At 65.5% G+C, this 228,215-nt stretch carries 205 protein-coding genes, 6 tRNA genes, 1 other RNA gene and 2 pseudogenes (1 of these 214 running past the window's edge); 76 read left to right on the plus strand and 138 right to left on the minus strand.

What is annotated here, in order from left to right; all coding sequences use genetic code 11:
• The first annotated feature begins 139 nt into the window (after positions 1-139).
• Positions 140-230: transfer RNA gene (locus A6M56_RS22845), tRNA-Leu, on the plus strand.
• 182 nt (positions 231-412) lie between these two features.
• Here A6M56_RS22845 and A6M56_RS22850 read toward each other — a convergent pair.
• Positions 413-1,516 (minus strand): YeiH family protein, encoded by a 1,104-nt coding sequence (locus tag A6M56_RS22850; protein ID WP_045786488.1) that lies wholly within the window; start codon positions 1,514-1,516, stop codon positions 413-415.
• A 92-nt stretch (positions 1,517-1,608) separates the two neighbouring features.
• Here A6M56_RS22850 and A6M56_RS22855 point away from each other — a divergent pair, with 92 nt between their 5' ends.
• Together A6M56_RS22855 and A6M56_RS22860 are read left to right on the plus strand one after the other, a co-directional pair.
• The gene (locus A6M56_RS22855; RefSeq protein WP_102079560.1) at positions 1,609-2,541 is read left to right on the plus strand and encodes a LysR family transcriptional regulator; all 933 of its coding nucleotides are present in this window, start codon (positions 1,609-1,611) and stop codon (positions 2,539-2,541) included.
• 39 nt (positions 2,542-2,580) lie between these two features.
• Positions 2,581-2,656: transfer RNA gene (locus A6M56_RS22860), tRNA-Lys, on the plus strand.
• Positions 2,657-2,787: 131 nt separating this feature from the next.
• Here the strand turns inward: A6M56_RS22860 and A6M56_RS22865 are convergent.
• From A6M56_RS22865 to gudD, 5 genes are all read right to left on the minus strand, one after another.
• Positions 2,788-3,720 (minus strand): aldose 1-epimerase, encoded by a 933-nt coding sequence (locus A6M56_RS22865; RefSeq protein WP_045786486.1) that lies wholly within the window; start codon positions 3,718-3,720, stop codon positions 2,788-2,790.
• A complete protein-coding gene (locus A6M56_RS22870; RefSeq protein WP_045786485.1) occupies positions 3,720-4,922 on the minus strand; it encodes a porin in 1,203 nt (400 codons plus the stop codon). Before A6M56_RS22870 ends, A6M56_RS22865 begins: the two co-directional genes overlap by 1 nt.
• 92 nt (positions 4,923-5,014) lie before the next feature.
• Positions 5,015-7,429, minus strand: a complete 2,415-nt coding sequence (locus A6M56_RS22875) for a glycoside hydrolase family 31 protein (protein ID WP_102080233.1) — start codon at positions 7,427-7,429, stop codon at positions 5,015-5,017.
• Positions 7,430-7,434: 5 nt separating this feature from the next.
• Positions 7,435-8,739 carry an MFS transporter gene (locus tag A6M56_RS22880; protein ID WP_102079559.1) on the minus strand — a complete coding sequence of 435 codons (1,305 nt, stop codon included), beginning with the start codon at positions 8,737-8,739 and terminating at the stop codon, positions 7,435-7,437.
• A gap of 70 nt (positions 8,740-8,809) precedes the next feature.
• Entirely contained in the window at positions 8,810-10,162 is a 1,353-nt protein-coding gene (gene gudD, locus A6M56_RS22885) for a glucarate dehydratase (RefSeq protein ID WP_102080232.1), read from the minus strand.
• Between the two features lie 109 nt (positions 10,163-10,271).
• On the opposite strand from gudD, the gene A6M56_RS22890 reads away from it, so the two are divergent.
• Complete coding sequence (locus A6M56_RS22890; RefSeq protein WP_045786483.1) at positions 10,272-11,027, plus strand: FadR/GntR family transcriptional regulator; 756 nt, start codon at positions 10,272-10,274, stop codon at positions 11,025-11,027.
• A 290-nt stretch (positions 11,028-11,317) separates the two neighbouring features.
• On the opposite strand, the pseudogene A6M56_RS22895 reads toward A6M56_RS22890, so the two are convergent.
• The 10 genes and pseudogenes from A6M56_RS22895 to uvrC all read right to left on the minus strand — a co-directional run bounded on the left by A6M56_RS22895 (position 11,318) and on the right by uvrC (position 21,071).
• Positions 11,318-11,568, minus strand: a pseudogene (locus tag A6M56_RS22895) (GlsB/YeaQ/YmgE family stress response membrane protein).
• A gap of 43 nt (positions 11,569-11,611) precedes the next feature.
• Positions 11,612-12,319 (minus strand): response regulator transcription factor, encoded by a 708-nt coding sequence (locus tag A6M56_RS22900; RefSeq protein WP_045786481.1) that lies wholly within the window; start codon positions 12,317-12,319, stop codon positions 11,612-11,614.
• A gap of 411 nt (positions 12,320-12,730) precedes the next feature.
• Entirely contained in the window at positions 12,731-15,064 is a 2,334-nt protein-coding gene (locus A6M56_RS22905) for a CHASE2 domain-containing protein (protein ID WP_102079558.1), read from the minus strand.
• On the minus strand, positions 15,057-16,736 hold the full coding sequence (locus tag A6M56_RS22910) for a FecR family protein (RefSeq protein WP_045786479.1): 1,680 nt from the start codon (positions 16,734-16,736) through the stop codon (positions 15,057-15,059). The genes A6M56_RS22905 and A6M56_RS22910 overlap by 8 nt, the downstream gene beginning before the upstream one ends.
• Complete coding sequence (locus A6M56_RS22915) at positions 16,720-17,433, minus strand: response regulator transcription factor (RefSeq protein WP_062739280.1); 714 nt, start codon at positions 17,431-17,433, stop codon at positions 16,720-16,722. The genes A6M56_RS22910 and A6M56_RS22915 overlap by 17 nt, the downstream gene beginning before the upstream one ends.
• A gap of 512 nt (positions 17,434-17,945) precedes the next feature.
• Positions 17,946-18,019, minus strand: a tRNA-Cys gene (locus A6M56_RS22920).
• Positions 18,020-18,112: 93 nt separating this feature from the next.
• A tRNA-Gly gene (locus A6M56_RS22925) sits at positions 18,113-18,188 on the minus strand.
• Between the two features lie 53 nt (positions 18,189-18,241).
• A tRNA-Gly gene (locus A6M56_RS22930) sits at positions 18,242-18,317 on the minus strand.
• A 136-nt stretch (positions 18,318-18,453) separates the two neighbouring features.
• On the minus strand, positions 18,454-19,029 hold the full coding sequence (gene pgsA / locus A6M56_RS22935; RefSeq protein WP_045786477.1) for a CDP-diacylglycerol--glycerol-3-phosphate 3-phosphatidyltransferase: 576 nt from the start codon (positions 19,027-19,029) through the stop codon (positions 18,454-18,456).
• A 68-nt stretch (positions 19,030-19,097) separates the two neighbouring features.
• Entirely contained in the window at positions 19,098-21,071 is a 1,974-nt protein-coding gene (gene uvrC, locus A6M56_RS22940) for an excinuclease ABC subunit UvrC (RefSeq protein WP_102079557.1), read from the minus strand.
• A gap of 89 nt (positions 21,072-21,160) precedes the next feature.
• On the opposite strand from uvrC, the gene earP reads away from it, so the two are divergent.
• Together earP and efp are read left to right on the plus strand one after the other, a co-directional pair.
• Positions 21,161-22,351, plus strand: a complete 1,191-nt coding sequence (gene earP, locus A6M56_RS22945; RefSeq protein ID WP_102079556.1) for an elongation factor P maturation arginine rhamnosyltransferase EarP — start codon at positions 21,161-21,163, stop codon at positions 22,349-22,351.
• A 124-nt stretch (positions 22,352-22,475) separates the two neighbouring features.
• Positions 22,476-23,045, plus strand: a complete 570-nt coding sequence (gene efp, locus A6M56_RS22950) for an elongation factor P (RefSeq protein WP_045787830.1) — start codon at positions 22,476-22,478, stop codon at positions 23,043-23,045.
• A 69-nt stretch (positions 23,046-23,114) separates the two neighbouring features.
• Here efp and nagZ read toward each other — a convergent pair whose 3' ends face one another.
• The 22 genes from nagZ to A6M56_RS23060 form a co-directional block, all read right to left on the minus strand.
• A complete protein-coding gene (gene nagZ, locus A6M56_RS22955; RefSeq protein WP_062739286.1) occupies positions 23,115-24,164 on the minus strand; it encodes a beta-N-acetylhexosaminidase in 1,050 nt (349 codons plus the stop codon).
• Positions 24,161-24,601, minus strand: a complete 441-nt coding sequence (gene acpS, locus A6M56_RS22960) for a holo-ACP synthase (RefSeq protein ID WP_062739288.1) — start codon at positions 24,599-24,601, stop codon at positions 24,161-24,163. Before acpS ends, nagZ begins: the two co-directional genes overlap by 4 nt.
• The gene (gene pdxJ / locus A6M56_RS22965; protein ID WP_062739290.1) at positions 24,598-25,389 is read right to left on the minus strand and encodes a pyridoxine 5'-phosphate synthase; all 792 of its coding nucleotides are present in this window, start codon (positions 25,387-25,389) and stop codon (positions 24,598-24,600) included. The genes acpS and pdxJ overlap by 4 nt, the downstream gene beginning before the upstream one ends.
• On the minus strand, positions 25,386-26,207 hold the full coding sequence (gene recO, locus A6M56_RS22970) for a DNA repair protein RecO (RefSeq protein WP_102079555.1): 822 nt from the start codon (positions 26,205-26,207) through the stop codon (positions 25,386-25,388). Before recO ends, pdxJ begins: the two co-directional genes overlap by 4 nt.
• A 36-nt stretch (positions 26,208-26,243) precedes the next feature.
• A complete protein-coding gene (gene era / locus A6M56_RS22975) occupies positions 26,244-27,182 on the minus strand; it encodes a GTPase Era (RefSeq protein WP_102079554.1) in 939 nt (312 codons plus the stop codon).
• A gap of 8 nt (positions 27,183-27,190) precedes the next feature.
• Entirely contained in the window at positions 27,191-27,961 is a 771-nt protein-coding gene (rnc, locus tag A6M56_RS22980; RefSeq protein ID WP_045786469.1) for a ribonuclease III, read from the minus strand.
• Position 27,962: 1 nt separating this feature from the next.
• Positions 27,963-28,331: a DUF4845 domain-containing protein gene (locus A6M56_RS22985; protein WP_045786468.1), complete on the minus strand. Its 369-nt coding sequence runs from the start codon at positions 28,329-28,331 to the stop codon at positions 27,963-27,965.
• 65 nt (positions 28,332-28,396) lie between these two features.
• Positions 28,397-29,290 carry a signal peptidase I gene (lepB, locus tag A6M56_RS22990; RefSeq protein ID WP_045786467.1) on the minus strand — a complete coding sequence of 298 codons (894 nt, stop codon included), beginning with the start codon at positions 29,288-29,290 and terminating at the stop codon, positions 28,397-28,399.
• A gap of 56 nt (positions 29,291-29,346) precedes the next feature.
• Positions 29,347-31,143 carry a translation elongation factor 4 gene (lepA, locus tag A6M56_RS22995; RefSeq protein WP_045786466.1) on the minus strand — a complete coding sequence of 599 codons (1,797 nt, stop codon included), beginning with the start codon at positions 31,141-31,143 and terminating at the stop codon, positions 29,347-29,349.
• A gap of 173 nt (positions 31,144-31,316) precedes the next feature.
• On the minus strand, positions 31,317-31,622 hold the full coding sequence (locus A6M56_RS23000; protein WP_045786465.1) for a glutaredoxin family protein: 306 nt from the start codon (positions 31,620-31,622) through the stop codon (positions 31,317-31,319).
• Complete coding sequence (locus A6M56_RS23005) at positions 31,619-33,127, minus strand: DegQ family serine endoprotease (RefSeq protein ID WP_045786464.1); 1,509 nt, start codon at positions 33,125-33,127, stop codon at positions 31,619-31,621. Before A6M56_RS23005 ends, A6M56_RS23000 begins: the two co-directional genes overlap by 4 nt.
• Positions 33,128-33,206: 79 nt before the next feature.
• On the minus strand, positions 33,207-34,313 hold the full coding sequence (locus tag A6M56_RS23010) for a MucB/RseB C-terminal domain-containing protein (RefSeq protein WP_045787829.1): 1,107 nt from the start codon (positions 34,311-34,313) through the stop codon (positions 33,207-33,209).
• Positions 34,314-34,324: 11 nt separating this feature from the next.
• The gene (locus A6M56_RS23015; protein WP_045786463.1) at positions 34,325-34,957 is read right to left on the minus strand and encodes a sigma-E factor negative regulatory protein; all 633 of its coding nucleotides are present in this window, start codon (positions 34,955-34,957) and stop codon (positions 34,325-34,327) included.
• A 106-nt stretch (positions 34,958-35,063) separates the two neighbouring features.
• Positions 35,064-35,663, minus strand: a complete 600-nt coding sequence (rpoE, locus tag A6M56_RS23020; RefSeq protein ID WP_021195369.1) for an RNA polymerase sigma factor RpoE — start codon at positions 35,661-35,663, stop codon at positions 35,064-35,066.
• A 606-nt stretch (positions 35,664-36,269) separates the two neighbouring features.
• Entirely contained in the window at positions 36,270-37,502 is a 1,233-nt protein-coding gene (gene fabF / locus A6M56_RS23025; RefSeq protein WP_102079552.1) for a beta-ketoacyl-ACP synthase II, read from the minus strand.
• Positions 37,503-37,615: 113 nt separating this feature from the next.
• Positions 37,616-37,855 (minus strand): acyl carrier protein, encoded by a 240-nt coding sequence (gene acpP / locus A6M56_RS23030; protein WP_008644813.1) that lies wholly within the window; start codon positions 37,853-37,855, stop codon positions 37,616-37,618.
• A gap of 187 nt (positions 37,856-38,042) precedes the next feature.
• Entirely contained in the window at positions 38,043-38,792 is a 750-nt protein-coding gene (fabG, locus tag A6M56_RS23035) for a 3-oxoacyl-ACP reductase FabG (protein ID WP_102079551.1), read from the minus strand.
• Positions 38,793-38,806: 14 nt separating this feature from the next.
• Positions 38,807-39,736, minus strand: a complete 930-nt coding sequence (gene fabD / locus A6M56_RS23040; protein ID WP_045786460.1) for an ACP S-malonyltransferase — start codon at positions 39,734-39,736, stop codon at positions 38,807-38,809.
• 39 nt (positions 39,737-39,775) lie between these two features.
• A complete protein-coding gene (locus A6M56_RS23045; RefSeq protein WP_045786459.1) occupies positions 39,776-40,756 on the minus strand; it encodes a beta-ketoacyl-ACP synthase III in 981 nt (326 codons plus the stop codon).
• A 37-nt stretch (positions 40,757-40,793) separates the two neighbouring features.
• Positions 40,794-41,855, minus strand: a complete 1,062-nt coding sequence (gene plsX / locus A6M56_RS23050) for a phosphate acyltransferase PlsX (protein WP_045786458.1) — start codon at positions 41,853-41,855, stop codon at positions 40,794-40,796.
• Between the two features lie 188 nt (positions 41,856-42,043).
• Positions 42,044-42,223, minus strand: a complete 180-nt coding sequence (gene rpmF / locus A6M56_RS23055; RefSeq protein WP_003268823.1) for a 50S ribosomal protein L32 — start codon at positions 42,221-42,223, stop codon at positions 42,044-42,046.
• Positions 42,224-42,335: 112 nt separating this feature from the next.
• A complete protein-coding gene (locus tag A6M56_RS23060; protein WP_102079550.1) occupies positions 42,336-42,872 on the minus strand; it encodes a YceD family protein in 537 nt (178 codons plus the stop codon).
• Positions 42,873-43,053: 181 nt separating this feature from the next.
• On the opposite strand from A6M56_RS23060, the gene A6M56_RS23065 reads away from it, so the two are divergent.
• Positions 43,054-43,650 carry a Maf-like protein gene (locus tag A6M56_RS23065; protein WP_102079549.1) on the plus strand — a complete coding sequence of 199 codons (597 nt, stop codon included), beginning with the start codon at positions 43,054-43,056 and terminating at the stop codon, positions 43,648-43,650.
• Positions 43,651-43,653: 3 nt separating this feature from the next.
• On the plus strand, positions 43,654-44,385 hold the full coding sequence (locus A6M56_RS23070; protein WP_102079548.1) for an SAM-dependent methyltransferase: 732 nt from the start codon (positions 43,654-43,656) through the stop codon (positions 44,383-44,385).
• Here the strand turns inward: A6M56_RS23070 and A6M56_RS23075 are convergent, their stop codons facing one another.
• From A6M56_RS23075 to A6M56_RS23090, 4 genes are read right to left on the minus strand one after another with little or no spacing between them, the layout of a single operon-like run.
• The gene (locus A6M56_RS23075; RefSeq protein ID WP_102079547.1) at positions 44,386-45,498 is read right to left on the minus strand and encodes a S49 family peptidase; all 1,113 of its coding nucleotides are present in this window, start codon (positions 45,496-45,498) and stop codon (positions 44,386-44,388) included.
• Between the two features lie 38 nt (positions 45,499-45,536).
• Positions 45,537-45,938 carry a Rieske (2Fe-2S) protein gene (locus tag A6M56_RS23080; RefSeq protein ID WP_045786453.1) on the minus strand — a complete coding sequence of 134 codons (402 nt, stop codon included), beginning with the start codon at positions 45,936-45,938 and terminating at the stop codon, positions 45,537-45,539.
• A complete protein-coding gene (locus A6M56_RS23085; RefSeq protein WP_045786452.1) occupies positions 45,931-46,590 on the minus strand; it encodes an HAD-IA family hydrolase in 660 nt (219 codons plus the stop codon). The genes A6M56_RS23080 and A6M56_RS23085 overlap by 8 nt, the downstream gene beginning before the upstream one ends.
• Positions 46,571-47,599, minus strand: coding sequence for an RluA family pseudouridine synthase (locus A6M56_RS23090; RefSeq protein ID WP_045786451.1), 1,029 nt, complete (start codon positions 47,597-47,599; stop codon positions 46,571-46,573). Before A6M56_RS23090 ends, A6M56_RS23085 begins: the two co-directional genes overlap by 20 nt.
• Before the next feature lie 745 nt (positions 47,600-48,344).
• Here A6M56_RS23090 and A6M56_RS23095 point away from each other — a divergent pair.
• From A6M56_RS23095 to A6M56_RS23115, 5 genes are all read left to right on the plus strand, one after another.
• Positions 48,345-51,332 carry an Rne/Rng family ribonuclease gene (locus tag A6M56_RS23095; protein WP_102079545.1) on the plus strand — a complete coding sequence of 996 codons (2,988 nt, stop codon included), beginning with the start codon at positions 48,345-48,347 and terminating at the stop codon, positions 51,330-51,332.
• Positions 51,333-51,515: 183 nt separating this feature from the next.
• Complete coding sequence (gene moaA / locus A6M56_RS23100; RefSeq protein ID WP_045786449.1) at positions 51,516-52,646, plus strand: GTP 3',8-cyclase MoaA; 1,131 nt, start codon at positions 51,516-51,518, stop codon at positions 52,644-52,646.
• Between the two features lie 19 nt (positions 52,647-52,665).
• Entirely contained in the window at positions 52,666-53,280 is a 615-nt protein-coding gene (gene mobA, locus A6M56_RS23105) for a molybdenum cofactor guanylyltransferase MobA (protein WP_045786448.1), read from the plus strand.
• A 42-nt stretch (positions 53,281-53,322) separates the two neighbouring features.
• The gene (gene moeA / locus A6M56_RS23110) at positions 53,323-54,603 is read left to right on the plus strand and encodes a molybdopterin molybdotransferase MoeA (RefSeq protein ID WP_045786447.1); all 1,281 of its coding nucleotides are present in this window, start codon (positions 53,323-53,325) and stop codon (positions 54,601-54,603) included.
• A 154-nt stretch (positions 54,604-54,757) separates the two neighbouring features.
• Positions 54,758-55,036, plus strand: coding sequence for a hypothetical protein (locus tag A6M56_RS23115; RefSeq protein WP_045786446.1), 279 nt, complete (start codon positions 54,758-54,760; stop codon positions 55,034-55,036).
• Between the two features lie 65 nt (positions 55,037-55,101).
• On the opposite strand, the gene A6M56_RS23120 is transcribed toward A6M56_RS23115, so the two are convergent.
• The 5 genes from A6M56_RS23120 to pncB all read right to left on the minus strand — a co-directional run bounded on the left by A6M56_RS23120 (position 55,102) and on the right by pncB (position 61,158).
• A complete protein-coding gene (locus tag A6M56_RS23120; protein WP_102079544.1) occupies positions 55,102-56,574 on the minus strand; it encodes a DNA recombination protein RmuC in 1,473 nt (490 codons plus the stop codon).
• Between the two features lie 12 nt (positions 56,575-56,586).
• Positions 56,587-57,591: a 2-hydroxyacid dehydrogenase gene (locus tag A6M56_RS23125; protein ID WP_045786444.1), complete on the minus strand. Its 1,005-nt coding sequence runs from the start codon at positions 57,589-57,591 to the stop codon at positions 56,587-56,589.
• A gap of 19 nt (positions 57,592-57,610) precedes the next feature.
• Positions 57,611-59,020 carry a sodium:proton antiporter gene (locus A6M56_RS23130; RefSeq protein ID WP_102079543.1) on the minus strand — a complete coding sequence of 470 codons (1,410 nt, stop codon included), beginning with the start codon at positions 59,018-59,020 and terminating at the stop codon, positions 57,611-57,613.
• 159 nt (positions 59,021-59,179) lie between these two features.
• Positions 59,180-59,899, minus strand: coding sequence for a LutC/YkgG family protein (locus A6M56_RS23135; protein ID WP_045786442.1), 720 nt, complete (start codon positions 59,897-59,899; stop codon positions 59,180-59,182).
• A gap of 89 nt (positions 59,900-59,988) precedes the next feature.
• A complete protein-coding gene (gene pncB, locus A6M56_RS23140; RefSeq protein ID WP_045786441.1) occupies positions 59,989-61,158 on the minus strand; it encodes a nicotinate phosphoribosyltransferase in 1,170 nt (389 codons plus the stop codon).
• A gap of 167 nt (positions 61,159-61,325) precedes the next feature.
• Between pncB and prfB the strand changes: the two genes are divergently transcribed.
• From prfB to A6M56_RS23160, 4 genes are all read left to right on the plus strand, one after another.
• A protein-coding gene (gene prfB, locus A6M56_RS23145) for a peptide chain release factor 2 (protein ID WP_096745095.1) occupies positions 61,326-62,430 on the plus strand; the annotation gives its coding sequence in 2 pieces (ribosomal slippage) (positions 61,326-61,406 and positions 61,408-62,430; 1,104 coding nt in all).
• A 17-nt stretch (positions 62,431-62,447) separates the two neighbouring features.
• A complete protein-coding gene (locus tag A6M56_RS23150; protein ID WP_045786440.1) occupies positions 62,448-63,188 on the plus strand; it encodes an SDR family oxidoreductase in 741 nt (246 codons plus the stop codon).
• Between the two features lie 37 nt (positions 63,189-63,225).
• The gene (lysS, locus tag A6M56_RS23155) at positions 63,226-64,764 is read left to right on the plus strand and encodes a lysine--tRNA ligase (protein WP_102079542.1); all 1,539 of its coding nucleotides are present in this window, start codon (positions 63,226-63,228) and stop codon (positions 64,762-64,764) included.
• Between the two features lie 236 nt (positions 64,765-65,000).
• Positions 65,001-65,747: an outer membrane lipoprotein gene (locus tag A6M56_RS23160; protein ID WP_045786438.1), complete on the plus strand. Its 747-nt coding sequence runs from the start codon at positions 65,001-65,003 to the stop codon at positions 65,745-65,747.
• A 78-nt stretch (positions 65,748-65,825) separates the two neighbouring features.
• Here A6M56_RS23160 and iscX read toward each other — a convergent pair whose 3' ends face one another.
• From iscX to iscR, 9 genes are all read right to left on the minus strand, one after another.
• Entirely contained in the window at positions 65,826-66,023 is a 198-nt protein-coding gene (gene iscX / locus A6M56_RS23165; RefSeq protein WP_062739331.1) for a Fe-S cluster assembly protein IscX, read from the minus strand.
• 31 nt (positions 66,024-66,054) lie between these two features.
• Positions 66,055-66,393 (minus strand): ISC system 2Fe-2S type ferredoxin, encoded by a 339-nt coding sequence (fdx, locus tag A6M56_RS23170; protein ID WP_045786436.1) that lies wholly within the window; start codon positions 66,391-66,393, stop codon positions 66,055-66,057.
• 46 nt (positions 66,394-66,439) lie between these two features.
• A complete protein-coding gene (gene hscA, locus A6M56_RS23175) occupies positions 66,440-68,305 on the minus strand; it encodes a Fe-S protein assembly chaperone HscA (RefSeq protein ID WP_102079541.1) in 1,866 nt (621 codons plus the stop codon).
• Between the two features lie 68 nt (positions 68,306-68,373).
• Positions 68,374-68,901 (minus strand): Fe-S protein assembly co-chaperone HscB, encoded by a 528-nt coding sequence (gene hscB / locus A6M56_RS23180; protein ID WP_045786434.1) that lies wholly within the window; start codon positions 68,899-68,901, stop codon positions 68,374-68,376.
• Positions 68,902-68,932: 31 nt separating this feature from the next.
• Entirely contained in the window at positions 68,933-69,145 is a 213-nt protein-coding gene (locus A6M56_RS23185) for a DUF3565 domain-containing protein (RefSeq protein WP_102079540.1), read from the minus strand.
• 4 nt (positions 69,146-69,149) lie between these two features.
• Positions 69,150-69,470: an iron-sulfur cluster assembly protein IscA gene (gene iscA, locus A6M56_RS23190; protein ID WP_045786432.1), complete on the minus strand. Its 321-nt coding sequence runs from the start codon at positions 69,468-69,470 to the stop codon at positions 69,150-69,152.
• A gap of 25 nt (positions 69,471-69,495) precedes the next feature.
• Positions 69,496-69,900 carry a Fe-S cluster assembly scaffold IscU gene (gene iscU, locus A6M56_RS23195; protein ID WP_045786431.1) on the minus strand — a complete coding sequence of 135 codons (405 nt, stop codon included), beginning with the start codon at positions 69,898-69,900 and terminating at the stop codon, positions 69,496-69,498.
• 67 nt (positions 69,901-69,967) lie between these two features.
• A complete protein-coding gene (locus A6M56_RS23200) occupies positions 69,968-71,185 on the minus strand; it encodes an IscS subfamily cysteine desulfurase (protein ID WP_045786430.1) in 1,218 nt (405 codons plus the stop codon).
• An 82-nt stretch (positions 71,186-71,267) separates the two neighbouring features.
• Entirely contained in the window at positions 71,268-71,855 is a 588-nt protein-coding gene (gene iscR, locus A6M56_RS23205) for a Fe-S cluster assembly transcriptional regulator IscR (protein ID WP_045786429.1), read from the minus strand.
• Between the two features lie 423 nt (positions 71,856-72,278).
• On the opposite strand from iscR, the gene A6M56_RS23210 reads away from it, so the two are divergent.
• The 5 genes from A6M56_RS23210 to rbsK are packed head-to-tail and all read left to right on the plus strand — an operon-like array spanning position 72,279 to position 77,884.
• The gene (locus A6M56_RS23210; RefSeq protein ID WP_102079539.1) at positions 72,279-73,238 is read left to right on the plus strand and encodes a sugar ABC transporter substrate-binding protein; all 960 of its coding nucleotides are present in this window, start codon (positions 72,279-72,281) and stop codon (positions 73,236-73,238) included.
• 24 nt (positions 73,239-73,262) lie between these two features.
• Positions 73,263-74,831 (plus strand): sugar ABC transporter ATP-binding protein, encoded by a 1,569-nt coding sequence (locus A6M56_RS23215; RefSeq protein ID WP_102079538.1) that lies wholly within the window; start codon positions 73,263-73,265, stop codon positions 74,829-74,831.
• A complete protein-coding gene (locus A6M56_RS23220; protein ID WP_286758468.1) occupies positions 74,821-75,825 on the plus strand; it encodes an ABC transporter permease in 1,005 nt (334 codons plus the stop codon). Before A6M56_RS23215 ends, A6M56_RS23220 begins: the two co-directional genes overlap by 11 nt.
• Before the next feature lie 18 nt (positions 75,826-75,843).
• Positions 75,844-76,884 carry a LacI family DNA-binding transcriptional regulator gene (locus tag A6M56_RS23225; protein ID WP_102079537.1) on the plus strand — a complete coding sequence of 347 codons (1,041 nt, stop codon included), beginning with the start codon at positions 75,844-75,846 and terminating at the stop codon, positions 76,882-76,884.
• Between the two features lie 37 nt (positions 76,885-76,921).
• A complete protein-coding gene (rbsK, locus tag A6M56_RS23230; protein WP_045786424.1) occupies positions 76,922-77,884 on the plus strand; it encodes a ribokinase in 963 nt (320 codons plus the stop codon).
• Positions 77,885-78,091: 207 nt separating this feature from the next.
• On the opposite strand, the gene A6M56_RS23235 is transcribed toward rbsK, so the two are convergent.
• Both A6M56_RS23235 and uvrB read right to left on the minus strand, forming a co-directional pair.
• Positions 78,092-80,176, minus strand: coding sequence for a site-specific recombinase (locus tag A6M56_RS23235; RefSeq protein WP_102079536.1), 2,085 nt, complete (start codon positions 80,174-80,176; stop codon positions 78,092-78,094).
• 167 nt (positions 80,177-80,343) lie between these two features.
• Complete coding sequence (gene uvrB / locus A6M56_RS23240) at positions 80,344-82,434, minus strand: excinuclease ABC subunit UvrB (RefSeq protein WP_286758469.1); 2,091 nt, start codon at positions 82,432-82,434, stop codon at positions 80,344-80,346.
• A gap of 335 nt (positions 82,435-82,769) precedes the next feature.
• Here uvrB and A6M56_RS23245 point away from each other — a divergent pair, with 335 nt between their 5' ends.
• The gene (locus A6M56_RS23245) at positions 82,770-83,966 is read left to right on the plus strand and encodes an amino acid aminotransferase (RefSeq protein WP_045786421.1); all 1,197 of its coding nucleotides are present in this window, start codon (positions 82,770-82,772) and stop codon (positions 83,964-83,966) included.
• Positions 83,967-84,172: 206 nt separating this feature from the next.
• The gene (locus A6M56_RS23250; RefSeq protein WP_045786420.1) at positions 84,173-85,444 is read left to right on the plus strand and encodes a polyhydroxyalkanoate depolymerase; all 1,272 of its coding nucleotides are present in this window, start codon (positions 84,173-84,175) and stop codon (positions 85,442-85,444) included.
• Positions 85,445-85,502: 58 nt separating this feature from the next.
• Here A6M56_RS23250 and A6M56_RS23255 read toward each other — a convergent pair whose 3' ends face one another.
• Entirely contained in the window at positions 85,503-86,198 is a 696-nt protein-coding gene (locus A6M56_RS23255) for a TetR/AcrR family transcriptional regulator (RefSeq protein ID WP_045786419.1), read from the minus strand.
• 124 nt (positions 86,199-86,322) lie between these two features.
• On the opposite strand from A6M56_RS23255, the gene rsxB reads away from it, so the two are divergent.
• Positions 86,323-87,156, plus strand: coding sequence for an electron transport complex subunit RsxB (gene rsxB / locus A6M56_RS23260; RefSeq protein WP_254171184.1), 834 nt, complete (start codon positions 86,323-86,325; stop codon positions 87,154-87,156).
• 11 nt (positions 87,157-87,167) lie between these two features.
• The gene (nth, locus tag A6M56_RS23265) at positions 87,168-87,812 is read left to right on the plus strand and encodes an endonuclease III (RefSeq protein WP_045786418.1); all 645 of its coding nucleotides are present in this window, start codon (positions 87,168-87,170) and stop codon (positions 87,810-87,812) included.
• A gap of 50 nt (positions 87,813-87,862) precedes the next feature.
• Here the strand turns inward: nth and A6M56_RS23270 are convergent, their stop codons facing one another.
• A complete protein-coding gene (locus A6M56_RS23270) occupies positions 87,863-88,450 on the minus strand; it encodes a malonic semialdehyde reductase (protein WP_045786417.1) in 588 nt (195 codons plus the stop codon).
• 79 nt (positions 88,451-88,529) lie between these two features.
• Positions 88,530-89,465 (minus strand): DMT family transporter, encoded by a 936-nt coding sequence (locus tag A6M56_RS23275; protein ID WP_102079534.1) that lies wholly within the window; start codon positions 89,463-89,465, stop codon positions 88,530-88,532.
• A 106-nt stretch (positions 89,466-89,571) separates the two neighbouring features.
• Here A6M56_RS23275 and A6M56_RS23280 point away from each other — a divergent pair, with 106 nt between their 5' ends.
• Complete coding sequence (locus A6M56_RS23280; protein ID WP_045786416.1) at positions 89,572-90,006, plus strand: DUF1841 family protein; 435 nt, start codon at positions 89,572-89,574, stop codon at positions 90,004-90,006.
• Positions 90,007-90,082: 76 nt separating this feature from the next.
• Here A6M56_RS23280 and A6M56_RS23285 read toward each other — a convergent pair whose 3' ends face one another.
• Both A6M56_RS23285 and A6M56_RS23290 read right to left on the minus strand, forming a co-directional pair.
• The gene (locus tag A6M56_RS23285) at positions 90,083-90,481 is read right to left on the minus strand and encodes a c-type cytochrome (RefSeq protein ID WP_045786415.1); all 399 of its coding nucleotides are present in this window, start codon (positions 90,479-90,481) and stop codon (positions 90,083-90,085) included.
• Between the two features lie 11 nt (positions 90,482-90,492).
• Positions 90,493-90,840, minus strand: coding sequence for a c-type cytochrome (locus tag A6M56_RS23290; protein ID WP_102079533.1), 348 nt, complete (start codon positions 90,838-90,840; stop codon positions 90,493-90,495).
• A gap of 288 nt (positions 90,841-91,128) precedes the next feature.
• Between A6M56_RS23290 and A6M56_RS23295 the strand changes: the two genes are divergently transcribed.
• The 5 genes from A6M56_RS23295 (at position 91,129) to A6M56_RS23315 (ending at position 94,707) form a co-directional block, all read left to right on the plus strand.
• Positions 91,129-92,010: an AAA family ATPase gene (locus A6M56_RS23295; RefSeq protein ID WP_102079532.1), complete on the plus strand. Its 882-nt coding sequence runs from the start codon at positions 91,129-91,131 to the stop codon at positions 92,008-92,010.
• A 13-nt stretch (positions 92,011-92,023) separates the two neighbouring features.
• Entirely contained in the window at positions 92,024-92,629 is a 606-nt protein-coding gene (locus tag A6M56_RS23300) for a GNAT family N-acetyltransferase (protein ID WP_045786412.1), read from the plus strand.
• Positions 92,626-92,952, plus strand: coding sequence for a DMT family transporter (locus A6M56_RS23305; protein WP_145997166.1), 327 nt, complete (start codon positions 92,626-92,628; stop codon positions 92,950-92,952). Before A6M56_RS23300 ends, A6M56_RS23305 begins: the two co-directional genes overlap by 4 nt.
• A 30-nt stretch (positions 92,953-92,982) precedes the next feature.
• Positions 92,983-94,158: a vWA domain-containing protein gene (locus A6M56_RS23310; protein ID WP_102079530.1), complete on the plus strand. Its 1,176-nt coding sequence runs from the start codon at positions 92,983-92,985 to the stop codon at positions 94,156-94,158.
• Between the two features lie 150 nt (positions 94,159-94,308).
• Complete coding sequence (locus tag A6M56_RS23315) at positions 94,309-94,707, plus strand: nuclear transport factor 2 family protein (RefSeq protein WP_062739350.1); 399 nt, start codon at positions 94,309-94,311, stop codon at positions 94,705-94,707.
• 71 nt (positions 94,708-94,778) lie between these two features.
• On the opposite strand, the gene A6M56_RS23320 is transcribed toward A6M56_RS23315, so the two are convergent.
• The 4 genes from A6M56_RS23320 to A6M56_RS23335 all read right to left on the minus strand — a co-directional run bounded on the left by A6M56_RS23320 (position 94,779) and on the right by A6M56_RS23335 (position 97,577).
• Entirely contained in the window at positions 94,779-95,654 is an 876-nt protein-coding gene (locus tag A6M56_RS23320) for a spermine/spermidine synthase domain-containing protein (protein WP_045786408.1), read from the minus strand.
• Between the two features lie 8 nt (positions 95,655-95,662).
• Positions 95,663-96,421, minus strand: coding sequence for a tetratricopeptide repeat protein (locus A6M56_RS23325; RefSeq protein WP_045786407.1), 759 nt, complete (start codon positions 96,419-96,421; stop codon positions 95,663-95,665).
• Positions 96,422-96,550: 129 nt separating this feature from the next.
• Positions 96,551-97,060 (minus strand): DUF1993 domain-containing protein, encoded by a 510-nt coding sequence (locus A6M56_RS23330; protein ID WP_102079529.1) that lies wholly within the window; start codon positions 97,058-97,060, stop codon positions 96,551-96,553.
• A 46-nt stretch (positions 97,061-97,106) separates the two neighbouring features.
• Positions 97,107-97,577, minus strand: coding sequence for an Lrp/AsnC family transcriptional regulator (locus A6M56_RS23335; protein WP_045786405.1), 471 nt, complete (start codon positions 97,575-97,577; stop codon positions 97,107-97,109).
• A 142-nt stretch (positions 97,578-97,719) separates the two neighbouring features.
• Here A6M56_RS23335 and A6M56_RS23340 point away from each other — a divergent pair, with 142 nt between their 5' ends.
• A complete protein-coding gene (locus A6M56_RS23340) occupies positions 97,720-99,207 on the plus strand; it encodes an aminotransferase class V-fold PLP-dependent enzyme (RefSeq protein ID WP_102079527.1) in 1,488 nt (495 codons plus the stop codon).
• A 44-nt stretch (positions 99,208-99,251) separates the two neighbouring features.
• Here the strand turns inward: A6M56_RS23340 and A6M56_RS23345 are convergent, their stop codons facing one another.
• From A6M56_RS23345 to A6M56_RS23360, 4 genes are all read right to left on the minus strand, one after another.
• Complete coding sequence (locus A6M56_RS23345; protein WP_045786403.1) at positions 99,252-99,695, minus strand: thioesterase family protein; 444 nt, start codon at positions 99,693-99,695, stop codon at positions 99,252-99,254.
• Positions 99,696-100,566: 871 nt separating this feature from the next.
• A complete protein-coding gene (locus A6M56_RS23350; RefSeq protein WP_045786402.1) occupies positions 100,567-101,070 on the minus strand; it encodes a DNA-deoxyinosine glycosylase in 504 nt (167 codons plus the stop codon).
• Between the two features lie 16 nt (positions 101,071-101,086).
• Positions 101,087-103,009 carry a molecular chaperone HtpG gene (gene htpG, locus A6M56_RS23355; protein WP_062739356.1) on the minus strand — a complete coding sequence of 641 codons (1,923 nt, stop codon included), beginning with the start codon at positions 103,007-103,009 and terminating at the stop codon, positions 101,087-101,089.
• A 212-nt stretch (positions 103,010-103,221) separates the two neighbouring features.
• Positions 103,222-104,694, minus strand: a complete 1,473-nt coding sequence (locus A6M56_RS23360) for an aminotransferase-like domain-containing protein (RefSeq protein WP_102079526.1) — start codon at positions 104,692-104,694, stop codon at positions 103,222-103,224.
• 116 nt (positions 104,695-104,810) lie between these two features.
• Between A6M56_RS23360 and A6M56_RS23365 the strand changes: the two genes are divergently transcribed.
• The 7 genes from A6M56_RS23365 to A6M56_RS23395 all read left to right on the plus strand — a co-directional run bounded on the left by A6M56_RS23365 (position 104,811) and on the right by A6M56_RS23395 (position 111,178).
• Positions 104,811-105,530 (plus strand): alanyl-tRNA editing protein, encoded by a 720-nt coding sequence (locus A6M56_RS23365; protein WP_102079525.1) that lies wholly within the window; start codon positions 104,811-104,813, stop codon positions 105,528-105,530.
• Positions 105,531-105,540: 10 nt separating this feature from the next.
• Complete coding sequence (locus A6M56_RS23370; RefSeq protein WP_062739359.1) at positions 105,541-106,482, plus strand: DMT family transporter; 942 nt, start codon at positions 105,541-105,543, stop codon at positions 106,480-106,482.
• Between the two features lie 46 nt (positions 106,483-106,528).
• Positions 106,529-106,999, plus strand: coding sequence for a RidA family protein (locus tag A6M56_RS23375; protein ID WP_045786397.1), 471 nt, complete (start codon positions 106,529-106,531; stop codon positions 106,997-106,999).
• A 109-nt stretch (positions 107,000-107,108) separates the two neighbouring features.
• Positions 107,109-108,299: an aminotransferase-like domain-containing protein gene (locus tag A6M56_RS23380; protein ID WP_045786396.1), complete on the plus strand. Its 1,191-nt coding sequence runs from the start codon at positions 107,109-107,111 to the stop codon at positions 108,297-108,299.
• A 35-nt stretch (positions 108,300-108,334) separates the two neighbouring features.
• Positions 108,335-108,976: a glutathione S-transferase family protein gene (locus A6M56_RS23385; protein ID WP_045786395.1), complete on the plus strand. Its 642-nt coding sequence runs from the start codon at positions 108,335-108,337 to the stop codon at positions 108,974-108,976.
• A 91-nt stretch (positions 108,977-109,067) separates the two neighbouring features.
• Entirely contained in the window at positions 109,068-110,354 is a 1,287-nt protein-coding gene (locus A6M56_RS23390) for an MASE1 domain-containing protein (protein WP_045786394.1), read from the plus strand.
• A 2-nt stretch (positions 110,355-110,356) separates the two neighbouring features.
• The gene (locus A6M56_RS23395) at positions 110,357-111,178 is read left to right on the plus strand and encodes an alpha/beta hydrolase (protein WP_045786393.1); all 822 of its coding nucleotides are present in this window, start codon (positions 110,357-110,359) and stop codon (positions 111,176-111,178) included.
• On the opposite strand, the gene A6M56_RS23400 is transcribed toward A6M56_RS23395, so the two are convergent.
• The 3 genes from A6M56_RS23400 to A6M56_RS23410 form a co-directional block, all read right to left on the minus strand.
• The gene (locus A6M56_RS23400) at positions 111,179-114,337 is read right to left on the minus strand and encodes an efflux RND transporter permease subunit (protein ID WP_102079523.1); all 3,159 of its coding nucleotides are present in this window, start codon (positions 114,335-114,337) and stop codon (positions 111,179-111,181) included.
• A 2-nt stretch (positions 114,338-114,339) separates the two neighbouring features.
• Positions 114,340-115,521 (minus strand): efflux RND transporter periplasmic adaptor subunit, encoded by a 1,182-nt coding sequence (locus A6M56_RS23405; protein ID WP_102079522.1) that lies wholly within the window; start codon positions 115,519-115,521, stop codon positions 114,340-114,342.
• A gap of 165 nt (positions 115,522-115,686) precedes the next feature.
• Entirely contained in the window at positions 115,687-118,044 is a 2,358-nt protein-coding gene (locus A6M56_RS23410) for a patatin-like phospholipase family protein (protein ID WP_102079521.1), read from the minus strand.
• A gap of 273 nt (positions 118,045-118,317) precedes the next feature.
• On the opposite strand from A6M56_RS23410, the gene A6M56_RS23415 reads away from it, so the two are divergent.
• Positions 118,318-119,994 (plus strand): L-lactate permease, encoded by a 1,677-nt coding sequence (locus A6M56_RS23415; protein WP_045786389.1) that lies wholly within the window; start codon positions 118,318-118,320, stop codon positions 119,992-119,994.
• A gap of 66 nt (positions 119,995-120,060) precedes the next feature.
• Here A6M56_RS23415 and A6M56_RS23420 read toward each other — a convergent pair whose 3' ends face one another.
• From A6M56_RS23420 to A6M56_RS23455, 8 genes are all read right to left on the minus strand, one after another.
• Positions 120,061-121,380 (minus strand): MFS transporter, encoded by a 1,320-nt coding sequence (locus tag A6M56_RS23420; RefSeq protein WP_102079520.1) that lies wholly within the window; start codon positions 121,378-121,380, stop codon positions 120,061-120,063.
• A gap of 112 nt (positions 121,381-121,492) precedes the next feature.
• Complete coding sequence (locus A6M56_RS23425) at positions 121,493-122,875, minus strand: L-histidine transporter HutT (RefSeq protein ID WP_102079519.1); 1,383 nt, start codon at positions 122,873-122,875, stop codon at positions 121,493-121,495.
• A gap of 328 nt (positions 122,876-123,203) precedes the next feature.
• On the minus strand, positions 123,204-123,734 hold the full coding sequence (locus A6M56_RS23430) for a chromate transporter (protein WP_045786386.1): 531 nt from the start codon (positions 123,732-123,734) through the stop codon (positions 123,204-123,206).
• The gene (locus A6M56_RS23435) at positions 123,731-124,291 is read right to left on the minus strand and encodes a chromate transporter (RefSeq protein ID WP_102079518.1); all 561 of its coding nucleotides are present in this window, start codon (positions 124,289-124,291) and stop codon (positions 123,731-123,733) included. The genes A6M56_RS23430 and A6M56_RS23435 overlap by 4 nt, the downstream gene beginning before the upstream one ends.
• Before the next feature lie 4 nt (positions 124,292-124,295).
• Positions 124,296-126,638, minus strand: a complete 2,343-nt coding sequence (gene parC / locus A6M56_RS23440) for a DNA topoisomerase IV subunit A (RefSeq protein WP_045786384.1) — start codon at positions 126,636-126,638, stop codon at positions 124,296-124,298.
• A 49-nt stretch (positions 126,639-126,687) separates the two neighbouring features.
• The gene (locus tag A6M56_RS23445) at positions 126,688-127,581 is read right to left on the minus strand and encodes a lytic transglycosylase domain-containing protein (protein ID WP_102079517.1); all 894 of its coding nucleotides are present in this window, start codon (positions 127,579-127,581) and stop codon (positions 126,688-126,690) included.
• 16 nt (positions 127,582-127,597) lie between these two features.
• A complete protein-coding gene (locus A6M56_RS23450) occupies positions 127,598-129,583 on the minus strand; it encodes a DNA topoisomerase IV subunit B (RefSeq protein WP_102079516.1) in 1,986 nt (661 codons plus the stop codon).
• A 158-nt stretch (positions 129,584-129,741) separates the two neighbouring features.
• Positions 129,742-131,652, minus strand: a complete 1,911-nt coding sequence (locus A6M56_RS23455; protein WP_062739371.1) for an ATP-binding cassette domain-containing protein — start codon at positions 131,650-131,652, stop codon at positions 129,742-129,744.
• Positions 131,653-131,831: 179 nt separating this feature from the next.
• Between A6M56_RS23455 and A6M56_RS23460 the strand changes: the two genes are divergently transcribed.
• A complete protein-coding gene (locus A6M56_RS23460; protein WP_045786380.1) occupies positions 131,832-132,038 on the plus strand; it encodes a hypothetical protein in 207 nt (68 codons plus the stop codon).
• A 472-nt stretch (positions 132,039-132,510) separates the two neighbouring features.
• Positions 132,511-133,422 carry an amino acid ABC transporter substrate-binding protein gene (locus A6M56_RS23465; protein ID WP_062739372.1) on the plus strand — a complete coding sequence of 304 codons (912 nt, stop codon included), beginning with the start codon at positions 132,511-132,513 and terminating at the stop codon, positions 133,420-133,422.
• A 61-nt stretch (positions 133,423-133,483) separates the two neighbouring features.
• Here the strand turns inward: A6M56_RS23465 and kdoO are convergent, their stop codons facing one another.
• On the minus strand, positions 133,484-134,434 hold the full coding sequence (gene kdoO / locus A6M56_RS23470) for a Kdo hydroxylase KdoO (RefSeq protein WP_102079515.1): 951 nt from the start codon (positions 134,432-134,434) through the stop codon (positions 133,484-133,486).
• 164 nt (positions 134,435-134,598) lie between these two features.
• A complete protein-coding gene (locus tag A6M56_RS23475) occupies positions 134,599-134,814 on the minus strand; it encodes a hypothetical protein (RefSeq protein WP_045786377.1) in 216 nt (71 codons plus the stop codon).
• A gap of 223 nt (positions 134,815-135,037) precedes the next feature.
• Here A6M56_RS23475 and A6M56_RS23480 point away from each other — a divergent pair.
• Positions 135,038-136,450, plus strand: a pseudogene (locus A6M56_RS23480) (chloride channel protein); the annotation flags it as partial.
• 79 nt (positions 136,451-136,529) lie between these two features.
• Positions 136,530-136,604 (plus strand) — tRNA-Arg (locus tag A6M56_RS23485).
• A gap of 115 nt (positions 136,605-136,719) precedes the next feature.
• On the opposite strand, the gene A6M56_RS23490 is transcribed toward A6M56_RS23485, so the two are convergent.
• Positions 136,720-136,908: a hypothetical protein gene (locus tag A6M56_RS23490; RefSeq protein ID WP_045786375.1), complete on the minus strand. Its 189-nt coding sequence runs from the start codon at positions 136,906-136,908 to the stop codon at positions 136,720-136,722.
• A gap of 482 nt (positions 136,909-137,390) precedes the next feature.
• On the opposite strand from A6M56_RS23490, the gene A6M56_RS23495 reads away from it, so the two are divergent.
• Positions 137,391-139,205, plus strand: a complete 1,815-nt coding sequence (locus tag A6M56_RS23495; RefSeq protein WP_045786374.1) for a DEAD/DEAH box helicase — start codon at positions 137,391-137,393, stop codon at positions 139,203-139,205.
• Positions 139,206-139,304: 99 nt separating this feature from the next.
• Here the strand turns inward: A6M56_RS23495 and A6M56_RS23500 are convergent, their stop codons facing one another.
• A complete protein-coding gene (locus tag A6M56_RS23500; RefSeq protein WP_045786373.1) occupies positions 139,305-140,603 on the minus strand; it encodes an ergothioneine biosynthesis protein EgtB in 1,299 nt (432 codons plus the stop codon).
• Between the two features lie 63 nt (positions 140,604-140,666).
• A complete protein-coding gene (gene egtD, locus A6M56_RS23505) occupies positions 140,667-141,713 on the minus strand; it encodes an L-histidine N(alpha)-methyltransferase (RefSeq protein ID WP_045786372.1) in 1,047 nt (348 codons plus the stop codon).
• 501 nt (positions 141,714-142,214) lie between these two features.
• Here egtD and A6M56_RS23510 point away from each other — a divergent pair.
• A complete protein-coding gene (locus tag A6M56_RS23510; protein ID WP_102079499.1) occupies positions 142,215-142,907 on the plus strand; it encodes a TerC family protein in 693 nt (230 codons plus the stop codon).
• On the opposite strand, the gene A6M56_RS23515 is transcribed toward A6M56_RS23510, so the two are convergent.
• A complete protein-coding gene (locus A6M56_RS23515; RefSeq protein WP_102080228.1) occupies positions 142,904-143,905 on the minus strand; it encodes a threonine dehydratase in 1,002 nt (333 codons plus the stop codon). The genes A6M56_RS23510 and A6M56_RS23515 overlap by 4 nt on opposite strands.
• A gap of 203 nt (positions 143,906-144,108) precedes the next feature.
• On the opposite strand from A6M56_RS23515, the gene A6M56_RS23520 reads away from it, so the two are divergent.
• Positions 144,109-144,903, plus strand: a complete 795-nt coding sequence (locus tag A6M56_RS23520; protein WP_045786370.1) for a thymidylate synthase — start codon at positions 144,109-144,111, stop codon at positions 144,901-144,903.
• Positions 144,904-144,907: 4 nt separating this feature from the next.
• Complete coding sequence (locus tag A6M56_RS23525) at positions 144,908-145,411, plus strand: dihydrofolate reductase (RefSeq protein ID WP_102079498.1); 504 nt, start codon at positions 144,908-144,910, stop codon at positions 145,409-145,411.
• Positions 145,412-145,479: 68 nt separating this feature from the next.
• On the opposite strand, the gene pmbA is transcribed toward A6M56_RS23525, so the two are convergent.
• Positions 145,480-146,853: a metalloprotease PmbA gene (gene pmbA, locus A6M56_RS23530; protein ID WP_045786368.1), complete on the minus strand. Its 1,374-nt coding sequence runs from the start codon at positions 146,851-146,853 to the stop codon at positions 145,480-145,482.
• 81 nt (positions 146,854-146,934) lie between these two features.
• Here pmbA and yjgA point away from each other — a divergent pair, with 81 nt between their 5' ends.
• Positions 146,935-147,549 (plus strand): ribosome biogenesis factor YjgA, encoded by a 615-nt coding sequence (gene yjgA, locus A6M56_RS23535; protein ID WP_286758470.1) that lies wholly within the window; start codon positions 146,935-146,937, stop codon positions 147,547-147,549.
• Positions 147,546-148,184 (plus strand): molybdopterin adenylyltransferase, encoded by a 639-nt coding sequence (gene mog, locus A6M56_RS23540; RefSeq protein ID WP_045786366.1) that lies wholly within the window; start codon positions 147,546-147,548, stop codon positions 148,182-148,184. Before yjgA ends, mog begins: the two co-directional genes overlap by 4 nt.
• Here the strand turns inward: mog and orn are convergent.
• Positions 148,181-148,834: an oligoribonuclease gene (gene orn, locus A6M56_RS23545; protein ID WP_045786365.1), complete on the minus strand. Its 654-nt coding sequence runs from the start codon at positions 148,832-148,834 to the stop codon at positions 148,181-148,183. The two genes, mog and orn, sit on opposite strands and share 4 nt — an antisense overlap.
• Before the next feature lie 64 nt (positions 148,835-148,898).
• Here orn and A6M56_RS23550 point away from each other — a divergent pair, with 64 nt between their 5' ends.
• Genes A6M56_RS23550 through A6M56_RS23560 form a run of 3 tightly spaced genes read left to right on the plus strand, consistent with a single transcriptional unit; the run spans position 148,899 to position 151,444 of the window.
• Positions 148,899-150,155: a M48 family metallopeptidase gene (locus A6M56_RS23550; RefSeq protein WP_045786364.1), complete on the plus strand. Its 1,257-nt coding sequence runs from the start codon at positions 148,899-148,901 to the stop codon at positions 150,153-150,155.
• Positions 150,152-151,099, plus strand: coding sequence for a ribosome small subunit-dependent GTPase A (rsgA, locus tag A6M56_RS23555; protein WP_102079496.1), 948 nt, complete (start codon positions 150,152-150,154; stop codon positions 151,097-151,099). The genes A6M56_RS23550 and rsgA overlap by 4 nt, the downstream gene beginning before the upstream one ends.
• Before the next feature lie 30 nt (positions 151,100-151,129).
• On the plus strand, positions 151,130-151,444 hold the full coding sequence (locus A6M56_RS23560; protein WP_102079495.1) for a hypothetical protein: 315 nt from the start codon (positions 151,130-151,132) through the stop codon (positions 151,442-151,444).
• A 21-nt stretch (positions 151,445-151,465) separates the two neighbouring features.
• On the opposite strand, the gene A6M56_RS23565 is transcribed toward A6M56_RS23560, so the two are convergent.
• From A6M56_RS23565 to rpsP, 6 genes are all read right to left on the minus strand, one after another.
• Complete coding sequence (locus A6M56_RS23565; RefSeq protein WP_045786361.1) at positions 151,466-152,407, minus strand: CobD/CbiB family protein; 942 nt, start codon at positions 152,405-152,407, stop codon at positions 151,466-151,468.
• A 96-nt stretch (positions 152,408-152,503) separates the two neighbouring features.
• Positions 152,504-153,187, minus strand: a complete 684-nt coding sequence (locus A6M56_RS23570; RefSeq protein ID WP_102080227.1) for a CoA pyrophosphatase — start codon at positions 153,185-153,187, stop codon at positions 152,504-152,506.
• 104 nt (positions 153,188-153,291) lie between these two features.
• Entirely contained in the window at positions 153,292-153,678 is a 387-nt protein-coding gene (rplS, locus tag A6M56_RS23575) for a 50S ribosomal protein L19 (protein ID WP_045786360.1), read from the minus strand.
• A gap of 71 nt (positions 153,679-153,749) precedes the next feature.
• Complete coding sequence (trmD, locus tag A6M56_RS23580; protein WP_102080226.1) at positions 153,750-154,538, minus strand: tRNA (guanosine(37)-N1)-methyltransferase TrmD; 789 nt, start codon at positions 154,536-154,538, stop codon at positions 153,750-153,752.
• Positions 154,539-154,561: 23 nt separating this feature from the next.
• The gene (gene rimM / locus A6M56_RS23585; protein ID WP_102080225.1) at positions 154,562-155,116 is read right to left on the minus strand and encodes a ribosome maturation factor RimM; all 555 of its coding nucleotides are present in this window, start codon (positions 155,114-155,116) and stop codon (positions 154,562-154,564) included.
• A 145-nt stretch (positions 155,117-155,261) separates the two neighbouring features.
• Positions 155,262-155,516: a 30S ribosomal protein S16 gene (rpsP, locus tag A6M56_RS23590; RefSeq protein ID WP_063393076.1), complete on the minus strand. Its 255-nt coding sequence runs from the start codon at positions 155,514-155,516 to the stop codon at positions 155,262-155,264.
• A 145-nt stretch (positions 155,517-155,661) separates the two neighbouring features.
• On the opposite strand from rpsP, the gene A6M56_RS23595 reads away from it, so the two are divergent.
• The 4 genes from A6M56_RS23595 to A6M56_RS23610 all read left to right on the plus strand — a co-directional run bounded on the left by A6M56_RS23595 (position 155,662) and on the right by A6M56_RS23610 (position 158,281).
• A complete protein-coding gene (locus tag A6M56_RS23595; protein ID WP_102079494.1) occupies positions 155,662-156,735 on the plus strand; it encodes a PQQ-dependent sugar dehydrogenase in 1,074 nt (357 codons plus the stop codon).
• A 197-nt stretch (positions 156,736-156,932) separates the two neighbouring features.
• On the plus strand, positions 156,933-157,322 hold the full coding sequence (locus A6M56_RS23600; RefSeq protein ID WP_102079493.1) for a hypothetical protein: 390 nt from the start codon (positions 156,933-156,935) through the stop codon (positions 157,320-157,322).
• 124 nt (positions 157,323-157,446) lie between these two features.
• Positions 157,447-157,629 carry a hypothetical protein gene (locus tag A6M56_RS23605; protein ID WP_045786356.1) on the plus strand — a complete coding sequence of 61 codons (183 nt, stop codon included), beginning with the start codon at positions 157,447-157,449 and terminating at the stop codon, positions 157,627-157,629.
• A gap of 196 nt (positions 157,630-157,825) precedes the next feature.
• Positions 157,826-158,281: an NINE protein gene (locus A6M56_RS23610; RefSeq protein ID WP_102079492.1), complete on the plus strand. Its 456-nt coding sequence runs from the start codon at positions 157,826-157,828 to the stop codon at positions 158,279-158,281.
• A gap of 5 nt (positions 158,282-158,286) precedes the next feature.
• On the opposite strand, the gene A6M56_RS23615 is transcribed toward A6M56_RS23610, so the two are convergent.
• The 3 genes from A6M56_RS23615 to A6M56_RS23625 form a co-directional block, all read right to left on the minus strand.
• The gene (locus A6M56_RS23615) at positions 158,287-159,411 is read right to left on the minus strand and encodes a PA0069 family radical SAM protein (RefSeq protein WP_062739386.1); all 1,125 of its coding nucleotides are present in this window, start codon (positions 159,409-159,411) and stop codon (positions 158,287-158,289) included.
• Between the two features lie 83 nt (positions 159,412-159,494).
• Complete coding sequence (locus A6M56_RS23620) at positions 159,495-161,114, minus strand: alkaline phosphatase D family protein (RefSeq protein ID WP_102079491.1); 1,620 nt, start codon at positions 161,112-161,114, stop codon at positions 159,495-159,497.
• 61 nt (positions 161,115-161,175) lie between these two features.
• On the minus strand, positions 161,176-161,673 hold the full coding sequence (locus A6M56_RS23625) for an Lrp/AsnC ligand binding domain-containing protein (RefSeq protein ID WP_045787821.1): 498 nt from the start codon (positions 161,671-161,673) through the stop codon (positions 161,176-161,178).
• A 133-nt stretch (positions 161,674-161,806) separates the two neighbouring features.
• On the opposite strand from A6M56_RS23625, the gene A6M56_RS23630 reads away from it, so the two are divergent.
• A complete protein-coding gene (locus A6M56_RS23630) occupies positions 161,807-163,096 on the plus strand; it encodes a D-amino acid dehydrogenase (RefSeq protein WP_102079490.1) in 1,290 nt (429 codons plus the stop codon).
• Positions 163,097-163,173: 77 nt separating this feature from the next.
• Here the strand turns inward: A6M56_RS23630 and A6M56_RS23635 are convergent, their stop codons facing one another.
• From A6M56_RS23635 to A6M56_RS23665, 7 genes are all read right to left on the minus strand, one after another.
• On the minus strand, positions 163,174-164,958 hold the full coding sequence (locus tag A6M56_RS23635; protein WP_102079489.1) for an acyl-CoA dehydrogenase: 1,785 nt from the start codon (positions 164,956-164,958) through the stop codon (positions 163,174-163,176).
• A gap of 171 nt (positions 164,959-165,129) precedes the next feature.
• Positions 165,130-166,065 carry an electron transfer flavoprotein subunit alpha/FixB family protein gene (locus A6M56_RS23640; protein ID WP_045786350.1) on the minus strand — a complete coding sequence of 312 codons (936 nt, stop codon included), beginning with the start codon at positions 166,063-166,065 and terminating at the stop codon, positions 165,130-165,132.
• 63 nt (positions 166,066-166,128) lie between these two features.
• Positions 166,129-166,878 carry an electron transfer flavoprotein subunit beta/FixA family protein gene (locus tag A6M56_RS23645; RefSeq protein ID WP_102079488.1) on the minus strand — a complete coding sequence of 250 codons (750 nt, stop codon included), beginning with the start codon at positions 166,876-166,878 and terminating at the stop codon, positions 166,129-166,131.
• A 190-nt stretch (positions 166,879-167,068) separates the two neighbouring features.
• Positions 167,069-167,869, minus strand: coding sequence for a MetQ/NlpA family ABC transporter substrate-binding protein (locus A6M56_RS23650; protein ID WP_102079487.1), 801 nt, complete (start codon positions 167,867-167,869; stop codon positions 167,069-167,071).
• Between the two features lie 33 nt (positions 167,870-167,902).
• A complete protein-coding gene (locus tag A6M56_RS23655; RefSeq protein WP_045786347.1) occupies positions 167,903-168,556 on the minus strand; it encodes a methionine ABC transporter permease in 654 nt (217 codons plus the stop codon).
• The gene (locus tag A6M56_RS23660) at positions 168,546-169,595 is read right to left on the minus strand and encodes a methionine ABC transporter ATP-binding protein (protein ID WP_045787820.1); all 1,050 of its coding nucleotides are present in this window, start codon (positions 169,593-169,595) and stop codon (positions 168,546-168,548) included. Before A6M56_RS23660 ends, A6M56_RS23655 begins: the two co-directional genes overlap by 11 nt.
• A gap of 167 nt (positions 169,596-169,762) precedes the next feature.
• A complete protein-coding gene (locus A6M56_RS23665) occupies positions 169,763-170,686 on the minus strand; it encodes a histone deacetylase family protein (RefSeq protein WP_045786346.1) in 924 nt (307 codons plus the stop codon).
• Between the two features lie 139 nt (positions 170,687-170,825).
• On the opposite strand from A6M56_RS23665, the gene mltB reads away from it, so the two are divergent.
• The gene (gene mltB, locus A6M56_RS23670; RefSeq protein WP_045786345.1) at positions 170,826-171,950 is read left to right on the plus strand and encodes a lytic murein transglycosylase B; all 1,125 of its coding nucleotides are present in this window, start codon (positions 170,826-170,828) and stop codon (positions 171,948-171,950) included.
• Between the two features lie 68 nt (positions 171,951-172,018).
• Here mltB and cysM read toward each other — a convergent pair whose 3' ends face one another.
• The 16 genes from cysM to gyrA all read right to left on the minus strand — a co-directional run bounded on the left by cysM (position 172,019) and on the right by gyrA (position 189,821).
• Positions 172,019-172,921: a cysteine synthase CysM gene (gene cysM / locus A6M56_RS23675; protein ID WP_045786344.1), complete on the minus strand. Its 903-nt coding sequence runs from the start codon at positions 172,919-172,921 to the stop codon at positions 172,019-172,021.
• A 124-nt stretch (positions 172,922-173,045) separates the two neighbouring features.
• Positions 173,046-173,363, minus strand: a complete 318-nt coding sequence (locus A6M56_RS23680) for a ComEA family DNA-binding protein (RefSeq protein ID WP_045786343.1) — start codon at positions 173,361-173,363, stop codon at positions 173,046-173,048.
• 130 nt (positions 173,364-173,493) lie between these two features.
• Positions 173,494-174,489, minus strand: a complete 996-nt coding sequence (gene rfaD / locus A6M56_RS23685; protein ID WP_045786342.1) for an ADP-glyceromanno-heptose 6-epimerase — start codon at positions 174,487-174,489, stop codon at positions 173,494-173,496.
• Positions 174,486-175,427 carry a D-glycero-beta-D-manno-heptose-7-phosphate kinase gene (gene rfaE1, locus A6M56_RS23690; RefSeq protein ID WP_062739390.1) on the minus strand — a complete coding sequence of 314 codons (942 nt, stop codon included), beginning with the start codon at positions 175,425-175,427 and terminating at the stop codon, positions 174,486-174,488. Before rfaE1 ends, rfaD begins: the two co-directional genes overlap by 4 nt.
• Positions 175,428-175,463: 36 nt before the next feature.
• Positions 175,464-176,828, minus strand: a complete 1,365-nt coding sequence (locus tag A6M56_RS23695) for a UDP-glucose dehydrogenase family protein (RefSeq protein WP_045786341.1) — start codon at positions 176,826-176,828, stop codon at positions 175,464-175,466.
• Positions 176,829-176,890: 62 nt separating this feature from the next.
• Positions 176,891-178,165 (minus strand): lipopolysaccharide assembly protein LapB, encoded by a 1,275-nt coding sequence (gene lapB / locus A6M56_RS23700; protein ID WP_045786340.1) that lies wholly within the window; start codon positions 178,163-178,165, stop codon positions 176,891-176,893.
• 3 nt (positions 178,166-178,168) lie between these two features.
• On the minus strand, positions 178,169-178,495 hold the full coding sequence (locus A6M56_RS23705; protein ID WP_045786339.1) for a LapA family protein: 327 nt from the start codon (positions 178,493-178,495) through the stop codon (positions 178,169-178,171).
• A 179-nt stretch (positions 178,496-178,674) separates the two neighbouring features.
• Complete coding sequence (locus tag A6M56_RS23710; RefSeq protein WP_045786338.1) at positions 178,675-179,103, minus strand: integration host factor subunit beta; 429 nt, start codon at positions 179,101-179,103, stop codon at positions 178,675-178,677.
• 36 nt (positions 179,104-179,139) lie between these two features.
• Positions 179,140-180,828, minus strand: coding sequence for a 30S ribosomal protein S1 (rpsA, locus tag A6M56_RS23715; protein WP_045786337.1), 1,689 nt, complete (start codon positions 180,826-180,828; stop codon positions 179,140-179,142).
• 133 nt (positions 180,829-180,961) lie between these two features.
• Positions 180,962-181,654, minus strand: a complete 693-nt coding sequence (cmk, locus tag A6M56_RS23720; protein ID WP_102079486.1) for a (d)CMP kinase — start codon at positions 181,652-181,654, stop codon at positions 180,962-180,964.
• A 27-nt stretch (positions 181,655-181,681) separates the two neighbouring features.
• Positions 181,682-182,986, minus strand: a complete 1,305-nt coding sequence (aroA, locus tag A6M56_RS23725; RefSeq protein ID WP_062739392.1) for a 3-phosphoshikimate 1-carboxyvinyltransferase — start codon at positions 182,984-182,986, stop codon at positions 181,682-181,684.
• 27 nt (positions 182,987-183,013) lie between these two features.
• Positions 183,014-183,910 (minus strand): prephenate dehydrogenase, encoded by an 897-nt coding sequence (locus tag A6M56_RS23730; protein WP_045786334.1) that lies wholly within the window; start codon positions 183,908-183,910, stop codon positions 183,014-183,016.
• A gap of 107 nt (positions 183,911-184,017) precedes the next feature.
• The gene (gene pheA / locus A6M56_RS23735; protein WP_045786333.1) at positions 184,018-185,133 is read right to left on the minus strand and encodes a prephenate dehydratase; all 1,116 of its coding nucleotides are present in this window, start codon (positions 185,131-185,133) and stop codon (positions 184,018-184,020) included.
• Positions 185,134-185,222: 89 nt separating this feature from the next.
• Positions 185,223-186,359: a 3-phosphoserine/phosphohydroxythreonine transaminase gene (gene serC, locus A6M56_RS23740; protein WP_062739393.1), complete on the minus strand. Its 1,137-nt coding sequence runs from the start codon at positions 186,357-186,359 to the stop codon at positions 185,223-185,225.
• 113 nt (positions 186,360-186,472) lie between these two features.
• On the minus strand, positions 186,473-187,033 hold the full coding sequence (locus tag A6M56_RS23745) for a DUF2059 domain-containing protein (protein ID WP_045786331.1): 561 nt from the start codon (positions 187,031-187,033) through the stop codon (positions 186,473-186,475).
• 127 nt (positions 187,034-187,160) lie between these two features.
• On the minus strand, positions 187,161-189,821 hold the full coding sequence (gene gyrA, locus A6M56_RS23750; RefSeq protein WP_045786330.1) for a DNA gyrase subunit A: 2,661 nt from the start codon (positions 189,819-189,821) through the stop codon (positions 187,161-187,163).
• Between the two features lie 421 nt (positions 189,822-190,242).
• Here gyrA and ompA point away from each other — a divergent pair, with 421 nt between their 5' ends.
• Positions 190,243-190,899, plus strand: coding sequence for an outer membrane protein OmpA (gene ompA / locus A6M56_RS23755; protein ID WP_045786329.1), 657 nt, complete (start codon positions 190,243-190,245; stop codon positions 190,897-190,899).
• A gap of 176 nt (positions 190,900-191,075) precedes the next feature.
• On the opposite strand, the gene A6M56_RS23760 is transcribed toward ompA, so the two are convergent.
• Positions 191,076-191,561, minus strand: a complete 486-nt coding sequence (locus A6M56_RS23760; RefSeq protein WP_045786328.1) for an outer membrane lipoprotein — start codon at positions 191,559-191,561, stop codon at positions 191,076-191,078.
• 159 nt (positions 191,562-191,720) lie between these two features.
• Between A6M56_RS23760 and ubiG the strand changes: the two genes are divergently transcribed.
• The 4 genes from ubiG (at position 191,721) to ssrA (ending at position 197,389) form a co-directional block, all read left to right on the plus strand.
• The gene (ubiG, locus tag A6M56_RS23765) at positions 191,721-192,437 is read left to right on the plus strand and encodes a bifunctional 2-polyprenyl-6-hydroxyphenol methylase/3-demethylubiquinol 3-O-methyltransferase UbiG (protein WP_102080224.1); all 717 of its coding nucleotides are present in this window, start codon (positions 191,721-191,723) and stop codon (positions 192,435-192,437) included.
• Complete coding sequence (locus A6M56_RS23770) at positions 192,434-193,123, plus strand: HAD family hydrolase (RefSeq protein WP_045786327.1); 690 nt, start codon at positions 192,434-192,436, stop codon at positions 193,121-193,123. The genes ubiG and A6M56_RS23770 overlap by 4 nt, the downstream gene beginning before the upstream one ends.
• A 118-nt stretch (positions 193,124-193,241) precedes the next feature.
• Positions 193,242-197,000 carry a DUF748 domain-containing protein gene (locus A6M56_RS23775; protein ID WP_102080223.1) on the plus strand — a complete coding sequence of 1,253 codons (3,759 nt, stop codon included), beginning with the start codon at positions 193,242-193,244 and terminating at the stop codon, positions 196,998-197,000.
• 31 nt (positions 197,001-197,031) lie between these two features.
• Positions 197,032-197,389: a transfer-messenger RNA gene (gene ssrA, locus A6M56_RS23780) on the plus strand.
• A 169-nt stretch (positions 197,390-197,558) separates the two neighbouring features.
• Here ssrA and A6M56_RS23785 read toward each other — a convergent pair.
• The 5 genes from A6M56_RS23785 to A6M56_RS23805 all read right to left on the minus strand — a co-directional run bounded on the left by A6M56_RS23785 (position 197,559) and on the right by A6M56_RS23805 (position 205,430).
• Positions 197,559-198,062: a fimbrial protein gene (locus tag A6M56_RS23785; protein WP_180964212.1), complete on the minus strand. Its 504-nt coding sequence runs from the start codon at positions 198,060-198,062 to the stop codon at positions 197,559-197,561.
• Between the two features lie 449 nt (positions 198,063-198,511).
• A complete protein-coding gene (locus tag A6M56_RS23790) occupies positions 198,512-201,196 on the minus strand; it encodes a fimbria/pilus outer membrane usher protein (protein WP_286758471.1) in 2,685 nt (894 codons plus the stop codon).
• Between the two features lie 23 nt (positions 201,197-201,219).
• Complete coding sequence (locus A6M56_RS23795) at positions 201,220-202,056, minus strand: fimbrial biogenesis chaperone (RefSeq protein ID WP_233902534.1); 837 nt, start codon at positions 202,054-202,056, stop codon at positions 201,220-201,222.
• A 5-nt stretch (positions 202,057-202,061) separates the two neighbouring features.
• A complete protein-coding gene (locus A6M56_RS23800) occupies positions 202,062-202,616 on the minus strand; it encodes a fimbrial protein (protein ID WP_233902533.1) in 555 nt (184 codons plus the stop codon).
• Positions 202,617-202,973: 357 nt separating this feature from the next.
• On the minus strand, positions 202,974-205,430 hold the full coding sequence (locus A6M56_RS23805) for an ATP-binding protein (protein ID WP_180964249.1): 2,457 nt from the start codon (positions 205,428-205,430) through the stop codon (positions 202,974-202,976).
• A gap of 331 nt (positions 205,431-205,761) precedes the next feature.
• Here A6M56_RS23805 and A6M56_RS23810 point away from each other — a divergent pair, with 331 nt between their 5' ends.
• On the plus strand, positions 205,762-206,394 hold the full coding sequence (locus A6M56_RS23810) for a LysE family translocator (RefSeq protein WP_062739410.1): 633 nt from the start codon (positions 205,762-205,764) through the stop codon (positions 206,392-206,394).
• A gap of 130 nt (positions 206,395-206,524) precedes the next feature.
• On the opposite strand, the gene A6M56_RS23815 is transcribed toward A6M56_RS23810, so the two are convergent.
• From A6M56_RS23815 to A6M56_RS23840, 6 genes are all read right to left on the minus strand, one after another.
• A complete protein-coding gene (locus tag A6M56_RS23815; protein ID WP_102080219.1) occupies positions 206,525-206,752 on the minus strand; it encodes a sulfurtransferase TusA family protein in 228 nt (75 codons plus the stop codon).
• 47 nt (positions 206,753-206,799) lie between these two features.
• Positions 206,800-207,381: an NUDIX hydrolase gene (locus tag A6M56_RS23820; protein WP_102079475.1), complete on the minus strand. Its 582-nt coding sequence runs from the start codon at positions 207,379-207,381 to the stop codon at positions 206,800-206,802.
• Positions 207,382-207,406: 25 nt separating this feature from the next.
• Positions 207,407-208,453: a threonine aldolase family protein gene (locus A6M56_RS23825; protein WP_102080218.1), complete on the minus strand. Its 1,047-nt coding sequence runs from the start codon at positions 208,451-208,453 to the stop codon at positions 207,407-207,409.
• Between the two features lie 33 nt (positions 208,454-208,486).
• Entirely contained in the window at positions 208,487-208,675 is a 189-nt protein-coding gene (locus A6M56_RS23830; protein WP_045786320.1) for a 4-oxalocrotonate tautomerase, read from the minus strand.
• Between the two features lie 14 nt (positions 208,676-208,689).
• Complete coding sequence (locus A6M56_RS23835) at positions 208,690-209,475, minus strand: class II aldolase/adducin family protein (protein WP_045786319.1); 786 nt, start codon at positions 209,473-209,475, stop codon at positions 208,690-208,692.
• A gap of 86 nt (positions 209,476-209,561) precedes the next feature.
• The gene (locus tag A6M56_RS23840) at positions 209,562-210,776 is read right to left on the minus strand and encodes a YbfB/YjiJ family MFS transporter (RefSeq protein WP_102079474.1); all 1,215 of its coding nucleotides are present in this window, start codon (positions 210,774-210,776) and stop codon (positions 209,562-209,564) included.
• 102 nt (positions 210,777-210,878) lie between these two features.
• Here A6M56_RS23840 and A6M56_RS23845 point away from each other — a divergent pair, with 102 nt between their 5' ends.
• The 3 genes from A6M56_RS23845 (at position 210,879) to A6M56_RS23855 (ending at position 214,012) form a co-directional block, all read left to right on the plus strand.
• Entirely contained in the window at positions 210,879-211,787 is a 909-nt protein-coding gene (locus tag A6M56_RS23845; protein WP_045786317.1) for a LysR family transcriptional regulator, read from the plus strand.
• 85 nt (positions 211,788-211,872) lie between these two features.
• Positions 211,873-213,252 (plus strand): NfeD family protein, encoded by a 1,380-nt coding sequence (locus A6M56_RS23850; protein WP_286758472.1) that lies wholly within the window; start codon positions 211,873-211,875, stop codon positions 213,250-213,252.
• 10 nt (positions 213,253-213,262) lie between these two features.
• Complete coding sequence (locus A6M56_RS23855) at positions 213,263-214,012, plus strand: slipin family protein (protein WP_045786315.1); 750 nt, start codon at positions 213,263-213,265, stop codon at positions 214,010-214,012.
• Between the two features lie 20 nt (positions 214,013-214,032).
• On the opposite strand, the gene A6M56_RS23860 is transcribed toward A6M56_RS23855, so the two are convergent.
• The 4 genes from A6M56_RS23860 to alaS form a co-directional block, all read right to left on the minus strand.
• On the minus strand, positions 214,033-216,138 hold the full coding sequence (locus tag A6M56_RS23860) for a TonB-dependent siderophore receptor (RefSeq protein WP_102080936.1): 2,106 nt from the start codon (positions 216,136-216,138) through the stop codon (positions 214,033-214,035).
• A 235-nt stretch (positions 216,139-216,373) separates the two neighbouring features.
• Positions 216,374-217,414 (minus strand): purine-nucleoside phosphorylase, encoded by a 1,041-nt coding sequence (locus A6M56_RS23865; protein WP_102080935.1) that lies wholly within the window; start codon positions 217,412-217,414, stop codon positions 216,374-216,376.
• Positions 217,411-218,526, minus strand: coding sequence for a purine-nucleoside phosphorylase (locus tag A6M56_RS23870; RefSeq protein ID WP_102080934.1), 1,116 nt, complete (start codon positions 218,524-218,526; stop codon positions 217,411-217,413). Before A6M56_RS23870 ends, A6M56_RS23865 begins: the two co-directional genes overlap by 4 nt.
• 284 nt (positions 218,527-218,810) lie before the next feature.
• Entirely contained in the window at positions 218,811-221,453 is a 2,643-nt protein-coding gene (gene alaS / locus A6M56_RS23875) for an alanine--tRNA ligase (RefSeq protein ID WP_045786311.1), read from the minus strand.
• Between the two features lie 183 nt (positions 221,454-221,636).
• Between alaS and A6M56_RS23880 the strand changes: the two genes are divergently transcribed.
• The 7 genes from A6M56_RS23880 to A6M56_RS23910 form a co-directional block, all read left to right on the plus strand.
• Positions 221,637-222,857, plus strand: coding sequence for a CaiB/BaiF CoA transferase family protein (locus A6M56_RS23880; protein WP_102080933.1), 1,221 nt, complete (start codon positions 221,637-221,639; stop codon positions 222,855-222,857).
• Positions 222,858-222,900: 43 nt separating this feature from the next.
• The gene (locus A6M56_RS23885) at positions 222,901-223,353 is read left to right on the plus strand and encodes a DUF2214 family protein (protein ID WP_102080932.1); all 453 of its coding nucleotides are present in this window, start codon (positions 222,901-222,903) and stop codon (positions 223,351-223,353) included.
• Positions 223,354-223,630: 277 nt separating this feature from the next.
• Positions 223,631-224,053, plus strand: coding sequence for a tripartite tricarboxylate transporter TctB family protein (locus tag A6M56_RS23890; protein ID WP_233902540.1), 423 nt, complete (start codon positions 223,631-223,633; stop codon positions 224,051-224,053).
• A gap of 10 nt (positions 224,054-224,063) precedes the next feature.
• The gene (locus A6M56_RS23895) at positions 224,064-225,566 is read left to right on the plus strand and encodes a tripartite tricarboxylate transporter permease (protein ID WP_045786307.1); all 1,503 of its coding nucleotides are present in this window, start codon (positions 224,064-224,066) and stop codon (positions 225,564-225,566) included.
• A gap of 190 nt (positions 225,567-225,756) precedes the next feature.
• Positions 225,757-226,743 carry a lipase family alpha/beta hydrolase gene (locus tag A6M56_RS23900; RefSeq protein WP_102080930.1) on the plus strand — a complete coding sequence of 329 codons (987 nt, stop codon included), beginning with the start codon at positions 225,757-225,759 and terminating at the stop codon, positions 226,741-226,743.
• 9 nt (positions 226,744-226,752) lie between these two features.
• A complete protein-coding gene (locus A6M56_RS23905) occupies positions 226,753-227,811 on the plus strand; it encodes a lipase secretion chaperone (protein WP_257984096.1) in 1,059 nt (352 codons plus the stop codon).
• Positions 227,812-227,874: 63 nt separating this feature from the next.
• On the plus strand, positions 227,875-228,215 hold the 5' end (the start) of the coding sequence (locus A6M56_RS23910; RefSeq protein ID WP_045786304.1) for a glutamine--tRNA ligase/YqeY domain fusion protein. It continues 1,408 nt past the right edge of the window; the window shows 341 of its 1,749 coding nt (coding positions 1-341); it begins with the start codon at positions 227,875-227,877; its stop codon lies beyond the right edge, outside the window.

The raw sequence follows: 228,215 nt of genomic DNA on the forward strand, positions 1-228,215 counted from the left end.
CGCCGGACTGTTAATCCGTAGGTCCCTGGTTCGAGCCCAGGTCGGGGAGCCAAAATACAAACGCCTCGCTTCGTGCGGGGCGTTTTCATTTGTGGCGGCGGCGTCGTGTATCGTCTTGCACCGGCGGATCACCGCCCAAGCCCGAGTGGTGAAATTGGTAGACACCGCGGACTTAAAATCCGCTGCGCCCTAATCGGCGCGTGCCGGTTCGATCCCGGCCTCGGGCACCATCCTCACTGCTGTCTCCCTCTTTGCTTGCCGACGCGTCATGCGTGCGATCGGTGCGTCTTCGTATTCATCGTGACGCACCACCGGTGCATGTGCCGGTCCGGTCGCGGCCCAGCGGCGCGATCAAACAACAACAGCGCGCAGGCCTCGCTTGCACCCGCGCGCATCCATCCAGTACGTCCAATCAGCCCACCAGCCAGCGCACGCCGATGTTGATGAGCGCGCCGGCGGCGACGAGCCCGACCCACAACACGGCTGCACACAGCAACGGACGCACCCCTGATTTCAGCAACATCGGCACGTGGGTCTGCGTGCCGATGGCGAACATGGCACAAGCCAGCATGGCGGTATCGATCGCGTCGATGGGCGCATGCCATACCGCCGGAATCGCGCCTGCAGAATTGGCCAGCGTCACGATCAGCAATCCCACCGCGAACCACGGCATCGCCCTCCAGGCGTGCCCTGCGGCCTTGCGCACCGCCTGCTGGCGCGAGACGGCCACGTGCGCCCGCCCGTCTGCGGCCGTCGTGCACGCCAGGATCACCAGCAGCGGCGCCAGCGCCAGCACGCGCACCATCTTGCTGACGACGGCCGCGTTGGTGGCGTCCTCACCCAAGGGGCGCGCGGCCGCAATCACCTGCGCCACTTCATGGATGGTCGAACCGATGTACACGCCAAAGTGCTCAGGCGCCACCGCCACGCCAGCATGCGCAGCCAGCGCATACAGCCACGGGTACAGAAAGATGCCGGCGGTGCCGAACAGCACCACGCTTGCGATCGCCACCGCCGTTTCGCGCGGGGAGGCCTTCACGGCGGGCGCCACTGCCAGCACGGCGGCGGCGCCGCAGACCGCACTGCCGGACGCCACCAGCAAGGCCTGCGCACGCGCCAGACCAAACCAGCGCGTGCCGATCCACGTGCCGGCCAGCATGGTCGCTGCCAGCACCACGAGCGGAATCACGACGCCCGACGTCCCCAGCTGGTGAATCTGCGCCAGCGTCAACCGGGCACCATAGAGAATCACGCCGGTGCGCAGCAGCGTGTGCCGCGCAAACTGGATCGCACCTGGGGTGAGCCAGCGCTGGTGCCCCGGCACATGCCCCACGGCCATGCCCAGCAGGATGGCCAGCGTGAGCGCGCTCAGGCCGAGATGTCCGGCCCAGGGCATTGCACCCAGAGCCACCGCCACGCCGGCACAGCTCAACAAGACCGCCACGCTGGCCAACGTGCGCCCGTCAAACCCCGCTGTCGCGCTGGGGGCCGCCAATTGCTTCTGTGCAGTCGTCATCACGCTCGCCTTGCTTATTCGTTGTGCGCATAACGATATGCACATCGTGATAACCTGTAAAACAGGTAATTTTTGTCATTACAACCACTTTTATGGATATGAAAGCGCCGCGCGTAACCCTTCGGCAGTGGGCCGTCTTCGCGGCCATCGCCAAGAGCGAAACGACGACCGCTGCTGGCGAAGCTCTCGGCCTCTCGCAATCAGCCGTGAGCGCGGCGCTGGCCGAGCTGGAGTCGGCGCTCGGGCATCCGCTGTTCGACCGGCATGCACGGCGGCTGCACTTGAACGCCTTGGGCCGGCAACTGCTGCCGCACGCCCAGGCGCTGCTCGATCACGCCGATGCGCTCGAGCACGCCACGGCGCAGCCCAATGTGCGGCTCCGGCTTGCAGCCAGCAGCACCATTGGCAACTACGTGCTGCCTGCCCTGCTCGCCGATTTCCGGCACCAGATCGCGCCAGGCAGTCAGCTCGACGTGCTGATCGGCAACACGCAGGACGTGGTAGACGCCGTGCAGCGCTTCGAAGTCGACATCGGGCTCATCGAGGGCACGTGCCGCGGCGAGGCGCTGGAGATCGAAACGTGGATCGACGACGAAATGGTCATCGTGGCCGCGCCAGGGCATCCGCTCGCGCGCGGAGCCGGCCCCGTCTCGCATGCGGCACTGCGCGAGGCGGGCTGGCTGATGCGCGAGCCGGGCTCCGGCACCCGCGAGCTTGTCGACAGCCGCATCGCATCGGTGGTGGGGCCGCTGCATGTCGCCCTGGAGCTGGGCCACTCGGAGGCGATCCAGCGCACGGTGGCGGCGGGCTACGGCATCAGTTGCCTGTCGCGCCACGTGGTTGCCGACGCGCTGCGCGACGGACGGCTCGTCGAGGTGGATAGCGGCCTGCCGCGCATCGCCCGGCCGCTGCTCATCGTGCGTCACCGCGACAAGCACCCGACGCATGGCCTGACGCAGTTCATCAGCGCCCTGCGCCGCCACGCCACCGCGCCGGATTCGAAAAAAAATCGCGCGGGGGACTAGCGCGATCCGAAAAAGGTTGTTATAGTCTCGTTTCTTCGCGGGGCGTTAGCTCAGTTGGTAGAGCAGCGGACTCTTAATCCGTAGGTCGAGTGTTCGAGTCACTCACGCCCCACCAGAACTCGCGTAAAAAGCCCAGTCCTCACCGACTGGGCTTTTTGCTTTTGTACTCGAAGACATTGCCGCCCCTTCCCTTCTCTGGGCCATGGCGCGGAATGCCACGCGGTGCACCACAGAGGTGGCGCGCCACTAGTCGGCAAGGTCGATGCGCAGCCGCATGCGCAGGCTCAACGTCTGACCGGGCTCCAACGCGCGCAGCCCTGTGCCCTGCCACCCCTGCGCCGCCAGGTTTACCGCATCGGCAACGTGCGAAACCGGCTCCAGACAGAAATAGGACTGGCCGCCCGGCGCATGCAGGATGCAATGGTCCAATGCTCCTTCTGCGTCCAGCGTGAGCGTGCCCTCTGCGCGTGCCAGCACGGCCTGCTGCTGCCAGTCGCTGTAGTAGACGCTGAGGGCTTCGGGCAGGGCGCGCAGCTGTCGAAAATCTTCGCGGGGCGCGACACGCTCGCGGCGCAGGGCGACTTCGCCGGCGTCGGTCGGCCACATGGTTCGCGCATCAAACTGCACTCGCGTATCGGCGGTCCGGGTGAAGTACGGATGAAAGCCGCCGCCGGCCGGCATGCTGCTGTCGCCGTCGTTACAGAGCGTCATGACGGCGTCGAGCCCTTGCTCACTGAGTACGAACGTCTGGGTAGCGGTCAAGGGCCACGGCCAGTTGCCGGGCTCGGGCGCGTATCGCAGGCCCAGCACGATGGACGAAGCGGTGTGCTGCTCCACGTCCCATGCGCGCGCATGCGCCAGCCCGTGCATGGCATGGGGCTGGCCCGGGTGCGGGGCGAGATGGACGGTCCGCCCATTCCATGGGAAGCGCGCATCCCGGATGCGGTTGGAAAACGGCAGCAGCGGATAGCAGCCCGCCTTGGGCCAGGCCAGCCCGTCGAACCCGTCACGCAGGCACTCTGCTGACATCGGGGCCAGCCAGTCGATGCGCTGCCCGCCAGCGCCCACCGAAGCCAGCGAAGCGATGCGGCCCCCGGCGGCCGGCGCGACGGCCATCGTCAGTGCGCCGGCCTGCAATGTGTGCACCGGCCCCGGTGCCAGCCACGATGTACCCGCCATCAGAACGAATGCCGGATGCCGACCATGCCCACGAACTGGCTACGCCCGTTCGACGGCGTGCCGTTCTGCGAATCGCCCACCGACGCCACGGCGTCAACCATGCTCGTGCCGGCGCCGCTCGCGCGCAACGTCTGTCCGCTGGCCCGCTGGTACGCCTCGATCGCGTAGAAGGCCGTACGCTTGGACAACGAATAAAGCTGTTCCATCGAGAACTGGTTGTACTTGGCCGGCGACGTGATGCCGTTGCGCGCCTTCTCGGCGGTATAGCTGTAGCCGAACGCGAGTGTCAGCGCGGGCGTGGCTGCATACGTGGCAATGGCGCCCACGGTGTTGAACGTGGCCGATTGCGTGAACAGCGACGTGGCGCCCGGCTTGTACTGCACGTTCGAGTAGTTCAGCCCGACCATCACCTTGCCGAAGGTGTAGCGCGCCGCGGTGGCGATGAGCTGGGCGGTATCCGCCGATGCATAGCCCGCGTTGACCGGCGAGTTGTTGGCGAACGTGCCGACGTTGCTGAAGTTGCCGGCGGTCGTGCCGTTCGACACGTTCTTCAGGCGCGTATAGCCGGCGCCCCACGAGAACGCCTGGTAGTCGTAGCGCAACGCCGCACTGACGCTGCTGCCGTGGGAAATGCTGCCCGCCTGCTCGCCAAAGCCATACTGCACGCCAGCCTGCAGGCCCCCGAACACCGGTGACGTATACGTGATGGAATTGTTGAAGCGCAGCGTGGTGTCCAGCGCATCGACGTCACCCGGGTGGGCGCCGGTGGCGCCGGTCAGGACATTGGTCGGTCCGAGCGATGCCACGTACTGGAAGTACGGCGTGTACTGACGACCCAGCGTGACCTGCCCGTAGTTCTTGTTGTTCAGGCCCACGTAGGCCTGCCGGTTGAAGAGGAAGCCGGCCTGGCTCTGCTGGCCCGTGTCGGCATTGAAGCCGCTCTCCAGCCGGAACAGTGCCAGGTTGCCGCCGCCCAGATCTTCGGTGCCATACAAGCCGAACTTGCTCGCCAAGAGCGCGCCCGAGTTGATGTAGGTATTGGAGTGCCCGCCCTGGTTGCTCGAATACGCGAACGCGTTGTCCACCACGCCATACAGCGTGACCGATGTCTGCGCAGACGCATGCATTGAAGCGCCCGCGCACAGCAGCGCCGCCGATACATAGAGCGGGGTGAGGGAATGTTGGGCTCGTGTGGTTTCCATCGTTGTGATCTCGGTTGTCTCCTGCACCAAGGAAAAACCGCGCGCCGCCGGGCTCTCCGGATCCCGATGCCGGCACGCGATCGGATGCGGCACTAGGCCTGCAACTGCAACGTCAGGCGGCGCCAGCCACCCTCGACAGCGGTCTCCAGCACGCGGGCTTGCGGCGTTTGCACGGTTCGCGCATCGCCTGCGGGCAGGAGAATTTCAACGGTATCGGCCCGCGTCGGCATGCGGCCTTCGCGTGAAACATGCAGCGTGACGGTGTGGGCGTCTGAGACGGCCCGCACATGCCAGCGGCCATGCTGCCCTTCCCGCCACGCTTCGGTTTCGCCGTCGTCTTCGATGCAGCCGCCGACAGCCTGGCCCGCACCCCGCACGGGCACGAGGAGAAAGCCGCGCTGGTCGGCGCGCCGGTCGAAATGCTGCTCGGCCACGTTCAGCGCGATGACGCCGCCTTCGCGGATCAGCATCACCGGCTGATCCCACGGTGCGGGCAGGGTGACGCTCCGGCCGCCGTCGAACGCTTCGCCGCTCCAGTACGACACCCAGCGTGCGCCGGCCGGGAGATACACGGTGCGCTCGCTCTGGCCTGGGTCCACGACGGGCGCGGCCAGCAGCGATGCGCCGATCATCATGTCGTCGCACTCGTCGTAGCAGCGGCGATCTTCCGGGAACTCGGCAAAGGTCGGCTTGAGCACCGGCTCGTAAGCCTGCGTCGATTGCCACAGCAGCTCGTACAGATACGGAATCAACCGGTAGCGCAGCTTGATGAGCGAGGCAATTTGCGAGGTGACCTGCGGATACATCCACGGTTCGTTGACCGTCTTGTCGTCGTTCCACGAGTGGATGGAGAAGCGCGGCAGGAACACGCCAAAGGCCACCCAGCGTACGAGCAGCTCGGGCGACGGCGCCGGGCCGGCAAACCCGCCGATGTCGTGGCCGATATTGGAGACGCCCGAGAGCGCGAGCCCCAAGCCCATCTTCAGGTTGTAGCGCAGCGTCTCCCACGACGTGTAGTTGTCGCCGGACCACGTCTGCACGTAGCGCTGCATGCCGACGCCGCCCGAGCGCGAGACCAGGAACGGCCGCCGCTGCGGTGCGTACTCCAGTTGCGCTTCGCGCGACGCACGCATCATCAGCATGGTGTGCAGCACCTTGGCCTCGCGGATCGGCGTCTTCTTGCCGAAGCCGTGCGCGAACGCGTTGGGCGTCCAGACCTCGAACTCGTTGTTGTCGTTCCAGGTGGCGGCCATGCCGTAGTCAAGCAGCGCGCTCTTGACGTTGGCCTTCCACCAGTCGAGCGTCTTGGGGTTGGTGAAGTCCAGATATGCACCGACCTCGTCCCAGAACTGCACCCACGCCGGTTCGCCATTGGCATCGCACACCAGCAAGCCGGCGGCTTTGGCTTCGTCAAACTTCGGGTGGTCGCGCAGCAGGCACGGCTTGATGTTCGGACACAGGCGGATGCCTGCATCCAGGTAGCTCTGCACAAAACCGCGCGCATCGGGGAACTTGTCAGTGTTCCAGTGGAAGACGTAGCGCTTCGGCCCGATGGACGTGTAACCCGACGACAGATGGAACGAATCGCACAGGATGTCGTGCTTTCGGCAGCTGTTGATGAACTCGGCCATCTGCTCCTGCGCGTTGGGCGCGTCGGTGTACGTCATGGTCGAGCCGGAATAGCCCAGGCCCCACTTCGGCATCCACGCCGGGCGGCCGGTCAGCCATGTGAAGCGGCGCGTGGCATCGAGCGGTGTGTCGGGCGAAGCAATGAAGTAGTAGTCGAGATCGCCAAACGGTGCAACGAAGTAACGATAGTGGCCGTGGTAGTTGTCCAGCTCGCGGCCCATGTCGAAGCTGCAGTCCGACAGCGTGTCGTAGAACAGCCCGAAGCCGGTGCGGTTTTCCGGGTGCCACGTCACGTAGAACGGGATGTGCTTGTACAGCGGATCGGTCGTGCGCGCGCTGTAGCCCATCGCGTCGATGTTGCGCATCTCATAACGCTGGTGTGCGCGGTTCATGTCGCCGGCGCGCTCGCCCAGGCCGAAATACATCTCGCCGGGCTCGCGGCGCACGTAGTGATAGACCTGCTCGTCCCAGTAGCCGAAGTTGTAGGCCTGCGTGGCGCGGTCGGCCAGCACGGTCTGCCATTGGCCCGATCGGCCGCGCGTCTCCCAGGTGCAGAAACCACCTGCGAGCGCAATGCTCAGGCGGATCTTGGTGGTCTGCACGCGCAGCGTGTCGGCGTCGGCGTGCAGCGCAAACGCCGGCAGGCTGAAGCCGCTCATGTCGCGCCGGTCGCGCCCCTCGAGCGGCGCGTCTTCCGCGCCGGGCGCAATCGACCACGTGGCCGGGCCACGCAACTCCCCGTGCGGCAGCACGAGCACGCGCAGGATGTCGTCTTCCAGCACAAAGACTTCAATGGCGGCGCCGGTGCCGCTTGCCAGGCGCAGGCGATTGCCTTCGCGCGCCTGCAGGTCAAATCGGGGGGGATGCAGCAAGGACATCGTCTTCAACTCAGCTTTGAAACAGGAAGGGAGGACTGCGCCTGCCGCGCCGCGCGCTCCTCATGGGATTGTCCGCGGATCAGCACGATCAGAAGCACGGCGCCGGTCAGGTCGAATGCGCCGAGCATGCCGAACAGCGGCCCATAACCGATCTTGTCAGCCAGCGCCCCGACCAGCAGCGAGAAGCCCAGGCCGCCGATCCACGCCGACATGCCCGCAAAACCGCTGGCGGTACCGACCTCTTCCGGGTCGAACACATCGGCGGAAAGCGTGTTGACCAGGCCCGAAATCATCTGGTGCGCAAAGCCGCCCACGCAGAACAGCACGATGGCCGTGTACGGCGAAGCGACCAGCCCCACGCACGCCGGGCCGATCATCATGGCCGCGCCCAGCACGACGCCGCACACGCGCGACCACACCAGAGGAATGCGGAAACGCTTGATGAGGAACGGCGACAGGTAGCCACCGGCGAGGCCGCCGAGGTCGGCCGCCAGGAACGGCAGCCACGCAAACATGGCGATCGCCTTGAGATCGAGGTGGCGCTCATTGACGAAGTACAGCGGGATCCAGAAGCTGAACGTCTGCCAGGCCGGCTCGGCAAAGAAGCGCGCGAGCGCGATGGCCCAGAAGCGGCGCGACGTGACGACGTCCTTGACCGGCCGCTTGCCGCGCTCGGCAGCCACGGGGCGCAGCTGTCCGCCGATGATCTTTTCGCGTTCGACGCTGGAGAGCGCGGGATGGTCCTTCGGCGAACGATAGAACGCGAACCACAGCGCCGCCCACAGGAAGCCGATGGCGCCCGTCACCACGAACGCGGACTGCCACCCATATCGCAGATGCAGGAAGATCACCAGCGGCGGCGCCAGCATCGCGCCAAGCGAGGTACCCGAATTGAACCAGCCGACGGCCACGGACTTTTCCTTGTCGGGAAACCATTCGGCGACGGCCTTCATGCCCGACGGAATGGCCGCGGCTTCCGTCAACCCCATCAGCGCGCGAAAACCGGCAAGCGAGAGCCAGCCGCTCGCGCCCGCATGCAGCACGCCCGCAAACGACCAAAGCACGCCGAACAGCGCAAAGCCGATGCGCAGTCCGACCAGATCGACAATGAACCCGCACACCGGCTGCATGATCGTGTAGCCGACCTGGAACGCGGCGACCACGTAGGAGTACTGCTGGGTGCTCATCCCCAGTTCGTCCTTGAGCGTGGGCGCGAGCACGCCCAGCGAGTTGCGCGCCAGATAGTTGATGATCGTGCCCAGGCACACCAGCACGATGATCCACCAGCGCAGTCCCTTGATGGTCTTCACGGTTTGTCTCCGGATCTTTTTATATTGGGTAAGACACGGGCAGCGCAGACCGCCCGCGGGTGTTGCCTGCTCAGCGGACCATGCAGGGCCGCTTGTTGTCGAACTGCCAGTTGGGGATCAGCTGGCGCATGGCGATGGCATCGTCCCGCGCGCCCAGGCCATGCTCCTTGTAAAGCGCATGCGCCTTTTCGATCTCGGCCATGTCGAGCGTGACGCCCAGGCCCGGCGCGGTCGGCACATCGATCTCGCCGCCGACGATCTGGAACGGCTCGCGCGTGAGCCGCTGGCCGTCCTGCCAGATCCAGTGCGTGTCGATGGCGGTGATCTTGCCCGGCGCGGCGGCCGCCACGTGCGTGAACATCGCCAGCGAAATGTCGAAGTGGTTGTTGGAGTGCGAGCCCCACGTGAGGCCCCAGTCGTCGCACATCTGCGCCACGCGCACCGAGCCCTGCATCGTCCAGAAATGCGGATCAGCCAGCGGAATATCGACCGAATGCAGCTGGATGGCGTGACCCATCTGCCGCCAGTCCGTGGCGATCATGTTGGTGGCGGTGGGCAGGCCGGTCGCGCGGCGGAATTCGGCCATCACCTCGCGGCCGGAGTAGCCGTTCTCGGCGCCACACGGGTCTTCGGCGTAGGCCAGCACGTGGTGCTTGTCGCGGCACAGGCGGATGGCTTCTTGCAGCGACCACGCCCCGTTCGGGTCGAGCGTGACGCGCGCCTCCGGGAACGCTTCGGCCAGCGCGGTAGTGACGACCATCTCCTCGTCGCCGCTCAGCACGCCACCCTTGAGCTTGAAGTCCTTGAAGCCGTAGCGCGCGTGCGCTGCCTTGGCCAGCCGCACCACGGCTTCGGGCGTAAGCGCCTCCTGGTGGCGCAGGCGTGTCCAGTCGTCGGTGGCGTCGCTGCCGTCGGCGTAGTCGAGGTCGGTGCGCGTGCGGTCGCCCACGAAGAACAGGTAGCCCAGCGCCGGCACCTTGGTGCGTTGCTGCCCCTGCCCCAGCAGCGCGGCCACCGGCACGCCCAGATGCTGGCCGAGCAGGTCGAGCAGCGCGCTCTCCAGCGCGGTGACGGCGTGCACCGTGGTGCGCAGGTCGAACGTCTGCAGGCCGCGCCCGTTGGCGTCGCGGTCGGCAAACTGCCGGCGCACGGTATTGAGCACATTGTTGTAGGCGCCGATCGGTTGTCCGACCACCAGGGGCGTCGCGTCTTCAATGGTCTTGCGGATGGCCTCGCCGCCCGGCACTTCACCCACGCCGATATGGCCGTCGGAATCTTGCAGGATGGCGATGTTGCGAGTGAAGAACGGGCCATGCGCGCCGCTGAGGTTCAGCAGCATGCTGTCGCGGCCGGCCACGGGAATGACCTGCAGGCGTGTGACGCGCGGGCCGTGCTTGGCGGCTTGGGGGGGTTGGTGATCCATCGTCATCGGTGATATGTCATCAGTCGTCGTACAACATGGACGACGACTATAATGGACACTTCCCAACGGGGTCACCCTGGTAAACCCGCAATCCGCCGCCGGAGACCGCATGCCCGACACCAGCCCGCCCGCAACGCTCGTGCGCCGCACCCAAAGCCTCGCAGACGTTGTGGTGGACCACATCAAGGGGCGCATCGCCATGGAATCCCTGCGCCCCGGCGACAAGCTGCCCACCGAATCCGCGCTGATGGAAACGCTGGGCGTGAGCCGGACCGTCGTGCGCGAGGCGATCTCGCGCCTGCAGGCCAAGGGGCTCATCGAAACGCGCCACGGGATCGGCAGCTTCGTCCTGCCGCCGCGCACCGACAACAGCATCCCGCTGGGCGAGGCCTCCACGCTGCACGACATCCTGTCGATGCTGGAACTGCGCATGGCCATTGAAACGGAATGCGCCGGACTGGCCGCGCAGCGCATCAGCGCTGCGGAAATCGACGCGCTGCGCGCCGCGCTCGACGCCATCGAGCAGGACCAGGCCGAGGGCCGGGACAGCGCGACCTCCGACCTGCAGTTCCACCTGAGCATTGCACGCGCCACGGGCAACGAACACTTTGTCGGCGCTCTCGCCCAGCTTGGCAAGACGCTCATCCCCCGCACCCGCATGGACCTCGCGCAGGTGGGCTACCTCAACGCGCCCGAACTGCGCGCGACGGTCAACCGCGAGCACCACAGCATCTTCGACGCCATCGCCCGCAAGGACCCGGAGGCCGCGCGTGCCGCCATGCGCATGCACCTGTCCAACAGCCGCGAACGCCTGCGCAGTGCGCACGAGGATGCCGGCCGGCTCGCCGCACAAGCGTCGGCCTGAGCGGTCAACCGAAGTCCGCCAGAGTTGTCTGACGTCTTACGAAAAAACCGGCGCCGCCTGGGGCCCGTTGATAAACATTTGCATTCCCGGCCGCTCAGCCACGTAACCTGAGCCTGCACCGACCCCTCGTGGGTGCGCTTTGGCCGCGGAAGAGAGAGCTGCGGTCACTTGGCCCTGATGCTCCCGTCCTGAGCGTCAGGGCATTTCTTTTGGGCAACCGGTTCGCACGTCGGCTGCCGGCAACAAAAAAGCCCCGATCTTCGGGGCTTGGCGCCATGGACCGCAGCGCTTCAGCGCTCGCGCATCAGGAGGTGGTGGCCCGCCAGGAGGATGACGGCGCCCATCATCGCGCCGATCCAACCCGCAGACTGGCCGGGCTGGTACCAGCGCAGCAACTGGCCCAGAAAGCTCGCGGCCAGCGCGCCTGCCACGCCTAGCATCGTGGTCAGAGTGAAGCCCGTGAGGCCGCATCCCGGAGTGATCCACCGCGCAACCAGCCCTGACAGGAGCCGATCAGGGCCGTGAGAATAAGCAGATGCATGACGTCGACTCCGCGGCTCGAACGCGCTGCGGACGCATGTGCGTCAGTTCGGGCCCACGGTTTCCATCACGCGCTCCAGGCAGAAGCCCTGCCCGTAGATGGCGCGCAGGCGCAGGCCGTTGTCGGGACCGAGCAGCAGCTTCTTGCGCAACCGCGAGACATGCGTATCGAGCGTGCGCGAATACGGGCTCAGTTCGCGCCCCCACAACGCCAGTTCGATGTCGGCGCGCGACAGCACGCGGCCCGCATTGGCGAACAGCAGCAGGGCGAGCTCGAACTCGCGCGCATGTACCGATACCAGCGTATCGCGCAGGCGGATGGCGCGGTTCTGACGATCGATCGTGTAAGGCCCCAGCTGAATTTCAGAAGCGCGCACGGCACGGCTCACGGCAAAGCGGCGGATCAGCGCATCGAGCCGCGCGAGCAGCTCGGGCGGACGGATCTCGCCCTGGAAGCACAGGTCTGCGCCGTGATTGAGCGCGTCGGCGGTTTCGGAATCGGCATGGCCATCGGCGAGGTAGACGATGGCCATGCCCGGCCCCACGCGCTCGCGCACGGTGCGCACGAGCGACAGGCCTGGCATGTCGTGCGCATGGGAACCGACCATCAGCAGGTTGATGCCCTGCAGGTCAATGGCTTCGAAGACCTGGCGTGAGAGAAACAGGGGCACGCATTCAAAGCGCGTCGGCTGCAGCGCAGAGTGGATCGCCTGCTGACGGGCGAGATGCGTGTCGATCAGACCGATTTTCATGGCTCGGTTTCGTGGTTGGCTACGCGTGGCGTAGTCGCGCGACGGTTTGATGGCGGTGTTGCATGTCTGGAGCATCGTCAGCCTCGCTATGCCACTTGGGTTCACGCCGCCCCGCCAGCCAGGACCGCTCGCCCTGTGACGGGTTCCCGCTGCCGTGCAGAGCGCGGTGCAGTTCGGCACGAACGCGTTCGTACTCGCATTCGGTCAGAACATCGGGGGCGGTCTGGCTCAACATGCTTGGCGGCTCGGTGGATCTGTACGCCGTTTTGCCCGGACGCCATCGTCTCTCGACCGGTGTTTTTCACCAGTGCACGTTGTGCGGGTCGGCCAATGAACTGTAGGGTGGCCGCAGCGCCCAAATGCAAATGATTGAAAAAGAGAAGCGACCGAAGCCTCGCCCCAGGGCGGGTTTCAGGCGTCAGGGTGATGTGGCGCGCGCGGCAGCCACAGCGTGAAGGTCGAGCCCAGACCCGGCGCGCTCTGCACGGCAATGCGGCCGCCGTGCCGGTCCACCACGGTCTTCACGAAGACCAGGCCGAGGCCGCAGCCTGAAGGCGCATTGGGCGCGCCCTCGTGCAGCCGATGAAATGGCTGGAACAGCCGGGGCTGATCCGCCAGCGCGATGCCGGCGCCCTGGTCTGCCACGGACACCGCAAACATCGCGTCGTCCGCCGCAACCGACACCGTCACCACCGAACCCGGCGAACTGAACTTGATGGCGTTATTGAGCAGGTTCACCAGCGCGCGCACCAGCAGCCGTGGTTCGCCGCGCACGGAAGCCTCGATGTCAGCCGCCACGCGCACTTCCACCTGATGGCGATTCGCCAGCGGCCAGACCTCGTCGGCGGCATCGAGCACGAGGCCCAGCAGGTCCACGTCGACCAGCTTGAGCGCCTGCGATTCGGCGCGCGCCAGGTCGATGAACGCATCCGCCAGCTCCAGCGTGCGCGAAGACAGCTGCTCGATGCGCGAGAGCAGCACCTCGCGATCGAGCGCACGCGAACCGTCGCGCTGCAATTCGATGAGCGCCAGGATCGCGCTCTGCGGCGAGCGCATGTCGTGCGAGATGAAACGCAGCGCGTCTTCGCGGCGGCGTTCGGCTTCGCGAACCGGCGTGATATCGGCAAAGCTGACGATGATGTCGACCGGGCGCCCTGCCTCGTCGCGCAGCGCCGCTGCGTGCATCAGCATCGAGCGGCCGTCGTGCGTACGCAGCTCGACGGGCTCCAGTCCCGCGGACTCGGCGAGCCAACGCGCCCAGTAGTGCTGGCCTGCCGCCGGGTCGGGAAACGCGCGCACGAGCAGGCTTGGCAGATCACGCAGTGCGGCAGCGCGATTCTGCCCCGGCGACGGCGACTGCCCCGCCAGCTCGGCGCTGCGGCCGTTGGCCAGGCGGATCGTGCCGTCTGCGGTGCAGATGACGGTGGCATCAGGCAGGCTTTCCAGCGCATCGGCCAGGTAGCGTCGCAGGGCTCGGAGCCTGTCTGTCAGCGCGGCAACGGCATCCATGTGTGCGCCCAATGTGCGGCCGGTACGGGCCAGCGGCGTGGCTTCCGCCAGCAGGCCCGGCTCACGGGTCAGGCGCTGCATCTCGCCACGCAGAAAGCGCAGCGCGGCTTCCTGCTGGCGCCAGCTCCACAGCGGATACAGCACCAGCGGCCCGACCATTGCCGCGAACGGCGGCAGCCAGCGATTGGCAAACACCAGCGCGCCGATCGAACCGACGAGCAGCACCATCGCCCCGGCCATCGACACGGCGAGCGCCATGCGCGGCGTCCACCAGCGCACGGCGCATGCCGTCATCAGCAGCGGCAGCAGCGTCATCGCCCAGAAGACGCCCGTGGACACGGGCAGGATGGCGCTGCCGTCCAGCACCGTCTGCGTGGCATTGGCGAGCACTTCCACGCCGCTCATCGTGCGCGAGGTGGGCGTCGCAAAAATGTCCGACACACCGGAGGCCGTAGCGCCGATCAACACGAGCTTGCCGGCAAACGCGTCCGCCGCCACGCGCCCGTTGAGGACGTCGAGCGCCGGCACGTGACGGAATGTACCGGCGGGCCCGGCAAAGTTCAGACGGATGTTGGCCTGGCGTGTCCAGCCCTCGGCATCGGTCTGCACGTCACGCGAGGCCGGCAGCGAAGCCGGTGGCTGGGCCGCCTGCCGTGCCAGTTGGAGTGCGAGGTGGTCGAGTACATGCTCGCGCGGCCCCTCTGCAAGGTAGACGCTTCGCACCACGCTATCGGCGTCGGCGGCCGCATTGATGTGCGCAACCGCCGCGCCGATGCCGAGAAACGGGTAGTGATACACGCGCCCCTGCTCCGTACGCTCGGGCAGCGCCGGCAAGATGACGCGCCCGGCCTGCGCGATGGCGGACGACAGCGCGCGGTCGCCTTCCGGGTGCGCAAGATCGGGCTCGATCAGGAGGATGTCCACGCCTAGGGCGCGCGGCCGCGCCTGCCCGATCCGCGCAACGAGATCGGCGAGGCGGCTGCGCGGCCACGGCCAGCGACCCACGGCATCGAGGCTCTGGTCATCAATGGCGACGATCACGATGTCGTCGCGCACCGCATGGCCGTGCAGCGTCAGCACCGTGTCATACAGCGCCGCATCAAGCCGTGCCACCACGTTCCAGCGCGCGGCGCCCAGCGTGAGCAGCACCGCCAGCGCCACGAGCACGGTCCACTCCAAGAGCGCACGCAGCCCCAGGCGGGGCGCGGGCGACGTGGCCGGTGCCGGATCAGTCATTGAGCAGCAGACTGCCGCCGCCGCTCTGCACCGGGCTGCGCGAAGAATCGCCGACGAAGCTCCCGACGTCGATGCGCTGCGGCTTGCTGTAGATCACCGACGCCGCATCGCCGAGGTCCACGCCTGTGCGGATGTAATACACGCCGGCCGGCGGCTTCGACATGGCTGCTTCGCTGCCCTCGCTGACGATATCGACGATGGGCTTGGTGAAAGTCGACTCGCTGGCCAGTTGCACGCGCGTACGTGCGCCAGAGGCCGTCAGTTCGGGCGCCAGCGCGGGCCAATGCGCATGCAGCTTGCCGTCGTTGCCCGCATTGACTGCGGCTGCTGGCACCGATTCTGGCGGAACATCCAACAGGCGAAAGCGCAGTGCGTCGCTCCACGGGCCGGTCTTGCCATCGGGTGCCACCGAGCGCACGCGCCACCACCATGTGCCTGCGCCGAGCACCTTGCTCAGGCGCACGTCGATGCCGTGCTGCCGAATGAGCGGCGATGCAAAGCTCTGCGCATCGGCGACTTCCATGTCGTAGCTCGCGGCGTCAGACACGGAGGCCCACGCGAACGCCACCTCGCCGCTGCGGTACACCTTGCCGTTGGCGGGCTCGGTCGTAAACGGCGCTTCCGGATGCAGGCGAACCGTAAAGACACGCGTGGCCGATACGCTCGTCAGGCCCAGCGCGTCGATGCTCTGGACGACGAGCGTGTAATCGCCGTCCTCATCTCCGCAGATGTTGGCGCCCGGCGCCTGGGTCGATTGATACGGGCCGAGTTCGGTCAGCGCCGAGTCCCGTGCGACGGCCGCGCGATACGCCGCCGCGCCCTTGGCGGGCTGCCACGTCGCGCGAAAGCACGGCGTCTGCACCAGTTCCGGAATGGCACCGAGCCGGGGCGCAGCCGGCAGCGCAGCACGCTGGAGCCGTCCGCCCGAAGCCTGCACGCCAAACCCGGCCTTGATGCCCTGCGCCCGTCGGCCGGCCTGAGCCGTCACCTGGCCCTCCAGCACCGAACTGGTCGACACGGAGTCGCTCGCCTGCACCCGGAAACGGGTACCGCGCACACCCGTCACCAATGCCGGCGTCGAGATTTCATACCGACCGACGCCGGTCTTCTTCGGCGCGACATTCGATTCGGCCTCGCCCTGCTTGACGTGCACGCGCACGTCGATAAGTCCGGCGTGCGCGAACGCACGCACACGCGACAGCGCGACGTGGCTGCCCGGCGGCACGGTCATGCGTGTGCCGTCGTCGAAGGCCAGCGTGACGGCGCCTTTGTCGCCCGTATCGATCTGCGCGTCTTCGGCGAGCTTCATGCCAGCTTGCAGCGGCTTGCCGTCGGAGTTCGCGTCGCGCGCAAACACCACTTGCGCCGTCGCACGCACAACGGGAATGCGATCGAACGGAATGCGCAGAATGGACCCCGGCTGCAAGCGGTACGGATCGGCCACGCGATTGCGGCGCTGCAGCACGCGCCAGCCGTCGATGCCGTCCATATAGCGCTCTGCCAGGTTGATGAGCGTATCGCCCTGCTGGACCCGATACAGGAAGTCCCTGCCGTCCGCCCCCGAAGGCTGGGCCACGGCCGCCTGCCACCCGCCCCCGAAAACGACAAACGCGCCGACAAACGCGGCGCGCCCCATCCAACCGTCCCACCGCTTGTCAGTTTGTTTCGCCATCTTCTTGCGTGGTTTCGAGCCGATAGCCATGCGAATACACCGAGACCAGGCGGACCCCATTCTTCTGGTTGAGGTCGAGCTTGAGCCGCAGCTTGGAGATATGCGTGGCCAGCGTGCGCGAATCGGGGCCGATGCTGCGCCCCCAGACGGCCTGCTCGATCAACTCGCGCGGCACCAGCTTGCCGACATTGCGGAAGAGGTACAGCGCCAGGTCAAACTCCCGCGGCGACAGCTCGACCTGCACGCCATGCAGCGTCAACACACGGCCGAGCGGATCCACCGCGTACGGCCCCACGCGTATGCGCTCGAGCGACTCGCCCGTACGCGGAGCCGCCCGGCGCAGCAGCGCACCCACACGCGCGACGAGTTCTGCGCGGCGCACCGGCTTGATCACGTAGTCGTCGGCGCCGGCGGCCAGGCCGCGGACCACATCATCTTCGAGGGAGCGGTTGGTCAGGAACAGGACCGGCAACGCCGGCCCCACCGTCTGCCTGACCCAGCTGACGAGCTGGATACCGCTGATGTCCGGCAGTTGCCAGTCAAGCAGCAGCAAGTCGAACGTGCGATCGCGCAGCGCCTTGACGAAGGCATCGCCGTTGCTGAAACACTCGCATTCGTATCCGGACGAAACCAGGATCTCGCGAATCAACTGTGATTGCGCCTGGTTGTCTTCTACCGAGGCAATTCGTATCGCCATCTGGACTGCCTTTTCCCCACACCGGGCCCGGTCTTCACTACGCGGGATGCCGGCTCACTCCCTCTGTCGTTGTGATGGGGTCCCGGGCCGGCGTCGCTGTTCAACGTGCCGGCCGCCTCCGGCGCGGCACCGGCTCCCGCGCAAGACCTTTCTCCGCCCGCCGGCATGCCGACTTGGGCCCAGGTCATCCTAAAAGGACACCCCGGTCATATTGCAAACAATTGTGAAAACCGAGAGGCAACGCCATGTCTTTGTATCGTTCTATCACTTTTTGTGACGTCTGCACAGGGCGCCCTCCTACGGTGGAGCCGCCCCATTTCCCAGGCATCGATCGCCACGAACACAGGTATCCGCGACCCGCGTTGCGAAGTCGCGCGACGGCCACGCTCGACCTTTCGAGTGAAAGTGGATCAGAACTGGTCCCGCGGCGAAAGGCGGAAGCGACTCCATCGCGTCCTGCATGCGTGCGCCAAAAGAAAAAGCCCCGAACCAGTCGGGGCTTTTCTGCATTCTGGAGGCGGAGGCCGGAATCGAACCGGCGTACACGGCTTTGCAGGCCGCTGCATAACCACTTTGCTACCCCGCCTTGGGGTTCAGCACCGCATTGTAGCAATTCGTGGAAAACCACGTATTGGCCGTGCCGATAAAGAAAAAGGGAAGCAAGGCTTCCCTTCGGGATTGGAGCGGGAAACGAGGCTCGAACTCGCGACCTCAACCTTGGCAAGGTTGCGCTCTACCAACTGAGCTATTCCCGCGTAACCGGTCATGCCGCCGCACCATCACCTCGGTACGGCCACACATTCAAAACTGGAGCGGGAAACGAGGCTCGAACTCGCGACCTCAACCTTGGCAAGGTTGCGCTCTACCAACTGAGCTATTCCCGCAATTTTGGCTACCAGCACTGCCGTACAACCTGTGTGCTGCCAGACCGTTTGCGTCACATCACTGCAACGCGAGAACGAGATTATGGCAAAAAAGAATCGCGCTCGTCAACAGGTTTGCGCACGAGTTTTTGCGGGCTCATTTTGCGCGTTCGCGAATCTGCGGCCAGGCAAGCTTCATGTAATACGCCATCGACCACAGCGTGAGCACCGCCGCCACGTAGATCAGCCACGTCCCCCACACCTGCGCGTCGATCACGCCGAACAGCCGGCCTTCGAACAGCAGCAACGGGATGGCGATCATCTGGAACGTCGTCTTCAGCTTGCCGAGGAAGTTGACGGCCACGCTCTTCGAGGCGCCGATCTGCGCCATCCACTCGCGCAGCGCCGAGATGGTGATCTCGCGGCCGATGATGACCAACGCGATGACGTCGGACACACGGCCCAGCGCCAGAAGCACCAGCAATGCGGCGGCGACCATCAGCTTGTCGGCCACCGGATCGAGAAACGCGCCGAACGCCGACGTCTGGTTCCAGCGGCGTGCGAGAAAGCCGTCAAACCAATCGGTGAGGCCGGCGACGATGAAGAACACCGCGGCCGTCAGGTTCTTGGCGGGCAGCGCCATCCAGGTGTCCGGCACATAGAACACGCCCACCACCAGCGGGATCATGGCCACACGCAGCCAGGTCAGGAGGATCGGGAAGTTGAAAGGCATGGCAGATCGAGAGGACGACCGCCGCGCAGGCCTGGGCCGGCGCGGCAACGATGCGGCATTGTCGCCGATCAGTGCAGCTGACGGTAGATTTCTTCGGCCAGCGTCTGAGAGATGCCTTCAACGGAGGCCAGCTCGTCGACGCTGGCAGCCATCACGCCGCGCAGGCCGCCGAAGCGCGCCAGCAGCCGCTGCCGGCGCTTGGCGCCAATGCCTTCGATCTCTTCGAGCCGCGAGGTGTTGCGCGCCTTGGCCCGCTTGGCTCGCATGCCGGTGATGGCAAAACGGTGCGCCTCGTCGCGGATCTGCGCGACCAGCATCAGCGCCGCGCTGCCCTGCCCCAACTCCAACGAGGGGCGGCCATCGGCAAAGACCAGCGTCTCCAAGCCGACCTTGCGGCCTTCGCCCTTGGCCACGCCGACCAGCAGGCCGATGTCGAGACCCAGTTCTTCGAACACCTGGCGCGCGACTTCCACCTGCCCCTTGCCGCCGTCGATCAAGACGATATTGGGCATGTTCGGCGCGTCTTCGCCGGCCTGCTCGACGATCTTCTGATAGCGGCGCGTGAGGACCTGCCGCATGGCTGCGTAGTCGTCGCCGGGGGTGATGTCCTGGATGTTGTAGCGACGGTATTCGCTGTTCTGCATGGCGTGGCTGTGGAACACCACGCACGACGCCTGCGTGGCCTCGCCGGCGGTGTGGCTGATGTCGAAGCATTCGACGCGCAGCGCGGCCAGGTCTTCGAGATCGATGCCGATGGTCTCGGCCAATGCGCGGGTGCGCGCGTGCTGGCTGCCCTGTTCGGAGAGCCGCCGCATCAGCGAGAGCTCGGCGCCCTTCTCGGCCATCTCCAGCCAGGCGCGGCGCCCACCCTGCGGTTGACGCACGACCGAGATGCGACGCCCTGCCTGCTCGGCCAGCGCATCGATCAGCTCGGTGGCATGGATCGGGTGGCTCACCACCAGCACCGGGGGCACGAACTGGTCAAGGTAATGCTGCGCGATGAAGGCCTCCAGGATGTCGCTGGCCATGCGTTCGGTGTCGCGCGGCGCTTCGGTTGCCGCTTCGCCATCCGCTTCCACATCCACGCTGACGATGGCAGCCCCTTCTTCGACGTGCACTGGGAAGTAGGCCTTGTCGCCCAGGTGCCGCCCCCCGCGCACCATCGCGAGGTTCACGCACGCGTGGCCGCCCTTGATCGCCACGGCCAGGATGTCGATGTCGCTAGCGTTGCCGACCTCCTCCACCGACTGCTGCTTGAGCACCGTCGACAGCGCCCCGATCTGATCGCGCACGACGGCGGCCTGCTCGAACTCGAGCGCCTCGGCATAGCGCTGCATCTTGTCCTGCAGCGTCTGCATGACCTCATCCTGACGGCCTTGCAGGAAACCGGCGGCGTTGGCGACGTCGCGGGCGTAATCCTCGGGGCTGATCGCCTGCACGCACGGGCCGCTGCAGCGGTGGATCTGGTGCAGCAGGCACGGCCGCGTGCGGTTGTTGAAGACGGTGTCTTCACACGTGCGCAGCTGAAACACCTTCTGCAGGATCTGCATGCTCTCGCGTACCGCATGCGCGCTCGGGAACGGGCCGAAGTACTGGTGCTTGCGATCCGTCGCGCCGCGGTAATACGCCATGCGCGGATACGCATGCTGCGTGAGCTTCAGATACGGGTACGACTTGTCGTCGCGAAAGAGGATGTTGTAGCGTGGCGCCAGCGCCTTGATGAGGTTGTTCTCCAGCAGCAGCGCCTCGGCCTCGCTGCGCACGACGGTGGTCTCGATGCGCGCGATCTTCGCCACCATCATGGCAATGCGCGGCGACAGCAGCGTCTTGTTGAAGTAGCTGGAGACGCGCTTCTTGAGGTCGCGCGCCTTGCCCACGTAGAGCACGTTGCCCTGCGCGTCGAAATAGCGGTACACGCCCGGCAGGTTCGGCAGGCGCGCGATGTGCGCCTTTGCATCGAATTCCGGCACATTCGCGGGCACGGCAGGCTCGACGCTCTCGGGCGTCTTGGCGGTATCGGATTGCGTGGGGTCGGACGGCATGGCGTTCGCTGGGTCAGAGGCCGTCAGTGTAGAACAAGCGGCCGACTACAATGGCGGCCGGTCACCGTCTTCGCTCTCTCGCCTGCCGCATGCGCACCATCACGTCCTGGGACATCTTCTGCCGCGTCGTCGACAACTACGGCGACATCGGCGTGTGCTGGCGCCTGGCCCGCCAGCTCGCGCAGGAGCACGGTCACACGGTCCGCCTGTGGGTCGATGATCTGCGCGCGTTCGAAAAACTCTGCCCTGCAGTGGACGTCAAGGCCGAGGCGCAGCGCGTCTCGGGGGTCGACATTCGCCATTGGGGCGACGATGCACAGGTTGCCGCACTCCTTGCCGCCGATGCACACCCTGCGCCGCATGACGTGGTGGTCGAAGCCTTCGCCTGCGCGGCGCCGGAACCCATGCTCGGGCACATGGCGGAGTTGGCCGCGCGCGGTGCTGCGCCGGTGTGGATCAACCTCGAATACCTCAGCGCGGAACAGTGGGTGTCCGAGTACCACGCGATGCAGTCGCCACATCCGCGCCTGCCGCTGGTCAAGCATTTCTTCTTTCCTGGCTTTGCGCCGAACACCGGCGGCGTGCTGCGCGAATCGCACCTCGGCGCCCAGCGCGCAGCTTTCGACGCCAGCCCGGCGGCCCACCACGCGTTATGGCATCGACTCGGGGTGGATGACCTGACGCGCGAACAGCCCGATGCGCTGCGCGTCAGCCTGTTCGCGTACTCCAATGCGGCGCTGCCGGCGCTGGTCGCCCAGTGGGAGGCATCGCCCCAGCCGGTGATCTGCCTGGTGCCCGAGGGCCTCGCCGCAACGCAGATCGCCGACCTGCTGGGCGGTACCGCGGCCAGGACCGGGGCGCGGTGGACGCGCGGCAACCTGACTGTCGCCGTCGTGCCGTTCGTTGCGCAGGAGCACTACGATCCGCTCCTGTGGGCGTGCGACATCAACTTTGTCCGCGGCGAAGATTCGTTCGTGCGCGCCCAATGGGCGCTGAAGCCGTTCGTGTGGCACATCTACCCGCAAACCGATGGCGTCCACCTGGCCAAGCTGGACGCCTTTCTGACCCGCTACACGCCGGCCCTGTCCGAGCCCGACGCGGCAACGCTGACGGCTTTCTGGCACGCCTGGAACGGCACGCCGGCCCGGCTCGACTGGAGCGGCCTGGCAGCCGCGGCCCCGCGCCTGCGCGCACGGGCCGCCACGTGGGAGCGGTCTCTCGCGCAACTTGGCGATCTCGCCGCGAATTTGGTGGCTTTCTGCGAAAAACAGGTAAAATAGCGGGCTGTTCACCATGCGGCCCCGGCTCTGACCTGGTTCGCGCGACCTGAGGGACTCGCGCGGTTGCATCGTTGCTTGGCGCGCATCGACCCCTCTTACTTTTCAGGAAGATTTAGAAATGGCCTTGAAGATCGCGCAAGAACTCCGCGCAGGCAACGTGTTCATGATCGGCAACGACGCCATGGTCGTGCTCAAGACCGAGTACAGCCGTTCGGGCCGTTCGGGCGCCGTGATCAAGATGAAGTACAAGAACCTGCTGACGGGTGCAGGCAGCGAATCGGTATTCAACGCTGACGACAAGTTCGAGCAGGTCATCCTCGACAAGAAGGAAGCCGAGTACTCGTACTTCGACGGCACGCGGTATGTCTTCATGAACATGAGTACCGGCGAGCAGTACGAAGTCGACGCCGAGAACATGGGCAACGCACTGAACTACCTGCAAGACGGCATGCAGGTGGAAGTGACGCTGTACAACGACAGCCCCATCTCGGTCGAACTGCCGACCACGGTTGTCCGCGAAATCGTCTACACCGAGCCGGCCGTGAAGGGTGACACCTCGTCGGGCAAGGTGCTGAAGGCCGCACAGATCAACGACAACAAGGATTTCGTGATCCAGGTGCCGCTGTTCTGCAACACGGGCGACAAGATCGAAATCGACACGCGTACCGACGAGTACCGCAGCCGCGCCAAGTAAGACGGCGCCGCAGCGACAAAAAAGGCAGCTTCGCGCTGCCTTTTTTGTTGCCGCCGGTTTGGCGTGGCGTCATGCAATGAGCCTGGCCTCGCGTAGCGTACGCAGCGCCTGCCGGTAGGCGGATTGCTGCTGCAGCTTCGCCCAGTCCTTGGCCGCCTTGCCACCAAACAACCGCCGCACGCGGCGCTGTGAAGTCTTGTCCATCTTCACGTCGAGCTCATTCAGCAGCCGATCGGCCTTGTCAGGTGCGTTGCAGATCAGCACCATGTCGCAGCCGGCGGTAAGCGCCGCGCGCGCACCGTCCACCACCGAGCCTGCGACGCTTGCGCCTTCCATGCTGAGGTCGTCGCTGAAGATCACGCCGTCGAAGTTGAAATGCGTGCGCAGCATGTCCTGCAGCCAGAAGCGCGAGAAGCCCGCCGGGTTCGGGTCCACCGCCGAGTAGATCACGTGCGCTGGCATCACCGATTGCAGACCGATGCCCATCCAGCCGTAGGGCTGGGCGTCATCCGCGAGGATCGCCTCGAGCGGGCGCTCGTCCACCGGCACGGCAATGTGCGAATCGGCCTGGACAAAGCCATGACCGGGGAAATGCTTGCCGCAGTTCGACATGCCCGCCAGTCGGAGGCCCAGCGTCAGATGATTGGCCAGCATCGTCACCACGCGCGGGTCACGGTGGAAGGCGCGGTCGCCAATCACGCTGCTGTTGCCATAGTCGAGATCCAGCACGGGCGTGAAGCTGAGGTCGATATCGCAGGCGCGCAGTTCGGCGGCGAGCACGTAGCCGCAGGCCGTGGCGGCGCGCGTGGCGGACAGCACGTCGGCATCCCACAATCGCCCGAGCGCGCCCATGGCCGGGAGGTGCGTGAAGCCGTCGGTCTTGGCACGCTGCACGCGGCCACCTTCGTGGTCGATGCAGATGAGCACGTCGTCACGTACCGCGCGGATCGCTCGCGTGAGCGCCGTCAACTGGGCGCGCGATTCAAAGTTGCGCGCGAACAGGATCACGCCGCCCGTCAGCGGGTGAGCGACGCGGCGGACGTCGTCCGGGCCCAGTTCAAGACCGGCGACATCCAGGACGATCGGGCCGGGGCGCTTCTGCTTGTTGGTTTGAGTCATGCGGTGGGTTTCGTTTGCAACTCGGCGACGGCAAAGGCGACTGCGTAGTCGCGCTCGTCCGTCACGCTGATCTGGATATGGAGGCCGTGCTGCGCGATCCAGTCGGCCAGTTCGCCGCTGTAGCGCACCACCGGCTGGCCGGAGGGCAAGTTGAGCGTCTGCACCGCGCGCCATGTCATCGGCCAGCGCATGCCAAGGCCAATGGCCTTGGACACGGCTTCCTTGGCAGCAAAGCGCGTGGCCAGAAACGCGAGGCCCCGGCGCTCAGAGCGTGCCTTGCGGGCGTGATAGACGCGCAGCTCATCGGGGCCGAGCACCTTTTCGGCAAAGCGGCCGTTGGTCCGCTGCATCACGCCTTCCACGCGCTCGATCTGGATGATGTCGGTGCCGATGCCGTAGATGGCACCGGATACCGAAGCCGCGGCCGGCGCGTTCATACCGGCACGCCTGGATGTGCCGCCGCGGGCGTCGTCGACGACAGCCGCGCCGCAACCATGATCGCCTTCATCTCGCGCACGGCGTTCTGCCAGCCGGCAAATACGGCATGCGCGACGACGGCGTGGCCGATGTTCAGTTCATGGATACCGGCAATGGCCGCGATCGGCTGCACGTTCGTGTAGTGCAGGCCGTGCCCGGCATTGACTCGGACGCCCCACCGAATGCCCTCTTCCACGGCCGTTTCGATGCGCACGAGCTCTGCCTTCACCTCGGCGGGATCTGTGGCTTCGGCGTAGCGGCCGGTGTGCAGTTCGATGACGGGCGCGCCGGCGGCGGCAGCGGCTTCGATCTGCTCCGCATCCGGATCGATGAACAGCGATACGCGGATGCCGGCGTCTGCCAGCTGCTTGCACGCCGCCTGAACCTTGGCAAAGCCGCCCACCACATCGAGACCGCCTTCAGTGGTGACTTCCTGGCGACGTTCCGGCACGAGACAGACATCTTGCGGACCGATGTCGCAGGCGATATCGAGCATCTCCTGCGTGACCGCGCACTCCAGATTCATGCGCGTGCGCAGTTGCGGGCGCAGTGCGCGGACGTCGGCGTCCTTGATGTGGCGACGGTCTTCCCGCAAATGCAGCGTGATGAGGTCGGCGCCGGCCTCTTCGGCAAGCAGCGCCGCGGCGATCGGGTCCGGGTAAGTGGTGCCGCGCGCGTTGCGCAGCGTGGCGACGTGGTCGATGTTGATGCCCAGGTCGATGACCCCCGGCGAGGCATGAAAGATCATAGTTTCTGCAAGTCGATCAGGATCTGGCGCGTCGAAAGCGGCGTGCCCTGCAAATGATAATGCAGCAGGAATCGCATCAGGCTGCGGCTCTGCTGGGCGGTCGTGGGGCGCGAGGCGTAATCGTCGCGTTCCATGTCGATCAGCGTCTGGCCGCGCAGCACGGGCCACGACGACGGATCACTCGGCAGCGCGCGCCGGATGCCACGCTCGGGGTGATAGACGTATTCGCCATCGGCCTGCACCGGTTCTCCGTCGATGCAACGGTCGAGCCGGGCGGCAAAGCCGGTCTCGCGCAACAGCACGCGCTCGAATGCACGCAGCGTAAAGGCGGCCGGCTCGCCATGGGCGAGCTTGTTGAGCGTTTCAACGTAATGCGCGAACAACACAGGGTGCCCGTCTTCGCGCGCCACGAACTTGACGAGCAATTCGTTCAGGTAGAAGCCCGAGAGCAGCCCCTCTCCGCCCAGCGGCACCATGCCGCCAACCCACTCGGCGCGCGTGAGCGTGCGTACCTCGCCGCGGCCGCTCCATGACAGCGACAGGGGCTGAAACGTCTGCAGCACTGCACGCAGCGCAGAATGCGGCCGCTTCGCGCCCTTCGCAACGAGCGCCATCCGTCCGTAGTCGGGCGTGAAGACGTCGATGATCAGGCTGGTTTCACGATACGGATAGCTGTGCAGCACGAACGCCGGCTGCGCCGCCACGCGGGTCTCCGAGCGCCCGGCGGGAAAGCTCTTGCGCGGCGCGGCGCCGGCAATGCCCTCCTCGGCGAGCCATTCCGCGGCTTCATCCGGAATCGGATCGGATCGTCCCGCCATCGACTGTGTGTGGAAAACGGCTGAGGGCTCGCGCCGTTACTCGTAGCCGTAGGCGCGCAGGCCGGCCTCGTTGTCCGCCCAACCGCTCTTGACCTTGATCCAGACCTCCAGATACACCTTGCCGTCGAACAGCTTTTCCATGTCCATGCGGGCTTCGGTGGAGATCTGCTTGAGCTTGGCGCCCTTGGCGCCGATGATCATCGCCTTGTGCGCATCGCGGTCGACCAGGATGGTGACGAACACGCGCCGCAGGCGGCCTTCGGTCTCGAACTTGTCGACGACGACGGTACTGGAATACGGCAGCTCGTCGCCGGTCCAGCGGAAGACTTTTTCGCGGACGATCTCCGCGGCGAGGAAGCGCTCGCTACGGTCGGTAAGCGCTTCGGGGTCGTACATCGGCTCGCCTTCGGGCAGATAGGGCCGCACGATGCCGAGCAGGCGCAGGATGTCGTCGCGGTTCTTGGCCGACATCGGCACGATTTCCTGGAACGGAAACACCTGCGACATCTCCTGCAGAAATACGGCGACCATCTCCGCACGCGTGTAGGCATCGAGCCGGTCGACCTTGTTGACGATGAGGATGACAGGCGTCTCGCGAGGCAGCAGCGAGAGCACTTTCTCATCGTCCGGGCCATAGCGGCCGGCCTCGACCACGAACAACACCGCATCCACCGACGTAAGCGTGGACGTGACCGCCCGGTTCAGCGAACGGTTCAGCGCGGTGGCATGGCGCGTCTGGAAGCCCGGCGTATCGACGAAGACGAACTGGGCGTCATCCGTCGTCTGAATGCCCGTGATGCGGTGGCGGGTGGTCTGCGCCTTGCGCGATGTGATGCTGACTTTCTGGCCCACGAGGGCGTTCATCAGCGTGGATTTGCCGACGTTCGGCCGCCCAACGATGGCGACCATGCCGCAGCGGAACCCCTCCGGCACGCCAGACTCTGGGTGCGGAGGCTGCAATGGGGTGTCGCTCATTTACCTGATTATTCCTTCAACCTGAGAGACAACTGCGGATCGGGCGGCGTGGCCTGCTTGCGCGTCTTGCCGGTGCGCTCGGCGCGGCTGCGCTTGAGGAGCTGCGGCACGAGGCGATGCGCTTCTTCCAGGGCCAGCTTGGCCGCCGATTGTTCGGCCGCGCGGCGCGATGCCCCGCTGCCGGAGACGCGAATCTCCAGCTTCGGGATCGTGCACTCGACTTCGAATTGCTGATTATGCGCCGCGCCGTGGGTGGCGACCACCGCGTAAAGCGGAAGCGCAATCTTGTGGCCTTGCAGATACTCCTGCAGCAGCGTTTTGGCGTCCTTGCCCAGTGTGCGCGGATCGACCTGCTCCAGGATGGGGATGTACAGCTTGCGGATCAGCGTACGGGCGGCATCAAAGCCGCCGTCCAGGAAGACCGCTCCAAAGATGGCTTCCAGCGCGTCGGCAAGAATCGAAGGCCGGCGGAAACCGCCGCTTTTCAGCTCGCCCTCGCCCAGCCGCAATGCGTCCGGCAGCTGCAGCATCTGCGCGATCTCGTACAACGCCTGCTGCTTGACCAGGTTGGCCCGCACGCGCGAAAGATCGCCTTCATCCAACTTGCCAAACATGCCGTAGAGCATGTCGGCAACGGCGCAATTCAGGATCGAATCGCCAAGAAATTCCAGGCGCTCGTTGTGCATCGCGCTGTGGCTGCGATGCGTGAGCGCCTGCTGCAGCAACTCCGGTTTGCTGAAGCGGTAGCCAAGGCGTTGCTGCAATGCATCCAGACTCATGTCAACGCTGGGTCCCCGAATAGGTGATCACCAGACCGATGGGGCCGTACAGCGGCACCTCGCGCTTGTACGAGAAGCGCACCGCCTGGATCGACCCACCGCCGTCCAGCACTTCCAGATCGTCGCCCTTGATCGAGGTGATGTCGTCAATGGCGGCCTGCTTGTCGAACGCTGCCACGATGTCTTCACGCGTGGCAGCACGCTCGCGCGCCTGCTTTACGGCACGGGTGATCGCCTGGTATTCCATCAGGCTCGGAATAGACCGAACCGCCGGTAACACGAACGTGATCAGCACGATGATGCCGATCAGGATGCCAAACATGGTAATCCCGCGCGACTGGCGTTTCAGACCGGCCTGACGATTCCGCATTGCATGTCCCCCGTTGTGCAATTGCTGCGTGCTGGAATAAGCGGCGAAAAAATCACTTATCTGGATCAATGAAAGCTGCCGATCCGCTTGAGATCGCCCAGATTCATCCAGATGAAAAACGCCTTCCCGACGATGTTCTTATCCGGCACGAACCCCCAGTAACGGGAGTCCGCGCTATTGTCGCGATTATCGCCCATCATGAAATAGTGACCTGCAGGTACCTTGCAGGTGAAGCCGGCCTGATTGTAAGTGCAGTTTTCGCGGAACGGAAAATCGTCCGGGCCGGACACGTAGGCCGGGCGATCGGCATCGTTCAGGATGTTGTGGGTGACGTCGCCGAGCGTCTCCTGATACTGCTTCGAGTACGTCAGTCTTTCACCGTCGAGGTAGTCAGGCTGCGCGGCATAGGTGGCAGGCTGGCCGTTCACCGTCAGGCGCTTGTTGCTGTACGTCACGACATCACCCGGCACCCCGATCACGCGCTTGATGTAGTCCATCGATTCATCTTTCGGATAGCGGAAGACCATTACGTCGCCGCGCTGCGGCTGGTTCAGCTCCACGATCTTCTTGTTCATGATGGGCAGGCGGATCCCGTACGTGTACTTGTTGACGAGGATGAAGTCGCCGATCTGCAGCGTGGGGATCATCGAGCCCGACGGAATCTTGAACGGCTCGATCACGAACGAGCGCAGCAGAAACACCGCGGCGATCACCGGGAAGAAGCTCGCGGTGTACTCCAACCACCAGGGCTGGCGCAGCTTCTCTTCAGCCAACTGCAGGCGTGCCGTGCCGATATCGCCGGCGCCCCCATACTGCATCTGCGCCTGCGCGCGCGCATCGAATTCGGCCAGCGCGGCGGCGGCCGCTGCCTGCCGCTGGCGCTGGAACACAAGCTTGTCGGCCACCCACGCAATGCCGGTGATGATGACAAGAACAAACAGGATCAGAGCGAAGTTCATGGATGAGAGAGGCGCAGGAAGCGCTGCTTGTCTGAACGGTCCGAGCGGTGTCCGGGTTATTTTTCTTCGACCCGCAGGATGGCGAGAAACGCCTCCTGCGGAATCTCAACAGTACCGACCTGCTTCATGCGCTTCTTGCCCTCTTTCTGCTTCTCGAGGAGCTTCTTCTTGCGGGAAATATCGCCGCCATAGCACTTGGCCAGCACGTTCTTGCGCAACGCCTTGACGTTCTCGCGCGCAATCACGTTACTGCCGATGGCGGCCTGGATGGCGACGTCGTACATCTGGCGCGGGATGATCTCGCGCATCTTGGCGGCGACTTCGCGGCCACGGTAGGCGCTGTTGGAGCGGTGCACGATGATGGAAAGCGCATCGACCTTGTCGCCGTTGATGAGCATGTCGACTTTTACCACGTCGGACGGGCGGTATTCCTTGAACTCGTAGTCCATCGAGGCATACCCGCGCGATACCGACTTCAGCCGGTCGAAGAAATCGAGCACGATTTCCCCCATCGGAATCTCGTACGTGAGCTGCACCTGGCGACCGTGGTAGCTCATGTTGATCTGCGTGCCGCGCTTCTGCTCGCACAGCGTGATCACCGCGCCCACGTACTCCTGCGGCATGTACAGGTTCACCGTGACGATCGGCTCGAGAATCGCCTCGATCTTGCTCGGGTCGGGCATCTTCGCCGGGTTTTCGACCTGCACTGTGGTACCGTCGCGCTGCACGACCTGGTAGACCACCGTTGGCGCGGTGGTGATCAGGTCCATGTCGAATTCGCGCTCCAGGCGCTCCTGCACGATCTCCATGTGCAGCAGGCCGAGGAAGCCGCAACGGAAGCCAAAGCCCAGCGCCTGCGACACTTCCGGCTCGAACTGCAGCGAGGCATCGTTCAGCTGCAGCTTCTCCAGCGATTCGCGCAGCGCTTCGTACTGGTTGGCCTCCACCGGATACAGGCCGGCAAACACCTGCGGCTTGACTTCCTTGAAGCCGGGCAGCGGCGCCTCGGCCTTGCGCGGCGCGACGTGGGTGATCGTGTCACCCACCTTGGCCGCCTTCAGTTCCTTGATGCCGGCGATGACGAAGCCCACCTGCCCCGCGGACAGCGACTCCCGCGTAACCGACTTCGGTGAGAACACACCCACCTGCTCCACGAGGTGTTGCGCGCCCGTCGCCATCAGCAGCACCTTGTCCTTGGCGCGCAGCGTGCCGTTGACCACACGCACCAGCATCACAACGCCAACGTAATTGTCGAACCACGAATCGATGATGAGCGCCTGCAGCGGTGCGTCGGGATCGCCCTTGGGCGCGGGCACCTTGGCGATCAGCGCTTCAAGCACGTCGGCCACGCCCACACCGGTCTTGGCGGAGCAGCGCGTCGCGTCCTGCGCGTCAATGCCGATCACATCTTCGATTTCCTGGATGGCGTTGTCCGGATCGGCCGCAGGCAGATCGATCTTGTTCAGCACCGGCACCACTTCCACGCCCAGCTCGATGGCGGTGTAGCAGTTGGCAACCGTCTGCGCCTCCACACCTTGCGACGCGTCCACGACGAGCAGCGCGCCTTCACAGGCGGACAGCGAGCGGCTGACTTCATAGCTGAAGTCGACGTGCCCGGGGGTATCGATCAGATTGAGGTTGTAGACCTTGCCGTCCTGCGCCTTGTAGGACAGCGCGGCGGTCTGCGCCTTGATGGTGATGCCGCGTTCTTTCTCGATGTCCATCGAGTCCAGCACCTGGGCTTCCATCTCGCGGTCGGAAAGCCCGCCACACAACTGGATGATGCGATCGGCCAGCGTCGATTTGCCGTGGTCGATGTGGGCGATGATCGAAAAATTGCGGATATTGTCCATCGAATGCGTCGAAAAGCGCCCATCCCGGGCGCGTGTACCGGGGCGCGAAGCGGTTCCGGCACGGCCTGCGCAAATTGACAGCGCGGGCGGAGGTATTGAGTTCCAAGCCGAGTTTGCTGCACGAACCATCGTGCACTGCAAAAATCGGCGCTAACCGGCGATTTTACCGGATTTCAGGGGGTTTCCCGCGGCTCTTTTTGCGGCGCGGCTGGGGCGGTCTGCGCGGCCAGCCACGCCTGCACGACCGGCGCGTCGAGGAAGTAATGGCAGAGTTCGTGCGCGTCGTCCGGCCGCGCGTTTGGGCCGCCAGTCATCAGCACGGGCACCCACTCGCCAAACCGGTCTTCGAGTGCGGGGTCGCTGTCCACATCCACTTCGTGCAGCACAAATGAAAAACGGCGCTGGAGCGGCTCCAGCGCGTTCTTCATGTCGTCGCACAAATGGCAATACGTGCGGCCATAGAGCGTGAGCTCAATCACTGGCCGCTACCCGAACGGGCCGTGCTGGGGCGCATCGTCACCACCTGGGTGGCGTCCCCGCGGCGGACGAACACGGCCACCATGCGGTTCTTGTCGAGCTTGGCCACCACTTCGTTGAATTGCTTCGCGCTCGTGATATCGGTGTCGCCCACACGCAGGATCAGATCGCCTGGGCGGATGCCCACCCGTGCAGCCGGGCCCTCGGCGACCTGCACCTCGACACCGGCCTTCGTCTTGAACTCGCGATGAGCGCCTTCCGACAGATCGGAGACGACCAGCCCCAGTGCGTTCGGTTTGCCCGGGCCCTGCTGGCTGTTGTCGGGTTGCGCGCCCTTATTGCGCTGGGCTACCTTGGTATCGGAGGGCAGCTCCGCCACGGTGACGGTCAGATCGCGCGTCGCGCCCTTGCGCCAGACCTGCACGGTGGCGCGGGTGCCGGGCTTCGTTTCGCCGACCTGGCGTTGCAGGTCGCCCGCCTTCTCGATGTCGCGGCCGTTGAACTTCAGGACGATGTCGCCCGCCTCGATGCCGGCCTTGTCGGCCGGACCACCTGATTCGACGTTGCCCACGTAGGCGCCGCGAGCGCGGCCGAGGCCCAGCGATTCCGCCGCGTCCTTCGGCACATTGTCGATGGCCACGCCGATGCGTCCGCGCGTCACGCGGCCCTGGGCCTTCAGCTGCTCAGCGACACGCATCGCTTCGTCGATCGGGATCGAGAACGAAATGCCCATGTAGCCGCCGCTCTGGCTGTAGATCTGGTTGTTGATACCGATGACCTCGCCACGCAGGTTGATCAGCGGCCCGCCGGAGTTGCCGGGGTTGACAGCCACATCAGACTGGATGAAGGGCAGGTAATCGCCCGTATCGCGCCCCTTGGCCGACACGATACCGGCCGTGACGGTGTTATCCAGGCCGAACGGCGAGCCAATGGCCAGCACCCACTCGCCCACGCGCACCTTGTCGGAGTCGCCCAGTTTCAGGCTGGGCAGGCCGGCCGCGTCCACCTTGACGAGCGCCACGTCGGTCCGCTTGTCCAGGCCGATGAGCCTGGCCTTGAACTCGCGTTTGTCGATCAGCGTGACATAGATCGTCTCGGCGCCCTCGACAACGTGCGCGTTGGTCAGGATGTAGCCATCGCCGGAAATGATGAAGCCGGAGCCGACGCCCCGACTCTGCTCCTCTTCTTGCTGGGGCGGTGCGTTGCGGCGCTTCTGGCCTTGCCCAGGCATTCCGGGCATCGGTACGCCAAAGAAGCGGCGGAAGAACTCCGCCATGTCGTCATCGCTCGGACCGCCTTGCATCCGCACTTTTTCGGTCGTGCGGATGTTGACCACGGCGGGGCTGACCTTCTCGACCAGATCGGCAAAGTCGGGCAAGCCATAGGTGCCGGTCGCCACGCTGCCCGTGGCGTTCTGCGCATAAGCCGGTGTCAGCGCGCTGCCCAGCGCGAGCGCGGCAGCAACGCAAAGCAGACGCAAACGGTGAACGGATCGAGCGGTACGCATGAGAGCTCCCCGAAACAAAGACACGTAGAGAAATGGCGCTGCGGAACCTGCGACGCAGCCAAGATGATGCCAGCGAACGCTATTGCGGCGCGCCGGCCGGCTTACCGGCCGCGCTGGCCGCGTTGGCGGAAACCGGTTTGTATTCCACAGCCGAGCCGAATTGCTTGATGGTAGCAAACGGCACTTCGCCGACTACCGTCAGCCAGAAGTCCCCGATGCGGCGCACCATCACATGGGTCGCACCCTGGGAGATGAAGCCTTCGCGCCGCGCACGTTTTTCAGACACGGGTTCGATGAACAGCGACAACCCGGCCAGCCCGTCGCTGAATACCACCTGCTGCACCTCGAAGCTCGGGCTGTTCTTTCCGGCGGGCGCAATATCGCCGAGCGGGCGACGCACTTCGCGGATCTTCTGGAACCCCTTGACCGGATTGCCGATCGTCCAGCCTTGCTCGGCCAGATTCGTCGGCTGCGTGACCACCTCGTACTGATTCCAGCCGCTCAGGTTCTTGAGCGCGGAGACAATCTTCTGCTTTTCCGACGGCACGCCCAAGGCAATCTGCGAAAAGGCCACCTGCTCAAGAACCTTTCCGTCCTCGCCGATCGTCTGGGCGCGCATCAGCAAACCGCTGTTGCGCTCCGCCCAGATGCGATAGGCATAGCGAAACCCATCCTTGGGATCAAGCTGGAAGACTTCGCAGTCCATGCCCGCCACCCGCTCCGGGGACAGCTGGCGCATGTCGTACTGGTCGAGCACGTCGCCATTGGTAGTGGCCAGAAGCGCAGGGAAGCTGTCCTTGTGCTCCTGCCGCTCTGTGACGACCAGCTTGACGTCATAGATGAGGTTACGAACGACATCGTTCTGCCGCAGCATCTCGCGCTGCTTGCCGTCCAGCGCCTCGATGCGCTCGAACTCGTTATTGAAGAGGTCGGCGTAATGCTGGATGCGCGTGGAATGCATGCCAGTGCCACGTTGATACGTGAGCGTGCCGACATAGTTCTGCTTGAGCGCCGCGCGATGAATCTTGGCCAGCCAGGAAGCGGCCTCCTTGCGCGGCATGGGCTCAAGTTGCTGCTGAGCCGCCGTCGCGAGCGCGGAAACACACAGGAGAAGAAAGACGGACCGACGAACGGCTTGGAGCTTGCGGGCGCCTGCCCCGGCAACGGGGTGCCACACCTTCGACATGGATGCCCGCATTATTCCTGATTGGAGTCCTGGGTGTTTGCCACCCCATTGGCCACTGCGCGCAGATATGGAACCACCATGCCGTTGGTCGCCGACTGACGATGCGCACTCAGATACTCGTCCAGGCGGGCATCGCGAATCATCGGCGTGGCATCGGCAGCAGCCAAGGTCACAGCCGGGGCATCGGCACCTTGCGCGGCCTTGGCCACCAGCGCGGGAGAGCCGTCTGCGCCATCCGCCGGGCCGCGCAACTGCGGCACGACGACCCAGCTAACGGCCGCCACCGCCGCCGCCACAGCAGTCGAGGGCACGATCCGGCGAACCCAGGCAGGGCTGACCAGGAAGCGGTGCCTCTCTTGCGCTTGCGCCCGCTGCGCCACTGCCGGCACCAGCAGATGGGGCTCGGCCTCGAGCTTGGCCGAAAACCGCTTGAGGAAGTCTTCTGAAGAACGGGTGTGGAGCAAGTCCTCCGATCGGAGCACATCGCCGATCAACTGATACTCGCGCCAGTGCACGGCGCCCTCTCCGTCCTTCGCGAGATCCACGGCAGACGACACTTCGTGCGCTGCGATTTCACCGTCCATCAAGGCGGAGATGCGTTGCGCGAACTCCGCTTCTGCCGTCTGCATTTGAGCCTGACCCATTTCCCGACCCCAAAAACTCCAACGTCCAATCAACGATCCGAGAGAAGACTTCCCGAGGTTTCGCCGTTTGCAGCCATTCCGGCCGCCGGCTTTTCATATCGGCTGGCTACCACCGTTTGCCCTCCACCGTTCCAAGCAGAGGACGCAACTTCTCGGCAATCGCCTCGCGCGCCCGGAAGATGCGGGACCGGACGGTGCCGATCGGGCATTCCATCGCCTCGGCGATTTCCTCATAGCTCAGACCCTCGATCTCCCGCAGCGTAATTGCAGTGCGCAATTCCTCGGGCAGCGCTTCCATTGCACGGTTCACCGTTTCGGCGACCTGCTTGGTATGCAGCATGGAGTCCGGCGTATTGATATCCCTTAGTTGTTCACCGTCGGCAAAAGTTTCAGCCTCTTCGGTGTCGATGTCGCTGGACGATTCGGGGCGCCGGCCCTGCGTCGCCAGGTAATTCTTGGCTGTATTGACGGCGATGCGATACAGCCACGTGTAGAACGCGGATTCGCCCCGGAACTGGGGTAGTGCACGGTAGGCCTTGATAAAGGCATCCTGTGCCACATCCTCCACCTCCGCCGGGTCTCGGATCAGGCGTGAAACGAGACGGATGATCTTGCGATGGTACTTGACCACCAGCAGCTCAAACGCCCGCTTGTCGCCTTGCTGGACGCGCTCGACGAGGATCTGGTCGGCTTCGCGCTCGCTCACGGATTCTTCACCTGCAGTGTATCGCCTTGAATTTTTATGACTGGGAAACGTTGTATTTTACCTACGACACACTGCCTGCCCCAGAAGCTGCCGATGGCGGCCCGAGGCGCAACAGACTTCGCGTACGACGTAATTGCCTGGCAGCACACCATGGCGGCGACAGCACCAGGATCTGTGGGCACCACCCACCGTGAGCGACACCCATCACCAGAACGCGCTCGCCAAGCGGCCAACACCATAGCAGAAGCGCATTTCGGAGCGCTTTGCCGGTCTTCAAGCGGACCTGCCACACGGGCGTTCCCGGCTCCCCGCCTTCTTTGAGGCGGGCGCGCCACATCAGTTCCATCTCGAGCGGCGTCCGATTGTCAATCAGCGTGACGCAAGCCGCCACTGCGAGACCACCAATGCAGAGCCATACGGGAAACGGCAGCGCTTCACCCCACGCGCATGCGAGCCACGCCACCACAGACAGGATCGCACTCGCCAGAGCGAATCGGCTCGCCGCAGTCAAGTGCCGATACCGCGCTGAAAAAACGAAATGCTGAACAACCAAGGGCAGATCGCTCCGCGGCAGGCAATCACCCGGTGACCGCGTGCCGAGGCGCCCTAAGGACGCTTGAACACCAGCGTGCCGTTGGTGCCGCCGAAGCCGAAATTGTTCTTCACGGCCACGTCGATCTTCATGTCACGCGCGGTGTTGGCGCAGTAATCGAGATCGCACTCCGGGTCCTGGTTGAAGATGTTGATGGTCGGCGGCGACACCTGGTGGTGAAGCGCCAGCACCGTGAACACCGACTCCAGGCCGCCCGCACCGCCCAGCAAGTGGCCGGTCATGGACTTGGTCGAGTTCACGACGACGTTCTTGGCATGGTCGCCAAAGGCGGCCTTGATGGCGTCGCTTTCGTTCTTGTCACCGAGCGGCGTGGAGGTGCCGTGCGCGTTCAGATACTGCACCTGATCGGCGTTGATGCCGGCATCACGCAGAGCTGCCAACATGCAGCGGCGCGGGCCGTCCATGTTCGGCGCCGTCATGTGGAACGCGTCACCGCTCATGCCGAAGCCCGCGACCTCGGCGTAGATTTTGGCGCCCCGCGCCTTTGCCGCCTCGTACTCTTCGAGCACCATGACGCCAGCGCCCTCGCCCAGGACGAAGCCGTCGCGATCCTTGTCCCAGGGGCGAGATGCCGTCGCAGGATCATCATTGCGGGTAGACAGCGCCCGCGCTGCGGCAAAGCCACCGATACCCAACGGCGACACCGTGGATTCTGCGCCGCCGGCCACCATCACGTCGGCATCGCCGGCCTGGATCAGGCGCGCCGCCAGGCCGATGCTGTGCAGGCCCGTCGTACACGCCGTAACGGCTGCCAGGTTCGGGCCCTTCAGGCCGAACATGATGCTCAGATGGCCCGAGATCATGTTGATGATTGAACCCGGCACGAAGAACGGTGAAATCCGGCGCGGACCACGCTCCATGTATGTGGCATGCGTGTCCTCGATCATGGGCAGACCGCCGATGCCAGACCCAACCAGCACGCCAATGCGCTCGGCATTGGCCTCGTTCACCTCCAGGCCGCTGTCCTTGAGCGCTTGCACGCCGGCAGCAATACCGTAGTGGATGAACGTATCCATCTGGCGGGCGTCCTTGGCCGAGATGTAGTCCTCGACGTTGAAACCCTTCACTTCACCAGCGAAGTGCACGGCCAGGTTGGAATGATCGAATTTGGTGACGGTGGCGATCCCGGACTTGCCGGCGACCAGATTGGCCCACCCCTCGGCGACCGAGTTTCCTACCGGAGAAACCAGCCCCAGGCCGGTTACGACGACGCGACGACGGCTCACTATGCTTTCCTGCAACTCTGTATCAGCGACAAAGGCCACAGAAAGCGCGCCACCCGGTCAAGCCGGACAACCGCCCTTTCTGTGGCCCGCGATGTCAAGAGATCGATTGACGCTTAGGCCTTGACGTGGGCGGTAGCGTAGTCGATGGCTTGCTGCACCGTGGTGATCTTTTCAGCTTCTTCGTCCGGGATTTCCATGCCGAACTCGTCTTCCAGCGCCATCACCAGCTCAACCGTATCGAGCGAATCCGCGCCCAGATCGTTCACGAACGACGATTCATTCTTGATGTCAGCTTCGGCCACGCCGAGTTGTTCCGCGACGATCTTCTTGACGCGTTGTTCGATGTTGTCCATGTAAACCCTCCAGGGAAGTATTCGACAAAAAGTGCGCGCATTCTAGCAGGTTTGCGTGGCGAAAAACCGCGCCGGAAACCATGCAAGAACTGCGCCCAATATGATGCTAAAAGCCTGTTAATTCAGTGATTTTGCACGAACCTGCGCATGCGCAAGGCCCCGCACAACCACCGCCGGGACGGCTTCCTTATCCCATGTACATGCCGCCGTTGACGTGCAGCGTCGAGCCCGTAATGTAGCCCGCCGCCGGCGACGCCAGGAAGGCGACCGCGCTGGCGATGTCCTCGGGCGCACCCAGGCGGCCCAGCGGAATCTGCGCCTTCAGCGCGGTATGTTGCTCCTCCGACAGAACCTTCGTCATGTCGGTATCAATAAAGCCCGGCGCGATGCAGTTCACCGTGATATTGCGGCTGCCGATCTCGCGGGCCAGTGCGCGCGCCATGCCCTCCACACCAGCCTTGGCCGCCGCGTAGTTGGCCTGGCCCGGGTTGCCCGCCGACCCTACCACCGACGTGATGTTGATGATGCGACCGCCGCGCGCCTTCATCATCGGGCGCAGCACGGCGCGCGAGAGGCGGAACACCGCGGAGAGGTTCGTATCGATGACGGAGACCCACTCCTCATCCTTCATGCGCATCGCAAGGTTGTCCTGCGTGATGCCGGCATTGTTGACGAGGATGTTGAGCCCGCCATGCGTCTTGATGGTTTCGTCAATGACGCTTTCACAGCGCGCGGCGTCGTTCACGTTGAGCACCACGCCCGCGCCCTTCAGGCCGGCTTCGGCAAAGTAAGCCGTGATGGCCTGCGCACCGCCCTTCGACGTGGCCGTGCCGACCACCGTCGCACCCTGGCGCGCCAGTTCCAGCGCAATGGCACGGCCAATGCCGCGCGAAGCGCCCGTGACGAGCGCGACCTGGTTGTTCAATGCTTGGGTCATACGGATCCCGTTGATTATTTGAGTTGGCCCAGCACGGCTTCCAGCGAAGCCGGATCGAAGATCGCATCACCGACGATGTCGCCGTCGATACGCTTGGTCAGGCCCGCCAGCACCTTGCCCGGACCGCACTCGACCACGCGGGTGACACCGTCAGCCTTCATCTTCTGCACCGTCTCGACCCAGCGCACCGGCGAAGCGGCCTGGCGCACCAGCGCGTCCTTGATGGCAGCCGGATCATTGACGATGGCGACGTCTACGTTGTTGATGACCGGAATGGCGGGCGCACTGACCGCCACGTTGGCCAGATACTCGCGCAGGCGATCGGATGCCGGCTTGAGCAGCGACGAATGGAACGGCGCCGACACCGGCAGCGGCAGCGCACGCTTGGCACCCTTGGCCTTGGCGATTTCGCAAGCCTTTTCGACGGCGGCCTTGGCACCGGCAATCACGACTTGGGCCGGGGCGTTGAAGTTCACCGCCTCGACCACGCCTGCGGCAGACGCTTCAGCGCAGGCGGCGCGCACATCATCATCCGACAAGCCGAGAATCGCGGCCATGCCGCCCTCGCCCACCGGCACGGCTTCCTGCATCGCCTTCGCGCGAAAGCGCACCAGCGGCACGGCATCCTTGAATGCGATGGCGCCTGCGGCAACCAGTGCTGAATACTCGCCGAGGCTATGGCCGGCCACGACGGTGGGCGCCGGGCCGCCCGCCGCCTGCCACGCACGGTAGACGGCCACTGCGGCCGTCAGCATGACCGGCTGCGTGTTAGTCGTCAGGTTCAATTCTTCAGCCGGACCTTCGGCAATCAGCTTGCCGATGTCTTGGCCCAGCGCGTCCGAGGCTTCAGCCAGCGTTTCCTTGACGGCGGCGTGGTCGGCAAAGGCATTCAGCATGCCGACCGATTGCGAACCCTGGCCGGGAAAGACGAAAGCGAATGTCATGGCTCGTATTGTGTGTTCTGGAAATCGTCGATCGGGAGATCAGAAGCGCAGCAACGCAGCGCCCCACGTAAAGCCGCCGCCCACGCCTTCGAGCATCACGTGATGGCCGCGCTGGATACGGCCGTCGCGCACGGCGACGTCGAGTGCAAGCGGAATCGAAGCGGCTGACGTATTGCCGTGCTCATCCACCGTCACGATGAGGCGCTCGTTCGAAAGACCCAGCTTCTTGGTCGTGCCCTGCATGATGCGGATGTTGGCCTGGTGCGGAATCAGCCAGTCAACCTGCGAAGCGTCCAGTTCAGCCGCTGCCAACGCCTCGCGTGCGACCTTGTCGAGCACGGTCACGGCCAGCTTGAACACGGCCTGGCCGTCCATGTACAGGAAGGCGCTACCCTGAATCGCACCTGCGGCCACGTTGCCCGGCACGCAGAGGATGTTTGCGTGGCTGCCGTCGGCATGCAGGGCGGTCGACAGGATGCCCGGCTCGTCGGACGCTTGCAGTACCACGGCGCCGGCACCATCACCGAACAGCACGCACGTGGTGCGATCGTTGAAATCGATGATGCGCGAGAAGACCTCGGAGCCGATCACCAACACGTTGCGGTACGCGCCCGAGCGGATGAACTTGTCGGCTGTCGACAGCGCGTAGACGAAGCCGGAACAGACCGCCTGCACGTCAAATGCGGCGCAACCGTTGCTGATGCCGAGCTTCTGCTGCACCAGGCAGGCGGTGCTCGGGAAGACGAAATCCGGCGTGGACGTCGCCACCAGGATCAAATCGAGTTCGGCGCGATCGATGCCGGCTGCTTCGATGGCGCGCTCGGCTGCCTTCACGGCCAGATCGCTGCACGCGACATCGGGCTCAGCAAAATGGCGTGCGCGGATGCCGCTGCGCGAGACGATCCATTCATCGCTGGTCTCGATGCCCTTCTCGGCCAGCTGGGCCGCCAGTTCGTCATTGGTGACCCGCTTGGGCGGCAGGTAGCTGCCCGTACCGATGATCCTTGCGAAACGTGTCATGTGCGGTGGGGTGAAATCTGACTCGGAGGCGACGCGTTCAGGCGGCGTCGGCGGCCGGAGTGGACGTAGAGACGAGCGCAGCACCGGCTGCGTCGTGGTGCGATTCGAAAGCCTGCGCAATGCGGGCGATCACGCCGTTGGCCGCGGCGTCGTAAGCCCGCTTGATGGCCCATTCAAACGCGTAGGCATCGGCCGAGCCGTGGCTCTTGATGACCAGACCACGCAAGCCGAGCAGCGCGGCGCCATTGTAGCGCCGATGGTCCACGCGGCGTTTGAAGCGTGACAGCACCGGGAGCGCCACCAGGGCAAGCAGCTTGGTGAACCAGGAGCGGCTGAACTCCTCACGCAGCATCTCGCCGATCATCTTGGCGAGACCTTCGGTGCTCTTGAGCGCGACGTTCCCGACAAAACCGTCGCAGACGACGATGTCGGTCGTGCCCTTGAAGATATCGTTGCCTTCGACGTTGCCGAAGAAGTTCAGATCGGAGGCGCGCAGCAGCTCACCGGCCTGCTTGACCACCTCGTTGCCTTTGATGACCTCTTCGCCGATGTTGAGCAGGCCGACCGTCGGGCGCGGCTTCTGCTCGACCACCGACACCATCGCCGACGCCATCTGCGCAAATTGCAGCAGGTGCGCGGGCTCGCAGTCGGCATTGGCGCCAAGATCGAGCACCGTGGTGCCGGCGCCCTTCTCGTTCGGGATGGCGGTGGCGATGGCCGGGCGATCAATGCCGTCCAGCGTCTTGAGGACGTAACGCGACACGGCCATCAGCGCACCGGTGTTGCCGGCAGAAACACACGCCTGCGCAGCACCGTCCTTGACCTGATTGATGGCCACGCGCATCGACGAATCTTTCTTCTTGCGCAGCGCGATCTCGACGGGGTCATCCATCGACACCACCTCGGAGGCGGCAACGACATGGACGCGCGGGTTCGCGGTGGCGTGTAGGCGCTTGAGCTGCGCCGCAATGGCATCGGGCTGCCCGACGAGCAGCATTTCGACGTCTTCGTGTGCGGCGAGGAATTGGATCGCTGCAGGGATCGTCACGCCAACGCCGTGATCACCACCCATGCAGTCGATGGCAAGCTTGATGGTCATGCGAGTCTGAGTTGCGGTTTCACGTGCGGCTCCGGCCGTTGGCGCGCGTATGGTACACAAACCCGTACGCTCTGCCGGACTCCGTTCAGCAAAAAAGCGGCAAATTCGCTTGCCGCTTTTTTGTTTGCATCATGAATCTTCGCGTTCAGACCAACCGGACACGCTTGCCAGAGGACTGGCAAAACGCATCAGTCGTTCTTGGTCTTCACAACCTTGCGGCCGCGATAGTAGCCGTTCGGGCTCACGTGGTGACGCAGGTGCACTTCGCCGGTGGTCGGCTCGACAGCGATCGGGGCCGTCGTCAGGAAATCGTGCGAACGATGCATGCCGCGCTTGGACGGCGACTTCTTGTTTTGTTGAACAGCCATGACTGACTCCTAAGCAATTTGATCGATTTTATCACATCACACGGAGCCGGAGCGTAGCCATTCCGGTAGGCGTGTGAAACGGACTGCCATCAGCCCGCGCAATTGCGCGCGCCTAATGTTTGGTTTTCAGGTTGGCCAGCACCGCGAACGGCGACGGCTCTTTCTCGGGTTCGACGTCTTCCGGCAGGATTCCTTCCGGACAGACAGCATGACGCGGCGACACCGGCAGCGCCAGCAGCAGTTCGTCTTCGATCTGCGTGATCAGATCGAAGGTGCGCGAACCGACGATGACATCCGCCTCGTCGTCGTCCAACGGAGCCGCATCGGCCTCCGCTTCGGAGCGAACGACTTCCAGACGCGTGCGCATTGGCAACGGCTGCTCATAAGCCTTCAGGCAGCGCTGGCACTGCAGCCAGACCGAGCCATCGACCTCGAGATCGACGAAGAGACGCTGACGGGCCGACTCGCCCGCCGTGGCTTCTTCGCGGATCGCGCCCTGCATCTGCCAACGGAACCGCGTATCGGCGTCAACGGGGGCGTCTGCCGCCTGCTCAGCCAGCAGACGCGGCATTTCAGTCAGATTGACCGTGCCGCTCGCCCGCTCACCACTGCGGATGAACGCGAAAAGATCGAATGCACGAAAATCCACGGATCGAACCTGCCAAACGCGTTGCTGTTGATGCACGGAACCGGATGCGCGCCGCACCTTGCGCCACGGCGCCCGGTTTGCGACACTGCGCGGCCAAACCGCGAAACGCGGGATTATAGCGATCAAAAACCTCTGCCGTCAAAAGGTTTTCGCTCGAAATCCACTGCATCTTCAAGCACTTATGACTTCTGCCTCGCGCCCGCCGCTGATTCTCGCCTCCAGTTCCCCTTACCGGCGGGAGCTGCTGGAACGCCTGCGCCTGCCGTTCGAGATCGTGGTGCCGGACATCGACGAGACGCCCGCGCCAGGCGAATCACCGGATCAGACCGCCCTCCGACTGGCCCGTCAGAAAGCGGAGAAAGTTGCTGCCGTGCATCCCGGCGCGCTGGTGATCGGGTCGGACCAGGTCGCCACGCTGGACGGCAAACAGGTCGGCAAGCCTGGCGATCACATCCGAGCGCTGGCACAACTGCGCTGGATGCGTGGCCGCACCGTCACATTCCATTCCGCGTTGTGCCTGTACGACGGCCGCACCGGCCAGCACCAGAGCGACGATATTCGGACGCTGGCAACGTTCCGTAACCTCTCCGACGAGGAACTCGACGCGTACCTGCACCTGGAGCACCCGTACGACGTAGCCGGTAGCGCGAAATCCGAAGGGCTGGGCATTGCCCTGCTGGAACGCGTGGAATCGTCGGACCCGACCGCCCTCGTCGGCCTGCCGCTGATCGCGCTGACCAGCATGCTGCGCAACGTGCATTACCCGCTCTTCGTATAAGCCATGGCCGGCACGCTGTACCTCATTCCAAACACGCTCGGCCCGCGCGATGCAGCCGACCCGCTGCCCGACGTGATTCCCGCTGGTGTTCAGCAGATCACTGCGCGGCTCGATTATTTTGTTGCCGAACACGCCAAGACGGCGCGCGCGCTGCTCAAGAAACTGAGCGAAACCACGCCGCTGGCGCGACCAATGCAGGACATCACGATCCGTGAACTGAACGTCAAGACGCCTGATTCGGAGCTCGAAGCGCTCCTGGCGCCGGTGATTGCGGGGCAGGATGCAGGGCTCATGTCAGAAGCCGGGGTACCGGCGGTGGCCGATCCGGGCGCGAATCTCGTGCGCCTTGCGCATCGGCACGGCGTCCGCGTCAAACCACTGGTCGGGCCGAGCTCCATCCTGCTCGCGGTGATGGCGTCCGGTCTGAACGGCCAGAGCTTTGCGTTCAACGGCTACCTGCCTGTCGATGCCGGCGAACGCAAGACCCGGCTGCGGGCGCTCGAACAGTTGTCCCGCTCGGTGGGGCAAACCCAGGTGTTCATCGAGACGCCGTACCGCAACGGCGCGCTGCTCGATGCCATCCAGGCGGCCTGCGCGCCCGGTACGCTCTTGTCGATTGCCGTGGACCTGACGCTGCCCAGGGAGCAGGTCGTCACGCTACCCGTGAGCGACTGGCGCACCGACCGCATCGACCTGCACAAGCGGCCGGCGATCTTTTCGCTGCTGGCGCGCTGATTACTCCTTTATCAGCAGCTTGAGCTGACCCGTGTTGGCCAGCGCCTTCACCGCGCCGGCGCCGATCGCGGTGCCGAGCTTGCGCGCCACACGCGAGGCGAAGTTTTCCTTGACGGTGTAATCGACGACATCCGGGGCCTTCAGGACGCTGCGCGCGACAAAATCGGCGCTGCCGATGGCATCGGCGAGCCCCAGGTCGACCGCCTTCGCACCGGTCCAGAACAGGCCGGTGAACAGGGTCGGATCATCCTTCAGGCGGTTGCCGCGCCCCTGCTTGACCACGTCGATGAACTGCTGGTGCACCTGGTCGAGCATCTCCTGGGCGTACTGTTTCTGCTGCGGCTGCACGGGCGAGAACGGATCGAGCATCCCTTTGTTTGAACCGGCAGTGAGCAGACGGCGCTCTACGCCCACCTTGTCCATCAGGCCGGTAAAGCCGAAGCCATCCATCAGTACGCCGATCGAGCCGACGATACTCGCCTTGTCGACATAGATCTTGTCGGCAGCCGCCGCCACGTAGTACCCGCCGGAGGCGCACATCTCTTCCACCACCACATACAGCGGGATGTTCTTGTGCTTCGCGCGCAGGCGGCGGATCTCGTCGTTGATCATGCCGGCCTGCACGGGCGAGCCGCCCGGGGAATTGATCTTCAGGATCACACCGACCGTGTTGCTGTCAGCAAAGGCAGCCTGCAGCGACGCGTTGATGTTTTCTGCGCTCGCGTTCGTATTGGCGGCGATCTCGCCGTCGAGCGTCACCAGCGCCGTATGGCGGCCGGTGCTGACGGTCTCGCCCTCGAAGCTTGCGAAGGCGTAGAAGAGCACCCCGATGATCCCGAGCGTCACGAATCGGAAGAAGATCCGCCAGCGGCGCGCGGCGCGTTGTTCACGGATGGTCGCCATCAGGACCTTTTCCAGCACCTCGCGCTCCCAACCGCCCGCCTGCGACGATGCGGCGCCCGCAGGACCGGCTGCCGGCTTTCCCGCGGCCGGATCGCGTAGCTCGGCTTCCAGCGGGTGATCGGCGTGCTGAGTGATTTCTAGGGCTTCGGGCTTGCCCGCACCGTCATCCGGTGTGCGGTCGGGCCCTTTCGTGGGAATCGGGTCGTTCATAGGCAGCAAGAAAAATTGAGCAAGAGTCGGTCACGGCGTCATGCCTGTGGCAGCGGTGCCGGGGTCGGGGCAGGCGCGCGGAACAATGCACCGGGCTGCCACCAGACCGCGCCATCGCGCTCGGCCACATCGAGCTTGGACAGATGCGCCCCACGGCACGGACCGCCCACGCAGCGGCCCGAGTCCGGTTCGTAGATGGCGCCGTGCGTGGCGCACATCAGATACAGGCCCGAGCTTTCAAAAAACTGACCTTCCTGCCAGTCCATCTCCATCGGCACGTGCGCACATTGGTTCAGATAACCGTGCACCGCGCCGGCGTAGCGGACAACGAAGGCACTCACGAGGCGGCCGCGCACATCCACCTGGAACCGCACACCCCGGCCTCCGTCCTCCAGCGCGCCGCTGTCGCAGATACGAACCGGTTCAGCGATGTCAGGCATGTTGCGAGAGCCATTGGTGGAGGTCGGAGACGGACTTCGCACAGTACAGCGGCGTGAGCGCATGCAGCACGTCCGCCGGGTGTGCGCCATAGGTGACAGCGACCCCGGCAGCACCGGCATTGAGGGCCATCTGCAGGTCGTGCGTGGTATCGCCGATCATCAGCGTGCGTTCGACATCCATGCCGAGATCGCGCGTGAGCTCCAGCAGCATGGCCGGGTGGGGCTTCGAAAACGTCTCATCGGCGCAGCGCGTGTTGTCGAACACGCCGGTGAGGCCGGTGACCTCGAGCGCACGCTGAAGCCCCACGCGCGACTTCCCTGTTGCCACCGCAAGCAAATAGTTGTCCCGGCGCAGTGCATCGAGCATCTCGCGCACGCCCGGAAACAGCACGAGATGGGCGTCACGGCTCAGGTAGTGAAAGCGGTACCGCTCGGCCAGCTTGCCATAGTCGGCCGGATCCAGCGTGGGCACTGCGTATTCGAGGGCATCTCGCAAGCCCAGCCCGATCACGTGGCTCGCGCGCGTATCGTCCGGCACCGGCAGGCCGAGGTCCCGGCACGCAAGCTGGATCGACCGCGTGATGGCTGGCGTCGAGTCCATCAACGTGCCATCCCAGTCGAAGACGATCAGATCAAAGCGCTGCTGCGGCATCGGAATCAGAGTCGGAAGATTGGAAAGCGTTGAGGAAGGCGGCGCACTCGGCTGGCAACGGCGCGCTGAAAGTGACGACTTCCCCGCTTTGCGGATGTGTGAGTTGCAGACGGTGTGCGTGGAGGAACATCCGCGCCAGCCGTGGCGACGCATTGGCGCGGGATAGCGCCTTGTTCAGCGCAAAATCGCCGTACTTGTCGTCGCCCAGGATCGGGAAACCGGCATGCGCCAGATGCACACGAATCTGGTGCGTGCGACCGGTCTTCAGTTCCGCTTCGAGCAACGTGTACGACCCGAACACCCCCACCTTGTTGAAGATCGTGTGCGACGGCTGCCCGTCTGCCTGCACGCGGACGCGCCGTTCGCCCTCAGGCGTCGTGAATTTGTGCAGCGCTGCCTTGATGTGCTGGCGCTTGTGCGGCCACACGCCCTTCACCGCGGCAAAGTAGCGCTTGTCGAGACGCCCTTCCCGGATCTGCTCATGCAGCGCCACCAGCGCCGAGCGCTTCTTGGCCAGCACGAGCACGCCAGAGGTTTCGCGGTCCAGACGATGCACGAGTTCGAGGAACTTCGCTTCCGGCCGGGATTGACGCAGCTGCTCGATCACCCCAAACGCCACGCCCGACCCCCCATGCACGGCGACCCCGGCGGGCTTGTCGATCACGAGCAGATGGGCATCTTCGTGGAGGATCGTGAATTCGGTGGCAGGAATCGCACGCGGCGCTTCGGCCTGCCGGGCCACCCGCAGCGGCGGAATACGGACCAGATCGCCGTGCTTCAAGCGATATTCGGCGTCGATGCGGCCCTTGTTCACCCGCACCTCGCCGGAGCGCAGGATGCGGTAGATATGGCTTTTAGGCACACCCTTGGCCAGGCGCATCAGGAAATTGTCGATGCGTTGCCCTTCGGCGTCGTCTCCGATCTCGACATAGGCGACGGATTTGCCGTCGAGTGCGTCACGTACCGCCTGTTGAATGCGGCCATCAAATGGATGGCGTAACTCATTCATTTTCAATATAATTTTCTCGCTGGACAGTCGTTTAAGCGCCAGCAAGAGCCGGTCGGGACGAAACAACAGGTATTGTACACAGCCACCGTTTCCGTCCGGAATCTGCCGATCCGAGGCCCACTTGTGCTACAAAGCTAGTCACGTGGCCGGCCCGATCGGCACGAAAGCAGCACGCACCGCTGTCCCACCGCGCAAGATGTGAACCAAAGATCACGTCGGCAACGTCGGTCAGCGTAGAACGAGCAGCTGGTAGAACAGAATTCAAAGGCGGGCGCCAATGGAACTCCATACGGCGCCCGCTTGGTGAAAGAAGCCCTTGCCGCACCAAGTTTGGTGCCGGCCGGCTGAACATCCGGTTACCGCATTGCCATGGCGGTCCGGCGGCAAAACTCCAACAAGCAGCACGCCGCCCGATTCGCCCGCCGCGGGTTTCGCCCGGACAGGCCGTCCGTCAATTCGCTCTTTGTGGTCGCTTCACGCGACTCGCCGCCGCCGGCCCGCCCGCCCCTACAAGGAACGCGCTGGGCCCGAGGCTCGAGTGACAGGACGCGCAACTCGGCGCCGACCGCGCCGTTGCATTCCGCCCCTGGCATCCATGGTGACGCGTGTAACGCCCTCATTTCTTTCGCCCGTGCCCCGTCGCGCTTGTGTGCCGGCCGACACCTTGGCAATTCGTTGACCACCCGCTCCGCCTTCGCGTGCTCCATGAAGCGCCGTGCATGCACGGCATTGGAGTGAGGTAGCAATGAAACGCATGTTGTTCAATGCGACGCAGCAGGAAGAGCTGCGCGTCGCGATTGTCGACGGTCAGAAACTGATCGACATCGACATCGAAACCGCCGGACGCGAGCAGCGCAAAGGCAACATCTACAAGGGTGTCATCACCCGCATCGAACCGTCGCTGGAGGCATGCTTCGTCAACTACGGCGAAGAGCGGCACGGCTTTCTCCCCTTCAAGGAAGTCGCCCGCGCCTACTTCAAGGATGGCGTGGACGTGCGTTCGGCGCGCATCCAGGATGCGCTCTCCGAAGGCCAGGAGTTGATCGTCCAGGTGGAAAAGGAAGAGCGCGGCAACAAGGGCGCGGCCCTGACCACGTTCATCTCGCTGGCCGGCCGCTACCTGGTGCTGATGCCGAACAACCCGCGCGGCGGCGGCGTATCGCGCCGCATCGAGGGCGAAGACCGCCAGGAACTGCGCGAGACGATGGCGCAGCTGCAAGTGCCGGACGGCATGAGCATCATCGCCCGCACCGCCGGTATCGGCCGCTCGGCCGAAGAACTGCAGTGGGACTTGAACTACCTGATGCAGCTGTGGAAGGCCGTCGACGGCGCTGCGCAGGAGAACAAGGCTCCGCTGCTGATCTATCTCGAATCGAGCCTGGTGATCCGCGCGATTCGCGATTACTTCCAGCCGGATATCGGCGAAATCCTGATCGACACGGACGATATCTACGATCAGGCCCGCGCCTTCATGAGCGTGGTGATGCCCGACAACATGAATCGGGTGAAGAAATACCGCGACGACGTCCCGCTGTTCTCGCGTTTCCAGATCGAACACCAGATTGAATCGGCGTACTCGCGCATGGTGATGCTTCCTTCGGGCGGCGCCATCGTGATCGACCATACCGAGGCGCTGGTCGCCATCGACGTGAACTCGGCGCGCGCCACCAAGGGCGCCGACATCGAGGAAACCGCGCTGCGCACGAACCTCGAGGCGGCCGACGAGATCGCCCGCCAGCTCCGTCTGCGCGACCTGGGTGGCCTGATCGTGATCGACTTCATCGACATGGAGTCGAGCAAGGCCCAGAAGGATGTCGAGACCCGCCTGAAAGACGCGCTGCGCCACGACCGCGCCCGCGTGCAGATGGGCAAGATCAGCCGCTTCGGCCTGATGGAGCTGTCGCGCCAGCGCCTGCGTCCGTCGCTGTCGGAAGGCTCGCACGTCACCTGCCCGCGCTGTAATGGCACCGGCCACATCCGCGATACCGAATCGTCCGCCCTGCAGGTGCTGCGCATTATCCAGGAAGAGGCGATGAAGGAAAACACCGCCGCCATCCACTGCCAGGTGCCGGTGGAAGTGGCTGCGTTCCTGCTCAACGAGAAGCGCCCGGACATCAACCTGATCGAGACGCGCTTCAAGGTCAATGTGCTGCTGATCCCGAACAAGCATCTGGAGACGCCGCACTACAAGCTCGAGCGCCTGCGCCACGACGATCCCCGCCTGGACGACAACAAGGCCAGCTACAAGATGGCCGAAGAGGCCGCCAAGGAACTGGAAGCCGACACCGCGTACAGCACCCGCAAGGAAGCGGCCAAGCCGCGCCAGGAAGCGGCCGTCAAGGGCATCACGCCGGAGCAGCCCGCTCCCGTGTCGGTGCCACGCGCAGAGCGCCCGGCCCGCGCCGAGGCTGCCCCGGCTCCGCAGGCACCCGCTCCGGTGCCTGCCCAGGGTGGCTTTGTGTCGTGGCTGAAGTCGCTGTTTGGCGCCAAGCCGGCCGAGCCCGTGGTTGCTGCGCCGGTCCAGGCACCAAAGCAACGTGCGGAAGACGGCAACCGCCAGGGCCGCGGCAATCGCCAGGAGCGCGGTGCGCGTAACGGCCAGCGTGGCGAACGTGGCGAGCGCCAGGGCCAGAACGGCCGCGACGCCAACCGTCAAGGCCGCGACCGCAACGAGGCCCGCGAGGGTCAACAAGGGGGCCAACAGCAGGGCCAGCGCGATGGACAACGCGACAACCAGCGGGGCAACCGCGACCGCAACCGCCAGCCGGCTCAAGCGGACAGTGCTGCACGGGAGACTGCGGACGCCCGCCAGCCGCAGCAGGGCCAGGAGGTCCGAGGTGAAGGCCAGGGCCGTCGCGAACGCAATCAGGAACGTCGCGAGCGCCAGCCCCGCGAGGGCCGTGAGCCGCGTGAGGCCCGCGAAGGCCGCGAGCCGCGCGAAAACCGCGATCGCGATCAGCAAGCCAAGGAAGCCGCCAACGCCGCAGCCGCCGCCACCGTGGAAGGCCTGATCGACCCGACGGGTACCGCTGAGGTGCCGCAGCCGCCCGTGGAAGCAGCGGTGCTGGCAGAAGCCGCGGGCCTGGAAGGCGCCGCACCGGCGGAAGGCACGGGTGAGGGTGAAGAGCGCCGGCGCCGCGGTCGCCGTGGTCGCAACCGCTATCGCCGTGACCGTGAAGGCGCGGAAGGCGTGCGCGCAGAGGGCGAAAGCGCGGAAACCGCAGACGAAACGGAAGCGGTTGGCGAAACCTACACCGAGCCTGCCGTGCCCGCCACGGTGACGGAATCGGTGCAGCCCGCCTCGTTGGCGCCCGTAGAAGCGCCGGCGCCGGTGGTCCACGAGCCCGTGCAGGCCGCAGAAGCCGTGGCGCCTGTGTCCGCGATGCCGAGAACGCAGCCGGTCGAACCGGTCGCGACACCGGCACCGGCACCGGCAGCCGACGTGACGCACGAGGCGATCGTGACGGCGTTTGCCGAAGTGCCCGCGCCGGTGAGCACGGTGGCCAAGGCCTCGCCGCTGCCGATCGAGACGCTGCAAAGCGTGCTGGCCAACGCCGGCATGACGTGGGTCCACACAGACGCGCAAAAGCTGCAAGCCGCGCAGGAAGAAGCCGCGCGTGCCGTCACACCCCCGCGTGTGCCGCGCGAACGCAAGCCGCTGCCGCCGATCCAGCAGGGTCCGATGATCCTGGTCGAGACCAACCGCCCCGCGGGTGGCGCAGACCAGCAGTAAGCAGGTGATGTTTCCGGCGGTTGCCGCCGGCGCATGACCCTGGGGCGGCTTCGGCCGCCCTTTTTCCTGTGTGCTGCGCGTGCGGGGGCATCTGTACTCCCCCGCGCGAAACAGGGGCTGCGCTACACTCGAAGCTGTATCGGGCGCAATCCGCTTCGGTGGATTGACGCACTGCACCGCACCATGACCGAAACCGTCATTCCCCTCTACGATCTGCGCGATATCCGTGATGGCCAGCACCACCGGGCCACGGTGCCTTCGGTGCCGGACGTGCTCGTCCCGGCGCAGGGCTGGCTGGCGGATACGCGCGGCCGCCGCTTGCACGACCTGCGCATTTCGGTGACAGACCGCTGCAATTTCCGCTGCGTGTACTGCATGCCGAAAGACGTGTTCGACAAGGACTACCGCTTCTTGCGGCATTCCGAGCTGCTGTCGTTCGAAGAGATCGAGCGCATGGCGCGGCTGTTCATCGAGCACGGCGTCGAAAAGATTCGCCTTACCGGCGGCGAGCCGCTGCTGCGCAAGAACATCGAGCGCCTGGTCGAGATGCTGGCCCGCCTGACCACCGCGGAAGGCAAGCCGCTCGACCTGACGCTCACCACCAACGGCGCCCTGCTCGCGCGCAAGGCGCAGTCCCTCAAAGACGCGGGCCTCACGCGCGTGACGGTCAGCCTCGACGGCATCGATGACGCGACGTTCCGCCGCATGAACGACGTGGACTTTGCCGTCGGCGAGGTGCTGCACGGCATCGAAGTCGCGCAGCGGGTCGGCCTGGCGCCGATCAAGGTCAACATGGTCGTCAAGAAAGGCGACAACGATGACCAGATCGTGCCGATGGCGCGCCACTTCCGCGCAAGCGGCGTCGTCCTGCGTTTTATCGAGTACATGGATGTGGGCACGACCAACCACTGGGACATGCGCTACGTCGTGCCGTCGGCCGAGGTGATCCAGCGCCTGTCAGCGGAGTTTGCCCTGGAACCGCTGTCGGCCAACTACAGCGGCGAGACAGCCGAGCGGTGGCGCTACGCCGATGGCGCGGGCGAGATCGGCGTGATCTCCAGCGTGACGCAGGCGTTCTGCCACGATTGCACACGCGCGCGCCTGTCCACCGAGGGCAAGCTGTACCTGTGCCTGTTCGCGACCGAAGGCTTCGACTTGCGTGCGCTGCTGCGGGGCGGGGCCAGCGACCTCGAACTCTCCAACGCCATTCGCGGCATCTGGCAAGGCCGCGCCGACCGCTATTCCGAACTGCGCGCGAGTGGCCAAGCCCAGCCGGCCGGGCGACGCATCGAAATGTCCTATATCGGCGGCTGAGCCCGCCCGCATCCAACACATGATTCCGACTTCCGACATCACCGGCCTGGTCCTCGCCGGCGGCCGGGGCAGCCGCATGGGCGGCGTCGACAAGGGGCTGCAGACGTTTCGTGGCGCCCCGATGGCGATGCACACGCTGCTGCGCCTGTCGCCGCAAGTGGACCACGTGCTCATCAATGCTAACCGCAACCTGGCTGCGTACGAGTCGTTCGGTGTCCCGGTGGTGGTGGATTCGGTGCCGGACTTTGCCGGCCCGCTGGCGGGCATCCTGGCCGGGCTGGAGCAGTGTCAGACGCGCTACCTGCTCACCGCGCCGTGCGATTCGCCGTTCGTGCCGACCGATCTGGCGGCGAGGCTGTCGGAGGCCATCGAAGCCAACGACGCGCGCATCGCCATGCCGGTCACGACGGAGCCCGACGCGCAAGGCGAGCCGCGCCGCCAGGTCCAGCCCGTCTTCTGCCTCATCGATACGCTGCTCGCCGACGACCTGATCGCCTATCTGCAAGGCGGCGGCCGCAAGATCGAAAGCTGGGCGGCGCGGCACGCGACGGTGGAAGTGCCGTTCGACGACGCGTCCGCCTTCGCCAACATCAATACGCTGGAAGAACTGCATCACCTGGCCGGGCGCCGGTAGCACGCCCCTACCGCCTGACGGCCATCGATCTTCACCGACGTCATGACCACTCTTGCCTCCGTCGTTTCCTGCCTCTCCGACTACGACCCGAACGCGCTGCCCGTGGCGCAGGCGCAAGCCATCATGCGCGACTTCGTGCAGCCCGTGGGCGGCGTGGCGCGCGTGCCGATCCGCAGCGCCCTCGATCGTGTGCTTGCCCAAGACGTGCTGTCGACCATCGACGTGCCCGCGCACGACAACTCCGCCATGGACGGTTTCGCCTTTGCCGGCGCCGAACTGGCGCGCGGCGACGGCGACGTTGCGTTGCGCGTGATCGGCACCGCGTACGCAGGCATTGCGTTCGACGGAACGCCCGGCGCCGGTGAAGCGGTGCGCGTCATGACCGGCGCCGTCATGCCCAGCGGCTGCGACACGGTCATCCCGCAGGAATTCACGCAAGGCGATGCCGACACCGTCCGCTTTGCGCGCGACGCCGTGCGCGTGGGCGACAACCGCCGCCTGCGCGGCGAAGACCTCGCCAAGGGAAGCGCGGCATTGTCCGCGGGCCGGATCCTCCGCCCGGCCGACCTCGGCCTGCTCGCCTCGCTCGGCATTGCGGAGGTGCCAGTCCGCCGGAAGCTGCGCGTGGCGTTCTTCTCGACCGGCGACGAGCTGCGTTCCATTGGTGAACCGCTCGATGCTGGCTGCGTGTACGACTCGAACCGGTACACGCTGCACGGCATGCTCTCGCGCCTGGGCGTGGAGCTCCTTGACATGGGCGTCGTGCGCGACGACCCGGCCGCCCTGGAAGCCGCGTTTCGCACGGCCGCGGAAAACGCCGACGCGATCATCACCTCCGGCGGCGTCTCGGTCGGCGAGGCCGACTTCACCAAGCAGATGATGGCCAAGCTCGGCGACGTGACGTTCTGGAAGATCGCCATGCGCCCCGGCCGGCCGATGGCATTCGGCCGGATCACGTCAAATGGCCACAGCGCCTTTCTGTTCGGCCTGCCCGGCAATCCGGTGGCGGTGATGGTGACGTTCTATCACTTCGTGCGCGGCGCCCTGCTGCGCATGATGGGCGCCAACGAACCCGGCGCGCCGCTGGTACCGGCGATCAGCGCGGCGCCCATCCGCAAGCGCCCCGGCCGCACGGAATATCAGCGCGCGATCGCCGCCCTGAACGATCGAGGCCAGCTCGAAGTTCGCCTGACCGGGCAGCAAGGTTCTGGCGTGCTGCGCTCCATGAGCGAAGCCAACTGCTTTGTCGTGCTTGGTCATGATCAGGGCCAGGTCAACGCCGGCGACGCCGTGCAGGTGCTGCTCTTCGACGGCCTGGTCTGAGCGGCGTGGCCGCAACGACCCTTGCGCCGCAGGCAATGCGGCATGCTGTCGGTTTTTTGCGTCACCCACAGGGCGCGGGTATCGGCGCATCGGTCGATTCGCTACACTTTGCGCCAGTTTGATTGTTCGGATTTGCCTGAGCTTGAGTAATGCCATGATGACCAAGGAGATTGCCTACCTTCACCCGGCCCACACCGCGCGCGCGCTGGTGCTGGTGTATCTGTGTTTTTCGCTGCCGGTCGTGGGGCTGTTCTTCTTCGTCGGCTTCGTGCGCTACGGTGAACTGCCGACGGTCGTTGTGCTCAGCGGCCTGATCCTGAATGCGCTCGTCGGCTTCGGTGCCCTGTGGCTCGCCTGCCGCGCCTACAACTGGGTGGCGGCGCGTTTCGGCGGTATCGAAATCGTGCTGCGCGACGTGCCCGAAGAAGCCTGATCCCAGGTGTCTGGCCAGACAAGAAGGGGCGGAAATTTCCGCCCCTTTGCTTTTGCTGACGCGCGTTACTCCGCTTCGGTTTCGTCGTCGACCGGCGACGCGGTTCCCAGGCCCAGTACGTTCTGCGCCGAGTCGCTCGGCAACGCTTCCACTGCCTTGAGCTTGCGGTTCATCTGGCGCGTACGCACTTCGGCTTGCTCGATGTTGCTGACGGCGCGCTCGAGCGTTTTCTTGGTCGCGGCCAGCACGTCACCGAACTTGCCGAATTCGCTCTTGACCGCGCCGAGGACCTGCCACACCTCGCTGGAGCGCTTTTCCAGCGCCAGCGTACGGAACCCCATCTGCAGGCTGTTCAGGATGGCGGTCAGCGTGGTCGGCCCTGCCACCGTCACGCGGAATGTGCGCTGCAATGCGTCCGTCAGGCCCGGGCGGCGCAACACCTCGGCATACAGGCCCTCAGTCGGCAGGAAGAGGATCGCAAAGTCGGTGGTGGCGGGCGGCGCGATGTACTTCTCGTGGATGGTTTGCGCTTCCTTGCGGACCGCCACCTCGAGTTCGCGGCTGGCAGCCGCGGCGGCTTCCGCGTCGGCGCGTTCCTGTGCGTCGACCAGGCGCTCGTACTGCTCCTTCGGAAACTTGGCGTCGATGGGCAGCCAGACGGTGGCGTCGCGGTCGGCATCGGTCTTGCCAGGCAGGCGGATCGCAAATTCGACGCGGGCGCCGGTACCACGCACGGTCTCGACGTTCTTGTCGTACTGCTCGGGCGTGAGCATCTGCTCGAGCAGCATCTCGAGCTGGACTTCGCCCCACGTGCCGCGCGTCTTCACGTTGGTCAGCACCTTCTTCAGGTCGCCCACGCCCTGGGCCAGTGCCTGCATTTCGCCCAGGCCGCGGTGCACCTGTTCGAGCCGGTCCGACACCAGCTTGAACGATTCGCCCAGGCGCTGTTCGAGCGTGGCATGCAGCTTCTCGTCCACGGTGCGGCGCATCTCGTCGAGCTTGATCGCGTTGTTGGCCTCGATGTCCTTGAGCTTCTGCTCGAGCGTGGCCCGCACCTCCGACAGGCGGCGCTCGTTGCCTTCGGCCAGCTGGGCGAGCTGCTGCTGCATCGTGTCGCCAAACCGGCGCAGCGCGTTGCCCTGCTCTTCGCGGGCCTGCTGGGCCTGCTGGTGCAGGCTCTGGCGCACGGCTTCGAGCTGCTGAGTATTCGTCTCGGTCAGCTTCGTGAGCTGCTGGGCGAACGTGTCGATCTGGTTGTTCTGCAGCGTGGCGACGCTGGTCAGCTGCGTGGCCAGCACCTGCTGGAACTGCCCGAGCTGCTGGGTCACGTCGCTGCGTCCGATGCGCGCGGTTTCGCCGATCTCGCCGCGCAATTCGCGTTCGATGCGCTCGTTGCCACGCGCCAGCTCTTCGCGCAGCGCATTGAACATCGGCGACACATCATGCGTTGCCGGGCGTGACACGCCGCGCCAGATCAGCACACACAGCACGGCCACCACGGCCACGCCAAGCAAGGTCAGAAGAGCCATCCAATCCATACGGGCGTTCGATCAGGCAGAGGTGCGCCGCACGGCCAGCGCATCCGGGTTCAAAAGGTTGGGCGGCTGCCCGGCGTGCGGCCCAAAGCCGAGCGCCGCGATCAGGTTGTCCGCCGCGAGGTTCGCCATGCCCAGGCGCGTGCCATGCGTGGCACTGGCGATATGCGGCGTGAGCGCGACATGCTCGGCCTCCAGCAGCGCCGGATGCACCTTCGGCTCTCCCTCGTATACGTCGAGGCCCGCTGCGAAGATGCGCTTCTCGGCCAGTGCCTGCGCCAGCGCCGCATCATCGACGATGCCGCCACGCGCGAGGTTCACCAGCGTCGCGCTCGGCTTCATCTGCGCCAGCTCGGCCGCGCCGATCGCGTGGTGGCTTTCCGGCGAATACGGCAGCACGAGCACGAGATGGTCGGCCTGCCGGAGCAGCGCTTCCTTGCTGACGTAGGTCGCGCGCGTCTGCTGTTCGATCTCGGGCGCGAGGCGGCTGCGGTTGTGGTAGAGCACGCGCATCGAAAAGCCGCTCGCCCGACGCGCCAGCGCCTGGCCGATGCGGCCCATGCCCAGGATGCCCAGCGTGGTGCCATGCACTTCGGCGCCGAGGAACATGTCGTACGTCCAGCGCTTCCAGTGCCCCGCACGCAGCCAGCGCTCGGACTCCGACACACGGCGTGCAGCGGCCATCAGCAGAGCCCAGCCGAAATCGGCCGTCGTCTCGGTCAGGATGTCCGGCGTGTTCGTGGCAAGGATGCCCGCACGCGTCATCGCCGGCAGGTCCAGGTTGTTGTAGCCGACCGCCATGTTGGCGACGGCGCGCAGTGTCGGCACGCGGGTGATGAGATCGGCGTCGATGGTGTCGGCCGCGTTGGCGAGCAGCCCGACCCGGCCCTGCAGGCGCTCGGCCAGCGCTTCGGGCGGAAACACCGCATCGGCCTGGTTGTCGACCACGTCGAAAACTTCGCGCAGCCGCTCCAGCACTTCCGGAAACAGCGCACGCGTCACGAGGATTCCAGGTTTCATTGGTTGCAACCCCGTTCGGTTAGCGGAAGAAGAGGAAGGTCATCAAGACGAAGATCGGTACCAGGATGCCCACCGACCACAGCATGTAGCCAAAGAAGCTCGGCATCTGCAGCCCCCGGCTTTCGGCAATCGCCTTGACCATCAGGTTGGGGGCATTCCCGATGTAGGTGTTGGCCCCCATGAACACGGCGGCCGCTGAAATGGCCGCCAAGGTGGCCGCGCCCTCGCTCATCAGCATCTGCGCATCTCCGCCGGCAGTGTTGAAGAACACGAGATACGTCGGCGCATTGTCCAGGAACGACGACAGCAGGCCCGTGGCCCAGAAGTACATCGCATTGTTGGGCTGCCCCGCACCATCGTTGACCATGCGCACAATGCCCGCGAACGGGCCGTCCACACCTGCCTTGAGCATGGCAATGACGGGCCCGATGGTGATGAAGATGCCGGCGAACAGCTTGCCGACCTCCAGAATGGGCTCCCAGTTGAACTCGTTGCCGGCGCGTGCCCCGGCGGGCGTGAGTCCCAGCGACAGCAGCGCGACCACCACCAGGCCGATGTCGCGCACCGCGTTCTGCAGCAGCACCTCGGTGCCCATGACGTGGAAGGCGATGCCGGGCTTCCACAGGCCGCTCATCAGCACGAGTGCCAGGATGCCGGCCAACAGGACGAAATTGACCTTGCCCTCGAAGCGCAGGGGGCCCGCGTCGTCGGGTGTCGGGTCGGTGATGCCGGGCAGCTCCTCCTTGCCGGCACGGTAGAAGTAGCTGTCGAGCACAAAGAAGATGGCCAGCAACAGCAGCCACATCATCAAGGTCTGGCGCCAGAGATGCTGGGTCGTCCAGAAGAAGTCGACGCCCTGCAGGAAGCCGAGGAAAAGCGGCGGGTCGCCCAGCGGCGTCAGCGCCCCGCCGGCGTTGGCCACCAGGAAGATGAAGAACACGACGACATGGGTGCGATGGCGGCGCACATCGTTTGCGCGCAGCAGCGGACGGATCAGCAGCATGGCTGCGCCCGTCGTTCCCATGATGCTGGCAAGCCCCGTGCCGAGCGCGAGCAGCCCCGTGTTGAGCTTGGGCGTACCGTGCAGGTTGCCCCGAATGCAGATGCCTCCTGCCACCACGTACAGCGCGGCAATCAACGCGATGAACGGGATGTACTCGGCCAGCGCGGCATGCACGACAGATGCGACAGCGGCTTCCCCGCCAAACGCCATCCCGAACGGCACAAGAAACAGCACGGCCCAGGCGGCTGCGATCTTGCCGTAGTGGTCGTGCCACAGCCTGGGCGCCAGCAGCGGGGCGATGGCGATCGACAGCAGAATGCCGGCGAACGGCATGCCCCATGCCAAGGACAGCTGCGCACCGTTGACATCGGCTGCACGCGCCAGGCCACATACAAACAGGAAGACAAGGGGCCAGAGGCGTTTCACGTAGGCGTTCTCCTAAGCACTGGCGCGCTGCGAGGCCACGCGCCGAACAAGCAAAGACGCCAGTGTAAACGCCTGGGGCCTGCCGCCCCGCAAACGTCCATCCAGGTTTGAGGAAACGGCAGGCCCCCGCGAACAAGGCCCAGCAGGCCGACGCGAATGTCAGGCGCCCGACACAACGATCACATGCACGCGATACGGGCCATGTGCGCCCAGCACGATCGTCTGCTCGATATCACCCGTGCGCGACGGCCCGCTGATGACGTTGGTGGCGCGCGGCAGCTCGCCCCGCTCTGCGCGCATCAGCGCATAGGCGTCTTCCAGCGTGGCGACGATGCGCGACTGCGGAACCACGGCGATATGCGTCTCGGGCAGCAGCGCCGTGGAGGCGACGTTCTCCGGCCCCGATAGCAGCATCAGCGAGCCCGTCTCGGCAATCGCGCAGAAGCAGCCCGTGATGCCGACAAGGTCGCCGTGCGCCTGATCGGCTTGCGGCTCGCGGATGGGCGGACGGAACTCGACCGCAATGCCTGCCGCGGCCCAGTCGAGCGACTGCAGCGTCGTCCAGGCCACGGCGCGCGGCGCCAGCCCCAGACCGGACAGATAGCGCGCCGCCGCAGCCGGCACATCGGCCAGCGTGGCAACTGTGTCCAGCGTGGAGGCCATCTTCGTCGCCTGCCCGGCAAAGTGGCCGGCAAGGTTGTCGGGCATCGGCGGGCGCGGACCGGCCGGATGGCGCGCCAGATAATCCGCCACGGCGTCGCGCTCGCCCTGCGTCGGCTGCTCGGGACGATGCTGCGCATTGCGGATGCGCGCGAAGATGGCGTCGCGGGCGCGACTCGTGTCGAGCGGGTCGGCTGGGGTGTCCGGTCGTGTATCCATGGCGGCTCCGAAAGATCGGTCGATTATACGAGCCGTGCGCGCGCCCACCCGGCCGCACCATTGAAACTTATTCGGCGCCCGCGTGAGCCTTATTGCACGCCGAAGACCTGTTTCAGATAGGTCAGATAGGCCGGGTCGTCGCACATCGTCTTCTCGGGTGCGTCCGACAGCTTGGCCACGGGCTGGCCATTGCAGCGGACCATCTTGATGACGATCTGCAGCGGCGTGTACCCGAGGTCGTTGGTGAGGTTCGTCCCCACGCCGAACGCGAGCTTGCAGCGGCCCCGGAAGCGCTCGTACAGGCCGATGACCTTCGGCATGTCAAGGCTGTCGGAAAAGATCAGCGCCTTGGATTTCGGGTCGGTGCGCATGCCTTCGTAGTGCTGGAGCATGCGTTCGCCCCATTCGAACGGGTCGCCCGAGTCATGCCGCACGCCGTCGAAGAGCTTGCAGAAGAACATGTCGAAATCGCGCAGGAAGGCGTCAAAGCCGTAGGTGTCCGACAGGGCGATACCGAGATCGCCGCGGTATTCCTTGGCCCACGTTTCCAGAGCGAACGTCTGGGAATCGCGCAGCCGCGGGCCGAGCGCCTGGCAGGCCTGCAGGTATTCGTGCGCCATCGTGCCCAGCGGCGTCATGCCGTGCTTCATGGCGAAATAGACGTTGCTGGTGCCCGCATACTGGCCGCCGAGCTGCGCGCGCGTCTCGAGCAGCACGTGCTCGTGCCAGGTATGCGAGAAGCGGCGGCGCGTGCCGTAATCGGCAATGCGGCAGTCTTCCAGGCCGGGACGCTGGAGCGTGGCGAGCTTGTCGGTCAGGCGGCGCTTGCCCTCCTCCCACTGCGGATGCGTCTGCGTGCGGCTGAAATAGACCTCGTTGACGATCGCCAGCACCGGCACCTCGAACATGATCGTGTGCAGCCACGGCCCGGCGATGACGATCTCGATCTGCCCGTCGTTGCCGGGCGCAGGGCGCACGTCGATGTATTTTTCGTTGAGGTGGAAGAGGCCGAGAAAATCGACGAAATCGCTCTTGATGAAGCGCAAGCCGCGCAGGTAGTCGAGCTCCGCCTCGGTAAAGCGCAGCGTGCAGAGATGGCGGATTTCCGCACGAATCTCTTCGATGAAGGGCACCAGGTCCACGCCGGTATTGCGACACTTGAAACGGTATTCAACGTGCGCGCCGGGAAAGTGGTGCAGCACCACCTGCATCATCGTGAATTTGTACAGATCGGTGTCGAGCAGCGAGCGGATGATCATCGGATGGCTAAAAAACCCAGGGACTGGGCGTCATGCTAACCGAAGCCCGCCGCAGCGCCAGGTGGGGCGCACAAATCTCCTCCAAAACGCGGCCTTTAGCCGGCGGCGCGGGCGGGGAACCCCTTGATTCCGCTATAATTTCCGGTTTCCGACCGGATTTTTGCACCATGGAAGCAGAACGCCTCAATGCCATCCAGAACACGTTGGCCGACCTGAAGTCGCGCGCCGACGAACTTCGGAGGTATCTTTGACTACGACGTCAAGTCTGAACGTCTAGCCGAAGTCGACAAAGAGCTCGAAGACCCCGAGGTCTGGAACGACCCGAAACGCGCCCAGGAACTGGGCCGCGAGAAGAAATCGCTTGAGAACGTCGTGCTGGCGCTGACCAAGCTGGACGCAGACCTCACCGGCGCCGCCGAGCTGTTCGAGCTGGCCCGCGAGGAAGGCGACGACGACACCATCGAAGCCATCGAGGCCGACACCGCCGGCATGCGCGCCATCGTCGAAGACATGGAATTCCGCCGCATGTTCTCTGGCCCGATGGACGCCGCCAATTGCTTCATCGACATCCAGGCCGGCGCCGGCGGCACCGAGGCGTGCGACTGGGCGTCGATGCTGCTGCGCCAGTACCTGAAGTACTGCGAACGCAAGGGCTTCAAGACCGAAGTGCTGGAAGAGTCCGAAGGCGACGTGGCCGGCATCAAGAGCGCATCGATCAAGGTCGAAGGCGAATACGCGTTCGGCTTCCTGCGCACCGAGACCGGCGTGCACCGCTTGGTGCGCAAGTCGCCGTTCGACTCCGCGGGGGGCCGGCACACGTCGTTCTCGTCGATCTTCGTGTATCCGGAAGTCGACGACTCGATCGAGATCGAGATCAACCCGGCGGACCTGCGCGTCGATACGTACCGCGCATCCGGCGCCGGCGGCCAGCACATCAACAAGACAGATTCTGCCGTGCGGATCACGCACATCCCGACCGGTATCGTCGTGCAGTGCCAGAACGACCGCTCGCAGCACCGCAACCGCGCCGAGGCGATGACGATGCTGAAGTCTCGCCTGTACGAGCACGAGCTGCGCAAGCGCCAGGCCGAGGCCGACAAGCTCGAAGCCTCCAAGACCGACGTGGGCTGGGGCCACCAGATCCGCTCGTACGTGCTGGACCAGAGCCGCATCAAGGACCTGCGCACGAACGTGGAAATCTCCAACACGCAGAAGGTGCTGGACGGCGATCTCGATGCCTTCATCGAGGCGAGCCTGAAGCAAGGCGTCTGACCTCCAAGGCGAGCACCATGGCTGACACGTCCCTGTTCATCGTGACCGGCGCCTCCCGCGGCCTCGGCGCCGCGCTGGTCCAGGCGCTGATGCAGCCCGGCAATCGCCTCGTCTGCGCGGCGCGCGGCGACAACGCCGAACTTCGCGCGCAGGCGTCGGCAGCCGGCGTGGCGCTCGACTGGCATCAGGTCGACCTCTCCGACGCGCATGCCGCGGAGGCGTGGATGACCAAGACGCTGGCCGCCCTGCCCGCCCATCAGAACGTGACGCTGGTGCTCAATGCCGGCGCCGTCGAGCCGATCGGCGCGATCGACATGCTGCGCGCCGACACGCTGCTGCCGCACCTGCAACTGAACCTGGCCGGCCCCATGGCGCTGACGGCCGCCCTGCTGCGCGGCACCGCCGGCTGGAATGCGCAGCGCCGCGTGCTGGCGATCTCGTCGGGCGCCGCGCGCCGCCCGATCGCCGGCTGGGCTGCGTATTGCACCGGCAAGGCGGGGCTCGACATGTTCGTGCGCGCCATCAACGCGGATGGCGATGCCAGCGTACGGGCCGTGGCACTGGCCCCCGGCGTCATCGACACCGACATGCAGCGCACGATCCGCGGCGCAAGCTTTGCCGGCGTGCAGCGCTTCCGCGACCTGCATGCGCACGGAGAACTGGTTTCGCCACAGGACGCTGCCGCGCGCATCGCCGCTTACCTTGCCCGCCCTGACTTTGGTGCGACCGAACTCGACGACCTGCGTCACTACGCGTAACCCGCACGCCTGACACGACTTTCCTCTCTTCCCCATCATGACCGAACAGAACAACGCGGCCGAATCGAACGCCGCCGTGCCCGCGCAGGACGACAACAAGATCATCGCCGAGCGCCGCGAGAAGCTGGCCGAGATCCGGCAGCAAGGCGTCGCCTTTCCCAACGATTTCCGCCCGACGCATCGCGCTGCCGAGCTGCACGCCCAGTACGGCGCGCTCGAGCAAGCCGCGCTGGAAGCCGAGCCGGTCCAGGTTGCCGTGGCCGGCCGCATGATGCTCAAGCGCGTGATGGGCAAGGCCAGCTTTGCCACCGTGCAGGACAGCACCGACCGCATCCAGTTCTACATCAGCCGCGACGCGGTGGGCGAAGACGTCTACGCCAGCTTCAAGAAGTGGGATCTCGGCGACATCGTAGCCGCGCGCGGCACGCTGATGAAGACGAAGACCGGCGAACTGTCGGTGGCGGTGACGGAGCTGCGCCTGCTCTCCAAGAGCCTGCGCCCGCTGCCCGGCGACTACTACGGCCTGGCCGACCAGGAGCAGAAGTACCGCCAGCGCTACGTGGACCTGATCGTCTCGAAAGAAACGCGCGAGACGTTCCGCGCCCGCACAAAGGCCATCGCCTCGCTGCGCAACTTCATGGCCGGCAACGGCTTCATGGAAGTCGAGACGCCGATGCTGCACCCGATTCCAGGCGGCGCGGCAGCCAAGCCGTTCATCACGCATCACAACGCGCTGGACATGCAGATGTTCCTGCGCATCGCGCCCGAGCTGTACCTCAAGCGCCTGATCGTCGGCGGCTTCGAGCGCGTGTACGAGATCAACCGCAACTTCCGTAACGAGGGCGTGTCGCCGCGACACAACCCCGAGTTCACGATGATGGAGTTCTACGCGGCCTACACGGACTACCGCTGGCTGATGGACTTCACCGAGCAGCTGATCCGGCAGGCCGCCATCGACGCCTCGGGCACCGCCACGCTGACTTACCAGGGCCGCGAGCTGGACCTGTCCAAGCCGTTCCATCGCCTGACGATCACGCAGGCCATCCAGAAGTACGCCCCGCAGTACACCGATGCGCAACTGGCCGATGCCGACTTCCTGCGTGCCGAACTCAAGAAGTTCAAGATCGACACCAACGCCCCGCAGTTCCGGAATGCCGGCCTAGGCACGCTGCAGCTCGTGCTGTTTGAAGAGACGGCCGAATCGCAACTGTGGGAGCCGACGTTCATCATCGACTACCCGGTCGAAGTGTCGCCGCTGGCACGCGGCTCCGACACGCTGCCCGGCATCACCGAGCGCTTCGAGCTGTTCATCACCGGCCGCGAAATCGCCAACGGCTTCTCCGAGCTGAATGACCCGGAAGACCAGGCCGAGCGCTTCCGCAAGCAGGTCGAACAGAAGGACGCGGGCGATGAAGAAGCCATGTTCTATGACGCCGACTACATCCGCGCGCTGGAATACGGCATGCCCCCGACCGGCGGCTGCGGCATCGGCATCGACCGCCTCGTGATGCTGTTGACCGACAGCCCGAACATCCGCGACGTGATCCTCTTCCCGCACCTGCGCCGCGAAGATTGATCGGCGCGACGACGCACCGCCAACGCCCCTTCGGGGGCGTTTTTGCTGTGCTTTCACCCCGCCATTTGTAACATCCGCACCGGTTCACACTGTGAGATGAAGCGCGACATCCCCTTGATTTTTCAAAGGAAAATGGTGCTACAGATGCTTACAAATTAAAACGGCATCCGTTCGGGCGATCGACCAAACTGTGATCATCGAAGGGCCGCACCGATCACGGCCGCAGGAGAACGATGATGAACAACAACATCCAGCCGAACGCAGGTCAAACATACGGTGGCACGTCCCCGGGGCAGGTGCCTCCGTCGCCGCGCCGCATGCACCCGCTGATGACGACGGCCGCCGTGGCCGTGATCATCGCCAGCCTGACGGCGGTGGCCGCCATCACCGGTGTGCTGCCCACGTCGAAGGCGACCCAGGGCAGTACCGATCCGAACGTCGCTGCGCAGTCGACGACGGCGGCCCCCGGCGCTTCCACGACGCCGATGGCGCTCGCAGCACCGGGCCAGACCACGCAGCCGAACCAGGCTGCGCCGTACCCCCCTCAGACCGTGGCCACGCCGCCGTCGCCGACACACCAGCCGGCCTATGCCGAACGCGCTCCCTCGGCGGCACCCCGCTACGCACAGACGCCACCGCGTCCGGCCGCCAGCCCGTATACCGGTCACGTGACGTCGGTGACGCCGATCACCACGCAGGGCAAGGAGACCGGCCTGGGCATGATCGGCGGTGCGGTGGTGGGCGGCCTGCTGGGCAACCAGATCGGCCGCGGCAATGGCCGTACGCTGGCCACGGTGGCCGGCGCGGTGGGCGGCGGCTATGCCGGCCACGTGGCGGAAAACCACTACAGCCGCGATACGCAATACCGTGTGAACGTGCGCATGGACAACGGTACGAGCCGCAGCTTTACCTACAAGGCCGCCCCGGGCTTCCAGCCTGGCGACCGTGTGCATATCGAGAACGGCACGCTGGTGGCAGGCTGATCCGCGCTCCGCTTCATCCCAAAGAAAAACCGGCCTTCGGGCCGGTTTTTTCATGTCCGCAAAAAGCGAGGCGAGCGTTCATTCCGCCGCTTCGTCAATCCACGCCTGCTGGATCGCTTCAAGAAACTTTTCGCCGCCGCGCTTGTGGTCGTCGTCAAAGCCTTCCAGGCCGACGACCTTGTTGTGCAGGTCCACGAAGTTCAGGCGCGTCGGATCGACGTCGGGGTACTTGTCGTACAGCGCTTCGGCAATCTGCTGAATGTCGTTCCATTTCATGATGAGCTCCCTCTCCACGGCGCCGTACGGCTTAGTGGTTTTCTTTGGCGTGGTTGATCGTGTATTTCGGGATCTCGATGGTGAGATCCTCGTCTGCCACCCTCGCCTGGCACGACAGGCGCGAATTGGGCTCCAGGCCCCAGGCCTTGTCGAGCAGGTCCTCTTCCTTTTCCGAAGCCTCCTCCAGCGAGTCGAAACCTTCGCGCACGACCACGTGGCACGTGGTGCAGGCACATGACTTTTCGCAAGCGTGCTCGATCTCGATGTCGGCGCCCAGCAGCGCATCACAGATGCTCGTGCCGGTCTTGGCTTCAATCACGGCGCCCTCGGGGCAGTATTCGACGTGGGGCAGGACGACGATTTGTGGCATGAAAAACTCGGTCGATGAATGGGGTTGGGGGGCCGGCTGCCAGCGATCAGCCGAGCTCTTCGATACGTTTGCCGGAAAGCGCCGCGCGGATGCTGCGATCCATGCGGCGCGCGGCGAATTCGTCGGTGCCGTGCGAGAGCGCGTCGACGGCGTCCTTGATGGCGCGGTGGTCTTCGCCCTGCATGGTGGTGCGCAGCGCGGCCATCTGGGCATCGACCGCGGCGCGCTCCTCGGCCGAGAGCAGATCGCCGTCGGCCTCCAGCGCATGCGACAGCGCCTCGAGCAGGCGCTCGCCTTCGACACGCTCTTCCGCCAGCGCACGCCGGCGCATGTCGTCTTCGGCAGACTGGAAGCCCTCCTGCAGCATGCGGGCGATGTCGTCATCGGCCAGACCATACGACGGCTTCACGGTGATCGATGCCTCCACGCCGGAGACCGTCTCGCGCGCCGACACCGACAGCAGGCCGTCCGCATCGACCTGATACGTCACGCGGATGCGCGCGGCGCCGGCCACCATCGGCGGAATGCCGCGCAGCTCGAAGCGCGCAAGCGACCGGCAGTCGCTGGCCAGTTCGCGCTCGCCCTGCAGCACGTGGATCGCCATCGCCGTCTGGCCGTCCTTGAAGGTGGTGAACTCCTGCGCGCGCGCCACGGGAATCGTGCTGTTGCGCGGGATGATCTTCTCGACCAGGCCGCCCATCGTCTCGACGCCGAGCGACAGCGGGATCACGTCGAGCAACAGCCAGTCTTCGCCCGGTGCGCGATTGCCCGCCAGCAAGTTGGCCTGCATGGCCGCGCCGATGGCGACGACCTGATCCGGGTCGAGGTTCGTGAGCGGCGTACGGCCGAACAACTGCGCCACCGCCCGCCGGATGATCGGCATGCGCGTCGCCCCGCCAACCAGCACCACGCCCTTCACGTCGTCCACCGTGACACCGGCATCGCGCAGCGCGCGGCGCACCGGTGCGATGGTTTTCTGCACGAGGTTGGCGGTCAGTTCAGCGAAGGTCTCGGCGGTCAGCACGAGGTGCACGGTCTCGCCAGTGGAGAGCATCGCGTCGATCTCCGTGCTGTCGGCGGTGGAAAGCCACTCCTTGGCCGCACGCGCCTTGTTCAGCAGCAGGCGGGTGTCTTCGGCAGACAGTGGCTGCAGACCGGCCTGCTCGACGATCCAGCACACGATGCGCTGGTCGAAATCGTCGCCGCCGAGCGCCGAGTCACCACCCGTGGACATCACCTCGAAGACGCCCTTGGTCAGCTTGAGCACGGAGATGTCGAACGTGCCGCCACCGAGGTCGTAGACGGCATAGACGCCCTCGGCCGCGTTGTCCAGGCCATAGGCGATGGCGGCGGCGGTCGGCTCATTGAGCAGGCGCAGCACGTTCAGGCCGGCCAGTCGGGCGGCATCCTTGGTGGCCTGGCGCTGCGCATCGTCAAAGTAGGCCGGCACGGTGATGACGGCGCCGACGAGTTCATCGCCGAGCGTGTCTTCCGCGCGCTGGCGCAGCGTCGCGAGGATTTCCGCCGACACCTCCACGGGGCTCTTCACGCCCGCCACGGTCTTGAGCTGCACCATGCCCGGCGCATCGACGAAGTCGTACGGCGTGTTCTCGATGTGGGACACGTCCTTCAGGCCGCGGCCCATGAAGCGCTTGACCGAGACGATGGTGTTCTTCGGATCGCGCACGGCTTCGGCCTGCGCCTTGTAGCCGACGTGCGCGGTGCCGTCAGCCAGATAGCGCACCACCGACGGCAGCAACGGGCGGCCCTGATCGTCGGGCAGCACCTCCGGCACGCTGCTGCGCACGGAAGCCACCAGCGAGTTGGTCGTGCCCAGGTCGATGCCGACCGCCAGACGGCGCTGGTGCGGTGCGGGCGATTCGCCGGGTTCGGAAATCTGCAGTAAAGCCATGGGAGTGTCTCGATTGCGCGGGGCGGATGCCGGGCAGGCAAACCCGGCATTGTCGCAAATTCTGGGTTCTAGTCTTCCAGCCGGTCGATCGCCTCGGCGGTGTCGTGTTCGATCTTTTCGATGAACATCAACTGGCGCACCGCATCGGCCGCCGCAGCGTCATTGCCACCGCCGTTGAGCAGACCGGCCAGCGCCGCATAGCGGCCGCGTTTTTCCTTGCGCAGCATGCCGAGCAGCGCGTCGAGCGCATCCACGTCACGGCCAGCCTTGGCGTCGTCCAGCGATTCGCGCCACTCCATCTGCTGCATCAGGAAGCCAGGCGGCATGGCGGTGTTGTTCTCCGCCTGCACGTCGATGCCGCGAAGGTGCAGCAGATACGTCGCGCGCTTGAGCGGATCACGCAGTGTCTGATACGCCTCGTTGGCACGCGTGGCCCACTGCATCGCGACACGGCGCTCGGCGTCGCCCGCGTGTGCATAGCGGTCCGGATGCGCCTGCGATTGCACAGTGCGGTACGCAGCGTTCAGCGCGTCGTCGTCGACCTCGAAATGCTCGGGCAGGCCGAAGAGGGAGAAATGCGTATCGCTCGGATTCATGAATAAAAAAAGCGGCCGCGCCGCCTTGTTGCTATTCGATCGGTTGACCTGGCGGTTCACCCCGATCGCACTTCAGGCATTCCACCACCACGCCGATCCTGCCCGCGCGCCCCGCCTCGGTCTCAGTCCAGGGCCGCTGCTGCCAGGGCGGGTCGTGGCGCATGTGCTGCCCGTGCCCGCAGGCGAGACGAGCGACCCAGTGGCCTTCCTCGTCGCGCTCGAACCCGACAATCGCCTGCTTCAATGCCTCACACGCGGAAGGACTCGCCGCAACCGCACTCGTCCTTCACGTTCGGGTTGTTGAAGCGGAAGCCCTCGTTCAGCCCTTCGCGTGCGTAGTCCAGTTCGGTGCCATCGATGTACGGCAGGCTCTTCGGATCGACGATCACCTTGATGCCGTTGGATTCGAAGACCTGATCTTCAGCGGCGATCTCATCCGCATATTCGAGCTTGTATGCCAGGCCCGAGCAACCGGTGGTCTTCACGCCCAGGCGCAGGCCCACGCCCTTGCCGCGGCGGGCGAGGTAGCGGGACACGTGCTGTGCAGCTTTATCGGTCAGGGTGATCATGCGACTTCCTTCCAATCAGTGCGACTCAGGCAACCTTCTGCTCGGCGGCGGCGCCGTGCTTTTCCCTGTAGTCGGCCACGGCCGCCTTGATGGCGTCTTCGGCCAGGATCGAGCAGTGAATCTTCACCGGCGGCAGCGCGAGTTCTTCGGCGATCTGCGTGTTGCGGATCTCAAGTGCCTGGTCCAGCGTCTTGCCCTTGACCCACTCCGTCACCAGCGAGGACGAGGCGATGGCCGAGCCGCAGCCGTACGTCTTGAACTTCGCGTCTTCGATCACGCCCTGCTCGTTCACCTTGATCTGCAGCTTCATCACGTCGCCGCAGGCCGGTGCGCCGACCATGCCCGTGCCGACCGTCTCGTCGCCCTTCTCGAACGAACCGACGTTGCGCGGGTTTTCGTAGTGATCCAGAACCTTGTTGCTGTAAGACATCTCACACCTCTTTCAATCGTTGGCTGGCGCGCAAGCGCCGTGATCCGTTGTCCGTCAAACGCCGCGCTCAGTGCGCCGCCCATTGAATGCTGTTCAGGTCCACGCCGTCCTTGTACATCTCCCACAGCGGGGACAGGTCGCGCAGCTTGCCGATCTTGCTCTTGAGCAGTTCGACCACGTAGTCGATTTCTTCTTCCGTGGTGAAACGGCCGACCGTGAAGCGGATCGAGCTGTGCGCCAGCTCGTCGTTGCGGCCCAGCGCACGCAGCACGTAGGAGGGCTCGAGCGATGCCGATGTGCAGGCCGAACCCGATGACACGGCCACATCCTTGATCGCCATGATCAGCGACTCCCCTTCCACGAAGTTGAAGCTGATGTTCAGGTTGTGCGGCACACGGTGCTCCATGTCGCCGTTCACGTACACCTCCTCCATCGTGTTCAGGCCGCGATACAGGCGATCGCGCAGCATGCGGATGCGCTCGTTCTCGGTCGCCATTTCTTCCTTGGCGATGCGGAAGGCTTCACCCATGCCGACGATCTGGTGCGTCGCCAGCGTGCCCGAACGCATGCCACGCTCGTGGCCGCCGCCGTGCATCTGTGCCTCGATGCGGATGCGCGGCTTGCGACGCACGTACAGTGCACCGATACCCTTCGGGCCATACGTCTTGTGTGCCGAGAACGACATCAGGTCCACCTTCAGCTTCTGCAGGTCGATCTCCACCTTGCCGGTGGCCTGCGCAGCGTCGACGTGGAAGATCACGCCCTTCTCGCGGCAGATCTCGCCCAGCGTCTCGATGTCCTGGATGACGCCGATCTCGTTGTTCACCATCATCACCGAGGCGAGGATGGTGTCGGGGCGGATGGCTTGCTTGAAGACTTCGATGTCGAGCAGGCCGTTGTCCTTCACGTCGAGGTAGGTCACCTCGAAGCCCTGGCGCTCCAGTTCGCGCATCGTGTCGAGCACGGCCTTGTGCTCGGTCTTGACCGTGATGAGGTGCTTGCCCTTGGTGCTATAGAAATTTGCGGCGCCCTTGATCGCCAGGTTGTCGGATTCCGTGGCACCGGACGTCCACACGATCTCGCGCGGATCGGCATTCACGAGCGCCGCGACCTGCTCGCGCGCCGTTTCGACGGCCTTTTCAGCTTCCCAGCCAAACGGGTGGCTGCGCGAGGCGGGGTTGCCAAAGCTCTCACGCAGGTACGGGATCATCTTGTCGACCACGCGCGGGTCCACCGGCGTCGTCGCGGAATAGTCCATGTAGATGGGAAGTTGCAAGGTGCTCATATCTTGTCTGCCTTATGTGGGGGCGATGTTCTATGTGCGGGACCGGCTTCGTGGCCAGCCTCACGCCTGCGCAATCAGGCAATCACGATTGCGCCAGGCTGAAGACGGAGTTGACCAGCGGCGCGCGCTTGACCGGCTCGGCCGGCACGGCAGCAGCCGGCGCCTCGGCCGACCGTGCGCGGGCCGGTGTGCGCTCGCGGCGCGCCGGACGCGCATCACGCATATCCTGGATCACTTCGGGCTGACGTTCGCGTTGCTGGTCGACGAGGTTCTGCAGCGATACCGAATCGAGGTACTCGACCATCTTCTGGTTCAGCGTGGCCCACAGGTCATGCGTCATGCAGCGGCCCGCGTGGCCGTTGTGTTCCTCGCCGCCGCAGTTGCCCTTGCCGCCGCACTGGGTGGCGTCGAGCGGTTCATCGACCGCAATGATGATGTCGGCCACGGTGACGTCGTCCGCGCGGCGCGCCAGGCTGTAACCGCCACCCGGACCGCGCACGCTCTCAACGATCTCGTGGCGGCGCAGCTTGCCGAACAGCTGTTCCAGATACGACAGCGAAATCTTCTGCCGCTGGCTGATGCCGGCCAGCGTGACCGGACCCTGCTCTTGGCGCAGCGCCAAGTCAATCATGGCGGTGACCGCAAAGCGGCCTTTGGTGGTCAATCTCATGGGCGTCGGGGAAATACCTGATCGTTTTGCTCAAGTATAAAGGAACCCGACAAAATCGGTCAACTAAGGTGTCGGGGGAATGCCGCGTCGCAGCAAGGGGATTTGCCGGACCCGCAAACGGGGCGACCGCGCGGCAGGCCGTATTGTGGACCAAAACAATCAACTACGTCGGATAGGGCTATCCCGCCACATCGTGCACCGCAGCTTGCGATTGCCATGCGCCAGCGCCGTGCACCGCGGGTTTTTCCTTAGGTGGGCACAACACAAATTCATTGACTTTTGTTACGCGGCGCCCGAGACTCTCTGATGCGCAAACGTTTGCGAACGACGCGGCGCGATTGCCCTTTAGAACGCCTTACGGCGCACGGGCGGTCGACGACCGCACCCACCGCCCAAGACAGGCCTCTTCCTGGAGGAGACACCATGGATATCCGCCGTCGCCGCGCCTTGCAACTTGGCGCGGGCTCTGCCTTAGCTCTTGCCCTGCCGCTGCCGTTTTCGCTGGCCCGCGCTGCCAACCAGCCGCCGAAGGTCGCGCTGGTGATGAAGTCGCTGGCCAACGAATTCTTCGTCACGATGGAGAACGGGGCGCGCAAGCACCGGCAGGAACACGCATCGGAGTACAGCCTGCTGTGCACCGGCATCCGCGACGAGACCGATACCGGCGGCCAGATTCGCCTGGTCGAGCAGATGATCGTTTCGCGCGTGGATGCGCTGGTGCTGGCACCCGCCGATTCCAAGGCGCTGGTGCCAGTCATCAAGAAGGCCGTGGACGCCGGCATCCTGGTGATCAACATCGATAACCGGCTGGACCCTGAAGCGCTCAAGGAGAAGGGGCTGAATGTGCCGTTCGTGGGGCCCGACAACCGCAAGGGCGCGCGGCTGGTCGGCGACTTCGTCGCCAAGTCGCTCAAGCCGGGCGATGCGGTGGGCATCATCGAGGGCATTCCGACCACCACCAACGCACAGCAGCGCACCGCCGGCTTCAAGGACGCCGCACAGGCCGCCAAGCTGAAGATCGTCAGCGTGCAGTCGGGCGAGTGGGAGATCGACAAGGGCAACCGGGTCGCCGCCGCCATGCTGCGCTCGCAGCCGGACCTGAAGGCACTGCTGTGCGGCAACGACAACATGGCGATTGGGGCTGTGTCTGCGGTGCGGGCGGCCGGCAAGACCGGCAAGGTGTCGATCGGCGGGTATGACAACATCGCGGCCATCAAGGCGATGCTGGCCGACGGGCGCGTGGCCGCCACCGCTGACCAGCACGCCGATCAGCAGGCCGTCTACGGCATCCAGACCGCGTTGAAGGCGCTGGCCGCGAAGACGCCGCAAGCGCAGCTTGGCGGCGTGATCGAGACGCCGGTGGACCTCGTGACCCGCAGCTAAGAGACAGGCCAGCCGCCGCCAGCCATGCTCTCCGTGAACGAAGCCCATCCGCCGCTGCTGCGCGTTTCCGCTGTCAGCAAGCACTACGCCGGTCCTGTGCTGCGCGAGATCGATCTGGACGTGCGCGCGGGCGAGGTGCTCGCGCTCACCGGTGAAAACGGCGCGGGCAAGAGCACGTTGTCCAAGATCCTGTGCGGCCTCGAGAAGGCGACCACGGGCTCGATGACGCTGGGCGGCATTGAATACGCGCCGTCCTCGCGCAGCGCCGCCGAAGCGCTGGGCGTGCGCATGGTCCTGCAGGAACTCAGCATGGTCCCCACGCTCACGGTGGCGGAAAACCTGTTCCTCGGCGCGTTGCCGCGTCGGCTCGGCTTCGTCGACCGCGCAGCGCTGCACCGCCAGGCCCGGGACGCGCTGGCACGCGTCGGCCTGAACCTCGACCCCGCGACCCCCGTGCACACGCTCGGCATCGGCCATCGGCAGATGATCGAGATTGCGCGCGCGCTGGCCGGCGCCTGCCGCGTGCTGATCCTCGATGAACCGACCGCGATGCTGAGCGCCCACGAAAGCGCGACCCTGTTCGAGCGCATCGACGCGCTGCGCCGCGAAGGCGTGGCCATCGTGTATATCTCGCACCGGCTGGACGAACTGGCGCGCGTTGCCGACCGCATCGTCGTGCTGCGCGATGGCAAGCTGATCACCGATGCGCCCGCCGGGAGCGTCACGCAGGACGCGCTGATCCAGGCGATGGTGGGGCGAGACGTCCCGGCTGCATCGGACGCCAACCGCGCCGCACGCGGCCCGCGGCCGGGCAACGGTGCGCCGGCGCTGCGCGTGAACGGCCTGACGCGTGCGCCGGCCGTGCGCGACGTGAGCTTCGACGTGGCGCCCGGCGAGATCTTCGGCATTGCCGGCCTTGTGGGCGCCGGCCGCACGGAGCTGCTCCGGCTGATTTTCGGCGCGGACCGCGCGGACGCCGGCACCATCGAAGTGGGCTCGCCGCCCACGCCCGTGCGCATCCACTCCCCCCGCGATGCGGTACGCCACGGCATCAGCCTGCTCACCGAAGACCGCAAGGATGAGGGCCTGCTGCTGCCTCTGCCGATCACCGCCAACATTGCGCTGGGCAACATGCCCGCCGTGACGCAGCGCGGGCGTCTGCAGCCCGTGCGCGAACGCGCGCTGGCGCAGCGGCACATCCAGGCACTGCGCATCCGCTGCGCGGGGGCCGATCAGCCCGTCGGCGAACTTTCCGGCGGCAATCAGCAGAAAGTCGCGATCGCCCGCTGGCTGGAGCGCGACACGCCCGTCATGCTCTTCGACGAACCCACGCGCGGCGTGGACGTCGGCGCCAAGTTCGACATCTACGCCCTGCTCGAGGCGCTCGCCGTGCGCGGCAAGGCGCTCGTGGTGGTGTCCAGCGACCTGCGCGAGCTCATGCAGCTGTGCGACCGCATTGGCGTCATGCGCGGCGGCCGTCTCACACACATCTTCCAACGCGGCCAGTGGAGCCAGGACGCTCTGCTCGCCGCCGCTTTCGGTGAAGCCGATGCATCGATCACCCCTTCCCCGGAGACCGCCGATGCGCTCTGATTCCACCGTGCCCAACGCGCCCGAACCGACGTCCGGCACACGCGCCGCATTCGGCATGTCGCTGGGCACCATCGGCGGGCTTCTGCTCGCGCTGGCGGCCATGCTGGTGCTGTTCAGCACGCTGTCGCCGACATTCTTTTCGCTACCGACCTTCACCACCATCGCCAACGAGATTCCCGACCTGCTCGTGATGGCCGTCGGCATGACGTTCACCCTGATGATCGGCGGCATCGATCTGTCGGTCGGCTCGGTGCTGGCGCTGGCGGCATCGGTGCTGTCGGTCGCCATGACCCAGCTCGGCTGGGGCGTGTTGCCGGCGGCGCTCGCCGGTGTGTTGCTCGCCACCGCGGCCGGCTCGCTGACCGGCGCGGTGACGGTGCACTGGGGCATCCCTTCGTTCATCGTGTCGCTGGGCGTGCTCGAGATGGCGCGCGGCCTCGCCTACAGCCTCACCGATTCGCGCACGGTGTACATCGGCAGCGCGGTCGACTGGCTGGCGAGCCCCGTGGCACTGGGCGTGGCGCCGTCGTTCCTGATTGCGATTGCGGTGACGGTCGTCGGCCAGATCGTGCTGACGCGCACGGTGTTCGGGCGCTACCTCGTTGCCATCGGTACCAATGAAGAAGCCGTGCGGCTGGCCGGCGTGAACCCGCGGCCCTACAAGGTCGCCGTGTTCGCGCTGATGGGTCTGCTCGCGGGCCTGGCCGCGCTGTTCCAGGTGTCGCGCCTGGAAGCGGCGGACCCGAACGCCGGCGTCGGCATGGAGCTGCAGGTGATTGCCGCGGTGGTCATCGGCGGCACGAGCCTGATGGGCGGCCGCGGGTCGGTCTTGCGTACGCTGTTCGGCGTACTGATCATCTCGGTGCTCGAATCCGGCCTGGCGCAGATCGGCGCGACGGAACCCACCAAGCGCGTCATCACGGGCGCCGTCATCGTCGCGGCCGTGGTCATGGACACCTATCGCAGCCGGAGCAACCGGACCAAGCCACACTGAGAGACAGAGGAGCACGACATGGCAACCATCAAGGACGTAGCCGCACTGGCCGGGGTTTCGTTCACCACCGTCTCGCACGTCATCAACAACACCAGACCGGTGAACGCCGAAACCCGCAAGCGCGTGGAAGACGCCATCCGTGCGACGCGCTACGTGCCCAGCGCCGTGGCGCGCTCGCTCAAGCACCGCACCACGCGCACCATCGGCGTGCTCGTGCCCACCGCCACCAACCCGTACTTTGCGGAACTGGCGCGCGGCATTGAAGACGTGTGCGCGGCCGCCGGCTACAGCGTCATCCTGTGCAACTCCGACGACGACCCCCGCAAGCAGCGCGACTACCTGCGCGTGCTCATGGAAAAGCGCGTCGACGGCATCATCGTGAGCAGCGCCGGCCCCGACAATGCGCTGACCGATGCGCTGGGCGAATCGTCCCTGCCCGTGGTGATGGTCGACCGCCCGACCGAAGGCATCCAGGCTGACCAGGTGCAGATCGATCACGAGGAAGGCGCGTACCTGGCGACCCGACACCTGCTGGAACTCGGGCACCGGCGCATTGCGTGCATCAGTGGGCCATCGGAGCTGAGCGTGACGGCGGGCCGACTGGCCGGCTTTCACCGTGCGCTGCGCGAAGCGGGCGTGCCGGAAACCTCGGCCCGCATTGCCGAGGGCGATTTCACCAGCCCCGGCGGCTATCGCGCCGCGCGCCAGCTGCTGACCGAGGGCGAGATGCCCACCGCCATCTTCGCCAGCAACGACCTGATGGGCATCGGCGCGCTGCGCGCCGCGGCGGAGCTCGGGATTCCGGTGCCAAAGGCGCTCTCCGTGATCGGCTTTGACGACATCGAGCTCAGCCGCTACGTCTACCCGGCGCTGTCTACCGTCGGCCAGTCGATCCGCCAGCTTGGCGAGACCACCGCCCAGACGCTGCTCGAGCACCTGGGGGACAACGCCCTGCGCCATCCGCTGGATGAGCGGCACGCGCGCCGCATCGTGCTGCCGCCGCGCCTGTCGCTGCGCGAGTCGACCGCCGAGCCCGAGCGCCCGGCCCGCGCCGCCTGACGCCGCATCCCTTTCACGCCTTCAGCGTAGTACAGCCATGGTGGCCAAGCGCCCTTCCGCCTCTTCCGCTCACCCTGCGGCCGACGTGCTGATCGTCGGCAGCATCAACATGGATCTGGTGATCCGCACGCCGCGCCTGCCGTGCCCCGGCCAAACGGTGGCAGCGCCCGCGCTGGAGACGATCCCGGGCGGCAAGGGCGCCAACCAGGCTGTAGCGGCCGCGCGCCTGGGGGCCCGTGTCGCCATGCTCGGCTGCGTGGGCAGCGACGCCTACGGCGCCGCCCTGTGCGAGGGCTTGCGCCGCGAAGGCGTGGACACGTCCATGGTGTCGGCGCATGCCGATGCCGCCACCGGCATCGCGTGCGTGACGGTGGCTAACAGCGGGCAGAACACCATCGTCATCGTGGCCGGCGCCAACGAGCTGCTCACACCCGCCATGATCGAGGCGCAGCGCGCGGCGTTCGAACGCGCGCGCGTGATTGTCTGCCAGCTGGAATCCCCGCCCGATGCCGTGGAGTGCGCGCTGAAGCTCGGGCGGCAGCTCGGCAAGACGGTCATCCTGAATCCCGCCCCCGCCGTCGGCCCACTGCCCACGCCATGGCTAGCGGCGTGCGATTACCTGATCCCCAACGAAACCGAGGCGGCGCTGCTGACAGCCCGCCCCGTCGACTCGCCCGACGCGGCCCTGGACGCCGCCGCCGACCTGCACGCACAGGGGGCGCGGCACGTGATCGTCACGCTGGGCGCGCGCGGCGTCGCGTATGCGGATGCCGACACGCGCCGGCTGATGCCCGCGCGCATCGCCCAGGCCGTCGACACGACGGCGGCCGGCGACACGTTTGTCGGGGCATTGGCGTCGTCTCTGGCGGAGGGGGCGCGCCCGGAAGCGGCGATCGAATTCGGCCAGGCCGCGGCGGCATTGTCGGTCACGCGACTGGGCGCGCAGCCGTCGATCCCGTTTCGCAGCGAGATCGCGGCGCCTGTTCCGCACGGCCTGTAGCGCGCCTTTGCGCAGCACGCCGGCGTTTCTTACTGGGGCGTCGGACTTCAGCACTCCGGCTTTCGACCGCAAACCCTCGCGCGCCGACCTCGAATGTGCAGCCCCCGGAGCACGACAGGTCCGCTGCCGGACCTTTCTGCTCCGCTGTCGAAGCCTAGACCTGCGGCGCCGGAGTCGCGAGCCCGGCCATCGTCGCCTGACGCCGCGCTAGGCCGCTGTGCTGGTGCCCGGCGGAGTCGTCACGGTCGGCGCGCGCGGCACCAGCAGGCACAGCGGATCGCGCAGGATGCGGCGCCAGACCGCGCCCGTCACGCGCTTGCGATCGACGCCTCGCAGATTGCGCGAGCGCATCGCCATGTTGAACGCCAGCGCGAACGACACCAGCACGTTGAGCACACCCATCAGTCCAATGCCCGCCACGGCCAGCCAGAACGGCGACGTCTTCATGACGCCGGGCCCCAGCACGCCCACCGCCGTGGCCACCGCGCCGGTCGACAGCGTGACGTGGCGCACCTCGATGTGCGGCCCGAAGAACGACACGATCTCCGGCCCTAACCCGAGCATGAAGCCCAGCGACACGTTGGCCACGATGCCGGACAGATTGCGCTTCCAGAAGCTGGCAATGCGCTGCGCGCCGCGCGTACCGACCATGAAGCGCAGGCGGCGGTGGTAGGCGATCACATCGTGCACGCGGTGCAGCGCAAACCAGTTGTCGGCCCAGCCCGCCGCCAGGCTCGAAGCCCACAGCAGCACGCCGGTGAAGACCGCGTACAGCGGCGTCGGCCCCAGGATCGAGAACGAATCGATCGTCGCCACCGCCTTGGCTGGCGAGATCAAATCGGCGTGCAGGAACCGCCCCGCGAGCCATTGCACCACGAACGCCACGGGCGCGACCGCCAGCAGGTTGCCGGCAATGGCGGCCGCGTTGGAGCGGATCATCGCGACCGTATCGTCGACGAAGCGGTCCAGGCCTTCGGGCCGGCCGACCTGATCAAGCCGGTGCGCCAGCGCGGGCGCCGTCATCGCCGGCTGCTTGGTCGCCAGCGTGAAGTGCGCGAAATGGATGCCGAGGAAGCTGACGGCGTAATTGAGCGACGCAAGCAGCCCTTCGGTAAACCGCGACAGGTGCGCCGCGGTGATGAAGAACTTGACGTACACCGTGACCGCCGTGATGACGCCGCCGCCGGCCGCGGCCTTGACCATCGCAGCGTATTCCTTGCCGTCGCGGGTGATGTAGTGCTCGCCGGTTTCGGCGGAGCGTTCGACCACCTTGCGTGCCAGGTCGGCAAACGTGGAGCGGATCAGATACCCGACGCTGCGACGGTGCTGGCTGGCTGACACCAGTTCCGCGGTCATGTGCACGAAGCGGCGCGAACCGCGCGTGTCGGCCCAGGCGGTCAGCAGCAGGTCAATGCGGCCGAGCCACGCCTTCATGCGCTCGACCTGGAACACGATCTCCACGGAGACGCCGTTCTCGTCCAGATGCTGGTACACGCCTTCCGTGGCCGCGCGGCACTGGTCCAGCACGGCGCGGAAATAATTGAGCTCCTGCACGAACCGCTCGGGGCTCGCCGGCTCGGTATTCGGGCGTTCGAGAAAGATGGCGTTGGCCGCATCGGCCAGCAGGTAGAACGGTGAATCGGTCAACTCCGCATAGGCCATGCGGCTGCGGATGCCGCGCGACAAGCCCGCCGCCCGCACCTGGCTGATGAGGATCTGGATGCTGATGCCCAGGCTGCGCTCCAGCCGCGTCTGTCCGGCCGATGCCTCGGCGTCGGTCATGCCGGCCCGGAACAGCGCGTGCAGCCGCGCGACGAGCTCGTCGTCGAGCCCGTCGACCCATGCCGCATCGTTCGGGCCGACAAACAGCAGTGCAAACAGCGACGCCAATTGCGGCGCATTGGGCGCGGGCGGCAGCAGGCGCGCCTGCCAGCGGTCGATCAGCTCGCTCCAGAAACCCGCGCGTGAGGACAATCCCGTATCGCACAGCAGCGACACGGGATCGTTGTCCTGCACGATGGCGCGCAGGGTCTGCCCCACCCGCTCGGCCAACGGCGGGTTGTTCTCGAGCACCTGCAGCAGATAACGCAGGCGCGCATAGCGCCACGATTCCGACACGGCACCCTCGGGCCGGTCGGCACGGCGCAGCCAGTAGGCCAGCTCGATCAGCCATTCGTTGCGTTCGGCCAGACTGCGCGTGGGCTCGAACTGCGCCAGGATGGCGTCGAGTTGATGGCTGGCGTGCCGGGAGGCGCGCCACTTGCGCCACGGATTCAGCAGAAAATTGAACATCGAACTCCCTTGATGACGGCCACGTATGCCGACTGCATGACAACGTGCCGGTTCCCCGCTCAGACGACGCGCAGCGCCCGAGAATGATCTGAAATTGTGTCAACAGCCCACCACCCCGCGGGCAGCCACGCGGGGTCGCATGGCCCAGGCGGCAGCGGGCGCGCAGCTCAGGCGGTCGGGACGATGTGGTCTTCGCCGCTCGCGCCGAACAGTTGCGACTTCAGCTTGGCCAGCTGATCGCGCACCTGCGCCGCCTTCTCGAATTCGAGGTTCTTGGCATGGTCGAGCATCTGCTTCTCGAGGCGCTTGATTTCCTTGGACGCCTGCTTCTCGCTCATGTCCTCGTACTTGGCGGCCTCTTGCGCGGCCCGGAGTTCGGCGCGCGCCTCGTCGACGTTGTACACGCCGTCAATGATGTCCTTGATGCGCTTGACCACGCCGCGCGGCGTAATGCCATGCGCCTCGTTGTAGGCGATCTGCTTGGCGCGGCGGCGCTCGGTCTCGTCGATCGCCTTGCGCATCGAATCGGTGATGCGGTCCGCATACAGGATGGCGGTGCCGTTCACGTTCCGGGCCGCGCGCCCGATGGTCTGGATGAGCGAGCGCTCGGCACGCAGGAAGCCTTCCTTGTCGGCGTCCAGGATCGCCACGAGCGACACCTCCGGAATATCCAGCCCCTCGCGCAGCAGGTTGATCCCGACCAGCACGTCGAACGTACCGAGGCGCAGGTCGCGGATGATCTCCACGCGCTCGACGGTGTCGATGTCCGAGTGCAGGTAGCGCACCTTGATGCCGTTTTCCGACAGGAATTCCGTCAGCTGCTCGGCCATGCGCTTGGTCAGCGTGGTCACCAGCACGCGCTCGCCGGCCTCGACGCGCAGATGGATTTCCGACAGCAGATCGTCGACCTGCGTCGTGGCCGGGCGCACCTGGATGACCGGGTCGACCAGCCCCGTGGGGCGCACGACCTGCTCGACGACGTCGGTGCCGGCCTTCGCCTTCTCGTAATCGCCGGGGGTGGCCGAGACGAACGTCACCTGCCGCATCTTGGTCTCGAACTCGGCGAACTTGAGCGGCCGGTTGTCCAGCGCGGAAGGCAGGCGGAAGCCGTATTCGGCCAGCGTTTCCTTGCGTGCGCGGTCGCCGTTGTACATGCCGTTGAGCTGGCCGATCAGCACGTGCGATTCATCCAGGAACATCAGCGCATCGGGCGGCAGATAGTCGACGAGCGTCGGCGGCGGCTCGCCGGGCGCCGAGCCCGACAGGTGCCGCGAGTAGTTCTCGATGCCCTTGCAGAAGCCCAGCTCCTGCAGCATCTCGAGATCGAAGCGCGTGCGCTGCTCCAGCCGCTGCGCCTCCACGAGCTTGTTCTCCTTGTAAAAGAAATCGAGCCGCTCGCGCAGTTCGGCCTTGATGGTCTCGATGGCGCGCAGCACGGTCTCGCGCGGCGTCACGTAGTGGCTCGACGGGTAGACGGGGAAGCGCGGAATCTTCTGCCGCACGCGGCCCGTCAGCGGATCGAACAGCTGCAGCGATTCGACTTCGTCGTCGAACAGCTCCAGGCGCACAGCCATCTCCGCATGCTCGGCGGGAAAGATGTCCACCGTATCGCCGCGCACGCGGAAGGTGCCGCGCTGGAAATCCGTCTCGTTGCGCGTGTACTGCATGGCGATCAGGCGTGCGATCACGTCGCGCTGGCTGACCTTGTCGCCCGCGCGCAGCGTCAGGATCATCTGGTGGTATTCGCTCGGGTTGCCGATACCGTAGATGGCCGAGACGGTCGCCACGATCACCACGTCGCGGCGCTCCAGCAGGCTCTTGGTGGCCGAGAGCCGCATCTGCTCGATGTGCTCGTTGATCGACGAATCCTTCTCGATGAAGAGATCGCGCTGCGGCACATAGGCTTCAGGCTGGTAGTAGTCGTAGTACGAGACGAAGTACTCGACCGCGTTGCGCGGGAAGAACTCGCGGAACTCCGAATACAGCTGCGCCGCCAGCGTCTTGTTGGGCGCAAACACGATCGCCGGGCGCCCCACGCGCGCGATCACATTGGCCATGGTGTACGTCTTGCCCGAGCCCGTGACGCCCAGCAGCGTCTGGTACGACAGGCCGTCCTCGATGTTCTCGACAAGCTTGCGGATGGCCTCGGGCTGGTCGCCGGCCGGTGGATACGGCTGGTACAGCTGGAACGGCGAGCCCTCGAACGTCACAAATTTCGATTCGTCGTACGGGCTGGGGACTTGGCTCAGGTCGGTCATGGCGGCGGAGTGGGATGGCAGCGCGAACAGTCAGCAAAGTGACGCACACGCCCGCAACAGATCGGGGCGGCGCGGCCAATTGCAACCAATCATGTAGTGTAGCGCGCCGCCCCGGCGATCGTTTGCGCGCCCCGACTCCGAAATCTGTACCGCCCGCCCAACCGCTTTAGGCGCCTGTTCTACAAGGATTTTTCGGGCGATTAGAGCCTGTATTCGGTACAATCCGGCTTTGTGCCCGCTGGATCCAACTGCCGCCGACAGCCCTGCCGGCCGCTTGCGGCGCACCGCCTGCAGCATCCCACCGCATTCTGAAACCAACCGAACGCAGAGACATCATGTCGCTTTTTTCCGCCGTCGAACTGGCCCCGCGCGACCCCATCCTGGGCCTGAATGAAGCCTTCAACGCCGATACCCGCAGCACCAAGGTGAATTTGGGCGTGGGCGTGTACTTCACCGACGAAGGGAAAATCCCGGTGCTGCGCGCGGTTCAGGAAGCCGAAAAGGCCCGCCTGGCGACCGTCGCCCCGCGCGGCTACCTGCCGATCGAAGGCATTGCCGCCTACGACCAGGCCGTGCAGAAGCTGCTGTTCGGTGCCGACTCCCCGCTGATCGCCGAAGGCCGCGTCGTCACGGCGCAGGCTCTGGGCGGCACCGGCGCGCTGAAGATCGGCGCGGACTTCCTCAAGCGCCTGGCCCCGAACGCCAAGGTCGCCATTTCCGATCCGAGCTGGGAAAACCACCGCGCGCTGTTTGAAGGCGCCGGCTTTGAAGTCGTCAACTACACGTACTACGACGCCGCGTCGCACGGCCTGAACTTTGGCGGCCTGCTCGATTCGCTCAACAGCTACGCACCGAACACCGTCATCGTGCTGCACGCCTGCTGCCACAACCCGACGGGGGTCGACATGACGGCCGACCAGTGGAAGCAGGTCGTGGAAGTCATCAAGGCCAAGAACCTGATCCCGTTTCTCGACATGGCCTACCAGGGCTTTGCCGACGGCATCCAGGAAGACGGCCTGGCCGTGCGGCTGTTTGCGGAGTCCGGCCTCTCGTTCTTCGTGTCGAGCTCGTTCTCGAAGTCGTTCTCGCTGTACGGCGAGCGCGTCGGCGCGCTGTCGATCGTGACGGCCAGCAAGGACGAAGCGGCCCGCGTGCTGTCGCAGGTCAAGCGCGTGATCCGCACGAACTACTCCAACCCGCCCACGCACGGCGGCACGGTGGTTGCCACGGTGCTGAACAGCCCCGAACTGCGTGCCATGTGGGAGCAGGAACTCGGTGAAATGCGCGACCGCATCAAGTCGATGCGCAACGCGCTGGTCGACAAGCTGGCCGCCAAGGGCGTGAAGACGGACTTCTCGTTCGTGAAGGCGCAGCGCGGCATGTTCTCGTACTCGGGGCTGACCTCGGCACAGGTCGATCGTCTGCGTACGGAGCACGGCATCTACGCCGTGTCGACGGGCCGCATCTGTGTGGCGGCGCTGAACACCCACAACATTGACGCCGTGGTCAACGCCATCGCCGACGTGCTGTAAGGTGACGCGTGTGCCACCCACCGTGGCGCAATTGCAAAAAGAAAAGCGGCTTCGGCCGCTTTTTTGCTGCATGGTCCTAGACTGACACGGGCGCATCATATGAGGCGCGCAACACTCGGGTATCAGGGTTTGTGCTGCATCGCAGTAATATGTGCGTCGGTGCATAATCGTTTGCGTCGCCCCCGCCACCACAGAACGGTCCAGCCATGCTTTACCAGCTCCACGAATTCCAGCGCGCCCTGCTCAGCCCCATGACGGCCTGGGCGCAGGCCACCGCCAAGACCTTCACCAACCCGCTGAGCCCGCTGTCGCTGCTGCCCGGCGCACAACGCTACGCCGCGGGCTACGAGCTGCTGTATCGCCTCGGCAAGGAATACGAAAAGCCGGAGTTCGGCATCCGCTCGGTCAAATCCAACGGGCGCGACATCCCGATCGTCGAACAGACCATCATCGAGAAGCCGTTCTGCCGCCTGATCCGCTTCAAGCGCTACGCCGACGACGCCGAGACCATCAAGCTGCTCAAGGACGAGCCGACCGTGCTCGTGTGCGCGCCGCTGTCGGGCCACCACTCCACGCTGCTGCGCGACACGGTCCGCACGCTGCTGCAGGACCACAAGGTATACGTGACGGATTGGATCGACGCCCGCATGGTGCCGGTCGAGCAAGGGGCCTTCCACCTCTCCGACTACATCAACTACATCCGCGAGTTCATCAACCACATCGGGGCCGAGAAGCTGCACGTGATCTCGGTGTGCCAGCCGACGGTGCCGGTGCTGGCTGCCATCTCGCTGATGGCGTCGGACGGCGAGCAGACGCCGCGCACCATGACCATGATGGGCGGCCCGATCGATGCGCGCAAGAGCCCGACGGCGGTCAACTCGCTGGCGACCAACAAGTCGTACAGCTGGTTCGAGAACAACGTGATCTACACGGTGCCGGCCAACTATCCGGGCCACGGTCGCAAGGTCTATCCGGGCTTCCTGCAGCACGCCGGCTTCGTGGCGATGAACCCGGACCGCCACCTGTCGTCTCATTACGACTACTACCTGAGCCTGATCGAAGGCGACACCGAAGACGCCGAAGCCCACGTGCGCTTCTACGACGAGTACAACGCCGTGCTCGACATGGCCGCCGAGTACTACCTCGAGACCATCCGCGACGTGTTCCAGGAATTCCACCTCGCCAACGGCACGTGGGTGGTGGAAGGCAAGCCCGTGCGCCCGCAGGACATCCGCAACACGGCGCTCTTCACCATCGAAGGCGAGCTGGACGACATCTCCGGCAGCGGCCAGACCGAAGCGGCGCACGGCCTCTGCACCGGCATCCCGAAAACGCGCAAGCAACACCTCACGGCGCCGAAGTGCGGCCACTACGGCATCTTCTCGGGCCGGCGCTGGCGCGAGCAGGTGTATCCGCAACTGCGCGATTTCATCCGCCGCTACGACCAGAACGCACCGCGCATCAAGGCCGTGGCCTGAACGCCGCGCAATGAAAAAGCCTCGCAACTGCGAGGCTTTTTTTGTTAGGCGGTGCGCGTCAGCCCTTCGGTTTCTCGAGGTACGCCAGAAGCATCTTGATGTGGAGCTGCGCGAACGCTTCGTGCTCATCGGCCGAGGCAATGTCACGCCCGACCACTGCGCTGATCGTGTAACGGTTGGACAGCACGTAATAGCCCAGCGCCGAAATCGTCAGGTACAGCCGCGGCACGTCGACATCGTCGCGGAAGACGCCCGCCCGCTGGCCGCGCTCCACCACGCCGCGCAGCACGTCAATGACCGGATTGACGAGCTCGCCGAGGTGCGCAGACGTCTTCAGATGCCGCGCCTCGTGCAGGTTCTCGCTGTTGAGCAGGCGGATGAACTCGGGGTTCTCGTAATAGAAATCCCAGACGAAACGCGCAAGCTGGATCACCGCCTCGCGCGGGTCGGACGACTCGATCTGCACCTGCTCTTCCGCCTCCTTGAAGCGGAAGTACATGTGCTCGAGCACGGTCAGGAAGAGCTTTTCCTTGCTGCCGTAGTAGTAGTACAGCATGCGCTCGTTGGTTTCCGCCCGGCGCGCAATGGCATCGACGCGGGCGCCCGCAAAGCCGCCGCGCGCAAACTCCTCGATGGCCGCGGCAAGAATGCGTCGACGCGTGCCGGCAGGGTCGCGACGGGCACGAGGGGCGGCGGATCCGCCCTGGGCATCGACGTCCAGGTCGGGGAGCGGCGCGGCGGGGTAAGACGGCATGGCACGTCGGTCCGTTGGAACGCAGGGATTATGTCATAGGGATAAGACATGCCCGCCGCACACGATGTCAGGGCATGCACGCCTTGCGCGACGGACAAATCGGCGATAATGCCGGGCTATTCAAATGACAGATCCCATCGTGGTTTCCTTGCCCCCCACATTGGCCGCATCCCTGGCCGACCGGCTCGAAAACCTCCTGCCGCAAACGCAGTGCACGAAGTGCGGCTACAACGGCTGCCGCCCGTACGCCGAAGCCATGGCCAGCGGCGAAGCCCTGCCCAACCGCTGCCCGCCGGGCGGCGCGGAAGGCATCCGCCGGCTCTCCGAAGCCCTCGGCCGCCCGGGCGAGCTGCTGCCGCTGGACCCGGCCAACGGCGTCGAGCAACCCCGGGCGGTGGCCGTCATCGATCCGGAGCGCTGCATCGGCTGCACGCTGTGCATCCAGGCGTGCCCGGTCGACGCCATCGTCGGCGCCCCAAAGGCGATGCACATGGTGCTCGAAGACTGGTGCACCGGCTGCGATCTCTGCGTGGCGCCCTGCCCGGTCGATTGCATCGACATGGTCACCGTTACCGGCCAGCGCACGGGCTGGGATGCCTGGAGCCAGCAGCAAGCCGACGTCGCCCGGGACCGCTACGTCTTCCGCAACGCGCGCCTCAAGCGCGAACAGGCCGAGAACGAAGCACGCCTCGCCGCCAAAGCCGCGGCCAAGCTCGCCGCCGTGAACGCCGAGCAGCCCGCAGATGAGGCTGAGCTGGCAGCGCAGGCGCGCAAGAAGGCGATCATCCAGGCCGCCATCGAGCGTGCCCGGCAGAAGCAGGCCGAAATGGCGGCGCGCGGGCAAGGTCCGCGCAATGTCACCAACGTGCCGGCCGATGTACAAGCTCAGATCGACGAAGCCGAAGCCCGCCGCAAGCGCATCGCCGCGCTCTCCAAACCCGACGCCGACAACACCTGACACCGCCGCCGATGAATGCCGCCCGCCGCCGCGCCATCTTCGAGACCCTGCGCGAGAACAACCCGACGCCGACCACCGAGCTGGAATACACCACGCCGTTCGAGCTGCTGATTGCCGTGCTGCTCTCGGCACAGGCGACCGACGTGGGGGTGAACAAGGCGACGCGCAAGCTGTTTCCTGTGGCCAATACGCCGGCCAAGATCCTGGCGCTGGGCGAGGACGGGCTGACCGAGTACATCAAGACCATCGGCCTGTACCGCACCAAGTGCAAGCACATCCTGCAGACGTGCCGCATCCTGCTCGACCAGTACGGCGGCGAGGTACCGCGCGATCGCGCCGCGCTTGAAGCGCTGCCGGGCGTGGGCCGCAAGACGGCCAACGTGGTGATGAACACCGCATTCGGTGAGCCGACGATCGCCGTGGACACGCATATCTTCCGCGTGGCCAACCGCACGGGGCTGGCGCCGGGCAAGAACGTGCTGGAAGTCGAGCTGAAACTGCTGAAGGTGGTGCCGGAGGAATTTCGCCAGGACGCGCACCACTGGCTGATCCTGCATGGGCGCTACGTCTGCAAGGCCCGCAAGCCGGAATGCTGGCACTGCGCCATCGAGCCGCTGTGCGAGTTCAAGCCGAAAACACCGGCGCCGAAGGAATGAAAAACGGGGACATCGCGTCCCCGTTCTTCTTTGCGTCGGTCGCCCTCCGATCAGACGATCTTGCAGGCTTCCTCAAACGTCAGGCGCGGGTTGCGCGGATGCAGCTTTTCCACGTCGCCGTAGCCGATGTTCATGATGAAGTTGACCTTCCACTGCCCGTCCGGGAAGAACGTTGCGTTGACCTTGTCGGCGTCGAAGCCGGCCATCGGGCCGCAATCCAGGCCCAGCGCACGCGCGGCGATCACGAGGTAGCCGCCCTGCAGCGAGCTGTTCATCAGGGCTGCGGCGTTGATCTTGGCCTGGTCCCCGGCGTACCACGAACGCGCATCCGTGTGCGGAAACAGCTTGGGCAATTGCTCGTGGAACTGCGTGTCGTACGCAACGATGACCGTCACGGGCGCCTGGCGCGTCTTCTCCTGGTTGCCCGCCGACATGCACGGCACGAGGCGCTCCTTGGCCGCCGCGCTCTTGACGAACACGAAGCGCGCCGGGGTGCTGTTGGCGGCGGTCGGGCCGTACTTCACGGTGTCGTACAGCGTGTGCAGCAGTTCGTCGTCGACTGGCTTGTCGAGCCACACGTTGTGGGTACGGGCTGCGTGGAACAGTTGGTCCAGCACGGACGGTTCAAGCATGGGCATTGCAAAGCGCTCCAGAAAAGAGTCAAGGATCGCATTGTAATGGCGGCGCCCGCCTTGCGTCAGGCCACCGGACGGCGGATCACGCCATGTCGTCGGCGCGGTATCCGGTGGGCTTGGCGTCGGCGCGGGTGAGCCACAGCACGCCGGCCAGAATGAGCACGCCGCCGGCCATCTGCATGGGAGCGATCGACTCGCCGAGCAGCCCGGCCGCCAGCAAGACCGTCACCACCGGTTCCAGCGTCGACAGCATCGAGGCCTGCGCCGCCCCAAGCTTCTGCAGCCCGGCAAAGAAGCTCAGGATGGCGACCACCGTCGACAGGCCGGCAATCGCCAGGGCGGCGGCCCAACCCGCAAACGTGCCGGGCAGTTGCGCCGGCGCGCCCAACAGTGCCATCCCGGTGTAGACGACCGCCGCGGCAGTGCAGATGACGGTCGTGCAGGCGAGCGGATCGAGCCCGCGCGTCACGCGTGCACCGACCGTGATGTAGACGGAGTAGATCGCCGCCGACGCCACGCCCAGCGCAATACCGAGCGTGCTGCCGCCCGAGAGGCCCGCGCCGCCCACGGTGAGCCCGGCGCCCACCGAGCACAGCACCAGCGCAATGATGGCCGTCGTCGTCAGTCGCTCGCGCAGGAAGATCGCGGCCAGCACCGTCACGAACATCGGATACAGGTACAGCAGCAGCGCCACCAGGCTGGCCGGGGCGTAGTTCAACGCCGTAAAGAACGTGAACGACTGGCCCGCATAGCCGATGCCGCCCATCGCGGCCAGCCCGGCCACGCGCGACCACGGCGGGATGCCGATGCCGCGCACGCGCATCACCACCATCAACGCGGCCGCCGCGATGACAAAGCGCACCATCAGCAGGCCGACCACGTTGGCGCCGCTCGCATAGGCGTAGTGCGTGAAGATGGCCATCGCGCCGAAGGACGCTGCCGATATGGCAATCAGGAAGACGCCGAGGAGCTTGTCGCCCGCGCGTGCGGCCAGGGTGGAATCGGTGCGTTGTCTCATGGTGTGCGGCGTTGGTTGCGGGATCGCCGTCTGCGGTGTGGCGCGCCATTGTAGCGTTGGCGCCGCACCGGCACGTGCCGCAGCGCGCCGGTACAATGGCGGCATCATGTTCAATCCCTCCCGCGACGAAGTTCGCCAGTTCTTTTGCGGCGCCTGGCGCAAGCATTGCCAGGCGGAAATCCTCACGCCGCTCGAAGCCATGGCGGTCGACTGGATGCTGCAGCATCCCGAATACCACGACACGCTCGAAGCCGGCGATGAGGCCCTGGCCCGCGACTACACGCCCGAGAGCGGGCAGAGCAACCCGTTCCTGCACCTGTCGATGCACCTGTCGATCAGCGAACAGGTGTCGGTGGACCAGCCGCGCGGCATCCGGGCCGCCTATGAAGCGCTGGCCCAGCGGCTCGACTCGCCGCACGAGGCGCAGCATCAGGTGATGGAATGCCTCGGGCAGATGCTGTGGACCGCCCAGCGCACCGGCCTGCCGCCCGACGGCGACGCCTACATCGAATGCGTGCGCAAGCGCGCCACCGCCCGGTAAGCGCCTTCGCGCCAGCCCAACAAAAAACCGCTCCGGAGAGCGGTTTTTTGTTGGTGGCTTTTGCCGATGCCGCAGCTTACTTCTTCAGCACCAGCGAGCCCGGCAGCGATTCGATATAGGCGGCGATATCCTTCAGCTCGGCCTGCGTGAACGGGCGTGGTTTGCCGTCTGCGCCGATGGTCGCCGGGTTGCTGTTGACCTGACCCGCCATGATGGCGTTGCTGCGGCCGACCAGCGGGTTGTTGCTGGTCTGATAGGCCAGCAGCGCATGATAGATGTAGTCGCCATGCTGGCCGGCGAGCTTCGGGTAATCCGGCGAGATGGGGGCGTTCAGGCCAGCGCCGTGGCAGGCCGCGCAGGCGCCCTTCTCCACCAACTGCTTGCCCTTTTCCAGGTCCGCAGCCTGCGCCGACACGGCGACACCCAGCATCCATGCGCCCAGACCGGACGCGATTGCGAGCGAGATCTTGTTCATGTTCTTCCTCGTCACTTCTGCGGGTTGTCGGGCGTGGCGGGCGTCTGCTGCGAGTAGTACGCGGCCAGGTTGGCGATGTCCTGGTCCGTCAGCGAGCCGGCGATGGCGCGCATGGTCGGGTGCTTGCGGTCACCCTTCTGGTATGCATGCAGTGCGGCCTCGATGTACTTCGCGTTCTGGCCGCCCAGGTAGGGCACGCGATACACCTCGGGGAATGACGTCTTGTAATCGGGGATGGCATGGCAGCCGATGCACATGGCGACCTTGCTCTCGGCGGCGGCCGCGTTGCCTTGGACGTCGGCTGCGGAGGCTGACGCGGCCAGCGCGGTCAATGCCACCATGGTGAGGATCTTTTTCATCTCGTTCTTAAGCGTGGAGTTTCAGAATCCTGCTCGCCCTGCCTGCTGGACCTGTCAGCCGGCCGTCTCTCTGGGCGCCTTCACCGACTACTGGCAAGAGGCCACCAGGCGGTCATTTGAGGTGCGTCAAACCGGCGCATTGTAACGCACGGCATTTTTTCCAGTCCAGTTAGGGGTCCCGTGACTTGACAGCGTGCAATGGCGCGCCCGCCAACGCCCGGCGGCAAACGGCCAAATGCTCTTATACTGGCCGTTTCCCAATCTTTTACCGCTCAGTAGGCTTGCACGATGCACACCACCACCTCGCCTGCCGCACCCGACCAGCGCGCGCGTTTCGAAGGCTCCGCCCAGTACGTCGCCACCGATGATCTCAAGCTCGCGGTCAATGCCTCGATGACACTGCAGCGCCCGCTGCTGATCAAGGGCGAGCCCGGCACGGGCAAGACCATGCTCGCAGAGGAAGTGGCCGCCGCGCTGGGCATGCCGCTGCTGCAGTGGCACGTGAAGTCGACCACCAAGGCCCAGCAGGGGCTGTACGAGTACGACGCCGTCTCGCGCCTGCGCGACTCGCAGCTCGGCGACGACAAGGTCCACGACATCCGCAACTACATCGTCAAGGGCGTGCTGTGGCAGGCGTTTGAAGCCGACCAGCCGGTCGTGCTGCTGATCGACGAGATCGACAAGGCCGACATCGAATTCCCGAACGATCTGCTGCGCGAGCTGGATCGCATGGAGTTCTACGTGTACGAGACGCGCGAGACCATCCGCGCCAAGCACCGCCCGCTGGTCATCATCACGTCAAACAACGAGAAGGAACTGCCCGACGCGTTCCTGCGTCGCTGCTTCTTCCACTACATCAAGTTCCCGGATGCAGAGACGATGCAGGCCATCGTCGATGTGCACTACCCCGGCATCAAGCCCGCGCTGGTCAAGGCCGCGCTGGACGCGTTCTACGAGATGCGCAACCTGCCGGGGCTGAAGAAGAAGCCGTCGACGTCCGAGCTGATCGACTGGCTCAAGCTGCTGCTGGCCGAAGACATTCCGCCGGAATCGCTGCGCAGCCACGACAAGAACGCTGCGATTCCGCCGCTGCACGGGGCGCTGCTCAAGAACGAACAGGACGTGCACCTGTTCGAGCGCCTCGTGTTCATGAACCGCGCCAACCGCTGAGCGGAGCCGCAAGATGTCGCGCCTGATCGAGCCCGTCACCCTGTCCGGCCAGCACGCCTGGCTCGAGCCGCTCGGCCCGGAACATGCGGATGAAGTCCGCGCCGCAGTCGCCGACGGCGAGCTGTGGAAGCTGTGGTACACGTCCGTGCCCTCGCCCGAGAAAGTCGGCGACTGGCTGGCGATCGCGATGGACATGCGCGAGCGTCTCGGCGCCATGCCGTTCGTCGTGCGGGAGATGCGCGACGGGAAGCCGGGCAAGGTCGTTGGCGCCACGCGGTTCTTCAACGTCGACGAGGCCCATCGCCGGCTGGAGATCGGCCACACGTGGTATGCCAAATCGGTGCAGCGCACCGCCGTCAACACCGAATGCAAATTGCTGCTGCTGACGCACGCGTTTGAAGCGCTGCGCTGCATCGCGGTGGAGTTCCGCACGCACTGGATGAACCACCAGAGCCGCTCCGCCATCGCCCGCCTGGGCGCCAAGCAGGACGGCGTGCTGCGCAATCATCAGCGCATGCCCGACGGCAGCTTCCGCGACACGGTGGTCTTCTCGATCATCGAATCGGAATGGCTGACCGTGAAGCGGCATCTGCAGTACAAGCTGGAGCAGCATCCATGAACCCGTGGCTGCTGCTGGCCGGCACCATCGTCACTGAGGTGATCGGCACGTTGTGCCTGCGCCTGTCGGAAGGGTTTTCCAAGCCGGCGTGGATCATCGGCACGGCCGTCTGCTATGGGCTCGCGTTCTGGGGCCTGGCGATCGTCATGAAGCGCATCGACATGAGCATCACCTATGCGGTGTGGTCAGGCGTGGGCACGGTGCTGACGGCCATCGTCGGCATTCTGCTGTTCAAGGAAGGCGTGTCGACGGCCAAGCTCTCGGGCATCGGCATGGTGGTGGGCGGCGTGGTGCTGCTGAACATGAGCGGCGCCTCCCATTGAAGGCACCGGGCGCACGGAGCGGAGACGGACATGCTCATCGATTTCTTCTTCACCCTGCGGCAGGCCAAGCTGCCGGTCTCGGTCAAGGAATACCTGACGCTGCTCGAAGGGCTCAAGCAGCAGGTCATCGCGCCCTCGCTCGACGAGTTCTACTTCCTGGCGCGCATGACGCTGGTGAAGGACGAGAAGCACTTCGACAAGTTCGACCAGGCCTTCGGCGCATATTTCAAGGGCGTGGAAGGCGCCGTCGACTGGCGCGCGGACATTCCGCTCGACTGGCTCATCAAGAAGCTCGAACGCGAGCTGTCGCCCGAAGAGAAAGCCAGGATCGAGGCCATGGGCGGCCTCGACAAGCTGATGGAGCGGCTCAAGGAGCTGCTGAACGAACAGCACGAGCGGCACGAAGGCGGCAATAAATGGATCGGCACGGGAGGCACGTCGCCGTTCGGGCACGGCGGCTACAACCCGGAAGGCATCCGCATCGGCGGCCCATCCAAGGGCAACCGCACGGCCGTGAAGGTGTGGGAAGCCCGCGCCTACAGAGACTACGACGACACCGTCGAACTGGGCACACGCAACATCAAGGTCGCGCTGCGCCGCCTGCGCAAGTTCGCGCGTGACGGTGCCGACATCGAACTCGACCTCGACGACACCATCCACTCGACCGCGGCCAACGCCGGCCTGCTCGACATCAAGATGCGCCCCGAGCGGCACAACAACGTCAAGGTGCTGATGCTGATGGACGTGGGCGGCTCGATGGACGACCACATCAGGCGCGTGGAAGAACTGTTCTCAGCCGCCAAGACCGAGTTCAAGCACCTCGAGTACTACTACTTCCACAACTGCGTGTACGAATGGCTGTGGAAGAACAACCGGCGCCGCCATGCGGAGCGCTTCTCCACGTGGGACGTTATCCGCAAGTACCCGCCCGACTACAAGCTGATCTTCGTGGGCGATGCGACGATGAGCCCATACGAGATCCTGCAGCCCGGCGGCTCGGTGGAATACAACAACGCCGAGGCGGGTGCCGTGTGGCTGAACCGCTTGATCGAGCAGTTTCCGAAGTTCGTCTGGCTGAATCCGGAGCCGGAAGCGCTTTGGCAGTACCGGCAGTCCATCTCGGTCATCAACCAGATCGTGAAGACGCGCATGTATCCGGTGACCATCGCCGGGCTGGAATCGGCGATGCGGCTGCTGTCGAAGTAACGCGCCTTCCCGCATTTCTCCGGGCCTGGATGCGGTCATTACCTGCCGCGTAATCGACACCGTCCACGCCAGCATCGAAGATGAAGCCATGCAGCACGGAACGCGGATCACCGTGCCATGCAGCTTCCTCGACTCCCACGGAGAAATGCCATGACCATCACGCAACTCGCCGTCAACGAAAACCTCGCCGATACGCTGGTCGAGCGTTACATCGCCGCCTGGAACGCGACCGACGCCGCACAGCGCCGCACCCTCGTCGCGCAAACCTGGACGGAAAGCGCCACCTATGTCGACCCGCTGATGCAGGGCACGGGCCATGACGGCATCGACGGGCTCATCGCCGGCGTGCAGGCGAAGTTTCCGGGGTTCCGCTTTGCGCGCGACGGCGGCGTGGACGTGGTTCAGGACACGCTCCGCTTCCGCTGGACGCTGGGCCCCGACGGGCAGGCGCTGGTCAAGGGCACGGATTTCGTCCGCATCGCAGACGGCCGCATGCAGGCGGTCACCGGCTTCATCGACCAGATGCCCGGCATGGGCGATGCGGCCTGAGCACGTGCCTTCGCCACAAGCAAACGCCCCGGCATGCCGGGGCGTTCTGCATTGACGCGGGACCGTGGCGCTCAGATCGTCAGCATGGCTTCCTGGCCGGCGTTGGCATTGCGCAGCCCCTGCGCCCACCCCTTGGTCGGCAACTTGAGCGATGCCTGCAGCACCGCCGCCCGCGCCTGCACGGCTTCCCAGCTCACCTGCAGCGGCGGGCCGTTGAACGCCAGCGCAATCACGTTGCCATCGTGCACTTCGGGGAAGACGAGCACGCGGTTGTCGAACGCATCGCAGATGCGCTCGATGTTGCGCGGGAAGCTGGTGTGGTCGCCGAACAGGTTGATCGTCATCACGCCCGGGGCGCGCAACACCTGTCGGCAAGCCTTGTAGAACGCCGGCGTATCGAGGACCGGACCACGCGCGGTGGCGTCGTACAGGTCCACCTGCAGTGCGTCCACGGTGCCATGGTGGTTCGCATCCGTGACCCAGTCATAGGCGTCCTGCTCGAGCACGCTCAGGCGCGCGTCGTCGAATGGCATGTGGAACATGCTGCGCGCGGCGACGATGACCGACGGGTTCAGCTCCACCGCCGTGACACGCGCCGGCGCGAGCTGGCGATGGCAGAACTTGGTCAGCGCCGCAGCGCCCAGCCCAAGCTGCACGACATGGAAATCCGGGCGGGAAGCCGGATCCAGAAACAGCAGCCACGCCATCATCTGCTGCGCATATTCCAGCTCGATCGCGTCAGGCTTGGACAGCCGCATGGCACCCTGTACCCACTCGGTGCCGAAGTGCAGATAGCGCACCCCCGACAGCTCCGAGAACGTGACTGGCGCAAAGCGCGGCGCCATGCGCTTCGGTGCATCGCCGTGGTCGGCACGCTCTTCGCGCTTGGCGCGAGCCGGACGGCGCGAGGCCACGGCCTCGATGGATTTGCGTTTCAACAGCGTCATGAATAGGATCAACGGGAAGAGGACTGGGCGGCAGCCGCACGCTGCAGCCATTCGCGATTGTGGTCTTTGGCGTAGCGTGTCCAGTGTTTGGCGTCGCGCAGGATGTCATCGAACAAGGCTTGCGCGCGCTGCTTGTCGGCATCGTTGTCCTGCGCGCGCAGCCATTCGCCGAAGAGACAGCGGGCGGCCGCGTCGTTGCCACACGTGAGCGCCTGCTCGAACGCTTCGCGGGTATTCGGCGCGCCGGTGGCGGCCAAGGCACGTGCGTACAGCAACGTGGGATCGGGCTGCTGGCGTGCAATGCGATGGACCTCGAACAGCTTCTCCAGCGTGTCCTTGGCGAGTGCCGCGTCGCCGGTGGCGGACTGGGCGCGCGCCAGGCCGAGCAACAGAGCCGGGTCCGAGGCAAACGGGCCCGTGGCGGCCTGCTCGAAATGCTCGCGCGCCTCCTTGGCGTTGCCGGCTTGCAGCAACGCCTCGCCCAGACGCAGGCGGTGCTGCACGGTCGGCGCGCGATCGAAATCAATGCGCGCTTCGCGCACGGCGCGGTTCGGGTCGATCAACTGGGTGACGGCGCGGCCGGCCACGCGGGCGCCGCGCGAATGGCGAATCTCCGGCAGGTAAATGGCGAAGAAATACACCACACTGCCCAGCAGCGGAAACACAAACAGAATGAACAGCCAATACATGTTCTGGTTGCTGCGCACACAGTGCACGGCAAAGAACAGCGCAACGATGACGTGAAACCCGATTCCGAAGAACGACATATCAGGAGCCCGATGACAGAACACGCCGACGCACCGCCGGCCACGGGCGCGATTGTGACAGATGAGCCGATGAAGCAGAAAAACGCTGCCCGGGCTTGCGCTGCCGGCGTACTGCCACCGCCGGGTGATTCAATCGCGGCCGAGATAGTCGAACTTGCCGATCTCCACGCCGTTATGACGCAGCAGCGCATACGCCGTGGTCACGTGGAAGTACAGATTCGGCAGCACAAAGCCGCGCAGGTAGTCCAGGCCGTTGAAATGCAGCTCGCGCGTCGGGCTCTTGAGCGTGATGGCGCGGTCTTCGCTGCCCTCAAAGGCTGCGCGGTCGATGCTGTTGACGAAGGCCAGCGTCTTGGCGATGCGCGCCTTCAGTTCGGGAATCGTCGCCTCGTCATCCGGATACGAAGGCACCTCGGTGCCGGACAGGCGCGCCGCCCCACCCTTGGCCATATCGCACGCAATCTGTACCTGGCGCGTGAGCGGGTGCATGTCGGGCGCCAGGCGCGCGTTCAGCAGGTTGGCCGGGTCGAACTTCCGGGCCTCGGCATGAGCCGCGGCCTTGTCGAGCAGGGCCGACAGGTTGCCCAGCATGCGATTAGCGGTTGGCACCAGAAACGCATACATCGACGGGGTCGTCATCAGGTTCTCCTCGGGTAGCAAAAACGGGGACAGCGGCGGACGCGCTTCAGCCCGCGTTGGCGTCGTCGCGCACCGGCAGTGCGGTCGAATACTTGATCTGCTCCATCGCGAACGAGGCGCTGACGTCCGACAGCGGCACGGCCTTGATGAGCTGCTTGTACACGCGGTCATAGTCTTCGATGCCGGTGACCGCCACGCGGAGCAGGTAGTCGATATCGCCACTCATCCGGTAGACCTCGACCACCTCCGGCATGTCGCAGACCACCTGTGTGAAACGCTGCGCCCATTTCTCCGTGTGCTGGTCGGTGCGCACGGCAACGAACACGGTGGTGCCGACGCCGAGCTTGCGCGCGTCGCACAGCGCCACCTGCGCGCGGATGACGCCGGTCTCCTTGAGCCGCTGCACCCGCTTCCAGCAAGGCGTCTGCGAAAGATTCACGCGCTGCGCCAGTTCGGCAATGGGCAGCGTCACGTCGGCCTGCAACAACCTCAGCAGCTCGCGGTCAATGGCGTCCATGGGCTCTCAAAAATGGTTTCTCCAGATGGCACATTCTAAGGAATTATTTTCCTGACAAGCCGAATTCTGCAGGCCATTTTGAATTATTTTTCCCGCGTGCCCGCCGTATCATTTCCTCGACCGAATGCCTCCAGAGAACGAAATGACCGATCGCAACACCAACACGCCGCACTACCTCGACTACGCCGCCACCACGCCGGCTGACCCGCGCGTGATCGCCGCCATGATGGCGTGCCTCGGCATCGATGGCGCCTTCGGCAACCCGGCATCGAGCTCGCATGCAACCGGCCGGCTGGCGCGCGACAAAGTCGAGCGCGCCCGCGAACAGGTGGCCGCGCTCATCGGCGCGGATGCGGACGAGATCATCTGGACGTCCGGAGCCACCGAATCCAACAACCTCGCGCTGAAGGGCTACGCAGACACCGCGACCGCGAAGCGCCATCTCGTCACCAGCCGGATCGAGCACAAGGCCATCCTCGACACGATGGCGAACCTGTCGACGCGCGGCTGTTCCGTCACGTACGTGGCGCCGACTTCTTCCGGGGAAATCACGGCCGAGGCCGTCGCCGCGGCCATCGGCCCGGACACAGGGCTCGTCTCGCTCATGCTGGTGAACAACGAGCTCGGCACCCTGACGGACATCGGCGCCATCGCGCAGGTCGTGCACGCCGCGGGCGCGCTGCTCCATGTCGACGCGGCGCAGGCGCTCGGCAAGACGCCCATCGACGTACGTGCGCTCGGCATCGACATGATGTCGATGTCCGCCCACAAGGTGTACGGGCCCAAGGGCATCGGCGCGCTGTATGTCCGGCGCGACATCGCAGCGCGCATCGCACCGCAGATGCACGGCGGCGGACACGAGCGCGGGCTGCGCTCCGGCACGCTGGCCACGCATCAGATTGTCGGCATGGGCGTCGCGTGCCAGCTTGCGGCAGAAGACCTTGCGAGTGAGACGGCTCGCATTGCCGCGCTCAGCGAGCGGCTGAAAACGTCGGTGCTGGCGCTCGGTGACGTGGTGCATAACGCTGGCACGACGCAGCGCATTCCGCACACCTTGAGCCTGACGGTCAATGCGCCGGGCTTCTTCCCGTTCATGCTGGGTGACACGCTCGCGGTGTCGTCCACCTCGGCGTGCAATTCCGCAGCCGGTACGCCATCGCATGTGTTGTCGGCCATTGGCCTGGACGCAGCGGCTGCGGGCCGCACGGTGCGCATCAGCCTCGGCCGCTTTACGACCGGGCACGACATTGACGCGGCCATTGCCTGCTTCCGCCAGGCCATCGAGCAATGCCGGGCCACGGCATCGAGCGGGTTGGCCGCCTCGCGGCAGATCGTGCCGGCAGACCTGAAAGCCATCCGCGATGCGGGGTTCCGCTCGGTCATCTGCAACCGCCCCGACGGCGAAGGCGACGACCAGCCGGCCTTCGCGGAAATCGCCGCGGCTGCCCGCGAACTGGGGCTGGAAGCGCGCTACCTGCCCGTGGAGCCGAACCGCATCGGCGATGCGGAAGTCGATGCGTTCGGCGCCTTGGTCGATGCATTGCCGAAACCGATCCTGGCGTACTGCAGAAGCGGCAACCGCGCGAGCGCGCTGTGGAACCGGCTGGCGGATCAGCGCCAAGCCCGGTAGGCGCAGCGGTTCACACTCGATGCGCGCTGTCCGCCCGGCGCCGTTTACTCCACCCAGTTGACTTTCGGGAAACGGCCGGCGAACGCCTGTGGCATCGGCACGACCTTCTTTGCCACGTAGTCGAAGAACACGAAGCCGGACTTGGCCATGGCGATCAGCGTGTCGTCGGCCGGACGCGTGATGCGGAAGATGATGTCGCCGCCGTACTTGTTGAAGTCCATCACGCCAACCTCGAACAACAGCTGGTCGCGCGCATGCGCTTCGTTGCGGTACATGGTGGCGAGATCGGTCACGATGATGCCGGCGCCCTCATGGTTCACGTCCTCGCTGGCAAACTCGTAAAGGAACCGCGCCCGCGCCTCGGAGATCATCGAGATCATCGAGTCATTGGCAAGATGGTTGGCCGCGTTGATATCGGTCACGCGCACGGTGAGGTGGGTGCCATAGCAGAATTGGTCGGCGGGCAGATCGAGCTTGAGACGGGCCATCGTGGAATCGGCAGGAACGAAATGAGCGCCGCCCTGACGGGGCGGGCGGCAAGGCGCTCATCATACGCGCCGGCCTGCGCGTTGCACGATGCGCTGCCGACGCAACCGTGCGAAGCCCCCGCCGCGATCCCTGCATGCGCTCGAACGTGTCCGCGTTCGTCATCACAGCGGGCGACAAGGCCCGACGACGTGCCACACCGTCTGCATCTTGCGGTGGCGCAGCCCCCCCCCGTGAACGCGCATACCATGTCGCCCTTGGGATGCGTGCAAAAAAAATCGGGCCTGTTTTGCAAATGCTTCTCGGCCCGTCGATGAACAGTTGTGCAAAGGTCGGTGTCGCTTAGCGCGGGCTCGTGCTCGTGGCGCCCGTGCCTGCTCCGCTCGCGCTGCCGCTTGAGCTCGTGCCGGTGCCATATCCCGGTTGAGACATCGAGCCCGTCCCTGGCGTCACGCTCCCGGAGCCTGCAGCCGAGCCCGTTCCGCTACCGGCGGCAGTACAGCCGGCGAGAACGCCTGCGATGACGAATGCGAGCGCACTGATTGAAGCTCTCTTGCTCATGTGGTCCTCCATCTTTCGGTGATCAGCCTTCCCCAGAGCACGCACGTGCAACGCCTGGAGGGCTGTGACGACCGACGAGCAAACGACGTTCCAACGCACCCGCACGGTACGTAAAGACGACCTCGCCCCGTTGGGGGAGTGAGGACGAACATCGAGGGTTGGACATGCTGATGGAACATGCACTGCACCCGCGCACGAGGTGGCTCGGCATGACAGGGCAACACGGGCGGCCCGTTGCGATGGCGACTGCGCTCGCTGCCTTGGCTGTACTAGCCCAGACGCCGCTGCATCGATGACAGCGTGCCTGGATCGTCAGCCCGGCATATCGAGCCATCGCCGCAGCGTCCGCCAGACGTGCAGCTTCTCGGCGTACGGAACGGTATAGGCGGGGCTACTGGAAGGCAGCCGCAGGATGTGATGCCGATCACCATGCCGCCCGAGCGCCTTCACACCCATGCGCTCGGCCGTCCCGCCATTGAAGGCAATCGCAACCAGGTTCGGTAGCGATTCGATCAAGCCCACCAGATCATTGCCGGCGTGGTCGCGGATCTTGCTGTCCAGGCTGCCCTCGCGCTTGGCTTGCGCCACCACGTCCCACAGGCCGATGCGATGTGCCAGGAGCGTTTGCAGGCGCGCGGCGTAGTCCATGCCCGGCAGATCTTCGCCGATGACGTCACCGACGAGCCGCCAGAACTGGTTGTGCTTGTAGGCGTAGTACTGCGATTGCGCAAGCGATGCCTCGCCGGGCAGGCTGCCCAGGATCAGCACGCGCGTGTGCGCGTCGACCACGGGCGGAAAGCATCGCTTGAGCGTCACTGCGACAGTACGTCGATCAGGCCAGCAGGCGGTTCACGCGCTGCACATAGGCAGCCGGATCGGCCAGCGCGCCGCCTTCGGCCAGCAACGCCTGGTCGAACAGCACATGCAGGCGATCCTCGAACGCGGCGCGGTCCTGCTCATTGCCGGTCACGGTTTCCAGCAGCGCCAGCTTGCGCACCAGCGGATGCGTCGGGTTCAGCTCCAGCACCGGCTTGGTCTCGGGCGCCTTCTGCCCGGCCTGCTTGAGCAGGCGCGCGAGCGTGCCGCTGATGTCGCCTTCATCGGCTACGAGGCACGACGGCGAGTCGGTCAGGCGGTGCGTCACGCGCACGTCCTTGGCCTTGTCGGCAAGCACTGCCTTGGCGCGCTCGACCAGCGCCTTGAACTCGCCCTCCACCTTGGCGTGCTCGGCCTTCTCGGCTTCGTCTTCCATGGCGCCGAGGTCCAGATCGCCGCGCGCCACCGACACGAGTTCCTTTTCTTCAAACTCGTGCAGGAACGAGAGCATCCACTCGTCCACGCGATCGGTCAGCAGCAGGACTTCGACGCCCTTCTTGCGGAAGATCTCGAGGTGGGGGCTCGATTTGGCGGCCGTCCAGCTCTCGGCGGTCACGTAGTAGATCTTGTCCTGGCCTTCCTTCATGCGGCTGACATAGTCGGCCAGCGAGACGGTCTGGGCGCTGTCTTCGTTGTGCGTGGAAGCAAAGCGCAGCAGCTTGGCAATGCGGTCCTTGTTGGCGTGGTCTTCGCCGATGCCCTCCTTGAGCACCTGGCCGAAGTTCTGCCAGAACGTGGCGTACTTTTCCTTCTCGGCGGCGTCATCCGACTCGGCCATCGATTCGAGCATGCCCAGCACGCGCTTGGTCGAGCCCTCGCGGATGGCCTTCACGTCGCGGCTTTCCTGCAGGATTTCGCGCGAGACGTTCAGCGGCAGGTCGGCCGAATCGATCACGCCCTTCACGAAGCGCAGGTAGCCCGGCAGCAGCTGCTCGGCGTCGTCCATGATGAAGACGCGCTTGACGTACAGCTTCAGGCCGCTGCGGCGCTCGCGGTCCCACAGGTCGAACGGCGCGTTGGTCGGGATGTACAGCAGCTGCGTGTATTCGCTGCGGCCTTCCACGCGGTTGTGCGTCCAGGCGAGCGGCTTGCCGTTTTCGTGCGCGATGTGCTGGTAGAACGCGACGTACTGATCGTCGGTCACGTCGGCGCGCGGGCGCGCCCACAGCGCGCTGCCCTGGTTGATGGTTTCCCATTCGTCCTGGGCAACCATCGCCTTCTTCTCTTCGTCCCACGTTTCCTTGCGCATCTGGATCGGCAGGGAGATGTGGTCCGAGTACTTCTGCACGACCGACTTGATGCGCCAGGCATTGAGGAAATCGTCCTCGCCCTCGCGCAGGTGCAGCGTAATGGTGGTGCCGCGCTCGGCGCGCTCGATCGTGTCGACGGTGAATTCGCCGTCGCCGGCGCTTTCCCAGCGCACGCCTTCATTGGCAGGCACGCCCGCGCGGCGCGATTCCACCGTCACGCGATCGGCCACGATGAAGGCCGAATAGAAGCCCACGCCAAACTGGCCGATGAGGGCAGCGTCCTTCTGCTGGTCGCCCGAGAGCTGGCTGAAGAACTCGCGCGTGCCGGAACGGGCGATGGTGCCGAGGTTGCGGATGGCCTCGTCGCGGCTCATGCCGATGCCGTTGTCGGCAATGGTGAGGGTGCGCGCGGCCGCATCGAAGCCGATGCGGATGCCGAGCTCACCGCCACCCTCCAACAGCTGGGGGTTGGCGATGCCCTCGAAGCGCAGCTTGTCCACGGCATCCGAAGCGTTGGAAACCAGCTCGCGCAGGAAGATCTCCTTGTTGCTGTACAGCGAGTGGATCATCAGGTGCAGAAGCTGCTTCACCTCTGCCTGGAAAGCCATCGTCTCGTGCGGTGCGCTCATGTGTGTGATGTGCAAAAAGTCAGTGAAAACGAAAGCGAAGCGGGCTCCACGTCGCGTATGCCCGCGTGAATTTGTGTCGCTAGATAGGGCGTCCGGCCTCAATTTCAAGAGCGGCGTTCGGTTTGCTGCCGTCCTTCTGCCTGGTCTGTCTGGTCATGTTCGTGGCACTTGCTGCCTGGAACGGGCGAAAGCACCGGCGTACATATGCAACTTCAGCCCTTTTCCAGCTGCTCGGCCAGGAAGCGCAGCATGTCGGGGTCCCCGCTGGTGGCGATGTTGAAGCGCATCCACGTGGACGGCATCTGCGACGGCGAAAACAGGCTCCCGGGCGCAAACACGTAGCCTTGTTCGTGCCCGGCGCGGGCGATGGCGTTGGTGTCCTGCCCTGTGTCGGCCCACAGGAACATGCCGGCGCCCTGCTGCGCAAAGAGTTTCAGACCCATGCGCTCCAGATTGCGCTGCACGCCGTCGCGGGCCCGATCCAGTCGGCCGCGCACCCGTTCGACATGCTTGCGGTACTGCCCTTCGGTCAGGATCTTGTACAGCACGCGCTCGTTGATCTCGGGCGTGGCAAACCCGGTGAGCAGCTTGGCATCGGTCAGGTTCTTGGCCAGTTCCGGATGGCAGGCGATGAAGCCCACGCGCAGGTTCACCGCCAGCGTCTTGGAAAAGCTGTTCAGGTAGATCACGCGGCGCAACTGGTCGAGGCTCGCCAGCCGCGTGGCCTGATAGCCGGGCGGGGCAAGGTCACCGTAGATGTCGTCTTCCACGATCAAGAAGCCGTATTGCTCGGCCAGCCGCAGCAACTGGAAGGCCTTGGCCGCCGACAGCGACGTGCCTGTCGGGTTGTGCAGGATCGAGTTGATCACCAGGAGCTTGGGGCGGCGCGCCTGCACCAGCCCTTCCAGCGCGACGAGGTCCGGCCCCTCGGTGGTGTAAGGCACGCCGATCACCTGCGCGCCCTGCGCAGCGAAGCGGCCGAACATCAGGAACCACGCCGGATCGCCCACGAGCACCGTGTCGCCCGGCTGCACGTACTGGCGAGCGATGAGGTCGAGCGACGCGGTGATCCCCGAGGTCACGACGATCTGTTCGGGCCGCGCCCCGATCTCGAGTTCCGCCAGCCGGGTCTGCAACTGCTGGCGCAGCGGCAGAAAGCCCTGCGGCGTGCCGAGCGACAGAAACTGGTTGCCGTTCAGCCGTCCGAGCGAACGCAGTGCATTGGCGATGAGTTCGCCGTCCAGCCAACCGTTGGGCAGGAAGCCGACGCCCGGGGCCTTGCGCGGCTCGGCCGAGTGGAACATGTTGCGCAGCAGCCAGGTCACGTCGATCTTGCGCGCCGTCGCCGGCGGTGGGGGCGGCTCCTCCGGCAGCGGCGTGTGGCGCTCCTTGACGTAGAAGCCGGACCCGCGACGCGACTCCAGATACCCCTGCGCCACCAGCCGCTCATAGGCCTCGACCACGGTGAAGCGCGAGATGCTCTTCTCCTGCGCCAGCTGCCGGATCGACGGCATGCGCATGCCGGCCCGAAACACACGCTCGTCGATGCGCATGCGGGCCCATTCGGTCAGCTGGTCCACCAGCGTCATCTGCGCCGAAGGAATCGGGTCGGGCAACTGCTCCGCGGCCGGACGTGCCGCCGGACGGCGGGCGTCCAGGCTGATGACGTGAGAGGAACCGGTCATGATGGAAGGGCCGAAAACTGTACCGAAAGCGCCACGATAAAGTGTACAGGTACTGTACAGACGCACTTCGTTACCATCAAGGTCGGACTTTCGCCCCCACGCTACGGAGCACCGCCATGCCGACGCTGAAGCGCTTTGACGAAGACGCCTACCGCACCACCTGCGACGCCACCGTCGTCGCCGTGCATGCCGATGGCATCGAGCTGGACCAGACCGTGTTCTACGCCCGCAGCGGCGGCCAGGCCGGCGACACCGGCGTGCTGGTGCTGAGCGACGGCCAGACCGTGGCGATTGCCGACACGGTCTACAGCCCCGATCGCCAGACCGTGCTGCACGTGCCGGCCGAAGGAACAGACCTCGCCCGGATGGCGCCCGGCACGGCCGTCACCGCCACCATCGACTGGGAGCGCCGCCACCGCCTGATGCGGCTGCACACGTGCCTGCACCTGCTGGGCTCGCTGATTCCGGTGCCGGTCACGGGCTGCGGTATCTCGCCGGATTCCGGCCGCATCGATTTCGACCTGCCCGAATCGACGCTCGACCGCGACACGCTGACCGCGCAACTGAACGAGCTCATCGGCCGCAACACACCGGTGCGCATCGACCTCATCACACCCGAGGAACTGGCCGACCAGCCGGAGCTCGTGCGCACCATCGGCGCGGCGCCCCCGGCGGGCGCGTCGGCCATCCGCATCATCCACATCGACGGCATCGACCGCCAGCCGTGCGGCGGCACCCACGTGCGCGCCACCGGGGAAATCGGCCGCGTGGTCGTCACGAAGATCGAGAAGAAGAGCCGGCAGAACCGCCGGGTGGCCGTGGCGTTTGCCGATTGAACAGCACGCCATGACCAGGCCCGCCTCCCTGCCCCTCGCGCGTGCCCCGGACCACGCTGAACGCCGCGGCATGCTGCTCGGCTTCATCGGCGTGGCCATCTTCAGCCAGACGCTGCCGTTCACGCGCATGGCCGTCGCCGAGCTGGACGCCACCTTCGTGGCGCTGGCGCGCGCGGTGCTGGCGAGCGCGCTGGCGCTGGCGCTGCTGGCCGCAACGGGCGCCTTCTCCGTCGCCAGACGCCCGCGGGGCCGCCAATGGTGGCAGCTGGCCGTGACGGCGATGGGCGTGGTGGTGGGCTTCCCGCTGTTCTCGTCGCTGGCGATGCAGGACGTGCCGGCCGCGCACGGCGCCATCATCACCGGCCTGCTGCCCCTGGCCACCGCCGTGTTTGCGGTGTGGTTCGGGCGCGAGCGGCCGTCCGTCGCGTTCTGGCTGTGCGCGGTGATGGGCAGCGCGCTCGTCGTTTCCTTTGCGCTGCTGCAAGGTGGGGGAGCCCTGCACCGGGCGGACTGGCTGCTGTTTGCCGCCATGGTGACGGGCGCGCTCGGCTATGCGACGGGCGGCAGGCTCTCGCGCGAGCTGGGCGGCATGCAGACCATTGCCTGGGCGCTGGTCATCTCGCTGCCCGTGCTGTTGCCGATGGTGGGCGCGCTGGCGTGGCTGCCGTCCACGCACCAGGCCGAGGCGCTGGCGCACGCATCGGCCCGCGCATGGATGGGGCTGGCATACGTGTCTGCGTTCTCCATGTTCGTCGGCTTCCTGTTCTGGTATTCGGGCCTGGCCGCGGGCGGTGTGGCCCGGGTCGGCCAGATACAATTGCTGCAACCCTTCATGACGCTCATTGGCGGCTGGCTGCTGCTCGGCGAGTCGCTGGATGCGCCCACGGCGCTGTTTGCGCTGGCAGTGATTGCCGTGGTCGGCATCGGCCGGCGGACGTCCGTGCGCCGCTAGCGTCATCCGTCCGATTTTGCTCACTGCTTCAACACAAGGAGTCTTCATGTCCGCCACGCACGACGCCCAGGCCAAGCTCAAGCAACTGGGTATCGAACTGCCCGCCGCCGGCGCCCCCGCCGCCGCCTACGTCATGGCCGCGCAGACCGGCAACCAGGTGTTCCTGTCGGGCCACATCGCCAAGAAGGACGGCAAGCCGTGGGTCGGCAAGCTCGGCGCCGACATGACCACCGAAGAAGGCAAGGCCGCCGCGCGCGCGATCGCCATCGACCTGATGGCCACGCTGTCGGCCCACCTGGGCGGCGACCTTTCCCGCGTCAAGCGCATCGTCAAGGTGATGAGCCTGGTCAACTCCACGCCCGACTTCACCGAGCAGCACCTGGTCACCAACGGCGCGTCGGAACTGCTCGCCGAGGTGTTTGGCGAGGCCGGCAAGCACGCCCGCAGCGCGTTCGGCGTCGCGCAGATTCCGCTGGGCGCGTGCGTCGAGATCGAGCTGATTGCAGAAGTCGCCTGAGCACCGCTTCGGCCCGGCAAGGCCGGGCCGTTGCCTGCTATCCTCCCCGTTTTGCCCACCTGTGGCGCCTGCTCACGAGGTGGGCGCTGCGCAACACTAGGACCACACCATGGACCACGCTTCCTGTACCTTCTCCAGCCGCGCTCAGAAGCTCACGAGCTCGGCGATCCGGGAAATCCTCAAGATCACCGAACGCCCCGAGGTGATTTCGTTTGCCGGCGGCTTGCCTGCCCCGGTCACCTTCCCGGTCGAAGCGATTCAGGCGGCGTGCGCCCGCATGTTTGCCGACAACCCGCAGGCGTCGCTGCAGTACACGCCCACCGAGGGCCTGTCGACATTGCGCGAATGGATTGCCCAGCGCCACGGCACGACGGCCTCGCGCGTGCTGATCACCACGGGATCGCAGCAGGGCCTGGACCTGCTGGGCAAGATCTTCATCGACCCGCAAAGCAAGGTGCTGGTCGAAACGCCCACGTATCTGGGGGCGCTGCAGGCGTTCTCGCTGTTCGAGCCGGCCTATGCGTCCGTGCCGACCGACGACAAGGGCCTGCTGCCCGACGCCCTGACGCCCGAACTGGCGGCCGGCGCACGCTTCTTCTACACGATCCCGAATTTCCAGAACCCGACCGGCCGCCGCCTGCCGCTGGACCGCCGCCACGCCCTGGTGGCCCGTGCGAAGGAACTCGGCGTGCTTCTGGTGGAAGACGACCCATACGGCGAACTGAGCTACACCGGCGACCAGCTGCCCTCGCTGCGCTCGCTCAACCCGGACGGCGTGATCTACATGGGCTCGTTCTCGAAGATCCTCGCGCCGGGTATGCGCCTGGGCTACATCATCGCGCCCGAGCCCATCCACTTCAAACTCGTGCAGGCCAAGCAGGCTTCCGACCTGCATACGCCCAGCTTCACGCAGCGCGTGGCATACGAAGTGCTGAAGACCGGGCTGCTCGACTCGCATATCCCGACGATCCGGGCGCTGTACGGCAAGCAGTGCGAAGCGATGCTCGAATCGCTCCAGCGCCACATGCCGGCCGGCGTGCACTGGAACCGCCCGGAAGGCGGCATGTTCATCTGGGTGGAAGTGCCCGAGGGCATCGACACCATGACCTTGCTGGAAAAGGCCGTCGCGCGCAATGTGGCGTTCGTGCCCGGTGCGCCGTTCTATGCCAACGCGCCGCGTCGCAATACGCTGCGCCTGGCATTCGTGACGGTGCCGCCGGAGCGCATCGAACAAGGTATTGCGGTGCTGGGCGAACTCATCCGCGCAGAAATCGCGGCGCTCACGCCGAAGGCCGCCTAAATTTACGTCACGACTTGAGAAAGGAGCCGTCGTCGATGTTGCGGATCTGGGGAAGACTCTCTTCGGTCAACGTGCAGAAAGTGGTCTGGTGCGCGCATGAGCTGTCGCTGGACCACGAGCGCATCGACGTCGGCGGCGCCTTCGGAGGCGTCAACACACCCCAATTCCTGGCAATGAACCCCAACGGCATGATCCCCGTCATTGAAGACGGCCTGGACGATGCCGGCGACAGCCGCTTCGTGCTGTGGGAATCGAACGCCATCGTGCGGTATCTGTCGGCGCGCTACGGCCCGGGCACGCTGTATCCGCTGGAGTTGCACGAACGCGCCGATGCCGACCGCTGGATGGACTGGCAGACCACGTCGTACAGCCCGGCGATGGTCGACGCGTTCATGCAACTCGTCCGCACGCCCGAGGATGAGCGCGACGCCGAACGCATCGAGCGCTCGCGCAAGTCGGCCGAACGCGCAACGGCCATCCTCGACACGGTGCTTGCCAAGCAGCCCTACGTAGCCGGCCAGCGCTTCACCATGGCCGACATTGCCTGCGGCTGCGCCACGCACCGCTGGCTGGGCTTGCCGATGGACCGTCCGTCCCGTCCCAACCTCGAACGGTGGATGGCCGAGCTGCGCGATCGGCGTGCAGCGCGTTCAGTGCTCGCGCTGCCGGTCGTGTAAGCGGCCCCCAAAGCAACTGCGGTAGCATCACCCACCGCGCACGGCACCCGGGCCGGCGCGGTTTTTTTTGTTTTCACCGAGGAAAACCCGGATGCCACTGAACCGCCCTTCCACCACCGTCGCCACCGTCCTGTGGGGTGCGCTGTACCTGGTTGCCGCCATCGTGTCGCATCGGCTGAACGGGCCGGTCGACATGACGGGCTATCTCTGGCTGCCGGCCGGCGTGACCATGGCTGCGTTCATGCTGCGGCCGTACCGCGAATGGCCGGGACTGGGCGCCGCGTTTGCCGTGGCGCAGTTGGCGCTGGCGGCCATCGAGCGGACCAACCCCGCACACGCAATGCTGTTCGTGCTCGACGAGGCCGGCAGCGCAGCCCTGGCCGTGGCCCTGGTGCGGCTGGCGCGCGTGCCGCTCGAGGGCCTGTACTTCCTGCGCGCGATGCTGGCGGCCGGTGCGTTCAGCGCCCTGCTCGGTGCGCTGTTCGGCGCGGCATGGTTTGCGTGGTCGCAGGATGGCGCGTTCGGGCACGTGCTGCGCATCTGGGCGGCCTCGGACTTCCTTGGCGTGCTGATCGTCACGCCGGTGCTGGCCGCGTGGTCGCGCTTCCGCGCCTTCCGCTCGGGCGGCACGGACCGCACCGACTTCCTGCTCGGGCTGGCAGCGTTCATCGCGCTGGCGCTGTCAGCCTACCTGATCTTCGATGGCAACAGCGTCATGAAATTTGGCGCCGGCGTTGGCTTTGCGCTGACGTACGTGCCGCTGTTCTTTGCCGTGGTGGTGGCGCTGCTGTGGGGCGGACGCGGCGGCTCGCTGGCGGTGCTGCTGCTGACGTTGACGGCGCTGACGCAAACCGCCGAGGGCGACGGCCCGTTCGCCGTGCTGGACCAGCATTATGGCCAGTCGCTGCTGGAAGCGCAGCTGTATCTGGGCATCGCCGCGCTGCTGGTGCTGCTGGTGAGCGCGCTCAAGACCACGCGCGAGCAACTGCACGAGCAAAGCGCGCAATGGCAGAACCGTGTGGAACTGGCGCTGGCGGCATCGAGCCAGCTGGTGTACACCATCGACCCGGCCAGCGGCCGCATCGACTGGGGCGGCGACGTGGTGCTTGCCTTCGGGCACGACGCGGCCAGCATGGCCTCGGTGTCGACCGTGCTGCAGCTCGTGCATCCGGACGACCGTGATGCGCTGCGCGCACGCTGGCTCGGCGCGGCACCGCTGGACGATGAAGCGGCGACGCCCGCACGCCGCCAGACCCTGCGCATCACCGCCCGCGACGGCACGCTGCACACCGTCGTCGATACCGGCGGGCCGCTCACGGATGCAATGGGCAATACGGCGCTGGTGGCCGGCACGTGGTCGATTGAGACGGCGCTGTGACGATGCAGCGTGGCAGCACGGCGGTGCTGCTGATCCACGGCCTGGGCGGTACGGCCTATGACCTGGGCGTGCTACAGAAAGCGCTGCGCAGTGCCGGCGCGGCAACGCACGCGCCGACCCTGCCCGGACACGGCACGCATCCGCAGGACCTCGTCGGCACGGTGGCCGAAGCGTGGCTGGAAACACTCGCGCGAGCGTACCGCGAGCTCATTGCCGAGCATGCAACCGTACACATCGCGGGCATGTGCATGGGAGCGTTGCTGGCGCTCGTGCTGGCGCACCGTGTCCGCCACGGCATCGACCGGCCGCAGGACCGCCTCGCCTTGCTGGCCACGCCCATCCATATCGACGGCTGGTCGACGCCGTGGTATCGGGAGCTGCGGCACGCGGTGTATCGCATTCCCGGCATGGCAGCGCGCATGCGCGTGGAAGAAGACGAGCCGTTCGGCATCAAGAACCCACTGTTGCGGCGGATCATCAAGGCCAAGCTCGCGCGCGGCGACAGCTTCCACTACCCCTGGGTGCCGCTGGCCTGCATCCGGCAGGTCGACCGCCTGCGGCGCTGGGCACGGGACGCGGCGCCCGGCACGCGGTGCGAGACGCTCATCATCCACGCGCGCGAAGACGAACTCACCAGCCTGCGCTCCGCGCAGACGCTGCAGGCGGCGCTGCCCCGCGCGCGCACCGTGGTGCTGGAAAACAGCTACCACATGATCTGCGTGGACAACGACCGCGATCAGGTCGCAGCGGAGGTTCTCGGCTTCTTCGGCTTCGACCCAGCTGTAGGCACAGCCAGGCGCAAGAGCATCGCCACTGCCGAGTGATCAGGCCGCGGGCCCGCGCCCCGTCACCTCGTGCTCGTGTGCCGCATCGAGCCGGCGCTGCCGCTCGCTGCCCTCGAACACGCGCCGCACGACCACGAAGAACACCGGCACCAGGAACACCGCCAGCACCGTTGCCGTGATGATGCCGCCCAGCACGCCCGTCCCGATGGCCCGCTGGCTGGCCGATGCCGCGCCGCTCGCCATCGCCAGTGGCACCACGCCAAATGCAAATGCCAATGACGTCATCACGATCGGTCGGAAGCGCAGCCGCGCGGCCTCCAGCGTGGCTTCAATCAGGCCCATGCCTTGCGCCACCAGATCCTTGGCCACTTCGATGATCAGGATCGCGTTCTTGGCCGACAGGCCGATGGTCGCAATGAGCCCGACCTTGAAGTAGATGTCGTTGGGCAGGAAACGCAGCGTGGCGCCCAGCAGCGCCCCCAGCACGCCAAGCGGCACGACCAGCATGACGGCCAGCGGAATCGACCAGCTTTCGTACAGCGCCGCCAGGCACAGGAACACCACCAGGATCGACAACGCAAACAGCGCCGGCGCCTGCGCACCCGACAGGCGCTCTTCGAACGATTGGCCCGTCCACTCGTAGCCGAAGCCGTCGGGCAGCGCGCGTGCGATCGACTCCATCGCCGCCATGGCCTCGCCGGAGCTATGGCCGGGCGCGGGCGAGCCGGTGATCGTCATGGCGGGGAACCCGTTGTAGCGGTCGAGCTTGAGCGGCCCGACGACCCACTTGGCCGTGGTGAAGGCGGAGAGCGGCACCATCGCACCGGCCGCGTTGCGCACGTGCATGCGGCCGAGCTGCTCGACCGAGACGCGCTGCTTGCCGTCGGCCTGCACGATCACGCGGCGCACCTGGTTGCGGTAGACGAAATCGCCCGCATAGTCCGAGCCGAACATCACTGCGAGCGTGCGGTTGATGTCCTCGATCGACACGCCCATCGACAGCGCCTTCTTGCGGTCTACGTCGATCAGCACCTGCGGCGCATCGCCCTGGCCTGCAAACGTGACTTCGGCCAGCGCCGGGTGCTTCGCGGCTTCGGTGAGCATGCGCTCCCGTGCCTGCACGAGGCGCTCGTAGCCGGCGCCGCTGCGGTCCTGCAGGCGCAGGTCGAAGCCGGGCTTGCTGCCCAGCTCCGGCAGCGCGGGCGAGTTCATCGCCATGACGGTCGCGCTCTTGATCTTGCCGAAGGCGGCATTGGCGCGCTCGACCACGGCATCGACGTGCTGGTCAGCGCCGTTGCGTTGCTTCCAGTCCTTGAGCGTCAGGAACAGCATGGCCGCGTTCTGGCCGTTGCCGTACAGACTGAAGCCCGTGATGGCGAGCGTGGACGCCACCGCCGGCTCCTGCGTCATGAAGTAATGCTCCGCCTGCCGCACGACGTCGAGTGTCTGCGCCTGCGTGGCGCCGGTCGGCAATTGCACGATGGTCATGAACTCGCCCATGTCTTCCTCGGGCAGGAAGGCGGTCGGCAATCGCATGAAGAGCAGCACCGCCACGCCGATGACGGTTCCGTATGCGATGAGCGCGCGCCCCGTGCGGTTGAGCAGCCTGGCGACGCCGCCCTGGTAGCGGGCCGTCAATCGCGCAAAGCCGCGGTTGAACGCGCCAAAGAAGCCCTTGCGTTCGGCGCCATGCCCGTGCACGGGCTTGAGCACGGTCGCGCACAGCGCCGGCGTCAGCGTGAGCGCCAGGAAGGCCGAAAACACCATCGACACCGCCAGCGACAGCGAAAACTGCCGGTAGATATTCCCCACCGCGCCGCCAAAGAACGCCATCGGCACGAACACCGCCGTCAGCACCAGCGAGATGCCGACGATGGCCCCGCTGATCTGCCGCATCGCCTTGGCCGTCGCCTCGCGCGGAGAAAGCCCCTCTTCATGCATTACGCGCTCGACGTTTTCCACCACCACGATGGCATCGTCGACGAGGATGCCGATGGCCAGCACCAGGCCGAACAGCGTCAGCACGTTGATGGAGAAGCCCAGCGGGAGCATCACGGCAAACGTGCCCAGCAGCGCGATGGGCACCACCAGCGTCGGGATGAGCGTCGCGCGCAGGTTCTGCATGAACAGCATCATCACCAGGAACACCAGCACCACGGCTTCGAGCAGCGTCTTGAGGACCTGCTCGATCGCGATGCCGACGAAACGGGAGCTGTCATAGGCGACCTCGTAGCGCACGCCGGGCGGGAAATTCGCCTGCGCTTCGTCCAGCACCGCGCGCACGCGCTTGGCGACGCCCACCGCATTGGCACCCGGCGCGAGCTTGATGCCGATGGTCGTCGCCGGCTTGCCGTTCAGGCGCGAGAGGTACAGGTAGTCGCTGCCGCCCAGCTCCACGCGCGCCACGTCGCGCAGCAGCACCATGCGGCCCTGCGCGTCGGCACGCAGCGGAATCTCGCCGAACGCCTCCGGTGTGGTCAGGCCGTCGTCGCCCGTCACGCTTGCGTTGATCGGCGCGCTGTTCGGCACCGCGCCACTGCCGATCTCGCCCACGGTGATGCGCGCGTTGTAGCGGCGCACGGCATCGCTCACATCCCCGGCGGTGAGGCCGAGTGCAGTCAGCTTGTCCGCATCGGGCCAGATACGCATGGCGTATTCGGCATCGAACAGCTGCGCGGTGCCGACGCCCGGCACACGGCGCAGTTGCGGGATCAGGTCGGACGACGCAAGGTCGCCCAGATCGATGCCGTCGAAGCGCCCGCGCTCGGCCGACAGCGACAGATACATCATGTAGTTCTCGGCCGCCTTCTCGATGCGGATGCCGTTGCGGCGCACCACTTCCGGCAACCGTTCCTCCACGATCTTCAGCCGGTTCTGTACCTCCACCGCGGCAAGGTCAGGGCTGGTACCCTGCTTGAACGACAGGTTGATCGACACATTGCCCGCCGCATCGGACGACGACGACATGTACAGCAGCCCCGGCGCGCCGTTCATCTCGCGCTCGATGATGGCGGTCACGGCGCTTTCCACCGTGCGCGCGGAGGCGCCCGGATACGTGGCCGAAATGCTGACGTTGGGCGGCGCGATGTTCGGGTACTGCGCCACCGGCAGGGTCGGCAGCGCGAGCACGCCGGCCAGGATGATGGCCAGCGCAATCACCCAGGCAAAGACCGGGCGGTCGATAAAGAAGCGTGCCATGGTCAGCCCTTCTGCGGCTTGGCGCCCGTGCGCTCGCCTGTCGGCACCGGCTTGACCGCCATGCCAGCCCCCAGCGTCTGCATGCCGGGAATAGCGATACGTTCGCCGCCGGAGAGGCCGCTGGTCACGAGCCATTGGTCGCCGGCCAACGTTTGCGCAGTCACCGCGCGCATGGCCAGCGTGTCGTCGGCCTGCACGACGAACACCGATGCGCCGTGGCGATCGCGCTGCAACGCGCCCTTCGGGACCGCCACCGCGCCCTGCTGCACGGCATGCGACAGCCTCACGCGCACGTACATGCCCGGCAGCAGCAGGCCATCGGGGTTCGGCAGCACGGCGCGCATCGAGACGTTGTCCGTCGCGCGGTCCACAGCCAGGTCCGAGAACAGCAGCTTGCCCGGGCGCTCATAGGCCACGCCGTCGCTCAGGATGACCTGCACGCCGATGTCCTTGGCGGCCAGCGCGGCGGCCTGGCCGGTCTTGAGAGCGCGTTGCAGGGCCAGCACCTCGGCGGCGGGCTGCGCGAAATCGACGTAGATGGGGTCGATCTGTTCGACGGTGGTGAGCGGCGTGGCCGCGTCTTCCTTGACGAGCGCACCTTCGGTGACCTGGGCGCGACGCGAACGGCCCGTGATCGGTGCCGTCACGGTGGCGTAGCCGAGGCGCAATTGCGCCGTTTCCAGCGCAGCGCGCGCCGAGATGACTTCCGCCGCAGCCTGGCGCTCGGCGGCCTGCGCTTCGGCGTATTCGAGTTCACTGACGGCGTGCGTGGCAGCGAGGCCCTTGTAGCGCGCCGCCTTGTCACGGGCGATGGACAGCTGTGCCTGCGCACGGGCCAGCGCCCCTTGCGCGGCATCCACCTGCGCCTTGAGCGGTGCGGGATCGATGCGGAACAGCACCTGCCCGGCCTTGACGACCTGGCCTTCGTCATAGGTGCGCTTGAGCACGATGCCGTCCACACGCGCACGTACTTCGGCGGTGCGATACGGCTCGATGCGGCCGGGCAGTTCCGTCACCAGCGGAGCATCGGCGCGCTGCGCAACGGCAAACTCGATTTCCGGCGTGCCTGCCGGCCTGGCGGCTTCATCGGCATGCCTGCCGCACGCCTGCAGCGTGGCCAGCGCGCATGCGCACAGCAACGACGTGGACGAACGGACACCACGGGACAACACGGAGAACATCATGGGAGGGGGCTGGGCGCGTCCGCGCCCGAGGTCTTGAGAAGCGAAGCGGAAGGCTAGCACGCACACCTGCCCCTGGCTGTCCGATTGATTTGCCAATCTGAACAAGACCTTACGATTGTCCACAATCAGGCAATGCCCGCCCGTTCCGGGGCGTCACGGCTTGCGTCAGAACACGCGGCCGAGCTGCAGATAGACGTTCCACACACCTTGCGGCGCCACGGCAAAACCGAAGTACAGCGGCCCGATCGGGCTGTTGCCGCCAACGAACAGGCTGCCACTCTTAAGGTAAGCCCCCCGGCCGAAGTTGTTGCGCAGCTGCCAGACGTTGCCGGCCTCGGCACTCGCTCCGAACACCGGCGCCCGCAAGCCGAGCAGATCGTTGATGCGCAGATCGTACAGATACGTCAGCCGGCCGTAGAGCAGGTACTGACCGTTGAACTGATCCTGCGCATAGGCAGAAAGGTGCTGGAAGCCGCCGAGATAGAAGCCTTCGTTGGCACCGCTGCCGCTGTTGCCGCCGTTCTCGCGCGTGGGGCTGTTCGCCCCGAACTGGCCGGCGCCCTCCAGCGCCACGTTGAAGGTATGGCGCCCGTAGCTGGTGGCCCACAAGCCCTTGGCCTGCGCGGTGTTGTACTTCTTGTCCAGCGAGCCGAAGCCGGCTTCCACGCTGCTGTACAGGTAGTAGCCGCTGCGCGGGAACAACGGATCGTCAAGTTGATCGAGCGTGAGCTGGGCGCGGAACGCCGGCTGTTTGGCGCGCACCGTCGGCAAGTCCATCGCACCCATCGGCACACCGGTTTCGTCGGTTTCCAGCAGCAGGTAATTGAACGTCGCGCTCTTGCTCACGTAGTTCACGCCCAGGCGCAGTTCGCCCTTGCGGCCCAGCGGAATGCCGAGGTCGACGCCAGCGCGCGCCGTCTCGATCGTCAGGTTGTTGAACGGCTTGACGTCCTTGGTGGGCGGCAGGTCGTCAAAGTAGATGTCCGAGCGGCGGCGCGAGTATTCGGCGTACGGCGCGATGTAGAAGCCGCGCGCCTGCCACAGCGGCTGCCGCAGCTCCGTGTGGACGCTCGCGCGGTTGCTGCCCAGCACGAGGTCGTTGCGCCATTCCAGCCCGCTCTGCGTGAGCCACGGATACCGATGCCCAAGGTTGACGTTGAACGCGCCGCGGCCATCGAAGTTGGTCGACATGCCGAGCCCGAACAGGAAGAACTGGTTGCCCCACGATTTCTCGTGCGCGTCGATCCGCAGCGTGTGCACGCCGTTCTCTTCCACCAGCCGCTGCGTCACGCTCTCGAAGTCCCCCGTGGTGGACAGCGCCGAGAGGTCGCGGTTGAGCTGTTCGGCGTCGTACGGGTCGCCCTCGTGCACGTTGAGCATCTGCCGCACGCGCGCGGCCGGCACGCGGCCGTTGGTCGTCACCGCAATGGCATCGATGCGCGTGCCGCTCGCCAGCGTGCCGCGCGGAGTGTGCTCGGCCCGGTAGGCGGCATAGGCCTGCGGCGAGAGCGACAGCGCGGCCAGCCGCGCCTGCACGCCCTGCGCGGCCTTCTCGCCCTGCAACACGCCCTGCGGGCCCTTGGCGAAATCGGTGAACGACAGATCGCGCAGCTGCGGCTCGATCAGCACGTCGTCGCCGCGCAGCAACGCCTTCTGTGCGCGCACGTTCTGGCCCACGAGGATGGTGATCATCTGCTGCGTCACGGCCGCTGGCGAGGCGAGGTCTTCCGGCCGCAGCAAGTCCGAGCCGATGTTCACGGCGATGATGATGTCCGCGCCCATGTCGCGCGCCAGCTGCACCGGCAGGTTGCTCACCAGCCCGCCATCCACGAGCGTGCGTCCGTCCACCTCGATCGGCGCGAACAGGCCCGGCACCGCCATGCTGGCGCGCATGGCCAACGGCAGCGAGCCGTGGTCCAGGATCACGGCGTCGCCGGTCGCAAGATCGGTCGCCATGGCCTTGAACGGAATCGGCAGGCGCGCGAAGTCCGTGTTGTCTGGCCACTGCGCCGTCCAGTTCTTGAGCAAGGCAAGCAGCCGGTTGCCCTGCACGAGCCCCGTCGGCAGCTTCAGGCGGCCGTCGCCGTAGCCCGCCGACAAGCCGATCGGATACTGGAAATCGTCTTCCCGCAGCGATTGCGGCAGCTTGGCGCGCTCGTTGCGGTCGAAGGCGATGTCGCTCAAGTCCACCTGCGAGAGCTTCTGCTCGAGTTCATCGGCGCGCAGTCCGCTGGCATACAGCCCGCCTACCACGGCGCCCATGCTGGTGGCGGCAATCACGTCCACAGGGACGTGCATGCGCTCGAGCATCTTGAGCACGCCGATATGCGCGTAGCCGCGTGCGCCGCCACCCGACAGCACCAGCCCGATGCGCGGCCGTGCGGCCTGTGCCCGGCTGGCGGCGGAGCCGGAGGCCTGCGCATGCACCGCCGGCGACAGCGCAATCAGCATCGCCAACATGGCGAGCGCCGCGGCGGCCCGTCGGGACGCGCAGCGGCAAAGCGAAAGAGCCAGGAAAGCCATAGACCGGGTGCGATGTTTTCTTGTTGGGCGACGTTGCAGGCGCAATGATTCCACAACCCGGATTTACCCGGTGCAATCGCGTGCGCCGCGCCACGGCGCCCTCGGGCACCGATGAATACTTTTCAGTATGAAAGTGACAGAATATTGCCCGGACCCGGACACGCTTGTTCCTACAATCCGCGATTGTCCTTTTCACGGGGCAACAGAAGACGTTCGGTGACCGAAGCACCTTGCTCAAGAAACTGAAACGCCCAGAACCAGGAGGAGATCAAGATGTGGAATCAAGTCTATGACCCGCTCGGTAACGCGGTGTGGTCCACCATCGCCGCCGGGATACCGGTCGCGGTACTGCTGTGCTCGCTGGCATTTTTCCATGTGCAGGCCCATCTGGCCGCGGGGCTCGCGCTCATCGTCGGGGTGGGCATCGCCTCGTTCGTGTTCGGCATGCCGGCTGCCATGGCGGGCAAGGCGGCGGGGCTGGGCATCGTCTCCGGGCTGTTCCCGATCGGCTGGATCGTTCTCAACATCATCTTCCTGCACCGGCTCACGACGCTGAATGGATCGTTCAAGGTCTTGCAGAGCTCCATCTCGGGCATCACCGAAGACCGCCGCCTCCAACTGCTGCTGGTGGCGTTCAGCTTTGGCGCGTTCTTCGAGGGCGCGGCGGGCTTCGGCACGCCGGTGGCCGTGACGGGCGCCATCCTCATCGGCCTGGGTTTTTCGCCGCTGGCCGCATCGGGCCTGGCACTGATCGCCAACACGGCGCCGGTGGCCTACGGCGCGCTGGGCGCACCGCTGATCGGGCTGGCCTCGGTCACGGGGTTGGACCTGCTGCAGCTCTCGGCCATGGTGGGCCGGCAGCTGCCGTTCTTCTCGGTGCTGGTGCCGTTCTGGCTGATCTGGGCGTTTGCGGGCTGGCGCGGCATGCTGCAGATCTGGCCCGCGATTCTGGTGGCGGGCGTGTCGTTCGCCATTCCGCAGTATCTGGTCTCGAACTTCCACGGGCCGTGGCTGGTGGACGTGATAGCGGCGCTGGTGTCGATGGGCTCGCTCACGCTGTTCCTCAAGGTGTGGAAGCCCAAGACGATCTGGACGTCGACCGCCCTGCGCAACCGCGAAGACAACTCCCGCGTCGACCCCGAAGCCGCCGCGGAAGCCCGCGAAGCCACCACCTCCACCGACGGCAAGATCACGCGCGTGCAGGCGTGGCTGCCGTGGGTCATCCTGACCGTGTTCGTCTTCATCTGGGGCGTGCCGCAGTTCAAGGCGTTTGCCGACGGCCTGTGGGCGTTCAAATTCGCCATCCCGGGCCTCGACAAGATGGTGCTCAAGGGCCCGCCGGTGGTGCCCAAGGTGATTGCCGAGGGCGCGGTGTTCAACTTCAACGTGCTGTCGATGGCGGGCACGGGCATCCTCGTGTCGGCCATCGTGGGCGGCCTGCTGATGGGCTATTCGGTGCCGCGCCTGCTCAAGGAGTACTGGAACACCATCAAGCTCACGCGCTATTCGCTGCTGACCATCTGCGCGATGTTCGGCATCGGTTATCTCACGCGCTATTCGGGTCTGGACGCCACGCTCGGGCTGGCCTTCGCCCACACGGGCGTGCTGTATCCGCTGTTCGGCACGATGCTGGGCTGGCTGGGCGTGGCGCTCACCGGCTCCGATACCGCATCGAACGTGCTGTTCGGCGGCCTGCAGAAGACCACGGCGGAGCAGCTCGGCCTGTCGCCGATCCTCATGTCGGCGGCCAACAGCTCGGGCGGCGTGATGGGCAAGATGATCGACGCGCAGTCCATCGTCGTGGCCTCCACCGCCACCAAGTGGTACGGCCACGAGGGCGACATCCTGCGCTACGTGTTCTTCCACTCGATCGCGCTGGCGTTCCTGGTGGGCCTGCTGATCACGCTGCAAGCCTACGTGGAGCCGTTCACGCGCATGGTCGTGCATTGACTAGGCCCCGCCTCACGGCAAGAGCCCCGCTCCACGCGGGGCTTTTTCTTTGCCTGGAAGTAGGGCTTAGGCCAAGCGGCGCCCCAGCGTTTCCGGCACCATCGCCAGGCCGATCAGCGACACCAGTCCGCAGCCGATGACATAGAGCGCCGGCGCATTCGCGTTGCCCGTCAGGTGGATCAGCTCGGTCGAGAAGAACTGCGCGAAGCCGCCAAAGATGGCGATGGCGACGCAATAGGCGATCGACAGCCCGGTCGCCCGCAAACGCTGCGGCAGCACCTCGCTCACCAGCACCATCGACGCGGGCGAGGTCATCGACATCGGCACCGAGAGGCAGCCGACCACGACCAGCAGCCGCGCAAGCGAGGGCTCGGCGTTGATCAGCGCGAAGGCCGGATAGATCATCGCCAGCAGCGCAACACGCGACCACAACACCACCTTCCGGCGCCCGATGCGGTCCGCCAGCCTGCCGGCAGACGGCGACAGCAGCACCTGCACCAGCGCCGCAATGCACGCCGCCCAGATGCCCAGCGACAGCGGCATGTGCAGCACGCTCACGGCGTAGTTGCTGAGGTAGTAGACGATGATGTACGTCGACGAAGCCACGCCGATCATCAGCAGGATGCTGGCCACCAGCGCGCTGCGGTGCTCGCGCAGCAGCGGCAGCATCGCCCCGGCCTCATGCGTGCTCGGCGGTGCGGCCGTTTCTTCCAGCCGGCGGCGGATAACGAGGCCGACCGGAATGACAAGAATGCCGATCAGGAAGGCGAGCCGCCAGCCCCACGACTCCAGCGACGCCGGCGCCAGCACGTTGCTCAGCAGCAGGCCCACCAGCGCGCCGAAGAGCGCCGCCAGGCCCTGGCTGAACGGCTGCCAGCTCGTGTAGAAGCCGCGCGAACGGTCATCCGCGTATTCGAGCAGCAGCGCGGTCGAGGCGCCCATCTCGCCGCCGATCGCAAACCCCTGCACGAGCCGCGCCAGCACAACGAGCACCGGCGCCACGATGCCGATCTGCGCATACGTCGGCGTCACGACAAAGATCAGCGACGACAGGCCCATCAGCCACAGCGTCAGCGCCACGGCGGGCTTGCGGCCGGCGCGGTCCGCATACATGCCGATCAGCAGGCCGCCGAGCGGCCGCATCAGGAAGCCCACGCCAAATGTGGCGAACGACATCAGCAGCTGGCCGGTCGCGTTGCCGACCGGAAAGTACAGCCGGCCGATCAGCGTGGCAAAGAAGCTGTACACCACGAAATCGTAGAACTCGAGCCCATTGCCGATCGTGATGGCGGCAATGGCGCGCGTGCGCGAAAGTGGCCGAGCAAGCGCCGGCGCCCGAACATTGTCGGGGGCGCCGTAGGACGGGGCGGTCGTGTGGTTGGGCATGAGTGGTCTCCGGGCGTGCTTTCTGATGGGGCCGGCCGCGCCCCCCCGGCCTGGCGGGATGAAAAAGACATCGCGGCACGGCTGTGATGACGGTTGCGTCGACGGGGCCGATTCAGGCGCCGCGCGGCTCTTCGGCGAGGCTGTCCGTTGCGGCCGGCCTCACGCGCACGTACCAGGCTGCAGACATGAGCGCGACCCAGCCGGCGCCGACGTACAGGGCCACGCGGGTGTCTTGCATGTAGCCGAGCACGCCGATCACGAACAGCATGAACGCGATGGCCAGCGCCGGGCCCACCGGCCACAAGGGCACCTTGAACTTGAGCGCGCGCAACTCTTCGGCCGACAGGCGGCGGCGCATGGCCACCTGCGACAGCAGGATCATCAGCCACACCCACACGGTCGCGAACGTGGCGATCGACGCGATGATGACGAAGACGTTCTCGGGAATCAGGTAGTTCAGCACCACGCCACCCAGCAGCGCGCCGGCCATGGTGAGTACCGTGACCCACGGCACGCCCTGGCGCGACGTCGCCGCAAAGACGCGCGGCGCCTGGCCTTGCTCGGCCATGCCGTACATCATCCGGCCCGCGCCGAAGATGTTGCTGTTGATGGCCGAAATGGCCGCCGAGATGACGATCAGGTTCAGCACCGCCGCCGCAGACTGGATGCCCAGTCCCGAGAAGATCTGCACGAACGGGCTGCCCTGCCCGTCGATGCCGGTCCAGGGGAAGATCGCCATCAGCACGCACATCGTCAGCACGTAGAACAGCAGGATGCGCGCCGGCACGGCGTTGATCGCCTTGGGGATGACCTTGTCGGGGTCCTGCGCCTCGCCGCCGGTAATGCCGATGATCTCCACGCCGCCATAGGCGAACATGACGACGGCGAACGAGGCGATCAGGCCGCCCACGCCGTGCGGCAGGAAGCCGCCGTGCGACCACAGGTGGCTCAGGCCGGGCGCATGGCTGCCGTTCAGTTGCACGCCGAGGAAGAGGATCACGATGCCGCCGGCAATCATCGCGCCGATCGCCACGATCTTGATGAGCGCGAGCCAGAACTCCATCTCACCGAACACCTTCACGTTGCACAGGTTCAGGCCGCAGATGAGCAGGACGATGCCCAGCACCCAGATCCACTGCGGCACCTCCGGAAACCAGAAGCCCATGTAGATGCCGAAGGCGGTCACGTCGGCCAGGCAGACGATGACCATCTCCAGGATGTACGTCCACCCGGTCAGGAAGCCCGCAAGCGGCCCGAGGTTGTCCCGCGCGTAGCGGCCGAACGAGCCTGAGACCGGCTGCCGCACCGCCATTTCGCCCAACGCCCGCATGACCATGTACACGGCCGCGCCGCCAATCATGTACGCGAGGATGACCGCCGGCCCGGCCAGCTGGATGGCCGATGCGGACCCGTAAAACAGGCCCGTACCAATGGCCGAGCCGAGCGCGAGAAAGCGGATATGCCGCGCGCGCAGGTTGCGTTGCAGGTGGTTCAAACTGCCTCCTCTCTGGATGGGAGCCCCCCCGCGGGGCTCGTCGCCGGGGCGTGCGGATCTGCGTCCGGTGATGCCGGGGCGACGTGGGGCGTGAGCTGCGGTACGGCTGCGGGCGGCATGGCCTCCAAGCGATCGCTCGCCGTACATACAACACATCGATAACGACAATGTTCTTGTATATACATATCGAGACAAATTAGGGCATTCCCGAAGTTGCGCGAACGGCAGCCCACTTCGGCCCTGCTGTGTGAGGGCCATGCATGCGGAAAAAGCGAAAGGAAATTGCCGCCCGGGAAGCGTCGGCGGCGCGGACGTCAGCCGGCCGTTGTCACACCCAGCCCAGCCCGCCGGCCAAGGCGCCAAGGCCTACCAGAATCAGCGGATGGACGCGGGTGAAGGTGCACGTCAGAACCGTGGCGACCGTCAGGGCGATGGTGCCGAAGCTGTTGTCGGCACCGCGCGCGAGGATCCAGCCGGTGGAGAACAGCAGCCCGATGGTGAGCGGCGCAAGGCCACGGCGCACCAGCGCGATCCAGCGCGCATCGGGGGAGCGGTGCATGACGCGCGCGATCACCGCCGCAATCACGCACGACGGAAGGCAGATGCCCACCAGCGAGGCGATCGCCCCCGCCAACCCCGCCGCCTGCCAGCCGAACAGTTCGACGAACAGCACGTTGGGGCCCGGTGCCGCCTGCGAGATGGCATACATGGCGCTCAACTGCTCGCTGGTCATGTAGTGGCGGGTATCGACCAGAAACCGGTGCATGTCGGGCAGCGTCGAACTGGCCCCGCCGATGGACAGGAACGACAACACGAGGAAGTGCCAGAACAGGTCGAAGGCGGTGGCGAGATGGCTCATCGCATCGCCCTCCACTCGAGCACGAGGGCGAGCGGGATCAGCACCAGCATCACCCACACCAGCGGCCACTGCAGCACGCCGATCGTCAGAAACACCGCCAGGCCGACACCGATGGCGCGCCACGTGCGCGACTGCCCCTGCGCCAGCTTGACGGCCGTGGTCAGCACCAGCCCCGCCGCCACGGCCGCCATGCCCTTGAGCAGGTTCTGCACCAGCGACAGCCCGCTGAAATGGTCATACAGCAAGACGATCAGCAACAGCAGTACGGCCGGCGTGAACACCAGCCCGCTCAGGGCCGCCGCCGCACCGCGCACGCCGTGGTAGCGGTAGCCGAGCATCACCGAGAGGTTGACGACATTCGGGCCCGGCAACACTTGGCCCAGGCTCAGCAACTCGGCGAACTCGGCATTGGAAAGCCAGCGGTTGCGATCGACGATGCCGGCGCGCGCAAACGGCAGCACGCCGCCAAAGCCCGACAGGCCCATGCGCGCAAACTCGGTGAAGAGCTTGCGGCAGGAAGGAGCATTGGCCGCCGGCTCGGCGTGCGGGTCGGTCATCGCGTCAGGCCGCTTCCGGTGCAGGCTTGGGCAGCGAGAGCTTCGGATCGCGCAGCTTCGGCTCGAGCACCTTGCCTTTGCGTGCGCGCTTGCCGGCGTACGGCTCCTGGGCGCGCGTGGTCATCGTCGTTTCGCTGACCTTGCCGCCCCGCGGGCCGGCGCCCGTCAGCACGAACCCGGCTGGGCCGAAGGCGAGCGCCTGTGCGAGCGTTTCGTTCTTCTCGAGCTCCATCAGGATCACGCCGCGGCCGCCGCTGGAGAGCGTCTTCAGTTCGGCAATCGGGAACAGCAGCAGGCGCCCGTTCGCCGACAGGCACGCCACGCCGTACGCGTCTGCGGGCACCGGCGCCGGCTTGTTCGGCTGGTCGCCTTCGTCCAGCGTCAGGAACGCCTTGCCGGCCTTCTGACGGCCGACCATGTCGCCCACCTTGGCCATGAAGCCGTTGCCGCCGCGCGTGGAGATCAACACGTTCTGCTCGACGTTGCCGGCGAAGGTGTGGGCGATGTGCGTGCCTGGCGCGAGCTCGATCAGCGTGGTCAGCGGCACGCCGTCGCCACGGCCGCCGGGCAGGTTCGCCACGGCCACGGAGTAGACGCGGCCGGTGCCCTTGTCGTCGCGCGTGCCGAAGATGAGCAGCGCATCGGTGGTTCGGCACTCGAAGGTGTCGTACAGCGCATCGCCCGCCTTGAAGCCGAACTGCGTGGCGTCGTGGCCATGGCCCTGGCGCGTGCGCACCCAGCCCTTCTGCGAGACGATGACCGTGACGGGTTCGTCGATCACCTTCACTTCGGCGGCGGCGCGGCGCTCCTCCTGGATGAGCGTGCGGCGGTCGTCGCCGTATTGCTTGGCGTCGGTCTCGATCTCTTTGATGATGCGACGGCGCATCATGGTTTCGGACTTCAGCAGCACGTCGAGGTCGGCCTGTTCTTCGCGCAGGCTCTTCAGCTCCTGCTCGATCTTGATGGCTTCCAGGCGCGCGAGCTGGCGCAGGCGGATTTCCAGGATGTCCTCGGCCTGACGCTCGGTCAGGTTGAAGGCCTGGATGAGCGCAGCCTTGGGCTCGTCGCTCTCGCGGATGATGCGGATGACCTCCTCGATGCGCAGCAGCACCATCTGCCGGCCTTCCAGGATGTGGATGCGGTCTTCCACCTTGCCCAGGCGATGGCGCGTGCGGCGCGTGACCGTGGCGAAGCGGTAGCTGATCCACTCGCGCAGGATCTCGGCCAGGCCCTTCTGGCGCGGCCGGCCGTCCATGCCGATCATCACCAGGTTGATGGCCGCCCCCGACTCCAGCGACGTGTGCGCCAGCAGCGCGTTGGCAAACTCCTGCTGGTCGATGTTCTTGCTCTTGGGCTCGAACACGAGGCGCACCGGCGCATCCTTGCCCGACTCGTCGCGCACCGCATCGAGCAGGCCGAGCATCGTCTGCTTCATCTGCAACTGGTCCGGCGACAGCGACTTCTTGCCCGCGCGCACCTTCGGGTTGGTCAGCTCTTCAATCTCTTCGAGCACCTTCTGCGACGAGGTGTTCGGCGGCAGCTCCGTCACCACGAGCTGCCACTGGCCGCGCGCGAGGTCTTCGATCTTCCAGCGCGCGCGCACCTTGAGGCTGCCGCGCCCGGTCTCGTACACCTGTGCAATATCCGTAGCCGACGAGATGATCTGCCCGCCGCCCGGAAAGTCCGGGCCCGGCATGTACTGCATCAGGTCGGTGCTGGTGAGCTTGTCGTCGCGGATCAGCGCCACGGCAGCATTGGCGACTTCGCGCAGGTTGTGCGACGGAATCTCGGTGGCCATCCCCACCGCAATGCCCGATGCACCGTTGAGCAGCACGAACGGCAGGCGCGCCGGCAGCAACTTCGGCTCTTCCATCGAGCCGTCGTAGTTCGGCACGAAGTCGACCGTGCCCTGGTCGAGCTCCTCGAGCAGCAGGCGCGAGATGGGCGTGAGGCGTGCTTCTGTGTAGCGCATCGCCGCCGCGCCATCGCCATCGCGCGAGCCGAAGTTGCCCTGGCCGTCGATCAGCGGATAGCGCAGCGAGAAATCCTGCGCCAGGCGCACCAGCGCGTCGTAGGCCGACTGATCGCCGTGCGGGTGGTATTTACCGAGCACGTCACCGACCACGCGCGCGGATTTGACGGGCTTCGCGTCGGCGCGCAGGCCCATCTCGTGCATCGCAAACAGGATGCGGCGCTGCACCGGCTTCTGGCCGTCGGCCACCTCGGGCAGCGCGCGGCCCTTGACCACGCTGATGGCGTAGTCGAGGTAGGCGCGCTCGGCATAGGCGCCAAGGGTGAGCGCTTCGGCCGGCTCGCTGGGGTCGAAGAGGATGTCTTGTTGTTCCATGGAGGTTCAAGCGAAAGCGGCGCGCTTCAACGTGGCGGCGCCGCCAGGATCAATGTTGGGGAATGTTCTTGGCCACGCCGGTGGCCGGGTCGAGTACGAGTTCGATGCGCGCCGGGCGGCCCGTCCGGCCGGGCTTGCGCGTGGCCATGACGCCGTCGGCGCTCGCGTTCATCATCCCGGGCGCGGCGCCCACCGGGTTGTAGTAACGATAGAACTGCAGCACCGTCTTCACGTAGTTCTGCGTCTCGGCGTACGGCGGGATGTCGTTGCCATGCTTCTGCACCGCGCCCTCGCCGGCGTTGTAGGCAGCGAGCACGAGTTCGAGGTTGCCCGAGAACATGCGCAGCAGGTCGCTCAGGTAGCGCACGCCGGTGGTGATGTTGGTCTTGGGGTCGGCCAGCTTCTGTGCGGCGCTGCGGCGCGCGTCGCTCGTCACGCCGTAGCGTGCGCCGGTGTCCGGGATCACCTGCATCAGGCCGATCGCGCCCTTGGGCGACACGGCCTGCGGGTTGAAGCCGGATTCGGCGGCAATCACGGCCTTCACCAGGGCGGGATCGACGCCGTGCCTGCTTGCGGCTTGGCGAATCAGCGGCTCGACCGTCGGCACGTTGGGGTGCTGCAGCACGGCGCGCACGAGGCGCTGCCGCATGCCGGTGCCGTTGTCGAGCGCATCGCGCTTGCTGGCGTTGAGGTAGGCGTCGGCATCAGGCAGTTCCGTGGCGGGCAGCGCGATGGCGGTGTCGGCCTTGTCGCCGGCCTTGTCAGCATTGCCGCCCACGGCGGCGCCCTTCATGAACAGCACGTAGCGGTCGTCCAGCCGCTCGGACGCGAAATGCGCAAGACCGTTTTCGTCGATGTAGCCGTAGACGTCTGCGCGCGCCGGCTGGCCGGCCAGCAGGGCCAGCGCCGTGAGCACATAAGCGAAACGTCGGAACAGCATCATCGTTGTCGGTTGGCTATCAGATATCGGCTTCGACCTCGTTGCCGCGTGCCTCGAGCCATGTGCGGCGCGCGCCGGCTTCACCCTTGCCCATGAGCATGTTCATCACGCCCACGGTCTGCTCCATGCCCAGGTCGCCCAGCGACACGGGCAGCAGGCGGCGCGTATCGGGGTTCATGGTCGTTTCCCAGAGCTGCTCGGCGCTCATCTCGCCCAGGCCCTTGAAGCGGGAGATCTGCCAGGCGCCTTCCTTGACGCCATCCTTGCGCAGCTTGTCTTCAATGGCTTCGAGCTCGCCGTCGTCCAGCGCGTAGAGCTTCTGCGCGGGCTTCTTGCCGCGCGCCGGGGCATCGACACGATACAGCGGCGGACGGGCCACGCACACGTGCCCGCGATCGATCAATTGCGGGAAGTGCTTGAAGAACAACGTGAGCAGCAGCACCTGGATGTGCGCGCCGTCCACGTCCGCGTCGGACAGGATGCAGATCTTGCCGTAGCGCAGGCCCGACAGGTCGACCGCCTCGTTCGGACCGTGCGGGTCCACGCCGATGGCGACTGCAATGTCGTGCACTTCATTGTTGGCGAACAGGCGGTCGCGCTCGGTCTCCCAGGTGTTCAGCACCTTGCCGCGCAACGGCAGGATGGCCTGGAATTCCTTGTCGCGGCCCATCTTGGCCGACCCGCCGGCCGAGTCGCCTTCCACCAGGAAGAGCTCGTTGCGGGTGACGTCGTCCGATTCGCAATCGGTCAGCTTGCCCGGCAGCACGGCCACGCCGGAGCCCTTCTTCTTCTCAACCTTTTGCGCCGCGCGCGTGCGCGCCTGCGCCTGCTTGATGACGAGTTCGGCCAGCTTCTTGCCGTGGTCGACATGCTGGTTCAGCCACAGCTCCAGCGCCGGGCGGCTGAAGGTCGACACGAGCCGCACCCCATCGCGGCTGTTCAGGCGCTCCTTGATCTGGCCCTGGAACTGCGGGTCGAGCACCTTGGCCGAGAGCACGAACGAGGCACGCGCAAACACGTCTTCGGGCATCAGCTTGACGCCCTTGGGCAGCAGCGCGTGCATCTCGACGAAGCTCTTCACGGCCTGGAACAGGCCTTCGCGCAGGCCGGATTCGTGCGTGCCGCCGGCGGGCGTCGGGATCAGGTTGACGTAAGACTCGCGCACGGGCGAGCCCTCTTCCGTCCAGGCCACCACCCACGACGCGCCTTCTCCGTAGGCGAAACCCTCTTCGCCGGGCTTGTCGGGGTCGGCAAAATGTTCGCCCTCGAACAGCGGGATGACGGGCTCGGCACCGCTGCCCTGTGCGAGCGATTCGACGAGGTAGCCGCGCAGGCCCTGGTCGTATTGCCATTCGAGCGTCTCGCCGGATTTTTCCAGCGTGAGCGTGACTTTCACGCCCGGCAGCAGCACGGCCTTGCTGCGCAGCAGGCGCTGCAGCTCGGCCTGCGGGATGTTCTCGGAATCGAAGTACTTGGCGTCGGGCCACACGCGCACCCGGGTGCCGCTCTTCTTCTCGCCGCGCTCGGCTTTGCGGGTCGTCAGCTTCTCGATAACGTCACCGCCCGAGAACGCAAGCGTCGACACATTGCCGTCGCGCCACACCGTCACTTCGAGCCGCGTCGACAGGGCGTTCGTCACCGACACGCCCACGCCATGCAGGCCCCCGGAGAACGCGTACGCGCCGCCACGGCCCTTGTCGAACTTGCCGCCCGCGTGCAGCCGCGTGTAGACGATCTCGACCACCGGCACGCCCTCTTCCGGGTGGATGCCGACGGGAATGCCGCGCGCCTCGTCTTCCACCGTCACGCTGCCGTCCTTGTGCAGCGTCACGGCGATCAGCTTGCCGTAGCCGCCCAACGCCTCGTCGGCGGCGTTGTCGATCACTTCCTGCACGATGTGCAGCGGGTTGTCGGTGCGTGTGTACATGCCCGGCCGTTGCTTGACCGGTTCCAGGCCCTTGAGGACCTTGATCGACGATTCGCTGTATTGGGAGGTTTTGCTCATGGAAGGCGGAAAGACAGGCAGGCTCAGGGTTGCCCCGAGCACCGGAATGCAGCGCGCATTGTAAAGGAAGCTGTCTTTGACAATGCGGAGGGATGGTCAGCGCCCAAATGCGACCCCGAGCCGACATTGGGCCGACATCCCGCTGACATCCAGGCGGTTTACACGTTGCCGGCGCGCTTGCCTTCGAGAGCTTCCCAGCGCTCCAGCGCCTCCAGCAGTTCCAGCTCGATGGCTTCGTGGCGTTCGGCCAGCTTCTGTGCGCGTTCCGGGTCGCGGGCGTAGATCGTGCCGTCCTCGAGTTCGGCGCCGACCTGCTTCTGCTCGGCTTCCAACGACTCGATCCGTGCCGGCAGCGCATCCAGCTCGCGCTGCTCCTTGTAACTGAGCTTGACGGTGGCGCGCTCGCGCGGCTTGGCGGCCTCGGGCTTCTTCTCCTCGGCGACGGGCCTGGCGGCCTGCACGATCTGCGCCGAACGCGCCGACTGCGTCTGCCAATCCGAGAACCCGCCCACGTATTCGCGCCAGCGGCCTTCGCCCTCCGCCGCAATCACCGACGTGACGACGTTGTCGACGAACGCGCGGTCGTGCGAAACCAGAAACACCGTCCCGCTGTATTCCTGCAGCAGTTCTTCGAGCAGTTCGAGCGTGTCGATGTCCAGATCGTTGGTCGGCTCGTCCAGCACGAGCACGTTGGCCGGCCGCGCAAACAAGCGCGCGAGCAGCAGCCGGTTGCGTTCACCGCCCGACAGCGATGCCACCGGCGAGCGCGCCCGTTCCGGCGGAAACAGGAAGTCGCCCAGGTAGCTCATCACGTGCTTGCGCTGGCCGTTGACTTCGATCCAGTCGCTGCCTGGGCTGATGGTGTCGGCCAGCGAACGGTCGAGATCGAGCTGCGCGCGCATCTGGTCGAAATACGCCACCTGCAGGTTGGTGCCGTTGCGCACCGTGCCGGAGTCGGGCGGCAATTCGCCGAGGATCAGCTTGAGCAAGGTCGTCTTGCCGACGCCGTTGGCGCCCAGGATGCCAACCTTGTCGCCGCGCAGGATGGTGGCGGAGAAATCGTCGACGACGGTCTTGTCGCCGTAGCGCTTGGTCACGTCGATCAGCTCGGCGACGATCTTGCCGGAGCGATCCCCCTGCGAGACCTCGAGCTTGACGTTGCCCTGCACCTCCCGGCGCGCGGCGCGCTCGACGCGCATCTGCTCCAGGCGTGCCACGCGGCCAACGCTGCGCGTGCGCCGCGCTTCCACACCCTTGCGGATCCACACCTCTTCCTGCGCGAGCAGCTTGTCGAAGCGGGCATTTTCCAGCGCCTCGGCTTCGAGCTGCTGCGCCTTGCGTGTCTGGTACGCCGTGAAGTTGCCGGGATACGAGCGCAGCTTGCCGCGATCGAGCTCGATGATGCGCGTGGCAACGCGGTCGAGGAACGCGCGATCGTGCGTGATGAACAGCACGCTGCCGCGAAACGCGAGCAGCAGGTCTTCGAGCCAGCGGATGGACTCGTAGTCGAGGTGGTTGGTCGGCTCGTCCAGCAACAGGATGTCGGGCGCGCCCACCAGCGCCTGCGCCAGCGCGACGCGCTTGGTCAACCCGCCCGACAGCGAGCCGATGCGTGCGCCAGGCTGCAGGCCGAGTTGCGCGATGGTGGTTTCGACCCGCGTACGCAGTTGCCACGCGTCGGCGGCTTCGAGTTGCGCCTGCAGGGCATGCAGCGTGTGCAGCGCGGCTTCGTCGTGCGAATCGCCCATCGACGTGATGAGGGCTTCGTATTCCGCCAGCAGGCCCGCCGCATGCGGCACACCCATCGCGACGGCTTCGGCCACGGTCTGGTCCGGATCGAACACGGGCTCCTGGGGCACGTAGGCCGAGGTCACGCCGCTCTGGCGGGCGATCAGGCCGTCGTCGGGCGCGGTCGTGCCGGCCACGATCTTGAGCAGCGACGATTTGCCCGTACCGTTGCGGCCGATCAGGCCAACACGCTCGCCAGCTTCCAGCGAGAAATCGGTGTGATCGAGCAGCGCCACGTGGCCGAACGCCAGTTGCGCATCGGTAATGGAAAACAGGGCCATGCCGGATAGAAGAAAGATGCGGGCCGTGTGCGGCCAGAAGGCGCGTATTGTAGTCGCCCCGCCCGGTATTGGGCCTGTGGCGCATTGCGCTCGGACATCGCGGTGCTATAACGCTTGTGCCGCCGGGCGCGCTTTGCCGCTCCGGCCGAGGCCACCCACTCCTCATCCAAGGAAACACGATGCGCGGACTATTCGGCTTGTTGATCGCCCTGATCATCGTAGGCATTCCGGTGCGGCAGATCCTGTTGCGGACCGGCTTTTCACAATGGTGGGCGCTGCTGGTGCTGGTTCCGGTGGCCAACCTGGTCGGCCTGTGGATCTTCGCGTTCTCCAAATGGCCGCGGCAGTCTGCGCAGCCGAACGACGTGCTGCCCCACCAGGGCTGAATCCGTGATACCAAAGAAAACGGCCCGCTTTCGGCGGGCCGGAAGAGTCTCTCCTCGATGCCTTGCGAACAAGACATGGGCGGAGCATAGCGCCCCTTCTCCATGTCGGGCAGTCAGGACAAACCCGGTAAGGACAAACGCGTAACGCCAAGGCCGGCGCGGCTTCGCACCGCAACAACGCATGCTGCGTCAACGATGCGCAGCATGCACCGCAGAGCTCGCCTGCGCAGCGGGTCGATGGTGCAACCCATCCCGATACGCACATCGGGTGTGCGTCGCGCACCACTGGAATGCACATCCGCGCCGCGGCATCTCAGCGCAAACGATCCGCACCTGCTGCCTGCTTACAACACCCCGGCCAGGCCCGGCCTCCACATGGCCCCATCGCACCGTATCATGCGGCAGGCCCTTCCGGTCACGAGCCGGACATAACGATAAGGCGGGCCGCGATTTTTCTCCGGGGGATACAACCATGCTGTTCTTCAAGCGCACGCTGCCCGCCGCAGCGCTGCTCTCTGCCGTGCTGTCCACGCTGGTGCCGGGCACTGCCCTGGCCTCTTCCACACCGGTGCTGGACCGCATCCGCGATACGGGCACCGTGCGTGTCGCATATCGCGAAAGCTCCGTGCCGTTCTCGTTCTACGACGCCGACAGGAAACCCGTCGGCTACGCGATGGACCTCTGCCTGCGCGTGGTCGACAAACTGCGCGCCGACCTCAAGCGGCCCGACCTGAAAGTCCAGTACGTGATGGTCACCTCGTCCAACCGCATTCCGACGATCACCGAAGGCAGGGCCGACCTCGAGTGCGGCTCGACGACGAACAACCGCGAACGCCGCGAAAAGGTGGCCTTCACCATCCCGCACTACATCGCCGGTATCCGCATGATCGTCAAGACGTCATCGGGCATCCGCAAGTGGGAGGACCTGCGCGACAAGACCATCGTCACCACCAAGGGCACCACCAGCGTGGCCGAGCTGCGCAAAATGAACGACGTGCGCGTGCTGAACATGAAGTTCATCGAGGCGAAGGATCACGCCGAATCGTTCGCGATGGTCGAGGCCGGCAAGGCCGATGCCTTCCCGATGGACGACGTGCTGCTCTACGGCTTTCGCGCCAACGCCAAGAACCCCGGCGACTACGCCGTGGTGGGCGACATGCTGACGGTCGAGCCCTACGCGATCATGCTCAGCAAGGACGACGCCGAGTTCAAGCGCCTCGTCGATCGCGCGATGACCAACATCATCCTCGACTACGAAGCCGAGAAGCTCTACAAGAAGTGGTTCCAGCAACCGATTCCGCCGCATGGCGCGAAGCTGGACATCCCGATGAGCTTCCTGCTGCGCGATTCGTTCAAGTACCCGAGCGACAAGGTCGCCGACTGATCGAGAACGTCCGAAGCTTCACGCCGCCGTCTTGAACGGCGGCGTTTTTGTTTGCGGTCGGTCAGTGCCGCGGAAGCATCGGTCTGCCGAGCATGCGCGAGAGCACGGCCTCCGGCGAGTGCGTGCGGTCGGCAATCGCGGCCGGGTCCAGGTAGAACGTCTGCTCCACCATCGCGCGGCCGCGCATGGCCGCGTGCAGCGCCTGATCGCTGAAGACGACCCACGTGGCACCCGGCGCGAACTCGAAGGTCTGCTGCGGGGCGCTGCGCTGGTATTGCAGGTCGGCCTTGGCCAGATCGTGCAACTGGAGCATGCGATGGTCGTATTCCGAGCGCGGGCGCTTGGTGATGTGCAGCTTGTCCATCAGCCACGACTGGCCCGGCCACATCCCATGCGTCTTCGGCACGAAGCGCTGGGCAAAATCGGCAAACGGCTCGCCGATGCGCCATACGCGCGGCGCATCCGGGTCGACGTTGTGAAACACGCGCAAGAGCCGCTGGCCGTGCAGCGGGTTCGACGGAAAGGAATCGACATGCAGGCGCGTATCGTCCTTGCGCCAGCTCACGGGGCGGCCGGCAATCTGCGCCGGGCGCAGCGACGTGCCCGCCCGCTTCAGGTGCGGGCCGTAATCTGGAAACAGCGTGAGGACGAGGCGCTCCGCGGCATCGGCATAGCGGCGGATCAGCGCTGCGAGATCAGCCAGGTCTGCCGGTTCGCCCACCGCGCCGCGCACGGCGGTCTCGTTGGCGCGCAGGTTGATGTTCTTGGTTTTGCCGTCAGACCAGCGCGCGTCGAGAAAGCGCTGCTCGCGCGCATCGAGCGGAAAATCCAGATCGGGAAAATGCAGCACGTTGCCGCGCTCGAGCGCAGCGCGCATGGCAACGGCTTCATCGGCCGTGACATGGGGCGCCCATTCCCGCACCGGCCAGGGCACCACCATGTCGATGGCCGGCGGCTCGGCGGACGTTGCCTGGGCGGGATGGCGATGCTGTACCGACGCGTCCGTCGGCATCAAACCCTGCTGCGTGCTTCTCATGACCTGATCAATCGCTGATTGAAATAATCGCGAATGATAGAACGGCGGCCTGCTCAGCGCATCGTCAGCGAATGCAACGTCGTATGTCATACGGCCGTATTGGGCGGCCGGGGTTTAGGTCAACAGTAAAGCCGGAGCCGTTACAGGAAGTGCTTGACGACCTGTTCTTCCAGCCCGACAAACCGCACGAGCTGGCGCGAGCCGTCGGGAAACTGCTTGATGACGTGGCCGTCCGGCGTGTCGGTGTGGCGGAAGTAGATGGGGCGATCGACCGTCGCTGCGCGATGGGCCGGCAGGAAGCCTTGCAGCGATGATTCCACCGTCCACGGATCGTCCCGTTCTTCGGAAATCAGCATGTTGGTCGCCTGGAGGTTTCTTGCTTGGGAAAGGAAGCATAACGTTCGGCCACAATCGTGCAAAGTTCGTAATACTTAAATCTGGCTTCTTCGACCGATCGTTCGTTCGATTTACCGTTTGCGGCGGGGCGCGCCCGCGCACATTGTGGGGCGCGCCCGACAAAACCCATGCCATCATCAATGTTTCACAGTGTTCTGATCGCAGCCCGCGCCGGCGGGCTTGCCGCCCTCGATGCGTGACGCCTCCCGCTCCTGGTTTTCCGCCGTGCGTGTTCGCATGTTGCGCGCGTTCGAGCGCAAGCTCCGGCAAGCGTCGCGCATGTCGCGCAATGGACTGCGGTTCACGATCTTCCTGGCCGGCGCGATGGCCGTCGCGGTGTTTTCGCTCGTGTTTTCATGGCTGGCAGACACTGCGCTGGCGTGGCAACGCGCGTTGCACACGCACACAGCGTGGGTCGCGTGGGCCTTGCTGCCGCCGGGCCTGGCCGCGGTGCGTTGGCTGACGCTCCGGGTGGCGCCGCAGGCGCGCGGCAGCGGCATTCCGCAGGTCATCGCCACCCAGCACCTGCCGCCGTTTGGCCTGGCGCAGACCACGCTGGCGTCCTTTCCGCAGGCGCTCTGGAAGATCGCGCTGACAGCCGTGGCGCTGTTCCTCGGGGCCTCGGTGGGACGCGAGGGGCCGTCGGTGCAGGTCGGAGCGGCGGCCATGCTGGCGTGGGGCCATTGGTGGCAGCACCGCGCCGGCGTGCGTGTCGGCTTCCATGCCCAGGCGCTCCTGACGGCCGGTGCGGCCGGCGGCCTGGCGGCGGCGTTCAATACACCGCTGGCCGGGGTGGTCTTTGCCATCGAGGAGCTGGGCAAGGGCGCTGCGCTGCGGTGGGACCGGCTGGTGCTGGCCGGCGTGCTGGCCTCGGGCTTCCTGTCGCTGGCGGTGGTGGGCAACAACCCGTACTTCCGCGTGCACGAACCGATTCTTTTTCTGCGCGAGGCGTGGCCGTGGATCGTCATGGCGGCGCTCGTCTGCGGCGTGTTCGGCGGGCTGTTCGCCAAGCTCTTGCTGAGCGGCGTGGCGGGTGTGCTCCCTGTGGCCATCGGCCAGCGCGCGCAGCGTCATCCGGTCTGGACGGCGTTCGGATGCGGTGTGCTGATCGCCTGCATCGGCGCCGCCACCCACGGCGACACCTACGGCACCGGCTACGAGCAGGCGGCCGCGCTGCTCAACGGACAGCCGATCGAGACCCACTGGTTTGGCGTGGCCAAGCTCGCGGCGGCGGTCGTGTCGTACTTTGCGGGCATTCCAGGCGGCATCTTCACGCCGTCGCTGGCGATTGGTGCGGGCCTCGGCCAGCATCTGTGGCTGCTCACGGGCGGCCTGGCCGATGAACGGGTGCTCGCGCTGGTGTCGATGGCAGCCTTCCTGGCCGCCGCCACGCAGGCCCCCATCACCGCCAGCGTGATCGTCATGGAAATGACGCGCAGCCAGAACATGATGTTCCATTTGCTCGCCGCCACCCTGCTCGCTTCGTTCGTGGGCCGCCAGTTCTGTCCGCGACCGTTCTATCACGCGGCGTCGCGCGGTTTCCGGCGGGAAGCGCTGGCCGTCGAAGCCGCCTCCGAAAAGGCCGCCAAGGCCTAGCCCGGCTGGCCTTGGCGGCCCAAATTGCGTAGAATCGCCGCTCGCTCGGGCGGCCGTTGGCGTCACCCGGCACAGGTCACTCGCCGTAGCACAATGGATAGTGCACGCGCCTCCTAAGCGTGAGATACAGGTTCGATTCCTGTCGGCGGGACCACCGGATGCGGCAAAGCCAGGCAGCGTGCCTGGCTTTTTTGCTTGCTGGGTGCACAACGAACGACGAGGCCCGCCACCAGCGGGCGGGCCTATGGCTGCGGATGGCCCCGGGCCGTCTAGGTCAGCACCGGCAGAGCTTCGAGCACGAGCAGCCCGATCAGCACCCCGATGACCGTCAGCAGCACGCGGATCCCTACCCGCGCGCCTCGGATCACCAGTGGCGCAGACGCCAGTCCGATCACGCCCGCAACGCACACGGCGAGCAACAGATAAAGGTTGGAGAAGGCCATCGGGAATTCCATCATCCGCCCCTTTCCCGGCCGTCAGCGTGGCCGGTGTTTCGAGTATAGGACGCGACCCCCATCCGGCAAGCGGTGTCACGGCGGTTTGACGCACTGCAAAAAATCGTGCTATAGTCCGTGACTTGGCTGCTTACTGCCCATTGCGGTTGGCCGATGTGCTGGCTCAGGCCTGCGTCCATCGCCCATGACTCCGCCCCAAAAGCATGCGCAGCCGATTGCCATTGTGCTTGGCATCGTCTCCGATCTCCCGCGTGGATTTACATCACGCCGAAGGGACCGCCGCCCCACCTCGCTGATCCATGTGATCCACATTCAGCTTGAGGCCGGCCCACTCCCCCGCCTTGTCCGTTCTGCAGCCCGTCTGTCGAACCGGCCTTATTCGATTGGCGCCGACGCCCGTGATTAACCGGTCGCCGTATCCCCTTTCCGTCGTTCGCGTCAGTTGATGCGGCCGGCGCGGCAGCCTTACTTAAAAGCTATTCGACATGACGCAGCCTCAAGACGGCAGCGGCGCCATTGCGCACGCTGAAACCGCCACCACCACCGATCTCATCGCCAACGCCGCCACCCGTGCCAGCGCTTTTGCACAGCTGGGCCTGGACGAACGCATCGTCCGCGCGCTGGGCGAAGTGAACTACACCACGCCGACGCCGGTGCAGGCGCAAGCCATTCCGGCCTGCCTGCTGGGCCGCGACCTGCTGGTCACGAGCCAGACCGGTTCGGGCAAGACCGCAGCCTTCATGCTGCCGGCCATCCAGCGCATCAGCGAGCAGCCCGAGCCGCACCGTCCGCGCATGGACGGCCCGCCGCAGCGCATGAAGGGCCGTCGCCCCCGCCCGGCCCCAGCCAAGCCGTCGCTGCTGGTGCTCACGCCCACGCGTGAACTGGCCCTGCAGGTGACGACCGCCGCGTCGCAATACGGCCGCCACATGCGTCGGATCGTCTGTGCGAGCATCCTGGGCGGCATGCCCTATCCGAAGCAGCTCGACATGCTGGCACGCATGCCGGACATCATCATCGCCACGCCGGGCCGCCTGCTCGACCACATCGACTCGGGCCGCATCGACCTGTCGGCGCTGAACATGCTGGTGTTCGATGAAGCCGACCGCATGCTGGACATGGGCTTCGCCGACGACATCGAAGCCATCGTCGGCGCCACGCCGCAGTCGCGCCAGATGCTGATGTTCTCGGCCACCATGGACCGCCGCATCGAGCAGCTCGCCGAACGCATGATGCGCGACCCGCAGCGCATCGAGATCGCCGCCGCCAAGGTCGACCAGAGCCACATCGAAGAGCGTCTGCACTTTACCGACGACGTCTCGCACAAGGAGCGCCTGCTCGACCACCTGCTGCGCGATGCCACGCTCAAGCAGGCGATCGTGTTCACGGCCACCAAGCGCGATGCCGACTCGCTGGCCGAACGCCTGACCGAGACGGGCTTCTCCGCCGGCGCGCTGCATGGCGACATGCACCAGGGCGCCCGCAACCGCACGCTGACGGCGCTGCGCCGCGGCCAGCTGCGCGTGCTGGTAGCCACCGACGTGGCAGCACGCGGCATCGACGTGCCCGACATCACGCACGTGGTGAACTTCGACCTGCCCAAGCAGGCGGAAGACTACGTGCACCGCATCGGCCGTACGGGCCGCGCCGGCCGCAGCGGCATCGCCATCAACCTGGTGAACCACAACGACACGTTCCAATGGCGCCGCATCGAGCGCTTCGTGGACCGCCGCATCGACGCCAGCGTCATCGAAGGCCTCGAGCCGAAGCGCACGCCCAAGCCGCGCACCGGCGGCCCGCGTGCCGGCGGCGACCGTGGCGGCTATCGCGGTGGCAACGGCGGCGGCAACTGGCGCGGCCAGCGCGACGGCCATGCCGCGCGCCAAGGCAGCGGCGGCAGCAACGAAGGCCGCTTCCAGCGCAGCTTCGGTGGCGACCGCGATGGTTTCGCACCGCGTCGCGACGATCGCGGCGACCGCAACGGCGGCTACCAAGGCGGCCAGCGTGAATGGAACCGCGACGACCGCGCCCCGCGCCAGGCGTACGGCCAGCAAAACCGCGGCGACTGGCAACAGCGCCCGGCCCGCACGCAAGACGGCAACCGCGGCTACGGCAACGGTGGCGGTTATGGCAGCCGCGACGGCAACCGTGACGGCGCACCGCGTCGCTTCGGCGACAGCAACGGCAACCGCTTCGGCAACGACAACGGCAGCGGCGCCCCGCGTCGCGGCTACGGCAATCGCGATGGCAACCGTGACAGCTACGGCAGTAAGGGCCGCTCGCGCGACTTCGACCGTTGATCGGCTGAACACACCGCCGCCATGAAAAAACCCCACGTTCAAGAACGTGGGGTTTTTGCTTTCTGGGACGAGACCGATCTCCCTGCCGCGCGACCGCGCTCAGAGCGCACAGGTTCGGAAGCCGACAAAGATGTCGTCACGCTCGGGCAGCAGGAAGCCGCGGAAGCGCGGATGGCGTGCACGCTGCGGCGTATGCGCGGCGGCCCCGCGCACGGTCTGCATCGTCATGAAATGCGGCGCCGACAGGCTCGCCACGCGGCCGCGCGGCACGCCGGGCACGAAGTCCGGATACGGCTCGAATGGCGATGACGTCCATTCCCACACCTGGCCCCAATGGAAGCCGGCCCGGCCCTGCACCGCGGCCATCTCCCATTCGTCTTCGGTCGGCAGGCGGCGTCCGGCCCAGCGGCACCACGCCTGCGCTTCGTACAGGCTCACGTGGCGCACGGGTTCGTCGCGGTTGAGCGTGCGCGCCTGGCCGTAGCGCTGTACCTGCCACGCACGCGTGGCCGGTTCCCGCTGCCAGCCGAGAGGCGCGGAGCGCTCCTGCATCATCAGCCACTCCATGCCGGCTGGCGACCACCATTGCGGATGGTCATACCCGCCATCCTCGATGAACTCCAGATACTGGCCGTTGGTGACCGGCTGCGCGTCGATCTCGAACGCGGGCACATACGTCCGATAGGGCGGGCACTCGTTGTCGAAGAAGAAGCCGTCGGCATCCGGCCAGCCCATCTGGAATCGACCGCCGGGCAGCGACAGCATCTGCGCGGCCGGCACGGGAACGGCAGCCAGCGGCGGCTGCCCCGCCGGTTGCAGGCCAAGTATCTGCAGCAGGCCGTGCAGGTGCTCGGCGCGCAGGTCTTCATGGAAGACCGCCCACCGGAACGGCTCCAGCGCCGCATCATCGTCGGTGCCGAGCGTCGCGAGCTTGCGCAGCACGCGGTCGAGCACGTCATGTGCGTATTGCTTGACCGCGGCGATGCCGGGCAGCGTGAGTTCCCAGCAGGCGTCGGGCGGCATGCGGTCCATGTCGAAGAAGGTATCGGCGCCGTCCAGTGCGGCGGGCAGCGTGGCCTGCCAGCGCGCGAGATCCCACTCCGTACCGGCACCGTCTTCGATGGTGTCGCTGCCGCTGCGGCGCGGCTCGCGCAGGCACCAGAATTCGGCAAACCAGGCCAGTTGGCCCAGTGTCCAGAGCGGCGGCGCGTGGTGCGGCACGCGCTCGATCTGCCAGCCGCGCTGCGTATCGCCGAAGGCCGACAGCAGCGCAAGCGTGCGATTGCGTGCATCGACCAGGCTGTGCGCGATGCCCTGGCGTGGCAGGCGGCGGCCGTCGGTCCAGTCGGGAAGCGATCCAATGAAGGTCGGATCGGGAAGCATGAAGAATTCAGCCATCGCGGCACACCTCGGGCGGGAATCGATCCATTATCGCACCGCCCTCCGGGCTCGCGAGCCGCGCTAGCGGCTGATGCTCGCATGGCACACGGCAAAGTCGCTGGCGGCATCGGTCCATGCGTGCAGGTCGTCGAAGCCGGCATCCGCAAACAGCTTGCGCAGGCGGGGCAGATCGTATTTGACCGAATTCTCGGTATGGATGCGCTCGCCGGCGGCAAAGGCGCGCGTGTGCTTGCCCCACCGCACCGTCACATCGCGACGGGCTTCGAGGTGCATCTCGATCCGGTGCACGTCGTTGCGGTACAGCGCGAGATGGCGCCAATCCCGCACATCAAAGTCGGCACCGAGCAGCCGGTTCAGGTTGCGCAGGATGTTGAGGTTGAACGCGGCCGTCACGCCCAGCGGGTCGTCGTACGCGGCTTCCAGCCGGCGTGGATCCTTGATCAGGTCGATCCCGATCAACATGCTGTCCCCCGGCGATGAAGCCTCGCGCAGGCGACCGAGGAAGGCGCAGGCTTCGTCAGGCGTGAAGTTGCCCAGGCTCGATCCCGGATAGAACCACACGCGCCGGCCCGAACCCACGGCGTCGGGCAGGGCCAGCGGCGCGCACAGGTCTGCGCCGATACCCACCATCGGCAGATGCGGATGCTGACGCGCCAGCGCGCGCAGCGTGTCGCGCAGAAAATCCGCCGAGATGTCGATCGCCACATAGCGCGAGGGCGCCAGCGTGCGGAACAGGCGCGCGGCCTTCTCGCAATTGCCGGCGCCCAGGTCGACGAGCGTTGCGCCGCGCCCCACGCGCAAGGCGATCTCGGCGGCATGCAGGCTGAAGATCGCGGCTTCGGTGCGGGTCGGGTAGTACTCCGGCAGATCGGTGATCGCCTCGAACAGGCGCGAACCGAGCGCGTCGTAGAAGAACTTCGGGCTCACGCTGGCCGTGGGCGCGAGCAGGCCGGCTTCGGCCTCGGCACGCAGCGCAGCATCGTCTTCGGTAAAGAGTTGGTAGAACGTCAGGCCTGCGCCGACGGCGTCGACGGTGGCCGGCGGCTGGATCAGTCGGGCCAGCGCGCGGCGGGCATAGGCATCGGCGGACGGCTTGGTGGCCTGCATGGTGTCTCCCGTTGGAGTGGAACGGCACGGTGCTGCATGGTCTGAAAGCCGTAGGCAGCGAGAAATGTGCCATGGGCTCCGCACTGGTGACGCATCGACGAGTTTGCAGCGTAGACGCCGCTTTGTGACAGCGCCACCGTTCTTTCACCCGAGCCCCTGGCAATGCCGCATCCCGCCGAACGTAAAAATCACCTGCCTCGCTGAAAAAACCGCGCATGTGGCGATGCGACGCCATGGCTACGCTTGCGCACCGCAACATGGCAGGAGTGCGCTACAATGCGGGCTTCCTCAAAGGGGAGTAGCTCGGGGGTTCTTCAGCCCCAGGCACGATCGTCATGACGAAGCATGCGCTTCCGGTCGTGCCGGCATCGGCAGGTTGCCAGCCTGCCCGTGTCGAGCAAGACCTTTGCAACCGGATTCATGGTCTGCAAAGCGTCTCGCCCCAGCATTCCATGCGGTTCGGTCCACCGGTTTTTCACTGTTGTTTGACCTGGAGCCACCATGGAATGGTTGTCTGACATCTTCACCATGCAGTTTGCAGCGGCGCTGGCATCGATCATCGTGATCGACCTCGTGCTTGCAGGCGATAACGCCATCCTCATCGCGCTGGCCGCGCGCAACCTGCCGCCCGAGCTGCAGAAGAAGGCCATCCTCTGGGGCGCCGCCGGTGCCATCATCGTGCGGGCGCTGATGACGCTGGCGGTGGTGTGGCTGCTGAAGATCCCAGGCCTGATGCTGGTGGGCGGCCTCGCGCTGGTATGGATTGCGTGGAAGCTGCTCGCTGACGAAGGTCAGGGCGATGACGAACACGGCCCCGGCAGCACCACGCTGATGGGTGCCATGAAGACCATCATCATCGCCGACGCCGTGATGGGCATCGACAACGTGCTCGCCATTGCGGGCGCATCGCACGGCAGCTTCCTGCTGGTGGTGCTCGGCCTCCTGATCAGCGTGCCCGTGGTCGTGTGGGGCAGCGGCGTGGTACTGCGCCTGATCGAGCGCTTCCCGATCATTGTCTACGGTGGTGCGGCGGTGCTGGCCTATACCGCCGCGCACATGATCGTGGCGGAGCCCGTTCTCAAGCCGTTCTTTGCGGAACGGCGGCCGCTGATGTGGGCCGTGTACGCGCTGGTGTTCGCGATCGTGCTGGGCGGCGGCTGGCTCGTCCAGCGCCGCCGCCAGCAGGCCGCCTAAGCCTGGATCGGCTGGCCGGCGAGGACTCGCGCCAGCATGGCGCGGTCGATGTTGCCGCCGGTCAGCGGCAGGCCGATGCGCAACCCGGCCAACTGGTCCCGCTGCTGCCATGCGCCCGCCAGGGCCGCGGCGGCAGCGCCCTCGGCCACATTGTGCGTGGTGGAGAAGTACAGGCGGATGGCCTCGGCCACTGCATCGTCCGTCACGGAAACGACCGCGTCGACGCCGGCCCACATCACCTCCAGCGCCTGGGCGTCCGGCGTGCGGACGGCCAGCCCATCTGCGAGCACCGTCGACACTGGCGCCGAGACCGGGGCGCCACTCGCGAACGAATGCGCATAGCACTGTGCGTGCGCAGACACCACGCCCACGATGCGGGTCGACAACCCCAGCGCATCGCGCGCCCGCACCGCCGCGCAAATACCCGAGCCCATGCCGATCGGCACGTAGACGACGTCCAGCGGCACGGCCTCGAAGAACTCCAGCCAGTAGCTCGCCACACCCACGACCAGGTCTTCGTGATACGAAGGCACGTAGTGCAAGCCTCGCTCGGCCGCGAGTTGCGCAGCCACCTCGCGGCTGGCCTGGAAGTCCTCGCCCACCTCGATCAGCTCGGCACCCAGGCCGCGCATGGCGGCGTTCTTCTCGACGCTGTTGCCATGCGGCACGACGATGGTGGCGGCCAGGCCGCTTCGGCGTGCGGCCAGGGCGATCGACTGACCGTGATTGCCACGCGTTGCGGCAATCACACCGCGCAGCCTGGGCTCGCGGCTGCGCAAGGCGTGCAGATAGGTCAATCCGCCGCGCACCTTGAACGCACCCACCTCCGTATGGTTCTCGTGCTTGACCCACACGGCGGCTCCCAAGGCTTGCGACAACAGAGGCCAGCCATATTGGGGCGTCGGCGGAATCACCGCGTGGACGACACGTGCGGCGGCGCGCAGGCGACGCAGTTCAGCGGCACGGTCGAGCGAGGGGGCGGGGTTCACGGGCGACATGGCAATCTCCGGCAGACAGTTGGCAGCGATGAGCGCATCTTCCCAGGCGATTCTGCCCCGCAACATCGACAATTCCGCGGTTTGTCAGTCCAACTGTTCCGCCCCGCCAGCCGGGCCAGTTTGCGGACACCGCCAGTACAGTCGGGCCGTGGCCGCCCACGTTACAATGCGGCTCAACCGATTTCCGACGCCCTGCTCCACGAATGCAGCCCTATCTCGATCTGATGCGCCATGTCTACGAACATGGCACCGACAAAGCCGACCGCACCGGCACCGGTACGCGCTCCGTGTTCGGCTACCAGATGCGCTTCAACCTGCAGGACGGCTTCCCGCTGGTGACCACCAAGAAGGTCCACATCAAGTCCATCGTCTATGAACTGCTATGGTTCCTCCAGGGCGCGACCAATGTGCGTTGGCTGCAGGACAACGGCGTGACGATCTGGGACGAGTGGGCCGATGCCGACGGCGAGCTGGGCCCCATCTATGGCTATCAGTGGCGCTCGTGGCCGACGCCCACCGGCGAGCACATCGACCAGATCGCCGAGCTGATCGCGCAGATCAAGCGCAATCCGGATTCGCGCCGATTGATCGTCTCGGCCTGGAACGTGGCCGACATTCCGCGCATGAAGCTGCCGCCCTGCCATGCGTTCTTCCAGTTCTACGTGGCCGACGGCAAGCTGTCGTGCCAGCTGTACCAGCGCAGCGCCGACATCTTCCTCGGCGTGCCGTTCAATATCGCCAGCTATGCGCTGCTCACGCACATGATCGCGCAGCAGACCGACCTGGACGTAGGCGACTTCGTCTGGACCGGCGGCGACTGCCACCTCTACAACAACCACTTCGAACAGGTCGAAACGCAGCTCGCGCGCGAGCCGCTGCCGCTGCCCAAGCTGCACATCAAACGCAGGCCCGAGAGCATCTTCGATTACCGGTACGAAGACTTCGAGATCGTCGGCTACCAGAGCCATCCGGCCATCAAGGCGCCTGTGGCGGTGTAACGGCATGACGATCCTCACGCTCATCGTCGCCCGCGCCCGCAATGGCGTCATCGGCCGCGACAACGACCTTCCCTGGCGCCTGCCCGAAGACCTCGCGCATTTCAAACGCACCACCATGGGCGCGCCCATCGTGATGGGCCGCAAGACGTACGAATCGATCGGCCGACCGCTCCCGGGCCGCCGCAACATCGTCGTCACGCGCAATGCCAAGCTGGAGTTGCCGGGCTGCGAGATCGCATATTCGATGGAAGACGCGCAGCGCCTGTGCGTGGGCGCCGAGCAGATCTTCCTCATCGGCGGCGCGCAGCTGTATGCGGATGCCCTGCCGAGCGCCGATCGCCTGATCGTGACCGAGATCGACGCCGACTTCGAAGGCGATGCGTACTTTCCGGCGCCCGATCCCAAGGTGTGGCGCGAAGTCGCGCGCGAGACGCACCACGCCACACCGCCCAACGATTTCGACTACGCCTTCGTGACATACGAACGGCCTCCCTCGGACGAGCAATAAGCCAGTAGCGGCCACAAAGAAAAACGCGCTCAGTTACGAGCGCGTTGTTTGTTCCTCGCTGCGGCAATTCACTCGCCGGCAATCGTCATCTGCTCGATCAGGATGGAGCCGGTTTCCTTCGTGCCGCGCACCAGTGCATCCGCGCCGATGGCGACGATCTGGCGGAACATGTCACGCAGGTTGCCCGCGATGGTGATCTCTTCCACGGGGTATTGGATCACACCGTTCTCCACCCAGTAGCCCGACGCACCGCGCGAGTAGTCGCCCGTCACGTAGTTCACGCCCTGACCCATCAGTTCAGTCACCAGCAGGCCCGTGCCCATGCGGCGCAGCATGCCTGCAAAGTCGTCTTCAGGCCCGGTCTTGTCGGAGAACAGCGTCAGGTTGTGCGAGCCCCCCGCGTTACCCGTCGTCTGCATGCCGAGCTTGCGCGCGGAATACGTCGACAGGAAGTAGCCCTCCACCACGCCGTTCCTGACCACATCGCGGCGCTGGGTACGCACGCCTTCCTCATCGAACGGCGCGCTGCCCATGCCGTTCAGAACGTGCGGGTCTTCCTTGATCTGCACGTGCGGCGCAAAGACTTCCTTGCCCAGCGAATCGAGCAGGAACGTCGATTTGCGATACAGTGCGCCGCCCGACACCGCCTGCACGAACGCACCCAGCAGGCCCGCCGCCAACGGTGCCTCGAAGAGCACCGGGCACTTGCGGGTGGTCAGCCGGCGCGCGCCCAGGCGTGCCAGCGCACGCTCCGCGGCGTACTTGCCGATGGCCTCGGGCGCAGCGAGATCCTTGGGCGATCGCTTGGAGGAATACCAGTCGTCGCGCTGCATATGCGCGCCCGAGCCGGCAATCGGCGCGGCCGAAATGAAGTGCCGCGAATACGGATAGCCGCCCATGAAACCACGCGAAGTGGCCAGCACGAAGTGCGAATGCTGCGCCGAAATGCTCGCGCCGTCGCTGTTGCGGATCTTCGGGCTCACGGCAAAGGCGGCGGCCTCGGCGGCGCGGGCGATCTCGACGGCGGCTTCGGCATCGATCGTCCACGGGTGGTAGAGCTGCAGGTCTTGCGGGTGCTTCTCCAGCAGTTCCTCTTCTGCCAGGCCCGCGGCATCGTCATCGGCCGTAAACCGAGCGATGTTGTAGGCCGCTTCCACTGTTGATCGCAGTGCGGCCGGCGAGAAATCCGACGTGCTGGCGTTGCCGCGCTTCTTGCCCAGCATGACCGTCACGCCGACGACCTTGTCGCGGTTCTGTTCGATGGTCTCGATCTCGCCCTTGCGCACCGTGACCGACAGGCCCTGCCCTTCGGAGATTTCCGTTGCGGCGTCGGTGGCGCCGAGCTCGCGTGCAATGCGCAGCACATCGGTGGCCATCTCCTGGAGCTGTTCGCGGCGATACGCGAAAACGGAACCGGTGGTGGAATCGAGCGTTTGAGACATAGGCGAAGAGGAGAGAAACTTGGGCCCGTGCGGGGCCGTTTTTGGCGGAAACGCCCATCATAGCAAGATACAATGCGCGCCATGAGCCGAGCATCCCGACACAACCCCACGTATCTGCAACCTGTCGTGCGCACCGACATCGGTGACGAGGACGACCCGGATACGCCCAAGAGCAAATCGCAGCGCAAGCGCGAGGTCAACGCCCTCCAGGACCTCGGCAGCGCACTGGAAGCGCTGCCCAAGGACAAACTCGCCAAGGTGCCGCTGCCCGAAACGCTGGCCGACGCCCTGCGTGAGGCCAAGCGCATCACGAGTCACGAGGGCAAGCGCCGCCAGATGCAGTACATCGGCAAGCTGATGCGCGCTCTCACCGACGAAGACGTCGAAGCCATCCGCCGCGTGATGGCCACGTTCGTGGGTGCTTCCAAGGCGGAAACCGCGCGCCTGCACGCCATCGAGCGCTGGCGCGACCGGCTGATCGCAGGCGACGATGCTGTCACCGAGTTCATCGCCGCGCATCCGGATACCGACGTGCAGGCTCTGCGGACACTGGTGCGCAACGCGCGTAAGGAAGTGCAACTGGCCAAGCCGCCCAGGTCGTCGCGCGAGTTGTTCCAGATGGTCAAGCAGACGCTGGCCGGCAATGACCGCGAAGACGAATCCGACCAACCCGAAGCCGAAGACGACCGCGCATGACTGCCTCCGCCCCGCTCACCCGCCGGCACGCCGACGAACTGATCGTCGGTTTTGTATCGATTTCGGACCGCGCCTCAGCCGGCACGTACCAGGACGAAGGGATTCCGGCACTGCGCGACTGGTTTGGCACCGCGCTGTCGTCGCCATGGCAAGGGGTGGAACGACTGATTCCGGACGATCGGGCGACGATCTCCGAAACGCTGATCGACCTCGTCGACCACGCCGGCTGCGACCTGGTGCTCACCACTGGCGGCACCGGCCCCACGCGCCGCGACGTCACGCCCGAGGCCACGCTCGCTGTCGCCACGAAGGAGATGCCCGGTTTCGGCGAGCAGATGCGCCAGATCAGCCTGCAGTTCGTACCGACGGCGATCCTGTCGCGGCAGGTGGCAGTCATCCGCGAAACGCCGACCCGCGCAGCGTTGATCATCAACCTGCCTGGCCAGCCGCGCGCCATCAAGGAAACGCTCGAAGGCCTGAAAGATGTGGAGGGCCGCGCTACGGTGCCGGGCATCTTTGCCGCCGTGCCGTACTGCATCGACCTGATCGGCGGCCCGTACATTGAAACGTACGACAGCGTGGTCAAGGCCTGGCGACCCAAGCATGCCGTCCGCGCGAAGCCGCTGCAGGCTTAAGGCGCGACCGACGAGGCCAGCGCCTCGGCCTCCGGCGTCTGGCGCTCATCGCGGATGAAGTGCTCGCGGTAGTAGCGCAGCTCCTCGATCGACTCGATGATGTCCGCATACGCCGTGTGCTGCTGACGTTTCACGAAGCCCTTGGCAATGGCCGGCTGCCAGCGCTTGCAGAGCTCCTTGAGCGTGGAGACGTCCAGATTGCGGTAATGGAAGTACGCCTCCAGCTTGGGCATGTAGCGCGCCATGAACCGGCGGTCCTGGCAGATGGAGTTGCCGCACATCGGCGATTTGCTTTTCGGCACCCACTTCTTGAGGAATTCGAGCAATTCGGCTTCGGCTTCGGCTTCCGTCGTGGTCGAAGCCTTGACCTTGTCGATCAGGCCCGAGCGGCCGTGCGTGCCCTTGTTCCATGCGTCCATGCCGTCGAGCAGCTCGTCGGACTGGTGAACCACGAGCACCGGACCTTCCGCGAGCACGTTCAGTTCCGAATCGGTCACCACCACGGCCACTTCGATGATGCGGTCGTTCTCGGGGCTCAGGCCGGTCATCTCCATGTCGACCCAGACCAGGTTGTTGTCGCTCTTGGCGGCAATCCTGGCGGGGGCGGCGCTGGTGGAGGATGCAACGGGCTGGGAAACAGGGTTACTCACGCGAAGGCCTTGAGAAAATGACTGAAGGCTATAATTTTCGCATATTCGATAGGGTTTCCCCCACATGCCAGCCTTTACCGTTGTCTTTCTGGTCGCTCTCGCCCTGATGTCCGCCACACGCCTGTGGCTCGCGGCCCGGCAGATTCGCCACGTGGCGCGTCACCGCAACGCCGTGCCCGCGCAGTTTGCCGAGGCGATCACGCTCGACATGCACCAGAAGGCCGCCGACTACACCATCGCCCGTACCCGCCTGGCGATGCTCGAAGTGCCGGTGCAAGCCGCGCTGCTCATCGCGCTGACCCTGTTCGGCGGGCTGAACTGGATCAACCAGGCCTGGCTCGGCGTGTTCGGCCCCGGCTATGCGTATGCGGTCGCGCTCATTGCGTCGGTCATCGTCATCAGCAGCGTGGTCGAGCTGCCGTTCTCGCTGTACGCACAATTCGTCGTCGAGGAACGCTTCGGCTTCAATCGCATGACGTGGAAGCTCTGGGCGGTCGACCTGATCAAGGGCATCCTCATCGGCACCGTGCTGGGCCTGCCGCTGCTGCTCGCCGTCCTCTGGCTGATGGACAAGATGGGCGCGCACTGGTGGCTCTACACCTGGATCGTCTGGATGGCGTTCATGCTGTTCGTGCAGGCCATCTACCCGAACGTCATCGCCCCGCTCTACAACAAGTTCACCCCGCTGCAGGACGAAGAGATGCGTACGCGCATCGAAAGTCTGCTCAAGCGGTGCGGGTTCGCCAGCAAGGGCCTGTTCGTGATGGATGGCAGCCGCCGCAGCGCGCACGGCAACGCCTACTTCAGCGGCTTCGGCGCGACCAAGCGCATCGTCTTCTTCGATACGCTGCTCGAGCGCCTGAATGCTTCCGAAATGGAAGCCGTCCTGGCGCATGAGCTCGGGCACTTCAAGCGCCACCACATCACGAAGCGCATCGCCGTCACGTTTGTGTTGAGCCTCGGTGCGCTCGCGCTGCTGGGCTGGCTGATGACGCGGACGTGGTTCTACCTCGGCCTTGGCGTCGCCCCCAATCTTGGCGCCGACAACCACGCGCTGGCGCTGATGCTGTTCTTCCTGGTGCTGCCGGTGTTCACGTTCTTCGTGTCGCCGCTGGCGAGCCTGTCGTCGCGCAAGGACGAATACGAGGCCGACGCGTTTGCCGCCGAGCACGCGGATGCCAAGCAACTCGTCTCGGCCCTCGTCAAGCTGTTCCAGGACAACGCCTCGACGCTGACGCCGGACCCGGTGTACTCGACCTTCTACTACTCGCACCCGACCGCGTCGCAGCGCGTGGCGCGTCTCGTGCAGGCCGGGGCATGACGCGCGGCAAACCGGGCCGCGCCCACAAGCAGGCTGCCACGGGCGAGCGCGGGCTTGTCATCGCCGCGCACGGCCGTCACTACCTGGTCGAACGCGAAGGCAGCGGCTTGCTGCAGTGCTTTCCGCGCGGCAAACGCAGTGAATGCGCCGTCGGCGATCACGTCATCTATGAGGCGACCGCGGTCGACCAGGGTGTCGTCGTGCGCGTGGAAGAGCGGCGCAATCTGCTCTATCGGTCCGACCAGTTCAAATCGAAAATGCTGGCGGCCAACCTGGACCAGGTCATCATCATGCTCGGCACCGAACCGAGCTTCTCCGAAGACCTGCTCGGCCGCGCGCTCGTTGCGGCGGAGTCCCTCGGCATCGCGCCGCTGATCCTGCTCAACAAGATCGACCTGACGGCGCGGCTCGAGACAGCACGCTCGCGGCTCGCGCTGTATCGGGAGCTCGGCTACACGATCGTGGAACTGTCCGTGCACGGTGCCGCCGAAGCCGCACACGCGGCACTGCAGCCGCATGTGGCCGGGCGCGCGTCCATCCTCATCGGGCAATCCGGGATGGGCAAGTCATCGCTGCTGAATCTGCTGATTCCGGGCGTCGATGCGCAGACGCGCGAGATCTCCGAAAAGCTCGATTCCGGCAAGCACACGACCACGTTCACGCGGCTCTACCATCTCCCTGCAGACTGGGGCCGCGACGGTGTGCTGATCGATTCGCCCGGCTTTCAGGAATTCGGCCTGCACCACCTGACCGAAGGCATGCTCGAGCGGGCCTTCCCGGAATTCCGCCCGCATCTGACCGCATGCCGCTTTTACAACTGCCGCCACCTGCAGGAACCTGGCTGTGGCATTCTGGGAGCGATGGAGGAAGGCAAGATTGATCCGCGCCGACACCAGCTCTACGCGCAGTTGCTGCACGAATCGGAGCAGCAGAAGCCCTGGTAGCGGCAGATGGACGTTCGGGGAGGCTGTGAGATGAAACTGTTGATCAGCAGTCCGTCGCTCGGCATGGCCGCGCATTGGCAGAACGTGCTGACCGCGGCCGGCATCCGCACCGAACTGCGCAACATTTACCTCAGCAGCGTGGCGGGTGACGTTCCGCCGCAGGATTGTGCGGCCCAGGTGTGGCTCGTGGACCCGGCGCAGGAAGTCCAGGCGCAGGCAGTGCTCGACCAGGCGCAACATCCGCCCCCCGGCTCGGCCTGGCGCTGCACGCACTGTGGGGAAATGCACGAACCGCAGTTCGCCCAGTGCTGGCGCTGCGGAAAAGACCGCGAGGACGCGGCCTGACGGGTCAGATACCGTGCCCGGTCAACCGAGCCACACGGCTATCGACAGCATCGCGAGCAGCAGCATCCACAGCACCACCGCACGCCACACCAACCCCACCGCGGACTGCAGGGTACGCACGTTCGGCTCTTGGCCGACTTCCATCGGATACGCCGCGTCTTCGTCGGCGAGGCTGTCTGCCGAATCGCGTTGCGGAATCGGCGTGCCAAGGCGTACGCCCAAGGCCCCCCCGCCAGCGGCCAGCAAGATACCGTTGACCTCGTCGCTCCATTTGGCCGCCCGATTGCGCCAGGCGTAGATGGCGTCTTCAAAATTACCGACGATGGCGAAGCCGATAGCGGTCAGGCGCGAGGGAACGTAATCGATGACGAAGAACGCCTGGCGCGCAAACAGGCCAAGGGCGGGGCTGCGCGTCGACGAGGTATCGCTCCAGTGGCGGGCAAGATATTCTGCGCCGCGATACAGCACGACACCCGCCGGGCCGATCGGCACCAGAAACCAGAAGAACACCCCAAACACATGGCGATGCGCCGCCACGATCGCGCATTCGAGCGTGTGACGGACGATCTCGTTTGCCGGCATATCCGTCGTGTCGCGCCCCGACCACTCGTTGAGCAACAGGCGCGCGGTGACCACGTCATCGCTGCGCAGCGCCTCGTGGATATCCGTGAAATAGTGGCTGAACTGGCGGAAGCCGAGGGTCAGGTAGACCATCAGCACGTTCCACAGAAAGGCGAGCACGAGGCTGATCGACGACAGCAGGTAATGTACCAGCGCAACCACCACCACGGCAGGCAGCGTGACCACACACCAGGCCAGCACAGCATCGCGGCGATTGCCGGTATCGAACCATTCTTCCGCCCGCGCGGCCAACGCACGCACGACATCGTAGATGGGGTTGTCGCGGCTGAGCGCACGGAACTGTTCGACGATCAGCGCGCAGAGTACGGAGAAGAAAGTCATTGGAGGGGCGTTGCGAAGGCGTTGATCACGCCGTGAAGGCGATGTGCAAGACGATAGCACACAGCGTGCGCGCAACAGCGCACCGTGACACGGACGCTACGCCGCCAGCAGGTGATACAGGTTGCGGAGCATGCCCGCCGTCGCGCCCCAGATGAAGTGGTATGCGCCGTCGGACCGACGATATGGCATGGCATAGAAGCGGCGCACGCGGTCTTCCCAGCGCAACTCGCGCACCTCGTGGTTGGCCGGGTCCATCAGGAAGGCGAGCGGCACTTCAAAGACTTCGGCGACTTCACTCGGATCCGGCCGCAGCACAAAATCCGGTGTGAGCAGCCCCACCACGGGGCTCACGTGAAAACCCGTGCCGGTGATGTAGTCCGGCAGGCGGCCGACCACCTCGATGTGGTCGCCCGCGATGCCCACTTCCTCGTCCGTCTCGCGTAGTGCGGTATCAACGGCGTCACGGTCAATGGCTTCGCGCCCGCCGCCCGGAAAGCTGATCTGCCCCGCATGCTGGCTGAGCGACGCATTGCGTTGCGTCAGCAGCACCGTCAATCCCGCGTCACGCTGTACCAGAGGCACCAGGACGGCAGCCTCGCGCAGCTTGAGCGACGCGTCGATCAGACGCGACTCGTCCGTATGCTCCGGCTCCCAGTCGGGCGGCGTACGCAGACGATCGCGCACGAACTCGGCCGTCAGCCGCTCCGCCCCGAGCGCCGGCAACGATGCCTCGGACGGCACCACGGGCAACTGCTGGGGATCGAACACGGGACGGCGCATGAAGGGAAACAATGAGTGGTGGGCAGAAGGCAGCCAGCGCGTCCATCTTCCACCCCGAAAGAGAAAAAAGGCACCCGAAGGTGCCTTTTCGCAATGCGCGCAGATTACTCCGCAGCGGCTTCCTTGCGCTTGAAGGTCAGCTTCTCCTTGATGCGTGCCGACTTCCCCGAGCGCTCGCGCAGGTAGTACAGCTTGGCACGGCGAACATCGCCGCGACGCTTCACTTCGATGCTGGCCAGCAGCGGCGAGTACAGCTGGAACGTACGCTCCACGCCTTCGCCCGAAGAAATCTTGCGAACGATGAACGACGAGTTCAGGCCGCGATTGCGCTTGGCAATCACCACGCCTTCATACGCCTGCACACGCTTGCGGTTGCCTTCCACGACGTTCACGTTGACGATCACGGTATCGCCAGGGGCGAACGGGGGGATCGTCTTGTTGGCCGTCAGGCGCTTGATTTCTTCCTGCTCGATTTGCTCGATGAGATTCATCTTTTTCTCCTTGACCATCATGCCGGCGTTTTGCCCGGTACCAACCGTGGCCCCGGTAGAGGATGGGAACTTCAATCGGCCGAGGCTTCCGGTGTGGAAACTTCCGACCCCTTTGCCGTTATCACCGCGGCAGCGAGGAAAGCCTCATCGCTGCGGGACAACAAACCTTGCCTGCGCGCAGCGTCGATCAGATCGGGCCGCTTGCGCATCGTATTCAACAGCGCCTGCTGGCGGCGCCACTTCTCGATCTCGGCGTGGTGGCCGCCCAGCAATACATCGGGCACACGCACACCTTCGTACTCTTCCGGCCGTGTGTAGTGCGGACAGTCGAGCAGGCCGTTGACGAAACTGTCCTGCACCGCCGACTGCGCGTCGCCCAGCACACCGGGCAACTGCCGCACGACCGCATCGATGATGGCCATCGCCGCGATCTCGCCGCCAGACAGCACGAAATCGCCGAGGCTGATTTCCTCATCGACCCGGCGATCGACCAGGCGCTGGTCAATCGCCTCATAGCGCCCGCACAGCAGCGTGAGGGCCGGCAGCTGCGCCAATTCCATCACTCGCCGGTGCGTGAGCGGCTTGCCTTGCGGCGACAGCAGCACCACATGCGAAGCTACCGGCGCCTGCGCGTCACGGATCGCATCGAGCGCGGCTTCCAGCGGCTTGGCGAGCATCACCATGCCCGGGCCACCGCCATAAGGCCGGTCATCCACGGTACGGTAATTGTCCGTCGTGAAGTCGCGCGGGTTCCAGGTACGCAACGTGTACACCTGCTGCTTGGCTGCCCGGCTGGTGATACCCCAGTCGGTCAGCGCCCGGAACATCTCCGGGAACAGCGAGATGACATCGAACTGCATCGCCGAATTCTCCGGCCGCATGTTCAGTAATCCAGACCCCAGTCGACGACGATGCGCTTGCCCGCAACATCCACCGACTTCACGTAGACCTCGACAAACGGCACCAGCCGCTCGACGTCGTCTTCTCCAACGACCCGCAAGATCTGATGCGCGCCGTTGTCGATCAGGCCAGCCACCGTACCGAGCGTTTCCTGCTGTTCGTTGACGACAGTGGCGCCGATCAGGTCGACCCAATAGAACTCGTCGTCATCCGGCTCGGGAAACTCTGCCCGGCTGACCCACACGGCACAGCCACGCAGCGCCTCGGCGACATTGCGGTCCGGCACCGCAGGCGAACCTGCCACCACCGTACCGCTGTGCTCGCGCGATGTGCCGACCGAGAACACCCGCCATTCCGCAGATGCAGCCGGCACAGCAGCAGCCGGCTTCAGCCACCACGTACGCGCATTCAGCAACGCGTCGGCATCCCCATGCGGCTGCACCTTGATCCAACCGCGAATGCCATAGGCACCGCCCACATAGCCGACCTCGACAAGATCATCGGGCAGCGCCGGGTTGCCGCCGACCCGCGGCCGCATGGCCTGCAAGCGTTCGGCCACCTTTTGCGAGGCGGTCTCGGCAGCTTTGGTCACGGGGCTTTTACGTGCCCCCGACGGTGTCGATACCGGGCGCGTCACGGCAGGAAGTGCTCGGACGGCACCGTCGATCGACGCATGCTAAAACTCAGGCAGCCGCCTTCTTGGCGCCCTGCTTCACCAGACGGGCGACCGTCGGCGACAGTTGCGCGCCCACGCCTTCCCAGTAGGTCAGACGGTCTTGAGCAATGCGCAGACCTTCTTCGCCTTCGGAGGCGAGCGGATTGTAGAAACCGACGCGCTCGATGAAACGGCCATCACGGCGGTTACGCGAGTCGGTCGCGACGATGTTGAAGAACGGGCGCTTCTTGGAGCCACCGCGGGCCAGACGGATCACGACCATGGATCTTTTCCTTGAAAAACTGGGTATGCGTACAGAGAAACACGCGATTATAGCTCAATTTTCCAGACCAAACAAACACTTAGGAGCATCGCAACCACGCTGCTGTCGGCGCGACCTGGTACAGAGGTTCGCCGGCTGGGCGATTATGCTTGCCGCGTGGCTTGGCGCCGGATCCTCAGCGGGAGCCAAACCCTTGCTGGACACGCTGCGCGTGCCGTCCGGCTTCCGGGTCGAATTGCTCACCGACGCGATACCCGCCGCGCGCGAGATGGCGCTGTCTCCCGCGGGCATCCTGTATGTTGGCAGCCGCGCGGGCAACGTGTACGCGCTGCCGCTGCAGGCGCCAAACGCGCACGTGCGGATCGTGGCGTCGGATTTGAAATTGCCGGTGGGGGTAGCCTGGCACGGCGGCAGCCTCTATATCTCGGCGGTGTCGCGCGTGGTGCGGCTTGACGGCATCGACGAGCGGCTCGACCGACCGCCCCCGCCCGTCGTCGTCAACGACAAACTGCCCACCGAGGCGCAACACGGCTGGAAATTCATCGCGTTCGGCCCGGACGGCAAGCTGTATGTGCCGGTGGGCGCACCTTGCAACATCTGCCGCCCGGATGAAAACCGCTACGCCAACCTGATGCGCATGAACGCAGACGGCAGCGGACTCGAGGTCGTTGCGCGAGGCATCCGCAACACGGTCGGTTTCGACTGGCACCCGGTCACGCACGAACTGTGGTTCACCGACAACGGCCGCGACTCGATGGGCGACGACCAGCCGGACGACGAACTGAACCGCATCGCGCAGCCGAACCCGCATTTCGGCTTTCCGTTCTGCCATGCGGGAAATATTCCCGACCCCGACTTCGGCGCGGGACACCCGTGCAAGGACTACGTACCGCCGGTGGCCAGACTCGGGGCACACGTGGCTGCGCTAGGCATGCGTTTCTACACCGGCACGAGCTTCCCGCCGGAGTATCGCAACAACATTTTCATTGCCGAGCATGGCTCGTGGAACCGCTCGTCCAAGGTCGGCTATCGCGTCGTGCGTGTGGTGCTGGACGCCACGGGCAAGGTCACGAAGCAGGAGCCGTTTGCGCAAGGCTGGCTCCAGGACGACCGCGCGCGGGGACGCCCGGCCGATGTGCTGGTCGCGCCCGATGGCAGCTTGCTTGTCAGCGACGACGAGGCCGGGGCGGTGTATCGCATCCGCTACATCGGCAGATGACGTACACGCCCCCTTCAAGCAGGGCCCCGGGCGTGAGGGAAACATCTCGTTACACAGGAAACCTTTGGACAGTGGATGCACGCTCACTGAAGCCGTACATTGACAGGCATGAACACGCGTTGCTGCTCTGTCTCCCTCGTACCAACAATGCCTGCGGCGCGTGGTGCTTTTGAACCTTCGCCCGACAGGAGATAGCCATGCCGATCCGCGCATTGCTTCGCCCGTTGGCGGCGGGTGTTCTGATCGTCGCCTCTGCGGGCGCCTTGGCTGCCAGCGCAACGGCGCGTCAGGCGGCCGTCGCCTTCGCCGAGCCCCCCATGCCGGCATGGCCGATGACCGCCGGCACAGCCGCGCACTCTCGTCCGCTGGTCACGCAGTTCTTCGCCGGCGCGCGCGAAGACCAGGCGGCCCGGATCCGCGCGCAGATGGAGCGGATGGAAGCCCGTGCACGCGCCGATGACCGCCTGAACGGCCGTGTGCAGCCCCGCGAAAGCGGCGGCCGCGGCGACTGGCAACAGCAGGAGCGCATGCGCCAGGAACGCGGCAACGCCGATCAAGGCAACTGGCGCAGTTCGCGCCGGGGCTGATGCAAAGCGGGCACCGCTTCACCGTCCGGAACTTGCCCTCGGACAGCCTTGTCGTACTGGATGACGCGCCGCGCCTCGACGTGCGCGCGTCATCACACCGATCACAACGACAACAGGTGCTTCAATGCTGTCCAATCTCTACCGCCATGTGCGGCTCATCCTCGGTCTGATATGGACCTCCGCCTTCATGCTGATGCTCGTTCACCTGCTCTATGGTGAAACCAGCCTGCGCCACCAGGCGCCGCAAATGCTGCAAGACCTGACGGCTTCGATGGGTGTGCCGTCGCTGCGTCCGGTCCCGATTTAGCTCCGCTCCCCCCTCCACCGCAGCGCCTGCCCAGGGCTGTGCGCGTCCGGCCGAATTGACGGCCCATTCCCCAGATTGCTGATGTGTCTTTAAGACGCGTGCGCGGCGCCGCTCGTTGGCTGCGCCGCGGTTTGTGTTGGGCGTAGAATGCGCGGCGCTGTGTCCTCTTGCCGTGCCGTGAGTTCTACGCCCCGCCATGCCTTCCACCACCCTCGAAAAAAAATCCAAGCTGCTGACCGTGCTGCTCGCCTTTCTGTTCGGAAGCGTGGGCGCGCACCGCTTCTACCTGCGGGGCGCGCGGGACTTCTGGGCGTGGGCCCAAGTCATGGCGATGGTGCTCGGCGCGATCGGCGTGGCGCTGCTGTGGTCGACGCAGCGCGCCAGCGTGCCGGGGTGGGTATGCGCCATCATCGGCGCATCTTCCGTGCTGGCGGGGTTTCTTTCGGCGCTCGTCTACGGCCTGCGACCCGACGACAGATGGGACGCGCAATTCAACGCGGGCGGCACGCCCACCCGCTCGGGCTGGCCTGTGGTGGTGCTTACCATCCTGACGCTGATGATCGGCACGGGCCTGCTGATGGCGGGGCTCGCCATCACGTTCCAGACGTATTTCGAATCGCAGGTGCAGGCTGCGAAGGAACTGTCGCAATAAGCCGGTCAGAACAGGCTGCCCTGGCGCTCGTCGAGGGGCTTTCTTGGCTTGGCCGCGCGCGCAGGCGGTTTGAACTGCGATGTGTCGAGCACCCGTTCGTTGTAGCGGTGGTAGCTGAAGCCGAGCCTGTCGGCGGCCTTGTAGAAGCGCTGGCGCAGCAAATCCGCCCAGATGCCGGTGCCGCGCATGCGCGTGGCGAAGTCGGCCTTGTAATCCTGACCACCGTGCAGATCGCGAACGCGGTTCATCACGCGTTGCGCTCGATCGGGGAAATGCGCCGTCAGCCAGTCCTGGAACACGGCGTTCAACTCGTTCGGCAGCCGCAGCACGATGTAGCTCGCGTACGTGGCGCCGGCCTCGCGTGACGCTTCGAGAATCTGCTCCATGTGGTCGTCGGTGATGAAAGGGATCATCGGCGCGACGCTCACACCCACCGGAATGCCCGCTTCCGCCAACGTGCGTATCGTGCGCAGCCGCCGCGACGGCGTGGCCGCGCGGGGCTCGAGCTTGCGCGCGAGGTCGGCATCGAGCGTGGTGATCGTCACGGCCGCCACGACGAGGTTCTTGGCGGCCATCGGCGCTAACAGGTCGATGTCGCGCTCGATCAATGACGACTTGGTGATGAGCCCCACAGGGTGGTCGCAATCGTGCAGGACCTGCAGCACGTCGCGCGTGATGCGCAGTTCGCGCTCGATGGGCTGGTAGGCGTCGGTGTTGACGCCAAGCGCGATCGGCTCGCAGCGGTAGCTCGGCTTGGCGAGCGTTTCGCGCAGCAGCTCGGCGGCATTCGTTTTGGCAAACAGCTTCGTCTCGAAATCGAGCCCGGGAGACAGTTCGAGATACGCGTGCGTGGGCCGCGCGAAGCAATACACGCAACCATGCTCGCAACCGCGATACGGATTGAGCGACACGCTGAACGGAATGTCGGGCGACTGGTTGTGGCTCAGGATCGAGCGCGCGCGTTCGATGGAGACGCTCGTCTGCAGGCGCGGCGGCGCGTCGGCGGCGTCGAACTGGCCGACGAGGGGCTGCCAGCCGTCATCGACGCGTGTGCGTTCATCGCGTTCGAAACGGCCTTGCAGATTGGAGGTGGCGCCGCGTCCCTTGCGCGGGACGTGGCGGTCGGACATATCGGGCACAGCGGAATGGAGTCGTATGCGGGGGCCGGGCTGATCCTATCGCATCCGCCCGCGTTCCGCTGGGGTGGCGCCGGCTACGCTTCCGGGTCGAGCGTCACTTCCCAGAGCGATTTGCCGTCAAGGTCGTGCAGCGACACGTGCATCGTGCGCGTGGCGGGATCGATCCTCGCGCGGCCGTAGTACTGCTGCAGCGCGGCGGGCGACTGGTTCTGCGGATTGTCCTTCGGGATGCTGACGTAACGCACATCCGGCCCGAAGGTTTGGTCGACCTCGTTGGGCCCGAACGTGCCCGCGTTGATCGGGCCGCCGACAAATTCCCAGAACGGTTTGAACTCCGTGAACTTCGCGCGCGACGGGTGATGGTACGTGGCCTGCGCGTAGTGCACATCGGCCGTCACCCACACCACGTTCTGGATGTTCTCCTGCTTGATGAAGCGCAGGAGCTCGGCCAGTTCCAGCTCGCGGCCGGACGGCCCGCCGTCATCGGCGTTCGCCCACGCTTCGTAGGTGCCCTTGGGTACGTCCGGGTTCAGGTCGGGCACCACCAGCGAGATCGGCATGTCGCTGGCAATCACTTTCCACGTCGCCTTCGATTGCTTGAGTGATTGCTTGAGCCACGCCGTCTGGGCTGGGCCAAGGAAGGCGGAGTCTGCATCGAGCGTGGTCTGGCGATTCGGCGAATTGCGGCCGCGATAGCTGCGCTCATCGAGCATGAAGACGTCGAGCAGCGGGCCGTGTTGGAACGCGCGGTAGATCTGCTCCGGGTCGAGCGGGTTGAAGCGGAACGGGTTGTATTCGAACATCGCCTGCTTCGCCCGCGCGGCGAGCAGCGACGCGCTGCGCTCCTGGTAGCGCTTCTCTTCCGGGCCGATCTGCTGACCGGGATACCAGTTGTTGCGCACCTCGTGATCGTCCCATTGCACGAGGAACGGCACTTCGGCGGCGAAGCGACGCTTGTTCCTGTCGAGTTGGTTGTAAGCGAAGGCGCCGCGGTAATCGTCCAGCGTTTGCGCGACGTGCGACTTGGCTTCGGTGACGAGATTGGTCCACAGCGAGCCGTCCGGCAGCTTCACCTCTGCCTGGATGGGGCCGTCGGCGTAAATCTGGTCGCCGGAGTGGATGAAGAAGTCGGGCGATTCGCGGCGCATCGCTTCGTACAGGCGGTAGCCGCCGAAGCGCTCATTGATGCCCCAGCCCTGCCCGGCTTCATCGCCGGAGAAGACGAAGCAGATCGGCCGATCGGCCTGCACGGGCGCGGTGCGGAGGCGGCCGCTGACGGGCTCGCTGAATGCCTTGTCGTGCACGAGATCCTGAAAGCGGACGCGGTAGAACACATCGGCACCGGCGGGCAGGCCGGTCAGGTCAACGCGGGCCGTCAGGCCGTTGCCCTCGATGGCAGCGGGGCCCACGCGGCGGGCGACGTGCTTGAAGGCGGCGTCGGTCGAATATTCGACGATCATGCGCGCCGGACGGTCGGTCCGGCTCCACACGATCGCGCTGTCCGCGGTGATATCACCGCTCATCACGGCGCCGGGCACTTGCGGACGCAGTCGCTCGGACGTCACCACGGCAGGCGCGACGCCCTGCGCGAGCACTTCCCCGATTCGCGCGCCGAGCAACGCGGCGCCGCCGGCGGAAACAAGACCTTTGATCAGCGTGCGGCGGGTCGGCTTGAAGATCGGCTGGTCGGACATGGCATCGGCATACGGGATCGAAATGCCGGCCAGCGTAAGGCGCTTCCGTGACAGTGCGACGTCACCCGCCCTCTTCCGTCACGTCGATGGCGAGCGTCTCCTTGATCTCCTCCATCACGATGTAGCTCTTTGACTGCACCGCGCCGGGCAACTGCAGCAGGATGTCGCCCAGCAGGCGCCGGTATTCGCTCATCTCGCGGATGCGCGCCTTGATGAGGTAGTCGAAATCACCCGAGACGAGGTGGCACTCCAACACCTCGGGAATGCGCAGGACCTCGCGCCGGAACTGCTCGAACATGTTGCCGGATTTGCTGCCCAGGCTGATCTCGACGAACACGAGGAGCGAAGCCCCGAGCATGGCGGGATTCAGCCGCGCGTAATAGCCGAGGATGAAGCCTTCGCGCTCCAGGCGTTTGACGCGCTCGATGCACGGCGTGATGGTCAGGCCGACGGCCTCCGACAGTTCCTTCATGGAGAGCCGCCCGTCCTTCTGCAGCAGGTCGAGGATGCGGCGGTCGAGCTTGTCGAGGGCCCGCACGGGCTTGCGCTGGGTTCGCATGATCAAGGGGAGCCGCAGCCGGGCCCAAAATCGAAGTTGTTCCTGTTTCCCGAGAATATACAGAAACAATTGCTGGAAATGTACGAATACGATAGCGGCATCTATCGTCTACGTATCCCCGGGGAGTATCAGCATGCGCGTGCTCGTTCTTGGCAGCGGCGTGATCGGCGTTACCAGCGCCTATTACCTGGCCCGCGCCGGCCATGAAGTCACCGTCGTCGACCGCGAAGCCGGCCCGGCGCTCGAGACCAGCTTTGCCAACGCCGGCCAGATCTCGCCCGGCTATGCGTCGCCGTGGGCTGCACCCGGCGTGCCGCTCAAGGCCATCAAATGGATGTTCCAGGAGCACGCACCGCTCACCATCCGCCCGGACGGCACCCTGTTCCAGCTCAAGTGGATGTGGCAGATGCTGCGCAACTGCGACGCGGCCAGCTATGCGCAGAACAAGGAGCGCATGGTCCGCCTGGCCGAGTACAGCCGCGACTGCATCCGCGAGCTGCGCGCCGACACCGGCATCGCCTACGAAGGCCGCCAGCAAGGCACGCTGCAGATCTTCCGCACCCAGCAGCAGCTCGACAGCGCCGCGAACGACATCGCCGTGCTGGAGCGCGCCGGCGTGCCGTACGAACTGCTTTCGCGCGACGACCTCGTGCGCAGTGAACCGGGCCTGGCCTCGACCCGCCACAAGCTGGCCGGTGGCTTGCGCCTGCCCAACGACGAAACGGGCGATTGCCAGCTCTTCACCACGCGCCTCGCTGCGATGGCGGAACAGCTCGGCGTGCGCTTCCGTTTCAACAGCACCATCAACAGCCTCATCTTCAAGAACGACGCCGTGCGCGGCGCGCTGGTCGACGGCCAGCCGGTCGATGCCGACCTCGTGGTGGTGGCGCTGGGCAGCTACAGCACGCCGTTCCTGAAGAACCTTGTGAACGTACCGGTGTATCCGCTCAAGGGTTTCTCGATCACCGTGCCGATGACGGACGCCGAGAAGAGCCCCGTCTCGACCATTCTCGACGAGACGTACAAGGTGGCCGTCACGCGCTTCGACAGCCGCATCCGCGTGGGCGGCATGGCGCAGATCGTCGGTTACGACAAGCGGCTGGACCCAGGCAAGCGCAAGACGCTGGAGTTCGTGGTGAACGATCTGTTCCCGGGTGCCGGCGATGTGTCGCAGGCCTCGTTCTGGACCGGCCTGCGCCCGATGACGCCGGACGGCACGCCGATCGTCGGCCAGACGCCGGTGCGCGGCCTGTGGCTCAACACCGGCCACGGCACGTTGGGGTGGACCATGGCGTGCGGCTCAGGCAAGTTGCTGTCGGATCTGGTGTCGGGTCGTTCGCCCGCCATTCGCGCGGATGACCTCTCGGTGTATCGCTACCTTGGCGGTTCGCCGATGCCGGCAGGCAAGCCTGCGCTGGCCTGAGCGCCGTCGCACCAACGCAAAAGGGAGGCCGAGGCCTCCCTTTTTTCATGCCGGTCGATGCTGCCCGGCAGTGCGGTTTAGAACTGCGCTTCCGGCACGGCGCCGATGGTCTCGCCACCGGTGAGAATGCTCTGCGCAATGCCAGGCGCCTGCGTAAGCAGCACGTCGGCAAACACGCGTGCCGTGGCGATCTTCGCGCCGTAGAAGTTCGGGTCGTCGCTTTCGCGGTCGATGGCAACGAGCAGCGCACGGGCCATCTGCCAGCCCGACAACACGATGCCGCACAGGCGCAGGTACGGCACGCTGCCCGCAAAGACGGCGTTCGGCTGCGCCTTGGTTTGCGCGACCACAAAACGCACCACCGACTCCATCGCCTCACGGCCGGCCGCCAGCCGCGCACGCATGGCCTGGCAATGCGCCCCCCCCTCAGCGGCCAGCGCCGCTTCCACCTTGGCGATTTCCGCGCAGATGCCCAGCGCCACGGCACCACCGTCACGTACCGTCTTGCGGCCGATCAGGTCGTTGGCCTGGATGGCGGTGGTGCCTTCGTAGATCGGCAGGATGCGCGCGTCGCGGTAATACTGCGCAGCGCCCGTCTCTTCGATGAAGCCCATGCCGCCGTGCACCTGCACGCCTAGGCTCGTCACGTCGATGGACATCTCCGTGCTCCAGCCCTTGACAATCGGCACGAGGAATTCGTACAGCGCTGCATTCTGCTTGCGCATCGATTCGTCGACTGCATGATGGCCGGCATCGCATGCGGCGGCGGCCACGTAGGCCAACGCACGCGCGCCCTCGGTCATGGCGCGCATCGTCAGCAGCATGCGCTTCACATCGGGGTGATGGATGATCGGCACCGCCTTGGTAGCGGAGCCGTCCACCGGACGACTCTGCACGCGTTCACGTGCATAGGCGACGGCCTTCTGATACGCGCGCTCCGACACGCCGATGCCCTGCATGCCAACGGCGTAGCGCGCGGCATTCATCATGATGAACATGTATTCAAGGCCGCGGTTTTCTTCGCCGACCAACGTGCCAATCGCGCCGCCGTGGTCGCCGAACTGCAGCACGGCCGTGGGGCTCGCCTTGATGCCAAGCTTGTGCTCGATCGACACGCAGTGCACGTCGTTGCGCGGGCCCAGCGAGCCATCGTCGTTCACGAGGAACTTCGGCACCACGAACAGCGAGATGCCCTTCACACCTTCCGGTGCACCCGGCGTGCGCGCCAGCACCAGGTGGACGATGTTCTCGGCCATGTCGTGCTCGCCCCAGGTGATGAAGATCTTCGTGCCGAAGATCTTGTAGGTACCGTCGCCCACCGGCTCGGCGCGGGTGCGCACGAGTGCCAAGTCGGAACCGGCCTGCGGCTCGGTCAGGTTCATCGTGCCGGTCCATTCGCCCGAGATGAGCTTCGGTACGAACAACTGCTTCTGCGCTTCCGTACCGGCCGTCAGCAGCGCTTCGATGGCGCCATCGGTCAGCAGCGGGCACAGCGCGAACGACAGGTTGGCTGCGTTGAGCATCTCGATGCACGCCGTGGCGATCAGCTTGGGCAGGCCCTGGCCGCCGTACTCCACCGGGTGCTGCACGCCCTGCCAGCCGCCCTGGCCGAACTGGGCAAAGGCCTCCTTGAAACCCGGCGTGGCCGTCACGACGCCGTCCTTCCAGCTGCTCGGGTTCCGATCGCCTTCCACATTGAGCGGCGCAACGACCTCACCGGTAAAGCGCGCGCTTTCTTCCAGCACGGCCTGGGCGGTGTCGGCAGTGGCGTCTTCAAAGCCGGGCAGCTTGGCAACATTGTCCAGACCAGCGAGCTCGTTCATCACGAACAGCATGTCCTTGACGGGGGCTTGATAAGTCATGTCTCTCTCCAACTCTCGTTAAGCGCGATCAGGACGAAACGTCAGCTCGGTCCACACGTCCGCGCCGTCCTGATGGCGCTCGGGCGCATAAAAAAGCCGTTTCCAGACATGGTCGGAAACGGCTTTGCCTGGGGCGCTGCGGCGCACATATCAGCGCGCCGCGCGGTGCGATCAGCCCAGTGCGCTCACCAGCTCCGGCACCACGGTGTTCAGGTCCCCCACGAGGCCGTAGTCCGCCACCTGGAAGATCGGCGCTTCCGGATCCTTGTTGATCGCGACGATGACCTTGGAATCCTTCATGCCGGCCAAGTGCTGGATCGCGCCCGAAATACCGACGGCGATGTACAGTTGCGGCGCGACGATCTTGCCGGTCTGACCCACTTGGTAGTCGTTCGGCACGAAGCCGGCGTCCACTGCGGCACGCGAGGCGCCCAGCGCTGCGCCCAGCTTGTCGGCCAGCGGCGTCAGCACCTTGGTGTAGTTCTCACCCGAGCCTACGCCACGGCCACCTGACACGATGATCTTCGCGGCGGTCAGTTCCGGGCGGTCGCTCTTCGTCACTTCGCGCGAGACGAACTGCGAGATGCCGGCATCAGCCACGGCAGTCAGGTTTTCGGTAGCAGCGGAGCCACCGGTGGCCGCAGCCGGGTCGAATGCCGTGCCACGCACGGTGATCACCTTCACCTTGTCGGCCGATTGCACGGTGGCAATTGCGTTGCCGGCGTAGATCGGGCGCTCGAAGGTGTCGGGGCCGTCGACCTTGGTGATGTCGGACAGCTGGGCCACGTCCAGCTTGGCGGCCACGCGCGGCAGGATGTTCTTGCCGTAGGCGGTGGCGGGCGCCAGGATGTGGCTGTAGTTACCGGCAACGGCCAGGGCCTGCTCGGCGACGTTCTCGGCCAGGCCATCGGCAAACTGCGGCGCATCGGCCACCAGCACCTTGGTCACCCCGGCGATCTGCGCAGCCGCCTGTGCGGCCGCGCTGCAGCCAGCGCCAGCCACCAGCACGTGGACTTCACCGCCGCATTGGGCGGCAGCCGTCACGGTGTTCAGCGTCGCGGCCTTGATGGATTGATTGTCGTGTTCAGCAATAACGAGTGCGGTCATCTTGATCTGCCTGTTCGGTGTGCTTGAAGTTGCGTGCAGTAGCGCGGAGGGACAAACCGCCGCTTACAGCACCTTGGCTTCCGTCTTCAGCTTGGACACCAGCGTCGCCACGTCGGGCACCATGACGCCAGCACTGCGCTTCGGCGGCTCGACCACCTTCAGCGTCTTCAGGCGCGGTGCAACGTCCACGCCCAGTTCTTCGGGCTTGACCGTGTCGAGTTGCTTCTTCTTCGCCTTCATGATGTTCGGCAGCGTCACGTAGCGCGGCTCGTTCAGGCGCAGGTCGGTGGTGACCACGGCCGGCAGCTTGAGCGACAAGGTCTCCAGGCCGCCATCCACTTCTCGCGTGACGGAAGCCTTGCCGTCTGCGATCTGCACCTTCGAGGCGAACGTGGCTTGCGGCAGGCCTGCCAGCGCAGCCAGCATCTGGCCGGTCTGGTTGGCATCGTCGTCAATGGCTTGCTTGCCCAGGATGATCAGCTGCGGCTGTTCCTTGTCGACGATGGCCTTGAGCAGCTTGGCCACCGCCAGCGGCTGCAGTTCTTCGTTCGTCTCGACCAGGATGCCACGGTCCGCGCCGATGGCCATGGCGGTGCGCAGGGTTTCCTGGCACTGCGTCACGCCGCACGACACGGCGACCACTTCCGTCGCAACGCCCGCTTCCTTCAGGCGGACCGCCTCTTCCACGGCGATCTCGTCGAACGGGTTCATGCTCATCTTCACGTTGGCCAGATCGACACCGCTGCCGTCCGTCTTCACGCGGACCTTCACGTTGTAATCGATCACGCGCTTGACTGCGACCAGGACTTTCATGCGCTCACTCCACTAATTGATAAGACGATTTTGCAAAACGCCGGCCATTATAAGGGGGGCCAGTCGGCCGCGTTAAATTTCCGAACGGTCGTGCTATTTTAACCATGAAAAATTGCCGGACGCCAGTGAAACGTCCGGCAATCTGCTTGGTAGAGCCCTCTATCGGATCGACGCAGCGATCAGAATGTGATTACCAAGCCACAATGACGGCGTCCTTGTACTTGGCCTTCACAAAGGCCTTGACCGTGTCGGAGTGGTACGCCTTGACCAGCTTGGCCACCCACGGCTGGTCCTTGTCCGCCGTGCGCACGGCGATCACATTGGCATACGGGCCCTTCGAGCTTTCGATGGCGATGCCATCCCTGGTCGGATCCAGACCGGCCTTCTCGGCGTAGTTGCCGTTGATGGCGGCGGCGTCCAGGTCGTCGAGCGAACGCGGCAGTTGGGCGGCGTCCAGTTCAACGAACCTCAGCTTCTTCGGGTTCTCGGCCACATCGCGCGGCGAGGCCTTGAAGCCAGCGTTCGGCTTGAGTTTGATCACGCCCTGCGACTGCAGCAGCAACAGGGCTCGGCCGCCGTTGGTCGGATCGTTCGGCAGGCCAAAGCGTGCGCCTTCCTTCAGGTCCTTCAGCGACTTGATCTTCTTCGAGTAGATGCCCATCGGGAAGGTGATGGTCTGGCCGACGCTCACGAACTTGTAGCCGCGCGTGGCGACCTGGTCGTCCAGATACGGCTGATGCTGGTAGCTGTTGGCGTCGAGGTCACCGGCAGCGAGGGCGGCGTTCGGCTGGATGTAGTCGTTGAACTCGACGATCTGGAGCTTCACGCCATCCTTCTCGGCGACCTTCTTCACCTCTTCCATGATCTCGGCGTGCGGGCCGGCGGTCACGCCGATCTTGATGGGCTTGCTCTGGGCCAGGGCGCTGCCCGCGGCCAGTGCCAGCGCGGCGCCGAGGCTCGCAGACCATTGCAGCAGTTGACGACGGTTCATTGTGTTTCCTCGTTTTGTCTGTCGAATGAAGGATTAACGATGGCTGAGGCGGCGCACGAGCCAGTCGCCCGTCGATTGCACCGCCTGTACGAAGACGATCAGGATGACGACGACCGCCAGCATGATGTCCGATTCATAGCGCTGGTAGCCGTAGCGGATGCCCAGGTCGCCCAGGCCGCCGCCACCGATGGTGCCGGCCATGGCCGAATAACCGACCAGGCTGACGAAGGTGATCGTCAGGCCGGCGAGGATGCCGGGCATGGCCTCCGGCAGCAGCACCTTGTAGACGAGCTGGCCCGTGGTCGCCCCCATCGACTGCGCGGCTTCGATCAGGCCGCGGTCCACTTCGCGCAAGGCGGTTTCCACCAGGCGCGCGATGAACGGAATCGCGGCGATGGTCAACGGAACGATGGCCGCGGCCGTGCCGATGGACGAACCGGCCAGCAGGCGCGTGAACGGAATCACCGCCACCAGCAGGATGATGAACGGCACCGAGCGCACGGCATTGACGACGAGGCCCGCCACGCGGTTGAACACCGGCGCCGACAGCACGCCGCCCGGCACCGTCAGATACAGCAGCACCCCCAACGGCACGCCGAACAGCCCGCCGATGCCCCCGGACACGCCCACCATGGCAAGCGTTTCCCAGAAGGCGGGCAGAAACAGGTCGGTCAGGTCAGACCACATGATTGATCTCCTCCACCACCACGCCTTGCTCGCGCAGGAAGTTCATCGCATTGCTGATGTCGTTGATATCGCCCGTGGCCAGAATGGCCAGCGAGCCGAAAGCCTGGCCCTGGATCTCGTCGATGTGGCCGTGCAGGATGTTGAAGTCGAGCCCATAGTGGCGGATCGCCTGGGCGAGCACCGGCTGGTCCACGCCTGCGCCGGTAAAGGCCAGGCGGAACAGGTGGTCGCGGCCGCCGTGCTCGCGGGCCGTCAGGCGGCTCTCCACGCGCGCCAGCACCGAGGGCGGCAGCTCCTGCGAGATCACCTCGCCGATGAGCGCGCGCGTCACATCGTGCTGCGGCTTGAGGAACACGTCGATCACGCGGCCAAGCTCGACCACGCGGCCAGCGTCGAGCACCGCCACGCGGTCGCACACCTGCTTGATGACTTCCATCTGATGCGTGATCAGGACGATGGTCAGGCCGAGCTCGCGATTGATCTTGCGCAGCAGATCGAGAATCGAGCGCGTCGTCTCCGGATCCAGCGCGGACGTCGCCTCATCAGAGAGCAGCACGTCGGGCTGGCTCGCCAGCGCGCGGGCGATGCCGACGCGCTGCTTCTGCCCCCCCGAAATCTGCGCGGGGTAGCGATCCTTGTGGGCGGACAAGCCGACGAGCTCCAGCAGCGGCAGCACGATCTCGCGGATGCGCTCGCGCGACGTGCCGGCCAGTTCGAGCGGCAGCGCCACGTTGTCGTACACCGTCCGCGACGACAGCAAATTGAAGTGCTGGAAGATCATGCCGATCTTGCGGCGCGCCTGGCGCAGCCCGTCGGCGTTGAGTGCGGTGAGTTCCTGCCCCGCCACGGTGACGGTGCCCGCGGTCGGGCGGTTCAGCAGGTTGATGACGCGCACGAGCGTGCTCTTGCCCGCGCCGCTGCGGCCGATGATGCCGAACACCTCGCCGCGCTCGATGGTCAGGTCGACGTCACGCAGTGCGTGGACGTCGGCACCGCCCGCCCCCCGAAAGTGCTGCGATATCCCCTTGAGTTCAATCATGCGTTCCATGCAAAAACGGCAACCGCCCTGATCCAGGCTGTTGCCGTCTCGTTCTTGTTTGAAATAAGGCGCTAGTGTAAGGCAGCCGCTACATGCGAGGAACGATTCTTTAACGATGTCTTTATTACTTTTTCGAATGTCACCGACGATTCGTCATCGTTCAGCACCTAAAGCTCCGCGAGTGCCTTGACGTGGGCCACCACGCTGCGGCCCAGCGCGCTCAGGTTGTAACCGCCCTCCAGGCAGCTGACGATGCGGCCGTTGGCGTGCGTACGCGCGACGTGCATGAGCTGTTGCGTGATCCAGGCGTAATCGGCTTCGACCAGCCCCAACTGGCCGAGATCATCTTCACGATGCGCGTCAAAGCCGGCGGAGATGAACAGCATCTGCGGCCGGAACGCTTCGAGACGCGGCAGCCAGATCGTCTCCACGACTTCGCGCACGGTCAGGCCGTTGGTATAGGCGGGCAGCGGGATGTTGACCATGTTGGGCGCCACCGCCTCGGTACCAGAATACGGATAGAACGGGTGCTGGAAGATGCTGCACATCAGCACGCGGGGCTCGTCGCGAAACGCGGCCTCGGTGCCGTTGCCGTGGTGCACGTCGAAATCGATGATCGCTACGCGCTGCAGGCCGTGATGGTCCAGCGCATGACGCGCAGCCACCGCCACGTTGTTGAAGAAGCAGAAGCCCATGGCGCGCCCCGGCTCGGCATGGTGACCGGGCGGTCGCACGCTGCAGAAGGCGTTCTCGAGCTCGCCGGCGATGACCTTGTCAGTGGCATCCACCGCCGCGCCGGCCGCCAGCACGGCCGCCATGTAGGTGTGCGGGTTCATCGAGGTGTCGGGATCGATGGGCGTGTAGCCCGCGATCGGCACATTCGCCACGAGCTCGCGCACGTATTCCGGGCGATGGACGCGGCACAGTTGCGCCTCGGTGGCGGGGGGTGCCTCGCACGGCACGAGCAGGTCTTCGATGCGGCTTGCGATGAGCTGGTCTTCGATCGCGCGCAGGCGGTCCGGGCATTCGGGATGATGAGGCCCCATCTCGTGCCGGAGAAATTCAGGATGCGTATAGAGGCCGGTCGCCATGTTGGTGTTGTGATCCGGTGCTTCGGTGTCTCCAGCCGATACGTTAGCACGGCGACACGGCGTCGCACGCGGGCCCGTTGCCAAGGTGGTCCGGCAGAACCATCCGCTACAATGCCCCGGTCCTGTCCGAAGCCTGCCCATGAGCCAATCGCCTTCTCTCCGTCGTCCCGTGTTGCGCGCCCTGGTCGCAGGTGCCGCACTCTCCGCGCTGTCCTTCCCTGCGCTCTCGCTGGCAGCCAAGAAAGCCACCCGTTCGTCGAAGCGCCGCGTGGCGGTGCATGAAGAAGAGATCGACCCCGACCGCTACCGCAACAACCCGCAGACGCAGGCCTTCATCGGCATGCTGGTCAGCGAGTACAACTTTGATCGCCCCTCGCTCGAGGCCTTGTTTGCCGGCACGGCGTATTCCGCCACCGTGTCGCGGCTCATCATGCCGCCGGCCACGCCCGGCCGCCGTAGCTGGACGGCCTATCGCGGCCGCTTCATCGAGCCGATTCGCATCGGCGCTGGCGTCGAGTTCTGGCAGCAATACGGCGACACGCTGCGCCGTGCCGAGAAGGAATTCGGCGTCCCGGCCGACGTGATCGTCGGCATCCTCGGCGTGGAGACCATCTATGGACGCGACATGGGCAACTTCCGCGTGATGGATGCGCTGTCCACGCTGGCCTTCGACTACCCCGACACGCCCAATCGCGAAGAACGCAGCGCGATGTTCCGCAACCAGCTCAAGGACTACCTGCTCTGGTGCCGCGACACCGGCACGGACGCGTTCTCGGTGCTGGGCTCATATGCCGGCGCGGTAGGCATTCCGCAATTCATGCCGACCAGCATCCGCGAATACGCCATCGACTACGACCGCGACGGCCATATCGACCTGCGCAACAGCGCCGTGGATGCCATCGGCAGCGTCGCGCGCTTCCTGCAGATGCACGGCTGGGAACCTGGTCGCCCGGTGATGTGGAACATCGCCGCCGACGCCGACAGCCTGGGCATCGCTGCGGCAGCCGCAGACGGCCAGCCGTATCCGCGCATGACGCTGTCCAAGCTCACGCGTGCCGGGCTGGCACTGGCAGCGGGCGTCGATGCAGCGCGCGAACAGGAGACCGACGTGCTCGTGATCGACCTGCCCACGCCGGGCCAGTCGACCGAATACCGCATCGGCCTGCGCAACTTCTACGTTCTCACGCGCTACAACCGCAGCTTCTTCTACGCGGCCGCCGTGTACGAGCTGGGCCAGGCCGTGCGCCAGGCCATGCGGGGCTGAGCCGCACGGGTGTAAAGACAAAGCGCAGCCGAAGCTGCGCATTTTTTGTGTGGCCACACCCTGCGTGGTCAGGCAGGAAACACGCCTGTCGACAGATAGCGGTCGCCGCGGTCGCACACAACGAACACGATCGTCGCGTTCTCGACTGCTTCGGCCACCCGCAGCGCCACGCACAACGCGCCCGCCGCCGAGATACCGCAGAAGATGCCCTCTTCGCGGGCCATCCGACGCGCCATGTGCTCGGCATCGGATTGACTGACCGGCTCGGTACGATCGATGTACTTCGGATCGTAGATCTTCGGCATGTACGCCTCGGGCCACTTGCGGATGCCAGGAATGCGCGAGCCTTCTTCAGGCTGCGCCCCGATGATCTGGATGGCGGGGTTCTTTTCCTTCAGAAAGCGCGACACCCCCGTGATCGTGCCCGTCGTACCCATCGCCGAGACAAAATGCGTGATGCGGCCTTCGGTCTGCTGCCACAGCTCGGGACCGGTGGTTTCGTAGTGCGCCAGCGGATTGTCGGGGTTGGCAAACTGGTCGAGGATGACGCCCTTGCCTTCCTTCTCCATCGCGTCGGCCAAGTCGCGCGCATACTCCATGCCACCCTTGACGGGGGTCAGGATGATTTCCGCACCGTAGGCTGCCATGCTCTGGCGGCGCTCAACTGACAGGTCTTCGGGCATGATCAGCACCATCTTGTAACCGCGGATGGCCGCCGCCATGGCGAGCGCAATACCGGTGTTGCCAGACGTGGCTTCGATCAGCGTATCTCCCGGTTTGATGCGGCCGCGCGCCTCTGCGCGCTTGATCATGGACAGCGCGGGCCGATCCTTGACCGAGCCTGCCGGATTGTTGCCTTCGAGCTTGCCAAGGATGACGTTGCCGCGGCGGGCGTTGCCTTCGCCGGGAATGCGCTGGAGCTGGACCAACGGCGTATTGCCGATGGTGTCTTCAATGGTGAGATAAGCCATGATGCGTGCGAGACCGGAATCGGCTCATTGTAATCCAGCGCCGGAAGTGGGCTGACAACCCTTTGCAGCACATGGCAAAACGCCCCGCACGGGCGAGGCGTTGTCGGCGTGAGCGCGGGAAGGCTTACTTCTTCTTGGCGTCCTTGCCGTCCTTCTTGGCACCGGGGCGGGCAGGCGCTGCTGTGCCGAACGTCAACCCTTCGTTTTGCAGCTTGGCGAGCGTCTTGTCGCCGACGCCGGAAACGCGCGACCTGAAGTCATTGGCGTCCTTGTACGGACCGTTCTTCGTGCGCTCGTCGATGATGGCCTTGGAACGCTTGGGGCCAATGCCCGACAGCGTCTCGAGGGCGGCATGATCCGCCGTATTCACATCCACGGCCGCCCATGATGCGGACAGCATCGACAGCGACATCAAGGCAACGGCCAACAGCTTCTTCAACATGTGCTTCTCCTATGGTGAGAGGAAAAAAGAAAACCGCCACGTGGCATGGCGGTTTCGGCACATCTTAAAGAGCATCACGAGGATGCCAAGCGCGCTGACAAAAAATCACGCGTTGTCTGATTGGGTGGCCTCAGACTGGTTGCTTCAGCAGCCATTGGCAGTAGCGCGATACGCCTTCCTGCACCGTCAGGAACGGCGCCGTGTAACCGGCCGCACGCAAGCGCGACTGGTCAGCCTGCGTGAAGCACTGGTACTTGCCACGCAGCGCATCCGGGAACTTCACATACTCGATCAAGCCTTCCTGCGCGAGTTCTTCGGTGGAGAGCGCCGGCTTGCCGTCGGCCTCACGCAGCGTGTTGACGACCGTCGTAGCGATGTCGTTGAAGGGCTGGGCACGACCCGTCCCGAGGTTGAAGATGCCCGATTTGTCCGGATGGTCGAAGAAGAACAGGTTGACCTTCACCACGTCTTCCACCGACACGAAATCACGCATCTGGCCGCCTTGCGGGTAGCCGTTGTACTCGCCGAACAGCTTGACGGTGCCTTCTTCGCGGAACTGGTTGAAGTTGTGGAACGCCACGGATGCCATGCGTCCCTTATGCTGCTCGCGCGGGCCGTAGACGTTGAAGTAGCGGAAGCCGGCAATCTGCGACAGCGCGGTCGGCATGATACGGCGCACGACCTGGTCGAACAGCAGCTTGGAATAACCGTACACGTTCAGCGGCCGCTCGAACTCGGGCTCTTCGCGGAACGTTTCCGACGCGCCATACGTCGCCGCAGACGACGCGTAGAGGAACTGCACGCCCTGATCCAGGCACGCGCGCATCACCCCCAGCGAGTAGCGGTAGTTGTTGTCCATCATGTAGCGGCCGTCGGTCTCCATGGTGTCGGAGCAGGCGCCCTCATGGAAGATCGCGCGGACCTTGCCAAAATCGCCGCGCGCAAAGCGTTCGACAAACTCGGTCTTGTCGAGGTAATCGCTGATCTGGCAGTCGACGATGTTCTTGAACTTGTCGGCGCGCGTGAGGTTGTCGACGGCAATGATGTCGGTCTCGCCGCGCTCGTTCAGGCCCTTGACGATGTTGGCGCCGATGAAGCCGGCCGCGCCGGTGACGATGATGGTCATGATGCGTGGGAGAAAAGTTCTGCGTGGGTGACAACTGCCGTACCGAGCTTGCCGACAACGATGCCGCCCGCACGGTTGGCGTACTGCACGGCTTCCTTGATGTTCGCGCCGGCGCCCAGCAGCGTGGCCAGCGTGGCGATCACGGTATCGCCGGCACCCGAGACGTCGAACACCTCGCGCGCCTGAGCCGATACGTGCAGCACTTCGTGCTCGGTGTAGAGCGTCATGCCTTCTTCCGACCGAGTGAGCAACAGCGCCTCGAGCTGCAGGTCACGGCGCAGGTTCTGCGCGCGGATGGTCAGGTCCTGCTCCGATTTCCACGAACCGACCACCTGGCGCATCTCCGCACGGTTGGGCGTGATCATGGTGGCGCCCTTGTAGCGCGAATAGTCATCGCCCTTCGGGTCGACCAGCACGCGACGGCCGGCATGGCGTGCGACATCGATCATCTTGCCCACGTGCGTCAGCCCGCCCTTGCCGTAATCGGAGAGCACCACAACGTCATGCTGCGGCACCAGCGCACCAAAACGATCCAGCACCGACATCAGCACTTCGTGCGTGGGCGGGTTTTCGAAGTCAACGCGGATCAACTGCTGCTGGCGCGCCAGTACGCGCAGCTTGATGGTCGTGTTGACCGCCGGATCGCGGTGCAGATGGCCCGCGACGTGGCTCTCGTTCAGCAGCGCTTCAATGCTGCGGCCCGGCTCGTCGTCGCCGATCACGCCAAGCATGGCCGCCTGTGCGCCAAGCGCCGCCACGTTCCGCGCCACGTTGGCTGCACCGCCCAGGCGCTCGTCCTGGCGTTTGATCTGCACCACCGGCACGGGCGCTTCCGGCGAAATCCTGTCGACATCGCCAAACCAGTAGCGGTCGAGCATCATGTCGCCCACCACGAGGATGCGGGCGGCGCGGATCTGTTCGGAGACGGGCGTGGTCATGGGTCTAGGATGCGGCAGCAGCCGAGGTCACGGCAATTACGATTGGGTGGAGCGCCCGATGGCCTGGTATTCGAAGCCCGCTTCACGCATGGCTTGCGGCTCGAACAGGTTGCGGCCATCGAAGACCATCGGCGTTTTCAGCAGCGCCTTCACGGCTTGGAAGTCGGGGCTGCGGAACGCCTTCCACTCGGTCACGATGACGAGGGCGTCGGCGTTCCTGAGTGCGTCCATCTGACCGGCACAGAACGTTACGCGTTCCAGTTGTTCCGCAGAAAGATCGAGCGCCAGTGCGCGGCGGGCCTCTTCCATGGCAACCGGGTCATACACCTGTACGCGTGCGCCACGCGCCAGCAGCGCGGCGATCAGGATGCGGCTCGGCGCCTCGCGCATGTCGTCGGTATTCGGCTTGAAGGCCAGGCCCCAGATGGCAAACGTGCGGCCGGTCAGGTCAGCGCCCATGCGCGCTTCAATCTTGCCGACCAGCACTTCCTTCTGCTTGTCGTTGACGGCCTCGACGGCCTCGAGCACATGCAGCTTCTGGCCGTACTCCTGCGCGGTGCGCACGAGCGCCTGCACATCCTTCGGGAAGCACGAGCCGCCGTAGCCGGTGCCGGCGTAGAGGAAGCTGTAGCCGATACGCGGGTCGGAGCCGATGCCCAGGCGCACGAGCTCGATGTCGGCACCCACCTTGTCGGCCAGGTTGGCCATCTCGTTCATGAACGAAATGCGCGTGGCCAGCATCGAGTTGGCGGCGTACTTGGTGAACTCGGCCGAACGTACGTCCATGTAGAACGTCCGTTCGTGGTTGCGGTTGAACGGCGCGTACAGCGTGCGCATCATGGCCTTGGCGCGCAGGCCGTTTTCGTCGCTGTAGGTGCCGAGCACGATGCGGTCCGGGCGCATGAAGTCATCCACCGCCGCACCTTCCTTCAGGAACTCGGGATTGGACACCACCGAGAAGCCGACGTCGGACTTGCCGCGCCTGGCCAGCACTTCGTCAACCGCGGCGCGCACCTTGTCGCCCGTACCCACCGGCACGGTGGACTTGTCGACGATCACCTTGAAGCCATCCATGTGCTCGGCGATGTTGCGCGCGGCAGCCAGCACGTACTTCAGGTCAGCCGAGCCGTCTTCATCGGGCGGCGTCCCCACGGCGATGAACTGCACGTCACCGTGCGCCACGCTGGCGGCCACGTCCGTGGAAAACCGGATGCGGCCTGCGGCGCGATTGCGCTCGATCAGCTCCTTCAAGCCGGGTTCGTAGATGGGTACACCGCCGGCGTTGAGCAGGTCGATCTTCTTCTGGTCGACGTCGAGGCAGAAGACATCGTTGCCGAGTTCGGCCAGACACGCGCCGGTAACCAGACCGACATAACCACTACCGATGATGGTGATTTTCATACGAACACTTCAAGGATTGAAAACACGCCGGCGCGGCCTGACACAGGCCACGCCAGACTGAATTACATGCTCGCCCCGCCACTGCCGCCCAACGTTTCCGTGCGGCGCGGGGCATATGTTTCCCAGCGGTTGCAGCCGGGACACTGCCAATAGAACAGACGGGCGCGGAAGCCGCATTCCTGGCAGGTGTAGCGTGCCAGGTTGCGCGTCCGGCTTTGCAGCAGGTCGCGGATGGCACCAAGATCCTGCGCGCGCTGGATATCAGCGTTGACGCCCGACTCGACCGGATCTGCCAGCGCGCTCTCGGCCACCTCGGCCGTCGCCACGGGCTCGTGGCTCACCGCCTCCGACGCACGCGTCGCCTCGGCCTCCACCAGGCGCGTCAACGCCATCAACGAAGGCTGGCGGCGAATCTGGTCGCGCATCAACGCCACGGCGTCGTCGATACCGTGCACGTCGAGCTCATACTTGTAGACCGTGTCCAGCAATTCGGGGCCCAGACGCGCGTCCATCTTGGAGCGCAGCCACGCCAAGCCCTCGGCGGCACGGCCGAGCTGGGTATACGCCTTCATCAGACGCTCGGACACCAGCGGCAGGAACGCCACATTCTGCTGCTCGATGCTGCGCCAGCGCTTGATCGCGCCTTCAATATCGCCCTGCCCCTGCGCCACGTCGCCCAACTGGATGGTCGCGCGTACATTCTTCGGGTTTTCGGCGAGGGCCTGCTCGAGCCATTCGACAGCGGTCGGGACGTCCTTGCGCTGCAGGGCTTCCTGCGCCAACTCGCAGCAGAACTGCGCGATCTGCACGGAATAGTCCTTGCCCTGCAGCTTCTGCAGTTCGCGCGCCGCGTCGATGGCCTTGCGCCACTCCTTCTCGACTTCGTACAACTCCAGCAGCACGCGCTTGGCCGGCTCGGCAAACGCGCCTTCCATCAACATGCGCAGGGATTCTTCGGCACGATCCAGCAGGCCGGCGCGCAAGAAGTCCTGGCCCAGCTCGTACAGCGCATGATCGCGTTCGTTGGCCGGCAGATCCGGACGATTAACGAGATTCTGGTGCACACGGATCGCGCGTTCGGTCTCGCCGCGCCGGCGAAACAGGCTGCCCAATGCGAAGTGAAGCTCGGTCGTTTCCGGGTCCAGACGCGCAACTTCGATGAAGGCGTCGATGGCCTTGTCGGGTTGTTCGTTCAGGAGGAAATTCAGGCCCTTGAAGTACGAGCGCGGCAGCGATGACTGCTCGGTGCGCAACTGGCGCGCGTCGAGCCGAGCAGCCGCCCAACCCAGGCCGAACACCAGCGGGATGGCAAGCAGCCACCAGAGATCGAAATCCATGCGTCAGACCTTGGGGCCGGGAACGTGATAGGGAGAGTCGGCAACCACGGGCGCATTCGGCCCAGCCGCCGCGCCCTCTTCGGATTTCATGCGGCCGATCTGCCGACGCAGCCGGCTTGCAGCAAAACGATGTCGCATCACACGCGGCGCCATCGCGAGCATGGCCAGCAGGATACCGGCCACGAAAAACGCCAGCACAATCAGAATCAGCGGCGCATGCCACACCACGCCAAACGGCAGCAGCAGCGAGACTTCCGCCGTGTTGTGCAGTGCCAGCACGAAGAGCAGCACAAACAACAGGATGCGGATGACCCAGACAAGAAATTTCATGCGGATTCGAAAAACGGACGGCGTGTGGCGGCCAATAGGGCGCGACTGACGGGTTGTGCCGCATTGTAGCGGATTCACATAGCGGCCAGCCACGCGGGTGCGCCGCCGCAATGACATCGCAAAACAAAAACGCCCCGGCAAAGCGGGGCGTCTCTGAAACTGCCAATTCCAACCAAGACTCAACGCGACATAGCCAGCGGCACCGCCACATCGGCCGAAAAACCGGCCGTCTGGCGATTGCTGTCAGCCTGTCGGGCGGCCTTGACAGCCGTGAGCGACAGAGCTGGCTCGCCCTCCGAGGAGGATTCGCCTTGTCGCTCCAGGCTGCGGTCGACCCGCTCGCGCAACTCCTTGCCCGCCTTGAAGTGAGGCACCCGCTTTTCGGGCACCAGGACCTTCTCGCCGGACTTGGGGTTGCGGCCTACACGCGGCGGACGACGGTTCAGACCAAAACTGCCAAACCCGCGGATCTCGATGCGGTGGCCGTCTGCAAGCGCATCCGACATCGCATCCAGGATCGTCTTGACCGCGATGTCCGCATCCCGCAGCAGGAGCTGCGGAAAACGGGCGGCCAGCTTTTCCACGAGTTCAGACTTGGTCATGGGCATCTTGCGCGCGTCCTTGTAGGTCGACCCGGTGGATGCTTACTGGTTGGTTTCGTTCAGCTTGGCCTTCAGCAGCGCGCCGAGGTTCGTGGTGCCAGCGGTGCTGGTGTCAGCCGCGAACTTCTGCATGGCTTCTTGCTGGTCAGCGCTGTCCTTGGCCTTGATCGACAGGTTGATGTTGCGCGACTTGCGATCGATGTTGACGATCATTGCCGTCACCGACTCGCCTTCCTTCAGCACGTTGCGGGCGTCTTCCACGCGGTCGCTCGAGATTTCCGAGGCACGCAGGTAGCCTTCCACGTCGTCAGCCAGCTGCACCACGGCGCCCTTCGGATCCACAGCCTTGATCGTACCGGTCACCACGGCGCCCTTGTCGTTGGCCGAGATGAAGTTGTTGAACGGGTCACCCGACAGTTGCTTGATACCCAGCGAGATGCGTTCCTTGTCGACGTCGATGGCCAGCACCACGGCTTCCACTTCGTCGCCCTTCTTGTACTTGCGAACGGCTTCTTCGCCCGATTCCTGCCACGACAGGTCCGACAGGTGCACCAGGCCGTCGATGCCGCCCGGCAGGCCGATGAACACGCCGAAGTCGGTGATCGACTTGATCTGGCCGGCCAGCTTGTCGCCCTTCTTGTGGTTGCGAGCGAAATCGTCCCACGGGTTGGCCTTGCACTGCTTCATGCCCAGGCTGATACGACGCTTGTCTTCGTCGATGTCCAGGACCATGACTTCCACTTCGTCGCCCAGCTGGACAACCTTGGACGGAGCAACATTCTTGTTGGTCCAGTCCATTTCCGACACGTGGACCAGGCCTTCGATGCCGGCTTCGATCTCGACGAACGCGCCGTAGTCGGTCAGGTTGGTCACCTTGCCGAACAGGCGGGTGCCTTGCGGGTAGCGGCGCGAGATGCCGACCCACGGATCTTCGCCAAGTTGCTTGACGCCCAGCGAGACGCGGTTCTTCTCTTGGTCGAACTTGAGGATCTTGGCGGTGATTTCCTGGCCAACCGACAGCACTTCGCTCGGGTGACGCACACGACGCCATGCCAGGTCGGTGATGTGCAGCAGACCGTCGATGCCACCCAGATCCACGAACGCGCCGTAGTCGGTGATGTTCTTGACGATACCGTTGACGATGGCGCCTTCCTTGAGCGTTTCCATCAGCTTCTGGCGCTCTTCGCCCAGCGTGGCTTCCACCACGGCGCGGCGCGACAGCACAACGTTGTTGCGCTTGCGGTCCAGCTTGATGACCTTGAATTCGAGGGTCTTGCCTTCGTACGGCGTGGTGTCCTTGATCGGACGCACGTCGACGAGCGAACCCGGCAGGAATGCACGAATACCGTTGACCATGACGGTCAAGCCGCCCTTCACCTTGCCGGTCACGGTACCGGAGATGATTTCGCCGGATTCCAGTGCCTTCTCAAGGTTCAGCCACGAAGCCAGGCGCTTGGCCTTGTCGCGCGACAGGATCGTGTCGCCGTAGCCGTTTTCCAGTGCATCGATCGCGACCGAAACGTAGTCGCCGACTTGCACTTCCAGCTCGCCCTGATCGTTCAGGAATTCCTCGACCGGGACAAAGGCTTCGGACTTCAGGCCCGCGTTCACAACGACGAAGTTGTGGTCGATACGCACAACTTCCGCAGAGATCACCTCACCCGCCTTCATATTGGAACGGGCGATCGACTCTTCGAACAGGGCGGCAAAAGATTCGTTAGTTTGGGACATAAAAATGGGCATCCGCAAAACATGCCTCGCATTGCTTTCGCGTCAGTGGCGAAGACACGCATGCGGGGTTACGAGTTGAACAACGCCAGCAATGGCAACACCATCACCGGCACCGATCGGACCAAACCGCAGGTCATTGCGCCTTGGCGCCCTGCACCTGCCGGTACCAGTCCAGTACCTGCGCGACCACCTCATCGATCGTCATGTCGGACGAATCAAGCAGCCGTGCATCCTGCGCCGGACGCAGCGGCGCGACACTGCGGGTACGATCCCGCAAATCGCGCGCCTCCAAGTCCTGCGAAAGACTTTCCACTGTAGCAGAAAATCCCTTTGCAATCAATTGTTTATAGCGCCTCTCGGCGCGCGCCTGGACGCTTGCCGTGAGGAACACCTTGAGCACCGCTTCGGGAAAAACCACGGTGCCCATGTCGCGCCCGTCCGCCACCAGGCCAGGCGCTTCCAGAAAGGCACGCTGGCGAGCATGGAGGGCATTCCGCACCGCTCCGTGCACGGCAATGGCCGAGGCCTGGTTGCCGACCGACTCGTGGCGCAGCGCCTGGCTCACATCTTCGCCCTTAAGCCAGATGTGGTCTGCCTTGAAGCGCACATCCAGCGTGCTGGCGATGCGAACGAGGTTTTCGACGTCGTGCTCGTCGACGTTCTCGCGCATGCTGCACAGCGCTACGAGGCGGTACAACGAGCCGCTGTCGAGCAGGTGAAAGCCAAGCAGGTCCGCTACTTGGTGCGCGACAGTGCCCTTGCCGGACGCAGTCGGGCCGTCGATGGTAATGACAGGGTGCGGCGTGGAAGCAGTGGCGTCGGACATGATCGAGCGAAGGCAGTTAATTGCGTTTCAGGCGGTAATGCCGCCGAACGCGGTGAAATATTCAGGGAACGTCTTGGCCACGCAACGGGGGTCGTTGATGCGCACGGGCACCGGGCCGAACGCCGCCAGGGAGAAGGCCATCGCCATACGATGGTCTTCGTAGGTGTCGATCCCGTCGGCGGGTTCGGTCCATTGCGACGGCGGCGTCACACGGATGTAGTCTGCGCCCTCTTCGACCGTGGCGCCGAGCTTGCGCAGTTCGGTGGCCATGGCGCTCAGACGGTCGGTTTCCTTCACGCGCCAGCTCGCGATATTGCTCAGCGTCGTCGTGCCGTCGGCAAAGAGCGCCGCCACAGCCAGCGTCATGGCCGCGTCGGGGATGTGGTTGCAGTCCAGCTCCACTGCGTGGAGCTTGCCATCGTCGCGCTCGACGCCGCGCACCTCGATCCAGTTGTCGCCGGCCATGACGTTGGCGCCCATGCGGTTGAGCGCGTCGGCAAAGCGGACATCGCCCTGGATGCTCGACAGCCCGACACCCTCTACGCGCACCGGCCCCCCACCCAGCGCGCCGGCGGCCAGGAAATACGACGCCGACGAGGCATCGCCCTCCACGAAGATCTCGCCCGGCGCCTGGTAGGCCACGCCCGTGGGCACGGTGAACGACGCCCAGCCTTCGCGCGCCACCTGCACACCAAAGCGCGCCATGAGGTTCAGCGTGATCTCGATGTAGGGCTTGGAGATCAGCTCGCCGACGACTTCGATGGTCACGGTGCCGCTGGACTGAACCAACGGCAGCGCCATCAGCAGCGCGGTGAGGAACTGGCTCGACACATCGCCGCGCACGCGGATCGGCGCATCGATCCTGACCGGCGCGGCATGAATGGCCAGCGGCGGATAACCCTCGTTGCCGGTGTAGTCGATGCGCGCGCCCACTTGGCGCAGGCCATCGACGAGATCGCCGATCGGCCGCTCGTGCATGCGTGGCACGCCATGCAGGGTGTACTCGCCGCCCTGCAAGGCAAGCGCAGCGGTCAGCGGCCGGATCGCCGTGCCGGCGTTGCCCATGAACAGGTCCGCAGCCTTGCTCGGGAAGCGCCCTCCCGTGCCGCTCACCCGATAGGCGTTGTTGCCGAGCGCACCTACCGAGACGCCCAGTTTGCCCAGCGCGTCCAGCATGACCCGCGTGTCATCGGAGTCGAGCAGCTCGCGCACGGTGGTCTCCCCCTGCGCAAGCGCGGCCAGCAGCAGCACCCGGTTGGAGATGCTCTTCGAACCCGGCAACTTGATGGTGCCGCGCGCCCTCTTCAGCGGGCCGACGTCGAGATGTTCCATGAATCCAGTCAGTTCAAAACAAGAACGTTATTCGGGTTGGTTGATCGCTGTCGTGCGTTGCGGCCATGCGAGACGCGCTTGGCTTGCGCGGCGGAACACGCGCTCGAGCGCATCGCCATCGCGTTCGGCAATCATGGCCTTCAGGCGGCCGATCAGGGCTTCGTAGGTCGTCAGTTCGCGCAACAACGCTTCGCGGTTTGATAGGCAGATGTCGCGCCACATCTCGGGCGACGATGCCGCAATGCGCGTGAAGTCGCGGAAGCCGCCGCCGGCAAAGTCGAGCTTGAGCTCGGCGTCCTCCGCATTGATGATCTGGGCGACCAGCGCGTACGCGAGGACGTGCGGCAAATGGCTGACCGACGCGAACACCGCGTCATGCTGCACGGCCGACATGATGTGGCAATGGGCGCCCGCGGCTTCCCACATGCCCTGCACGCGCGCCACATCGGCGCGGCGATTTTCCTGCAGCGGGCAGATCACGGTCTTCTTGCCGACATAGAGATCGGCCAGCGCTGCTTCCACACCGTTCAACTCGCGGCCGGCGATGGGATGCGCGGGCACGAACTGGCTCACCTGATCGCCGAGCGCCGTCTTGGCCGCCATGATGACGTCGGACTTGGTGCTGCCGGCGTCTGTCACGATGGTCTCCGGCCCCAGGTGCGGCTGCATGGCGAGCAGCAGGGGCAGCGTCTGCGCCACGGGTGCACAGAGCACGACCATGTCGGCTTCGCGCACCGCCTCCTCCATCGGCAAAGCCTCGTCGATCACGCCGAGCCGGACCGCCGTTTCCAGCGACGCGGCCGAGCGGCCCACACCGACGACATGCCCAACGACACCCGCGCGGCGCAACGCGAGCGCCAGCGAACCACCGATCAGGCCAACGCCGGCAATCACCAAACGGGAACTGGAAAAAGAAGAGGCCACAACACCGCCCTGCCGGAAAAAAGCAAAGCGGCATTGTAGCCCGATGTGCCCGGCGCCCGATGCCGACTCAGGGGGCCCAGCGCTTCGACCGAGGTGAGCCGAAGATTTCAGTGCGCCGACGGGTAGGACCCCAGCACCTTGAAATAGGCCGCATCGTGTCGCAGCTTCTCGAGCGCACGCGCGACTTGCGGATCACGCTGATGGCCTTCCACGTCGACGTAGAAGTAGTACTCCCATGCGCCGCTGCGCGCCGGGCGCGATTCAAAGCGGCACATCGACACGCCGTTCTCGGCCAACGGAGCGAGCAGCCGGTACACGGCGCCGGCCTCGTTCGGCACTGACAGGATCAGCGACGTCTGGTCGCGCCCACTCGGTTCCGTCTCGTAATTGCCGATGACGACAAAGCGCGTGCGGTTGTGGGGATCGTCCTCCACGTTCGCACGCACCACGTGAAGCCCATAGCGGTTGGCGGCCTGCACGCTCGCCAGCGCGGCCACCGAATCGTCCTCGCCCGCCATGCGTGCCGCTTCGGCATTGCTCGACACCGCCTCGCGCGGCAGATTCGGGTAATTCGTATTCAGCCAGCGCTGGCACTGCGCCAGTGCCTGGGCGTGTGCCCGCACGACCTTCACCTGCGACATGTCGCCGGTCTTGTGCAGCAGGTTGTGATGCACCCGCAGCGCAATCTCGCCGCTGATCTTCAACGACGTCTGCAGGAACAGATCGAGCGTGCGCGACACCACGCCTTCGGTCGAATTCTCGACCGGCACCACGCCGCAATCGACGGTACCGGACTCGGCCGCGCGGAATACCTCATCGATGCTCGGACACGGCATCGGCTGGATCTCGTGGCCAAAATGCGCGATCACCGCCTGCTCCGAGAATGTGCCGGCGGGGCCGAGGTAGCCGATGCGCAGCGCCTGCTCCAGCCCGCGGCAGGCAGACATCACCTCGCGCCAGATGGCGGCGATGCTCTCATCGTGCAGCGGCCCCGGGTTGCTCGACTGCATCTTGCGGATGACCTGCAGCTCGCGGTCCGGCCGGAACGCCGGCGACGAATAGCGTTTCTTCACCTCGCCCACTTCCTGCGCCACCTTGGCGCGATCCGAGAGCAGCGTGAGCAGTTGACTGTCGATGGCGTCGATTTGCATGCGCAACGGCGCCAGTTCCGCCGCCAATGCAGCGTCCTTGTTTTGCTTCGTATCGTCTGACTGACTGGTCATTGTCGGAATCGGGTTCGGCAACGGAGGTCGCCAATGGTGCACAAGGCGAGCGCTTGCGCGATGTTCTGTCCTGGCTTCGGCGCCTCTCGTCAGGCCGATGCGCGCTCGAAGTCGCGCATGAACTCGACCAGTGCCTCCACCCCTTCCAGCGGCATCGCGTTGTAGATGCTCGCCCGCATGCCGCCGACGGACTTGTGGCCCTTGAGCTGCACCAGCCCCCGTTCGCGCGCCTGCGCGAGGAAGGCGTCGTTGCGCGATTCGTCGTTGAGGAAAAACGGCACGTTCATGCGCGAGCGGCACGACGGATGGATCTCGTTGCGATAGAAGCTGCTGGCGTCGATGAAGTCGTACAGCATCTTGGACTTGACGATGTTGCGCGTCTCGAGCGCTTCCACGCCGCCCTGGCGCTTGATCCACTGGAACACCAGTCCGGCGATATAAATCGCGTAGGTGGGCGGCGTGTTGTACATCGAGCCGTTCTCGGCCACCAGGCGCCAGTTGAATGCCGACGGGCACAGCGGATGGGCATGGCCCAGCAGATCCTTGCGAACGATGGCGATCGTCAGGCCCGCCGGACCAATGTTCTTCTGCGCACCGCCGTACAGCACTTGATAACCGCTCCAGTCGATGGGGCGCGACAGGATGTGGCTCGACACGTCAGCGACTACGACGCGCCCATGCGACTGCCCAATGTTCGGCGTCTCCTGGTATTCGACACCGACAATCGTCTCGTTCGTGCACAGATGCACATAGGCCGCGTCGCTCGACAACTGCCACGTCGACACATCGGGAATCTTGTGAAAGCGCTGGGCCTCGCTGGTGGCCGCGATGTTGACCGCCCCGTACTTGCGGGCCTCCTGCTGCGACTTGACCGACCACGTGCCCGTGACGACGTAGTCCGCCTTCGGTGCGTCGGCCGACAACCGGCGCATCAGGTTCAGCGGCACGATGGCGTTTTCGGCGATGGCCCCGCCCTGCAGGAACAGGATCTCGTAGTTGTCGGGCACCGCCAGCAGTTCGCGCAGGTCGCCAAATGCCTGCGCCAGGATGCTTTCGAACTCGCGGCCGCGATGGCTCATCTCCATCACGCTCATGCCGCTGCCGTGCCACGAGAGCATCTCCTCCTTCGCCTGCTCGAGTACTTCGGCAGGCAGCACCGCCGGGCCTGCGGAGAAGTTGTACACGCGTGCCTGGCTGGCTTGGAGGGCTCGATCCGCTTGGTTCATGGGGCGAAGGGGCAAAAGAAAAATGGCTGTCTGGGCGCAAACCCAAACAGCCATTATCTACCAACTGGCGGCGCCACGGGAATTGAGCCCCGGCGCCCACCCAGCTTGATCGATTACTTCGAGGCGGCGGTCACTTCCTTGTCGGCCATGTCGCGCATCTTCTTGCCGACTTGCGGACCGTACTTCTGCATCACGGTGCCCCACACCTCCTGCATGGCCTTGCCTTGGTTGGCCATGAACTTCTGGCCGCTCGGTGTCTTCAGGAAGGCGGTCAGGTCCTTGATTTCCTGGGTGGAGTAATACTTGCCCAGCGCGTCATAGTGAGCCTGCAGGGCGTCCTTCTGGAACGCTGCCGTCTCAAAGTCCTTGCCGGCGCTGTCCGTCATGCGCTGCACGGCGCCATTCTTCTTGAGCTTTTCGACAGCGGCCTGCTTTTGCTTGTCGTTCAGGCTCTTGTTCTCGACCAGCGCCTGCTCCAGCACCAGCGGAGCTTCTTGCTTGGCGCCATTTTCGAGCGCCTCACCCTGACCCTTGATGGCCGCATCGACGTTCATGGTCGTCAGCAGTTCCTTGATGGCTGCCGTCTTGTCGGCATCGCCACCAGCGCTCTGCGCGAATGCGAACAACGGCGCAAAACCGGCTACCACGATCAGATGTTTGAGACTCTTGTGCATTGTTGCTCCCTTGAGATAAGCGTTGCGTTTAGGCCGGCCGCATCACACAGAAGTTCCGGCCTCTGCCTCGCACAGGTCCGGCATCATGACAGAACTGCGCCTGACGGCAAGCAAAAGTTGTTTCGAATTATGACTCTGCGCTGTCATCCGGCTGTGCATCGGCGCCCTGCGCGGTCTCGCCGCCGTCAGCGCCGTCGCCGTCTTCGGCATCGGATTCCACCACCCGCTGCAGACCAGACAACTTGTTGCCTTCACCCACCGAGATGAGCGTCACGCCCTGCGTGGCGCGGCCCATTTCGCGGATCTCGTCCACGCGCGTACGGATCAGCACGCCGCCCGTCGTGATCAGCATGATCTCGTCTTCCGGCGCCACCAGCGCAGCGGCAACGACCTTGCCGTTACGCTCGGACGTCTGGATGGCGATCATGCCCTTCGTGCCGCGGCCGTGGCGGGTGTATTCGGAGATCGGGGTGCGCTTGCCGTAGCCGTTCTCGGTGGCTGTCAGCACGCTACCCGCGCGAGCCTGGGCACCGTCGCCTTCGGTCTCGGCCGGGGCGACCAGCATGGCGATCACCTGCTGGCCCTCTTCCAGGTTCATCCCGCGCACGCCGCGCGCCTGGCGGCCCATCGGTCGCACGTCGTTCTCGTCAAAACGCACCGCCTTGCCGGCGTCCGAGAACAGCATCACATCGTGCTTGCCGTCGGTGATATCCGCACCGATCAGGAAGTCGCCCTCGTCCAGGTCCACCGCGATGATCCCCGCCTTGCGCGGATTCGAGAACTCGGTGAGCGCCGTCTTCTTGACCGTGCCCTTGGACGTCGCCATGAAGACGAAATGCTGTTCGTCAAACTGCTTGACCGGCAGGATCACGTTGATCTTTTCGCCGGGCGAGAGCGGGAACATGTTGACGATCGGACGGCCGCGCGAGTTGCGACTGCCCTGCGGCACTTCCCACACCTTCAGCCAGTACAGGCGGCCGCGGTTCGAGAAGCACAAGATGTAGTCGTGGGTGTTGGCAACGAAGAGGGTGTCGATCCAGTCATCTTCCTTCGTTGCGGCGGCCTGCTTGCCGCGCCCGCCACGCTTCTGCGCCCTGTATTCGGAGATCGGCTGGCTCTTCATATAGCCGCTGTGGGACAGCGTCACCACGAGATCCTGCGGCGTAATGAGGTCTTCGGTGTCCAACTCGGTCGCATTGTGCTCAATCTGCGAGCGGCGCTCGTCGCCGAATTCAGCGCGGATCGCAGTGAGTTCGTCGGCGATGATGGCCGTAATGCGCTCTGGCCGCGACAGAATGTCGAGCAGGTCAGCGATCTGCGCCATCACTTCGCGGTATTCCTGGACGATCTTGTCCTGTTCGAGGCCTGTGAGGCGCTGCAGCCGCATCTGCAGGATTTCCTGCGCCTGGGTGTCAGACAGCTTGTAGAGGCCGTCGCCCTGCATGCCGAACGCCGGCAGCAAACCTTCCGGGCGATACGCGGCGCGCCCGCCTGCGGTTTCACTCTCCGCACGCGAGAGCATGTCGCGCACGAGACCGGAATCCCAGCTGCGGCTCATCAACTCGGCCTTGGCCACGGGCGGCGTGGGCGCCGCCTTGATGATCGCGATGAACTCGTCGATGTTGGCGAGCGCAACGGCCAGGCCTTCGAGGATGTGGCCACGCTCGCGCGCCTTGCGCAGGTCGAAGACCGTCCGACGCGTCACCACTTCGCGCCGGTGCAGCAGGAAGCACTCCAGCATCTGGCGCAGGTTCAGCAGGCGAGGCTGGCCATCCACCAGCGCCACCATGTTCATGCCGAACGTGTCCTGCAGCTGCGTATTCTTATAGAGGTTGTTGAGCACAACCTCGGGCACCTCGCCGCGCTTCAGTTCGATCACGACCCGCATGCCGGACTTGTCCGATTCGTCGCGGATGTCGGAGATGCCCTCGATGCGCTTTTCCGTCACCAGTTCGGCAATGCGTTCGAGCAGCGTGCGCTTGTTAACTTGATACGGCAGTTCGTCGACGATGATCGCCTGGCGCTGGCCGCGGTCGATGTCCTCGAAGTGCGTCTTGGCCCGCATCACCACGCGGCCGCGGCCGGTGCGGTAGCCCTCGCGCACGCCCGAGATGCCGTAGATGATGCCGGCGGTCGGGAAGTCCGGCGCGGGAATCAGCTCGATCAGCTCATCGACCGTGGCTTCCGGATTGCGCAGCAGATGCAGGCATCCGTCGACGACTTCATTGAGGTTGTGGGGCGGAATGTTCGTCGCCATCCCCACGGCAATGCCGGACGAGCCGTTGATCAGCAGATTCGGAATGCGCGCCGGCAGAATGGACGGCTCGGTTTCAGAGCCGTCGTAGTTCGGCTCGAAATTGACGGTTTCCTTGTCGATGTCTGCCAGCAGTTCGTGGGCGATCTTGGACAGGCGGATTTCGGTGTAACGCATCGCCGCGGCGTTGTCGCCATCGACCGAACCGAAGTTGCCCTGACCGTCGACCAGCATGTAGCGCAGCGAGAAGTCCTGCGCCATGCGCACGATAGTGTCGTACACAGCGGTGTCGCCGTGCGGATGATACTTACCGATCACATCGCCGACGATACGCGCGGATTTCTTATAGGGACGGTTCCAGTCGTTGTTGAGCTCGTGCATCGAGTACAACGCACGACGATGCACCGGCTTGAGACCATCCCGAACATCTGGAAGGGCGCGGCCCACGATTACGCTCATCGCGTAAGCGAGGTACGAACTGCGCATTTCTTCTTCGAGCGATACCGGGAGTGTCTCTTTGGCGAATTGATCCATTGGGCGAACGATGGGAGGCCCCGTAGTGATCACTACAAGGCGCTGCGGTTGCGCGAATAACAGAACATTTTACCATGCCGCAAGCCCCCTCCTCCTTGCATCGGCGAGCGACGCATCCTCAACCCCGGGCACGTTCCCTGCGAGGGTGGGCAAAACCGGCGATCCAGTCCCCATAAGGGTTTGCGAGCTGTTTTTTGCCTTGTTGCGTACACACCACAAGGCCATGGCGCCCCGTTCGAATCGCTTATATTTGCTTTTTAGGAGTGCGTGCTTGTGGCACAATCCCCCAGCGAAGAGGCAGACATTGTTCGAAGTGGAGCCTTCACCACACCGAGAATGTTATACTCCGAAGAATGTATGACTTGTTTTCGTCCCATCTGCTCGCAGTCTTCTGCGGTGATCTCATCCTGAGAGGAGAAATATGAAAAAATTTGCCAAGCTCGCGTTCGCTGCAGCTGCGGTAGCCATGGCTGCGTCCGCCTACGCTCAGTCGGTGCCCTACGAAAAGAAGGCCGTCAACGACAACTGGGGTAACGGCACGAGCGAGTGGGTCTGGAAGAACGGCACGAACGAACTGTGCTGGCGCAATGGCTTCTGGACGCCGGCAACCGCCAACGCACAGTGCGACGGCGCTCTGGCTCCTGCTGCTGCTCCGGCTGCCGCTCCGGCCGCTCCGGCTGCCCCGGTGGTGTCGAGCGAGAAGGTCACGTTCGCTGCTGACGCCCTGTTCGACTTCGACAAGGCTGTGCTGAAGCCGGAAGGCAAGGCCAAGCTGGACGACCTGGTCTCGAAGCTGAAGGGCATCAACCTGGAGGTCGTGATCGCTGTTGGCCACACCGACTCGTTCGGTTCGGACAAGTACAACGATCGCCTGTCGGTCCGTCGTGCTGAAGCCGTGAAGGGCTACCTGGTCAGCAAGGGCATCGAAGCCAACCGCGTTTACACGGAAGGCAAGGGCAAGCGCCAGTTGAAGGTTGATCCGAAGTCGTGCAAGGGTTCGCGCAAGGCACAAATCGCCTGCCAGCAGCCGAACCGTCGTGTGGAAGTCGAAGTGGTCGGCACCCGCAGCGCACAGTAATTCGGTCAGCACCGGAAAAAAAGCCCAGCTTTCGCTGGGCTTTTTTTTTGCCCTCCATTCCGGAGGATCGCTTCCGCTTATTTCCGAATAAGCGAGGAACAAAAAAGCGATGACGCCAACGCGCCATCGCTTTCTTTTTGGCGTATCGCGGATCTTCCGACCGGCCCTCGTATTAATTAGTACGCAGGGGTAGCCTGATCGTTGGCGACCATTGCGCGATCGCCAACACGCAGGTTGTTCGGGTTACGCTGTGTGACGGTCGCAACACGTCCGTCGTCCAGGCGTACCGTCACGCGATAAACGGTCTGGCCGCCCGCGCCGGCGCGTTGCTCCACCTGATTACCCGCGTACGCACCGAGCGCGGCGCCCCCGATCGTTGCCACCGTATTGCCCGTGCCGCCGCCCACCTGGTGGCCGAGGATCCCGCCGGCCACACCGCCGATGATCGTGCCCAGGATGCCCGGGCTATTGGCCGGCGCCTGCATTGGCTGGATCGACTCGACCCGGCCATACAGCGCGCCCGTTTGCTGCGGCTGGCCGCCGTACGCGGGGGGCGGGGCATATCCGCCGTTGTAGCCACCGCCATAACCGGGGGCGGCGCAACCGGCCAAGATCATCATGCCCGCAATACCGAGCCCTACAACAATGCGTTCGGTTTTCATTGGTCTCTCCTTGAGCGTTGGTGACAGTTGGAGAAAGCGCATGCGCATTTGTTTACCTCTGTTTCAAAGTGAAACTTTTCCGCCTTCAACGTCATTGGTCGGGGCCGTGCTTTTTGGTACATTTCTTCACCTAGCCGTTATGCCTTGGCGCAGCGCAACATGACAACCACTCACGCGAACGCCGACCCCGGCGAGCTCGACAAATTCAGTGAACTCGCCCACCGGTGGTGGGACCCGAATAGCGAATTCAAGCCCCTCCACGAAATCAACCCGCTACGCCTCGACTGGATCCAATCGATCGTTCCACTGGCGGGCAAACGCGTTCTCGATGTCGGGTGCGGCGGGGGCATTCTCTCTGAGAGCATGGCGCGTGCCGGGGCCACCGTCAAAGGCATTGACCTGTCACGCAAAGCATTGCGGGTCGCCGACCTCCATGGCCTTGAAGCCGGTGTGCCCGTGGATTACGAGGAGATCGCAGCAGAAACGCTCGCCGCGCGCGAGCCGGCCAGTTTCGACGTCGTGACTTGCATGGAGATGCTCGAACATGTGCCCGAGCCCGCCTCCGTTGTGCGCGCTTGCGCGACGTTGGTCAAACCCGGAGGCCACGTGTTCTTCTCGACCATCCATCGCAATGCCAAGGCCTATCTGCTCGCGGTGATCGGCGCGGAGTACGTGCTGAACATGCTTCCGCGCGGGACACACGATTACGCGAAGTTCATTCGCCCCTCCGAGCTGGCCGCGTTCGTGCGGTCCGCGGGCCTCCAGGCCGAGGAGATGCGCGGCCTGGAATACAACCCCATCACGGGCCGCTACGCTCTCACCCGCGACACCAGCGTCAACTATCTGATGGCCACGCGCCGTCCGGCCGACGCATGACCGCCAGCCGTTTTCCCCACCCGCTGGGTGCCGTGCTGTTCGACCTTGACGGCACGCTGGCGGACACGGCGCCCGACCTCGCCGCCGCGACCAACAAGGTCCGCACCGACCGCGGCCTGGAACCGCTGGCCTACGAAGCGCTTCGGCCCGTAGCGTCGCATGGCGCGCGCGGGCTGATCGGCGTGGCCTTCGGCGTGGGGCCCGGCGATGCCGAATTCGAATCGCTGCGGCTCGCGTTCCTGGCCAACTACGAAGCGGAAATCTGCGTGCGTACGCGGCTATTCCCAGGCATGGACGACGTCCTCGCCGAGCTCGGCCGGGCAGGAATCCCATGGGGAATCGTCACCAACAAGTCGGGACGGCTGACGGTGCCGCTGGTGGCGCAGCTGCCGTTTCCCGTCGCACCAGCCTGCGTGGTCGCGGGCGATACGACGCCATACGCCAAGCCGCACCCTGCGCCACTGCTGCACGCGGCGGAGTCGATCACTGTTGAGCCGAAGCACATCGTGTACGTGGGCGACGACCTGCGCGACATCGAAGCCGGCCGCGCTGCTGGCATGACTACCATTGCCGCCAGTTACGGCTATTGTGGTAACGGGCCCTCGCCCGACGAATGGCGCGCCGACGCCTTGATCGCCAGCGCTGGCGAGCTCATTCCGCTGCTGCTCGAATCGCAACGCGCCTGAGCGCGAGGCCGGGGCCAGCGCCCCGGGCATCTTTTTGAGGACCGCCGCCTCTGGATTGGACGCGGCGGTCGATCCACTGACCACGTACGTCCACCGCCCCGGCCGGACCGATACCAGCATGAGCACTTCCCCCGACTCGCGTCCTGATCTGCAACTGAACTCCAGCGGCTGGCGCGCCCGGCTCGATCGCGTGCGGACTTCGGCGGGCTGGCAGCGTGCCGTGCGGGCGGGGCAGTCGCAGCGCACCCGGCGGATCGGGCTGGGCGTGCTGATCTTCCTCGTGGTGTTTGGGCTGGTCGGCGCCTTCGGCGGCCCCCCGCTGCTGCGCCACCTGGCACAGACGCAGTTGAGCAAGGTGCTGGACCGGCCCGTGACCGTCGGCAAGATCGGCATCAACCCGTACACGCTGCGGCTTGACGTCGACCAACTCCACGTTGCCGAGCGCGACGGCAAGACGCCATTCGTCGACATTGGCCATCTGCACGTGAATGCGGCGTGGAGCTCCCTCTTCCACCGCGCCCCCGTGATTGAAGCGCTGAGCATCGATGCGCCGCGCGTTCGCATCGTGCGTACTGCTGATCAGCGCTTCAATTTCTCCGACATCATTGACAGGCTCAATCAGCCCGAGAACCCGCCCAAGCCGAAATCCGAAGAGCCGGCGCGCTTCGTCTTCGCCAACCTGCAGATCAGCAATGGCGCAATCGACTTCGTGGATCAGCCGCTTGGGACACAGCACAAGGTAGACGCGCTGCAGATCGGCGTGCCCTTCCTGGCGAGCTTGCCGGCCGACGTGGACATCTTCGTGCAACCGCTGCTGGCGGCGCGCATCGACGGCGCACCCCTGCACTTCGCCGGCAAGACGAAGCCGTTTGCCGAATCGCTGGAATCCAACCTCAACATCAAGATCGACGGGCTCGATCTGCCGCGCTATCTCGGCTACGTGCCAGGCCCGCTGCCCGTGGCCGTGCCGCAAGGCAAGCTGACGACCGACCTGACGATCGATTTCCAGAAGCCCAAGAGCGGCGCGCCGGTACTGCGCCTGCACGGCACGGCGGGCGTCGACCACCTGGAGGTGACCGACGCGAAGAAGGCTCCACTGCTCGCCGCTAGACAAGTGCGCGCCACGCTGACCGATGTGCGCCCGCTGGACAACGTTTTCCATCTCGATGCGCTGTCGCTCGATGGTGTGCGCGTCGATGCCGTGCGCGGCACCGATGGCGCGGTCAATTTTGCGCAGCTTGGCGGCAAGTCGGCGCCCGCCGAGGTCAAGCAGGCGCAACCCGCTCCGGCCCCGGTCGCCAAGCCCAAGCCTTTGGACGTGGCGGTCAACAAGCTGGAACTGGCGAACAGCATCGTCCACTGGCGCGACGCCACCACACAACCGGCTGCAGAGCTGACGCTGAAGGACCTCCACGGGCAAGCCGCCGTGCGCACGCTCGGCGGTCCCACCACGCTCGACGTAGGCGCCAAGCTTGCACAAGGCGGCGCGCTCAGCATCAAAGGCAACACCTCGCTCGAGAAGAACACCGGCGAACTGGAGCTGCACCTTGATGCCGTCAAGCTGGCAGGTGTCGGCCCGTATCTGCGCCAAGGGGGAGCGCCCCAATTGCAGGACGGCGCGCTGTCTGCCGAAGGCAAGATCGCGCTCGACTTCGGGACCGACAAGTTCAACGTGCGCGCAGAACCGTTGAGAGCCACCCTGGCCGATCTTTCCTTGGCACCGTCCACCGGCAAGAACACCGCGCTGCGTGCGAAGCATCTGAGCGCGGATGTGAAGCGCTTCGACTTGGCCGCACGCACGCTTGCGCTGAACGAAGTGCGCGCCGACGGACTGCAGATCGACGTGCTGCGCAAGAAGGACGGCACCACCACGTTGACGTTGCTCGATGGCGCGCAAACCGCCACCAGCAAACCGGCCGCGCCGGCCAAGCTCCAGGCCAAAGCTCCGGCCGAAAAACCCTGGGCCGTGACAGTGCAGGCGCTCAAGCTGGACAACAGCGCCCTCGGCTTCGAAGACCTGTCGAATTTGCGTCCGGTGAAGGTGCGTGTCGAGCCGCTGAACGTGGTCGTGCAGAACGCCTCCACCGACCTCGGCAAGCCCGTCAACGTGCAAATTGGAGCGGGGATGGGCGCCAAGGGCAAGCTCGACGTGCGCGGCGAAGTCGTTCCGCAACCGCTGAAAGCGGACCTGCGCGTGAACTCGCAGAACCTGTCGCTGGCGGGCTTGGATCCGTATCTCGACAAAACCCTGAACGCCGCCATCACAAGCGCGCTGCTGACGATGGACGGCCGCCTCGTGGTCAGCCAGGGCAAGGCGCTGACGGTGAGCTACCAGGGCAATGCGACGCTGGGCAACGTACGGCTGCAAGACCGCGTGAGTTCGGACGACTTCCTGCGCTGGCGTTCGCTTGCGCTCAACCGCATCCAGGCCAATTACGACGGCAACACACCACGCGTGCGTGTGGGCGCGGTGGCGCTGTCGACGTTCTATGCACGGGTCATCATTAACCCGAACGGACGCCTGAACCTGCAGGACATCCGCGTGCAGCCGAGCGAAGACCGCCGATCGCTCACGCAGAGCGAACCTGCCGCGGGCACGGCTGCCACGAGCGCGCCAGTGGCAGCCTCGGCGCCCGCTTCGCCCCCGGCGTCCGCCGTGGTTGCGTCCACCACACCCGCGCCCAAGGCGGGCGGGGCAGACTTGCGCGTCGATGCCATCACGCTGCAAGACGGCAACATCCGCTTTACCGACAACTTCGTCAAACCAAACTACACCGCCAACCTCACGGCCATCGGCGGCTCGATCGGCACGATCAGCACCGCCGCCAACCAGACACCTGCCGACGTGACGTTGCGCGGCAGTGTCGATGGCACAGCACCGGTGGACATCCACGGCAAGGTCAACCCGCTCGCGCCGACGGCCTTCGTTGACCTTACCGCCAAGGCCAACGGCGTGGAGCTGACCAACCTCACGCCCTATTCCGCCAAATATGCCGGCTACCCGATCACCAAGGGCAAGCTGACGATGGACCTCCACTACCTGCTAGACCAGGGCAAGCTGACGGCGGACAACCACATCTTCATCGACCAGCTCACCTTCGGCGACCGTGTGGAGAGCAAGGACGCCACCAACCTGCCGGTGCGCCTGGCCGTGGCGCTGCTCAAGAACTCGCGCGGAGAAATCGACGTGCGCGTGCCGGTGTCGGGCTCGCTCGATGATCCGCAATTCAGCCTCGGCGGCGTCATCCTGCGCGCGTTCGTCAACCTGATCGTACGGGCTGTGACCGCGCCGTTCTCGCTGCTCGCCAGCGCATTTGGCGGCAGTGGCGGCGAAGAGCTCGGCTACATCGAGTTCGACCCCGGCACCGCCGTCATCACGCAGGCGTCGCTTGTCAAGCTAGACAAGCTCGCCACGGCGCTGAAGGACCGCCCGGCGCTCAAGGTCGACATCGTCGGCCGCGTCGACCCCGAGCTCGACCGCGACGGACTGCGCCGCGAAGCCGTGAACCGGCAGATCCGCGAACAGAAGCTCAAGGACGCGGGCGATGCCGCCGAAGCCGACGCCACCGTCTCCCCCGAAGAGCAGAACAAGTATCTAGAACGCGCGTACAAAGCCGCCAAATTCCCCAAGCCGCGCAACATGATCGGCCTGGCGAAATCCTTACCGCCCGAAGAAATGCGCAAGCTGATGGAGACCAATGTGCAGGTGACCGATGCGGACCTGCGCGAATTGGCACAGCGCCGCGCCAACGCCATTCATGTGGCCTTGGCTGAACGTGTGGATCCGGGACGTCTCTTCGTAGTAGCCCCGAAGCTCAACGCGGATGGCATCAAGGACAAAGGCAAGACGACCCGGGTTGATTTCGCACTGAAGTAGCCCATCTATGGGATAATCGATCTTCTTCTCTGGGGCCGACCTGGTTTCGACGTGGGTTGCAAAGCAGTGGAGGGCATACCGAGGACCCGTCACCTCGTTAATCAATGGGAATGCAATAACTGCTAACGACGAACGTTACGCACTGGCAGCCTAAGGGCCGCCGTCCTCGCACTGGCTCGCTGACGGGCTAGGGTCGCAAGACCAGCGAGGTCATCTACGTCAGATAAGCCTCGGGAGTGTCACGGGCCCGAGGACGAAAACCTAGTGACTCGCCGTCGTAGAGCGTGTTCGTCCGCGATGCGGCGGTTAAATCAAATGACAGAACTAAGTATGTAGAACTCTCTGTGGAGGGCTTGCGGACGCGGGTTCGATTCCCGCCGGCTCCACCAGCTTTTCAAAGCAAAAACCCGCGACAGCACAAGCTGTCGCGGGTTTTTTCTTGGTGTGGCAAGAGGTACGCACTGCCTTCACCCCAACGCCACACCGATCGCGTTCACCGGGTCGGCAGCAACCGGACAACCGAACCGGCATCGCCGGCAAGCCGCTCTCGCCACCGGACTAGTTGTAGTTCATGACCAATGTCACCGCGGTATTCGCCGTGCCGGCCTCAACCACGGACGAGGTCTGGTAGTAGGCCACTTTGAACGGAATATTGAAATCGCCGCCTGCCCCGTCGTAGCCGCTGAAGGCGATCATCGTGTTGAGCGGCACTGGATCGCCCCCCTCATTGAGAATCTGCAGGCCGATGCCCCTTGCGGTCGATGCTGTATTGAGTGCGACAACCGAGCGCGAACTGTCAATGATGTTGGTATTGGGCTTCAGCAGATACGATACCTTGCTGATGCCCCCGGGACACTGTTTCAGGCCAATCGAGAAGTTGACTGGTGCCAATGAAGTACCAGGCCCTTTGAATTGCGTGGCTCGATTCTGGTCGCCCATCTTCACGGTCACATCCGCCGTCTTGCAACTGAAGGAGCCAACGCCAGCCTTGTTGCCCACTTGGAACGCGATGGCATCGCGCTCTTTATGGTCCCATTGTCGTTCTGCAAAGTCATATTCCACGCGAGGCCGGTGTTCCCGATAGGGAAATCAAAAAGAGTCGGGCCTGAAGACTACCCGACAATGTTCCGTATTCCTCTGCTATAGGCGAGCTTGCAAAGGCTTCCTGATTCTCACACACCCTATTGCTACCTTCCCAAATGATTGAGCCGACAGGCATATCGCGCGGCACGTTGAGGGTGCGTGGAATCCAGTAATTCGGTGTCGCAGGACCGCCGCCGGCAAATTCGCAATTGGCAGCGTATGCCCCAGTGGAAATCGTGATCATCGACGCCCATGCGAATAACGCGGTTACATGGGTGATCCGCACATATACCGATCTTTACCTGCGCGAGCCGCCGAAGACAGCATTCGCTCTCCTCATCAAACGTGTTCTAACCATCCTGCCTTCCTCCCATTGGTTTGAGCGTTTCAGGTAACCACTTTTCGATGTGTCTTCGGAAACGGCTTGCTTATCGGCAACGCAACGTCTGCCGCTGATAGTTCCGGCCTGCCTCGGCCTTCGGGAGCGCATAAGGCGCTTGGCACTGGCCTTCCTTCCACTTCACCGTCAACGTGCCCGTCTCCTCCTGCAAGAGCACGAAGGCGTTGCCGGCAGGGTCCGCGATGCCAAGGGGCCTGCCCGTTTGGGCGTCTTGCACGCTGGCCCCGAACGGCACCGGCGTGCCGTCGGCCCGTTGAAGCGCGAACTGGGCGCGCTGGCCGCTATGCCCCTTGAACGTGGCCAGCACGATCGCGCCGCGGCGAGGCACGACCTGCTTGACGGTATCTTCCAATTCCACATCCGCGCCCAGGTTGTGGGTCGCCGGGCTGAGGGCGTTCAGGCGATACGGTTGCGCATAGGTGACGACGGCGTAGCCATTGCGGCCGACCGAGGTACCGGCATCGGTCTTGACGTCTACGCCCTTGAGCCCTTCCATCTTCATCAACGCAAAGGTGTCGCCCACCGTACGGCCCAGGTTGACACCACCGCGGTGTACCACCACGGAGCCCGTTGCCCCAACGCTGGCCGATTGATAGTCGCGTGAAGCGTTCAGGTTGGCGTTGAGCTGGCCGACATCGGTATCGCGCGTAATGCTGGCCCCGCCCGATGCGCCGCGCCCCCTCCCGGTGTAGCCGGCCTGCATGGCATAAGACGTGGTCTCGTTCACGAAGCCGCTCAGGCCGCTTTGAACGGTGGTGCCGCCGTTGTTGCTGTTGCTGATGTTGGTATAGGCACGCGCAGACCGGACCTTGCCGCCCAGCGGAATCGACATGGTCAGCATGACCTGCGTGCTGTTGCCGTTTCCGCCGAAGCGCGTGTCCTTCGTCTGGCTCAGGCTCAGGTTGTAGCTCAACTGCTTCCAGTTGTTGCCGTAGCCGACGCTGATGCTGCGGCTCGAACCCGGTCGATTCCAGAAGGTCTGCTGGCTCAGGTTCAGGTAGACGCTGCCGTATCGCCGCTCGATGCCACCCAGATCCTGGCTGGTGGTCAGGTCGATCCGTGATCGGCTGCGCCCGGACTGAAAGCCCGCCGTGCCGGCCACGTCGCCGTTCGGGTCGTTGCCGACGTCGTTGACGTGGTCATTGAAGGTCCGATAGCCCGATGTGGAGTATCGATAGGCAGCCAGCGTGAAGTTAGTATTGGTTCGGGTAAAGGTTTTGGCGTACAACACCCGCACACTCTGGCCAGTCTCCCGCTTGCCGTGCGCGCGACTGCTCGATTGGGTCACGTCAACAGACAGCGCGCCAATGGGCGTGTTCGTACCGACACCAACGTTCACGGCCTGGAAGTCTTTCGAGAACTGGACGCCGCCGGCGACCGTGCTGTTGTCGGTCAGGCCGTACACCAGCGAAGCACTGACGAGATTCGGTGACGGCCCCCGCTCGCCGTCGTACTTGCCCGCCGCGAAGTTGTACTTCAGACGGCTCTTACGCAGCATCAATGGAAGACTCGAGAACGCCTGGTGCGTGACGCGCTTGCTGCCGTCCGCTTCAATGACGGTGATTTCCAGGTCGCCGTTGGAGCCGGACGGAAAAATGTCGGTCAGCTGGAAAGGCCCGGGCGGTACGTTGGCGCGATACAGCACGTAGCCACTCTGGCGCACTTCGACAACCGCGTTGGTGGCCGCCTGCCCGCGCACGACCGGTGCATAGCCGCGCTCGCTGTCAGGGAGCATGGCGTCGTCGGAGCCGACCTGCACGCCGCGAAAGCGTACGCTGTCAAACAACGTTGCATCGGAGTACTGCTCGCCAAGGGTCAGTTGGCCCTTGATTGCGTCGATGTCTCGCTGGACCAGCGTGCGGTTGCTCTTGAAGCGTGTCTGCCCGCTGTTGCTTCCACTTACCGTGGATTCGTTCCGCAGCCGCCAACGGCCAATGTTGACGCCGTTCTGCAGGCCGACGAAATAGCTGCTGCTATCGTTGCCGACACGGCCGTGGCCGTAGTTGCCGCTGAACTGGTAGTTGACGTAGCCGGCGGTGACACCCTCGTCCCACAGCGCAGGGTCGACATAGCCGCGTGCCGCGCGGGAAAGAAACGCCTGTGGGATGCTGAGATTGAGTTGCAGACGGCCAGCGTCGAAGTCCACCGCAGCCTGGTCCAGCAGGTGAGGTAGATCGAGGCAAGCCTCGCTGTTGACGTCCAGCGGCGGCGTGATGGCACTGAGGTTGACGCCGAAATCCTGCAGCATCTTGGCCGTCAGGCACGGCCGCAGCTTGGCGTTGTCGCCATCCTGGTAGAAATCGATGTCTCGACGGCCGACCAGATTGCCGTTGACCTCCACCTCCACACGATAGGTGCCTGGTGGCACGCTGCTGCCCGAGCTCAGCACGGCGCTCAGGTCGGCCGGGCGCCCTTGGCCGTGCAGGAAGCTCGTGTTGTAGGCCAGCAGCGTAGGATCGATCTGCGCAACCAGCGTCTCGCCCTCGGCGGCGCGCGCGCTGTTCATCATCGCCAGACACACAGCCAGATACAGCGGCGTCGCGCTCGGGCGTGCAGCAATTGCTTTTCCGTGGGTCTTTCTGGAGAACGCTTTGGGAGTCCGGCATCTAGACATCGCAATGCTCGCTTCTGGCTTGGTGAATCGGCGGGTGTCACATACGCAAGCTCCGCTACGGTGGGTGCGGGCTAAGCTAGCCCACGCGGGCTGGCACATCGGGTCAGTGGTCGTCGGCCCGATCAGTTACCGGTAGAGACCGGCGTGCTGGGCTGACTGCCGCGCAAGGTGACGCGGTAGCTTTGGCGGCCGCCGTAGTCATTGATGACGTCGTAGCGAAGCTCGGGCTGGGCGGCGCCGTTGCCCGGCAACTGCACCGGCAGCGCTACCGTGGAATGCGGCGCCACCATCTTTGCCTCGATGAGCGGCGCTTCTGCATTGCCCGCGTGCACCTTTGCATCGACCACGGTGACGTGGAACAGACTCGGGTTGCTCAGCCTCAGCATCGCCTTGCCGCCATCCTGGTTGAGTTGCCACTGCAGGCTTGAAGGAGCCTTCTGCGGGTCTGCGGTCAGACCGGCCGGCCGGTAGAACACCTTGATGCGCTGGCGGACAGCCAGTTGCAATACGTTCTCGTTTGGAGCCGCCTGCGGAACCTCCTGCACGTTCAGCCAGAAGGCCGACTCGCGGTCTGTCGGCATACCCACACCTTCGTACAGCACGCGCAAAAGCTGCTGCTGCTTCGCTGCCAGCTTCGCCAGGGGCGGCGTAATGGCAAACGGCAGGTGACCATTCGCGTTGTCCTCAAGCGGATCCAGCCAGGCCTGGATCAAGGCATCGGCACCATCGTTCGTGACGACGACGGACGTTTCCTTGTTGTTGCCGTCAAAGATCAGGCGCGTGGTGCTGAGGGAAATACTGGCGTGACTCGCGGACGCAGCCAACGCGCACGCCAACGCCGCGCCAGCGGCGCATCGTTTTGCTTTCATATCCGGGATGGCCTTTGAACAGATGGGCGGCAGCGGCGGGGGAATAACCGCTGACCGCCGCCGATTGAAGCCAGCCGTGAAGGCTGGCACCAGGCTTACTCGTAGGTGAGCGTGAACGGCAGGCTGGCGTTGGCGATACCCGGCTTGATCTTGGTCGGGTCTGCGGCCACATACGCTGCAGCGAAACGCACGTTGACTGCGCCACCGGTCGACGGCACCGTCGTCTGTGCCAGCAGGTTGCCGCTGCTCAGGTCGTACGCGTTTGCGCCCGCGCCGGTACCTTCGTACACGGCAATGCCCACGCCCTGGGCGAAACCTGCGGCAGTGTTGCCGTTGTTCACGCGCAGCGTCTTCTTGTCTGCGCTCAGGTCGGCCGCCTTGCCTGCGAACTTCATGCTGACCTTGGCGCCGGTCTTGCAGACCACGTCAAAGTTGGCGGAGCCGGCACCACTCGTCAGACGCTTCGGTGCTGCAACCGTGCCGATGTCGTCGGCGGCGACCTTGCCCATGTCGACGTTGATGGTGCCCGCATCGCCGGTCACCGAAGACACCTTACAGGTGTCGCTCAGAATCGCGCCTTGGAAGTTGATAACGCCATCCACCGATGTGGGCGTCGTTTGCGCCATTGCAGCGGAGGACAGAGCAGACATGGCGACGCCAGCCAGGAACAGTTTTGCTTTCATTGACTTACCCTTAGATTGAATCCGCGGCACGAACGTGCGGGATTTGGTCGAGAACAAATGCCTATCGAAGAAGGCAGGCGCAAGTATTTCAAGCGAGGCGTGCGCGCCATATCGGACTGCTCCGAAAAGCAGGCGAGCCTTATCGATTGCGCGTCTTGCGCCCGGCCATGCGCAGGCTCTCTCGGGAGGAAACGAGCGGTAGATCGACCGGCCCATCGGGAGGTCGCCACCGGAAGAGTACGAGGCTCCACGCGGGCGCAGGCACGCTGAACGGCGCCATGCGGGACGGCCGGGTCAGGGCAAGGGGCGCCCCGAGAGGAGGGATCACGCGGGGGCTGTGCCGGCCCCGTGCAAGGATTGGAGTTCTGCGACGAGCGCCTGGATGTCGGCCGTGATGTCGCCGGACGAGGACGCGAGATGGCGCTCGAGCTCGCTTGCCAGATTGTGCGTCGGCAGATCGTCCACCACGGCAGCCGCACCGGAAATGCGATGTGCCGCCCGACGTGCCTGCTCGATGTTTCGATGCACGATGCCCTCGTTCAGCATCTCGAGATCGGTTTTCATGGCCTGTCGATAGACCACGTGCACGTCCACCGTCCGCGCGAGGCCGTGCGCTTCCGGCGCGGCGCTGGCGCCAGAGTCGCCGTGGCCGCACCAGAGTTCGATCAGTTCGCGCAACGCGGCCAGGCGCAACGGCTTGCCGAGAACGCCGTCCATGCCGCTGTCGAAGCAGCGCGTGCGATGCGCATCGTCGGCCGCGGCCGAGATGGCGACGATCGGCGTGCGTTCGGTGCCGCGCTGGCGTTCGATCTCGCGCATGCGCTGCGCGACGGTGTAGCCGTCGATGCCCGGCAGGTTGCAGTCGAGCAGCACCATGTCAAACGCTGCTGAGGCGAACTGCTCGAGCGCCGCTTCGCCGGTGCCCGCGATGGCCGACCGGCAAGCGAGCGCGCTGAGTTGATGCTGGATCGCGTGTTGCACCGCCTCGTGATCGTCGACGACCAGGACGAGCGGCCCCTCGTTCGAATCCCGCGACAGCGGCTTGTGCACCCGAACCGGTGACACCGCCTGTGCCGCAGATGCGGGCGATTCGTCGGCGCCTGACTGCGGTGCCGGCTGCGCATGTGGTTCGCGCGTGGGCAACATGACGGTGAACACCGTGCCGATCTCCGGGCTGCTGCTGACCGTGATCACGCCTTTCATCAGGTCGACCAGTTCACGGCAGATCGACAAGCCCAGCCCACTCCCGCTGGCACCGCGATGGCCCGGGCTTTCCACACGCGCGTAAGGCTCGAAGATATGCCGCTGACGTTCCGGAGGAATGCCCATGCCAGTGTCGCGCACCTCGAGCACCAGCGTGCCCGTACCGCGCCGCCTGCCGGGCAGGTGGTCGACGCGCAGAACCACCTTGCCGGCCGCCGTGAACTTGATCGCGTTGACCAACAGGTTCAGAACGATCTGCCGAATGCGCATCGGGTCGATGTCCACGCTGAAATCTGGCGCGCACGCCACATCGAGGGACAACGCCAGGTTCTTCTCATCCGAGCGCCACCGCACCATATCGACGGTCTGCTGCGCCCACGGCCCGATCCGGGTCGGTTCGGGCGCGAGCGTCACGCTGTGCGATTCCAGGCGCGAGTATTCGAGAACATCGTCGAGCAGCGCCAGGAGGGTTTCCGATGCCGAGACCGCCGCATCGGCCCGGCTGGCCTGCTGACCTGTCAGGTGCGATCGCTGCAGCAGCTCGAGCGAGGCCAGGATAGTGTGCATCGGCGTGCGTATCTCGTGGCTGATGAAGGCGAGGAACATCGCCTTGTCGCGCTCACTGCGCACGGCCGCCGCGCGCGCACGCCACAGCACGTACGCCAGCACCGCAAAGGCGAGCACCACCACGCCAACGAGGGCAACCTGCCGCCCGCGGTAATGGAGGATCGATGCCAGCGACGGGGCGCCGTAGTCCGTGGTTTCGAGCCACCGGTAGCGGATGGCGTCAGCCTCGGGTGCCGGAATGGCGGTGAGCGATTTCTCGACGATGGATGCCAGTACCGGGTTGTCCTGACGCGTTGCCATCGTCAACGCATACGGCCGGTACCAAATGGTGCCCGAGAGGAACAGCCGGCCTTTGAACTGGCGGTGCAACTGCGGAAGGATCGACACGTCAGTGCCCAGCGCTGCGTCCGCCTCGTCATCGGCAACGGCCTGCAGCGCTTGGGCTTCATTCTGGAACGTCAGCAACGTCACCGGAACGCCGCTGTGACGAATCGCGTATTCCAGGCCGCCGCCGCCCCTGATCGCCAGCCGCTTGCCCTTCAGCTGGCGAATGTCTGCAAACAGGTTCTCGCTCTCAGCCGTGACGATCGCGATCGTGCCGACGTAGTACGGCGTGCTGGCAATAAAGCCGGAGCTGTGATGCGTCCGGTCGTCGCTTCTGCCCCAATCGGGCACCAGGTCGATCTCGCCGGACGTCAGCGCTTCGCGCGCTCCTCTCCGGCAGGCGCCATCCACGTATTCGAACCGCAAGCCGCTGATGCTGGAGACTTCGTCGAGAAACGATGGGACGATACCGGCCACTTTCCCGCCGGTGACAAATTCGAATGGGCGCCAATCCGAGTTGACGCAGGTGCGTATCACCGGATGCGCGGCGATCCACGCGCGCTCTTCCGGCGTGAACGGGGAAGGTGCAGCCGCGTGGCTGCCGCCGGACGTCCAACACAGCCACACGCCCACGATCAGTGCGCGCACCGTCGCCGCCACCTTGCTCACATCGTCCCCTGTCGCCATATCGGAATCACCTGCTCGGCGCGTCGCGTTCGCCCTGTTGCCCACCATGCCAGTGCACAAGCTTAATTCAGTCCCGTGCCGGCGGCCTGGAAAGTTGATCAAAGGGTCAGAGGGCGTGGCCGGCGAAGGGGCGTCTTGTTGGCACAGAGAAAGAGAAGAGAAAGCCCGCGATGCTATCGCCGTCGCGGCTGCAGTCCTGGCATGCACTGCATGCCGGTCCGGCGCCGGACCGATACAGAATCGACAAAATTGACGTGGTTCTGTACCTGTCGGCCAGGCAACGGCCGGTGCTAGCCTGCAAGCTCCTATTTGCCACTTGCCCATTCCCGCCATGCCCACACTCACCAACCTGCTTACCTTTGCCCTGGTCGCGCTCGGCATGGTACTCACGCCCGGCCCGAACATGATCTACCTGATCTCGCGTTCGATCTGCCAGGGGCGCAATGCGGGGCTGGTCTCGCTGGCGGGCATCGCCACGGGCTTCGTGTTCTACATGTTGTGCGCGGCGTTCGGCATCACGGCGCTGCTGATGGCCGTGCCGTTTGCGTACGATGCGCTGCGCTTTGGCGGCGCCATCTATCTGTTGTATCTGGCGTGGCAGGCGCTGCGCCCCGGCGGCCGCGCGCCGTTCCAGGTGCGAGACCTGCCCGTGGACAGCCCGCGCAAGCTGTACACGATGGGGTTGCTGACGAGCCTGCTCAACCCGAAGGTGGCAGTGCTGTATCTGTCGCTGCTGCCGCAGTTCATCGAGCCCTCGCACGGCAGCGTGCTCGTGCAGTCGGTGTGCCTGGGTATCACCCAGATCTGCGTGAGCGTGACGGTCAATTCCATGATCGCCGCCACGGCCGGCAGCATTGCCGCGTTTCTCTCGCGCAAGCCGAGCTGGCTGTCGATCCAGCGTTACCTGATGGGCTCGGTGCTGACGAGCCTGGCGTTGCGCATGGCGATGGAAGCCCGCAAGTAGCACGCTGGGGATTCTGTAAACGACTGCGGGGCGATCCGGCAGCTTGCCGGATCGCCCCACTGTGTTTGGCGTACCGCGCTCAGAACTCTTCCACGGCCGGCGTCAGCGCCCCAGGCTCGCGGACACGTCTTCAGCGGCGGCGCATGTAAAACGTGAAGACCCTGTCGTGTTCGCTATGCTGGAGCAGTTCGTTGCCGGTCTGCTTGGCAAACGCCTGGAAATCACGCGTCGCCCCCGGATCGGTAGCGAGAATCTTCAGCACCTCGCCGCTCTGCATGTCGGCAAGCGCCTTCTTCGTGCGCAGGATAGGCAGCGGGCAGTTCAGGCCGCGTGCATCAACTTCCTTCTGGAACTCCATGGCTTCCTCTGTGGTGCGGGTGGGCGGCATCGTGCCACCCACGTCAATCATTCGGCTATTGTAGCGAGCCGCGTCGGCTGCCACCGGCGCGGCGGCGGCTCGGCGGGCTCGCCGGTGCGGATGTCGATGTAGCTGACGGGCAGGCCGCGCGCCGTCAGGAAATCGGCCACCGCATAGCCCGTGCCGGCCGTCCACGGGCGCACCTTCTCGAACGGCTTCAGGCGGTATTCGACAAGCTCTTCCGACAGTGCGATCTCGCCATCGGCAACCACGTGGTACGCGATGATCAGCTCGTTCTTGCGGATGAACTCGTACACACCGATCAGCGAGATTGACTGCGCGTCCAGGTTCGTCTCTTCCTTCAACTCGCGCGCAATGCCCTGTTCCGGCGTTTCGCCATGCTCCATGAACCCGGTGACGAGCGCGAACATGCCCTCCGGCCACTGCGCGTTGCGCGCGAGGAACATCTGTCCGCGATACTCGACCACCGCCGCCAGCACCGGAAGCGGGTTGTTCCAGTGGACGAAACCGCAGGCCGGCGCGGGGCACGCAAGGCGCAGGCGGCCGGCCGTATGCTGCTCGACGAGCGGCGTGGCGCATTGCGGGCAGAAGCGGTAGTCGAAGCTCATGGCGGTGAGATGCTGAACTGGCGATTCAGGCGGCTTGCTCGCACGCTGTGCGAATGTCGGCGGCAAAGGCTTCGACGGTTTCGGGCCGCACGTCCCACGAGCACATCAGGCGGCAACCGCCCGCACCGATGAACGTGTAGAACTTCCAGCCGCGTGCGCGCAGCGCTTCGATGGCGGGCAAGGGAAGCTCCGCAAACACGGCATTCGATTCGGTGGGGAACATGATGCGCACCCCTGGCACATTGGCGATGCGTGCATGCAGCAACTGCGCCATCGCGTTGGCATGACGCGCGTTGCGCAGCCAGACGTCGTTCTCCAGCAAGCCGAGCCACGGTGCGGAGATGAAGCGCATCTTCGAAGCCAGCTGCCCGGCCTGCTTGACCCGATACGCAAAGTCTTCAGCGAGGCGCCGATCGAAGAAGACGACGGCTTCGCCCACCGGCAGCCCGTTCTTCGTGCCGCCGAAACACAGCACGTCCACGCCGGCGCGCCAGGTAATCTCCGACGGATGCACGCCAAGCGACGCCACGGCATTCGCAAAGCGCGCGCCGTCCATGTGCACGCGCAGCTGCCGGCGCTTGGCAATGGCGGCAATCGCACGCACCTCTTCCACCGTGTAGACGGTGCCGACTTCCGTCGATTGCGTGAGCGAAACGACCTTCGGCTTCGGGTAGTGGATATCGGAGCGGCGCGTGACCAGCGCTTCCACCGCATCGGGCGTGAGCTTGCCGTTCTCGCCCTTGGCGGTCAGCAGCTTGGAGCCGTTGGAGAAGAATTCCGGGCCGCCGCACTCATCGGTTTCGATATGCGCCAGCTCGTGGCAGATCACGGAGTGGTACGAATGGCACAGCGATGACAGCGCCAGCGAGTTCGCCGCCGTGCCGTTGAAGACGAAGAAGACTTCACAGTCGGTCTCGAACAGGTCGCGAATGCGGTCGCACACGCGCTGCGTCCAGGAGTCATCGCCATACGCGGGCTCGTGGCCGCTGCCGTTGGCTTCCAGGAAGTACTTCAGCGATTCGGGGCAGAACCCCGCGTAGTTGTCGGAGGCGAAATGCTGGGTGGGCTGCATGGCGGCCGTCATGAGGTGGGGCGCGTTCCTTCGTTACTTCTGTTCAGACCAGAGCACACCGCCCGTGGCCCAGTTCTCTCGCTTGACGTCGTTGATGATGATGTCGACTGCGGCTGGTGCGCAGCCCAGCGTTTCGCACGTCACGCGCGTCACTTCCTCGACGAGTTTTTTCTTCTGCTCAACGGTGCGGCCTTCAAACATCTCGATATGGAAAGTCGGCATGGGGTCTCCGGTCATCAGTCTCGGTAGGAAGCGTCGATTTTATCCAGTTTGCGCAGCAGCGCCGGCCACTCCATCACGCCTTCGATGGCGCCGCCATCTTCGAGTTGTCCGGCAGCGCGATCGGCGACTTCCGGTGCGGGGAAGACCACCTCGCCGGCCGTGAGGGCCTGAATCTGGATCTCGCACGCCTTGATGAGCGTGGCCATCAGCACGTGCGCCTCGGCCACTGTGCGCCCGATGGTAAGTGTGCCGTGGTTGCGCAGCAGCATGGCGAACTGCGTGCCGAGCGAGGCCGTCAGCCGCGCGCCCTCTTCCGGCGTAAAGGCCAGGCCTTCGTAGTCGTGGTACGCGATGCGCCTGTGGAAGCGCAGCGCGTGCTGCGACAGCGGCAGCAGCCCATGCTTCTGCGCCGACACGGCAATGCCCGCCGTGTTGTGCAGATGGATCACGCAGTGTGCATCGGGCCGTGCGGCGTGCACGGCGGCATGCAGCGCAAAGCCCGTCACGTTCACGGATGGCCGCGTGGCCGCATCGGGCCAATCGCCGACGAGCTGGCCCGCACGGCTGATCTTGACGAGGTTGGACGCGGTGATTTCATCAAACGCCAGGCCGAACGCGTTGATGAGGAAGTGGTCCGGCTCACCCGGCACGGTGGCCGACAGGTGGGTATAGATCAGGTCGTCCCAGCCGTTGAGCGCGGCCAGTCGATAAGCGGCGGCAAGATCGACACGCACGGCGCGCTCGGCCTCGCTGATCTCGCCCCCGGGCACGACAGCGCCGGGGCGCAGGGCAAAAGACATGGGGCTCCTCCGATGGAGGGGCCATTCTAGAACGTGTGCGCCGAACGAGCACCATGCGTGTCGCAACGTGCGCTACAGGCTGCCGATCATCCACGTATGGGCGAGACGCGCTTGACGGCGAGGAACGTTGCCCCACCCACCAGCAGCGAGACCGCCGCCACGGCCAGCGACGTATGGAACCCGCCGGTGGCCGCAAACAGGCGATTTGCCAGCGGCGGCCCGACGATCTGGCCGATGCCGTAAGCCGCCGTCATCAGCCCCATCAGCCGGGGCGCCGCGTGCGGCCACAGGCGGCGCGCCTCGCGCATGGCAAACAGCGTGATCGCCGTGAACGGCAGGCCGAGCAGCGTGCTGGACAGTGCGAGCCCCGCCACCGTCGGCCAGACGATGCTGATGGTCACGGCCACCGCCTGCATGGCATAGGCGCTAGCGAGCAGCGAGCGGTTGTCGCGCGCCAGGCTGATCCGCGTGGAAAGGAACGCGCCGAGCGCCACGCCGGCGCCGAACATCGGCCAGAACAGGTCGGGCCACACCGACCCGGCCGGCAGCACCTTGCGCGCGATCACCGGCAGGAAGGTGGCGGTGATGATGTAGCCGAAACCGGCCAGGCCGTAGGCGAGCGTGACGGCCGCGGTGGGCGCGTCGAGCCCCGGCGACGCGTCCGACGGTGCCGATGGGGGGGCAGCCGCCGCACGTGCTTGTGGCCGGATGGTCGGCCACACCGCCGCCGACAGCAGCGCCGACAGCACGCCGAACGCCATCCAGGCCCAGGTGGCGTGCCAGCCCAGCGCGACCATGCCGCTGGCCATCAGGCCCGGAATGGCAATGCCCAGCCCCGGCCCGCAGAAGATGATGCCGCCCAATGCCGCATGGCCCAGTTCGGTCAGCCGATGCAGGCACCAGCCTGCGGTGAACACGAACACCAGCGCGCTCGCCATGCCGGCTGCAAAGCGCAGCATGAACCACGCCGGCTGGCCTTGCAGCACGCCCATCCCCGCCGTCAGCAGAATCGTTGCCATCAGCCCAATGCGGATCAGCCGTGCCGCATCGCCGCGCACCGCCATGCAGGCCAACGCGCCGATGAAATAGCCGAGATAGTTGCCCGTGGCAAGCCAGCTGCCCTGCGCCAGCGTGACGCTGCCGTCGTGCAGCAGCATCGGCAGGATCGGCGTGAAGGCGAACCGGCCGATGCCCATGGCAACGGACAGTGCCACCATGCCCGCAATGGCGACACGCCAGGCAGACACCCGCGCATCGTGCGCGGCGGACAAGGCAGATGAGGACGGCAGCGTGTGCTCCATGGGGACGCCCGGACGAGGAAATCGGCACGTCATCGTACGCAAGCCAGTCCATCCTGAAAAATGAATTATATTGAACAAACCCATTAGCATTTGAGATACATCATGGACCTGGCCTCGCTCGAGATTTTTCGCACGGTGGTACGCGAAGGCGGTGTGACGCGGGCGGCGCAGCATCTGAACCGCGTGCAGTCGAACGTAACCACGCGCATCCGCCAGCTGGAGACGTCGCTCGGGGTGCAACTGTTCGTGCGCGAGGGCAAGCGCATGGTGCTCACGCCCGCCGGCCAGACGCTGCTGACCTACGCCGACGACATCCTGCGGCTGGCCGCCGAGGCACGGCAGGCCGTGCAGCCGCGCGAACCGCACGGCCGCCTGCGCATCGCCTCAATGGAAAGCACCGCAGCCAGCCGCCTGCCCGCATTGTTGGCCACGTTGCACCAGCGCTGGCCGCGCGTGCAGCTGGAGCTGGTGACGATGACGACGCGCCAGTCCCTCCAGGCGCTCTCCAACTTCGAGGTGGACTGCGCATTCGTGGCGGAAACCGCATGCATGGCGAACACGCGCGCCGCAATGACCACGCTGCCCGCCTTTGCCGAAGAGCTCGTGCTGATCGCGCATCGCGCGCATCCGCCCATCCGCCGCGCCACCGACGTACAAACCCCTGCCCTGCTCGCCTTCGAGCCCGGCTGCGCGTATCGGCAATTGATCGAAGACTGGTTTGCAGCAGACGGCGTGGTGCCCGCACGCGTGCTCGAACTCGGCTCGTACCACGCCATCATCGCGTGCGCGGCAGCGGGGATCGGCGTGGCGCTTGTGCCGCGCTCGGTGCTGGAGCTGTACACGAACGCGCCGGAGATCAGCGTGCACGCGCTGCGCAAACCGGGCCGCGTCGACACCGTGCTTGCCTGGCACCGCGACATGGCCGGGCCCGCCCTGCAGGCGCTCGTGCAGGTGCTGCGCGAGCCGCACGCCGCGGCCGTCGAGCCCGCCACGCAGGCCATCGCTGCCTAAACTGAACTGGACGATGCGCTGAGTCCCACACCGACCGTGCCGCCGGTCCAGCGCAGTCGAGCGCGGCAATGACGACGGAGGCGCCATGCGACCGTCAATGCGGATTCGGCAGTGGACGGCCCGGCTGGCCGTAATGGCCGCTGCCGCCTGGAGCGGCCTTGCCATGGCGGCCGCGCCGGTGGTGGTGCTGCCGCTGACCGGCGCCATCGGCCCGGCCAGCGCGGCGTACGTCATTCACGGCCTGCAGCAGGCGCGTGCACAAGGCGCACAACTCGTGGTGCTGCAAATGGATACGCCGGGCGGGCTCGATGCATCGATGCGGCAGATCATCCAGGCGATCCTCGCCTCGCCGGTGCCGGTGGCGGGCTATGTGGCGCCCGGTGGGGCGCGGGCGGCCAGTGCGGGCACATACATCCTCTATGCCTGCCATGTCGCGGCGATGGCGCCTGCCACCAATCTCGGGGCCGCATCGCCAGTGGCCATCGGCATCGGCGGACATGCGCCCAGCCCCGGCGATGCCGCGAAGCCGTCCAGCGCGCCGTCTGCCGCTGCGGGCAACGAAGACACCCTTGCCCGCAAGCAGATGCACGATGCCGCCGCGTACATCCGCGGGCTGGCACAGCTGCGCGGCCGCAACGCCGACTGGGCGGAACGTGCCGTGCGCGAAGCCGTGAGCCTGGACGCGCCCGAGGCGGCCAGCCAGCACGTCATCGACCTCATCGGCAGCGACATACCCGACCTGCTCAGGCAGGTGGACGGCCGCGCGCTGCACACATCGGCGGGCCTCGTGACCCTGCATACCGCCGGCGCGCAGACCGTCACGCTGGAGCCCGACTGGCGCAACCGGTTTCTCGGCGTCATCACCGACCCGAGCCTCGCGCTGTTGCTGCTGACGGTGGGCGTGTACGCGCTGATCTTTGAATTCTCGACGCCGGGCATGGTGGTGCCGGGCATTCTCGGCGCGGTGTGCATCGTGGTGGCGCTGTACGGCTTGCAGATGCTGCCGATCAGCTATGCGGGACTGGCGCTGATTGCGCTCGGGCTCGGCTGCATGGTGGCCGAGGCGTTCCTGCCGACGTTCGGCGCGCTCGGCGTGGGCGGCATCGTTGCGTTCGTGCTCGGCGCCGTCATGTTGATCGACACGCAGACGCCCGGCTTTGGCGTGCCGCTGCCGTTGATCGTGTCGACGGCGCTGGTGAGCCTGGCGGTGATCCTGTTGCTCTCCAGCATGGCGATGCGCGCGCGGCGGCAGCCGAGCGTGGCTGGTGGCGACACGCTCATCGGCATGACCGGCGAATTGCTGGAACTGGACCCGACCGACCCCGACGACCCCGCCGCCGGCTGGGCACAGGTGCGCGGCGAACGCTGGCGCGTGCATTGCGATGGGCCCGTGGCGCGCGGCGACCGCATCCGCGTGACGGCGCGGCACGGCCTGACCCTCGACGTGGTGCCGGCGTCATCCTAAGGAGACGAACATGATCTACGGATTCTTCAGCGCGGGCGGCCTGATCTTTCTGGTCGTGCTGCTGGTGATCTCGTCGTTCCGGGTGCTGCGCGAATACGAGCGCGGCGTGGTGTTCATGCTCGGCCGGTTCTGGCGCGTGAAGGGGCCGGGGCTGGTGCTGATCATCCCGGCGGTGCAGCAGATGGTGCGCGTGGACTTGCGCACCGTGGTGATGGACGTGCCGCCGCAGGATGTGATCTCGCACGACAACGTGTCGGTCAAGGTCAACGCGGTGGTGTACTTCCGCGTGGTCGACCCCGAGCGCGCGATCATCCAGGTGGCGAACTTCCTGGAGGCCACGAGCCAGCTTGCGCAGACCACGCTGCGGGCGATTCTCGGCAAGCACGAGCTGGACGAGATGCTCGCAGAGCGCGAGAAGCTCAACCTTGACATCCAGAAGGTGCTCGATATCCAGACCGATCCGTGGGGCATCAAGATTGCCAACGTCGAGATCAAGCATGTGGATCTGAATGAATCGATGATCCGGGCGATTGCACGGCAGGCCGAGGCGGAGCGTGAACGGCGCGCGAAGGTCATTCACGCGGAAGGCGAGCTGCAGGCGTCCGAGAAATTGCTGGAGGCGGCGCGGATGCTGGCGCAGCAGCCTGAGGCGATCCAGCTGCGGTATCTGCAGACGTTGACGCAGATTGCCGGGGACAAGACGTCGACGATTGTGTTTCCGTTGCCGATGGATGTGTTGGGGGCGGTGAGGAAGGGGTAGGGCTTGGAGAAATCTCTCCCTCACAGGTCGATCTTCATGCCTAGCTTGAACACCCGCGGCGCGCCCATCGAGAGGCGGTTGTTGCCGGCGCCTGCCCAGTAGCGCTTGCCGGTGAGGTTGTCGACGTTGAATTGCAGCGTGGTGCGCTTGCCCGAAATGCGCGTGACGTATCGCACGCCGGCCGAAAAGAGCGTGGTGCCGCCAAGCTCGGCCTGGTTGGCGTCGTTCACGGGACGTGGCCCGAGGTAGTACGCGCCGGCGTTGAGCGACACCGAGCGCAGCATCGGCAGCGTGTACTCGGCGAACAGGCTGGCGGTGCTGCGCGGCGTGTTCTCGGGCGTCTTGCCGTCGAGGCCGTTGCCGACGCCGCGGAACGTGGCGTCGGTCCAGCCGGCGGACGCCAGCAACGAGAGGTCGTTCGTCACGCGGCCCTGCGCGGTCAGTTCGACGCCGCGGATGCGCTCGCGGCCGTCCTGCACGAAGACGTTGGCATCGTTCGTGTACGCGGCGGCGCGATCGATGTCATACACGGCGGCCGCAAGCTGCGTGCCGGTTGGCGTTTCGTAGCGCACGCCAACTTCCTTCTGTTCGCTCAAGGCCGGCGGCATGGCCACGTTGGCGTTGACGGCCGTGTTGGGCGCGCGCTGGCCCGCCTCCAGACCTTGCGCGTACGACGCATAGGCCGACAGCGTGGGCGTGAACCTGTAGATGATCGCGCCCAGCGGCGTGGTCTTGCTGGCCTCGTAGCGGTTTGGCACCTGCTCGCTGGTGTAGCGCGTGTACCGCAGGCCGGCGATCACCTGCCAGTGCTGCGAAAGCGTCATGCGGTCCATCGCGTAGATGCCCGTGTCGACGGCACGCTGTTCGGCCGTGAACCCGGTGCCGGTGGTCGGCAGCCAGCCGAGGTCGATCGGGTTGTACAGGTTCTGCGCACCGGAGAACCGGTCGGAGTACACCGCCGCCTGCCGCATGTCCGATCGCGCCACGCCGAAGGTCAGGTCGTGCGTGATCCAGCCCGTCTTCTCGGTGCCGTTGATGTCGGCACGCACATGGCTCGTGTTCCAGCGGCCGTTCTGACGTTGTCCGCTCACCGTGCCCGCGCCCGTCGCCGGATTGCTCAGGCGGAATTCCGAAAACGCCCGCGAGCGCGCCGTCTCCGACATGCCGCCCTCCACCGTCAGCAGCCACGCATCGCTGAGTGCGTAGTCGGCCCGCAGCAGCGCGTTGGTGTTGTTGCCGTCAAAGTCGGCCCAACCCGGAGCGATGCGCCTGGTCGGGTCCGGCATGGCCGGTAGCGTGATGACGCCATTGCGTGCTGCGGGCAGCGTCACCACGGATTGCTCGGTGATGGCCTTGCGCGAATATTCGACGTCGGCCTTCAGGCTCAGGCGGCTGTTGACCTTCCAGTCGAACGCCATGGCCGCCAGCTGCCGCGTCCCGTCGATGCCGCTGGTGGGCGATTGCAGCGAACCACCTGCGGCGTTGAAGCGGATGCCGTATTGGTTGTCTTCACCAAAGCGGCGGCCCACGTCGACGGTGCCGATGGCCGTGCCGTTGCTGTCGAACTGCACGCCCAGCGTGGTGACGGGCGTGTTGCCCGCGCGCTTGGTCACCAGGTTCACGACGCCGCCCGGCGTGGTGTAGCCGTAATACAGCGCCGACACACCCTTGAGCACCTCCACGCGCTCCTTGTCCTCGAGCGGGATGGCGGTCAGCGCGGGAATCGGCATGGAACCGTTGAAGCGGAAGTTGGTGCGGTTCTCCATCGTCACGCCCCGGATGGCGAGGTTGTCGAACGTCTCGCCGGAAAGCTGCTGGCGCGTGACGCCTGCCGTATTGCGCAGCGCGTCGTACAGCGACGTGTCTTGCTGCGCGTCGAGCGCCTCCCGCGTGACGACGTTGACGGTGGCCGGGATGTCACGCAATGCCATGCCGCGGAATGCACCCACCTCTGCCGTGCTGGCTGCAAAGCCGCGCTGGCTGCGCGCGGTCACTGTGGTTTCGTCCAGGTCGATCTTTGCCTGGGTGGCAGGGTGGGTTTCGTCGGCGTGGGCCAACGTGGACGCGGCAAGAGGCATGGCGGCGAGCGCGCAGGACAACGCGCGGGCCGTGAGACGACGGGTCATCGCGGACACAGGATTCGAGCAGGATTGACGGAACCGGACGCCCCGGGAACGGCGGCGGAGGACAAAAAAACGCGCCGCAACAGCAAGTGCGGCGCGTCGTCCGTCGGCTGGCAGGTCAGCACCCGCTGGCTCGCCCGGCAACAGCGATGGCCAGCGATCAGGCCAGATGCCCGCTGCCGCCCATCAATTGAGAATGATTATCATTATACGTTTTGAAATCCCGTGTAAGCAACCATCAATTCGAAGGCACCCCCTGCTTCCACTGCGGCCAGCGCTGCACGATATCGTCGAGCAACGGCTTGGCCGCGTTGACGAGGTTGTGCGTGGCCGGCACGAAGCCGCCCTGCTGCGCGTAGTTGATCAAGCCGTCGGAGGCGCTCTGGCCGTCGTACGGACGGTCAAAGTCCGAGCCCGCACGCAGCAGCGCCACGCGGCTGAAGTCGATCTTGCCGGCACGGGCGCCACGTGTAAGGACTTCGAGCGTGGCGTTGTCTTCCTGTGCGGTGGTGCAGTAAGTGCCCTTGTTGTCGGTCATGGTCTTCACCCAGTCACGCGCGCGTTGGCCCAGGTTGCGGCCGGCCCACCAGGTATCGGCGGAAGCCACATCGCACTGGATGACGCCGGGCGGCTGGTTGGCCGGGGCATACGCGAAGTTCTTGCGGAAGGCGATGGCCTCGGGGCTGTCTTCCAGCGTGGCCGATTTCGACAGCGTGTACGCCTTCTGCAGCAGCGTCTCGTTGAGCTGGAACACCTCGGTGCGGTAGTCCATCGGCGGCTTCTGACCGGGGCCCTTGGTGCCGATGCCGAAGTAGCCATACGGCCAGGCGGCCGGCATCTCGCGCGCATCGATCTCATGCGAGAGGCCGTAGTCCACCGCATAGCGCGCCCACGCCACAGACCCGACCGTGCCCTGGGCAGGATCGATGCCGGCAATGCCGGCAATCACGAAGTACGTGTGCGTCAGGTCCAGTTTGCTGCGATAGAGCAGCGCCGAGAGCGTCGCCGCCGCATTGGCGTAGCCCATCCCCGTGGTGATCTGGCAGATGCCGTCGTAGTTGCACAGCATGTTCGGCGCGTCGGGCGACAGGCCGGAGATGTAGACCTTCTCCTTCAGGTCATAACGGTCGATGAAGGGTTGCGCTTCTCCCTGGAACATGTTGATGACGATGACCTTCACGCCGTCGTACGCACAGCTGTTCAAGGTCAGTGCTGCCGCGCCTGCGGCGAGCAACGTGGCGAGGGATCGCATTGGCGTTTTGCGTGGGGAATCGATCATGGCGAGGGCACTCCGTGTTTCCACACGCTCCAGCGCGTGACGATCTCATTGACCAGCGGGCCGCCCGCCAGGTACAGGTTGTTGAGCGACGGCACAAACCCGCCCGAGTTGCTGTTGACCAGCGAGTCGTACGGCGTCTGCCCCGGATATGGCCGATCGAAGTTCGATGCGGTGCGCAGCACGGCCACGCGCTGCAGGTCGAGCAGGCCCGCCTTCGCGCCGCGCGTGAGCGCTTCAAACGTGGCGTTGTCTTCCTGCTGCGTGGTGCAGTACGTGCCCTGCCCGTCCGTCAGCAGCTTGACCCAGGCGGCCTCGCGCTCGCCGAGCCTGGCGCCGTGCCAGTACGTATTGCCGGCAGCGGTGTCGCATTGCACGACCGAAGGCGGCTGGTTGGCCGGTGCGCTCGGGTAGTTGGCCCGGTACGCACGCGCCGTTGCGTTGTCGTCCAGCACCACGCCCCGCGAGAGCGCCAGCGCCTTCTGCAGCAGCGCCTCGTTGACGCGAAAGACCTCGGTCTTGTAGTCCAGCGGCGGCTTCTGCCCCGGGCCCTGCGTGTTGATGCCGATGAAGCCATTCGGCCAGTTGCCGGGAATCTCACGCGCGTCGATCTCCCAGGCGAGATCGCTGTCGACGAGGAAGCGCGCCCATGCGGCCGATCCCAATGTGCCCTGCGACGGGTCGATGCCGGCAATGCCCGCCACCAGGAAATACGTGCGCTGCAAGTCGAACTTGCCGCTGTAGATCAGCGCCGACACCGATGACGCCGCATTCGCCTTGCCCATGCCGGTGGTGAGCTGGCACACGTCGTTGGCGTTGCAATGCACGTTCGGGTAGTCGATCGACAGACCGGGCACCGGCACCTCCTGCGTGAGGCCCAGCTTGTCGATCCACGGCTGCGCCTCGGGCGCGAACATGCTGATGATCAGCACCTTGAGCTTGCGTGCGTGCGACTCGGGCGCGAGCTGCGCCACGGGCTGCGTCGACGCGCCGATGCCGGCCGCCACCAACGCGCCGGCAGCGATGGTCTTGAGCAATCGTTTGCCAAGCCGCCCGACTAATCGCTGCGGTCGCTGCGGCGGCTGGGCGTCGACCTTGTCAGATAGAGCGCTCATGGTTCTCCTCGGATTTGGGGATGGGGATACGACGTGCACTGCGGGGAACAGCGCCGGCGACCGATGCAAGTTGCCTGCCAGGCGAACGGACCGGTCACGCTTCCCCGGTATAGGCGATGGCGCAGCCACCCTCCAGCCTGCCCCAAACGTGGGCTTGTCCTGCGGGCCCGGACAAGCGGCCATACCCGTGCATGGCGCACGGAATCCGTCCCCAAAACAAAACGGCGCGCGCCCCGTCGGTCGGGAACGCGCGCCGTTCAGCGCATCACGTTGAAAGCGTTACATCACACTTTCTGCTGCACCCACGCAGCCACGCCGGCCAGCGCCTGCGGCAGCTTCTCGGGCTCGGTACCACCAGCCTGCGCCATGTCGGGGCGGCCGCCGCCCTTGCCGCCGACCTGCTGGGCGACAAAGTTGACCAACTCGCCGGCCTTGACCTTGGCGGTGGCGTCGGCCGTCACACCGGCGATCAGCGCGACCTTGCCGTCGCTCACGCTGCCCAGCACGATGGCCGCGCTCTGCAGCTTGTCCTTGAGCTTGTCCATGGTCTCGCGCAGCGTCTTGGCATCGGCGCCGTCGAGCTTCGCGGCCAGCACCTTGATGCCCGCCACGTCCACGGCCTGGCTGACGAGCTCATCGCCCTGGCTTGCGGCGAGCTTGGACTTCAGCCGCTCGAGTTCCTTTTCCAGCGACTTCACCTGGTCCTGCACCTGCACGATGCGTTGTGTCAGTTCCGCCGGCTGGGCGCGCAGCGCAGCCGCGGCTTCGTTGACGCGGTCGTCCAGCGTCTGCAGGTAGTGCAGCACGTTGTCGCCGGTGATGGCTTCCACGCGGCGGATGCCCGCTGCCACGCCCGACTCGCTCACGATCTTGAACAGGCCGATGTCGCCGGTGCGCGCCACGTGGGTGCCGCCGCACAGTTCCTTCGACGAGCCGATCGACAGCACACGCACCTCGTCGCCGTACTTCTCGCCGAACAGCGCCATGGCGCCGCTCTTGACCGCGTCGTCAAAGCCCATCATCTGGGCGGCGGTGGGCGCGTTGGCGAAGATCTCGGCATTGACGCGCGCTTCCACCTCGCGGATCTGCAGCGGCGTCATCGGTGCGTTGTGCGAGAAGTCGAAGCGCGTCTTGTCGGCATCGACCAGCGAGCCCTTCTGCTGCACGTGCGGGCCCAGCACTTCGCGCAGGGCCTTGTGCATCAGGTGGGTCGCGGAGTGGTTGCGCATGGTGCGCGCACGGCGCACGGCGTCCACTTCGGCCGCGACCGCATCGCCAACCTTCAGCACGCCGGTGCGCAGCGTGCCGTGGTGGCCGAACACGTCCGGCAGCACCTTCTGCGTGTCGGCCACGTCAAACCAGACGGTGGCAGCCTTGAGCGTGCCCTGGTCGCCAACCTGGCCGCCCGACTCGGCGTAGAACGGGGTGTGGTCCAGCACCACCACGCCGGTCTGGCCCGGCTGCATGGCATCGACCGACGCGCCGTCGACGAACAGCGCCGTCACGCGGGCTGTCTCGCTCACGAGCTGCTCGTAGCCGTGGAACGTGGTCTTGTCGCCGGTGTAGTCGAGCGTGCCGGCGGCCATCTTGAACTTGCCGGCCGCACGCGCCTGCTCGCGCTGGCGGTTCATGGCGGCATCAAAGGCGGCTTCGTCGACGATGACGTCGTTCTCGCGGCAGACGTCCTGCGTGAGGTCCAGCGGGAAACCGTAGGTGTCGTGCAGCTTGAAGGCGAGTTCGCCGTCGAGCATCTTGCCGCCAGACGTCTTCAATTCGCCCAGCGCGGCGTCGAGGATCGACATGCCGTGCTCGATGGTTTCGAAGAAGCGCGTTTCTTCGGTGCGCAGCACTTCGACCACGCGGTCGCGCGCGTCGCGCAGCTCCGGATACGCCTCGCCCATCTGCGCCACGAGGTCGTCCACCAGCTTGTGGAAGAACGGCGTGCGGCAGCCGAGCTTGTAGCCGTGGCGGATGGCGCGCCGGATGATCCGGCGCAGCACGTAGCCGCGGCCTTCGTTGCCCGGGATCACGCCGTCGACGATCAGGAACGAGCACGCGCGGATGTGGTCGGCAATCACGCGCAGCGAGTTGTTGGCCAGGTCCTTGGTGTTCGTCTCACGTGCGGCAGCGGCGATGAGCGCCTGGAACAGGTCGATCTCGTAGTTGCTGTGCACGTGCTGCAGGATGGCGGCCAGGCGCTCCAGGCCCATGCCGGTATCCACGCACGGGGCGGGCAGCGGCGTGAGCGTGTATTCGCCGGTGGCCGGATCGAGCTGGCGATCGAACTGCATGAACACGTTGTTCCAGATCTCGATGTAGCGGTCGCCGTCGGCTTCCGGGCTTCCCGGGGGGCCGCCCCACACGTCCGGGCCGTGGTCGTAGAAGATTTCCGAGCACGGACCGCATGGGCCGGTTTCGGCCATCTGCCAGAAGTTGTCGGAGGCATACGGCGCGCCCTTGTTGTCGCCGATGCGCACGACACGCTCGGGCGGCAGGCCGATGACCTTGGTCCAGATGTCGTAGGCCTCGTCGTCGGTCTGGTAGACGGTGGCCCACAGCTTCTCGGCCGGCAGCTTGTATTCCTGCGTCAGCAGCTCCCACGCCCACACGAGTGCGTCGCGCTTGAAGTAGTCGCCAAACGACCAGTTCCCGAGCATTTCGAAGAACGTGTGGTGGCGCGCCGTGTAGCCGACGTTTTCCAGGTCGTTGTGCTTGCCGCCGGCGCGCAGGCAGCGCTGCACGGAGGCCGCGCGCACGTACGGGCGCTTGTCGGTGCCGAGGAAGACGTCCTTGAACTGCACCATGCCGGAGTTGGTGAACAGCAGCGTCGGGTCGTTGCCCGGCACCAGCGGCGAGGAACGCACCACGGTGTGGCCCTTGCCCTCAAAGAAGGTCAGGAATTTTTGGCGGATATCGGAGGCTTTCATGTCGCGGGGTGCCGGAGTCAGCATTGCGCCCGGGGCGAGGCCCGGAAGCGCTGTTGGATCAGTGCAAACCGTTGATTATACGGGGTTCACGCCACTTTTACGTCCATTGGTCGCAGGGGGCTGGGGTGACGTGGAAGGCTGGTGTACAGTCCATGCGTTCCAATTGTGTCGATTCGTCAATCCATGGGTGCTCTGAGCCATCTCCGTGTTCTTGACCTGACCCGCGTGCTGGCCGGCCCCTGGTGCGCGCAAAACCTCGCCGATTTCGGCGCCGACGTCATCAAGGTGGAGCGCCCCGGGGCCGGCGACGACACCCGCACCTGGGGACCGCCCTGGCTCAAGGACGAGGCCGGCCGCGACACCGCCGAAGCCGCCTACTACCTGGCTGCCAACCGCAACAAGCGCTCGATCACCGTCGACATCAGCACGCCGGAGGGGCAGGACATCGTCCGCAAGCTCGCGGCGCACGCCGATGTGGTGCTGGAGAACTACAAGGTCGGCCAGCTCCGTAAATACGGGCTGGACTACGAATCCCTCAAGGCCGTCAAGCCGGACCTCATCTACTGCTCGATCACCGGCTTCGGCCAGACCGGCCCCTACGCCGCGCGCGCCGGCTACGACTTCATCGTGCAAGGCATGGGCGGTTTCATGAGCCTGACCGGCGAGCGCGACGACCTGCCCGGCGGCGGCCCGCAGAAGGCCGGCGTTGCCATTTCCGACCTGATGACCGGGATGTATGCCACCGTGGCCGTGCTGGCCGCACTCGCGCATCGGGACCGCACCGGCGAGGGCCAGTACATCGACATGGCGCTGCTCGACGTGCAGGTCGCCATGCTGGCCAACATGAACACCAATTACCTGGCGAGCGGGCAGGCGCCCAAGCGCTGGGGCAATGCACATCCGAACATCGTGCCTTACCAGACCTTCCAGACGGCCGACGGCTGGATCATCGTGGCGGTTGGCAACGACGGCCAGTTCCGCCGCTTCGTGGAAGCCGGCGGCATGGCCGAACTGGCGGATGACCCGCGCTTTGCCACCAACCCGCAGCGCGTCGCCAACCGCGACGCGCTGGTGCCGATCCTGGCGGAGATGGTCAAGCGTTTCGGCAAGACGGCGTGGATCGGCAAGCTCGAAGCCGCCGGCGTGCCGTGCGGACCGATCAACAACCTCGACGAGGTCTTCGACAATGAACAGGTGCAGGCGCGCGGCCTGCGTGTCGATCTGCCCCACCCGAGCGCCGGCACCGTCAAGCTGGTCGGCAGCCCCGTCAAGATGAGCGCGACGCCGCCGAAGGCCGCAAGCCATCCGCCGCTGCTGGGCGAACACACCGATGCCGTGCTGCGCGACGTGCTCGATCTGAGCGCCGAGCAGATCGCGTCGCTCCGAGACCGCGGCGTGATCTAGCTGCTTCATCGCCAAACCGTTTCCCCACCCTCACGAGGTCAACATGTGGTCCGATGCGTTGCTGGCTTATCTGCATTACATCTCGATCTTCACGCTGATCGTCTTCATCACCGCCGAAGCGGTGGTGCTGCGGCCCGGCATGACGCCGGAAATCCGCAATCGCCTCGCGCGCTATGACGCGGTGTACGGTGCCGCTGCGATAGCCGTGCTGGTGACCGGCCTGCTGCGCGTGTTCTACGGCGCCAAGGGGTACGCGTTCTACGTCCATAACCCTGTGTTCCACATCAAGGTGGGTCTGTTCATCCTGGTGGGGCTACTGTCCATCATGCCGACCGTGACCATCCTGCGCTGGAAGAAGCAAGCCAAGACGCTGCCCGATTTCGTGCCCACGCCGGCCGAGATTGCCAAGACGCGCCGCTGGGTCATGATCGAATCGCACCTCATCGTGTTCATCCCGCTGGCGGCGGTGCTGATGGCGCGCGGCATCGGCATCTAGATCGCGCGGGCTGAGCTCGAACGTTGTACGGCCCCCAATCCAACGCTAGGGACAAACCCTGAACCGTTTGCGGGCGCACCGCGCCAGTGCGTCGATGCGCCCGCTGCCCCTACTGCAAGGTGCTTGAAAGCCGGTCTGCTTAGCGTGCAAACTTGGTCGCCAACAAGGCGGCCCGCCACTCCAGGCGCAGCGCGCCCATACGAGGAGACCACTCTTGCAGAACGATCCACAAGATCGTCCGGTGATCCGCAGTCACCAGGACTTTGCATCGGGCATCATGTTCATCGTCGCTGGCGCGGCGTTCGCCATCCTGGCGCGCAGCTACCGCATGGGCACCGCGAGCAGCATGGGACCCGGCTATTTCCCCTTCTGGCTTGGCATCGTGCTCGTGGCGCTGGGCGTTGTGGTGCTGCTGCAGTCGCTGTCGCGCAAGGGCGTGGCCGACCGCATCCCGCGCTGGGATATCAAGACGCTGCTGTGGATCCTTGGCTCGGTGGTCCTGTTCGGGCTGCTGCTGCAGCCGCTTGGGCTGGTGCTTTCGCTGGTGGTGCTGGTGCTGGTCTCGAGCATGGCAAGCCATGAATTCTCTTGGAAGGGCGCCGTCGGTACGGCCATCGTCATGGTGCTGATGAGCCTGGCGGCATTCGTGTATGGGCTCAAGCTGCAGTTCCCGGTGTGGCCCGCCTTCATCGGCAATTGAGGAGCACGACATGGACCTCTTTGCCAATCTCGCGCTCGGCTTCTCCACCGCGCTGTCCATCCAGAACCTCGTCTACGCGTTCATCGGCTGCGTGCTCGGTACGCTGATCGGCGTGCTGCCGGGCCTCGGCCCCATCGCGACGATTGCGATGCTGCTGCCGGCCACGTACGCGCTGCCGCCGGTGGCCGCGCTGATCATGCTCGCGGGCATCTACTACGGTGCGCAATACGGCGGCTCGACCACGGCCATCCTCGTCAACCTGCCGGGCGAATCGTCGTCGGTAGTCACCACCATCGACGGCTACCAGATGGCGCGACGCGGGCGCGCGGGCGTGGCGCTCGCTACCGCCGGCCTCGGCTCGTTCTTCGCCGGCTGCGTGGCCACGCTCGTGCTGGCCGCGTTTGCCACCCCACTGTCGGAATTCGCGTTCAACTTTGGGCCGGCCGAGTATTTCTCCCTGATGGTGCTCGGGCTGATCGGCGCGGTGGTGCTGGCCTCCGGCTCGCTCGTCAAGGCCATTGCGATGATCGTGCTCGGGCTGCTGCTGGGCCTCGTCGGCACCGATGTGAACTCAGGCACCGCGCGTTATTCATTCGACGTGCCGGAGCTGGCCGACGGGCTGAACTTCGTGTCGGTGGCGATGGGCGTGTTCGGCTTTGCCGAGATCATCGCCAACCTCGAACAGAAGGAACACCGCGAAACCTTCGTCGAGCACGTCCGCAACCTGTGGCCCAGCCGCGAAGACTTCAAGCGGATGATCCCGGCGGTGCTGCGCGGCACGGCGCTCGGCTCGGTGCTGGGCATCCTGCCGGGCGGCGGTGCGACGCTGGCGTCGTTCGCGTCGTACTCGCTGGAGAAGAAGACCTCGAAGTATTCGAGCGAATTCGGCAGGGGCGCCATCGAGGGCGTGGCCGGCCCCGAATCAGCCAACAACGCCGCGGCGCAGACGTCGTTCATTCCGCTGCTCACGCTCGGCATTCCGCCCAACGCCGTGATGGCGCTGATGGTCGGCGCAATGACGATCCACAATATCCAGCCCGGCCCGCAGGTGATGACCAGCAACCCCGCGCTGTTCTGGGGCCTGATCGCCTCGATGTGGATCGGCAACCTGATGCTGATCGTGCTGAACCTGCCGATGATCGGCGTGTGGGTGCGGCTGCTGAAGGTGCCGTATCGCTTCCTGTATCCGGCCATCCTGGTGTTCTGCTGCATCGGCGTGTATTCGGTGTCGAACACGACGTTCGATATCTTCCAGACGGCGCTCTTCGGCCTGATCGGCTACATGTTCGTCAAGCTGCGCTGCGAACCGGCGCCGATGCTGCTCGGCTTCGTGCTCGGGCCGATGATGGAAGAGAACTTCCGCCGCGCGCTGCTGCTCTCGCGCGGGGATTTCTCCACCTTCGTCACGCGGCCGCTGTCGCTCGGGCTGCTGATTGCGGCGGCCGTGCTGGTGCTGCTCGTGGCCATGCCGGCCATCAGCAAGAAGCGCGAGGAGGCGTTCCAGGAGGAATAGCCCGGCCGCATGCTGCGTCGCACACTACAGAACCGGAGGCCTGCCCTCCGGCTTTTTGTTTGCGGGCGCGGCGCCGCAGCATTAGAGCCAAACCTCCACTTCGGTTGACGTTGGATGGCGCGCCTCGGATAACGGAGGGCGATCGGCCCGCAGAGGCCGGCCACAGTCCAATGTCCAGGAGACAAACCGTATGTCAAAGCCTTCCCCGCTCCGCGCCGTGCGCGGGTTTCTGCGCACGCACGCCGCAGCCGCCGTCGTGGCCGCCTCCACCGTCACCATCGCGGCATTCGCGCCGGCACGGGCCGCAAGCACCTATGCAGCCACCAAGTACCCGATCGTGCTGGTGCACGGACTGTCGGGCACCGACAAGTTCCTCGGCACGGTCGACTACTGGTACCAGATTCCCGAAGACCTGCGCGCCAACGGGGCCACGGTGTACGTGGCCAACGTCTCGGCCTTCAATGACGAAACGGTGCGCGGCGAGCAGCTGGTCAGCCAGATCCGCAGCGTGCTCGCCACCACCGGCGCCGCCAAGGTCAACCTGATCGGCCACAGCCAGGGCGGGCTGACTTCTCGCTACGCGGCCGCTGTCATTCCTGACAAGGTGGCCTCTGTCACGACCATCGGCACACCGCACAAGGGCTCCGAGTTTGCCGACTTTGTCGAGAGCGCGCCCGATCCGCTCAAGGCGCTGCTCAACATCGGCGCCGACCTTGCCGGCACCGTGCTCTCGTGGTTCAACGGCAACAGCAATCCGCAGGACGGCTATGCCGCGCTGCGCATCCTGTCGACCGCCGGGGCGGCGGACTTCAACACCGCCTTCCCGAGCGCCGGGCTGGCCAGCGGCTGCAACACCGGCAGCAGCACCGATGTGCGCAACGGCAACGTGCAGAAGCTCTATTCGTGGACGGGCCGCTCGACAGCCACCAACATCCTGGATCTGTTCGATCCGGCGCTCGTCTTTACCGGCACGGTCATGCAGGCGCGCGGGTCCGGCACCAACGATGGGCTCGTCTCGGTGTGCAGCGCGAAGTTCGGGCAAGTGCTGTCCACCGACTACGCGTGGAACCACCTCGACGAGGTCAACCAGTTGCTCGGGCTGATCGGCCCGTTCGCGGCGGACCCCGTTGCCGTGATCCGCACGCAGGCCAACCGGCTCAAGACGGCCGGTCTGTAAGGGCCACCCATGAAGACCCCCCCGTCGCCCATGCAGCCGATGACGTTTGTGGCGGCCGTGCTCGTTGCGGTGGCGACGGCGGGCGGGGTCTACTGGTGGCATGCGCGGGAGGCTGCGCCCGCAGTGGCACCGGAACCGCCCCGCCCCACCGCAGGCGCCTTCATCGGCAGCATCAACGCCACGCCAGCGCAAGAGGCGGCCGCCAACCCGCCGACGGAGCTGGCCGACACGCAGGTGCCGGATGGGCTGCGCGTCGATACGCACGGCCACCTCATCGTCGAGGCCGCCAACCGGCAAGTGTTCGACTACTTTCTCGACGTGCCGGCCTCGCTGCCTGACGCGCAGCGCGTGGCGATGGCGCAGGCGCATCTGCGTGCCAAGCTGGTATCGCCCGCGCTGGCGCAGGCGCAGGCGCTGTTGCAGCGCTATCTGGCGTATCGCCAAGCCCTCGCGGCGCAAGGCGGTGGCGGCCGCAACAAGCCCACCGTCGACCAGCTTCAGCAGCGCCCCGACATGATGGCCACGTTGCGCCAGCAACTGGCCGCGCGTGCCGAACTGCGGCGCCAGGTGCTCGGCGCCGACGTCGCGCAGGCCTGGTACGGCGATCAAGACGCCATTGACGCCGCTGAACTGGACCGCCTGGCCGTGATGAGCGATGCATCGCTGTCGCCCGAACAGCGCGCCGCCCGGCTGGCCGCCATCGAAGCCGGGCTGCCGCCCGCCGTGCAGCAAGCCCGGCGCGAGGCCTCGGCCCCGATCAAGCTCGCCAGCGCGATGGACGCGTGGATCCGGCAAGGCCTCACCGACGCGCAGATCCGCCAGCAATTGGCGGCGCAGGGCGTGGACGGCATCGTGGCCGACCGCCTCATCCGCGGCAACCGCGAAGAAGCCGATTGGCGCAGCCGCTACGACGCCTACGCCCGCGAGCGCGACCGCATCAGCCACGCGCCCGGCCTCGCCGAAGCGGACCGCACCGCGCAGATCACCCAACTGCGCGCACAGACCTTTGCCGCGCCCAATGAGCTGCTGCGCGCACAAGCGCTCGACGGCTTGGCGCAGCGCAAATAGGCCGGACCCGGCGCAGACGGCCGGGCACGGTAAAATCACGGGATTGCCGAATCACGCACTCCCATGAGCCAAGACAACGCCAGCGGCGCGGGCATCTCCGCCGCATCCACGTCCAACTTCCTGCGCCAGATCATCGAGGGCGACCTCGCCCAGGGCACCTACGCCGGCCGCAAGGACGCCGCAGGCCAACCGATCCCGCCCGTGGTGACGCGCTTTCCGCCCGAGCCCAACGGCTACCTGCACATCGGCCACGCCAAGAGCATCTGGGTGAACTTCGGCCTCGCCAAGGAATACGGCGGCCGCTGCCACCTGCGGTTTGACGACACGAACCCCGTCAAGGAAGACACCGAGTACGTCGATTCGATCATCGACGCCGTGCACTGGCTCGGCTATTCATGGAACGA

The organism is Ralstonia sp. RL, from assembly GCF_001683835.1.
In the GTDB taxonomy this organism is placed as follows: Bacteria; Pseudomonadota; Gammaproteobacteria; order Burkholderiales; family Burkholderiaceae; genus Ralstonia; species Ralstonia mannitolilytica.

What these genes read in the sequence shown, in the direction of transcription:
- lapB (WP_045786340.1), bottom strand. Translation starts at nt 178,165, where the DNA reads ATGGATTTCGATCTCTGGTGGCTGCTTGCCATCCCGCTGGTGTTCGGC.
- A6M56_RS22910 (WP_045786479.1), bottom strand. Translation starts at nt 16,736, where the DNA reads ATGGCGAAACAAACTGACAAGCGGTGGGACGGTTGGATGGGGCGCGCC.
- A6M56_RS22890 (WP_045786483.1), top strand. Translation starts at nt 10,272, where the DNA reads ATGCCCGACACCAGCCCGCCCGCAACGCTCGTGCGCCGCACCCAAAGC.
- pmbA (WP_045786368.1), bottom strand. Translation starts at nt 146,853, where the DNA reads ATGTCTCAAACGCTCGATTCCACCACCGGTTCCGTTTTCGCGTATCGC.
- A6M56_RS23500 (WP_045786373.1), bottom strand. Translation starts at nt 140,603, where the DNA reads ATGGCTGAATTCTTCATGCTTCCCGATCCGACCTTCATTGGATCGCTT.
- iscX (WP_062739331.1), bottom strand. Translation starts at nt 66,023, where the DNA reads ATGAAATGGAACGACATTCAGCAGATTGCCGAAGCGCTGTACGACAAG.
- A6M56_RS23800 (WP_233902533.1), bottom strand. Translation starts at nt 202,616, where the DNA reads ATGTCTGCTCTGTCCTCCGCTGCAATGGCGCAAACGACGCCCACATCG.
- A6M56_RS23295 (WP_102079532.1), top strand. Translation starts at nt 91,129, where the DNA reads ATGCACACCACCACCTCGCCTGCCGCACCCGACCAGCGCGCGCGTTTC.
- A6M56_RS23120 (WP_102079544.1), bottom strand. Translation starts at nt 56,574, where the DNA reads ATGGATTGGATGGCTCTTCTGACCTTGCTTGGCGTGGCCGTGGTGGCC.
- A6M56_RS23220 (WP_286758468.1), top strand. Translation starts at nt 74,821, where the DNA reads ATGCGCTCTGATTCCACCGTGCCCAACGCGCCCGAACCGACGTCCGGC.
- A6M56_RS23365 (WP_102079525.1), top strand. Translation starts at nt 104,811, where the DNA reads ATGCCGACGCTGAAGCGCTTTGACGAAGACGCCTACCGCACCACCTGC.
- A6M56_RS23270 (WP_045786417.1), bottom strand. Translation starts at nt 88,450, where the DNA reads ATGCCCATGCTTGAACCGTCCGTGCTGGACCAACTGTTCCACGCAGCC.
- A6M56_RS23790 (WP_286758471.1), bottom strand. Translation starts at nt 201,196, where the DNA reads ATGTGCCAGCCCGCGTGGGCTAGCTTAGCCCGCACCCACCGTAGCGGA.
- A6M56_RS23595 (WP_102079494.1), top strand. Translation starts at nt 155,662, where the DNA reads ATGCTTGCCGCGTGGCTTGGCGCCGGATCCTCAGCGGGAGCCAAACCC.
- A6M56_RS23895 (WP_045786307.1), top strand. Translation starts at nt 224,064, where the DNA reads ATGGACCTCTTTGCCAATCTCGCGCTCGGCTTCTCCACCGCGCTGTCC.
- A6M56_RS23420 (WP_102079520.1), bottom strand. Translation starts at nt 121,380, where the DNA reads ATGCCCAACCACACGACCGCCCCGTCCTACGGCGCCCCCGACAATGTT.
- A6M56_RS23815 (WP_102080219.1), bottom strand. Translation starts at nt 206,752, where the DNA reads ATGGAGTTCCAGAAGGAAGTTGATGCACGCGGCCTGAACTGCCCGCTG.
- lepB (WP_045786467.1), bottom strand. Translation starts at nt 29,290, where the DNA reads ATGAACTTCGCTCTGATCCTGTTTGTTCTTGTCATCATCACCGGCATT.
- A6M56_RS23235 (WP_102079536.1), bottom strand. Translation starts at nt 80,176, where the DNA reads ATGTTCAATTTTCTGCTGAATCCGTGGCGCAAGTGGCGCGCCTCCCGG.
- A6M56_RS23065 (WP_102079549.1), top strand. Translation starts at nt 43,054, where the DNA reads ATGACTTCTGCCTCGCGCCCGCCGCTGATTCTCGCCTCCAGTTCCCCT.
- A6M56_RS23695 (WP_045786341.1), bottom strand. Translation starts at nt 176,828, where the DNA reads ATGAAAATCACCATCATCGGTAGTGGTTATGTCGGTCTGGTTACCGGC.
- A6M56_RS23360 (WP_102079526.1), bottom strand. Translation starts at nt 104,694, where the DNA reads ATGACCGGTTCCTCTCACGTCATCAGCCTGGACGCCCGCCGTCCGGCG.
- A6M56_RS23520 (WP_045786370.1), top strand. Translation starts at nt 144,109, where the DNA reads ATGCAGCCCTATCTCGATCTGATGCGCCATGTCTACGAACATGGCACC.
- pncB (WP_045786441.1), bottom strand. Translation starts at nt 61,158, where the DNA reads ATGATCATCCGCTCGCTGCTCGACACCGATCTGTACAAATTCACGATG.
- fabG (WP_102079551.1), bottom strand. Translation starts at nt 38,792, where the DNA reads ATGACCCAAGCATTGAACAACCAGGTCGCGCTCGTCACGGGCGCTTCG.
- A6M56_RS23385 (WP_045786395.1), top strand. Translation starts at nt 108,335, where the DNA reads ATGTTGCGGATCTGGGGAAGACTCTCTTCGGTCAACGTGCAGAAAGTG.
- A6M56_RS23870 (WP_102080934.1), bottom strand. Translation starts at nt 218,526, where the DNA reads ATGAGCGCTCTATCTGACAAGGTCGACGCCCAGCCGCCGCAGCGACCG.
- lepA (WP_045786466.1), bottom strand. Translation starts at nt 31,143, where the DNA reads ATGGACAATATCCGCAATTTTTCGATCATCGCCCACATCGACCACGGC.
- ubiG (WP_102080224.1), top strand. Translation starts at nt 191,721, where the DNA reads ATGACAACCACTCACGCGAACGCCGACCCCGGCGAGCTCGACAAATTC.
- A6M56_RS23085 (WP_045786452.1), bottom strand. Translation starts at nt 46,590, where the DNA reads ATGCCGCAGCAGCGCTTTGATCTGATCGTCTTCGACTGGGATGGCACG.
- A6M56_RS23310 (WP_102079530.1), top strand. Translation starts at nt 92,983, where the DNA reads ATGCTCATCGATTTCTTCTTCACCCTGCGGCAGGCCAAGCTGCCGGTC.
- rplS (WP_045786360.1), bottom strand. Translation starts at nt 153,678, where the DNA reads ATGAATCTCATCGAGCAAATCGAGCAGGAAGAAATCAAGCGCCTGACG.
- A6M56_RS23380 (WP_045786396.1), top strand. Translation starts at nt 107,109, where the DNA reads ATGGACCACGCTTCCTGTACCTTCTCCAGCCGCGCTCAGAAGCTCACG.
- rimM (WP_102080225.1), bottom strand. Translation starts at nt 155,116, where the DNA reads ATGCGGCCGCGGGTCGGCGGCAACCCGGCGCTGCCCGATGATCTTGTC.
- A6M56_RS23495 (WP_045786374.1), top strand. Translation starts at nt 137,391, where the DNA reads ATGACGCAGCCTCAAGACGGCAGCGGCGCCATTGCGCACGCTGAAACC.
- A6M56_RS23160 (WP_045786438.1), top strand. Translation starts at nt 65,001, where the DNA reads ATGAACAACAACATCCAGCCGAACGCAGGTCAAACATACGGTGGCACG.
- fabD (WP_045786460.1), bottom strand. Translation starts at nt 39,736, where the DNA reads ATGACATTCGCTTTCGTCTTTCCCGGCCAGGGTTCGCAATCGGTCGGC.
- A6M56_RS23290 (WP_102079533.1), bottom strand. Translation starts at nt 90,840, where the DNA reads ATGAAAAAGATCCTCACCATGGTGGCATTGACCGCGCTGGCCGCGTCA.
- kdoO (WP_102079515.1), bottom strand. Translation starts at nt 134,434, where the DNA reads ATGCCGACGGACGCGTCGGTACAGCATCGCCATCCCGCCCAGGCAACG.
- trmD (WP_102080226.1), bottom strand. Translation starts at nt 154,538, where the DNA reads ATGCAGTTCGATGTCATCTCGCTGTTCCCGGAGATGTTCCGGGCGCTG.
- A6M56_RS23900 (WP_102080930.1), top strand. Translation starts at nt 225,757, where the DNA reads ATGTCAAAGCCTTCCCCGCTCCGCGCCGTGCGCGGGTTTCTGCGCACG.
- A6M56_RS23525 (WP_102079498.1), top strand. Translation starts at nt 144,908, where the DNA reads ATGACGATCCTCACGCTCATCGTCGCCCGCGCCCGCAATGGCGTCATC.
- A6M56_RS23745 (WP_045786331.1), bottom strand. Translation starts at nt 187,033, where the DNA reads ATGCACAAGAGTCTCAAACATCTGATCGTGGTAGCCGGTTTTGCGCCG.
- A6M56_RS23475 (WP_045786377.1), bottom strand. Translation starts at nt 134,814, where the DNA reads ATGCTGATTTCCGAAGAACGGGACGATCCGTGGACGGTGGAATCATCG.
- serC (WP_062739393.1), bottom strand. Translation starts at nt 186,359, where the DNA reads ATGAACCAAGCGGATCGAGCCCTCCAAGCCAGCCAGGCACGCGTGTAC.
- A6M56_RS23845 (WP_045786317.1), top strand. Translation starts at nt 210,879, where the DNA reads ATGGACCTGGCCTCGCTCGAGATTTTTCGCACGGTGGTACGCGAAGGC.
- A6M56_RS23080 (WP_045786453.1), bottom strand. Translation starts at nt 45,938, where the DNA reads ATGCCTGACATCGCTGAACCGGTTCGTATCTGCGACAGCGGCGCGCTG.
- A6M56_RS22905 (WP_102079558.1), bottom strand. Translation starts at nt 15,064, where the DNA reads ATGACTGATCCGGCACCGGCCACGTCGCCCGCGCCCCGCCTGGGGCTG.
- A6M56_RS23410 (WP_102079521.1), bottom strand. Translation starts at nt 118,044, where the DNA reads ATGGCTTTCCTGGCTCTTTCGCTTTGCCGCTGCGCGTCCCGACGGGCC.
- A6M56_RS22855 (WP_102079560.1), top strand. Translation starts at nt 1,609, where the DNA reads ATGGATATGAAAGCGCCGCGCGTAACCCTTCGGCAGTGGGCCGTCTTC.
- A6M56_RS23600 (WP_102079493.1), top strand. Translation starts at nt 156,933, where the DNA reads ATGCCGATCCGCGCATTGCTTCGCCCGTTGGCGGCGGGTGTTCTGATC.
- A6M56_RS23570 (WP_102080227.1), bottom strand. Translation starts at nt 153,187, where the DNA reads ATGCGCCGTCCCGTGTTCGATCCCCAGCAGTTGCCCGTGGTGCCGTCC.
- A6M56_RS23300 (WP_045786412.1), top strand. Translation starts at nt 92,024, where the DNA reads ATGTCGCGCCTGATCGAGCCCGTCACCCTGTCCGGCCAGCACGCCTGG.
- pheA (WP_045786333.1), bottom strand. Translation starts at nt 185,133, where the DNA reads ATGACCAGTCAGTCAGACGATACGAAGCAAAACAAGGACGCTGCATTG.
- A6M56_RS23345 (WP_045786403.1), bottom strand. Translation starts at nt 99,695, where the DNA reads ATGGCCCGTCTCAAGCTCGATCTGCCCGCCGACCAATTCTGCTATGGC.
- A6M56_RS23885 (WP_102080932.1), top strand. Translation starts at nt 222,901, where the DNA reads ATGTGGTCCGATGCGTTGCTGGCTTATCTGCATTACATCTCGATCTTC.
- A6M56_RS23335 (WP_045786405.1), bottom strand. Translation starts at nt 97,577, where the DNA reads ATGGACGCCATTGACCGCGAGCTGCTGAGGTTGTTGCAGGCCGACGTG.
- A6M56_RS22870 (WP_045786485.1), bottom strand. Translation starts at nt 4,922, where the DNA reads ATGGAAACCACACGAGCCCAACATTCCCTCACCCCGCTCTATGTATCG.
- A6M56_RS23810 (WP_062739410.1), top strand. Translation starts at nt 205,762, where the DNA reads ATGCCCACACTCACCAACCTGCTTACCTTTGCCCTGGTCGCGCTCGGC.
- A6M56_RS23640 (WP_045786350.1), bottom strand. Translation starts at nt 166,065, where the DNA reads ATGACCGCACTCGTTATTGCTGAACACGACAATCAATCCATCAAGGCC.
- A6M56_RS23445 (WP_102079517.1), bottom strand. Translation starts at nt 127,581, where the DNA reads ATGATGCTGTTCCGACGTTTCGCTTATGTGCTCACGGCGCTGGCCCTG.
- acpP (WP_008644813.1), bottom strand. Translation starts at nt 37,855, where the DNA reads ATGGACAACATCGAACAACGCGTCAAGAAGATCGTCGCGGAACAACTC.
- A6M56_RS23315 (WP_062739350.1), top strand. Translation starts at nt 94,309, where the DNA reads ATGACCATCACGCAACTCGCCGTCAACGAAAACCTCGCCGATACGCTG.
- mltB (WP_045786345.1), top strand. Translation starts at nt 170,826, where the DNA reads ATGAGCCAATCGCCTTCTCTCCGTCGTCCCGTGTTGCGCGCCCTGGTC.
- A6M56_RS22985 (WP_045786468.1), bottom strand. Translation starts at nt 28,331, where the DNA reads ATGCGGAATCGTCAGGCCGGTCTGAAACGCCAGTCGCGCGGGATTACC.
- rsgA (WP_102079496.1), top strand. Translation starts at nt 150,152, where the DNA reads ATGACGCGCGGCAAACCGGGCCGCGCCCACAAGCAGGCTGCCACGGGC.
- iscR (WP_045786429.1), bottom strand. Translation starts at nt 71,855, where the DNA reads ATGAGATTGACCACCAAAGGCCGCTTTGCGGTCACCGCCATGATTGAC.
- alaS (WP_045786311.1), bottom strand. Translation starts at nt 221,453, where the DNA reads ATGAAAGCCTCCGATATCCGCCAAAAATTCCTGACCTTCTTTGAGGGC.
- A6M56_RS23330 (WP_102079529.1), bottom strand. Translation starts at nt 97,060, where the DNA reads ATGACGACCCCGTCGATGTATGCGTTTCTGGTGCCAACCGCTAATCGC.
- A6M56_RS23560 (WP_102079495.1), top strand. Translation starts at nt 151,130, where the DNA reads ATGAAACTGTTGATCAGCAGTCCGTCGCTCGGCATGGCCGCGCATTGG.
- iscA (WP_045786432.1), bottom strand. Translation starts at nt 69,470, where the DNA reads ATGATCACCCTGACCGATAAAGCTGCACAGCACGTGTCCCGCTACCTC.
- A6M56_RS23075 (WP_102079547.1), bottom strand. Translation starts at nt 45,498, where the DNA reads ATGAACGACCCGATTCCCACGAAAGGGCCCGACCGCACACCGGATGAC.
- mobA (WP_045786448.1), top strand. Translation starts at nt 52,666, where the DNA reads ATGATTCCGACTTCCGACATCACCGGCCTGGTCCTCGCCGGCGGCCGG.
- A6M56_RS23095 (WP_102079545.1), top strand. Translation starts at nt 48,345, where the DNA reads ATGAAACGCATGTTGTTCAATGCGACGCAGCAGGAAGAGCTGCGCGTC.
- A6M56_RS23760 (WP_045786328.1), bottom strand. Translation starts at nt 191,561, where the DNA reads ATGAAAACCGAACGCATTGTTGTAGGGCTCGGTATTGCGGGCATGATG.
- uvrC (WP_102079557.1), bottom strand. Translation starts at nt 21,071, where the DNA reads ATGCCGTCCGACCCCACGCAATCCGATACCGCCAAGACGCCCGAGAGC.
- moeA (WP_045786447.1), top strand. Translation starts at nt 53,323, where the DNA reads ATGACCACTCTTGCCTCCGTCGTTTCCTGCCTCTCCGACTACGACCCG.
- A6M56_RS23680 (WP_045786343.1), bottom strand. Translation starts at nt 173,363, where the DNA reads ATGTTGAAGAAGCTGTTGGCCGTTGCCTTGATGTCGCTGTCGATGCTG.
- A6M56_RS23305 (WP_145997166.1), top strand. Translation starts at nt 92,626, where the DNA reads ATGAACCCGTGGCTGCTGCTGGCCGGCACCATCGTCACTGAGGTGATC.
- A6M56_RS23710 (WP_045786338.1), bottom strand. Translation starts at nt 179,103, where the DNA reads ATGCCCATGACCAAGTCTGAACTCGTGGAAAAGCTGGCCGCCCGTTTT.
- A6M56_RS23415 (WP_045786389.1), top strand. Translation starts at nt 118,318, where the DNA reads ATGTGGAATCAAGTCTATGACCCGCTCGGTAACGCGGTGTGGTCCACC.
- A6M56_RS23450 (WP_102079516.1), bottom strand. Translation starts at nt 129,583, where the DNA reads ATGAGCAAAACCTCCCAATACAGCGAATCGTCGATCAAGGTCCTCAAG.
- A6M56_RS23835 (WP_045786319.1), bottom strand. Translation starts at nt 209,475, where the DNA reads ATGTCTTTTGCCCTGCGCCCCGGCGCTGTCGTGCCCGGGGGCGAGATC.
- A6M56_RS23320 (WP_045786408.1), bottom strand. Translation starts at nt 95,654, where the DNA reads ATGACGCTGTTGAAACGCAAATCCATCGAGGCCGTGGCCTCGCGCCGT.
- nagZ (WP_062739286.1), bottom strand. Translation starts at nt 24,164, where the DNA reads ATGACTCAAACCAACAAGCAGAAGCGCCCCGGCCCGATCGTCCTGGAT.
- ompA (WP_045786329.1), top strand. Translation starts at nt 190,243, where the DNA reads ATGAAAAAATTTGCCAAGCTCGCGTTCGCTGCAGCTGCGGTAGCCATG.
- A6M56_RS23610 (WP_102079492.1), top strand. Translation starts at nt 157,826, where the DNA reads ATGCCTTCCACCACCCTCGAAAAAAAATCCAAGCTGCTGACCGTGCTG.
- A6M56_RS23635 (WP_102079489.1), bottom strand. Translation starts at nt 164,958, where the DNA reads ATGACTTATCAAGCCCCCGTCAAGGACATGCTGTTCGTGATGAACGAG.
- A6M56_RS23630 (WP_102079490.1), top strand. Translation starts at nt 161,807, where the DNA reads ATGCGCGTGCTCGTTCTTGGCAGCGGCGTGATCGGCGTTACCAGCGCC.
- A6M56_RS23665 (WP_045786346.1), bottom strand. Translation starts at nt 170,686, where the DNA reads ATGGCGACCGGCCTCTATACGCATCCTGAATTTCTCCGGCACGAGATG.
- earP (WP_102079556.1), top strand. Translation starts at nt 21,161, where the DNA reads ATGCGCACCATCACGTCCTGGGACATCTTCTGCCGCGTCGTCGACAAC.
- cysM (WP_045786344.1), bottom strand. Translation starts at nt 172,921, where the DNA reads ATGGCTTATCTCACCATTGAAGACACCATCGGCAATACGCCGTTGGTC.
- A6M56_RS23280 (WP_045786416.1), top strand. Translation starts at nt 89,572, where the DNA reads ATGTTCAATCCCTCCCGCGACGAAGTTCGCCAGTTCTTTTGCGGCGCC.
- A6M56_RS23625 (WP_045787821.1), bottom strand. Translation starts at nt 161,673, where the DNA reads ATGCGAACCCAGCGCAAGCCCGTGCGGGCCCTCGACAAGCTCGACCGC.
- A6M56_RS23285 (WP_045786415.1), bottom strand. Translation starts at nt 90,481, where the DNA reads ATGAACAAGATCTCGCTCGCAATCGCGTCCGGTCTGGGCGCATGGATG.
- mog (WP_045786366.1), top strand. Translation starts at nt 147,546, where the DNA reads ATGACTGCCTCCGCCCCGCTCACCCGCCGGCACGCCGACGAACTGATC.
- hscB (WP_045786434.1), bottom strand. Translation starts at nt 68,901, where the DNA reads ATGAATCCGAGCGATACGCATTTCTCCCTCTTCGGCCTGCCCGAGCAT.
- A6M56_RS23660 (WP_045787820.1), bottom strand. Translation starts at nt 169,595, where the DNA reads ATGATTGAACTCAAGGGGATATCGCAGCACTTTCGGGGGGCGGGCGGT.
- A6M56_RS23090 (WP_045786451.1), bottom strand. Translation starts at nt 47,599, where the DNA reads ATGAATGAGTTACGCCATCCATTTGATGGCCGCATTCAACAGGCGGTA.
- A6M56_RS23655 (WP_045786347.1), bottom strand. Translation starts at nt 168,556, where the DNA reads ATGTGGTCTGACCTGACCGACCTGTTTCTGCCCGCCTTCTGGGAAACG.
- rpmF (WP_003268823.1), bottom strand. Translation starts at nt 42,223, where the DNA reads ATGGCTGTTCAACAAAACAAGAAGTCGCCGTCCAAGCGCGGCATGCAT.
- yjgA (WP_286758470.1), top strand. Translation starts at nt 146,935, where the DNA reads ATGAGCCGAGCATCCCGACACAACCCCACGTATCTGCAACCTGTCGTG.
- rpsA (WP_045786337.1), bottom strand. Translation starts at nt 180,828, where the DNA reads ATGTCCCAAACTAACGAATCTTTTGCCGCCCTGTTCGAAGAGTCGATC.
- A6M56_RS23460 (WP_045786380.1), top strand. Translation starts at nt 131,832, where the DNA reads ATGCGCGGACTATTCGGCTTGTTGATCGCCCTGATCATCGTAGGCATT.
- A6M56_RS23010 (WP_045787829.1), bottom strand. Translation starts at nt 34,313, where the DNA reads ATGTCGAAGGTGTGGCACCCCGTTGCCGGGGCAGGCGCCCGCAAGCTC.
- parC (WP_045786384.1), bottom strand. Translation starts at nt 126,638, where the DNA reads ATGGAACAACAAGACATCCTCTTCGACCCCAGCGAGCCGGCCGAAGCG.
- A6M56_RS23250 (WP_045786420.1), top strand. Translation starts at nt 84,173, where the DNA reads ATGCTTTACCAGCTCCACGAATTCCAGCGCGCCCTGCTCAGCCCCATG.
- A6M56_RS23435 (WP_102079518.1), bottom strand. Translation starts at nt 124,291, where the DNA reads ATGACCGACCCGCACGCCGAGCCGGCGGCCAATGCTCCTTCCTGCCGC.
- A6M56_RS23775 (WP_102080223.1), top strand. Translation starts at nt 193,242, where the DNA reads ATGAGCACTTCCCCCGACTCGCGTCCTGATCTGCAACTGAACTCCAGC.
- A6M56_RS23825 (WP_102080218.1), bottom strand. Translation starts at nt 208,453, where the DNA reads ATGCAGCCCACCCAGCATTTCGCCTCCGACAACTACGCGGGGTTCTGC.
- A6M56_RS22900 (WP_045786481.1), bottom strand. Translation starts at nt 12,319, where the DNA reads ATGAAAATCGGTCTGATCGACACGCATCTCGCCCGTCAGCAGGCGATC.
- fdx (WP_045786436.1), bottom strand. Translation starts at nt 66,393, where the DNA reads ATGCCACAAATCGTCGTCCTGCCCCACGTCGAATACTGCCCCGAGGGC.
- A6M56_RS23820 (WP_102079475.1), bottom strand. Translation starts at nt 207,381, where the DNA reads ATGAGCTTCGACTACCGCTTCTGCCCGCAATGCGCCACGCCGCTCGTC.
- rsxB (WP_254171184.1), top strand. Translation starts at nt 86,323, where the DNA reads ATGACAGATCCCATCGTGGTTTCCTTGCCCCCCACATTGGCCGCATCC.
- egtD (WP_045786372.1), bottom strand. Translation starts at nt 141,713, where the DNA reads ATGCAGGCCACCAAGCCGTCCGCCGATGCCTATGCCCGCCGCGCGCTG.
- hscA (WP_102079541.1), bottom strand. Translation starts at nt 68,305, where the DNA reads ATGGCTTTACTGCAGATTTCCGAACCCGGCGAATCGCCCGCACCGCAC.
- A6M56_RS23200 (WP_045786430.1), bottom strand. Translation starts at nt 71,185, where the DNA reads ATGAGCACCTTGCAACTTCCCATCTACATGGACTATTCCGCGACGACG.
- A6M56_RS23455 (WP_062739371.1), bottom strand. Translation starts at nt 131,652, where the DNA reads ATGGCCCTGTTTTCCATTACCGATGCGCAACTGGCGTTCGGCCACGTG.
- lysS (WP_102079542.1), top strand. Translation starts at nt 63,226, where the DNA reads ATGACCGAACAGAACAACGCGGCCGAATCGAACGCCGCCGTGCCCGCG.
- cmk (WP_102079486.1), bottom strand. Translation starts at nt 181,654, where the DNA reads ATGTCCGACGCCACTGCTTCCACGCCGCACCCTGTCATTACCATCGAC.
- A6M56_RS23400 (WP_102079523.1), bottom strand. Translation starts at nt 114,337, where the DNA reads ATGGCACGCTTCTTTATCGACCGCCCGGTCTTTGCCTGGGTGATTGCG.
- A6M56_RS23005 (WP_045786464.1), bottom strand. Translation starts at nt 33,127, where the DNA reads ATGCGTACCGCTCGATCCGTTCACCGTTTGCGTCTGCTTTGCGTTGCT.
- gudD (WP_102080232.1), bottom strand. Translation starts at nt 10,162, where the DNA reads ATGGATCACCAACCCCCCCAAGCCGCCAAGCACGGCCCGCGCGTCACA.
- A6M56_RS23840 (WP_102079474.1), bottom strand. Translation starts at nt 210,776, where the DNA reads ATGGAGCACACGCTGCCGTCCTCATCTGCCTTGTCCGCCGCGCACGAT.
- A6M56_RS23860 (WP_102080936.1), bottom strand. Translation starts at nt 216,138, where the DNA reads ATGACCCGTCGTCTCACGGCCCGCGCGTTGTCCTGCGCGCTCGCCGCC.
- A6M56_RS23880 (WP_102080933.1), top strand. Translation starts at nt 221,637, where the DNA reads ATGGGTGCTCTGAGCCATCTCCGTGTTCTTGACCTGACCCGCGTGCTG.
- A6M56_RS23550 (WP_045786364.1), top strand. Translation starts at nt 148,899, where the DNA reads ATGCCAGCCTTTACCGTTGTCTTTCTGGTCGCTCTCGCCCTGATGTCC.
- nth (WP_045786418.1), top strand. Translation starts at nt 87,168, where the DNA reads ATGAATGCCGCCCGCCGCCGCGCCATCTTCGAGACCCTGCGCGAGAAC.
- A6M56_RS23850 (WP_286758472.1), top strand. Translation starts at nt 211,873, where the DNA reads ATGCGACCGTCAATGCGGATTCGGCAGTGGACGGCCCGGCTGGCCGTA.
- A6M56_RS23390 (WP_045786394.1), top strand. Translation starts at nt 109,068, where the DNA reads ATGCCACTGAACCGCCCTTCCACCACCGTCGCCACCGTCCTGTGGGGT.
- A6M56_RS23150 (WP_045786440.1), top strand. Translation starts at nt 62,448, where the DNA reads ATGGCTGACACGTCCCTGTTCATCGTGACCGGCGCCTCCCGCGGCCTC.
- A6M56_RS23770 (WP_045786327.1), top strand. Translation starts at nt 192,434, where the DNA reads ATGACCGCCAGCCGTTTTCCCCACCCGCTGGGTGCCGTGCTGTTCGAC.
- A6M56_RS23615 (WP_062739386.1), bottom strand. Translation starts at nt 159,411, where the DNA reads ATGTCCGACCGCCACGTCCCGCGCAAGGGACGCGGCGCCACCTCCAAT.
- era (WP_102079554.1), bottom strand. Translation starts at nt 27,182, where the DNA reads ATGAGCGACACCCCATTGCAGCCTCCGCACCCAGAGTCTGGCGTGCCG.
- A6M56_RS22865 (WP_045786486.1), bottom strand. Translation starts at nt 3,720, where the DNA reads ATGGCGGGTACATCGTGGCTGGCACCGGGGCCGGTGCACACATTGCAG.
- A6M56_RS22850 (WP_045786488.1), bottom strand. Translation starts at nt 1,516, where the DNA reads ATGACGACTGCACAGAAGCAATTGGCGGCCCCCAGCGCGACAGCGGGG.
- pdxJ (WP_062739290.1), bottom strand. Translation starts at nt 25,389, where the DNA reads ATGATCTTTCATGCCTCGCCGGGGGTCATCGACCTGGGCATCAACATC.
- A6M56_RS23905 (WP_257984096.1), top strand. Translation starts at nt 226,753, where the DNA reads ATGAAGACCCCCCCGTCGCCCATGCAGCCGATGACGTTTGTGGCGGCC.
- A6M56_RS23115 (WP_045786446.1), top strand. Translation starts at nt 54,758, where the DNA reads ATGATGACCAAGGAGATTGCCTACCTTCACCCGGCCCACACCGCGCGC.
- aroA (WP_062739392.1), bottom strand. Translation starts at nt 182,986, where the DNA reads ATGGAACATCTCGACGTCGGCCCGCTGAAGAGGGCGCGCGGCACCATC.
- A6M56_RS23325 (WP_045786407.1), bottom strand. Translation starts at nt 96,421, where the DNA reads ATGTCGTTCTTCGGAATCGGGTTTCACGTCATCGTTGCGCTGTTCTTT.
- A6M56_RS23705 (WP_045786339.1), bottom strand. Translation starts at nt 178,495, where the DNA reads ATGAAATTTCTTGTCTGGGTCATCCGCATCCTGTTGTTTGTGCTGCTC.
- A6M56_RS23375 (WP_045786397.1), top strand. Translation starts at nt 106,529, where the DNA reads ATGTCCGCCACGCACGACGCCCAGGCCAAGCTCAAGCAACTGGGTATC.
- A6M56_RS23225 (WP_102079537.1), top strand. Translation starts at nt 75,844, where the DNA reads ATGGCAACCATCAAGGACGTAGCCGCACTGGCCGGGGTTTCGTTCACC.
- iscU (WP_045786431.1), bottom strand. Translation starts at nt 69,900, where the DNA reads ATGTCTTACAGCAACAAGGTTCTGGATCACTACGAAAACCCGCGCAAC.
- rpsP (WP_063393076.1), bottom strand. Translation starts at nt 155,516, where the DNA reads ATGGTCGTGATCCGTCTGGCCCGCGGTGGCTCCAAGAAGCGCCCGTTC.
- A6M56_RS23865 (WP_102080935.1), bottom strand. Translation starts at nt 217,414, where the DNA reads ATGATCGATTCCCCACGCAAAACGCCAATGCGATCCCTCGCCACGTTG.
- acpS (WP_062739288.1), bottom strand. Translation starts at nt 24,601, where the DNA reads ATGAACGCGCCGGCCGCGGCTTCGGTATCCGGTGCCATCTACGGCATC.
- moaA (WP_045786449.1), top strand. Translation starts at nt 51,516, where the DNA reads ATGACCGAAACCGTCATTCCCCTCTACGATCTGCGCGATATCCGTGAT.
- A6M56_RS23645 (WP_102079488.1), bottom strand. Translation starts at nt 166,878, where the DNA reads ATGAAAGTCCTGGTCGCAGTCAAGCGCGTGATCGATTACAACGTGAAG.
- A6M56_RS23015 (WP_045786463.1), bottom strand. Translation starts at nt 34,957, where the DNA reads ATGGGTCAGGCTCAAATGCAGACGGCAGAAGCGGAGTTCGCGCAACGC.
- gyrA (WP_045786330.1), bottom strand. Translation starts at nt 189,821, where the DNA reads ATGGATCAATTCGCCAAAGAGACACTCCCGGTATCGCTCGAAGAAGAA.
- A6M56_RS23430 (WP_045786386.1), bottom strand. Translation starts at nt 123,734, where the DNA reads ATGAGCCATCTCGCCACCGCCTTCGACCTGTTCTGGCACTTCCTCGTG.
- uvrB (WP_286758469.1), bottom strand. Translation starts at nt 82,434, where the DNA reads ATGACCGACCTGAGCCAAGTCCCCAGCCCGTACGACGAATCGAAATTT.
- htpG (WP_062739356.1), bottom strand. Translation starts at nt 103,009, where the DNA reads ATGAGCGCACCGCACGAGACGATGGCTTTCCAGGCAGAGGTGAAGCAG.
- A6M56_RS23275 (WP_102079534.1), bottom strand. Translation starts at nt 89,465, where the DNA reads ATGAGACAACGCACCGATTCCACCCTGGCCGCACGCGCGGGCGACAAG.
- A6M56_RS23805 (WP_180964249.1), bottom strand. Translation starts at nt 205,430, where the DNA reads ATGGCGACAGGGGACGATGTGAGCAAGGTGGCGGCGACGGTGCGCGCA.
- A6M56_RS23370 (WP_062739359.1), top strand. Translation starts at nt 105,541, where the DNA reads ATGACCAGGCCCGCCTCCCTGCCCCTCGCGCGTGCCCCGGACCACGCT.
- A6M56_RS23045 (WP_045786459.1), bottom strand. Translation starts at nt 40,756, where the DNA reads ATGACACGTTTCGCAAGGATCATCGGTACGGGCAGCTACCTGCCGCCC.
- plsX (WP_045786458.1), bottom strand. Translation starts at nt 41,855, where the DNA reads ATGACCATCAAGCTTGCCATCGACTGCATGGGTGGTGATCACGGCGTT.
- A6M56_RS23210 (WP_102079539.1), top strand. Translation starts at nt 72,279, where the DNA reads ATGGATATCCGCCGTCGCCGCGCCTTGCAACTTGGCGCGGGCTCTGCC.
- A6M56_RS22875 (WP_102080233.1), bottom strand. Translation starts at nt 7,429, where the DNA reads ATGTCCTTGCTGCATCCCCCCCGATTTGACCTGCAGGCGCGCGAAGGC.
- A6M56_RS23255 (WP_045786419.1), bottom strand. Translation starts at nt 86,198, where the DNA reads ATGCCGTCTTACCCCGCCGCGCCGCTCCCCGACCTGGACGTCGATGCC.
- A6M56_RS23245 (WP_045786421.1), top strand. Translation starts at nt 82,770, where the DNA reads ATGTCGCTTTTTTCCGCCGTCGAACTGGCCCCGCGCGACCCCATCCTG.
- A6M56_RS23510 (WP_102079499.1), top strand. Translation starts at nt 142,215, where the DNA reads ATGGAATGGTTGTCTGACATCTTCACCATGCAGTTTGCAGCGGCGCTG.
- A6M56_RS23650 (WP_102079487.1), bottom strand. Translation starts at nt 167,869, where the DNA reads ATGAACCGTCGTCAACTGCTGCAATGGTCTGCGAGCCTCGGCGCCGCG.
- A6M56_RS23215 (WP_102079538.1), top strand. Translation starts at nt 73,263, where the DNA reads ATGCTCTCCGTGAACGAAGCCCATCCGCCGCTGCTGCGCGTTTCCGCT.
- rfaE1 (WP_062739390.1), bottom strand. Translation starts at nt 175,427, where the DNA reads ATGACCACGCCCGTCTCCGAACAGATCCGCGCCGCCCGCATCCTCGTG.
- A6M56_RS23490 (WP_045786375.1), bottom strand. Translation starts at nt 136,908, where the DNA reads ATGATGGAATTCCCGATGGCCTTCTCCAACCTTTATCTGTTGCTCGCC.
- pgsA (WP_045786477.1), bottom strand. Translation starts at nt 19,029, where the DNA reads ATGCCTTTCAACTTCCCGATCCTCCTGACCTGGCTGCGTGTGGCCATG.
- A6M56_RS23125 (WP_045786444.1), bottom strand. Translation starts at nt 57,591, where the DNA reads ATGAAACCTGGAATCCTCGTGACGCGTGCGCTGTTTCCGGAAGTGCTG.
- A6M56_RS23855 (WP_045786315.1), top strand. Translation starts at nt 213,263, where the DNA reads ATGATCTACGGATTCTTCAGCGCGGGCGGCCTGATCTTTCTGGTCGTG.
- A6M56_RS23620 (WP_102079491.1), bottom strand. Translation starts at nt 161,114, where the DNA reads ATGTCCGACCAGCCGATCTTCAAGCCGACCCGCCGCACGCTGATCAAA.
- A6M56_RS22915 (WP_062739280.1), bottom strand. Translation starts at nt 17,433, where the DNA reads ATGGCGATACGAATTGCCTCGGTAGAAGACAACCAGGCGCAATCACAG.
- rnc (WP_045786469.1), bottom strand. Translation starts at nt 27,961, where the DNA reads ATGAGTCTGGATGCATTGCAGCAACGCCTTGGCTACCGCTTCAGCAAA.
- rbsK (WP_045786424.1), top strand. Translation starts at nt 76,922, where the DNA reads ATGGTGGCCAAGCGCCCTTCCGCCTCTTCCGCTCACCCTGCGGCCGAC.
- A6M56_RS23515 (WP_102080228.1), bottom strand. Translation starts at nt 143,905, where the DNA reads ATGTCGCCCGTGAACCCCGCCCCCTCGCTCGACCGTGCCGCTGAACTG.
- A6M56_RS23340 (WP_102079527.1), top strand. Translation starts at nt 97,720, where the DNA reads ATGACCGATCGCAACACCAACACGCCGCACTACCTCGACTACGCCGCC.
- A6M56_RS23830 (WP_045786320.1), bottom strand. Translation starts at nt 208,675, where the DNA reads ATGCCGACTTTCCATATCGAGATGTTTGAAGGCCGCACCGTTGAGCAG.
- A6M56_RS23070 (WP_102079548.1), top strand. Translation starts at nt 43,654, where the DNA reads ATGGCCGGCACGCTGTACCTCATTCCAAACACGCTCGGCCCGCGCGAT.
- A6M56_RS23605 (WP_045786356.1), top strand. Translation starts at nt 157,447, where the DNA reads ATGCTGTCCAATCTCTACCGCCATGTGCGGCTCATCCTCGGTCTGATA.
- rfaD (WP_045786342.1), bottom strand. Translation starts at nt 174,489, where the DNA reads ATGACCATCATCGTCACCGGCGCGGCCGGCTTCATCGGCGCCAACATC.
- A6M56_RS23565 (WP_045786361.1), bottom strand. Translation starts at nt 152,407, where the DNA reads ATGACTTTCTTCTCCGTACTCTGCGCGCTGATCGTCGAACAGTTCCGT.
- A6M56_RS23405 (WP_102079522.1), bottom strand. Translation starts at nt 115,521, where the DNA reads ATGATGTTCTCCGTGTTGTCCCGTGGTGTCCGTTCGTCCACGTCGTTG.
- A6M56_RS23465 (WP_062739372.1), top strand. Translation starts at nt 132,511, where the DNA reads ATGCTGTTCTTCAAGCGCACGCTGCCCGCCGCAGCGCTGCTCTCTGCC.
- A6M56_RS23395 (WP_045786393.1), top strand. Translation starts at nt 110,357, where the DNA reads ATGCAGCGTGGCAGCACGGCGGTGCTGCTGATCCACGGCCTGGGCGGT.
- recO (WP_102079555.1), bottom strand. Translation starts at nt 26,207, where the DNA reads ATGGCGGGACGATCCGATCCGATTCCGGATGAAGCCGCGGAATGGCTC.
- A6M56_RS23135 (WP_045786442.1), bottom strand. Translation starts at nt 59,899, where the DNA reads ATGGATACACGACCGGACACCCCAGCCGACCCGCTCGACACGAGTCGC.
- A6M56_RS23890 (WP_233902540.1), top strand. Translation starts at nt 223,631, where the DNA reads ATGTTCATCGTCGCTGGCGCGGCGTTCGCCATCCTGGCGCGCAGCTAC.